Source organism: Microbacterium resistens, assembly GCF_021172025.1.
Classification (GTDB): domain Bacteria; phylum Actinomycetota; class Actinomycetes; order Actinomycetales; family Microbacteriaceae; genus Microbacterium; species Microbacterium resistens.
On record NZ_CP082781.1, the window covers coordinates 2,659,075 to 2,883,321 of the forward strand.

Annotated in this window: 216 protein-coding genes, 3 tRNA genes and 2 pseudogenes (2 of these 221 cut by a window edge); 82 read left to right on the plus strand and 139 right to left on the minus strand. The window is 71.7% G+C overall.

Annotation, left to right across the window (positions count from 1 at the left end; genetic code table 11):
- The 5 genes from K8F61_RS12550 to K8F61_RS12570 form a co-directional block, all read right to left on the minus strand.
- Positions 1–588 carry the 5' portion of an SDR family NAD(P)-dependent oxidoreductase gene (locus K8F61_RS12550; RefSeq protein WP_219084985.1) on the minus strand. 210 nt of this gene lie to the left of the window's left edge, so 588 of the gene's 798 nt are visible here — the first part of the coding sequence; its start codon is at positions 586–588; the stop codon falls past the left edge of the window.
- Complete coding sequence (locus K8F61_RS12555) at positions 585–1,667, minus strand: enolase C-terminal domain-like protein (protein WP_231819353.1); 1,083 nt, start codon at positions 1,665–1,667, stop codon at positions 585–587. Before K8F61_RS12555 ends, K8F61_RS12550 begins: the two co-directional genes overlap by 4 nt.
- Positions 1,664–2,425 (minus strand): SDR family NAD(P)-dependent oxidoreductase, encoded by a 762-nt coding sequence (locus K8F61_RS12560; protein WP_231819354.1) that lies wholly within the window; start codon positions 2,423–2,425, stop codon positions 1,664–1,666. Before K8F61_RS12560 ends, K8F61_RS12555 begins: the two co-directional genes overlap by 4 nt.
- A 76-nt stretch (positions 2,426–2,501) precedes the next feature.
- Positions 2,502–3,890 carry a hypothetical protein gene (locus K8F61_RS12565; protein WP_231819355.1) on the minus strand — a complete coding sequence of 463 codons (1,389 nt, stop codon included), beginning with the start codon at positions 3,888–3,890 and terminating at the stop codon, positions 2,502–2,504.
- Positions 3,891–3,969: 79 nt separating this feature from the next.
- A complete protein-coding gene (locus K8F61_RS12570; protein ID WP_231819356.1) occupies positions 3,970–5,328 on the minus strand; it encodes an MFS transporter in 1,359 nt (452 codons plus the stop codon).
- 226 nt (positions 5,329–5,554) lie between these two features.
- Between K8F61_RS12570 and K8F61_RS12575 the strand changes: the two genes are divergently transcribed.
- Complete coding sequence (locus tag K8F61_RS12575) at positions 5,555–6,229, plus strand: GntR family transcriptional regulator (RefSeq protein WP_067249738.1); 675 nt, start codon at positions 5,555–5,557, stop codon at positions 6,227–6,229.
- 289 nt (positions 6,230–6,518) lie between these two features.
- On the opposite strand, the gene K8F61_RS12580 is transcribed toward K8F61_RS12575, so the two are convergent.
- The 7 genes from K8F61_RS12580 to K8F61_RS12610 form a co-directional block, all read right to left on the minus strand.
- A complete protein-coding gene (locus tag K8F61_RS12580; RefSeq protein WP_231819357.1) occupies positions 6,519–8,672 on the minus strand; it encodes a peptidase C14 in 2,154 nt (717 codons plus the stop codon).
- Between the two features lie 205 nt (positions 8,673–8,877).
- Positions 8,878–9,957: a hydroxyacid dehydrogenase gene (locus K8F61_RS12585; RefSeq protein WP_231821554.1), complete on the minus strand. Its 1,080-nt coding sequence runs from the start codon at positions 9,955–9,957 to the stop codon at positions 8,878–8,880.
- Positions 9,954–11,030 (minus strand): dihydrodipicolinate synthase family protein, encoded by a 1,077-nt coding sequence (locus K8F61_RS12590; protein ID WP_067249303.1) that lies wholly within the window; start codon positions 11,028–11,030, stop codon positions 9,954–9,956. The genes K8F61_RS12585 and K8F61_RS12590 overlap by 4 nt, the downstream gene beginning before the upstream one ends.
- A complete protein-coding gene (locus K8F61_RS12595; protein ID WP_231819358.1) occupies positions 11,030–12,064 on the minus strand; it encodes an NAD-dependent epimerase/dehydratase family protein in 1,035 nt (344 codons plus the stop codon). Before K8F61_RS12595 ends, K8F61_RS12590 begins: the two co-directional genes overlap by 1 nt.
- A gap of 54 nt (positions 12,065–12,118) precedes the next feature.
- A complete protein-coding gene (locus K8F61_RS12600) occupies positions 12,119–13,024 on the minus strand; it encodes a carbohydrate ABC transporter permease (RefSeq protein WP_067249308.1) in 906 nt (301 codons plus the stop codon).
- Positions 13,021–13,944, minus strand: coding sequence for a carbohydrate ABC transporter permease (locus K8F61_RS12605; RefSeq protein ID WP_217996239.1), 924 nt, complete (start codon positions 13,942–13,944; stop codon positions 13,021–13,023). The genes K8F61_RS12600 and K8F61_RS12605 overlap by 4 nt, the downstream gene beginning before the upstream one ends.
- 70 nt (positions 13,945–14,014) lie before the next feature.
- Positions 14,015–15,253, minus strand: coding sequence for an ABC transporter substrate-binding protein (locus K8F61_RS12610; RefSeq protein ID WP_067249310.1), 1,239 nt, complete (start codon positions 15,251–15,253; stop codon positions 14,015–14,017).
- 197 nt (positions 15,254–15,450) lie between these two features.
- Here K8F61_RS12610 and K8F61_RS12615 point away from each other — a divergent pair, with 197 nt between their 5' ends.
- From K8F61_RS12615 to K8F61_RS12640, 6 genes are all read left to right on the plus strand, one after another.
- A complete protein-coding gene (locus K8F61_RS12615; protein WP_084344813.1) occupies positions 15,451–16,650 on the plus strand; it encodes an ROK family transcriptional regulator in 1,200 nt (399 codons plus the stop codon).
- Complete coding sequence (locus K8F61_RS12620; RefSeq protein ID WP_231819359.1) at positions 16,647–17,672, plus strand: Gfo/Idh/MocA family protein; 1,026 nt, start codon at positions 16,647–16,649, stop codon at positions 17,670–17,672. Before K8F61_RS12615 ends, K8F61_RS12620 begins: the two co-directional genes overlap by 4 nt.
- The gene (locus tag K8F61_RS12625) at positions 17,669–18,703 is read left to right on the plus strand and encodes a Gfo/Idh/MocA family protein (protein ID WP_231819360.1); all 1,035 of its coding nucleotides are present in this window, start codon (positions 17,669–17,671) and stop codon (positions 18,701–18,703) included. The genes K8F61_RS12620 and K8F61_RS12625 overlap by 4 nt, the downstream gene beginning before the upstream one ends.
- Before the next feature lie 123 nt (positions 18,704–18,826).
- A complete protein-coding gene (locus K8F61_RS12630) occupies positions 18,827–20,083 on the plus strand; it encodes an aminotransferase class III-fold pyridoxal phosphate-dependent enzyme (protein ID WP_231819361.1) in 1,257 nt (418 codons plus the stop codon).
- Entirely contained in the window at positions 20,080–20,850 is a 771-nt protein-coding gene (locus K8F61_RS12635) for an amidohydrolase family protein (RefSeq protein WP_231819362.1), read from the plus strand. Before K8F61_RS12630 ends, K8F61_RS12635 begins: the two co-directional genes overlap by 4 nt.
- Entirely contained in the window at positions 20,847–21,647 is an 801-nt protein-coding gene (locus tag K8F61_RS12640; RefSeq protein ID WP_231819363.1) for an amidohydrolase family protein, read from the plus strand. Before K8F61_RS12635 ends, K8F61_RS12640 begins: the two co-directional genes overlap by 4 nt.
- 85 nt (positions 21,648–21,732) lie before the next feature.
- Here the strand turns inward: K8F61_RS12640 and K8F61_RS12645 are convergent, their stop codons facing one another.
- The 6 genes from K8F61_RS12645 to K8F61_RS12670 all read right to left on the minus strand — a co-directional run bounded on the left by K8F61_RS12645 (position 21,733) and on the right by K8F61_RS12670 (position 27,253).
- Complete coding sequence (locus K8F61_RS12645) at positions 21,733–22,353, minus strand: DUF305 domain-containing protein (RefSeq protein WP_231819364.1); 621 nt, start codon at positions 22,351–22,353, stop codon at positions 21,733–21,735.
- 103 nt (positions 22,354–22,456) lie between these two features.
- Positions 22,457–22,900 carry a DUF6153 family protein gene (locus K8F61_RS12650; protein ID WP_231819365.1) on the minus strand — a complete coding sequence of 148 codons (444 nt, stop codon included), beginning with the start codon at positions 22,898–22,900 and terminating at the stop codon, positions 22,457–22,459.
- A 331-nt stretch (positions 22,901–23,231) separates the two neighbouring features.
- Positions 23,232–23,615 carry a RidA family protein gene (locus K8F61_RS12655; protein ID WP_067249788.1) on the minus strand — a complete coding sequence of 128 codons (384 nt, stop codon included), beginning with the start codon at positions 23,613–23,615 and terminating at the stop codon, positions 23,232–23,234.
- Positions 23,616–23,667: 52 nt separating this feature from the next.
- On the minus strand, positions 23,668–24,399 hold the full coding sequence (locus K8F61_RS12660; protein WP_231819366.1) for an IclR family transcriptional regulator: 732 nt from the start codon (positions 24,397–24,399) through the stop codon (positions 23,668–23,670).
- 2 nt (positions 24,400–24,401) lie between these two features.
- Entirely contained in the window at positions 24,402–25,994 is a 1,593-nt protein-coding gene (locus K8F61_RS12665; protein WP_231819367.1) for an N-acyl-D-amino-acid deacylase family protein, read from the minus strand.
- Between the two features lie 8 nt (positions 25,995–26,002).
- Positions 26,003–27,253: an alanine racemase gene (locus K8F61_RS12670; RefSeq protein ID WP_231819368.1), complete on the minus strand. Its 1,251-nt coding sequence runs from the start codon at positions 27,251–27,253 to the stop codon at positions 26,003–26,005.
- 164 nt (positions 27,254–27,417) lie between these two features.
- Between K8F61_RS12670 and K8F61_RS12675 the strand changes: the two genes are divergently transcribed.
- A complete protein-coding gene (locus K8F61_RS12675) occupies positions 27,418–28,020 on the plus strand; it encodes a bifunctional 4-hydroxy-2-oxoglutarate aldolase/2-dehydro-3-deoxy-phosphogluconate aldolase (protein ID WP_067249798.1) in 603 nt (200 codons plus the stop codon).
- Between the two features lie 231 nt (positions 28,021–28,251).
- Here the strand turns inward: K8F61_RS12675 and K8F61_RS12680 are convergent, their stop codons facing one another.
- Positions 28,252–29,595 carry an MFS transporter gene (locus tag K8F61_RS12680; RefSeq protein WP_231819369.1) on the minus strand — a complete coding sequence of 448 codons (1,344 nt, stop codon included), beginning with the start codon at positions 29,593–29,595 and terminating at the stop codon, positions 28,252–28,254.
- A 177-nt stretch (positions 29,596–29,772) separates the two neighbouring features.
- Between K8F61_RS12680 and K8F61_RS12685 the strand changes: the two genes are divergently transcribed.
- The gene (locus tag K8F61_RS12685) at positions 29,773–30,492 is read left to right on the plus strand and encodes a helix-turn-helix transcriptional regulator (RefSeq protein ID WP_231819370.1); all 720 of its coding nucleotides are present in this window, start codon (positions 29,773–29,775) and stop codon (positions 30,490–30,492) included.
- A gap of 63 nt (positions 30,493–30,555) precedes the next feature.
- On the opposite strand, the gene K8F61_RS12690 is transcribed toward K8F61_RS12685, so the two are convergent.
- Positions 30,556–32,034, minus strand: coding sequence for a lipase maturation factor family protein (locus K8F61_RS12690; protein WP_231819371.1), 1,479 nt, complete (start codon positions 32,032–32,034; stop codon positions 30,556–30,558).
- An 82-nt stretch (positions 32,035–32,116) separates the two neighbouring features.
- On the opposite strand from K8F61_RS12690, the gene K8F61_RS12695 reads away from it, so the two are divergent.
- Together K8F61_RS12695 and K8F61_RS12700 are read left to right on the plus strand one after the other, a co-directional pair.
- The gene (locus K8F61_RS12695) at positions 32,117–32,587 is read left to right on the plus strand and encodes a VOC family protein (RefSeq protein WP_231819372.1); all 471 of its coding nucleotides are present in this window, start codon (positions 32,117–32,119) and stop codon (positions 32,585–32,587) included.
- 122 nt (positions 32,588–32,709) lie between these two features.
- The gene (locus K8F61_RS12700) at positions 32,710–34,194 is read left to right on the plus strand and encodes an HNH endonuclease signature motif containing protein (RefSeq protein ID WP_231819373.1); all 1,485 of its coding nucleotides are present in this window, start codon (positions 32,710–32,712) and stop codon (positions 34,192–34,194) included.
- Between the two features lie 278 nt (positions 34,195–34,472).
- Here the strand turns inward: K8F61_RS12700 and K8F61_RS12705 are convergent, their stop codons facing one another.
- The 6 genes from K8F61_RS12705 to K8F61_RS12730 form a co-directional block, all read right to left on the minus strand.
- Positions 34,473–35,396 carry an IclR family transcriptional regulator gene (locus K8F61_RS12705; RefSeq protein WP_231819374.1) on the minus strand — a complete coding sequence of 308 codons (924 nt, stop codon included), beginning with the start codon at positions 35,394–35,396 and terminating at the stop codon, positions 34,473–34,475.
- A gap of 4 nt (positions 35,397–35,400) precedes the next feature.
- Positions 35,401–36,438, minus strand: a complete 1,038-nt coding sequence (locus K8F61_RS12710) for a CobW family GTP-binding protein (RefSeq protein WP_231819375.1) — start codon at positions 36,436–36,438, stop codon at positions 35,401–35,403.
- Positions 36,435–37,838: a UbiD family decarboxylase gene (locus tag K8F61_RS12715; RefSeq protein WP_231819376.1), complete on the minus strand. Its 1,404-nt coding sequence runs from the start codon at positions 37,836–37,838 to the stop codon at positions 36,435–36,437. The genes K8F61_RS12710 and K8F61_RS12715 overlap by 4 nt, the downstream gene beginning before the upstream one ends.
- Complete coding sequence (locus K8F61_RS12720; protein WP_269456625.1) at positions 37,835–38,476, minus strand: UbiX family flavin prenyltransferase; 642 nt, start codon at positions 38,474–38,476, stop codon at positions 37,835–37,837. The genes K8F61_RS12715 and K8F61_RS12720 overlap by 4 nt, the downstream gene beginning before the upstream one ends.
- A gap of 145 nt (positions 38,477–38,621) precedes the next feature.
- Positions 38,622–39,311, minus strand: coding sequence for a GntR family transcriptional regulator (locus tag K8F61_RS12725; RefSeq protein ID WP_231819377.1), 690 nt, complete (start codon positions 39,309–39,311; stop codon positions 38,622–38,624).
- A gap of 98 nt (positions 39,312–39,409) precedes the next feature.
- The gene (locus K8F61_RS12730; RefSeq protein WP_231819378.1) at positions 39,410–40,426 is read right to left on the minus strand and encodes an amidohydrolase family protein; all 1,017 of its coding nucleotides are present in this window, start codon (positions 40,424–40,426) and stop codon (positions 39,410–39,412) included.
- Between the two features lie 281 nt (positions 40,427–40,707).
- Between K8F61_RS12730 and K8F61_RS12735 the strand changes: the two genes are divergently transcribed.
- Positions 40,708–42,114: an amidohydrolase family protein gene (locus K8F61_RS12735; protein ID WP_231819379.1), complete on the plus strand. Its 1,407-nt coding sequence runs from the start codon at positions 40,708–40,710 to the stop codon at positions 42,112–42,114.
- Between the two features lie 144 nt (positions 42,115–42,258).
- A complete protein-coding gene (locus tag K8F61_RS12740) occupies positions 42,259–43,638 on the plus strand; it encodes a uracil-xanthine permease family protein (RefSeq protein ID WP_231819380.1) in 1,380 nt (459 codons plus the stop codon).
- Between the two features lie 75 nt (positions 43,639–43,713).
- Here the strand turns inward: K8F61_RS12740 and K8F61_RS12745 are convergent, their stop codons facing one another.
- From K8F61_RS12745 to K8F61_RS12765, 5 genes are all read right to left on the minus strand, one after another.
- Positions 43,714–44,643 carry a glycine betaine ABC transporter substrate-binding protein gene (locus tag K8F61_RS12745; RefSeq protein WP_219086073.1) on the minus strand — a complete coding sequence of 310 codons (930 nt, stop codon included), beginning with the start codon at positions 44,641–44,643 and terminating at the stop codon, positions 43,714–43,716.
- A gap of 80 nt (positions 44,644–44,723) precedes the next feature.
- The gene (locus tag K8F61_RS12750; RefSeq protein WP_231819381.1) at positions 44,724–45,701 is read right to left on the minus strand and encodes an ABC transporter permease; all 978 of its coding nucleotides are present in this window, start codon (positions 45,699–45,701) and stop codon (positions 44,724–44,726) included.
- On the minus strand, positions 45,701–46,993 hold the full coding sequence (locus K8F61_RS12755) for a quaternary amine ABC transporter ATP-binding protein (RefSeq protein WP_219086075.1): 1,293 nt from the start codon (positions 46,991–46,993) through the stop codon (positions 45,701–45,703). Before K8F61_RS12755 ends, K8F61_RS12750 begins: the two co-directional genes overlap by 1 nt.
- Before the next feature lie 433 nt (positions 46,994–47,426).
- Entirely contained in the window at positions 47,427–48,596 is a 1,170-nt protein-coding gene (locus K8F61_RS12760; protein ID WP_231819382.1) for a class I SAM-dependent methyltransferase, read from the minus strand.
- 107 nt (positions 48,597–48,703) lie between these two features.
- A complete protein-coding gene (locus K8F61_RS12765) occupies positions 48,704–49,024 on the minus strand; it encodes an ArsR/SmtB family transcription factor (protein WP_067248505.1) in 321 nt (106 codons plus the stop codon).
- A gap of 16 nt (positions 49,025–49,040) precedes the next feature.
- Between K8F61_RS12765 and K8F61_RS12770 the strand changes: the two genes are divergently transcribed.
- Positions 49,041–49,532 carry an SRPBCC domain-containing protein gene (locus tag K8F61_RS12770; RefSeq protein ID WP_231819383.1) on the plus strand — a complete coding sequence of 164 codons (492 nt, stop codon included), beginning with the start codon at positions 49,041–49,043 and terminating at the stop codon, positions 49,530–49,532.
- Here K8F61_RS12770 and K8F61_RS12775 read toward each other — a convergent pair.
- The 4 genes from K8F61_RS12775 to K8F61_RS12790 all read right to left on the minus strand — a co-directional run bounded on the left by K8F61_RS12775 (position 49,504) and on the right by K8F61_RS12790 (position 53,715).
- Positions 49,504–50,631, minus strand: a complete 1,128-nt coding sequence (locus tag K8F61_RS12775) for an acyltransferase family protein (RefSeq protein ID WP_231819384.1) — start codon at positions 50,629–50,631, stop codon at positions 49,504–49,506. The genes K8F61_RS12770 and K8F61_RS12775 overlap by 29 nt on opposite strands.
- A gap of 71 nt (positions 50,632–50,702) precedes the next feature.
- On the minus strand, positions 50,703–51,698 hold the full coding sequence (locus tag K8F61_RS12780) for an ATP-grasp domain-containing protein (RefSeq protein ID WP_067248491.1): 996 nt from the start codon (positions 51,696–51,698) through the stop codon (positions 50,703–50,705).
- On the minus strand, positions 51,695–53,005 hold the full coding sequence (gene alr, locus K8F61_RS12785; RefSeq protein WP_231819385.1) for an alanine racemase: 1,311 nt from the start codon (positions 53,003–53,005) through the stop codon (positions 51,695–51,697). The genes K8F61_RS12780 and alr overlap by 4 nt, the downstream gene beginning before the upstream one ends.
- Positions 53,002–53,715, minus strand: a complete 714-nt coding sequence (locus K8F61_RS12790) for a M15 family metallopeptidase (RefSeq protein ID WP_231819386.1) — start codon at positions 53,713–53,715, stop codon at positions 53,002–53,004. The genes alr and K8F61_RS12790 overlap by 4 nt, the downstream gene beginning before the upstream one ends.
- A gap of 87 nt (positions 53,716–53,802) precedes the next feature.
- Between K8F61_RS12790 and K8F61_RS12795 the strand changes: the two genes are divergently transcribed.
- The 5 genes from K8F61_RS12795 to K8F61_RS12815 all read left to right on the plus strand — a co-directional run bounded on the left by K8F61_RS12795 (position 53,803) and on the right by K8F61_RS12815 (position 57,861).
- On the plus strand, positions 53,803–54,480 hold the full coding sequence (locus K8F61_RS12795; RefSeq protein WP_219086081.1) for a response regulator transcription factor: 678 nt from the start codon (positions 53,803–53,805) through the stop codon (positions 54,478–54,480).
- Positions 54,473–55,675, plus strand: a complete 1,203-nt coding sequence (locus K8F61_RS12800; protein ID WP_231819387.1) for a sensor histidine kinase — start codon at positions 54,473–54,475, stop codon at positions 55,673–55,675. Before K8F61_RS12795 ends, K8F61_RS12800 begins: the two co-directional genes overlap by 8 nt.
- Before the next feature lie 205 nt (positions 55,676–55,880).
- On the plus strand, positions 55,881–56,261 hold the full coding sequence (locus K8F61_RS12805) for a GntR family transcriptional regulator (protein ID WP_067248473.1): 381 nt from the start codon (positions 55,881–55,883) through the stop codon (positions 56,259–56,261).
- Positions 56,258–57,175, plus strand: a complete 918-nt coding sequence (locus K8F61_RS12810; protein ID WP_067248469.1) for an ABC transporter ATP-binding protein — start codon at positions 56,258–56,260, stop codon at positions 57,173–57,175. Before K8F61_RS12805 ends, K8F61_RS12810 begins: the two co-directional genes overlap by 4 nt.
- The gene (locus K8F61_RS12815) at positions 57,175–57,861 is read left to right on the plus strand and encodes a hypothetical protein (protein WP_231819388.1); all 687 of its coding nucleotides are present in this window, start codon (positions 57,175–57,177) and stop codon (positions 57,859–57,861) included. The genes K8F61_RS12810 and K8F61_RS12815 overlap by 1 nt, the downstream gene beginning before the upstream one ends.
- 177 nt (positions 57,862–58,038) lie before the next feature.
- Here the strand turns inward: K8F61_RS12815 and K8F61_RS12820 are convergent, their stop codons facing one another.
- Positions 58,039–58,665, minus strand: a complete 627-nt coding sequence (locus tag K8F61_RS12820; protein WP_231819389.1) for an ArsR/SmtB family transcription factor — start codon at positions 58,663–58,665, stop codon at positions 58,039–58,041.
- 73 nt (positions 58,666–58,738) lie between these two features.
- On the opposite strand from K8F61_RS12820, the gene K8F61_RS12825 reads away from it, so the two are divergent.
- Positions 58,739–60,085 carry an MFS transporter gene (locus K8F61_RS12825; RefSeq protein ID WP_231819390.1) on the plus strand — a complete coding sequence of 449 codons (1,347 nt, stop codon included), beginning with the start codon at positions 58,739–58,741 and terminating at the stop codon, positions 60,083–60,085.
- Positions 60,086–60,172: 87 nt separating this feature from the next.
- Here K8F61_RS12825 and K8F61_RS12830 read toward each other — a convergent pair whose 3' ends face one another.
- On the minus strand, positions 60,173–60,526 hold the full coding sequence (locus tag K8F61_RS12830; protein ID WP_231819391.1) for a HepT-like ribonuclease domain-containing protein: 354 nt from the start codon (positions 60,524–60,526) through the stop codon (positions 60,173–60,175).
- The gene (locus tag K8F61_RS12835) at positions 60,523–61,005 is read right to left on the minus strand and encodes a nucleotidyltransferase family protein (RefSeq protein ID WP_231819392.1); all 483 of its coding nucleotides are present in this window, start codon (positions 61,003–61,005) and stop codon (positions 60,523–60,525) included. Before K8F61_RS12835 ends, K8F61_RS12830 begins: the two co-directional genes overlap by 4 nt.
- A 129-nt stretch (positions 61,006–61,134) precedes the next feature.
- On the opposite strand from K8F61_RS12835, the gene K8F61_RS12840 reads away from it, so the two are divergent.
- The 4 genes from K8F61_RS12840 (at position 61,135) to K8F61_RS12855 (ending at position 66,486) form a co-directional block, all read left to right on the plus strand.
- Complete coding sequence (locus tag K8F61_RS12840) at positions 61,135–61,800, plus strand: RNA polymerase sigma factor (protein WP_231819393.1); 666 nt, start codon at positions 61,135–61,137, stop codon at positions 61,798–61,800.
- Positions 61,787–62,233, plus strand: a complete 447-nt coding sequence (locus K8F61_RS12845) for a hypothetical protein (RefSeq protein ID WP_219086087.1) — start codon at positions 61,787–61,789, stop codon at positions 62,231–62,233. Before K8F61_RS12840 ends, K8F61_RS12845 begins: the two co-directional genes overlap by 14 nt.
- A gap of 35 nt (positions 62,234–62,268) precedes the next feature.
- A complete protein-coding gene (locus tag K8F61_RS12850) occupies positions 62,269–63,852 on the plus strand; it encodes a S8 family peptidase (RefSeq protein ID WP_231819394.1) in 1,584 nt (527 codons plus the stop codon).
- Between the two features lie 165 nt (positions 63,853–64,017).
- The gene (locus K8F61_RS12855; protein WP_231819395.1) at positions 64,018–66,486 is read left to right on the plus strand and encodes a CHAT domain-containing protein; all 2,469 of its coding nucleotides are present in this window, start codon (positions 64,018–64,020) and stop codon (positions 66,484–66,486) included.
- A gap of 291 nt (positions 66,487–66,777) precedes the next feature.
- Here the strand turns inward: K8F61_RS12855 and K8F61_RS12860 are convergent, their stop codons facing one another.
- From K8F61_RS12860 to K8F61_RS12885, 6 genes are all read right to left on the minus strand, one after another.
- On the minus strand, positions 66,778–67,554 hold the full coding sequence (locus K8F61_RS12860) for a DeoR/GlpR family DNA-binding transcription regulator (protein ID WP_067250784.1): 777 nt from the start codon (positions 67,552–67,554) through the stop codon (positions 66,778–66,780).
- Complete coding sequence (locus tag K8F61_RS12865; RefSeq protein ID WP_219086090.1) at positions 67,551–68,408, minus strand: class II fructose-bisphosphate aldolase; 858 nt, start codon at positions 68,406–68,408, stop codon at positions 67,551–67,553. The genes K8F61_RS12860 and K8F61_RS12865 overlap by 4 nt, the downstream gene beginning before the upstream one ends.
- A complete protein-coding gene (locus K8F61_RS12870; RefSeq protein ID WP_231819396.1) occupies positions 68,405–69,487 on the minus strand; it encodes a 1-phosphofructokinase family hexose kinase in 1,083 nt (360 codons plus the stop codon). Before K8F61_RS12870 ends, K8F61_RS12865 begins: the two co-directional genes overlap by 4 nt.
- Entirely contained in the window at positions 69,484–70,443 is a 960-nt protein-coding gene (locus K8F61_RS12875) for an ROK family protein (protein ID WP_231819397.1), read from the minus strand. The genes K8F61_RS12870 and K8F61_RS12875 overlap by 4 nt, the downstream gene beginning before the upstream one ends.
- A gap of 7 nt (positions 70,444–70,450) precedes the next feature.
- The gene (locus K8F61_RS12880) at positions 70,451–71,365 is read right to left on the minus strand and encodes an SIS domain-containing protein (RefSeq protein WP_231819398.1); all 915 of its coding nucleotides are present in this window, start codon (positions 71,363–71,365) and stop codon (positions 70,451–70,453) included.
- Positions 71,366–71,511: 146 nt separating this feature from the next.
- Complete coding sequence (locus K8F61_RS12885; protein WP_231819399.1) at positions 71,512–72,663, minus strand: ROK family protein; 1,152 nt, start codon at positions 72,661–72,663, stop codon at positions 71,512–71,514.
- Between the two features lie 169 nt (positions 72,664–72,832).
- Between K8F61_RS12885 and K8F61_RS12890 the strand changes: the two genes are divergently transcribed.
- On the plus strand, positions 72,833–73,948 hold the full coding sequence (locus K8F61_RS12890) for an ROK family transcriptional regulator (RefSeq protein WP_231819400.1): 1,116 nt from the start codon (positions 72,833–72,835) through the stop codon (positions 73,946–73,948).
- Positions 73,949–73,963: 15 nt separating this feature from the next.
- On the opposite strand, the gene K8F61_RS12895 is transcribed toward K8F61_RS12890, so the two are convergent.
- Positions 73,964–74,263 (minus strand): chorismate mutase, encoded by a 300-nt coding sequence (locus K8F61_RS12895; RefSeq protein WP_219086096.1) that lies wholly within the window; start codon positions 74,261–74,263, stop codon positions 73,964–73,966.
- Positions 74,264–74,347: 84 nt separating this feature from the next.
- Between K8F61_RS12895 and K8F61_RS12900 the strand changes: the two genes are divergently transcribed.
- Entirely contained in the window at positions 74,348–75,622 is a 1,275-nt protein-coding gene (locus K8F61_RS12900; protein ID WP_231819401.1) for an AI-2E family transporter, read from the plus strand.
- Between the two features lie 113 nt (positions 75,623–75,735).
- Here the strand turns inward: K8F61_RS12900 and K8F61_RS12905 are convergent, their stop codons facing one another.
- From K8F61_RS12905 to K8F61_RS12950, 10 genes are all read right to left on the minus strand, one after another.
- Positions 75,736–76,653, minus strand: coding sequence for an ABC transporter substrate-binding protein (locus K8F61_RS12905; protein ID WP_067250309.1), 918 nt, complete (start codon positions 76,651–76,653; stop codon positions 75,736–75,738).
- Positions 76,654–76,752: 99 nt separating this feature from the next.
- Positions 76,753–77,484, minus strand: coding sequence for an ABC transporter permease (locus K8F61_RS12910; RefSeq protein ID WP_231819402.1), 732 nt, complete (start codon positions 77,482–77,484; stop codon positions 76,753–76,755).
- The gene (locus K8F61_RS12915) at positions 77,481–78,176 is read right to left on the minus strand and encodes an ABC transporter permease (RefSeq protein WP_067250301.1); all 696 of its coding nucleotides are present in this window, start codon (positions 78,174–78,176) and stop codon (positions 77,481–77,483) included. Before K8F61_RS12915 ends, K8F61_RS12910 begins: the two co-directional genes overlap by 4 nt.
- Position 78,177: 1 nt before the next feature.
- Positions 78,178–79,044 carry an ABC transporter ATP-binding protein gene (locus K8F61_RS12920; RefSeq protein ID WP_231819403.1) on the minus strand — a complete coding sequence of 289 codons (867 nt, stop codon included), beginning with the start codon at positions 79,042–79,044 and terminating at the stop codon, positions 78,178–78,180.
- Between the two features lie 19 nt (positions 79,045–79,063).
- A complete protein-coding gene (locus K8F61_RS12925; protein WP_231819404.1) occupies positions 79,064–79,375 on the minus strand; it encodes a DUF427 domain-containing protein in 312 nt (103 codons plus the stop codon).
- Between the two features lie 67 nt (positions 79,376–79,442).
- Positions 79,443–80,858, minus strand: coding sequence for a dihydrolipoyl dehydrogenase family protein (locus tag K8F61_RS12930; RefSeq protein WP_231819405.1), 1,416 nt, complete (start codon positions 80,856–80,858; stop codon positions 79,443–79,445).
- Positions 80,859–80,965: 107 nt separating this feature from the next.
- Complete coding sequence (locus K8F61_RS12935; RefSeq protein ID WP_231819406.1) at positions 80,966–82,126, minus strand: lactonase family protein; 1,161 nt, start codon at positions 82,124–82,126, stop codon at positions 80,966–80,968.
- Positions 82,127–82,255: 129 nt separating this feature from the next.
- Entirely contained in the window at positions 82,256–83,542 is a 1,287-nt protein-coding gene (locus tag K8F61_RS12940) for an adenylosuccinate synthase (protein ID WP_231819407.1), read from the minus strand.
- A 293-nt stretch (positions 83,543–83,835) separates the two neighbouring features.
- A complete protein-coding gene (locus K8F61_RS12945; RefSeq protein WP_231819408.1) occupies positions 83,836–85,260 on the minus strand; it encodes a mechanosensitive ion channel domain-containing protein in 1,425 nt (474 codons plus the stop codon).
- 1 nt (position 85,261) lies between these two features.
- On the minus strand, positions 85,262–87,421 hold the full coding sequence (locus K8F61_RS12950) for an adenylate/guanylate cyclase domain-containing protein (protein WP_231819409.1): 2,160 nt from the start codon (positions 87,419–87,421) through the stop codon (positions 85,262–85,264).
- Between the two features lie 492 nt (positions 87,422–87,913).
- Between K8F61_RS12950 and K8F61_RS12955 the strand changes: the two genes are divergently transcribed.
- From K8F61_RS12955 to K8F61_RS12985, 7 genes are read left to right on the plus strand one after another with little or no spacing between them, the layout of a single operon-like run.
- Positions 87,914–88,879, plus strand: a complete 966-nt coding sequence (locus K8F61_RS12955; RefSeq protein ID WP_084344947.1) for an AAA family ATPase — start codon at positions 87,914–87,916, stop codon at positions 88,877–88,879.
- Positions 88,880–88,910: 31 nt separating this feature from the next.
- Entirely contained in the window at positions 88,911–89,804 is an 894-nt protein-coding gene (locus K8F61_RS12960; protein ID WP_067250794.1) for a DUF58 domain-containing protein, read from the plus strand.
- Positions 89,791–90,282, plus strand: coding sequence for a hypothetical protein (locus K8F61_RS12965; protein WP_231819410.1), 492 nt, complete (start codon positions 89,791–89,793; stop codon positions 90,280–90,282). The genes K8F61_RS12960 and K8F61_RS12965 overlap by 14 nt, the downstream gene beginning before the upstream one ends.
- Positions 90,273–91,268 carry a VWA domain-containing protein gene (locus K8F61_RS12970; RefSeq protein ID WP_231819411.1) on the plus strand — a complete coding sequence of 332 codons (996 nt, stop codon included), beginning with the start codon at positions 90,273–90,275 and terminating at the stop codon, positions 91,266–91,268. The genes K8F61_RS12965 and K8F61_RS12970 overlap by 10 nt, the downstream gene beginning before the upstream one ends.
- Positions 91,265–92,314 carry a vWA domain-containing protein gene (locus K8F61_RS12975; protein ID WP_231819412.1) on the plus strand — a complete coding sequence of 350 codons (1,050 nt, stop codon included), beginning with the start codon at positions 91,265–91,267 and terminating at the stop codon, positions 92,312–92,314. The genes K8F61_RS12970 and K8F61_RS12975 overlap by 4 nt, the downstream gene beginning before the upstream one ends.
- Positions 92,311–93,129 (plus strand): hypothetical protein, encoded by an 819-nt coding sequence (locus tag K8F61_RS12980; RefSeq protein ID WP_231819413.1) that lies wholly within the window; start codon positions 92,311–92,313, stop codon positions 93,127–93,129. Before K8F61_RS12975 ends, K8F61_RS12980 begins: the two co-directional genes overlap by 4 nt.
- Positions 93,123–94,250, plus strand: coding sequence for a hypothetical protein (locus tag K8F61_RS12985; RefSeq protein WP_231819414.1), 1,128 nt, complete (start codon positions 93,123–93,125; stop codon positions 94,248–94,250). The genes K8F61_RS12980 and K8F61_RS12985 overlap by 7 nt, the downstream gene beginning before the upstream one ends.
- Here the strand turns inward: K8F61_RS12985 and K8F61_RS12990 are convergent.
- From K8F61_RS12990 to K8F61_RS13035, 10 genes are all read right to left on the minus strand, one after another.
- Positions 94,241–94,600 carry a hypothetical protein gene (locus tag K8F61_RS12990; protein ID WP_231819415.1) on the minus strand — a complete coding sequence of 120 codons (360 nt, stop codon included), beginning with the start codon at positions 94,598–94,600 and terminating at the stop codon, positions 94,241–94,243. The genes K8F61_RS12985 and K8F61_RS12990 overlap by 10 nt on opposite strands.
- Positions 94,597–95,217, minus strand: a complete 621-nt coding sequence (locus K8F61_RS12995; RefSeq protein ID WP_231819416.1) for an Asp23/Gls24 family envelope stress response protein — start codon at positions 95,215–95,217, stop codon at positions 94,597–94,599. The genes K8F61_RS12990 and K8F61_RS12995 overlap by 4 nt, the downstream gene beginning before the upstream one ends.
- A complete protein-coding gene (locus K8F61_RS13000; RefSeq protein WP_231819417.1) occupies positions 95,208–95,774 on the minus strand; it encodes an RNA polymerase sigma factor in 567 nt (188 codons plus the stop codon). The genes K8F61_RS12995 and K8F61_RS13000 overlap by 10 nt, the downstream gene beginning before the upstream one ends.
- 106 nt (positions 95,775–95,880) lie before the next feature.
- Positions 95,881–96,147, minus strand: coding sequence for a GlsB/YeaQ/YmgE family stress response membrane protein (locus K8F61_RS13005; protein ID WP_067250713.1), 267 nt, complete (start codon positions 96,145–96,147; stop codon positions 95,881–95,883).
- Positions 96,148–96,197: 50 nt separating this feature from the next.
- Positions 96,198–96,404, minus strand: coding sequence for a CsbD family protein (locus K8F61_RS13010; protein ID WP_067250716.1), 207 nt, complete (start codon positions 96,402–96,404; stop codon positions 96,198–96,200).
- 83 nt (positions 96,405–96,487) lie between these two features.
- Positions 96,488–97,102, minus strand: a complete 615-nt coding sequence (locus K8F61_RS13015) for a hypothetical protein (RefSeq protein ID WP_231819418.1) — start codon at positions 97,100–97,102, stop codon at positions 96,488–96,490.
- Positions 97,099–97,647 carry a DNA/RNA endonuclease G gene (locus tag K8F61_RS13020; protein WP_231819419.1) on the minus strand — a complete coding sequence of 183 codons (549 nt, stop codon included), beginning with the start codon at positions 97,645–97,647 and terminating at the stop codon, positions 97,099–97,101. Before K8F61_RS13020 ends, K8F61_RS13015 begins: the two co-directional genes overlap by 4 nt.
- Positions 97,644–97,988 (minus strand): hypothetical protein, encoded by a 345-nt coding sequence (locus tag K8F61_RS13025; RefSeq protein WP_219086012.1) that lies wholly within the window; start codon positions 97,986–97,988, stop codon positions 97,644–97,646. The genes K8F61_RS13020 and K8F61_RS13025 overlap by 4 nt, the downstream gene beginning before the upstream one ends.
- On the minus strand, positions 97,985–98,164 hold the full coding sequence (locus K8F61_RS13030; protein ID WP_231819420.1) for a hypothetical protein: 180 nt from the start codon (positions 98,162–98,164) through the stop codon (positions 97,985–97,987). Before K8F61_RS13030 ends, K8F61_RS13025 begins: the two co-directional genes overlap by 4 nt.
- An 8-nt stretch (positions 98,165–98,172) precedes the next feature.
- Positions 98,173–98,610, minus strand: a complete 438-nt coding sequence (locus K8F61_RS13035; RefSeq protein ID WP_084344568.1) for an Asp23/Gls24 family envelope stress response protein — start codon at positions 98,608–98,610, stop codon at positions 98,173–98,175.
- A gap of 133 nt (positions 98,611–98,743) precedes the next feature.
- Between K8F61_RS13035 and K8F61_RS13040 the strand changes: the two genes are divergently transcribed.
- From K8F61_RS13040 to argG, 4 genes are all read left to right on the plus strand, one after another.
- Positions 98,744–99,481 carry a Pr6Pr family membrane protein gene (locus K8F61_RS13040; protein ID WP_231819421.1) on the plus strand — a complete coding sequence of 246 codons (738 nt, stop codon included), beginning with the start codon at positions 98,744–98,746 and terminating at the stop codon, positions 99,479–99,481.
- A gap of 58 nt (positions 99,482–99,539) precedes the next feature.
- Entirely contained in the window at positions 99,540–99,776 is a 237-nt protein-coding gene (locus tag K8F61_RS13045) for an AbrB/MazE/SpoVT family DNA-binding domain-containing protein (protein WP_231819422.1), read from the plus strand.
- The gene (locus tag K8F61_RS13050) at positions 99,760–100,176 is read left to right on the plus strand and encodes a PIN domain-containing protein (protein WP_231819423.1); all 417 of its coding nucleotides are present in this window, start codon (positions 99,760–99,762) and stop codon (positions 100,174–100,176) included. The genes K8F61_RS13045 and K8F61_RS13050 overlap by 17 nt, the downstream gene beginning before the upstream one ends.
- A gap of 174 nt (positions 100,177–100,350) precedes the next feature.
- Positions 100,351–101,796 carry an argininosuccinate synthase gene (gene argG, locus K8F61_RS13055; RefSeq protein WP_231819424.1) on the plus strand — a complete coding sequence of 482 codons (1,446 nt, stop codon included), beginning with the start codon at positions 100,351–100,353 and terminating at the stop codon, positions 101,794–101,796.
- A 21-nt stretch (positions 101,797–101,817) separates the two neighbouring features.
- On the opposite strand, the gene K8F61_RS13060 is transcribed toward argG, so the two are convergent.
- The 3 genes and pseudogenes from K8F61_RS13060 to K8F61_RS13065 form a co-directional block, all read right to left on the minus strand.
- On the minus strand, positions 101,818–102,753 hold the full coding sequence (locus K8F61_RS13060; RefSeq protein WP_231819425.1) for a HipA domain-containing protein: 936 nt from the start codon (positions 102,751–102,753) through the stop codon (positions 101,818–101,820).
- A 105-nt stretch (positions 102,754–102,858) separates the two neighbouring features.
- Positions 102,859–103,113: pseudogene (locus K8F61_RS19160) on the minus strand (HipA N-terminal domain-containing protein); the annotation flags it as partial.
- Complete coding sequence (locus tag K8F61_RS13065) at positions 103,110–103,334, minus strand: helix-turn-helix domain-containing protein (protein ID WP_231819426.1); 225 nt, start codon at positions 103,332–103,334, stop codon at positions 103,110–103,112. The pseudogene K8F61_RS19160 and the gene K8F61_RS13065, both read right to left, overlap by 4 nt.
- 157 nt (positions 103,335–103,491) lie before the next feature.
- Between K8F61_RS13065 and K8F61_RS13070 the strand changes: the two genes are divergently transcribed.
- The 4 genes from K8F61_RS13070 (at position 103,492) to K8F61_RS13085 (ending at position 112,064) form a co-directional block, all read left to right on the plus strand.
- Complete coding sequence (locus tag K8F61_RS13070) at positions 103,492–104,136, plus strand: TetR/AcrR family transcriptional regulator (protein WP_231819427.1); 645 nt, start codon at positions 103,492–103,494, stop codon at positions 104,134–104,136.
- Entirely contained in the window at positions 104,133–107,042 is a 2,910-nt protein-coding gene (locus tag K8F61_RS13075) for a YhgE/Pip domain-containing protein (RefSeq protein WP_231819428.1), read from the plus strand. The genes K8F61_RS13070 and K8F61_RS13075 overlap by 4 nt, the downstream gene beginning before the upstream one ends.
- Positions 107,039–109,222 carry a YhgE/Pip domain-containing protein gene (locus K8F61_RS13080; protein WP_231819429.1) on the plus strand — a complete coding sequence of 728 codons (2,184 nt, stop codon included), beginning with the start codon at positions 107,039–107,041 and terminating at the stop codon, positions 109,220–109,222. The genes K8F61_RS13075 and K8F61_RS13080 overlap by 4 nt, the downstream gene beginning before the upstream one ends.
- Positions 109,223–109,346: 124 nt before the next feature.
- Positions 109,347–112,064, plus strand: a complete 2,718-nt coding sequence (locus K8F61_RS13085) for a penicillin acylase family protein (RefSeq protein ID WP_231819430.1) — start codon at positions 109,347–109,349, stop codon at positions 112,062–112,064.
- A 486-nt stretch (positions 112,065–112,550) separates the two neighbouring features.
- Here K8F61_RS13085 and K8F61_RS13090 read toward each other — a convergent pair whose 3' ends face one another.
- From K8F61_RS13090 to idi, 9 genes are read right to left on the minus strand one after another with little or no spacing between them, the layout of a single operon-like run.
- On the minus strand, positions 112,551–113,768 hold the full coding sequence (locus K8F61_RS13090; RefSeq protein WP_231819431.1) for a ferrochelatase: 1,218 nt from the start codon (positions 113,766–113,768) through the stop codon (positions 112,551–112,553).
- Complete coding sequence (locus K8F61_RS13095) at positions 113,765–114,292, minus strand: pyrimidine dimer DNA glycosylase/endonuclease V (protein WP_231819432.1); 528 nt, start codon at positions 114,290–114,292, stop codon at positions 113,765–113,767. Before K8F61_RS13095 ends, K8F61_RS13090 begins: the two co-directional genes overlap by 4 nt.
- Positions 114,289–115,755, minus strand: coding sequence for an SDR family oxidoreductase (locus tag K8F61_RS13100; protein WP_231819433.1), 1,467 nt, complete (start codon positions 115,753–115,755; stop codon positions 114,289–114,291). The genes K8F61_RS13095 and K8F61_RS13100 overlap by 4 nt, the downstream gene beginning before the upstream one ends.
- Positions 115,752–116,642 carry a prenyltransferase gene (locus tag K8F61_RS13105; RefSeq protein WP_231819434.1) on the minus strand — a complete coding sequence of 297 codons (891 nt, stop codon included), beginning with the start codon at positions 116,640–116,642 and terminating at the stop codon, positions 115,752–115,754. The genes K8F61_RS13100 and K8F61_RS13105 overlap by 4 nt, the downstream gene beginning before the upstream one ends.
- Positions 116,639–116,965, minus strand: coding sequence for a lycopene cyclase domain-containing protein (locus K8F61_RS13110; RefSeq protein WP_231819435.1), 327 nt, complete (start codon positions 116,963–116,965; stop codon positions 116,639–116,641). The genes K8F61_RS13105 and K8F61_RS13110 overlap by 4 nt, the downstream gene beginning before the upstream one ends.
- Positions 116,962–117,285: a lycopene cyclase domain-containing protein gene (locus tag K8F61_RS13115; protein WP_067246778.1), complete on the minus strand. Its 324-nt coding sequence runs from the start codon at positions 117,283–117,285 to the stop codon at positions 116,962–116,964. The genes K8F61_RS13110 and K8F61_RS13115 overlap by 4 nt, the downstream gene beginning before the upstream one ends.
- Positions 117,282–118,835, minus strand: a complete 1,554-nt coding sequence (crtI, locus tag K8F61_RS13120) for a phytoene desaturase family protein (protein WP_231819436.1) — start codon at positions 118,833–118,835, stop codon at positions 117,282–117,284. Before crtI ends, K8F61_RS13115 begins: the two co-directional genes overlap by 4 nt.
- Positions 118,832–119,695 (minus strand): phytoene/squalene synthase family protein, encoded by an 864-nt coding sequence (locus tag K8F61_RS13125; RefSeq protein WP_231819437.1) that lies wholly within the window; start codon positions 119,693–119,695, stop codon positions 118,832–118,834. The genes crtI and K8F61_RS13125 overlap by 4 nt, the downstream gene beginning before the upstream one ends.
- The gene (gene idi / locus K8F61_RS19105; RefSeq protein ID WP_336246459.1) at positions 119,692–121,287 is read right to left on the minus strand and encodes an isopentenyl-diphosphate Delta-isomerase; all 1,596 of its coding nucleotides are present in this window, start codon (positions 121,285–121,287) and stop codon (positions 119,692–119,694) included. Before idi ends, K8F61_RS13125 begins: the two co-directional genes overlap by 4 nt.
- 68 nt (positions 121,288–121,355) lie before the next feature.
- Between idi and K8F61_RS13140 the strand changes: the two genes are divergently transcribed.
- Positions 121,356–121,916 (plus strand): MarR family winged helix-turn-helix transcriptional regulator, encoded by a 561-nt coding sequence (locus tag K8F61_RS13140; RefSeq protein ID WP_231819438.1) that lies wholly within the window; start codon positions 121,356–121,358, stop codon positions 121,914–121,916.
- 59 nt (positions 121,917–121,975) lie between these two features.
- A complete protein-coding gene (locus tag K8F61_RS13145) occupies positions 121,976–122,815 on the plus strand; it encodes an alpha/beta fold hydrolase (RefSeq protein WP_231819439.1) in 840 nt (279 codons plus the stop codon).
- Between the two features lie 6 nt (positions 122,816–122,821).
- Here K8F61_RS13145 and mnhG read toward each other — a convergent pair whose 3' ends face one another.
- The 7 genes from mnhG to K8F61_RS13180 all read right to left on the minus strand — a co-directional run bounded on the left by mnhG (position 122,822) and on the right by K8F61_RS13180 (position 130,496).
- The gene (mnhG, locus tag K8F61_RS13150; RefSeq protein WP_231819440.1) at positions 122,822–123,214 is read right to left on the minus strand and encodes a monovalent cation/H(+) antiporter subunit G; all 393 of its coding nucleotides are present in this window, start codon (positions 123,212–123,214) and stop codon (positions 122,822–122,824) included.
- The gene (locus tag K8F61_RS13155) at positions 123,211–123,477 is read right to left on the minus strand and encodes an MrpF/PhaF family protein (RefSeq protein ID WP_067246764.1); all 267 of its coding nucleotides are present in this window, start codon (positions 123,475–123,477) and stop codon (positions 123,211–123,213) included. Before K8F61_RS13155 ends, mnhG begins: the two co-directional genes overlap by 4 nt.
- Positions 123,474–124,118 (minus strand): Na+/H+ antiporter subunit E, encoded by a 645-nt coding sequence (locus tag K8F61_RS13160; protein ID WP_067246760.1) that lies wholly within the window; start codon positions 124,116–124,118, stop codon positions 123,474–123,476. Before K8F61_RS13160 ends, K8F61_RS13155 begins: the two co-directional genes overlap by 4 nt.
- Positions 124,115–125,686, minus strand: coding sequence for a Na+/H+ antiporter subunit D (locus K8F61_RS13165; RefSeq protein WP_067246757.1), 1,572 nt, complete (start codon positions 125,684–125,686; stop codon positions 124,115–124,117). Before K8F61_RS13165 ends, K8F61_RS13160 begins: the two co-directional genes overlap by 4 nt.
- A complete protein-coding gene (locus K8F61_RS13170; protein ID WP_231819441.1) occupies positions 125,683–126,309 on the minus strand; it encodes a Na(+)/H(+) antiporter subunit C in 627 nt (208 codons plus the stop codon). The genes K8F61_RS13165 and K8F61_RS13170 overlap by 4 nt, the downstream gene beginning before the upstream one ends.
- A complete protein-coding gene (locus tag K8F61_RS13175) occupies positions 126,309–129,287 on the minus strand; it encodes a Na+/H+ antiporter subunit A (RefSeq protein ID WP_231819442.1) in 2,979 nt (992 codons plus the stop codon). The genes K8F61_RS13170 and K8F61_RS13175 overlap by 1 nt, the downstream gene beginning before the upstream one ends.
- A gap of 63 nt (positions 129,288–129,350) precedes the next feature.
- Positions 129,351–130,496, minus strand: a complete 1,146-nt coding sequence (locus K8F61_RS13180; RefSeq protein ID WP_231819443.1) for a LacI family DNA-binding transcriptional regulator — start codon at positions 130,494–130,496, stop codon at positions 129,351–129,353.
- A gap of 59 nt (positions 130,497–130,555) precedes the next feature.
- Between K8F61_RS13180 and K8F61_RS13185 the strand changes: the two genes are divergently transcribed.
- Positions 130,556–131,767, plus strand: coding sequence for an MFS transporter (locus K8F61_RS13185; protein ID WP_219086031.1), 1,212 nt, complete (start codon positions 130,556–130,558; stop codon positions 131,765–131,767).
- A 16-nt stretch (positions 131,768–131,783) separates the two neighbouring features.
- Here K8F61_RS13185 and K8F61_RS13190 read toward each other — a convergent pair whose 3' ends face one another.
- On the minus strand, positions 131,784–132,545 hold the full coding sequence (locus K8F61_RS13190; protein WP_231819444.1) for a response regulator transcription factor: 762 nt from the start codon (positions 132,543–132,545) through the stop codon (positions 131,784–131,786).
- Positions 132,542–133,795 carry a sensor histidine kinase gene (locus K8F61_RS13195; protein ID WP_231819445.1) on the minus strand — a complete coding sequence of 418 codons (1,254 nt, stop codon included), beginning with the start codon at positions 133,793–133,795 and terminating at the stop codon, positions 132,542–132,544. The genes K8F61_RS13190 and K8F61_RS13195 overlap by 4 nt, the downstream gene beginning before the upstream one ends.
- Before the next feature lie 144 nt (positions 133,796–133,939).
- Here K8F61_RS13195 and K8F61_RS13200 point away from each other — a divergent pair, with 144 nt between their 5' ends.
- The 3 genes from K8F61_RS13200 (at position 133,940) to K8F61_RS13210 (ending at position 136,461) form a co-directional block, all read left to right on the plus strand.
- The gene (locus K8F61_RS13200; protein ID WP_231819446.1) at positions 133,940–134,869 is read left to right on the plus strand and encodes a GAP family protein; all 930 of its coding nucleotides are present in this window, start codon (positions 133,940–133,942) and stop codon (positions 134,867–134,869) included.
- A 76-nt stretch (positions 134,870–134,945) separates the two neighbouring features.
- Positions 134,946–135,641: an endonuclease NucS gene (nucS, locus tag K8F61_RS13205; protein ID WP_231819447.1), complete on the plus strand. Its 696-nt coding sequence runs from the start codon at positions 134,946–134,948 to the stop codon at positions 135,639–135,641.
- Between the two features lie 145 nt (positions 135,642–135,786).
- Positions 135,787–136,461, plus strand: a complete 675-nt coding sequence (locus K8F61_RS13210; protein ID WP_231819448.1) for an HAD hydrolase-like protein — start codon at positions 135,787–135,789, stop codon at positions 136,459–136,461.
- 110 nt (positions 136,462–136,571) lie between these two features.
- On the opposite strand, the gene K8F61_RS13215 is transcribed toward K8F61_RS13210, so the two are convergent.
- From K8F61_RS13215 to K8F61_RS13245, 7 genes are read right to left on the minus strand one after another with little or no spacing between them, the layout of a single operon-like run.
- Positions 136,572–137,534, minus strand: a complete 963-nt coding sequence (locus K8F61_RS13215; RefSeq protein WP_231819449.1) for an ABC transporter ATP-binding protein — start codon at positions 137,532–137,534, stop codon at positions 136,572–136,574.
- Positions 137,531–138,514: an ABC transporter ATP-binding protein gene (locus K8F61_RS13220; protein ID WP_231819450.1), complete on the minus strand. Its 984-nt coding sequence runs from the start codon at positions 138,512–138,514 to the stop codon at positions 137,531–137,533. The genes K8F61_RS13215 and K8F61_RS13220 overlap by 4 nt, the downstream gene beginning before the upstream one ends.
- A complete protein-coding gene (locus tag K8F61_RS13225) occupies positions 138,511–139,221 on the minus strand; it encodes an arylmalonate decarboxylase (protein WP_231819451.1) in 711 nt (236 codons plus the stop codon). The genes K8F61_RS13220 and K8F61_RS13225 overlap by 4 nt, the downstream gene beginning before the upstream one ends.
- Positions 139,222–139,241: 20 nt before the next feature.
- On the minus strand, positions 139,242–140,204 hold the full coding sequence (locus K8F61_RS13230) for an ABC transporter permease (RefSeq protein WP_231819452.1): 963 nt from the start codon (positions 140,202–140,204) through the stop codon (positions 139,242–139,244).
- Positions 140,204–141,169 carry an ABC transporter permease gene (locus K8F61_RS13235; protein ID WP_231819453.1) on the minus strand — a complete coding sequence of 322 codons (966 nt, stop codon included), beginning with the start codon at positions 141,167–141,169 and terminating at the stop codon, positions 140,204–140,206. Before K8F61_RS13235 ends, K8F61_RS13230 begins: the two co-directional genes overlap by 1 nt.
- Positions 141,166–142,155, minus strand: coding sequence for an aldo/keto reductase (locus K8F61_RS13240; protein ID WP_231819454.1), 990 nt, complete (start codon positions 142,153–142,155; stop codon positions 141,166–141,168). Before K8F61_RS13240 ends, K8F61_RS13235 begins: the two co-directional genes overlap by 4 nt.
- 22 nt (positions 142,156–142,177) lie before the next feature.
- Positions 142,178–143,965: an ABC transporter substrate-binding protein gene (locus K8F61_RS13245; RefSeq protein ID WP_231819455.1), complete on the minus strand. Its 1,788-nt coding sequence runs from the start codon at positions 143,963–143,965 to the stop codon at positions 142,178–142,180.
- 121 nt (positions 143,966–144,086) lie between these two features.
- Between K8F61_RS13245 and K8F61_RS13250 the strand changes: the two genes are divergently transcribed.
- Complete coding sequence (locus K8F61_RS13250; RefSeq protein ID WP_231819456.1) at positions 144,087–144,842, plus strand: IclR family transcriptional regulator; 756 nt, start codon at positions 144,087–144,089, stop codon at positions 144,840–144,842.
- A 196-nt stretch (positions 144,843–145,038) separates the two neighbouring features.
- Here the strand turns inward: K8F61_RS13250 and K8F61_RS13255 are convergent, their stop codons facing one another.
- The 3 genes from K8F61_RS13255 to K8F61_RS13265 all read right to left on the minus strand — a co-directional run bounded on the left by K8F61_RS13255 (position 145,039) and on the right by K8F61_RS13265 (position 148,748).
- Positions 145,039–145,245 (minus strand): cold-shock protein, encoded by a 207-nt coding sequence (locus tag K8F61_RS13255; RefSeq protein WP_067250367.1) that lies wholly within the window; start codon positions 145,243–145,245, stop codon positions 145,039–145,041.
- Between the two features lie 731 nt (positions 145,246–145,976).
- Positions 145,977–146,582, minus strand: coding sequence for a TetR/AcrR family transcriptional regulator (locus tag K8F61_RS13260; RefSeq protein ID WP_231819457.1), 606 nt, complete (start codon positions 146,580–146,582; stop codon positions 145,977–145,979).
- Positions 146,583–146,672: 90 nt separating this feature from the next.
- Positions 146,673–148,748, minus strand: a complete 2,076-nt coding sequence (locus tag K8F61_RS13265; RefSeq protein WP_231819458.1) for an MDR family MFS transporter — start codon at positions 148,746–148,748, stop codon at positions 146,673–146,675.
- 289 nt (positions 148,749–149,037) lie between these two features.
- Here K8F61_RS13265 and K8F61_RS13270 point away from each other — a divergent pair, with 289 nt between their 5' ends.
- From K8F61_RS13270 to K8F61_RS13285, 4 genes are all read left to right on the plus strand, one after another.
- Positions 149,038–151,572 carry a helix-turn-helix transcriptional regulator gene (locus tag K8F61_RS13270; RefSeq protein WP_231819459.1) on the plus strand — a complete coding sequence of 845 codons (2,535 nt, stop codon included), beginning with the start codon at positions 149,038–149,040 and terminating at the stop codon, positions 151,570–151,572.
- The gene (locus K8F61_RS13275) at positions 151,569–154,121 is read left to right on the plus strand and encodes a helix-turn-helix transcriptional regulator (protein ID WP_231819460.1); all 2,553 of its coding nucleotides are present in this window, start codon (positions 151,569–151,571) and stop codon (positions 154,119–154,121) included. The genes K8F61_RS13270 and K8F61_RS13275 overlap by 4 nt, the downstream gene beginning before the upstream one ends.
- A gap of 507 nt (positions 154,122–154,628) precedes the next feature.
- Complete coding sequence (locus K8F61_RS13280; RefSeq protein ID WP_231819461.1) at positions 154,629–155,597, plus strand: hypothetical protein; 969 nt, start codon at positions 154,629–154,631, stop codon at positions 155,595–155,597.
- A 59-nt stretch (positions 155,598–155,656) separates the two neighbouring features.
- Entirely contained in the window at positions 155,657–156,241 is a 585-nt protein-coding gene (locus K8F61_RS13285) for a hypothetical protein (protein WP_067247859.1), read from the plus strand.
- Positions 156,242–156,262: 21 nt separating this feature from the next.
- Here K8F61_RS13285 and K8F61_RS13290 read toward each other — a convergent pair whose 3' ends face one another.
- The 7 genes from K8F61_RS13290 to K8F61_RS13320 all read right to left on the minus strand — a co-directional run bounded on the left by K8F61_RS13290 (position 156,263) and on the right by K8F61_RS13320 (position 162,246).
- On the minus strand, positions 156,263–156,916 hold the full coding sequence (locus tag K8F61_RS13290) for a response regulator (RefSeq protein ID WP_067247855.1): 654 nt from the start codon (positions 156,914–156,916) through the stop codon (positions 156,263–156,265).
- Positions 156,909–158,177 carry a sensor histidine kinase gene (locus tag K8F61_RS13295; protein ID WP_231819462.1) on the minus strand — a complete coding sequence of 423 codons (1,269 nt, stop codon included), beginning with the start codon at positions 158,175–158,177 and terminating at the stop codon, positions 156,909–156,911. The genes K8F61_RS13290 and K8F61_RS13295 overlap by 8 nt, the downstream gene beginning before the upstream one ends.
- A gap of 68 nt (positions 158,178–158,245) precedes the next feature.
- Complete coding sequence (locus K8F61_RS13300; protein ID WP_231819463.1) at positions 158,246–158,920, minus strand: GntR family transcriptional regulator; 675 nt, start codon at positions 158,918–158,920, stop codon at positions 158,246–158,248.
- A 113-nt stretch (positions 158,921–159,033) separates the two neighbouring features.
- A complete protein-coding gene (locus tag K8F61_RS13305; protein WP_231819464.1) occupies positions 159,034–159,711 on the minus strand; it encodes a S24/S26 family peptidase in 678 nt (225 codons plus the stop codon).
- Positions 159,712–159,853: 142 nt separating this feature from the next.
- Positions 159,854–160,462, minus strand: a complete 609-nt coding sequence (locus K8F61_RS13310) for a hypothetical protein (RefSeq protein ID WP_231819465.1) — start codon at positions 160,460–160,462, stop codon at positions 159,854–159,856.
- On the minus strand, positions 160,459–161,460 hold the full coding sequence (locus K8F61_RS13315; protein WP_231819466.1) for a GrpB family protein: 1,002 nt from the start codon (positions 161,458–161,460) through the stop codon (positions 160,459–160,461). The genes K8F61_RS13310 and K8F61_RS13315 overlap by 4 nt, the downstream gene beginning before the upstream one ends.
- Positions 161,461–161,646: 186 nt before the next feature.
- Positions 161,647–162,246, minus strand: a complete 600-nt coding sequence (locus tag K8F61_RS13320; protein ID WP_231819467.1) for a hypothetical protein — start codon at positions 162,244–162,246, stop codon at positions 161,647–161,649.
- Between the two features lie 810 nt (positions 162,247–163,056).
- Here K8F61_RS13320 and K8F61_RS13325 point away from each other — a divergent pair.
- Positions 163,057–163,722 carry a GntR family transcriptional regulator gene (locus K8F61_RS13325; protein ID WP_231819468.1) on the plus strand — a complete coding sequence of 222 codons (666 nt, stop codon included), beginning with the start codon at positions 163,057–163,059 and terminating at the stop codon, positions 163,720–163,722.
- A 62-nt stretch (positions 163,723–163,784) separates the two neighbouring features.
- Here K8F61_RS13325 and K8F61_RS13330 read toward each other — a convergent pair whose 3' ends face one another.
- Positions 163,785–164,444 (minus strand): MIP/aquaporin family protein, encoded by a 660-nt coding sequence (locus K8F61_RS13330; RefSeq protein ID WP_231819469.1) that lies wholly within the window; start codon positions 164,442–164,444, stop codon positions 163,785–163,787.
- Between the two features lie 141 nt (positions 164,445–164,585).
- On the opposite strand from K8F61_RS13330, the gene K8F61_RS13335 reads away from it, so the two are divergent.
- The gene (locus K8F61_RS13335; protein ID WP_231819470.1) at positions 164,586–165,680 is read left to right on the plus strand and encodes a helix-turn-helix domain-containing protein; all 1,095 of its coding nucleotides are present in this window, start codon (positions 164,586–164,588) and stop codon (positions 165,678–165,680) included.
- A gap of 147 nt (positions 165,681–165,827) precedes the next feature.
- Here K8F61_RS13335 and K8F61_RS13340 read toward each other — a convergent pair whose 3' ends face one another.
- From K8F61_RS13340 to K8F61_RS13365, 6 genes are all read right to left on the minus strand, one after another.
- Complete coding sequence (locus K8F61_RS13340; RefSeq protein WP_231819471.1) at positions 165,828–167,207, minus strand: lytic polysaccharide monooxygenase; 1,380 nt, start codon at positions 167,205–167,207, stop codon at positions 165,828–165,830.
- A gap of 133 nt (positions 167,208–167,340) precedes the next feature.
- On the minus strand, positions 167,341–168,336 hold the full coding sequence (locus K8F61_RS13345) for an LCP family protein (RefSeq protein ID WP_269456626.1): 996 nt from the start codon (positions 168,334–168,336) through the stop codon (positions 167,341–167,343).
- A gap of 265 nt (positions 168,337–168,601) precedes the next feature.
- Positions 168,602–168,751 carry a hypothetical protein gene (locus tag K8F61_RS13350; RefSeq protein WP_231819472.1) on the minus strand — a complete coding sequence of 50 codons (150 nt, stop codon included), beginning with the start codon at positions 168,749–168,751 and terminating at the stop codon, positions 168,602–168,604.
- A 2-nt stretch (positions 168,752–168,753) separates the two neighbouring features.
- Complete coding sequence (locus tag K8F61_RS13355; protein WP_231819473.1) at positions 168,754–169,077, minus strand: SRPBCC family protein; 324 nt, start codon at positions 169,075–169,077, stop codon at positions 168,754–168,756.
- Complete coding sequence (locus K8F61_RS13360; protein WP_231819474.1) at positions 169,070–169,861, minus strand: VOC family protein; 792 nt, start codon at positions 169,859–169,861, stop codon at positions 169,070–169,072. Before K8F61_RS13360 ends, K8F61_RS13355 begins: the two co-directional genes overlap by 8 nt.
- A gap of 193 nt (positions 169,862–170,054) precedes the next feature.
- Positions 170,055–170,141: transfer RNA gene (locus K8F61_RS13365), tRNA-Leu, on the minus strand.
- 228 nt (positions 170,142–170,369) lie between these two features.
- Between K8F61_RS13365 and K8F61_RS13370 the strand changes: the two genes are divergently transcribed.
- From K8F61_RS13370 to pknB, 7 genes are all read left to right on the plus strand, one after another.
- Entirely contained in the window at positions 170,370–171,083 is a 714-nt protein-coding gene (locus K8F61_RS13370) for an FhaA domain-containing protein (RefSeq protein ID WP_067246829.1), read from the plus strand.
- The gene (locus tag K8F61_RS13375) at positions 171,080–171,628 is read left to right on the plus strand and encodes an FHA domain-containing protein FhaB/FipA (RefSeq protein WP_231819475.1); all 549 of its coding nucleotides are present in this window, start codon (positions 171,080–171,082) and stop codon (positions 171,626–171,628) included. The genes K8F61_RS13370 and K8F61_RS13375 overlap by 4 nt, the downstream gene beginning before the upstream one ends.
- Before the next feature lie 8 nt (positions 171,629–171,636).
- Positions 171,637–172,878, plus strand: coding sequence for a PP2C family protein-serine/threonine phosphatase (locus K8F61_RS13380; protein ID WP_067246836.1), 1,242 nt, complete (start codon positions 171,637–171,639; stop codon positions 172,876–172,878).
- Entirely contained in the window at positions 172,875–174,272 is a 1,398-nt protein-coding gene (locus K8F61_RS13385; protein WP_067246840.1) for an FtsW/RodA/SpoVE family cell cycle protein, read from the plus strand. The genes K8F61_RS13380 and K8F61_RS13385 overlap by 4 nt, the downstream gene beginning before the upstream one ends.
- 109 nt (positions 174,273–174,381) lie before the next feature.
- Positions 174,382–175,839, plus strand: coding sequence for a peptidoglycan D,D-transpeptidase FtsI family protein (locus K8F61_RS13390; protein WP_231819476.1), 1,458 nt, complete (start codon positions 174,382–174,384; stop codon positions 175,837–175,839).
- Positions 175,836–177,683 carry a serine/threonine-protein kinase gene (locus K8F61_RS13395; protein WP_231819477.1) on the plus strand — a complete coding sequence of 616 codons (1,848 nt, stop codon included), beginning with the start codon at positions 175,836–175,838 and terminating at the stop codon, positions 177,681–177,683. The genes K8F61_RS13390 and K8F61_RS13395 overlap by 4 nt, the downstream gene beginning before the upstream one ends.
- A 29-nt stretch (positions 177,684–177,712) precedes the next feature.
- On the plus strand, positions 177,713–179,461 hold the full coding sequence (pknB, locus tag K8F61_RS13400; protein ID WP_067246846.1) for a Stk1 family PASTA domain-containing Ser/Thr kinase: 1,749 nt from the start codon (positions 177,713–177,715) through the stop codon (positions 179,459–179,461).
- 52 nt (positions 179,462–179,513) lie between these two features.
- On the opposite strand, the gene K8F61_RS13405 is transcribed toward pknB, so the two are convergent.
- Positions 179,514–179,684 (minus strand): hypothetical protein, encoded by a 171-nt coding sequence (locus K8F61_RS13405; RefSeq protein WP_231819478.1) that lies wholly within the window; start codon positions 179,682–179,684, stop codon positions 179,514–179,516.
- Entirely contained in the window at positions 179,684–180,475 is a 792-nt protein-coding gene (locus K8F61_RS13410; RefSeq protein ID WP_231819479.1) for a class E sortase, read from the minus strand. Before K8F61_RS13410 ends, K8F61_RS13405 begins: the two co-directional genes overlap by 1 nt.
- Before the next feature lie 55 nt (positions 180,476–180,530).
- Here K8F61_RS13410 and K8F61_RS13415 point away from each other — a divergent pair, with 55 nt between their 5' ends.
- Entirely contained in the window at positions 180,531–180,770 is a 240-nt protein-coding gene (locus K8F61_RS13415; RefSeq protein WP_067246852.1) for a cell division protein CrgA, read from the plus strand.
- Between the two features lie 270 nt (positions 180,771–181,040).
- On the opposite strand, the gene K8F61_RS13420 is transcribed toward K8F61_RS13415, so the two are convergent.
- Together K8F61_RS13420 and K8F61_RS13425 are read right to left on the minus strand one after the other, a co-directional pair.
- Positions 181,041–181,937, minus strand: coding sequence for a rhomboid family intramembrane serine protease (locus K8F61_RS13420; RefSeq protein ID WP_231819480.1), 897 nt, complete (start codon positions 181,935–181,937; stop codon positions 181,041–181,043).
- 36 nt (positions 181,938–181,973) lie between these two features.
- Positions 181,974–182,531, minus strand: coding sequence for a peptidylprolyl isomerase (locus tag K8F61_RS13425; RefSeq protein WP_067246857.1), 558 nt, complete (start codon positions 182,529–182,531; stop codon positions 181,974–181,976).
- A gap of 119 nt (positions 182,532–182,650) precedes the next feature.
- Between K8F61_RS13425 and K8F61_RS13430 the strand changes: the two genes are divergently transcribed.
- The 3 genes from K8F61_RS13430 to K8F61_RS13440 are packed head-to-tail and all read left to right on the plus strand — an operon-like array spanning position 182,651 to position 185,910.
- Entirely contained in the window at positions 182,651–183,169 is a 519-nt protein-coding gene (locus K8F61_RS13430; protein WP_231819481.1) for a DNA helicase, read from the plus strand.
- A 13-nt stretch (positions 183,170–183,182) separates the two neighbouring features.
- A complete protein-coding gene (locus K8F61_RS13435; RefSeq protein ID WP_231819482.1) occupies positions 183,183–183,686 on the plus strand; it encodes an aminoacyl-tRNA deacylase in 504 nt (167 codons plus the stop codon).
- Between the two features lie 52 nt (positions 183,687–183,738).
- Positions 183,739–185,910 carry an MMPL family transporter gene (locus K8F61_RS13440; RefSeq protein ID WP_231819483.1) on the plus strand — a complete coding sequence of 724 codons (2,172 nt, stop codon included), beginning with the start codon at positions 183,739–183,741 and terminating at the stop codon, positions 185,908–185,910.
- A 6-nt stretch (positions 185,911–185,916) separates the two neighbouring features.
- Here the strand turns inward: K8F61_RS13440 and K8F61_RS13445 are convergent, their stop codons facing one another.
- The 4 genes and pseudogenes from K8F61_RS13445 to K8F61_RS13455 all read right to left on the minus strand — a co-directional run bounded on the left by K8F61_RS13445 (position 185,917) and on the right by K8F61_RS13455 (position 188,863).
- Positions 185,917–186,351, minus strand: a complete 435-nt coding sequence (locus tag K8F61_RS13445; protein WP_219085719.1) for an NUDIX hydrolase — start codon at positions 186,349–186,351, stop codon at positions 185,917–185,919.
- Between the two features lie 94 nt (positions 186,352–186,445).
- On the minus strand, positions 186,446–186,802 hold the full coding sequence (locus tag K8F61_RS19070; RefSeq protein ID WP_269456639.1) for an amidohydrolase family protein: 357 nt from the start codon (positions 186,800–186,802) through the stop codon (positions 186,446–186,448).
- Positions 186,727–188,055 (minus strand): annotated as a pseudogene (locus K8F61_RS13450) (amidohydrolase); the annotation flags it as partial. The pseudogene K8F61_RS13450 and the gene K8F61_RS19070, both read right to left, overlap by 76 nt.
- A 7-nt stretch (positions 188,056–188,062) precedes the next feature.
- The gene (locus K8F61_RS13455) at positions 188,063–188,863 is read right to left on the minus strand and encodes a hypothetical protein (RefSeq protein ID WP_231819484.1); all 801 of its coding nucleotides are present in this window, start codon (positions 188,861–188,863) and stop codon (positions 188,063–188,065) included.
- 142 nt (positions 188,864–189,005) lie between these two features.
- Between K8F61_RS13455 and K8F61_RS13460 the strand changes: the two genes are divergently transcribed.
- Complete coding sequence (locus K8F61_RS13460) at positions 189,006–190,127, plus strand: M24 family metallopeptidase (RefSeq protein WP_231819485.1); 1,122 nt, start codon at positions 189,006–189,008, stop codon at positions 190,125–190,127.
- A 21-nt stretch (positions 190,128–190,148) separates the two neighbouring features.
- On the opposite strand, the gene K8F61_RS13465 is transcribed toward K8F61_RS13460, so the two are convergent.
- The 5 genes from K8F61_RS13465 to K8F61_RS13485 form a co-directional block, all read right to left on the minus strand.
- Complete coding sequence (locus K8F61_RS13465) at positions 190,149–191,006, minus strand: ABC transporter ATP-binding protein (protein WP_231819486.1); 858 nt, start codon at positions 191,004–191,006, stop codon at positions 190,149–190,151.
- A complete protein-coding gene (locus K8F61_RS13470; RefSeq protein WP_231819487.1) occupies positions 191,003–191,902 on the minus strand; it encodes an ABC transporter ATP-binding protein in 900 nt (299 codons plus the stop codon). The genes K8F61_RS13465 and K8F61_RS13470 overlap by 4 nt, the downstream gene beginning before the upstream one ends.
- The gene (locus K8F61_RS13475; RefSeq protein ID WP_231819488.1) at positions 191,899–192,804 is read right to left on the minus strand and encodes an ABC transporter permease; all 906 of its coding nucleotides are present in this window, start codon (positions 192,802–192,804) and stop codon (positions 191,899–191,901) included. Before K8F61_RS13475 ends, K8F61_RS13470 begins: the two co-directional genes overlap by 4 nt.
- On the minus strand, positions 192,801–193,868 hold the full coding sequence (locus K8F61_RS13480; RefSeq protein WP_231819489.1) for an ABC transporter permease: 1,068 nt from the start codon (positions 193,866–193,868) through the stop codon (positions 192,801–192,803). Before K8F61_RS13480 ends, K8F61_RS13475 begins: the two co-directional genes overlap by 4 nt.
- A gap of 74 nt (positions 193,869–193,942) precedes the next feature.
- Positions 193,943–195,535 carry an ABC transporter substrate-binding protein gene (locus tag K8F61_RS13485; RefSeq protein ID WP_231819490.1) on the minus strand — a complete coding sequence of 531 codons (1,593 nt, stop codon included), beginning with the start codon at positions 195,533–195,535 and terminating at the stop codon, positions 193,943–193,945.
- A 132-nt stretch (positions 195,536–195,667) separates the two neighbouring features.
- Between K8F61_RS13485 and K8F61_RS13490 the strand changes: the two genes are divergently transcribed.
- A complete protein-coding gene (locus K8F61_RS13490; protein ID WP_157518120.1) occupies positions 195,668–196,243 on the plus strand; it encodes an Lrp/AsnC family transcriptional regulator in 576 nt (191 codons plus the stop codon).
- 11 nt (positions 196,244–196,254) lie between these two features.
- Here K8F61_RS13490 and K8F61_RS13495 read toward each other — a convergent pair whose 3' ends face one another.
- Positions 196,255–196,596: an avidin-fold protein gene (locus K8F61_RS13495; RefSeq protein ID WP_231819491.1), complete on the minus strand. Its 342-nt coding sequence runs from the start codon at positions 196,594–196,596 to the stop codon at positions 196,255–196,257.
- 96 nt (positions 196,597–196,692) lie between these two features.
- Here K8F61_RS13495 and K8F61_RS13500 point away from each other — a divergent pair, with 96 nt between their 5' ends.
- A complete protein-coding gene (locus tag K8F61_RS13500; protein WP_231819492.1) occupies positions 196,693–197,253 on the plus strand; it encodes a hypothetical protein in 561 nt (186 codons plus the stop codon).
- 20 nt (positions 197,254–197,273) lie between these two features.
- Here K8F61_RS13500 and K8F61_RS13505 read toward each other — a convergent pair whose 3' ends face one another.
- Positions 197,274–197,732: a winged helix-turn-helix transcriptional regulator gene (locus tag K8F61_RS13505; protein ID WP_067246895.1), complete on the minus strand. Its 459-nt coding sequence runs from the start codon at positions 197,730–197,732 to the stop codon at positions 197,274–197,276.
- Between the two features lie 74 nt (positions 197,733–197,806).
- Here K8F61_RS13505 and K8F61_RS13510 point away from each other — a divergent pair, with 74 nt between their 5' ends.
- Positions 197,807–199,222: an MFS transporter gene (locus tag K8F61_RS13510; RefSeq protein WP_231819493.1), complete on the plus strand. Its 1,416-nt coding sequence runs from the start codon at positions 197,807–197,809 to the stop codon at positions 199,220–199,222.
- A gap of 53 nt (positions 199,223–199,275) precedes the next feature.
- Here K8F61_RS13510 and K8F61_RS13515 read toward each other — a convergent pair.
- The 5 genes from K8F61_RS13515 to K8F61_RS13535 form a co-directional block, all read right to left on the minus strand.
- Positions 199,276–199,348: transfer RNA gene (locus K8F61_RS13515), tRNA-Ala, on the minus strand.
- Between the two features lie 40 nt (positions 199,349–199,388).
- Positions 199,389–199,465, minus strand: a tRNA-Ile gene (locus K8F61_RS13520).
- A 118-nt stretch (positions 199,466–199,583) separates the two neighbouring features.
- A complete protein-coding gene (locus tag K8F61_RS13525) occupies positions 199,584–200,480 on the minus strand; it encodes a DUF4097 family beta strand repeat-containing protein (RefSeq protein WP_231819494.1) in 897 nt (298 codons plus the stop codon).
- Positions 200,477–201,196, minus strand: a complete 720-nt coding sequence (locus K8F61_RS13530) for a response regulator transcription factor (protein WP_067250845.1) — start codon at positions 201,194–201,196, stop codon at positions 200,477–200,479. Before K8F61_RS13530 ends, K8F61_RS13525 begins: the two co-directional genes overlap by 4 nt.
- Complete coding sequence (locus K8F61_RS13535) at positions 201,184–202,671, minus strand: sensor histidine kinase (protein ID WP_231819495.1); 1,488 nt, start codon at positions 202,669–202,671, stop codon at positions 201,184–201,186. The genes K8F61_RS13530 and K8F61_RS13535 overlap by 13 nt, the downstream gene beginning before the upstream one ends.
- 264 nt (positions 202,672–202,935) lie before the next feature.
- Between K8F61_RS13535 and K8F61_RS13540 the strand changes: the two genes are divergently transcribed.
- The gene (locus K8F61_RS13540) at positions 202,936–203,664 is read left to right on the plus strand and encodes a VIT1/CCC1 transporter family protein (RefSeq protein WP_231819496.1); all 729 of its coding nucleotides are present in this window, start codon (positions 202,936–202,938) and stop codon (positions 203,662–203,664) included.
- A gap of 92 nt (positions 203,665–203,756) precedes the next feature.
- Here the strand turns inward: K8F61_RS13540 and K8F61_RS13545 are convergent, their stop codons facing one another.
- From K8F61_RS13545 to dnaA, 8 genes are all read right to left on the minus strand, one after another.
- On the minus strand, positions 203,757–204,161 hold the full coding sequence (locus tag K8F61_RS13545; protein WP_067246256.1) for a DUF3566 domain-containing protein: 405 nt from the start codon (positions 204,159–204,161) through the stop codon (positions 203,757–203,759).
- Positions 204,158–206,707 (minus strand): DNA gyrase subunit A, encoded by a 2,550-nt coding sequence (gyrA, locus tag K8F61_RS13550; RefSeq protein WP_067246253.1) that lies wholly within the window; start codon positions 206,705–206,707, stop codon positions 204,158–204,160. Before gyrA ends, K8F61_RS13545 begins: the two co-directional genes overlap by 4 nt.
- 57 nt (positions 206,708–206,764) lie before the next feature.
- Complete coding sequence (gene gyrB, locus K8F61_RS13555; RefSeq protein ID WP_084344540.1) at positions 206,765–208,837, minus strand: DNA topoisomerase (ATP-hydrolyzing) subunit B; 2,073 nt, start codon at positions 208,835–208,837, stop codon at positions 206,765–206,767.
- A 117-nt stretch (positions 208,838–208,954) separates the two neighbouring features.
- Positions 208,955–209,446 (minus strand): DciA family protein, encoded by a 492-nt coding sequence (locus tag K8F61_RS13560; RefSeq protein WP_067246249.1) that lies wholly within the window; start codon positions 209,444–209,446, stop codon positions 208,955–208,957.
- Positions 209,439–210,710 (minus strand): DNA replication/repair protein RecF, encoded by a 1,272-nt coding sequence (gene recF / locus K8F61_RS13565; RefSeq protein WP_231819497.1) that lies wholly within the window; start codon positions 210,708–210,710, stop codon positions 209,439–209,441. Before recF ends, K8F61_RS13560 begins: the two co-directional genes overlap by 8 nt.
- A 46-nt stretch (positions 210,711–210,756) precedes the next feature.
- Positions 210,757–211,242: a GNAT family N-acetyltransferase gene (locus tag K8F61_RS13570; RefSeq protein ID WP_231819498.1), complete on the minus strand. Its 486-nt coding sequence runs from the start codon at positions 211,240–211,242 to the stop codon at positions 210,757–210,759.
- Positions 211,242–212,381, minus strand: coding sequence for a DNA polymerase III subunit beta (dnaN, locus tag K8F61_RS13575; RefSeq protein ID WP_067246237.1), 1,140 nt, complete (start codon positions 212,379–212,381; stop codon positions 211,242–211,244). Before dnaN ends, K8F61_RS13570 begins: the two co-directional genes overlap by 1 nt.
- Positions 212,382–212,953: 572 nt before the next feature.
- Positions 212,954–214,645, minus strand: coding sequence for a chromosomal replication initiator protein DnaA (gene dnaA / locus K8F61_RS13580; protein WP_378822028.1), 1,692 nt, complete (start codon positions 214,643–214,645; stop codon positions 212,954–212,956).
- Here dnaA and rpmH point away from each other — a divergent pair.
- From rpmH to K8F61_RS13635, 11 genes are all read left to right on the plus strand, one after another.
- The gene (gene rpmH / locus K8F61_RS13585; RefSeq protein ID WP_022879826.1) at positions 214,644–214,781 is read left to right on the plus strand and encodes a 50S ribosomal protein L34; all 138 of its coding nucleotides are present in this window, start codon (positions 214,644–214,646) and stop codon (positions 214,779–214,781) included. The genes dnaA and rpmH overlap by 2 nt on opposite strands.
- Before the next feature lie 51 nt (positions 214,782–214,832).
- Positions 214,833–215,120, plus strand: a complete 288-nt coding sequence (rnpA, locus tag K8F61_RS13590) for a ribonuclease P protein component (RefSeq protein ID WP_231821559.1) — start codon at positions 214,833–214,835, stop codon at positions 215,118–215,120.
- On the plus strand, positions 215,117–215,467 hold the full coding sequence (gene yidD, locus K8F61_RS13595) for a membrane protein insertion efficiency factor YidD (RefSeq protein WP_067246229.1): 351 nt from the start codon (positions 215,117–215,119) through the stop codon (positions 215,465–215,467). Before rnpA ends, yidD begins: the two co-directional genes overlap by 4 nt.
- Positions 215,468–215,470: 3 nt before the next feature.
- Positions 215,471–216,547 (plus strand): membrane protein insertase YidC, encoded by a 1,077-nt coding sequence (yidC, locus tag K8F61_RS13600; RefSeq protein WP_067246226.1) that lies wholly within the window; start codon positions 215,471–215,473, stop codon positions 216,545–216,547.
- Positions 216,544–217,056, plus strand: coding sequence for a Jag family protein (locus K8F61_RS13605; RefSeq protein ID WP_418888050.1), 513 nt, complete (start codon positions 216,544–216,546; stop codon positions 217,054–217,056). Before yidC ends, K8F61_RS13605 begins: the two co-directional genes overlap by 4 nt.
- A gap of 87 nt (positions 217,057–217,143) precedes the next feature.
- Entirely contained in the window at positions 217,144–217,779 is a 636-nt protein-coding gene (rsmG, locus tag K8F61_RS13610; protein WP_067246223.1) for a 16S rRNA (guanine(527)-N(7))-methyltransferase RsmG, read from the plus strand.
- Between the two features lie 48 nt (positions 217,780–217,827).
- Entirely contained in the window at positions 217,828–218,220 is a 393-nt protein-coding gene (locus K8F61_RS13615) for a VOC family protein (RefSeq protein WP_231819499.1), read from the plus strand.
- Between the two features lie 181 nt (positions 218,221–218,401).
- A complete protein-coding gene (locus tag K8F61_RS13620; RefSeq protein WP_231819500.1) occupies positions 218,402–219,325 on the plus strand; it encodes a ParA family protein in 924 nt (307 codons plus the stop codon).
- Positions 219,325–220,320 carry a ParB/RepB/Spo0J family partition protein gene (locus K8F61_RS13625; protein ID WP_067246212.1) on the plus strand — a complete coding sequence of 332 codons (996 nt, stop codon included), beginning with the start codon at positions 219,325–219,327 and terminating at the stop codon, positions 220,318–220,320. Before K8F61_RS13620 ends, K8F61_RS13625 begins: the two co-directional genes overlap by 1 nt.
- Positions 220,321–220,725: 405 nt before the next feature.
- Positions 220,726–222,183, plus strand: coding sequence for a sugar porter family MFS transporter (locus tag K8F61_RS13630; RefSeq protein WP_231819501.1), 1,458 nt, complete (start codon positions 220,726–220,728; stop codon positions 222,181–222,183).
- A gap of 101 nt (positions 222,184–222,284) precedes the next feature.
- Positions 222,285–222,617, plus strand: coding sequence for a tryptophan synthase subunit alpha (locus K8F61_RS13635; protein ID WP_067246205.1), 333 nt, complete (start codon positions 222,285–222,287; stop codon positions 222,615–222,617).
- A 4-nt stretch (positions 222,618–222,621) separates the two neighbouring features.
- Here K8F61_RS13635 and K8F61_RS13640 read toward each other — a convergent pair whose 3' ends face one another.
- A complete protein-coding gene (locus K8F61_RS13640) occupies positions 222,622–223,809 on the minus strand; it encodes an exo-beta-N-acetylmuramidase NamZ family protein (protein ID WP_231819502.1) in 1,188 nt (395 codons plus the stop codon).
- Positions 223,810–223,997: 188 nt separating this feature from the next.
- Between K8F61_RS13640 and K8F61_RS13645 the strand changes: the two genes are divergently transcribed.
- A protein-coding gene (locus tag K8F61_RS13645) for a GNAT family N-acetyltransferase (RefSeq protein WP_231819503.1) crosses the window boundary here: on the plus strand, positions 223,998–224,247 show its beginning. It continues 710 nt past the right edge of the window; only the first 250 of its 960 coding nucleotides appear in the window; it begins with the start codon at positions 223,998–224,000; its stop codon lies off the right edge, out of view.

Below are 224,247 nucleotides of genomic sequence, written 5' to 3' on the forward strand. Positions count from 1 at the left end.
CGGCGAGGCGGCGATCTGCGCGTCCAGGTGCGGCGTGCGCACCCCTCCGGGGGCCACCGTGTTCGCACGGATCCCGAGCCCGCCGTACGTGACGGCGACGCTGCGGGTCAGCGCGTCGATGCCGCCCTTGGTGAACTCGTAGGCGGCATGGTCGGGGTGGCTGAGCCGGCCGTGGATCGAGCCGACGTTGACGATCGCGCCAGCCACGCCCTGATCCACGAACGCCGACACGGCGGCGGCGCAGCCCCACACGTATCCGAACCCGTTGATGCCGACGAGCTCACGGACCGCGTCCTCATCCAGGGCGTGCAGGGGCGTGTGCCGGGTGATCCCGGCGTTGTTCACCCAGCCGGCGAGGGGCGCCCGCGCACGGGCCGCCGCGGCCGCACGCTCGTGCGCGCCGCGCTCGGACGCGTCGCCGAGGACGACCTCCGCACAGGCCCCGTCCTCCACGCTCCCGGATCCGGCCGTCCGTTCGAGGCCGACCACGATCCATCCGTCGGCGGTCAGACGCTCGGCGATCGCTCGCCCGATCCCCTTGCCGCTCCCGGTCACGACCGCGCTGCGCGTCACGGCTCCCCCGCTCACGGCGTCCTCCCGTCGAACGCGAACACGTCCGGGGCGAAGGTGAACCCGAGTCCCGGCTCGGACGAGGGCGTGACCCGCCCGGCGAACACCGGGCCGCCGCGGACGAGCGTGGGAGCCGGGTCGTACGGGTTGCCGTCCCGCGCGAAGGTCTCGACCTCGATGCCGAGATGCGCGGTCACCTCGGGGTACACGTGCCCGGACACCGGGACACCGCGCTCGGCCGCCCACGCGATGACCTCGCGCGCCGGGGTGATGCCGCCGATGGCGACGACGTCCAGGCGCAGCGCGTCCACCCCGCCGACCTCCACGAGGGCGCGCAGGACGGCGGGGTCGGTGACCTCGTCGCCGACGGCCACGGGCAGGCCGGTCTCACGGCGGATGCGCGCGACGCCCTCGGCGTCCTCGGGCAGCAGCGGATCCTCCACCCAGCGGAGGGCGGGCTCTCCCCACCGCCGGATCTCGGTGATCGCCTCGTCGGCGTCGCGCCAGCCGAACCCGACGTCGACGACGAGCCCGGTCTGCGCGGGCAGCTCCCGGCTCAGGATCCCGAGGAGCGCGCGCATGTAGTCCGGGTCGGGCAGACGCGAGATCTTCACCGCGGACCACCCGTCGGCCTGGGCGAGGACCTCGTCGGCGACCTGCCGAGGCGAGCGGGACGGGGAGGGGTACGCGGCGACGAGCATCCCCTCGCGCGGGTCGTCGCCCGTGTCGAGCAGTCGCCACAGCGGGATGCCGGATCTCCGCGCGGCGATGTCCCACAGGGCGATGTCCACGAGCCCGATGGCGCGGCGGACGAGCCCGGTGCGCCCGACGATCGCGCTGCCCCGGAGCATCCGGTCCCAGGTCCCGGCCGGGTCGTCGGCGTCGGCTCCGAGCGCGTGTGCGGCCACCAGCCGCTCGACGATCTCGGCCATCGGCGCCTCGCGCGTCAGCGCGTACGCGAGACCCGTCGTGCCGTCCTCCGCCTCCGCGCGCACGGCCGCGTACTCCCGCCGCGTGACCGTCATCGCGCCGAGCTCCAGCGGCGCGGGCAGGGCCAGCGCCGCGGTCGCGGCGTCGACGCGCGCGATCCCGGTCATTCGGGCTTCCTCGCGAGGGGCACGCCGTAGTCCACCATGAACCCGCCGTCGACGTACAGCGTCTGGCCGTTCATGTAGCGGGCGTCGTCGGACACGAGGAAGCCCACGGCGGCGGCGATCTCCGCGGCATCGGCCAGACGCCCGGCCGGGATGCGCGCGAGGATCGTGTCGAGGCTCAGCGTCCCCGCCTCCACGCCCTGGCGGAAGACGCCCGTGTCGACGTATCCGGGCGCGACGGCGTTCACCCGCACGCCCCGCGACGCCCATTCGGCGCCCGCGGTCGCGGTGAGGCCGATCACGGCGGCCTTGGTCGTGGCGTAGGGCGCCCGGCCGGCGGATCCGCGCGACGAGATGGACGAGATGTTGACGATCCGCCCCTCCCCGCGCGCCAGCATCCGGCGGCCCGCCGCCTGCAGGCAGGCGAAGACGCCGTTCAGGTTCACGTCCACGACGGCCGCCCACTCGTCCCAGGCGAGGTCCTCGATGGCGCGGTGGCGCTGGATCCCCGCGTTGTTCACGAGGACGCCGATCGGACCGATCTCGTCCTCGATCGCGGTGAACACGCGATCCACGGCCGCCGGGTCGGTGACGTCGAGCTCCCGCCAGAGCACGCCGGCGGGGTTGTCCTCCGCCGTGAGCCCCGGGACGCGGTCCGCGGCGACGACCGTGAGCCCGTCGGCGGCGAGCCGCTGGCCGATCTCCCAGCCGATGCCGGCGGCGCCGCCGGTGACGACGGCGACGGGTGCCTGAGCGGTCATGTGCTGTCCCTTCCCTCGCGGCCCGGGCCGGGCCGCAGTTTGCTATAGCAAGACTATCGGCGATGCGTGCGCCGACTCATCCGGCGAGTGCCCGGGCCACGAGGGCGCATGCGTGTTCCTCGAGCCGCTCCAGGGCGCCGGGGGCGAGCGGCGTCTGCCACGCCTGGTAAGCGCCCCGCGCATAGGCCTCGCGCGTGGGCAGGTACACGAACCCCGGGCCGTTCGTCAGGTTCATCACCACGATCGGGATACCGGGGAACCGGGCGCGCAGCGTCGTCTGCAGGCGTGAGTACGCCTCGCCCGGATGCCCGACGACCACCGCGTCGCCGAGTCGCCACACCCAGACCGGGTGACGCACGGTCGGTCCGTCGATGTAGCCCTCGCGCAGGTTCCGGGCCCGCCCCAGGCGCTCCGCACGCGAACGGGGATCGATGTCCTTCCACTCCTCGGCGAGCTCGTCCAGGGTGGGGAGATCGCGCAGCGGCAGCTCGACCGCCTCGTGCAGCGACGCGGCCGCATCGCCTCCCGCGGCCGGCCGAGGCGACCACACGGCCAGCGGCGCGCCGGACTCGACCACGTCGTCGAGCACCAGCTCCGATCCGGCGACCGGGAGGGCGTCCAGCGCGGCGAGCACCGCGTGGCCGAGCGAGCGCCCGTGCCGGTCCGCGACCGCCGTGTCGCCGGTGTACTGCTCCCGCGGGGCGAGCTCTCCGGACGCCCCCTGGACGAACAGGCACGGGGCGCCCGTCGCTGCCTCCACCACCTCCCGGGTGGCGCCGACGTAGTCCGGCGAGACCCCGCGGTGCTGCCATGCGAGCGTGGTGGGGTGGCAGGCGTAGTTCACGAGCGTCGCGACGGTCGCGCCGTCCGCGCTGACCCGGCCGATCATGACCGTGTCGTCGGCCGGCGCGGCCGCGGGGTTGAACCCCACCAGCGCCCGGCCGTCCAGGTCCAGCTCGCGCTCGGCGGCGAGCGCGCAGCGCCCGGTCGTCCATTCGATCAGCCCGGGCCGGGCGCCGGCGATCGCCTCCCGCCCGGCCTCGACCCCGGCCGCCGCGAGCGCGTCCAGATAGCCCGGGATCAGCTCGCCACCAGGCAGGTGCGCGTCCGCCGCGCACAGCACCGCACCCGCGTGCGTGTGCGACAGGGAGATCATCACCTGATCCGCGTCCAGCCCGAGCCCGTACCGCACCGCCTGGCGGACGCCGTGCTCATCGGCGACCCGTCGCCACCAGGTGCCGTCGACGGCCAGCAGCAGCCGCACCCGGTCGTCGCCGCCGATCACGGCGAGCGCGGTCAGCGCGAACGGGCGGTGCACGCGCTCGGAGCGCTCCCAGTCGGCAGGCCCCCAGTTCTTGGCCCGGATGCCGAGCGGCGGGGTGATGTCGCGGCGGGCGACGCCGACGGCCGCGCGCGTGCGGGGGACGCGGATCCGATCGCCCATCGCGGGGACTGCCTGGCTCATGGGTTCCATCCTTCTCCTTCCGCAGCCCGGCGCCGACCCTCGCGGATCGGCGCCGGTCCGTCGTGCGTCCGCGTGCGGGTCAGCGTTCCGCGGCGCCCACCGCGGCCGGCTCAGCGGACGGCGGGGCGGAGAACTCCGGCCGCCGGCTGAGCACGAACCCGATCACGGCGCCCATCAGCGTGAGGGCTGCGATGAGGAGCAGGCCCCAGATCGCCGAGCCGGTGCTCTGGCTGATCCATCCGATCGCGTACGGGCCCGCGAACCCGGCGAGGTTGCCGACCGAGTTGATGAACGCCAGGCCCGCCGCGGCGGCGGTGCCGGTGAGGATCATCGGCGGCAGGCTCCAGAACAGCGGCGTCGTGGAGAACAGCGCCGACATGCCGATGCAGAGGGCGACCAGCGCCAGCGCGGGGGTGCCCTGCGCGGCGACGGCGGCGATCAGGGAGAGCGCCGTGATCGTGAGCGTGATGCCGATCTGCAGGGGGATGTTGCCCTGCTTGCGGGCCGCGCGCTCCCACGGGAGCATCAGCAGCGCCGCGCAGATGTTGGGCAGCGCGACGAGCCATCCGGTCGTGCCGGTCGAGAAGTCGCCCATGTTCTTCACGATCGTGGGCAGCCACAGGCCCAGGCCGTACGCGCCGAACACGATGCCGAAGAACAGCAGGATGAGGGTCCACAGGCGACCGTTGCCGAAGACGGCGGCCAGCCGGATCCGTCCGTGCCGCTGCTCGGTCGCCGCGGTCTCGCGAGCGATGGTGTCGGCGATCCATCCCTGCTCGGCGGGCGTCAGCCAGGTCGCGTCCTGCGGGCGGTCGGGCAGCCAGAAGAAGACGACGAAGGCCAGCAGCACCGCCGGGATCCCCTCCAGGACGAAGACGAGCTGCCATCCCTCGAGGCCGAAGAGTCCGTGGAAGCCCATGATCCAGCCCGACAGCGGGGCGGCGACGGCGTTGGCGAGCGGGTTGGACAGCGCGAACACGGCCAGCACCTGGGTGCGGTACTGCCGGGGGAACCACAGCGTGAGGTACAGCAGCACGCCGGGGAAGAAGCCGGCCTCCGCGACGCCGAGGATGAAGCGGGCGATCGTGAACTGCAGCGAGTCCTGCACGAACGCGGTCAGCACCGCCACGATCCCCCAGGAGACCATGATCCGGGTGATCCACTTGCGCGCGCCGAACTTCTCCAGCAGCAGGTTGCTGGGCACCTCGAACAGCAGGTAGCCGATGAAGAAGATGCCCGCCGCCAGGCCGAAGGCGGCCTCGGTCATCTGCAGCGCCTCGGTCATCTCCAGCTTGGCGAAGCCGGCGTTGTTGCGGTCGATGTAGGCGACGAGGTACAGCAGGCCGAGGAACGGCCCGAGACGCCAGATCGCCTTCTTCATGGCGCTCGCGCCGAGATCGGCGTCGAGCGGGGCGGCGCCGCTGCGGGGCTGGGACATGACAACTCCTTCGTCATCCGGGATTGCGGCAATGCTATAGCATCTAGCAAAACCTGCAACCCCCTCCCCCTTCTCCCGAAACCCCCTTTTTCCGCCGAGACCCCTCCTGAGATACGGATCTACGGAGGGGTTTCGGCGGGGAGAGGGGGTTTCGCGCGCCACGGATGCCATAGCATCGGGGGAGCAGTCGGCCCCGCCGGGTCGGACGGAGCGGGGAGGAACGGCCATGCGGAGCGTGTCGGATCAGAACATCGCCGAGCAGGTCGCCGACGAGCTCCGATCCGCGATACACTCCGGCGAGCTCCTGCCCGGCGAGCGACTGGTCGAGCGCAAGCTCGCCGAGCGCCTCGGCGTCAGCCACATCCCGGTCCGTGAGGCGCTGACGCGACTCGCCCAGGAGCATCTCATCGTCCGCGAGCCGCGCCGCGGGGCCCGGGTCGCGGAGCTGACCCCGCGGGACCTGGAGGAGATCTCGAGCCTGCGGATCGTGCTCGAGCAGTTCATGGCCCTGCGCGTGCAGGAGCGATGGACCCGCGCCGCGCACAAGCGCCTGCAGGGGATCGTCGACGCCATGGACGCGGCGGCCGTCGGGGACATGGCCGAGGTGCTCGCGCAGGACAGGGCGTTCCACGAGGCCATCGCCGAGCTCTCCGACCACCGGTTCGTCATGGAGCTGAACGCGCAGCTGCGCGGGCGCATCGCCGGGTTCATCCAGGCGGCGAACGCGGCGCTGCCGCCGCAGGAACAGGCCGAGCACGTCCGCAGCCACCGCGTGATCCTCGATGCGATCGCGAGCGGGGACCCCGACGCGGTGCGCGCGGTGATCGCCGAGCACGTCACGCGCGCGGTGGAGCGGATCAGCCCGCTCGCGGCTCCGGCCCCGGACGAGACCTCCGCCTGACGCCCCGGGTCCCCGCCGCCACCCTCGGTCGTTGAGCGAGGAGCGAAGCACCGAGACGAAACGCGCCCAGCCCCGAGTCACCACGTTTCGACTCGCTCCGCTCGCTCAACGACCGAAACGCCCACCCCTGGTCGTTGAGCGAGGAGCGAAGCACCGAGACGAAACGCGCCCAGCCCCGAGTCACCGCGTTTCGACTCGCTGCGCTCGCTCAACGACCGGGCCGAAGCTCCGCACCACCGGTCGTTGAGCGAGGAGCGAAGCGACGAGACGAAACGGTGCGCCGGGCGGATCAGACGACGACGTTGCCGGACAGCACCACCGCGGGTCCCTCGGGCGGCATCGCGGTCCGCGCGACGCCGGCCTCGGTGTTCGCCGCGTGCAGCAGCGTCGACCCGCTGCCGAACGCGGCGGGGTCCAGGGAGAGGGATCCGCCCTCGAAGCGGTTCCCGATGATCCGCGCCTGGTTGGCGCCGGACCCCAGGTCGACATGCGCGCCGGATCCCGTGAAGGCGCTGCCGTCGACGCTCAGCCGCAGCTCCGCGTCGCCCGCCCGGGACAGGAACCCGCCCGCGCCGGCGTCGACCCGCACCCCCGAGAACGACAGGGACTGCGCGCCGTCGCCGGTCGCGCGCATGCGCGCACCGGTGAAGGCCGTGCCCTCGAACCGCACGGACCCCGCCGCGACCTGCACCGGATCCGCGTCCTCGGCCGCGGACCACGTCCCGCCGCGGACCGTGACGGGGCCGGAGCCCGCGATGCGGACGCCGCCGACCCCGGAGAGGTCCGTGTCCACGAGCGTGACCGGGGTCGTGACGGTGTCGTTCGTCAGGTCGCCCGGGGCGGCGAACGAGAAGCGCGAGTCCGCGATCACCGTGGGGCGGGCGGAGGCGTCGGAGGCCTGGGTGACGATGAGCGTGTGGGTCGCGCTGCATCCGCGCAGCTGCGCGCCGTCGGCGTTGATCCAGAGCATCCCGGATCCCTCCAGGGAGGGCTTGCCGATGACGTGGACGTCCTCCAGGGTGAGGTCCGTCACGCGCACCCGGGCGACGAACCACGAGCACACGTGGCCGCGCACCGTGATGCGCTTGGCGGCGGAGCCCCAGGGCGCCCCCGAGTTCGCGAAGGTCATCAGCCCGGAGTTGCCGACGTACGTCAGGTCGTGCTCGTACTGCCCGTGCGTCACGAACGGCCCCTGGTCGTCGCCATCGCCGTGGCAGTTCTCCACGAGGCAGTAGGCGCTGGCGGTGAAGTCGTTGAGGTGGCGCGCGTTCGAGGTGCGGCAGTTGGCGACGTAGCCGTAGAGGCAGGAGATCTGCTGCGTGAGGTACCCCGCGCCGCCGAGCGTCACCGAGACGGGGTTGGCGAGGGTGCAGTTCTCGGTCGTGTAGTGCGTGTTCCACCGGCGCATGATGAGCGGCCAGAACGTCCGCTCGCCCTCGATGCCGTCGACGTCGCACCGGATCGCGTACTCGAAGGCGAGCGGGTGGGATCCGGTGACGTCGTCGGAGCCCCCGCCGCGGAACCGGAGCCGCGAGACCCGGACGTCCTGCACCGGATCGATCCGCCGCCACGTCATCGTGCGATCGGCGCCCAGCGGCCAGCCGATCTTGTAGGCGATGCGGATGTGGCCGCCGTCGACGATGCCGGTCACCTGGACCAGCCGCTGGACCTCCCGCTCCCACCGCCCGGCGAGCGCATTCACCTCCACGGCGTACCACGCGCCGACCGCGAAGAACGACGAGTCCGCCACCGGCAGGACGTCGGCGAGGTCCGGCACGTCCTCGCCCAGCGTCGCCTCCTGGACCTCCTCGGTGACGACACCGCGGAAGAACATCACCGCCGAGAACGGGTCATTCGCCGTGGCGTTCTCGATGCCCTCCGTCGTCATCAGATGCCCACCGAAGTCCAGCTCCAGGAACGAGCGGGTGAGGACGTGCCGTCGGACGAAGTTGAGGTCGGTGTGCGCCTCGATCCGGCGCACGGAGGGATCCCCGACCATGGCGTCGAGCGCGTCATCGGCGGGGGTCTCCGGCCCGAAGACGCCGAACGCGCGGAAGTCGAGCGTCCCGTCGTGCAGCCGGACCCACACGGCACCGCCCTTGCCGGGAACGACGCGTCCGCCGTCGACGGCGGGGGCGTCCCGGGTGACGCAGCGGAACAGACCGCCTCCCCCGTCCCCGGCCGCGGCGTAGCCGGCGACCGCGACGACGTCGTCCTGCTTCCCCTTGCGCCCAGCCAGGTCGCCGACGGTCGCCGCGCCGTCCACGCCCCGCGCCAGGACCGGCGCGGTGGGTGTCGCCGCCTGGGCCGCGGCGGGGGCGGCGACGGCGGCCACACCGCCGAGCGCCGCGGCCCCGAGGCCCGCGAGCACGGTGCGCCGGGTCCGTGGCGCGCGGTCGGCCGCCGGATCGGTCGGGAAGTCGGGCAGGGTTCGATGCGTCATCGTCATCCTCTCCGCGCGGCGTCGGTGCCGCGCTGTCGTTTCCTTGGTCTTGGTGTGCGACGTTTCGACTCGCGGAGACCTGCACTGAGCGAGCGAAGCGAGTCGAAGTGTCGCTCAACGACCGGGGAGGGAAAACCGCCAGCACCGGTCGTTGAGCGAGGAGCGCAGCGACGAGACGAAACGCGCCCACCCGACGGGGCCGGCGTCAGCCCATCGTCGCGAGGTGCGCCCGCGTCACCGCATGGCCGAGCTCCCTCCCGGAGGCGAAGGCGTCGATCTCGTCCGCCACGATCCGCCCCTGCCGGAGGCGCCCCTCGCGCGTCCCCGCCGCGCGGTGCGGCGTGAGCAGCACGTTCGGCAGGGTGCGCCAGGGCGAGGCCGCCGCCAGCGGCTCCTCGTCGAACACGTCGATGGCCGCGCTGAGCCGCCCGGACGACACCTCCGCCTGAAGCGCCCGCTCGTCCACGAGCCACGACCGCGCGGTGTTCACCAGCCCCGCGCCGTCCGGCATCAGGGCGAGCTCGCGGGCGCCGATGAGGTGGTGCGTCTCGGGCAGGGTCGGCGCGTGCACGGCGACGATCCGCGCGCGCTGCAGCGCGGCGTCGAGCGGCAGCAGCTCGGCGCCCAGGGCGTCCGCCTCCGCAGCGTCGACGGTGGGGTCGACGAGGAGCGGCCGGGCGCCGAGCGCGCGGATCATCTCCAGGTACGCACGCCCGGTGCGGGACGCCCCGATCACGGCGATCGGGGCCTCGGCGATCTCGTGCTGGGTCCCCGCGGCCGGGTCGTACCAACCGCCGGTGCGCACGCCCTCGTGCAGGGCGGGGATCCGATGCAGCAGCGCCAGCGTGAAGGCGAGAGACACCTCGCCGACCGACCGCGCCATGCCCGCACCGGCCTGCGTCACGATCACCCCGCGGTCGAACAGCGCGTCCGTCGCGAAGGGCTTGACCGTCGCCCCGGTGTGCGCGACGAGCTCCAGCCGCGGGAACCGCGCGAGCACGTCCTCGTCGAGCGGACCGACGCCCCAGCTCGTGACGAGGACGCGGACGGCTCCGGGATCGGGGATGTCGGCGATCCGGTCGACGCGCAGGCACCCGGGCGCCGACTCCGGCGACGCGGAGGGCGGTCGCCGCGTTTCGTCTCGGTCCGCTCCGCGGTCCTCGCTCAACGACCGGGACGCGCGATCCAGCCGTGCGGCGTCCTCCGGGGAGAAGAACTCCGCGAACAGCTCCGCCGACACCACGGCGGCGACCGCCGCACCGGACCGCCGTCCCTCCTCGGTCATCGCAGCCACGCGTCCCGGTGCTCGGCGATGAAGGCGTCGTCGTTCAGGTCGGGATAGGCGCGGCGCACGCGGGCGATCTCCTCCGCCTGGCCCGGCGAGAGCCCCTCGTCCGGGTTGAGGCACCAGATCCCCTCCAGGAGCCCCTGCTGCCGGAGCATCTCGTGCACGCCGGCGATCACGCCGTGGAAGTCGTGGCCGGGGTCGAAGACCGCCTGGTTGACGTCGACGAGGTCGATCGCCTCCCGGCTGAGCTCCAGGGTCGCCTGCGCGTCTCCGGCGGCGGCGCGGTGGGCCCGCTCCAGGAGCGCGACGGCCGCGCGGGTCCCGACCGCCCACTGGCCGAGGAGGCCTCCGACGAAGCGCAGCGTCCGCGGCCCGTCCGGCGAGTCCACGTGGAACTCGGACAGGAGGTCGGCGACGATCGCGTCGTCGTTGCCGGTGTACAGCGCGATCTCGTCCGCGCGGCCCGACGCCGCCACGCCCCGGACGAGCTCGAGGGTCCGGTAGCGGTCGAAGGGCGCGGCCTTGACGGCGACGACCGAGGGGATGGAGGCGAACGCGCGCCAGAAGTCCCGGCTGAGCACGGGTCCGCCGATCGCGGTCTGCAGGTAGAAGCCCACGACCGGGAGCACCTCGCCGACGGCCCGGGCGCGGTCCAGCAGCACGCGCTCGTCGGCCCCCGCCACGCGCGGGCTCACCAGCACGGCGTCGTAGCCGAGGGAGCGGGCGAGCTCCGCCTCCGCCACGGCCTGGGCGGTGCCGCCGGCGACGCCCGCGATGCGCACCACGTCGGCGCCGGCACGCGCGTCCAGTTCCTCCGCGGCGAGCGCGAGGACGGGCTCGAACAGGGCGTGCTCGGCGTCGCGGATCTCGAACTGGGTGGTGTGCACCCCCACGGCGATCCCGCCGGCGCCCGCATCGAGGTAGTACCGGGTGAGCGCGCGCTGGCGGCGCTCGTCGAGGCGGCGGTCCGCCGTGAGGGCGAGCGGGTGCGCGGGGATCACCGCGCCGCGGGCGAGCGTGCGGGCGGCCTCGGGGCGAAGCACCGGGTGCACCGCGGGGACGGTCGCCATCAGAACCTCCCGTCGCGGACGGCCCACTTGGTGGGCTTGGCCGACAGGGGAAGACCGGACTCCAGCCACGCGGCCTGCCAGGCGATGAGCGTGTCGGCCGAGTACGGCGGATAGCCGAACAGCGCCATGCACCGGCGGGAGTCGCTGAGCAGGGCCGTGGGCTCGGGCTCGTCGACGATCTCGACGTCGCGTCCGAAGAGCTCGCCGAAGCGTCGGGCGACGGCGGCGACGCTCAGCGTCTCGGGCCCGGTGAGGTTCACGGTGAAGGCGTCGGTCGACGCGTGCCCGAGACTGCGCAGCACGACCTCGTTCGCATACCCCTGCCACACCACGTTCACGGCGGCGGTGGCGACGGACACGGGCTGACCGGCGTGCACGGCGCTGGCGATGTCCGCGAGGACGCCGTAGCGCAGGTCGACGGCGTAGTTGAGCCGGATGAGGGCCACGCGCGTGCCGCGCTGCTGGGCGGCGAACTCGAACACCCGCTCGCGACCCAGGCACGACTGCGCATACTCGCCGATCGGGGCGGGCGGGACGTCCTCCGTCGCGCCGCCCGACGAGGCGGGAAGGAACGGGTACACGTTGCCGGTGGACAGGACCGAGATCGCGCTGTCGCGGTAGCGGCGGGCGACCCGGTCGGGGAGCGCGGCGTTGACCTCCCACGCCCACGACGGGCTCGTCGCCGCCCCGAACTTCGCGCCGACCATGAAGACCACGTTCGGAGCGTCCGGGAGCGGGGCGAGGTCGTCGTTCTCGATGAGGTCGAACGGCACCACGCGCACCCCGCCGCGCTCCAGGCGCTCGCGCACGGCTTCCTCGCCGAACCGGGACACCGCGTGCACGGCGTCGCCGTCGCGGCCGGCCGCGTCCAGCGCGCGCCGCGCCAGGATCGCGAGGGTCGGGCCCATCTTGCCGCCGGCGCCGAGGATGACGAGGTCCCCGCTGCCGCGGGCGAGGTCGGCGACGAGGGCGTCGCTCGGGGTCGTCAGGGCCTGTTCGAGGTCGGCTTCGGAGGCGAATGCCTGGGTGGTCACGGAGGATCCTTTCTGATCGGGGACGGCGAGGCCGCGGGCGTGAGGGCGGGCGGCTCAGCCCTTGATGCCCGAGCCGGTCACGCCCTCCTGCACGTAGCGCTGGGCGACGAGGTAGGCGAGGAAGATGGGCAGCAGCGCCACGACGGACCCGGCGAGCATCGTGCTCAGCGGCACGTTCTGCTGCTGGAGGGAGGAGATGCCGACGGTGAGGGTGAACATCGCGTTGGACTTGGCGATGATCAGCGGCCACAGGAAGTCGTTCCAGTGCCACAGGAAGACGAAGATGCCGAGGGTCGCGAGGATCGGCTTGCACAGCGGCAGCACGATCCGCAGGAAGATCCGGAACTCCCCGGCCCCGTCGATCCTCGCCGCCTCGAACAGGTCGTCCGGCAGCCCCTGGATGAACTGGCGCATGAGGAACACCGCCTGCGCGTTGGCGAGGGTCGGGAGGATGAGCCCCCAGTACGTGTCGATCCCGCCGAGTCCCGCCATCATGATGAAGGTCGGGATCAGGGTGACGTGGAACGGGACCATGACCATCGCCAGGAACGACCAGAACATCACCTCCTTGCCCGCGAAGCGCTTCTTGGCGAAGGCGTATCCGGCGAGCGCCGACAGGAACAGCACCGCCACCACGGACACGAGCGAGTAGACGAGGGTGTTGCCGAGCCAGCCGATGAGGTTCTGCCCGCTGAGCACCTGCGTGTACGAGTCGAAGGACAGGTCCCAGGGCAGCAGCGAGCCCGGCAGCTCCACGACCTTCCCCGGCTTCAGGCTCAGCACGACCATGGCGTAGAACGGGAAGAAGCTGAGCACGGCCGCCAGCCCCAGCCAGATCCAGCGCAGGACCACGCCGATCCCGGTCGGCTCCAGGGCGCGGTAGGAGCGCGAGCGCACGGGCGCCGGACGGCGGCGCCCGCGGGGCGTCTCGGTGAGGATCTGCTCGGTCGCGGTGGTCATTTCTGCCTTCCGATCACCAGGCGCTGGATGAGCGCGACGACGAGGGTCATGACGAACAGCGCGACGCCGACGGCCGCGGCGTAGCCGTAGTCGAAGTACTTGAAGCCCTGGTCGTACAGGAGGTAGACGAGGGAGTAGCTGGCGTTGGCGGGGCCGCCCTGCGTCATCACGTAGATCACGTCGAAGACCTGGAAGGCGGCCGTGGTCTCGATCACGGCGAGGAAGAAGATCGTGGGCCGAAGGTACGGGAGGATGATCCACCGGAACCGCTGCCAGGCGTTCGCGCCGTCCATCAGCGCGGCCTCCTCCAGCTCCCGCGGGACGTCCTGCATCGCCGCGATCATGATCATCATCCCGTAGCCGAAGCGGGACCAGACGCCCACGACGACGATGGCCGGGAGGACGAGGACCGTGCTGCCGAGCCAGGATCCGCCGAGTCCGAGCGGGGTCATCAGCGCCGACCACGGGCCGTTCGCGGAGAAGATCCACACGAAGATCGATCCGGCCAGGACCAGCGAGGTGATGACGGGGAGGAAGAAGACCGAGCGGAAGAAGCGCGAGCCGCGGAAGCTGCGGCGCACGCCGAGCGCCATCACGGTGGAGAGCACGAGGGCGATCGGGACCGCGAAGACCGTGTAGAGGACGGTCGTGCTGAGCGCCCGCCAGAACAGGGGGTCCGCGACGAGGCGCTGGAAGTTCTCCAGCCCCTTCCACGCGATCTCCCCGGAGATGTCGTACTCGAACAGGCTCAGGGCCACGCCGACGATGGTGGGGCCGAAGCGGAACGCGAGGAACAGCAGGAAGGCCGGCAGCACGAACAGCAGCGCGATGCGCGCCTCGCGGCGGGCGAGCACGCGGGTCACCGCGCCGGCCGGGCGGTCCGTCGCGACGGGCTTCTTCGCGGTCGTCAGCGTCGTCATGGGCACCTCTTCGTCCGTGGTCCGTTCGGGAGGAGGGCGGGGGCGCACGGTCGCGCCCCCGCCCCGGTGACTACTTGATGAGGGGCGCCGCCGCCGCTGCGGCCGCCTTCAGGGCGTCCTCGGGGCTCTTCTGCCCGAGCAGCGCCGCCTGGATCTCCGGGGACAGCACGCCCATGAGCGCACGCGAGCTCGTCGCGAGCTGGCCGACCGTCGTGTCCGGCACGTACTTCTCCACCTCGCCGAGCAGCGGGTCGTCGGCGTAGATCGGGTCCGTCGTGCTGAGCGCCGAGAAGAAGCCGGACATCTTCAGGTACGGCTGGATCACCTCGGCGCCGGTCGCGTACTCCGCGAACGCGGCGGCGGCCTCGGGGGCCTTGGATCCCTTCAGCACCGAGAGCGAGCCGACGGTGCCGTAGGCGACCGGCTTCTCGTCCTTCAGCGGCGGGAGCACCTTCACGTTCTCGGCGCCCCAGAAGGGCTCGAGCTCCGTGACGGAGTTGTTGAAGGTGCACGCGACCTTGCCCTGGGCGACCGCGGTCTGCTCGAGCGGGACGGTGGTGGTCAGCGCCTCGGGGTCGAGCGCCTTCTGCTCGGCCAGGCCCGTGAGGAAGGTCAGCGCCTTCTCGCCCGCCGCGCTGTCGAAGCCGACCTGGCCGTCCTTGTCGTAGACCTCGCCGCCGGCCTGCCACAGCAGCGGGTAGAAGGTGAGGTTGAGGGTGTTCTCCGCCGAGGCGGGGTAGTTCATCAGGTACATCCCCTTCTCCGCGAAGACGGGGGCCAGCTTCTCCATGTCGTCCCAGGTCTCCGGGTACTCCGTGACGCCGGCCTGCTCGAAGACGGAGGCGTTGCACAGCAGCGTCATGGCGCTGGTGAGCAGCGGAGCGCCGAGGATGTCCCCGTCGATGGTGACGGACTCCTTGACGTTGGGCAGCAGGTCCTTCTGCCGCTCGGCGCTGAGCAGGTCGTTCAGCGGGGCGATGGACTTCTGGTAGGCGGCGAGCTGGTCCGGGATGAGGTAGACGAGGTCGGGGCCCTTGCCGGCGGCGATCGCCGTCTGGAGGGCCTCGTCGCGGTTCGCCCACGGGAAGATCTCGTAGTCGACCGTGATGTCCTCGTGCTCCTTCTCGAACGCCTCGATGGTGTCGTCCCAGAAGCTCTTGTTCGCGGCCTCATCGGCGACGACCGGGTACAGCCACAGGGTGACGTGCTTGTCTCCGCCGGCGGCCTGGCCGCCTCCCGCCGAACATCCGGCCAGGAGGGCCAGGGCGGCGACGCCCGCAGCCACTCCGGTGAACGTGCTGACGCGCATGGTGCTCCTTTGCTTGAACCGTGCAGGGTAGAGCCCATTATGACACCACGGTGTGATAATGAGTCAAGCCCCGGTTTCCAATGAACGTCAAGCACAGGTTCGGGATCCGCCCCATGGATCCCCTGTCGCTCGCGAATTACGTGAGGTTGCTGTGCTATTTTGAACGCCAACCGGCGACGGCGTCGAAAGGAGCGAAGATGCCCGAGAGGACACCCCCGCCGATCATCGCGCGCTGCGCCGTGCACCTGCGGGACGCGGGCGATGCCACGGTCAACGAGATCGCCCGCACGCTGGAGCTGTCCCGCACCTCCGTCGAGAACGCCGTCTCCGCGCTGACCGACGCGGGGGTCGTCGCCGAAGCGGCGGGCGGCGGTTCCGCCGGACGGGCCGGACGCCCGGCCCGTCGCTACGCCTTCGTCGCCGACGCCGGAGCCGTCGTGGGCGTCGACATCGGCGTGGCCAGCGTCCGGGTGCTCGTCGCCGACCTCACCGGCAGGGTGATCCGCCAGCACCGCTTCGAGGGCATCGCCCAGCAGCCCGACGGCGCCGCCAAGCTCGCAGTGGTGATCGCCGACATCCGTGCAGCGCTCGCCGAGGCCGCGGTCCCCGCCTCACGGGTCCGCGCCATCGGCGTCTCCCTCCCCGGCCTCGTCGAGGACTCGGGCCGGGTGATCGCCTCCGTGGTCATCCCCGACTGGTCCGGGGTCGACATCGGCGCGCAGCTGCACCAGGCGTTCGGATGCCCGGTGTCCGTCGACAACGGCGTCCGCCTGGCGGCCGTCGCCGAGCACCACCTGGGGGTCGCGCAGCTGGTCGACGACGTCGTCTACCTCTCCGTGGGCAACCGCATCGCCATGGGGCTGATCCTCGCCGGGCGACCGCGCCGGGGCGTCCACAACGCCGCCGGCGACATCGGCCGCCTCGCCTTCCGCGGCATCGACGCCGACACCGGGCAGATCCGCTGGCGCACCGCCGACACGGCGGCCGGCGTCTTCGCGCTCGCCCGCGAGGGGCACTCCGGCGCGCAGGAGGAGATCGCCGCGTTCGTCGACGAGCTGGCGCACGGCATCGCGACCCTCGTCATGACCATCGACCCGGCCATGGTCGTGATCGGCGGCGGCCTGTCCGGAGCGCACGGCGCCCTGCTGGATCCGTTGCGCGCCGCCCTGCCCCGCCACATCGGACTGCCCTTCGAGGTCCCGCTCGTGGAGGCGCGCCTCGGCGCCGACGCCGCCGCCCACGGCGCCCTCGTGCACGCCTTCCGCCGGCACGCCGACGCCGTGTACGGCATCGAGGGGATGCCGGTCCCGCCGGTGACGCCGCAGCGCCGCCCCGGCACGCCGTCCGCACCCGCCCCGACCACCGATCCCGTCCCCGTCGCAGAGGAGCATCCATGACCACGTTGACCGTCGGCCTGATCGGCGCGGGAGGGATCTCCCGCGTGCACGCGGACGCCTGGCGCGCCCTCGGTGCGACCGGGTACGTGACCTCCCTCCAGGGTGCGGAGGCGATCGCCGAGGAGTACGGCTTCACCGTGGTCGCCGACGTCGACGCGCTGATCGATCTCGTCGACATCGTGGACATCGTCACGCCCAGCAGCACCCACGCCGACCTGGCGCTGCGGGCGATCGCGCGGGGCCGCGACGTGGTGTGCGAGAAGCCACTGGCGGCGACGGCGGAGCAGGCGCAGCGGATCGCCCTGGCGGCGGAGCAGGCGGGGGTGCGACTCTTCCCGGCGCACGTCGTGCGGTACTTCGGCGAGTACGCGGCGATCAAGGCGGCGATCGATGCCGGACGCCTCGGGACGGTCGCCGTGCAGCGGTTCAGCCGCGCCGGGTCCGCGCCGCGGACCCCGTGGTTCTTCGCCGAGAGCACGGGCGGGGGCGTGATCCGCGACCTGATGATCCACGACATCGACCAGGCGATCTGGTTCGCCGGCCCGGTCGCGTCGGTGTACGCGGTGCAGAATCCGCCGACGGTGGACGACCGGGTGCCGACGCCGGTCACCGCGCACGTCGTGCTGACGCACCGCAGCGGCGTGGTCAGCCACCTGCACGCCAGCTGGGTCGCCGAGGGCATGCCGTTCCGGACCAGCGTCGAGGTCGCAGGATCCGAGGGGCGCATGCGCCATGACAGCGCCGAGGACGCCGCCGTGCGCACGGACGCCGTCCTCGCCGAGGGGAGCACGGACTATCTGCCTCCGATGTCGCCGCAGGAGAGCCCCTACTACGCCGAGATCGCCGACTTCGTCGCCGCGCGACGGGAGGGGCGCGACGCGCGGATCTCCCCCGCCGACGGGATCGAGGCCGTGGCCGTCGCCGAGGCGGCCTACGCCTCGATCGCTGCGGGCGCCCCGGTCGCGCTCGCATCCGCGCCGCCCCCCGCATCCGCCCGTGAGACCGAGGAGGTCGCCCGATGACCACCGCCCCCGCCCCGCTGCGCGTCGCCGTCCTGTCCTTCGCGCACACCCACGCGATCAGCTACGTGCACGCCCTGAAGGCGATGCCCGGCATCGAGCTGATCGCCGCCGACCCGGACGGCGCCGCGGCCCCGGACGACGCGCCCCGGGGTGCGGAGCTGGCCGCGCAGCTCGGCGTCGCCTACGTGGAGAGCTACGACGAGGCGTTCGCGTGGAAGCCGGACGCCGTGGTCGTCGCCTCCGAGAACTCCCGGCATCGCGCCCTCGTCGAGCGGGCGGCGGCCGCGGGCGCGCACGTGCTGTGCGAGAAGCCCCTCGCGACCACCCCCGCCGACGCCGCCGCGATGCAGGAGGCGTGCGAGCGGGCCGGGGTGATCCTCATGGTCGCCTATCCGGTGCGGTTCGCGCCCGCGTTCCGCGACGCGCTCGCCCAGCTCCGCGGCGGGCGGCTCGGCGCCGTCCTCGGGGTGACCGGGACGAACAACGGCAAGCTGCCGCAGGACCGGGCCTGGTTCACGGATCCGGAGCTCTCCGGCGGCGGCGCCCTCGTCGACCACGTCGTGCACTGCGCCGATCTGCTCGACGAGCTCCTCGGCGAGCGCGTGGCGACCGTGCGCGCGGTCTCGAACCGCATCCTGCACGGTCAGCGGGACCTGACCGTGGAGACCGGCGGGCTCGTCACGCTGCGGTATCCGAGCGGCGTCGTCGCGACGATCGACTGCTCCTGGAGCCAGCCGATGAGCGCCGCCACGTGGGGCGGGCTGACGCTGCAGATCATCGCCGAGCGCGGCACCGTCACGGTCGCGCCCTTCGCCAAGGGCGTGGCCGGGCACGACGCGCACGGCGAGACCTGGGACCCGGTCGGCGCGGATCTCGACGCGCTGCTGCTCGCGGAGTTCGTCGCCGCGGTGCGCGAGGGCCGCCGGCCGCAGCCCGACGCCGGAGTCGGCGTGCGCACGGTCGAGATCGTCGCCGCGGCCCAGGCCTCCGCCGCCCGCGGCGGCGAGGTCACCCCTCTCCCCTCCCCCTGACCCCCCGCTGCCCTCCCCGGCCCTCCTCTTCCCCGGTTTTGGGGTCCGAACCGGGACGATCCACCCCCGACCCGGACCCCGATCCACCGGAACCCGCCCCGAACCCGAGACCAGGAGCACACGATGACCGACCCCGCCGGCAGCGTCGCCGGACACCGCCCCGGCTGGCGCGAGCGCGCGCTCGCGGTGATGCCCGTGGGATCGAGCACGAACTCCAAGGCGCCGCAGCTGCTCCCCGAGGAGCCCGAGGTGATCGTGCGCGGCGAGGGCTGCCGGGTCTGGGACGACCGCGGGCGGGTGTTCATCGACTACCGGTGCGCCCTGGGCCCGGTGATCCTCGGCTACGCGGATCCGCGCGTGGACGACGCGATCCGGGCGCAGCTCGCCGACGGGATCCTCTTCGGCCATCCCCATCCGCTGGAGACGACGACGGCCGAGCTCCTGTGCTCGCTCGTCCCCGGCGCGGAGGCGGCGCGGTTCCTCAAGAGCGGCGGCGAGGCGCTGGCCGCCGTGATCCGGATCGCCCGCGCCGCGACCGGCCGCGACCGGGTCGTGCAGATCGGCTACAACGGGTGGCTGAACTCCCTCGCCCCCGGCGCGCGGATCCTCCCCGGCGCCTCGTCCGCCGCGGTCCCCGGCGTCCCGGCCGCGCTGGCCGCCCTGCACCACGCGGTCGAGTGGGAGGACCGCGACGCGCTCACCTCCCTGTTCGCGGAGCACGGGGACGAGATCGCGCTCGTCCTCGTCGCCGCCGACTACCCCGGGCTCCCGGACGCCGCCGGCTTCGCCGCCTTCCTCCGCGGGCTCGCGGACCGGCACGGGGCCCTCCTCGGCTACGACGAGATGGTGACCGGGTTCCGCGTCGCGCTCGGCGGCATGGCGGCGTACACCGGGGTCGTCCCTGATCTCGCCGTGTTCGGCAAGGCCGTGGCGAACGGCATGCCGCTGTCCGTCTACACCGGCCGCCGCGACGTGCTCGCCGTCCTCGACCGCGGCGAGGTGGTCGTCACGTCCACCTACGGCGGCGAGACCCTGTCGCTCGCCGCGGCCACCGCCACCATGACCGCCTTGCGCGACGACGACGTGCTCTCCCGCATCCACCGCCGCGGCGCGCACCTGCGGGACGGGATCGAGGCGATCCTCACGGGCGCCGGGCTCGACGCGCACCTGCGCGGACACCCGGCCTGTCCGCAGTTCGTCGGGGACGACGAGCATCTCCGCCCATTCCTGCGCGCGGCCTTCGCCCACGGCGTCTCCCTCTACCGAGTGGTGTACGTGAACGACGCCCACTCCGACGCCGACATCGACGAGACCCTCGCCCGCCTCGCCGACGCCGCCGCAGACGCCGCCCGCGCGCTGCGCATCCGGGACCACGCATGAGCACGCTCGCGGCGGAGCTTCCGGGGATCGACGCGCACACGCACCTGGACGGCGGCCGCTTCGATCCGGCCGTCCTGGAGCTGGGCGAGCGGCTCGGGATCGGACTGTTCCTGTGCAGCAACCTCGGCGCGTTCCAGCCCCACCCCGGGATGGACGAGGTGAGGGAGATGAACGGCGTCCTGGCCGGCGAGCTGCGCCGGCACCCGGAACGCCTGCGCGGCTACTGCTACGTCAATCCGCGCTTCGGGCGGGAGGCGCTCGACGACCTCCGCCGCAACGTCGAGGACCGGGGGATGATCGGCGTGAAGCTGTGGATCGCGACCCTCGCCGACGACCCGCTGACGGATCCGATCCTCGAGTACGCCGCGGCGCATCGCCTGATCGTGCTCGCCCATGCCTGGCGCAAGACCGTGCAGCGCTTCCCGTACGAGTCGACGGCCGTCCACATCGCCCGGGCGGCGGCCCGCCACCCTGAGGTGCGGTTCGTGATGGCGCACCTGGGCGGTCAGCCCGACACCGCGGCGGACGTGGTCCGTCCGCACGCCAACGTGGCCGTGGACACGTCCGGCACCATCATCGGCGCGGGGGAGGTGGCGCTGGCCGTCCGCCGGCTCGGCGCGGACCGCGTCGTCTTCGGATCCGACCTGCACCACATCGACCTCGCCGCGAACGTCGGGAAGGTGCTCGGCGCCGGGCTCGACGCCGAGCAGGAGGAGCGGGTGTTCGGCGGGAACCTGCGGCGCTGGCTCGCGGAGGTCGGGTCGTGACCGCCCGGAGTCGCGCGCTCCTCGCCTCCTTCGCGGCGCTCGGGGCCGTGGACACGACCTGCCACCTGGGTACCTGGCCGTCCCGGCTCGCCGCGTCCGCCGATCCGGACAGGCTCCGCGCGTACGCCGCCCGCCACGGGCTGCGCGCGCTGTGGGTCGGCCACCTCGCGTCCCTGTTCGGGTTCGACACCCGCTCCGGCAACGAGGCGCTGATCGACGCCTGCGGGGCCGATCCGCTGTTCGTCCCGTTCGCGGTGCTCGACGCGGGCTCGCCGACGTGGGCCGCCGAGCTGGACGGGGCGGTCGCGGCAGGCTTCCGGGGGATCCGCGTGGCCCCCGCGCACCACGGCACCCCGGTCGGCGCCCTGGTCCCGGTGCTGCAGGCGGCGCAGGAGCACGGGCTTCCCGTGCAGCTGCTCGTGCGACTCGACGACGCCCGCGTCCGTCATCCCCGCTCCCCGGTCACGGATCCCGAGCTGCACCACATCGCCGACCTCATCCGGGCGGCTCCCGTCGCGCCGCTCGTGCTGAGCGGCCTGAACCGCGGCGAGGAACGCGAGCTGCGCCGGCACTTCGGCGACGATCTTCCCGCGCACGTGCACCTGGACCTGTGGCACGTGAACGGACCCACCTTCGTCGCCGACGCCCTGGCGGAGGAACCCGGTCGCTGGGTGTTCGGCAGCGGCTTCCCGATCCAGACCCCGGAGGCGACGATGCTGCAGCTCGCCGCCGCGGCACTGCCCCCGGAGGACCTGCGCCGGATCACGTCCGGCACGGCGACCTCCCTCCTCCCCTGACGCGTTCGGGGCCCGGAACGGGGCGATTCCACCCCATCCCGGACCCCGAACGACCGGTTCCCGCCCCGAACGGCGGGAGCGCCGATCAGAGCGCGGTCAGCAGATCACGCATCTCCTGGATCTCGGCGGTCTGGGCGTCGACGATCGCCTGCGCGAGCGCGAGCGCCTCGGGACTCTCGCCCTTCGCGAGCTGGTCCTCGGCCATCGCGACCGCGCCTTCGTGATGCACGATCATCTGCTCCAGGAACAGCCGGTTCGCCTCGGAACCTGCGGCGGCCTCGAGCGCGGCCAGGTCGTCCTCGCTCATCATGCCGTCGCCGTGGTCCATCGGGCCGGAGGGCTCCGCCACGCCCCAGTCGGCGAGCCAGCCGCGCAGCTGCTCGATCTCCGGGGCCTGAGCGGCCTTGATCCGCGTCGCGAGGTCGACGACGCGCGGGTCGACGCCGTCCTTGCCGAGCACCAGGTCGCTCATCTCGATGGCCTGCTCGTGGTGGCCGATCATCATGCCGGCGAACATTGCGTCGGCGTCGTTCGCCTCCGTCCCGGACGCCCCAGGGCTCGCCGTGGTCGGCGCCTCGGACATCCCGGGCATGCCCTCGTGGGATCCCGCCTCGGGATCCGCCGCCGCGCAGCCGGCGAGGACGCCGACGGCGGCGAGCGAGAGGGCGCCGAGCGCCACGGTGCGGGGAAGCGTGCGAATGGTCATGATCTCTCCTTGGGTCGTGGATGACGCGTCCGACGGACGTCGGGCGCAAGCGTGCGGCGCGCTCACCGGCGATGCCCGGGGAACGGAGCGCGACGCGCGCGGGTCATCTGCGATCGATGCAGAGGAGGAGGAGATCGGGCGGGGCGGCCGGGGGCGCACCGGCCCGGGGTGGGTCGTCGCCGATCGCACGCGGCGCCGCGACGACCGCGGCCTCCGTCGGCGGGGCGGGCGAGGTCGGATGCGGCGCGGGTCCGAGCACGCAGGACTCCGGGGCGCCGTGCTCGGCGGCGTCGGCCGCGGCGGGCCCGGCGGTCGCGGTGGATCCGGCGGGATCGGCGGGTCCGGCCGGTGCGGCGGGTACGGCGGGATCGGCGGGTGCGGCGGATGTGTGGTCGGGAGCGGGCGCATGGGCGGCCGGCGCGGAGGCCGCGGTGGCGGGTCCGTGCGACCCCACGCCGTGGAGGCCGAGGACGTGCATCCCGAACAGGCCGAAGAGCAGGGAGAGGACGAGGACGATCGCCCCCGGCGTCCCGATCCGCGTGCGCATGAGTACCCTTCCCGGGTACAGGATACCGCCCCGGGTCACCGCGTTTCGACTCGCTCCGCTCGCTCAACGACCGAACAGGCACCCCCACCGGTCGTTGAGCGAGGAGCGCAGCGACGAGACGAAACGGACCCAGCCCGGGTCACCACGTTTCGACTCGCGGAGCCCCGCACTGAGCGAGCGCAGCGAGTCGAAGTGTCGCTCAACGACCGGGAACGGATCCACCCCCGGGTCACCGCGTTTCGACTCGCTCCGCTCGCTCAACGACCGGGAACGGGGCACCCCCACCGGTCGTTGAGCGAGGAGCGCAGCGACGAGACGAAACGCGCGGAGCCTACGCCTGGGGGAAGGCCGCGACGACGTCGATCTCGACGAGGATGTTCGCCAGCTGCGAGCCCACCGTGGTGCGCACGGGGTACGGCGCGGTGAAGAACTCCTCGTAGGCGGTGTTGAACTCGGCGAAGTCGGCGAGGTCCGCCAGGTGCACGGTCGACTTCACGACGTCATCCATGGTCAGGCCGTGCACGGCCAGCACGGTCTGGATGTTGCGGAGCACCTGCCGGGTCTGGTCGGCGACGTTGTCCGCGATCGCGTGGTCGTTGGCCGGGTCCTGCGGGCCGAAGCCGGCGGTGTACAGGAAGCCGTTCGCGACCACGCCGTGGCTGTACGGGCCGGCGGGCGTCGGGGCGCCCTCCGCGTAGTATCCGGTCTGAGGCATCTCTTTTTCCTTCCTATCGGTTGAGGTCATCGGAGGGGCGGTTCCCCTCGGGTCATCCGAGCGCGCGGGCGATCTCCGCCGCGGTCTCCCGCAGCATCGGCACCCGCGCCTCCAGCCGGGACAGCGGCTCGGTCGCGCGCAGCGCGGTGACCGACACCGCCCCGACCACGCCGGCGGGCACGACGATGGGCGCGGCGACGCACCCCACGAAGTCCTCGAACTCGGCGTCGTCCACGGCCCAGCCGCGGCGGGCGGCCTGGGCGAGGTCCTCGTCCAGCGCGGCCCGGGTGGTGAGCGTGTTCGCGGTGTGACGCCGCCACTCGACGCGCGCCAGAACCGCGTCGCGACGGTCGTCGGGGAGGGCGGCGAGCACCGCCTTGCCGAGCCCGCTGCAGTACGGCAGCACCGCCGCGCCCACGCGCGAGTACATCCGCACACCCGCGGCGTCCTCGACCTTGTCGACGTACACGATCTCGTCGCCGATCAGCGCGCCCACGTGCACGGTGTTGCCCACGGCCCGGTGCAGGCGCCGGACGTGCGGATACGCGGCCGCGCGCAGGTCGAGCTGCTCGAGCGCGGCGTTGCCGAGCACGGCGAGGCGCAACCCCAGTGCGTACCGGCCGTCGCCCTGCTTCCGCACGAAGCCGACCTCCTCGAGGCTCTGCAGCTCGCGGAACATGGTCGAGCGGTGCACGTCGAACCGCTCCGCCAGTTCGGCGACCGTCTGCGGATCCGCGGCGAGGGCCGAGAGGATCCGGGCGGCGCGCGTCACGCTCTGGGACACGATCAGCCCTCCCCCGCGGTGCGGCGCAGGCCACGGCCCGGTCGCGCGCCGGTCGGCGCGCCGTCGGCGAGCACGGGAACGCCGGCGACGAACACGTCGTCGATGCCGACGGCCATCGACGTCGGTTCCTCGTAGGTGGCGGTGTCGGCGACGGCCTCCGGATCCACGAGCACGAGATCCGCCAGAGCCCCGGGCGTGACGGCTCCGCGCCGCCCCAGACCGAAGCGGCGGACCGGAAGGGCGGAGAGGTGGTGCGCGGCGTCGGCCCAGCTCCACGTGCCGAGCTCGCGGACGTACTCCCGGAGGAAGCGCGCGAACGTGCCCGCCGCGCGCGGATGCGGGTGCGCGCCGATGAAGATGCCGTCCGAGCCGCCGATGTGGCCAGGATGGGCGAAGATGCGTGCGAGCTCGGTGCGCGGCCGCGGATGCCGGACCGCCATGACCGCGCTGCACTCCATCCGGGAGGCGGCGAGCACGTCGAGCGCGAGGTCCAGAGGATCGGTGCCCGCCTGCCGCGCCGCCGCGCGCAGGGTGAGCCCGAGCGCCCACCGCCACTCCGGGGCGGCGATGTGCGCGAGGGTGATCATGTCCGGCCAGTCCGGGCCGAGGCTCGGGCTGGAGGCGGCGCGGGCGGCGCCGATCGCCCGCAGCTGCGCGCGCCGGACCGGATCCCGCAGCACCGCGACGGCCTCGTCCGCGGGGAGCGCCGCGACCTCGGGCGGCAGCAGGGGCATGCCGAGCAGGGTGCATCCGCGCACGTAGGGATAGGCGTCGAAGGTCGCGTCCACGCCGGAGGCGGCGAGCGCGTCGAGCTGCGACAGCACGATGTCCGCGTCGGCGTGGAAGTGGGACACGTGCACGGGCAGCGGCGCGCCGACCTCGGCGCGGGTCCGGTCGGCGATCTCCGCCACCTCCGCGAGCCCCGCCGCCGTGCCCGCCTCGTAGCCGCCCCGCATGTGGGTCACATAGACCCCGCCCGCGCGGGCGACGGGAGCGCACAGTGCGGCGATCTCCTCCGCGTCCTGGAAGATCCCGGGGACGTAGTCGAGTCCGGTGGACAGGCCCAGCGCCCCCTCGGCCATGCCCTGGGCCACCGCGGCGGCCATCCGGCGCACGGCCTCGGGGCCCGCTGGCCCTGCCGCACGGCCGCAGGCCTCGAAGCGGACGGTGCCCGCCGGGATCAGGTAGCCGACGTTCACCGGCGACGACCCGTCCGCCTGCTCCAGGAACGCCCCGATCCCGCCGCCGCGGTACGAGGGATGTGCGCCGTTGATCGCGGCGAAGTAGGCCGTCGCGTAGGCGCCGTCGCCGGGCGCGTACGAGACGCCGTCCTGCCCGGCGATCACCGTCGTCACCCCCTGCCGCAGCAGCGCCGTGGTCACGTCCGGATCCTGCAGCCGCCCGTCGGCGTGCGAGTGCGCGTCCACGAAGCCCGGCAGCACGATCCGGCCCGAGGCGTCCAGGACCGCGTCGTCCTCCTCCGCGGGGACCTCGCCGACGGCCGCGATCTCCTCGCCGACCACGGCCACGTCGGCCCGTGTCACGCCCTCGGGTCCGACCACCGAGCCGCCGCGCAGCACCGTCCGTCTCGACATGGTCGTCCTCAGAAGTAGGTGCGGACGAGCCCGACGACGACGTCGGATCCGGCGGACTCGACGACGGGGACGAGCCGCCACTTGTCGAACGTCGTGCACGGGTGCGAGAGCCCGAAGCGGACGACCGACCCGATCGGCAGGGCGGCGCCGCGCACGTACGAGTGCTGGTCGTTCATCGCCGAGACCGTGGCCTCGACGGGGCTCCAGGGCCCGGCCAGCTCGGCGGCCGCGGCGCGGGGGATCGGCAGGCCCTCGTCGTAGGGGAGGTCGCGCTTGCCGGCGTCCACGAGCACGAGGTCCGCCTCCGGCGCGGACACCACACGCGCGATCCCGTGCATGGCGTTGCGGAAGCGCGGGCCGGCGTCGGCCGGGTCCGCGGCGCCCTCGTCGAACGGGGAGATGCCGCGGTAGAAGCCGTCGTCGTGCACGATGTACGCCCCCGAGCGCAGCACGAAACGCGTCCGTGCGTCCCGTTCGGCGCCCGCCCACACGTCGGCGACGAGGTCGAAGTACGCGCTGCCGCCCGCCGTGAGGTAGAGCTCCCCGTCGTCGTAGAGCGGGGCGAGGGCCCGGTGCAGGTCGAGCTGCGCCTCGAGGTAGCCGCGCACCGCCGCGAGCCCGGCTGCGGAGCGGTCGTGCGCGAGGCTGCCCTCGTAGCCGGCGACGCCGGCGAGGCGGAGGACGTCGGAGGCGGCGATCCGCTCGGCGATCCGCCGCGCCTCCTCGATCGAGCGTGCTCCCGTGCGCCCGCCGGCGGCGCCGAGCTCGACGCAGACGTCGACGGGACGCGGCGTGCCGGCCTCGCGCAGCGGCGCCTCCATGGCCTCGACGGTGGCGACCGAGTCCGCCCAGCAGACGAAGCGGAACCCGGGATCGGCGAGCTCGCCGGCGAGCCAGGCCAGCGACCGCGGGTCCACCGCGGCATTGGCGAGCATGATCGAATCCAGCCCGAGGCTGCGTCCGGTGCGGACCTGCCCCATGGTCGCGAGCGTGATCCCGAGCGCTCCCGCGTCGGTCTGGCGGGCCCACAGCTCGGGGGCCATGGTCGTCTTGCCGTGCGGCATCAGATCCAGACGGCGCTCGGCGCACCAGGCGGCCATCGTCTCGACGTTCGCGCGCATGGCGTCGTCGTCCAGGACGACCAGCGGCGTCCAGAACTCCTCCAGGCGGGGCCCGGTCGCGAGGAACTCCTCGACCGTCATGCCGATGGCCCGCGCCGGCAGCCCCTTGTCCTGTGCGGTCAGCCGCGCGTCATCCATCTCCGTCATCCTTCCGCCTTCTTCCTGGGTTGTGCATATGTCGCAACGGTCATTGCACCATACGCATCACGGGTCGCATCATGGGACCGGCGCCGGCGCGCCCTGTCCTGCCCGGACGGCGCCGGCCGGGCGCCGCCGAGAAGCCTCCGGAAGGACCAGGGACCATGACCGACAACACCGCATTCGACGACCTCTTCGGCAGCGTCCCGCTGATGGCGATCCTGCGCGGTATGGGCGTGGAGCGCACGCTCGCGACCGCCACGCGCGCGTGGGACCTCGGGATCACCGCCGTCGAGGTGCCGGTGCAGAGCCCCACCGACGTCGAGGCGCTGCGCGTGCTGGCCGCGGCCGCCCGCGAGCGCGGGCTCACGGTGGGAGCGGGCACGGTCGTCTCGGACGAGCACGTGCGCCAGGCCAAGGAGGCCGGCGCCGCGTTCACCGTCAGCCCGGGCCTGGACCTCGACGTCGTGCGCGCCTCCCACGACGCCGGGATGCCGTCGCTCCCCGGCGTGTCGACCGCCACGGAGGTGCAGCGGGCCCTGGGTGCGGGGCTCACCTGGCTCAAGGCCTTCCCCGCGTCGCTGCTCGGGGCCGACTGGTTCCCCGCGATGCGCGGGCCGTTCCCGCAGGCGCGGTTCGTCGCCACCGGCGGCATGGACGCGGGGAACGCCCGGGCCTTCCTGGACGCCGGGGTGCGGGTCGTGGCCGTCGGGTCCGCGCTGGACGACGAGAGCCAGCTCCCCGCGCTCGCGCGCCTGCTGGGCTGACCCCCGGTCCGCCCTCCGGGGCCCGATCCGAACGCGACCCGGGCCCCGATCCGTCCCGCCGCCGCCCGATCTGCACACCCTGTCCCGATCTGCACAGCCTGTCCCGATCTGCACAGGCGTCGAGTCCGTCGGTGTGCGGAACGGGACGACGTGTGCAGATCGGGACGACGCCACGGGCGGGCGCGCCACGGACGGAGCAGAGGGGGACGGAGCGGAGGGGGACACGGGTGCTCAGGAGGGGCGGGCCGGGGCGATCTCGTGCAGGCGCCCCGCGCCTTCCACGTCCGGACGGATGGAGGCGACGAGCGTCGCGATGACGCCGACGACGGCGATCACCGCGGCGTACGCCACCACGGGCCAGAACGCCCCTCCCGCCGCCGCGACCAGGGCGGTGCAGATGAGCGGGGCGAGCCCGCCGCCGAGCGTGTTCGACATCTGGTAGCCGATGTTCACCCCGGTCGTGCGTGCCTCCGGATCGAACATCTCGACCAGCATCGTCGACAGCGTGGCCTGCATGGCGACCCCGAAGACGACGAACCCGAGGATCTGTCCGAGCCAGATGAGCCACATGTTCCCCGTGCTGAACAGCATGAACGCGGGATAGACCATCGCCGCGAAACCGAGGCAGCCGATGATGTAGACCGTGCGCCGGCCGATCCGGTCCGAGATCGCGCCCCACAGCGGGGCGACCACGATCTGCAGCAGACCGACCATCATCGTCCCGGCGAAGCCCATCCATGCGGGGAGGTGCTTGTTGGAGACCATGAACGCCAGGCCGTAGGTCAGCACGACGTACCCGGCGATGGACTGCGGCAGGCCGATGAGGATCCCCATGATGGCGTTCTTCGGGTGACGGAAGACCTCGACGAGGGGGTTCGGCTTCTTGCCCGACGTCTCGATGTGCAGCGTCTGGGTCTGCACGAACTCGTCGGACTCCTCCAGGTGCCGCCGCAGGATGACGGCGACGATCGCGAGCACGATCGACAGCACGAAGGGGATGCGCCAGCCCCACTCCAGGAACCACGAGCCGGGGACCAGGCCCAGCGCGGCCATGAGTCCGCCGGAGAAGACGTTCGCGATCCCGGCGCCGCTGATGAGGAAGGCGCCGTAGAGCCCGTGCTTGCCGGTGGGCGCGTTCTCGACGACCATCGTGGCCGCCCCGCCCATCTCGCCGCCGACGAAGAAGCCCTGCAGCAGGCGGAAGAACAGCAGCAGGAGGGGAGCTGCGACGCCGATCGCCTGATCCGAGGGGATCAGTCCGATGCCGGCGGTCGCCACCCCCATGCCGATGACCGTGCTCAGCAGCACGACCTTGCGTCCGACGCGGTCACCGATGATGCCCCAGACGATCCCGCCGATCGGACGGAGGAAGAAGCCCACGGCGAACGTCGCGAACGAGGAGAGCTGGGCGATCACCGGGTCGTTCGCGGAGAAGAAGACCGCGGGGAACACCGCCGCGGACGCGAGGCCGTAGAGGTAATAGTCGTAGTACTCGATGAGGGTGCCGATGGCGCCACCGGCGACGTTTCGGCGCTGCACGCGGGACAGACCGCGCGTCGGGGCGAGGGTGGTCATGGCGAGCCTCCTTGCTCTGCGTGATCCGCCCGGCGGGCGGGAGGAGGGGATCCGGGTCCGATCCGGTCGGATCGGGGGGTGCGCATTCGGGATGGGCGGGGATAAGCTAACAGTCGGATAGACATTCTGTCCAGCACCCAGATTTTTTGTTCAACCGATGCGGGTTCGGGAGCGACGATGACGACGACACGCACAGCGCCGGAGGAGGCCGTGGCCGCCCTCGCCGGCGAACGACGCACGTACGAGAGCGCCGAGCAGGTCCTCGAGGTGTACCGGCCGGTGATGCGCGCCCTGGCCGCAGCGGCCGGCCCCTCCGTCGAGATCGTGCTGCACAACCTCGACGGCGCCGACGTCGACCTCGGGCACACCATCGTGGCGATCGAGAACGGCCACGTCACGGGGCGCGCGGTGGGCGGCCCGTCGACCTCGCTCGGCCTCGACGTGATGAAGGACCGGAAGAAGGATCACGACGCCTACGGATACACCGGCTTCACGTCGGACGGACGAGAGTTGCGCTGCTCCTCGGTGTACTTCCGCAACGATGCCGGCGACATCATCGCCTCGCTGTGCGTCAACGTGGACCTGAGCCCGCTGAAGAACGCCCGCCAGCTGCTGGACGCGCTGCTGCCCGCCGTCCCGGCCGACGAGAACGCGCCGCGAGAGCACTTCGGCACGGACCTCGTGTCGGTGATGGACTCGATGATCACGGACGCCATCGCCGAGGTCGGCCACCCCGTGGCGCAGATGTCGCGCGAGGACAAGATCGCCGTCCTGGAGCGGCTGGACCGGCGCGGCGCCACACAGATGCGCAAGTCGGTCGAGGCGATCGCGAAGCGCCTCGGCATCTCGCGCGTGACCGCGTACGCCTACCTGGAGGAGGCCCGCTCGCGCACCTGAACCCGCGCCGCCACCGGTCGTTGAGCGAGGAGCGCAGCACCGAGACGAAACGCGCCACCCCGGTCAGCGGCCGATCGGGCGGACCACGACCCGACGGCGGTCCCGCACCCAGACGTCGCCCGTGGCACGGTGCTCGGCCCGCGTCGTGAAGCGGTACCGGTACGACACGGCCCGCACCCACCGCGGCGGGCGCCCCTCGAACGGATCGCGGGCGAGCAGCCGCAGCGTCGCCGGGTCGGCCTCGAGCAGCCGCCCGAGGAACCGCCCGAACCACTCCTCCAGGGACCACCCCAGCGGCAGGAACCACATCAGCCAGTCCAGCCGCAGGTGGTACGGCGCGAACTGCCGGGGGATCCGCGCCACGTCCCCCGGCTTGCCGCGGAAGCCGTACTCCTCCCACCGCGCGCCCTCCGGATCCGGATCCTCGGTCCCTTCGACGACGATCTCGATCCGCACCTTCGTGACCGACCCGAAGGCGCCGTACGCGTTGGCGAGCTGCCAGCGGGTGAACGAGGCGTTCATCTGCTGGTCGCGTGAGGCGAGGTTGCGCAGCGCCGGCCATGACAGCACGAGGTACCCGGCCGCGACGATCCCCGTCACGACGAGCCAGGGCACGGGGATCCCCCCGAACGGTCCGGACCAGGCGCGCGCGTCGCCGGACCCGGGGATCCCGATCGCGGAGCAGGCGAGCACGATCGTCGCGGCGTTCAGCCACGCGAAGTTCCCCGTGAGCACCAGCCAGAGCTGGGTCGCGATGACGATCCCCGCGCCGACCATCCCGACCACGGCGCCGATGCTCGCGAGCGCCGGCGCCGCGTCGCGGAACAGTCCGAGGATCGGCGCGAACAGCAGCCACGGCGCCCCGAGCTGCGCGACGTGGTTCCCGACGACCTCGAGCCGGTGGAACCACGCGGGCAGCAGGTGCGCCTGGCGGCTGAGCGGCCCGGGCATCGGCTGGGTCTCGTGGTGGTACATCAGCGCCGTGAGATCGCGCCACTCCCGCCCGCCGCGGATCTTGATCATCCCCGCGCCGAACTCCAGCCGGAACACCAGCCACCAGAACAGCACGATCACGACGGTCGGCGGCGGCTGATCCCCCGACCCGAGGAACGCGGCGAGGAACCCGGCCTCCAGCAGGAGCATCTCCCACCCGAAGCCGTAGAAGGTCTGACCGATCGACGAGATCGACATGTACCCCAGCCACAAGGCGAGGAAGCAGAGCATGGGCGCCCAGGGCGGACCGAGCTGAGGGAGACCGGCGACGACCGCGGAGGAGACGACCATGCCCGCGACGCACAGGGCGACGAGGCGCCGGTCCGTGTACCGGACGTACCGGAACAGCGTCGGGCGCAGCAGTCGGGCGCGCTCCTTCCGCTCCCCGATCCACTCCAACAGCTCGGGGGCCGGCAACAGGCCCCGTTCGCCCAGGAGCGGGCGGAACTGGTTGAGCGTGGAGAGGAACGCGACGAGGTAGAGCGCGGCGATGCCGCGCTGGAGCACCTCGCGCGCAAGGCCGAAGTCAACGGCCGCGAACCCGTCCATGGCGGAAGGCTACGCGCGCCGCGCCGGGGCGGGAACGGGGGTTGCGCTTCCGCCTCCGGAGCCCAGGCCCGAGGATGAGGGCATGACCGCCGACGCGCATCGCCCCCGCCAGCTCCGCCTCATCATCGAGACCGACGACTTCGATCAGGCGCTCCGCTTCTACCGCGACGTCCTCGGCATGCCCGAGCAGCTCGCGTTCGCCACCGAGGGAGACGACCGCGTCGCGATCCTGCACGCCGGGATCGCGACGATCGAGCTCGCGACGCCGACGCACGCGCGGAACGTGGACGAGGTCGAGGGGGCGCCGCATGCCCCAGGCACCCTGCGGATCGCGCTCGAGGTGGCTGACACCGAGCACGCCGTCGCAGTCACCCGCGAGGCCGGAGCCGACATCCTCGCCCCGCCGGTGCGGACGCCGTTCCGAAGCCTGAACGCCCGCGTGCAGGGTCCGGCCGGATGGCAGGTGACGTTCTTCCAGGAGCTGGAGTCGATCGAGGAGCGCGCCGCACGGCCGGGGTTCACGACCGATGAGGACCGCCCCCGCGGCACCTGACGTCGGCGGCGTCTCACGAGAGGCTCCGCCTTCACCACGTGTTCGAAGTGATGTTCTATCATGTTCTCCACAGGTCGACCGTCAGACCGGGCTATGTCGTAGCTTTGTTCTATGCTGAGGTGATGGTGCACAACTCGGATCTGTATCTCGCTCGCAGCGGCGAGATCGTCGAGCGGTGCCGGGAGCTGGATGCCCGGATCGCTCGGCTGGAGGCGGAGAAGGCGGAGCTGCTGGGGGAGCGCGTCCGGCTTCTCCTGGATGAGGTGCCGCCGGGGAGCGCGGGGTTCGAGGCCGCGGAACGGTCGATGTTCGCCGAGGTGTCGGCGGGACTGAAGGTGACGCGGTTTGCGGCGACGAAGGCGCTGGCCACGGGGTTCGCGCTGAGTGACCGGTTTCCCGCGACGGCGTCGGCGCTCCGGAACGGGGCGATCTCGCGGCGGCATGCAGAGGTGATCGTCGACGGCGCCGCTCCGCTCGGAGTAAGCGCGACGGACGCACACCGTGCGTACGAGGGGCAGGTGGTGCCGTACGCGTCCGCGGAGACGCCGGCGCGGACGCAGGCGTTCGCGCGGTCGGTGGTGGCCGCCGTGGCGCCCCGCACCGCCGTGGAGAGGCACGCACGGGCCCGTGACGATCGACGGGTGACGGTCCAGGATGTCGAGGACGGGATGAGCTGGCTCTCCATCCTGATGCCCTCCGTGCTCGCCCACGCGGTGCACGAGAGGGTGACGGGGATCAGCCGGGGCATCCGGGCGCTGCGCGCCGCAGGCGGCCGAGGCGCGTTCGGGCACGACGCCTTCGAGCACGACGCGTTCGACCACGACGAGTCCGGGCACGACGCGGTCCCGAACGGCGTGGACTCCGGCGGCGCGCCGGGAGCCGCCCGGGAGTCCGGGCGCCTTCCGCTCATGGGCGAGGAGGTGTCGACGGAGGACGAGGACGAGGTCTTCGCCTTCGAGCAGATCGTCGCCGGTCTCGGAGAACCCCGCGCCGCCGAGCGCACCCTCGACCGGATCCGTGCCGACGAGCGCACCCTCGACCAGATCCGCGCGGACGTCGTCACCGACCTCCTCCTCGCCGCCCGCACCGACACGCTCCACGCGACCGGGACGGCGGCGATCCGACCGACCGTGCAGGTGACGATCGCGGCGACCACCCTCGCCGGTGTCGATGACCGGCCGGCGGAGCTCGACGATCACGGTCCGGTCCACCCCGACCTGGTCCGGGCGCTCGCCGGCGGAGCGGAGCACTGGGAACGGCTGTTCCTCTCCCCGACGGGGATGATCACCCGCACCGACAGCTACGCCCCGACCGAGCGGATGCGGCGCCACCTCCGCGCGCGCGACCGGCACTGCCGATTCCCCGGCTGCCGGATCCCTGCGCGCGCCAGCCAGATCGACCACAACCACGACCACGCTCGCGGCGGCCCCACGACGATCGACAACCTCGCCCACCTCTGCCCCGCACACCACGCGCTCAAGCACCCCGACCAACCCGACCGCTGGCGATGGACCGCACGACAACGCGACGACGGATCCCTCGTCTGGACCGACCCCACCGGACACGTCCACACCGACACCGCCCCACCCCGCGTCCAGTTCACCTGAGACACCGCACCCCGGTCGTTGAGCGAGGAGCGAAGCACCGAGACGAAACGGCTCACAGCCCCGGGTCACCACGTTTCGACTCGCTCCGCTCGCTCAACGACCGAAGAGCCGCGCCGCCCCCGGTCGTTGAGCGAGAAGCGAAGCACCGAGACGAAACGGCTCACAGCCCCGGGTCACCACGTTTCGACTCGCTCCGCTCGCTCAACGACCGAAGAGCCGCGCCGCACCCCCGGTCGTTGAGCGAGGAGCGAAGCACCGAGACGAGACGCCTGCGCGCCTCAGGGGAAGGTGCTGTCCGCGATCTCCCGTGCGGCCGCGCGCATCAGCGGGACGGCCCGCGCGACGAACGACTCCCCCACGCGGCTGGACGGCCCGGCGACGCACACGGCGGCCGACAGATCCGAGCCCACGCTCACGCCGGCCGCAGGATCCCCGATGCGTCGCCGGGGCACGGGAACGGCGATGCAGCGCGCGCCCACCTCGGAGCCCCCGCCACGCACCGCGACGCCGTGGCGGCGGATCGCGGCAAGCTCCAGGAGCAGGCCGAGCTCGCCGCGCGGAGCCCCCGAGGCGCCCCGAGCCTCGTGCTCCGGAACCTCGTGCTCCGGAACCGCGCGCTCCGGAACCGCGTGCTCCGGCACCCCGCACCCCCGCGCCTCGTGCCGCAGGACCCCGTGCCGCAGCGCCTCGTGCCGCAGAGCCTCGTGCCGCAGGATTCGCGCGCACTGCTCACGGTCCAGGTGGGCGAGGATCACCAGTCCGGCGGCGCTTTCGCGCAGGTCGTGCCGGCGTCCGACCTCGGCGTCCATCCTCATGGGGTGCGGAGAAGACACCTGTAGGAGGTGGATCATCCGGTCGCCGTCCAGGACCGCGAGCGAGGCGCTCTCCTCGAGCTCGCTCACGAGGGTCCGCAACACGGATCGCGCCCGCCGGGCGAGGGATCCGTTCGCGGCGTCCCCGAGAACGGCGAGGCGCGCCCCCAGCGCATATCGGCGATGCGCGACCTGACGCACGCACCCGGCGTCGACGAGCGCCCGCAGGAGACGGTGTGCCGTGGCGAGCGGCAACCCGCTGACGTCGGCGATCTCACTGATCGCCAGCTCTCCGCCGGCGTCGGCCAGCCGTTCGAGGATCTCGAACGCGCGCTCCGCCGAGCGCATGCCGCGGACCGACGGCATGCGCTCGGCGACGCCGGCGGTCATCGGCTCACCCGACCAGCACCGCGCCCTCCGCTCGACAGGCGCTCAGTCCGGCGTCGAGGGCGGCACGGTCGAGGTTCCGCCCGATGAACACCAGGGTGCTGCGCTCCGGGTGGGGCAGGTCCACGGGGAGCACGTCGTAGAGCTGGTGGATCCCCTGCACCACGTGAGGCAGATCGGCACCGGCCACCCGCAGGATCCCCTTCAGCCGGTAGAGATCGTCCCCGTGCTCCGCGACATGGGCGTCCAGCCAGGCGCGCAGCGCATCGAGCCGGATCTCCCCGTCGACGGTGATCGACTCCGAGGACAGCGTGGGCTCGTGCGTGTGCGCGTCGTCGTGCAGCCAGTCCTGTTCTCCCACGGTGCGGGCGTTGCGGTTGAAGGCGGCGATGCCGAGGATCTTCTCGAGGTCCACACGTCCGTGCCGCGAGGTGAGGATCCCCGCGGTCTGGTTGATCGTCCGGAGCCGGGCCTCGATCCGCTCGATGTCCTCGGCCGTGACGAGGTCGATCTTGTTGATCACGATCCGGTCCGCGAAGGCGATCTGGTCGCTGGCCTGGTTGCCCACGCCGTCCGTGTGCACCTCGTCCAGGTGCTGCTCGATGTGCTTCGCGTCGACGAGGGTCACGATGGCGTCGAGACGGAAGTGCGCGGCGATGTCGTCGTCGACGAAGAAGGTCTGCGCCACGGGATTCGGATCGGCCATGCCGCTGGTCTCGATGACGATGCGATCGAACTGATCCGCACGATCCCGCAGGGTGTTCAGGATGTCGATGAGGTCGGTGCGCGCGGTGCAGCACAGGCAGCAGCCGTTGCTCATCTCGATGATCTTCTCGTCCCCGCCGATCACCAGCGCGTTGTCGATGGGCACATCGCCGAACTCGTTCTCGATGACCGCGATCCGCTGGCCGTGCTCGGCCGTGAGCACGTGGTTGACGAGGGTGGTCTTGCCCGATCCCAGGAATCCGGTGAGCACGGTGACGGGGATCCTCGCGTTCTCCGATCCGCCGCGCGGGACCTTCGGGATGCTCATGTCGATGTTCATGGTGTTCCTTTCTTCACGCTGTCGAGCAGGACGCTGGCGTCGGCGCGGGCGGCATCGGAGACGACGATGCGTTCGCCGTGGAAGTCCGGGCCGCGCGTCGCATCGAGCGCGAGTCGCGAGGTGGTGCCGTCGGCGCCGGACGACGGATCCAGCGGAGAGCCGGGCAGGCCGTCGACGAGGAAGAGGTCGCGGTGGGGCTGGAAATGGGTGGCGAGCGCCCACAGCACCTCGGAGTCATCCGTGACGTCCACGTCCGCGTCGACCGCCACCACCGTCTTCACGTACGGATCCCACCCGAGCAGGCCGAGCATCACCTGCCTGGCCGCACCGGGACGCTGCGGGCGCAACGCCACATAGCAATGGAAATGGGTGCCGGAGGTCGGGTAGTGCAACGCCACCACGTCCGGGAACCGTGCGATGAGCTTGTGCGCCATCTCGGCTTCGCGGGGGATGCGGGCGAGGTTGAGGTGCTCGGCGGTGTTACCGCCGACGACGTCGATGAGCATCGCGTCCCGGCGCCGGAGGATGGCGTCGACGTGCAGGACGTTGTTGGTCGAGCGGTTCGAGGAGTAGCCCGAGAACTCCCCGAACGGCCCTTCGTCCGCGTGCGCGTCGGCGGAGATGGTTCCCTCCAGCACGAGCTCCGCCCACGCGGGGACCTTGATGCCGTGCACCGGGGTGCGCACCACTTCGAGCGGCTCGCCCATCAGCCCGCCCGCGACATCGCGCTCGTCCTCGTCGTACCCGATCCGGGAGGACGCCGCCAGCATGAAGAGGGGATGGCCTCCGATCACCATGGCCACGGGCATGGCCTCACCGCGGTCGGCGTACCGGCGGAGCATCCGCCACAGATCTCCGCGGGAGTGCAGGCTCGTCGCGAGCTCGGTGCGGGAGTGCACCATCGAGCGGTGGTAGCTCATGTTCCCGACGCCGGTCTCCGGGTCCTCGGCGACGATGATGCCGCTGGTGATGTACGGGGCGCGATCCGAGGCGAAGTGGGTGAGCATCGGCACCGATGCGAGATCCACCTCCGCGCCGGACTCGACGATGTCGAGCACGGGACCCTCGTCCACGACGACCGGCGGGATCGGGCGGCTGGCCCGACGGTGGTACTCCTCGTGGAGCTGCGCGGGACCGACGCCGAGCATGCGCGCGATGCGCGCGCGGGAGGCGAAGACGTTGCTGACCACGGGGACGTCGAGGCCGGCGACGTTCCGGCACCGCAGCAACGGGTCGCGGCGCTCGGCGGCGAGCTGGTAGATGAGGCCGGTGACCCCCTCGGACGCGGACACCTCGGCGTCGAGGTCTATCACGTCCTCCGGATGGGCCGCACAGTAGGCGTCGAGGAATGCGTGCGCATCCTGCGCCCTCGAGGTCGCGCGGACGGCGGTGACGGTCATACGAGGGCTCCTTGTTCGGCGGAGGCGGGGCGTTCGGTGCTGGCGGGGCGTTCGGTGCTGGCGGGGACGCCCGCCCAGCGAGGGAAGAGGTCGTGCGCGATCCCGAACTGATCCAGGACCTTCCCGGTGAGGTGCGCGAGAATGTCCTCGATGCCTCGGGGCCGCTGATAGAAGGCCGGCATGGGCGGAAGGACGACGGCCCCCGCCTCCGTCACGGCCACCATGTTGCGCAGATGCACGAGGCTGAGCGGAGTCTCCCGTGCCACAAGGACGAGGGGGCGGCGTTCCTTGAGGACCACGTCCGCGGCGCGGGTGATCAGGTCGGAGGAGAAGCCGTGGGCGATGCCCGCGAGCGTCTTCATCGAGCAGGGCACCACGACCATGCCGAGCGTCGGGAACGATCCGGACGCGATCGTGGCGGCGATGTCCCCGCGTGAGTGCACGACGTCCGCGAGGGCGGCGACCTCGGCCGGACGACGCCCGGTCTCGATCTCGATGGTCCGGTGGGCGGCGGCGGAGATCACCAGGTGGGTCTCCACGGTCCCGAGGTCGCGCAACGCCTCCAGGAGGTGGATGCCCAGGTGGGGCGCGCTGGCGCCGGTCATGGCGACGATGAGACGTCGGGTCGACTGTGCCACGGCTTCTCCTCTCTCGGCGTTGAGTGCGGGACGTGTGACGAATATTGCATGTAATTCTTACCCGGTCAACCCCAAGTATTTCGGCGTCTTGAAGGCGCGACAAAGGCAGGCGGCGCCTCAGGCCGCCAGATTGCATGCAGATTGACTAGGGGGCGGACGTGCGCCGAAGGCGGATACCCAGCTTCACGATGTGATCCCGCGCCGCCTCCTCGGCCGCCGCGGGGTCTCCGGAACGGATCGCCGCCACGATCCGCCGGTGCTCGTCGAGGGCGATCCGCGCCTGCTCGTCACCGCCCCACAGGGTGTGCATCGCCGAATGCGACCGGTCGACGATGGACTCCAGGATCCCGCTGAGGTGATGGTTGCCCGCGAGGTCGCGGATCGCGCGGTGGAAGCGGGTGTCGAGCTCGATGTGACGCGCCCCCGTGTCGCCGCCGTCCTCCGCCTCGAACAGGCTCTCGTGCTCGGACAGGATGTCGGCGAGCGCGTCCAGCCCGGCCTGATCCGTGACCTCCGTCGCCAGCCGGGCCGCGAGCCCCTCCAGCATCTCGCGCACCACGTACAGGCTCCGCAGCTCCTCGCCGTCCATGCGACTCACGACCGCCCCGCTGTGGGTGACGGCGGTGGCGAGGTGCTCGTGGACCAGCCGCTGAACCGCCTCCCGGACGGGGCTGCGGCTCACCTCCAGCCGCCGAGCGAGCTCCGGGACGCTGAGCGGGGTCCCCGGGGGGAGGTCTCCGGAGAGCACGGCGGCCCGGATGGCCTCGTACGTGCGCTCCGTGAGGTGATCCCGCTCGACCAGCGGTCGCATCGTCGCCAGAGCTTCTCTCGACATGTGTCGTCCCTTCCCCTCGATGACGATACCGGCGGACTCGACCGCCGGCCACGAGGGGGCCCGCCCGGCGGGCACGGCCCCCTCGCCTTCCGGCCGGGCTACACCAGCGCCCCCGCGCGCGCCTCGATCTCCGCGGGGGACGAGTCGTCCGCCCAGGAGTCAGGCGTGTAGCCGCGGTAGTGGTCCGCGTGACGGTTGTCCGCGGACGCCTGGGGGACGTCACCGCGAAGGTAGGCCTCCGCCTCGGCGACGTCCTTGGGCGGGGGCGTCGGCTGGAGACCGAGCAGCTTCGCCATGTTGTTGCCCAGGTAGCCCTCGAGGTCGTCCTCCGAGGTGTTGAGCCCCTGCGGCGGCTGGTGGCACAGCACCTCCAGCTCGCGCGCCCACATGCCGGGCTCGTTGGGCGGGGAGTCCGTCCCGAACACGAGCCGGCTCTTCTTCATCTCCTTGGCGAACTCGACGATGCGCGACTGCAGCAGCCAGCCCGATTCCCCATAGACGTTCGGGGAGTCCTGGATCATCCAGAACGCCTCGAAGCAGTACACCCCGCCGGTCTGGACGCCGAAGTGGCCGATGATGAAGTTCACCTCGGGGAACTCCCGGATGATCGGGTAGAACTGCGTCGGGATCGAGTAGGGGCCGTCGCCGGTGTGGATCAGCACGGTCACTCCGAGCTCCGCGCACTTGCGCATGGCGGGCCGCAGCCAGTCCAGCGCCCGATCCGGGCGATACGAGTGCATGTTCGCGTGGAGCTTGAGCATCTTGTACCCGTACTCCTTCACGTGGAACTCGAGCTCGGCCGCGCCGTTCTCGGGACCGAATCGCGGGTTGTAGATGAACTGTCCGACGAAGCGGTCCGGGTACTGCTGGGTGAGCGAGGTCACGTAGGCCATGTACTCGCGGATCCCCTCGCGTCCGCTCTTGTTCCCCTCGCGCCACGCCGTGTTCCCCGGAGGGGGCATGATGCACGAGACGTCGACGCGACGCGGCTTGCCGTTGATGAGGAACGGGCCGTCCATCATCTCGATGGCGCGCTCACCGGTGAACGGTGTCCCGGTGTGGCGCCATGCCTCGTCGACCAGATTGGTCGGATGGACATGGGTGTCGATGATCATTGATGTCTCCTCGATCCGTCGTGCAATGGGTCGTCCCCGGCCGCGCGGCACGCACCTACGGGCCCGGCGGGTCTGCGCCACGACCTCGTGACGCTCGTCGCCGGTGCCAGGGAATCTATCCCCCCCGTTCCGAGGCGTCAAGGGTTTACATGTAATTCGCCTCCGGGAGTGCGGCCAATTGAAGCGGCATTCGCCCGGATGACCTCTTGACAACGCGCATCATGAGAGTAAGTTGCATGCAATGTGACACCGAGGTCACATCGCAAACCGAGGAGCCCTCCGTGACCGTGACGACCCCCTGTGATGTCCTGATCCGAGCCGGGTGGCTCGTGCCGGCCGACGCGGAGAGCCGCGTGATCTCCGACGCCGCGATCGCCGTGACCGCCGATCGCATCGTCGCCGTCGGCACCCGCGAAGAGCTCGCCCACTGGCGCGCCGCCCGGACGATCGATCTTCCGGACGCGGCACTGATGCCGGGATTCGTCGACGGGCACAACCACCTGTTCCAGGCCCTCGCCCGAGGACTCGGGGAGGGACAGTCGATCTGGCCGTGGCTGTGCGACTTCATGTGGCCGTATGCCATCGCGATGACCCCGTCCGACGCGCGGGCCGCCGCCCGGCTCGGTGCGCTGGAGGCGATCCGCTCCGGCATCACGACCGTCGTCGACAACCACTACGCCCCGACCGACCTGGACACGACGCTCGCGGTGGCCTCCGCCATCCACGATGCGGGGCTTCGCGGCGCCGTCGCCCGCGGCATCCTCGGGCGCCGAAGCGCGATCGGCGTCCGACGGGGGCAGCCCGAGCCCCTCTACCGTTACGACACGGCCGACGAGCTGGCCATCACGCGCGAGGCGGCCGCCGTGCATCCCGCCGGCTCCCGCGTGGAGGTGTGGCCGGGCCCGGTGAACCTCAGCTACCTGGACCAGGACCTCATGGCGGCGTCGGTCCAGCTCGCGCGCGATCTCGGCACCCGCTGGCACACGCACTGCTCCGAAGGCTCGAAGGACCCGGACTCCTACCTCGAGGAGTACGGCATCCGCCCGGTGCAATGGCTCGCGCGCGAGGGCCTGCTGGACGAACGCGCGACACTGGCGCATGCGATCTGGCTGGATGACGCCGAGCTCGACGCCATCGCGGCATCCGGCGCGTCCGTCGCCCACAATCCGACGTCGAACGCCTATCTCGCCTCCGGCTCCATCCGGCTGGGACAGATGCGCGAACGAGGCATCCCGGTCGCCCTCGGCACGGACGGACCGAGCTGCGGACATCGCCAGGATCCGTTCGAGTGCATGAAACAGGCCATCTTCATCCAGCGGCTGGCGACCCTCGATCCGACGGTCCTGCGCGCGCACGAGTCGTTCGCGCACGGGACTCGGTCCGGCGGGGCCTACACCGGCTACGAGGTCGGGGAGCTCGCCGTGGGCCTGCTCGCCGACGTCGTCGCGGTGGACCTCTCGGGAGCGCACCAGCAGCCTGTGCACGATCCGGTCTCCACCCTGGTGTACGCCTCGCGCGGCTCCGACGTCGTGCTCACGATGATCGGCGGCCAGGTCGTGTACTCCGACGGCGTCGTCCACACCATGGACGAGAAGCAGGTGATCGCCGAGGCCGGCGAAGCCGCTCGGCACCTGATCGAACGTCACCCGCAGCTCGCCGCGACCGCGCGCGACCGCGTCCCGGCGTGACGCCCAGCCTGCGCGCCGGCCCCTGAACCTTCCTTGTCCGCGGTCCTCCCCGCACCCGTGGGCGCACAACTGAATCGCACGACGACCCGGCTCCGGGTCACGCGCATCCGCGCTCGCTTTCGAATGACTCGATGTGGAGGAACCATGAGGAAGACCAAGATCGACGAGAAGAGCAGGACGAAGGGAAGAGGCAAGAAGAGGAAGACCGATGCGGTCGACGAGGTCCTGCCCGCCTCCCGCATGATCCCCTTCGCCCTGCAGCACGTGCTGATCTGCTACGGCGGTCTCATCACGACGCCGCTGGTGGTGGGGCTGGCCCTGGGGCTGACGAACGCCGAGCTCGCCACGCTCGTGGCCGCGAACCTCACCGTCGCCGGCCTGGCGACGATCCTGCAGACGGTCGGCGTGTGGAAGGTCGGCGTGCGGTATCCCCTGCTGATGGGCGCGTCGTTCACGGCGATCGGGCCGGGGATCATGATCGGGGAGGCCTACGGACTGCCGGCGCTGTACGGGGCGACGATGCTCGCGGGGCTGGTCACGATCGTCGTCGCCCCGTTCTTCGCCAAACTGCTGCGCTTCTTCCCGCCCGTCGTCACGGGAACCGTGATCGCGATCATCGGCATCTCGCTGATGCCGAAGTCCGCGGCGCTGATCACGGGGCAGCCGGACGACCCGGACTTCGGGTCCCCGACCGGCTACCTGCTCGGCATCATCGCCGTGGTCCTGGTGCTCGTGATCGACCGGGTCGGCCGGGGGCTGTGGAAGCAGCTGTCCATCCTCATCGCCCTCGTCCTCGGCACGATCATCGCCGCGCTCTTCGGACGGGTCGACTTCTCCGCGGTGGCCGAGGTCTCTCCGGTCCAGGTTCCGCAACCGCTCATGTTCGGGCCGCCGGAGTTCGTCATCGGCGCGATCATCCCGATCCTCATCGTCCAGTTCGTCTGCCTCGTCGAGTCGACCGGCGACGTCCTCGCCGTCGGACAGATCGTCGGCCGCAAGACCGGGCCGAAGCAGGTGTCGCGGGCGCTGCTCGCGGACGGCGTCGGCACCGCGGTCGGCGCGCTGCTCTCGCCGTTCTCCCTCACCGCGTTCGCCAACAACGTCGGCCTCGCGCAGGTGACGAAGGTGTACTCGCGCTGGGTCGTCGCGCTCGCCGGACTGTTCCTCATCCTGTTCGGATTCGTCGCGCCGCTCGGCCAGGTGGCCGCGGCTCTGCCGAAGCCCGTGCTCGGCGGCATCACCGTCGTCATGTTCGGCACCATCGCCGCGGTGGGCGTGAAGATCCTCGCCGCATCCGACCTGACGAACTCCCGGAACATGTTCATCGTCGGGATCTCCTTCGCGTTCGCGATGATCCCGGTCGGCGTCCCCGACTTCTACGCGAACTTCCCCGAGCTGATGCAGCCCGTCCTGTCCAGCAGCATCGCGGCCGGCGGCATCGCGGCCTTCGTGCTCAACCTGCTCCTCAACGAGCTGTGGGCCAGGAAGGAGCCGCTCACGTCGCCGACGCCGGTGTCCCACTGACCGACGGACGGACGAGGCCCCACGTTCCACAGGGAACGTGGGGCCTCATCTCACCCCGACGAGGGGCGGCGCGGATTACTCCGCGATCTCGGTCGGGAAGGCGTCCGGGTACTTCGACACCCACTCGGCCACGGCCTCGGCCTCCTGGCCCTCGTCGTACTGGTTGACCACGAGATCCTCCAGGGCGCCGTACTGCTCGTCGTCGAGCGTGATGCCCTCGATGAGCTCGGCGGCCTCGGGGAACTTCTCCGTGAAGCCCTTGGTGGCGAGGAAGTGCAGCGCCTCCGGGTCGCCCATGGCGCCCTTCGGGTCCTCGAGGTCCTTCACCGGGAAGGCGTCGTTCGCCCAGAACGGACGCCACAGCGTCACGACGATGTCCTTCTGCGCCTCGGTCGCCTTCTTCAGCTCCGTGAGCATGGCGGCGGTCGACGAGGTGACGAGCTCGTACTCGCCCTCCAGGCCGTACTCCGGGAGCATCGACTCCTGCGTCTGCTTGGTCAGGCCCGCGCCCGGCTCGATCCCGATGATCTTGCCGTCGAACTGCGCGGCCTTGCCCTTGAGGTCCTCGATCGAGGTCAGCTCCGAGTACTCCGGCACCGCGATCGTGAGCTTGGCGTTGTCGTAGTAGGCGCCGAGGTCCTCGATGTCCTTGCCGTACTTGTCCATGTAGGACTTGTGGGTCAGCTCGGGCCAGGCCGACGGGTAGATGTCGACGTCGCCCTGGGCGAGACCCGTGTAGAGCGGTCCGGCCTCGGTCAGGGTCTTCATCTCGACGGTGTAGCCGACCTTCTCGAGCTGGTCCTTCAGCAGGTACGCGGTGCTCAGGCCGTCCGTCCAGGAGGGCAGGAACCCGAGCGTGATCGTGCCCTTGTCCCCGCCGGGAGCGCCGTCGGTGTCGCCGCCTCCGCCGGTGCCGCCGGTTCCTCCGCTCGCGCAGCCCGCGAGGGCGAGGGCCGCTGCGGCGGCGAGAGCGGTCAGTGCGGTGAGGTGCCTCTTCTTAGCCATGATGACGTCCTTTTCGTATGTCGTTCACTCGGTTGCAGGGTCTTGGTGCGTCAGTACGTGATGGGTGGGGTATCGGTGCGTCAGAGGGTCGCGCCGCGGCGGGGGGAGGCCATCGCCTGCTCGGCGTCGGCCGCCGCCTCCGCCGAGCCGCGAGCGGCCTCCGCGTCGGCCGCCGCGCGGCGCTGCTCGGCCCGGCGCCGGGCGAGGACGCCCAGCAGGGACGAGCGGTTGCCGGCGGTCGTGCCCAGGGCCGCGGTGACCCGGTCGAGGAAGACGGCGATGAGCACGACGCCCAGGCCCGCCTCGACGCCGCGGGGGATGTTGATCGTGGAGATCGCCTCGACGACGAGCTTCCCGAGGCCGTCCGCGCCCGCCATCCCGGCGATGACCGCCATCGACAGCGCCAGCATGATGACCTGGTTCACGCCCGCCATGATCGTGGGCATCGCGAGCGGCAGCTGGATGCCGCCGAGGATCTGCCCCGGCTTCGCGCCGAACGCCTGGCCGGCCTCGACCGTCTCGCCGTCGACCCCGCGGATGCCGAGCTCCGTGAGCCGGACGCCCGGCGGCAGGGCGAAGATCACCGTGGCGACGAGCCCCGGCACCACGCCGATGCCGAAGAAGACGATCGCGGGGATGAGGTACACCATCGCCGGCATCGTCTGCATGAAGTCGAGGACCGGCTTCAGGATCGCGCGCACCGTGTCGCTGCGCGCGGACCAGATCCCGAGCGGGATCGAGATGACCACGGCCACCAGCGCCGCGACGAGCACGAGCGCCAGCGTCTGCATGGCCGGCACCCACACGCCCATCCCCACGATGAGGACGAACGACAGCAGCGTGCCGACGGCGAGCTGCCACGAGCGGACCAGCCACGCCAGGAGGGCCGCGATCACGATCACGACGGGGAACTGCACCGAGAGCAGGATCGCGGTGAGGCCGTCCACGAGGAAGGCGAAGACGAAGGAGATGACGTCGAGAACGGCGCCGAGGTTGACCTGGATCCAGTCCACGGCCGCCTCGACCCAGCTCCCGATCGGGATGCGGAAACCGTCCATCAGCGCACCCCCTCCGGCTCGGCGGCGCCGGCCGCGGGCGCATCACCCAGCACGGCGTCGATCTCGGCCTGCGGCATGGGCGGCAGCGGGATCGTGATCTCCTCGGTCGCGCCCGGGCCGGGGCCGAGCGCCGCGAGCAGCGTGACGCGCGGGATCACCCCGACGAGCCGGTCGTCGTCGTCCACCACGGCCAGCGGCAGCGGCGACTCCACCGCGGGGATGAAGAGGTTCATCAGCACCTCGGACTGGTTCACGCTCTGCGGCACCGGCTTGAGGATCGCGCGCAGGTCGCTCTCGCCCTTGCGCAGCTGCTTGACGGCGTCGCGGTCGGTGAGGATCCCGAGCAGGTGCCGGTCCCGGCTGACGACGTAGGTGGCGGACATGTACGCGTCGCGCATCTGGCGCAGCGCGGTGCGCGGTCCCGCGGTCTCGGAGACGACGGGGCGCGGCCGCTCCATGACGTTGCCGGCCGTCAGGACGCGCGCGCGGTCCACGTCCTGCACGAACTGCTCGACGTAGTCGTTCGCGGGGTCGGTGAGGATGTCCTCGGGGGTGCCGATCTGCACGATCCGGCCGTCGCGCATGACCGCGATCCGGTCGCCCAGCAGCATGGCCTCGTTGAGGTCGTGGGTGATGAAGACGATCGTCTTCTGCAGCTTCTCCTGGAGCTCCAGCAGCTGCTCCTGCATCTCGCGGCGGATCAGCGGGTCGAGGGCGCTGAAGGCCTCGTCCATGAGCAGGATGTCGGTGTCGGCCGCCAGCGCCCGGGCGATGCCCACGCGCTGCTGCATCCCGCCGGAGAGCTCGGACGGGAGCTTGTCGCCCCAGCCGCCGAGCCCCACGAGGGCCAGGATCTCCTCGGCCTTCGCGAGGCGCTCGGCCTTGTCCACGCCCTTGAGCTCCAGCGGGTACGCGACGTTCGCGGCGACCGTGCGGTGCGGCAGGAGCGCGAAGTGCTGGAACACCATCGAGACCCGGTCGCGGCGGACCTCGCGCAGACGCTTCGCCGGGATGCCGGTGATCGGATCGCCCGCGATGGTGACGGATCCGGCCGTCGCGTCGTGCAGGCCGTTGAGCATGCGGATGATGGTGGACTTGCCGGAGCCCGACAGACCCATGATGACGAAGATCTCGCCCCGGTTGACGGTGAAGCTGGCATCGATGACCGCGGCGGTCCCGACGTCGAGCACGTCGTCGCGGGTCTCCCCGGCCTTCAGACGCTTCACCGCCTGCTGCGGGTTCCGACCGAACACCTTGTAGAGATTGCGCGCTTCGAGAGCGGTTTCGGACACGTATCCCCCGTTGGCTCACCTGATGGGGTGAACCCACTTCGGTAACGCCCGGGTGGTGATCACGGGGCCGCTTCGACAACGCTGCACGGACGGCACGGGCGCTGGATTTCGGATCCGGCGCAAAGATCGCCTACCTTACGCCCACGCCTCTTCGTGCACAGCAGATTCGAAAGAAGGACGCGGCCGCGGACTGGTCTTCGGGCTCGCTGGCCCACATTCCAACGTAACGAAATGGCTGATCCGGAGCAAATCCGCCCCTCGGCGACCCCCGCGCTTTCCCCCGTTGAGGCATGGTTTCGCCCGGCGTGTCGGATCCCGGGACGTGGACCGATCTGCACATCCGACCCCGATGCGCACACCGCGATCACCAGAACCTGTGCAGATCGGGACAGAGTGTGCAGATCGGGCGGTATGGGCGGGGAGGGGGAGCCGGTCAGACCCGGACGGACCGGGTCACGGTGAACTTCGGCGTGCGGCGGACCTGCTCCGTCGGCCCGACCTCGGCGGCGAGCGCGCGACGGTGGTCGAGGTGCGAGTTGAAGACCGTCCACACCTCGCCGCCCGGGCGCACGAGCCGGCCCGCCGCGACGATCAGCCGCCGCCCGGCGCCCTCGTGCACTCCGGCGCCGAGGTGGAACGGCGGGTTGAGCAGGATCAGGTCCGCACTCGCGTCCGGGAGGTCCGATCCCGCGTCGTCGAGGGTCACCCGGACCCGCTCGGCCACTCCGTTCGCCGCCATGGTCGCCGCGGCGGAGCGGACGGCGGCCGCGGAGCGATCGGTCGCGATCACCTCCGCGGACCGGTGTCGGAGCGCATAGGAGGCGGCGAGCGCGCCCGTGCCGCAGCCGAGATCGATCACCCGGAACGGTGCGGCGGACTCGACGGGCGGCGAGGGGAGCCGGTCCGCCGCCTCCAGCAGCGCCCGGGTGCCGATGTCCAGCCGCTCGCCCGCGAAGGCCCCGCCGAACGCGCACAGGACGAACGACGCCGCCGGGCCGGGCGTCGGGTCGGCGTGGGTCGCGCGGACGGGGAACGGCGACTCGCCCGCCGGCCGGACCGGCTCGTGCGCGAGGACCAGCCGGGACTTCCGCTCGGCGCGCTGCGGCTGCACCCGGCGGAAGAAGCGGCCGAGCACCTCGTTCTGGGCGACGGTCATGTGCTTCACCCGCCCGCCCGCGACGAGGACCGCGTCCGGGGCGGCGTGGCGCGCGACGGCGTCGGCGATCTCGGTCAGCTCCGCGAGCGCCTTGGGCAGCTGCAGCAGGATCAGCCGCGCCCCGCGGAGGAGGTCGGCGCCGAGCTCGTGCGGGACGAACCCGTCGACCCCGAGCTCCGCGGCGTTGCGCACGAGGGCCCGCCGCCCGGTGACGAGATCCTGGTGCACGCGGATCCCGGCGAGCCCGTCCGCGACGAGCGGCAGGGTGAGGGCGCCGTACGCATCGCCGATGACGACGACCTCCACACCCCGGATCCCCGTCGGGGACAGCGCGATCTCGTCCCGTGCGCGAGCAACGAGCAGCTCGTCCGTCGCATCCCACGCGCGCAGCTCCGGCGCCTCGACGTCGGGGAGGCGACGCAGGCGCGCGTAGGGGAAGCCGGTCACCCGCCCAGGCTACGGCCTCGCCGGAGGACGCCGCCGCGAGCCGGGCCGGGCCGCGTGCCCCGCTCCGCCCGGGGCCGCGCGGGCCGCGCGGCGCGGACCCGATCCGCTCAGCCGCGATCCAGCTCGTCGAGGAGCTGCACCGCGGCGCGCGCGTACTCGCCGATCCAGCGGTCGTGGATCCGCTTGATCGGCAGGGGCGCGAGCGTCAGCCGCCGCTCCCGGCCCTGACGCTCCCCGACGACGAGCTCGGCGCGTTCCAGCACCCGCAGGTGCTGCAGCACCGTGGTGCGGTCGAGCTCGGGGAAGCGCGCGCACAGCTCACCGGTGGTGCACGGCGCGGCCTTGAGCACATCGAGCATGGCCCGGCGGACGGGCGCCGCGAGCGCCTTGAAGACGAGATCGTCGGCGCTTCCCTCCCTCTCAGACATGTTGTAATCTTACAACATGTCTGAGAACGAAACCACCGGCGCCGCCCCGCTCGGCGCCCTGTCCTTCACCGTCTCCGGCCGGATCGCGCGGCCGCGGGCGGAGGTCTACGAGGCCGTCGCCGATCCGGCGCAGCTCTCCCGCTACTTCACCACCGCCGGCGCCCGCGGACGCCTCGAGGCCGGCGCCGAGGTCTCCTGGGACTTCGCCGACTTCCCCGGCCGCTTCCCCGTCACCGTGGTCGAGGCCGTCGCCCCGGAGCGGATCGTGATCGAGTGGGAGGCGGCTGCCGGGTCGACCGAGGCCGGCACCACCCGCACCACCTTCACGTTCGCACCGATCGACGACGACACCCGCACGCTCGTCACGATCACCGAGGAGTCCTGGACGCCCACGGCCGACGGCGCGAAGAGCGCGTTCGGCAACTGCGAGGGCTGGACCGGCATGCTCGCGGCGATGAAGGCCTGGATCGAGCACGGGATCAACCTCCGCGAGGGCTTCTACGCCTGACCCCCGGGTCGGGGACGGCGGATCGATCCGGGATCGGGGCGAACAGACGCGCCGCCCCGAGACGGCAGAGCGCTGCATGCAGCAGCAGGCATGCGGCGATGAGCAGCCCGGTGAGCACGAGGGGCCAGGCGCCGACCGCCATCCAGGAAGCCGCGAGAGCGACGCCGCCCCCTGAGTCGGAGAGTGCGCGGACCGCCTCCGCGACCGGGCCGCGCAGGAGCACGTCCGCATATGCGAGCAGCGGCATGTGCAGCACGTAGATCGGCAGCGTGCGTCGTCCGAGCCATTGAGCGCCCGCCGCGAGACGGGGTGCGACCCGCGGAGCGAGGGCGGAGGCGGCCACGCCGAACGACACCGCGACGATCGACACCGCCGGGGCGACGCCGGGGACGAGGCGCAGATCGAGGACCGCGGAGACGACGAGCGCAGCCGCGTACCCACCCGCGAGCATCAGGGCGCCGGGGACCGTCACCCGCGCCGCGCCCTTCGCGACCGCCTCCCGGAGACGGAGCCCGGCCAGGAAGAAGAACAGGTTCTGGAAGACCTGCCAGAGGTTGTCCTCCCCCGGCGCGCCGGGCATCCCGACGACCCAGAGGACCGGCTCCACGATCTTCGCGCCGGCGATCGCGGACACGACCGCGGCGCCGAGCAGCAGCGGCGCCGTCGGGATGCGTCGGGTGAGGCGGGCCACCAGGAAGTACGCGGCCAGCGCGAAGAGGAACCAGAGGTTCGTCGGGCTGATCGTGAGCTGGGCGAGGAAGACGAGCGGGGAACGCGCATGCGCCGTGCCGAAGTCGTCGATCGGGAGCATCACGACCGTCTGGATCGTCAGCCAGACGGCGTACAGTGCCGCGAACCGGAGGATCCGCGTGCGCAGCAGGACCGGCCACGGACGGGCGACGGCGCCGACGGCGAACATCCCGGAGACGAGGAAGAACAGCGGCATGCGCAGCGGCAGCAGCTGCGCCCCGATCCGGCTCCACGCCTCGGCGACCGGCTGAGCGGCGCCGAGGTCCATCGGCAGGACGTGTTTGGCCGTGACGTGCCACAGCACGACGAGCACGATCGACGCGCCCTTCGCCGTGTCGGCCCAGGGCACGCGTCCCCGCATCCCCTCTCCCTGCACCGCTCCTCCCTGCCTCCCTTCCCGCCGCCCCGTGCCGCGGGCGATCAGCACCGGAGCGCCCCCTGGACGAGGCGGTGCACCAGCTCGTCGTACGCCACGCCCGCCGCCGCGAACATCCGCGGCGCCTGCGAGGCCGGGGTGAGCCCCGGCATGGTGTTGATCTCGTTGAACACCGGCCCCTCCTCGGTGAGGAAGAAGTCCACGCGGGCCAGGCCCCGGCAGCCGAACGCGTCGAAGGCGGCGAGGGCGGCGGCCTTCAGCGCCGCGGCCTCGCCGGCGCTGAGCGCGGCGGGCACGGTGAAGCGCGCCGATCCGTCGTACTTCGTCGCGGTGTCGAACAGCCCGGCGGCGTGGATCTCCAGCGCCGGCGCCGCCCACCGGGTCCCGTCGGCCTCCCGCAGGACCGCGACGTCGATCTCCCGCCCGCGGACCACGGGCTCGACCAGCGCCCGCCCCGGGCCGCTCCCGGCGTCCACGGCGCAGGCGAGGGCGACCGCCTCCACCAGCTGAGCCGCGTCGCGGACCAGGGAGACGCCGTGGCTGGACCCCGAGGACACCGGCTTCACCACCGCGGCCTCTCCCTCGAAGCCCAGCGCGTCGAGGTCGCGCACCGACACCACGCATCCCGGCGCCGTGCGGAGCCCCGCAGCGCGGGCGACCGTCTTGGAGAGCGCCTTGTCCATCGCCACCGCCCCGGCGAGCGTCCCGGAGCCGACCACCGGGACCCCCGTCAGCGCGCCCAGCGCCGCGATCACCCCGTCCTCCCCACGAGGTCCGTGCACGGCGGGGAACACCGCGTCCGCCGCCCCGATGACGGCGAGCGCGGCCGCCAGCGACGCCGTCGCCGAGGTGTGCGCGGTCTCGCCGGCCGCCGCCGGAGCCGGGTCCGGTCCCCGCCAGATCCCGTCGCGACCGATCGTGAGCCGGTCGACGGCGTATCCCCGCCGCTCCAGCGCATCCGCCACCCCCGCGGCGGACGCCGCCGACACCTCATGCTCGACGTTGGCGCCTCCGCCGATCACCGCGATCCTCGCGCTCATGCCCCTGCTCCCTCGCTGCCCGTTCCTCTGCTGCCGCTCTCGACGGCGCGGCCGTCCGCGGTCTCGTGCACCAGGGACCGGCGCACGCGGGGACCGATCCCGGTCACGATCTCGTGCGGGATGGTGTCCGCCCAGCGCGCCCAGTCCTGGATGCTCGGCGCCGCCCCTCCGCGCGGTCCCCAGATCGTCGCGAGGGTCCCCCGGGGGAATCTCCGGTCCCGGGTGTCGACCACGATCTGATCCATGGACACGCGACCGACGATGCGGAACCGTTCGCCCCCGATCGCGACCGCCGCCTCCGGGGCGAGGCCGCGGGGGATGCCGTCCGCGTATCCGACCCCGAGGACGGCGAGGTTCGTGGAGCCCGCGGTGGTGTGCCGCCCGCCGTAGCCGACGGGGGTTCCCGCCGGCACGGTCGCGGTGTGCGCGACGGGCGCGGTCAGCCAGGACGCTCCCCGGAGCGCGACGGGATGCGCGGCGTTCGCCTCGGCCGGATCGATCCCCACAAGCCCCGCCCCGATCCGCACGAGATCGTGGTGCGTGGCGGGGTCCGTCAGGGTCGCCGCGGTCGCGCCCAGGTGCACGCGCGCGGGCACGATGCCGGCCGTCCGCAGCATCCGCTCCGCCGCCGCGACGGCCCGGATCCCGTGGCGGTTGCGCTCCGGATCGGCCTGATCCGCGTCGGACAGGTGCCCCATGAGCCCACGGATCCGCACGAGCCCGCGCCCCTCGGCCGTCACCGCGAGCCGGGTCAGCGCAGGCCAATCCGCTCGCGGCGCCCCGCCTCTGGCCATGCCGGCGTCCACGTGCAGATGGACGGCGAGAGGACGCAGCGGCCCGCGCCGCCGTTGCCTCAGCCGCGCGGCGGCCGCAGCGACCTCGGCGAGCTCCTCGGAGGATGCGACCGCCAGGTCGATCCGGGAGCCCGCCGCGGCCTCCACGTCGATCCCCGCCGGGTGGAGCCACGCGAGCACCGGCGCACCGATCCCGGCGACCCGGAGCGCCGTCCCCTCCGCGACGTCCGTCACGCCGAGCCACGTCGCGCCCGCCGCGAGCGCGGCGCGCGCGACCGGCACCATGCCGTGTCCGAACCCGTCGGCCTTGACGACCGCCATGATCTCGGCGCCCGTGCCCGCCGCGGAGATCCGCCGGGCGATGGTCCGCACGTTCGCCGCGACGGCACCGACGTCGACCCGCAGCGTCGGACCGGGGCTGCGTGCGCCCGGCGCGCGCTCGACGCGGATCCCCGTGCCGGCGGCCGACACCGCCAGGGATGCCCGCAGAGGGGCCGCGCTCCCCGCCCTCATCGCTGCATCCTCGGGTCCTCGGCGGCGTCCGCGTACATCTGCGGACAGCCCTGGTCCACGGCCTCCGGGAACAGCTCGAAGTGCCACGTCTCGTTCTCGTAGGTGCGGCACAGCCCGAACGCGTCGCCCTTCCGGTCGAGCCAGTCGGAGGAGTCGAACGGGCCGATGTCGACGGCCTGCCCCTTCACGTGCAGCGAGGTCTCGGGAGTGCCCACCCAGCGCCCCGCCTCCTCGGCCGAGCCGTACTGCTGTACGGCTCGCTCCAGCAGCCACGACTGGTACCGCGGCGACCGCCACCCGCTCGCGACCCGGAGCTCCACGCCGTCGTCCGAGGCCGCCGCGGCGGCCGCCAGCAGCGCCTCGCGCAGTGCGGGGTCCAGCCCCGACACCGCGGGCGCGCCGTCGTACAGGGAGATCGTCTCCCCGTCCGCGATGTAGCCGTCGGACGCATCCGGCATCCCCCCGTCCGCCTGGCCGTCCGCCTCCGCAGCCGCCGGCCCCGTGCCCGCCGACCCCGTGCCCGCCGTCGGGCCCTGGACGAGGGCGTTCGCGGAGCCGGCCTGCTGCACCGCGGTGACGGCGAGGACTCCGGCCGCGGCGATCGCCGCGACGCCCACCACGACGGCCAGCGCACGTCGCTGTCGGACCGCCCGGGAAGGGCCGCGGCGGACGACCGCAGCCGGCGGGCGGTGTTCGGTGATCGTGTTCATGGGCACCAGCCCATCGCGACGCCTGTTGCCCCGCCGTATGCGGTTTTCGATACGCCCGCGATATGCGCGGGTGAATAGGCTTCCCCCATGCGCGTGCTGATCGTGGAGGACGAACCGGATCTCGCCGGGGCCGTCCGCGACGGCCTGCGGCTCGAGGCCATCGCCTCCGACGTCGCCGGCGACGGGGACGCGGCACTGGAGCTGCTCGGGCTGAACGCGTACGACGTGGCGGTGCTCGACCGCGACATCCCCGGCCCCTCCGGCGACGAGGTCGCGCAGGCCATCGTCGAGAGCGGCGCGGGCACGCCGATCCTCATGCTCACCGCCGCCGACCGCCTCGACGACAAGGCGACCGGGTTCGAGATCGGCGCCGACGACTACCTGACCAAGCCGTTCGAGATGCGCGAGCTCGTGCTGCGGATCCGTGCCCTCGCCCGCCGGGCGCCCCGGTCCGCGCCGCCCGTGCGCGAGCTCGCCGGGCTGCGGCTGGACGCCTTCCGGCGCGAGGTGTACCGCGACGGGCGCTACGTCGCCCTCACCCGCAAGCAGTTCGCCGTCCTGGAGGTCCTGATGGACGCCGGCGGCGGGGTGATCAGCGCCGAGGAGCTGCTCGAGCGCGCCTGGGACGAGAACGCCGACCCGTTCACGAACGCCGTCCGGATCACCGTATCGGCGCTGCGCAAGCGCCTGGGCGAGCCCTGGCTGATCCGGACCGTGCCGGGCGTCGGGTACCGGATCGCCGAGGGGGAGGACGCGGATGAGTGACGCCCGCCCGCCCGAGCACGGCGCGGCGCCGGGTCGCGAGGCCGCGGCGCCGCGGCGCGAAGGACTGTCGGTGCGGCTGAAACTGACGCTGAGCTATGCGCTGCTCGTGATCGGCGCGGGCACGGTCCTGCTCGCCGTCGTGGCGCTGTACGTGCTCCGCTACATCCCCGAGGGCAACATCTACGTCCAGGAGGACTCCGGCGGCCTCACCTGGACGGCCGGGCGCACCGACATCATCCGCGCCTTCGTTCCGCGCCTCACCCTGGCCTTCATCGTCCTGATCCTGATCGGCCTCGTCGGCGGGTGGTTCCTCGCGGGACGGATGCTGCGCCCGCTCACCCGGATCGGGGAAGCGGCCCGCCTGGCCGCGCAGGGGTCGCTCGACCACCGGATCCGGATGAGCGGGGCCGGGGACGAGTTCCGCCGGCTCGCCGACGTGTTCGACACGATGCTCGACCGGATCCAGTCCGACGTCGAGCGCGAACGCCGCTTCGCCGCCAACGCCTCGCACGAGCTGCGCACCCCGCTGTCCATCTCCCGCGCCCTGATCGAGGTCGCCGAGGAGGACCCGGACCGGGACGTGCCGCAGCTGCTCGCCCGGCTGCACGCCGCGAACGACCGCGCGATCGCGCTGACCGAGGCCCTGCTGCTGCTCGCCCGGATCGAGGCGCGCCCGCCCGCCCCGGCGGACGTCGACCTGTCCCTCGCCGCCGAGGAGGCCGTCGAGATCCTGCATCCCCTCGCCGACCGTCGCGGCGTGCTTCTCGAGATCAGCGCGGACCCCGCGACGGTGCGCGGCGACGCGGCCCTGCTGAACCAGCTCGCACTGAACCTCGTGCAGAACGCCGTGGTGCACAACGTCCCGGGCGGCACCGCGTGGGTGCGCACGCGAGTGGACGGCGGCGTCGGCGCGCTGATCGTCGAGAACACCGGCGCGGTGCTGGATCCGGCCGTGGTCGCCGTCCTCGCGGAGCCGTTCCAGCGCGGCGCGCAGCGCACGCACGGCGACGACGCAGGGGGCGCGCCCGGAGCGGAAGCGGGTGAGTCGAGCGCGACGGGGTCCAGCGGGACGGGGCTCGGCCTCGCGATCGCCTCGTCGATCGTCGACGCGCTCGGCGGATCGCTGCACCTTCGCGCGCGCCCGGAGGGCGGGCTGCTCGTGCGCGCCGCGTTCCCCCTCGCCGCGCCACGCTGACCGCCCCGGGTCACCGCGTTTCGTCTCGTCGCTGCGCTCCTCGCTCAACGACCGGGAGGGTGTCGGTCGTTGAGCGACACTTCGACTCGCTTCGCTCGCTCAGTGCAGGTCTCCGCGAGACGAAACGTGGTGACCCAGGGTTGACACCGCCCCGGTTCCATGGTTACTTAGTCGAGTAAGTAACCCAACAACCCCGGGAGTGCCAGTGATCGAAGACGGCCGCCCCCTCTTCCTCCAGATCGCGGAGGCCATCGAGGACTCGATCCTCGACGGCTCCCTCGCCGAGGAGTCCCAGGCGCCGTCCACGAACGAACTGGCTGCGTTCTACCGGATCAACCCCGCCACCGCCGCGAAGGGAGTCGCCATGCTCACCGACAAGGGCGTGCTGACCAAACGGCGCGGGATCGGCATGTTCGTCACCGCCGGCGCCCGCGACCTCCTCCTCGGCGAGCGCCGCACGGCGTTCGCCGAGCGCTTCATCGATCCACTCCTGGCCGAGGCCCGCACGCTCGGGCTCGGCCCCGACGACCTCGCCGCACTCCTGCGCGAACGCGCCGCGACATCCACCGAAGGGAACCCCGCATGACCGCCGTCATCGAGGTGAAGGACCTCGTCAAGACCTACCGCGACACGCTCGCGCTCGACCACGTGTCGCTCGCGATCGAGGAGAACACGATCTACGGCCTCCTCGGCCGCAACGGCGCCGGCAAGACCACGCTCATGTCGATCCTCACCGCCCAGAACTTCGCCACGTCCGGCACCGCGCACGTGTTCGGCGAGGAGCCGTACGAGAACGCGCACGTGCTGTCGCGCGTCTGCTTCGTGCGCGAGAGCCAGAAGTACCCCGACGACGCCACGGCCGACCACGCGCTGCGGATCTCCGCGATGTTCTTCCCGCGGTGGGACCAGCAGCTGGCGGACGAGCTCGTCGAGGCCTTCCAGCTCCCGCTGAAGCGGCGGATCAAGAAGCTCTCGCGCGGCCAGCTCTCCGCCGTCGGCGTGATCATCGGCCTCGCGTCCCGCGCCGAGATCACGTTCTTCGACGAGCCGTACCTGGGTCTCGACGCCGTAGCCCGCCAGATCTTCTACGACCGGCTGCTGGAGGACTACGCGGAGCACCCGCGGACGATCATCCTCTCCTCCCACCTGATCGACGAGGTGTCGAACCTGATCGAGCGCGTCATCGTGATCGACGGCGGCCGGATCCTCCTCGACGAGGACACCGACGCCGTGCGCGACCGCGCGGTCACCGTGGTCGGGGACGCGGCGGCGGTGGACGCCTGGGTGGGCGACCGCGAGGTCCTGCACCGGGAGTCGCTGGGCCGCGTCGCATCGGTGACGGTCCTCGGCCGTCTCTCCGCCGCGGAGCGCGCGGCGGTCGTGGAAGCGGGTCTGGACATCGCGCCGGTCTCGCTCCAGCAGCTCATCGTGCGGCTGACGCAGAACGCGTCCGGCGCCAAGGACGCGGCCGCGGCCGCAGAGAAGGAGGAGGTGCGCTGATGTCCCGCGTCCTCAACGTGGTCCGCCTGCAGCTCGTCAACAAGCAGACGTTCCTGTGGGTCCCGCTCATCGTCCTCGGCGCCTCCGCGGTCGTCTCCATCGTCATCTACGCGATGATCCCGACGGATGCGCCGAAGTACGGCGGAGGCGGCCAGGCGCCGCTGTGGGTCTTCTTCGCCGTCGGGCTGTCCGCCCTCACCATGACCTTCCCCTTCTCCCAGGCGATGAGCATCACCCGCCGCGACTTCTTCGCCGGGACGATGCTCACCGCGGTCCTCGGGTCGCTGGTGATGGCCGCCGTGTTCGTCGTCGGCGGGCTCATCGAGCAGGCCACCGGCGGGTGGGGCGTCAACGGCTACGTGTTCCATCTCCCCTGGGTGTGGGAGGCGGGCCCCGTCGCGGCAGGCCTCACCTATTTCACGCTCGCGCTGTTCTTCTTCGTCGTCGGGTTCACCGGGGCGACCGTGTACAAGCGCTGGGGGGCGACCATCACGACTATGGCGAGCCTCGTACCGGTGGTGATCCTGGTGGGCCTGGCGTTCCTCGTCACGCGGATGGAGCTGTGGGGGAACGTCTGGGAGGGGATCCTGCACCTCGGCGCACTGGGGCTGACCCTGTGGGGGCTCGCGGTGACGGTGCTGCTGTCCGGAGTGGCGTTCCTGGTGCTGCGCCGCGCCATCCCCTGATCCCGGATCCGCGCGTTTCGTCTCGTCGCTGCGCTCCTCGCTCAACGACCGGTGAGTCCCCTCCCGGCCGTTGAGCGAGCGCAGCGAGACGAAACGCCCCACCCCCGAACCGGCGGTCACCGTCCCGGTCGTTGAGCGAGCGCAGCGAGACGAAACGCCCCACCCCCGGATCAGCGGTCAGATCGTGTCGTCGGCGGCGATGACGTCGATCTGCCAGACCCGGGTGTCCTCGCCCCCGGCGTCGCCCCGCCCGTGCGCCGCGAGGATCTCGTCCTTCAGCTCGCCGATCCTCGTCATGAACGACTGGAACTCGGCCTCCGTCAGCCGCACGGTCATCTGCGCGAACTCCGCGTGGATCTCGGTCGTCTGTCCGGCCATGTAGGTCGGGGTCCACGCCGCCATCCTCCGGAGGATGTCGTTGTGGTCGTCGATCAGGGCCTGCAGGACGGCGCCGCCGAGGACCGGATCCTCGACCGGATGCTCCGGGCCGCCGATGTTCATCGCGCGCTTCTCTGCCCGCCACACGCGGTCACGGCGGTCGCGGGCCTGCTCGGGCGCCTCGACGAGGAGCCCCGCCTCCGCGAGCACACGCAGGTGGAAGCTCACCTTGTTGGCGGGCATGTCGAGCGCCTCGGCGACATCGGCGGCGCGGCGGAACTCGTGCTTGGCGAACTGCTTCAGGATCTGGCGACGGATCGGGTTCGCGTAGGCCTTGAGGACCGCCGTGGTGGCCGCCCTCGGGCCTCCGCCGTCCTCGGCACGCGCGGACGGCTGCGGCTCCTGTCCCTCGGTCGCCTCGGCCATGCCCCCATCCTACGCAGCACAATTTGCGCAATTTCACTTGCGCAACTTTACTTGCGGGTCTATGGTCGTCGACATGGACGAGACGCGGGCAGGGCTCTGGACCAATCGGCGCTACGTGGCCTGGCTGTTCAGCGACACCGCCAAGGGGCTGGGGACCTCGTTGGCCTCGTTCGCCGTCCCCCTGGTGGCGCTCATCGTGACGAACGACCCTGCGCAGGCCGGGATCATCGGCGGCGTCGGGATGACGGTGCGGCTGGCCCTGACGCTGTTCGGCGGCGTGCTGGCCGACCGCCACCACCGGGTGCGCATGATGCTCGTCGGCGCGGTGTTCGCGACCGTCCTGTCCGCCGGCTTCACGGCACTGGCGCTGAGCGGCGCGCTCAGCTTCGCCGCCCTTCTCGCGGTGCAGGCCCTGCTCGCCGTCCGCGCGGGGGCGTTCGAGCCGGCGAGCGAGAGCGCGGTCAAGGAGATCGTCCCCGACGAGGCGATGGGCAGGGCGCAGGCCGCCAACCAGGGACGCGACGCCGCCCTCCAGCTCACCGCGGGCCCGCTCGGCGGTCTCCTGCTGGGAGTCGGCGCCTGGCTCGTCGGCGTGGTGATGACCGCCTGCTACGCGCTCGCGGCGGCCTCCGCGTGGCTGCTCGGCCGTGCGGTCCGCGGTGACGCGGGAGCCGCCGTGCATCCGATCGACGCCGACGCCGCGCGCTCCCCCCGCGAGGGAGGCCCGACCGAGGGGGCCCCGACGGAGGGTGGCCCGAACGCGCTCCGAGAGATCCGCGAGGGGTTCGCCTGGCTGTTCTCTCGCCCGGACCTGAGCGGCGTGCTGTGGATCTCCACGACGGTCAACCTCGGCTTCAACGCGGCCCTGACGACGGTGATCTACGCGCTCCAGCAGGCCGGGGAGACGGAGCTGACGATCGGCATGGTCTCGGCCGTCCTCGGCGCGACCATGCTCGTCGGCGCGCTCGCGGCCCCGCTCCTCGTGCCGCGGATCGGGGCCGGGGTGCTGATGATCGCGGGTATCGGCGCGGCCAGCGTCGCGGTCGCCGCCCTGACGCTCGCGCACGAGACGGCGACGATCGCCCTCGTGCTCGTGTTCGCGGTCGTCCTCATCCCCACCCTCAACGCCGGGATGATGGGCTACTTCATGGTGGCGACGCCGTCGCGGCTCCTCGGCCGCGCGAACGCCGCGTCGGGGGTGCTCGGGATGGGAGCGATGCCGCTCGCGCCTCTCATCGCCGGCTTCGGCCTCACCTGGGCGGGGCGGGACGCCACGCTCCTCGTCTGCGCAGGCTTCTGCGTCGTCTCCCTGCTGCTCGCGGTGACCAACCGCGGGCTCCGCTCCCTCCCGGCCGAGGCGGGCTGGGCCGCCCATGCCCGGACGTTCGACGCCGATCCCGCCACCGCCGTGCGTGCGTGACTCGGACGGGGGCTTGACCCAGACACGGTGGAAGACGGGAGAACGGACACATGCTGTCCAGCGGAGCCTTCGCGCCGCCGCCTCCGGTCAGTCGCCGGGGGCGGACACCGGAGGAGAGGTCTCGCCGTGCCGCGTACGGACTCTGCGCTCCAGATCCGGCAAGTCCTCGTCGATCGTGGCCCGCACCGTGTCGAGGTCGATCCAGGCATATCCATGGGCGATCCTGTTGCGCATCCCCCAGATCACGGCCCACTCGTCTCCGAAGAGCTCCGTGGTCAACTCGGGCTCGCCCCGTTTCAGGGTCTCGATCAGAGCCGACAAGCGCAGGGCGACAGCGTCGGCGACCGTCTCGTCGTCCATGCTCCGCCTCGCGAGGTGCCGGTGGATGGCGTCCAGGTGGGTGACAGCCTCCCCGAGGAGCTCGTGCACCGCGCGGCTCACAGCGGGACCGCCTCAGCCAGCACCCGATCCCGCAGGTGAGGGGACAGTGCCGACGAGGGCACGAGATCCACCTTCGCGCCCAGGAGACGCGACAGATCCCGCTCCAGCCGCGCAAGAGTGAGCAGGCCGAGGGGCCGAGGGACGTCGATGAGGAGATCGATGTCGGACGCCGACGTCTCGGAACCCGTCGCGACGCTTCCGAACACCCGCACGCCTGCGACGCCCCGTGCCGTCAGGAGGCGGAGGACCTCACCCCTCTGCGCGGCGAGCCTGTGGGCCAGGGGCCGATTCCTCCGCTGCCGCGCCAATCGGGAGACCTCCGGCTGACTTCTTCCGACCGCCTGCGCGATCTCCCGCTGCGTCAGCCCGGCAGCCATCCCGCGCTGGACGGCGCCGACGAGCAGATCGCGGCTCTCGCGCTGCAGAGCATCCGCCCGTTCCGCGTCCCGACGGAGCCCTTCGACGACCACGTTTCCCATATAGCAAATGCTATCAGCGCCCGCGCCGGGACGGGCGAGAGCCGCACGGGGCCCGCGGGACGATTTCCGGGACGCGGGTATCAGGAAGCACTTGCCGTCCTCCTGAAGGGTGTGAGCACAATGGGCACCATGACCGACGCCTCACCCGAGGGCGCTGTCAGCGAGGGCCCGGAGCGGTGGGAGCGCGCGGCCGATCTCTTCGCCGACTGGCGCGCCGGCGATGCACGCGCCATGGACGACCTGGTGCGCCTGATGACCCCCGTGCTCTGGCACGTCGTCCGCGCGTACGGCCTCGAGCGCACGCTGGCGGAGGACGTCGTCCAATCCACCTGGATGGCGCTCGTCCGCCACGCCGACGCGATCGCCGACGACCGCGCCGTGTCCCGCTGGCTCACCGTCACGGCGCGGCGAGAGGCCTGGCGGACCACGCGCGTGCACGGCCGCGCGGACTCCACCGCCGACGAGCTGCTCGAACCCCTGCTGCCGCCGGAGCGGTCGACCGAGGCGGTCGTGGCGGCGTCCGACGAGGCGGCGCGGCTCTGGGCCGCCGTCGGCACCCTCACCGAACGCTGCCAGCGGCTGCTGCGCGTCGTCGCGTTCGACGACCGCCCCGACTACGCCCGCATCGCGGCGGATCTCGAGATGCCGATCGGGAGCATCGGCCCGACGCGGCAGCGCTGCCTGGCCAAGCTCCGGACGGCCTTGACGGCGCACGGCTTCGGCGACGACGCGAACGGGTCCCGGCAGCGACGGGGATCCGGGACCGGGAAGGACGCCCGCCATGACCGACGCTGACGACGCCCTGCTGCGCCGGATCCGAGCGGCGGCCGAGCGGTTCGACCCGCCGGCGCCGGATCTCGCCGAACGGATGATCGCCGCGATCGCGGTCGAGGACCTCTCCCGCGACTACGCCCTGCTCACGCTCGTCGAGAGCGGGCTCGGCGCCGTCCGCGGGGAGGCCGAGACGACGACGCTGCAGTTCAGCGACGGCCGGATCGGTCTGCTCCTGCACATCAGCCGCACGGCCCGCGACACCCGCCGCATCGACGGATGGGTCGACGCGCAGGTCCGCGAGGTCCGGCTGTCCCAGGGATCGCGGACGCGGAGCGTGCCGCCGGACGCGACGGGGCGGTTCGCCTTCGACGACGTTCCCGCCGGGCTCACCCGTGTGCGTCTGGTCGCCGACGAGGAGACCGGTGACCTGCTCACGCCCCGGTTCGAGGTGTGATCGGAGACGCGGCGGCGCCGCGGGAAGGACGAGCCATGGAACAGCCCCGGGGATGGAGCTGGCAGGACCGCGCTGAGGGGTCGATCCCCCGCGGGACGACACTGGATCCGGCGATCGATCCGGTCGACGGCGTCCGCGCCTATCCGACCGCCTACCTGCCGGACCGGATGCTGATCACGGAGAATCCGGACGATGTCGAAGGCGCCTACGACCGCGACGTCCGGATCCTGCGGGAGGTCGCCGCATCGTTCGGCTGGGAACTGGAGATCGGGCAGGACGACCTCGTCCGCACAGGTCTCGGCCCCGGGGTCTTGCCCGGGATCCCCGGAGTGCACCGGGCACGACTGACCACGTCCGCCGATCCGGGCCGCGGCGACTCGCCCGTGGCACCGGACGCGTGGCGCGTGCTCCAGCGGGCCCGGCGCGTCGCCGGCGGGCCGATGCCCCGCGCGGGGCTCGAGCACGTGCTGTCCGTGGATCCGGTCGGGCTCAACCCGTTCACGCGCACCAATCCCTTCACGCGCACCAACCCCTTCACCCGGACGAACCCCGCCCGCGGCGAGGGCGCCGGAGCGGGCAGCGACGACTACCTCGCGCCCGGGCGGGGCGGACGCCAGCCGGTCGCATGGATCGGCCCGGCTCCGCGCCGCGGTCCGGACCCCCGGCGAGGACGCCGGGTCGTCGTCGCCGTGCTGGACACCGGGTGCGGCGTGCACGCCTGGCTGCCGGACACCGTCGTGACCACCCGGGTGACGCTGGACGGCGTGCCGATCGGGCTCACCGGAGACGACGACCCCGAACGCTACCCCGACCTCTACGGACAGCTCGACGGCGAGATCGACGCGGTCGCCGGGCACGGCACGTTCATCGCGGGGATCATCCGGCAGACGGCACCGGACGCGGACATCCTCGCCATCCGTGTCGCGGGATCGCTCGGGGTGGTGGACGAGAGCACGTTCCTGCGCTCCCTCGCCGCGCTCGTGGAGCTGCAGCGGCGCCACGTGCACGGGATCGACGGCGGACGGCCGATCGACGTGCTCAGCCTGTCCCTCGGCTACTACCACGAGACACCCGTGGACGGGCAGTTCTCCCGGACGCTGTACGACCTGCTGCGCACCGCCAGGGAGCTCGGCACGGTCGTCGTGTGCTCGGCGGGCAACGACGCGATCGACCGTCCCGCGTTCCCCGCGTCCCTCTGGGCCTGGCCGGGCGCGGACAACGGCATCGAGCCGGACGAACTGCACCCGCTCGTCTCCGTCGGCGCGCTCAATCCGTCCGCCCGATCCGTCGCGCTGTTCTCGAACGTCGGCCCCTGGGTCCGCACATACGCACCGGGCGCCGCGGTGGTGAGCACCACTCCGGCCTTCACCGGCGGCGCCCAGGCCGCCACCCGGTGGGACGTCGGCGGCCTCGTGCGCGAGACGGTCGATCCGGACGACTACCGGGGCGGATTCGCCGCGTGGAGCGGCACCTCCTTCGCGGCCCCGTACGTGGCGGGGCGGATCGCGGCGGGGCTGGTCGGCGCGGTGGCCGCCGCGGACGTCGCCCCCGCCGCCACGGCGGCCGAGACCGTGACGGAGGTGCTGAAGGCCCTGCCCCCGGACGCGCCGCTCTCCTGATCCGGCCCGCCCCTGATCCGTCCTGCTCGCGAGACCCCCTCTCGTCGCCGAGACCCCTCCGCACACACGGTTCTGCGAGGGGGTTTCGGCGACGAGAGGGGGTTTCGGCGGTCGCGGCCGGAGCCCCGTCTCGCGCGGACCCCGCCGACACGGCATCCTGAGGGGATGGGGAGCCCGGGATCCGCGCCGGCGGCGGCACGCGCGCTGTACGAACGCGGCCTGGCCGCGACGAACGCGCAGCGGTACGTCGAGGGGCGCCGCCTGCTGGATCGCGCCGCGGCGCACCCCGGGGCCGACCCGGACCTGCGGGCCCGCATCGCCGGGACGACCGCCTACCTGCTCGCGCAGACCGGCGAGCCCGCCCGTGCCGAGGAGCTGTGCCGCGCGGCCCTCGACGCCGACGACGCCGGCCCGCACACCCGCGCCGTGCTCGCCGGCCAGCTCGGCGTCCTCTTCACGCGGGCCGGACGTCTCGACGAGGCGGACGACATGCTGGGCCGCGCGATCGCGGGCCTGGACGGCGTCGAGCTCGCGAACTGCCTGCTCAACCGCTCGCTCGTCCGCATGCAGCGCCGCACATTCGACGCCGCCGCGGAGGACCTGGAGCGGGCCGTCGCGCTCTACCGCGGCGCCGGCGACGAGACCGCCGCCGCGGAGGCCGCACACAACCTCGGGTACATCGCCCTCCTGCGCGGCGACCTCGTGCTGGCCCTGGAGCTCATGACCCGCTCGCGTCCGGCGATCGCCGCGGAGTCGGACCTGAGCGCGGCGATGAGCGACCTCGACCGCGCCGAGGTGCTGCGCGACGCCGGGCTGGCGGAGGAGGCCGAGCAGCTGCTGGAGAGCGTCTCGGGGACCTTCGGCCGCGCGCGCATGCGGCAGGCGCGGGCGGAGACGGAGTTCCACCTCGCCCGCTCCCTCCTCCGGCACGACCCGGTGCGTGCCGAGCGGGTCGCGCGCACCGCCGGACGCCGATTCCGCGCCCTCCGGAGCGGCAGCTGGGCCGCGCGCAGCGACGCCATCCGCCTCGACGCGGTCCTCGCGCAGGGCCGCAGTCCCGGACCCGAGGCCTTCCGCACCGCGGCCGAGGCGCTGGACGCGGCCGGCTTCCGCAGCGAGGCGGCGGCCGTGCGCTTCGGCGCGGCGCTCGACGAGGTGCGACGAGGCGGTCCGCGCGACGCCGGGGCGACCGTCCTTCCGCGTCTCCCGCGCGCCGCGCCGCTGCCCCTGCGCCTGCGGGCCGCCGAGGTCCGCGCCGAGCGCGCCGCCCGCGAGGGGCGCCGCAGCGACGCACGCCGGTACGCGGCGCGCGGCCTGGACCTGCTGTCGGGGTGGCAGAGCTCCTTCGGCGCGCTCGACCTCCAGGCCTCCACGGCCGTGCACGGCGAGCAGCTCGTGCGGCAGGGCCTCGCCGCGGCCGTCGCGGACGGGGATCCGCGGACCGTGTTCGACTGGTCCGAGCGCGCGCGGCACCTCAGCCAGCGGATCGCGCCCGTCCGGCCCCCGCACGACGCCGCGCTGGCCGCGGACCTCGGAGAGCTGCGGATGCTGCGCAGCGAGCTCGCGGGCGAGGAGTGGACGCGGGATCCGCGGGTGCGGGCGCTGCGGGATCGTGCCCGCGATCGGCAGTGGACGGCCACGGGGGCGGGGGACGCCCGTCCGCGCGCCCCGCTGGCGGAGCTGCGGCGCGCCCTCGATGCGGACACCGTCGCCCTCGCGTACGTGTTCACCGGCGACCGGCTCGTCTGTCTCGTGACGACGACCGCCGGCTCACGCCTGGTCCCCCTCCCCTGGGACGCTGTGCGGGAGGACCTGCGCGGCCTCCGCGCGGATCTCGACGTCTCGGCGGCGGTGCGCTCCGGTCCGCTCGCGGCCGTCGTCCGGCGGGCCCTCGACGACCGGCTCCGCCGGCTCGACGCGGCCCTGCTCGCACCGGTGATCGCGGGATCCGGCCCCCGCGTGCGGGCCCTGATCACGGCGCCCGGGGTCCTCGCCGGGGTTCCGTGGGGCATGCTCCCGGCGATGTCGGGGCGCCCCTTCACGCTCGCGACCTCGGCCTCCCGCTGGCTGCACGAACGGCGCACCGCCCCGGCACCCCTCGTACGCGCCGGGTTCGCCGCGGGGCCGCACGTGGTGCGCGCCGAGGAGGAGGTGACGACGGCGGCCGCCGCCTGGGACGCCCCCGTGGTCCTGACCGGCGCCGCGGCCGGCGTCGAGGCGGTCACCGCGCTGGCGGGCGGTTCGGACGTGCTCCACGTCGCCGCGCACGGCCGGCATACGGTGGACAACCCGCTGTTCTCGGGCCTCGAGCTCGCCGACGGGATCCTCTTCGGCTACGACGTGGACCTCGTCCCGCGTCCTCCCGCCGTGGTCCTGCTCTCGGCGTGCGAGCTCGGCCGCTCCTCGGTCCGCGGCGGCGAGGAGGCGCTGGGGATGACCCGGGTGTGGCTGCACGCGGGCACCCGCTGCGTCGTCTCCTCGCCCGTCGTGGTCCCCGACGACGTCGCCTGCGAGCTGCTCGGGGCCGTGCACGGGAGCCTGCGCGCCGGCCTCGATCCGGCGGCCGCGCTGTCCGCCGCGGCGGCGGACACGGGACACCGGACGCCGTTCCAGTGCCACGGCAGCGGTTTCTGACCGTCTCACTCCGAGTCCGGGCACGGCCGGAGAACTTTTCTCCATTCGATGTATCAGACCGGTGCCCCGGGGCTCCTGTTCGTCGGAAGGTGTCATGCGGGGAACTTCCGAGGGAGCCGGGAGCGTGAGGGGACGCGGTCGGAACTGGGGATGCGCGTGCTGGGGACGCGCCGACGGACACGATTCCACGGGGGTGTCGCGCGGGGACCGCGGCACCCCCTCCTCATGCTCCCCGAGGGCGGACGACCCCGGCCCGGGGCAGGACGGCCTCGGCGGCGCGGATCGCTCCGCTCAGTCCGCGAGGAGCACCTCGTAGCCGGCGTCCTGGAAGGCCGTGCGATACGCGGCCGACAGCCCGGTGTCGGTCAGCAGCGTCGGGAACAGGGACGCGTCCCCGACCGCGGCGAACGCGCTCGCACCGATCTTCCCGGAGTCCGCCACGACGATCGGCCGGCGCGCACGCTCGGCCATGATCCGGTTCACCGCCGCCTCGCGCTCGTCGTGCGTGCTCGCCCCGTCGACCGGATCCATGCCGTTCACCCCGATGAACGCGACGTCGAGCCGGATCCCGCGCAGCAGCTGCTCCACGAACGGGCCCACCAGCTCGTACGTCCGCGAGTGGATCACGCCACCGGTGACGACCACCTTGATGTCGGGCCGGGTGGCGAGCTGGGCGGCGATGTTCACCGCGTTCGTGACGATGGTGAGCGGCTGGTCGGCGAGATCGTCGCGGGCGGCGAGGGCGGCGGCGATCGCCGTGGTGGTCGTCCCCCCGGACAGACCCACGACGGAACCGGGCGCCACGAGCGCCGAGGCGGCGCGGCCGATCCGATCCTTCTCGTCCGCCCGCAGGTGGCTCTTATACCGGATGGGCAGCTCGTAGGCGACGGACTGAGCGACGGCTCCGCCGTGCGTCCGGGTCAGCAGGCGCTGCTCGGCGAGGCTGTCCAGATCCCGACGCGCGGTGGCCGGGGACGCCCCGAACCGGTCGACGAGCTCCTCGACCGTGATCTCGCCCTGGGCCGCGAGGAGGTCCAGGATGGCCGTCAGACGTGCCGTCCGCTTCATTCCGCCCGCCCGTGCTCCTGCGCGCCGGCGAACAGGCGCAGCAGCCGGCCCGCCTCCTCGGCGACCGCCTCGCGCCCCGGGGCGATGTACTTCCGCGAGTCGACGAGACGCTCGTCCGCCGCGAGCCGGGCCCGCACCGCGCGGGTGAAGAAGCCGTTCAGGTGGGTGGACACGTTGATCTTCGTCATCCCCGCGCGGATGGCGGCGACGAGCGCGTCCTCGGGGACCCCGGAGGACCCGTGGAGGACCAGCGGGACGTCCAGCGCCGCGCGCAGCCGAGCGATGAGGTCGAGGTCCAGTGCCGCGGTGCGGTCGGTCATCGCGTGGGAGGACCCGACGGCGACGGCCAGCGCGTCCACACCGGTCTCGGCCACGAACGCCCGCGCCTCGTCGGGATCCGTGCGCACCCCGGGCGCGTGCGCGCCGTCCTTGCCCCCGACCTCGCCGAGCTCTCCCTCGACGTGCACCCCGGCGGCGTGCGCGCGCTCGGTCACGCGGGCGGTGAGCGCGACGTTGTCCGCGTACTCGAGCGTCCCGCCGTCGAACATCACCGAGCCGAAGCCCAGCGCCACCGCCTCATCGACGAGCTCGGGGCGCTCGGCGTGGTCCAGGTGCACGGCGACCGGCGTCGCGGCGCGCCGGGCGACGGCCAGGGCGGCGAGCGCGATCGGCTCGAGGCCGCCGTGGTAGTCGGCGCAGTTCTGCGAGATCTGCAGGATGACCGGCAGCCCGGTGCGCTCGGAGGCGAGGGCGAGGGCCTCGGCGGTCTCCAGGTGGATGACGTTGAAGGCGCCGATGCCGACGCCGCGGGAGGCGGCGTCCTGGACGAGCTCGCGGGCGGAGACGAGGGTCATGGGGTGTCCTTCGGTTCGGGGGCGGTCGTGGCGCGCGGGTCGGACGCGTGCCCGGTGGGGCTGTCGATGAGCAGAGCGGCCTCGAGCTGAGGCCAGGAGGGGTGGATCTCGCCCGCCAGCGGCATGAGCACGGCGGCCGCGGACCACGCGGTGGCGCGGCGCAGCAGGGTCAGCGGGTCCCGCACGCCCTGGGCGAGGAGCACGGCGCACGCCGCCACGGCGGCGTCCCCGGCGCCGGTCGGGTTGCCGGCGAGGGGCTCGGCGAGCCGCGCGCGCAGGATCCGGATCCCTCCCTCCCCGGGTCCCCCTCCCTCCCCGGGTTCGGGGCGCATCTCGGGGTCTCGGGGCCCGCCCTGGGGCCCGCTGGCCCCATCCGGCGCCCCAAACCGGGGAGACACCACGGCCAGCATCCCGTCGGGACCCTGGGAGAGCAGGATCAGCTCCGCCCCGCGCCGGATCAGCTCCGCCGCTCCGGCGAGGGGATCCGCGTGCCCTGTCGCCTCCCGCAGCTCGGCGGCGTTGGGCTTGAGCACGTGCGCGCCGGCGTCGGCGGCCCGCAGGAGCGCCGGGCCGGACGTGTCGGCGATCACCGTCGCCCCCGCGGCCCGTCCCCACCGGACGAGGTCCTCGACGAGACCCTCGGGCGCTCCGGGCGGGATGCTCCCCGCCACCACGAGGACGGGCGACGCAGCGCGGCGCACGGCGTCGGCGACGGCGCGGCGCACAGTCGCCCATTCCTCGGCGGACGGCGCCGTGCCGCGCTCGTTCACGATCGTCGTGTCCCCGGCCGCCTCATCCACGAGCGCGACGCTGCGGCGGGTCGACGCCCGCACCGGGACCAGCGCATGCGGGACCCCGCTGCTGCGCAGCTCGGCGGCGAACTCCTCCCCGGTCGCCCCGCCCGCCGTGGCGACGGCGCAGACCTCCGCCGCCTCGGCGTGGGCGACGCGCGCGACGTTCAGCCCCTTGCCTCCGGCGCGGGAGCGTCCCGTGGGCGCCCGGTGGGTCCCGCCGGGGATGAGGCGCTCGACCTGCCAGGTGAGATCGAGCGCGGGGTTCGGGGTGACGGTGACGATCACGACGCCTCCCGGAGCGCGCGCGCCCGCAGGGCGGATCCGAGGATCCCGGCGTCCCCGCCGAGCTCGGCCGGCACCAGCTCGGGGAGGCGGTGGAAGCTCAGCCGATCCGCGAGACGGCGGCGCAGCTCGTCGAAGAGGGGCGCCCCGGCTCGGGAGAGCCCTCCGCCGATCACGACCGCCTGGGGAGCGAGCACGGCGGTGAGCTGCGCGAGGGACATCGCCAGCGCGTCGAGCGCCTCGTCCCACACCCGGGACGCGACGGCGTCTCCGGAGGCGGCGAGCGCCAGCACCTCGCGGGCGCCGTCCGCCGTCCGGCCGCTCTCGTCGCGGTAGCGCCGCGCGATGGCGCCCGCGGACGCGACCGCCTCCAGGCACCCCCGGGCCCCGCACGGACAGGGCCAGTCCCCCAGCGGGGAGTGGCCGATCTCGCCCGCGTAGCCGCCGCCGGCGTGCAGCCGGCCGTCGAGGATCAGCGTGCCGGCCACCCCCGTGCCGATGATCAGCACGACGGCGTCGTCGAAGGGCCGTGCCCCGCCGATCCGGTGCTCGGCCCAGCTCCCCGTCGCCACGTCGTGGTCGAAGGCGACGGGGAGCCCGAGCCGCGCGGTCGCGAGATCGCGGAGCGGGGCGTCGCGCCAGCCGAGGTTGCTGCTGAACACGGCGATCCCCGCCGGGGCGTCGACGATGCCGGGGACGACGAGCCCCGCCGCGTCCGGCTCGATCCCGGGGTGGTCTTCGCGCAGGTCGTCCGCCAGTCGCACGAGCAGGTCGAGGAGGCGCTGCGGGCTGTCCGCGCCGGGTGCCGGCGAGGAGGTGCGCCGCAGACCGCGCAGCGTGCCGGAGCGGTCGACCAGGGCGGATTTGACGTCCGTCCCTCCCACGTCGAACGCGAGGACGGCCGGTCCCGGGCCGAGCGATCGCGGCCCGGCGGGCGTCGGAGCGAGGGCGGCGGTCACGGACGGCTCAGGGCTCGAGGATGACCGAGCGGGTGAGGTTGCGCGGCTGGTCCGGGTCCAGCCCGCGGGCCAGCGCGCGGTCCAGGGCCACCCGGTGCAGCCGCGCGAGGTCGGCGAGCGGGTCGATCGGGTGCTGCACGAAGCGGGCTCCGGTCGCCTCGACCTGGCCGGCGAGGCCGTCCGGCGCCGTGCCGAACTGCCAGGTGATCCGCCCCGGCGCCGCGATCGCGATCGGGCCGTGCCGGTACTCCATCGCCGGGTAGGACTCCGTCCAGGTCTGCGAGGACTCCCGCATCTTCAGCGCCGCCTCGTGGGCGAGCCCGACGGTCCAGCCGCGGCCGAGGAAGCTGTACTGCTCGGCGTCGGAGAGGCTGGGGTCGACGTCGTCGAGCGCCGCGCGCGCGTCCGCCACGGCGTCGTCGAGCGACTCGCCGAGCGAGGCGCGGAAGAGGGCGAGCGCGGTCGTCGCGAAGCGGGTCTGCACGACGGAGCGCTCATCCGCGAACGGCAGCAGCAGCGCGTCGTCGACGAGGTCGACCAGGGGGGACGCCGGATCGCCGATCACGCCGATCAGCCGCGGACGATCCGCGCCGGCCGAGCGCACCCGCTCGACGAGCTCGAGCACCTCCGTGGTGGTGCCGGAGCGGGTGAGGGCGACGATGGCGTCGTAGCCGCGGCCGACGAAGGCCTCGGACGCGGCGAACGCATCCGTCTCCCCGCCGGCCTCGGCGGACTCCCGCAGCGCCGCGTAGGACTGCGCCATGAACCAGGAGGTGCCGCAGCCGACGACCGCGACGCGCTCGCCCGCCGCGGGGAGGCGGCGCTGCTCGTCGCGCATCGCCGCGGCACGGGCCCAGGTCTCGGGCTGGGAGTCCAGCTCCGCACGCATGTGGGCGCCCGGAGCGGTGGTCGTCTCGGTCATGGCGGTCTCCCGTCGTCGATCGCGTCGCCGTGAGCGGCTGCTCCGATCAACTGAAGGTTTGTGATCGTTTTGACGCTGAATCGATCGTAATACGCCAAGCGATCCCGGGCAAGGCGGCGACCGTCGCGCCCCACGGAGGCCCTGGCTCAGCCGCGCAGGACCTGGGCGGGATTCCACCGCACCCCGAGCACCGCCGTCAGGGCGAGCTGCGCCGCCCCGGCGTAGCGGGCGATCCGGGCGTCCGCGGCCCGCACCGGCACGGCGCTCGCGCCCCGGGGCACGTACGACAGCTCCGCGCGCACGCGATCGAGGAACCGGTCGCCGAGCAGCGCGACCGGCCCGCCGATCACGACCTCGACCGGATCCAGCATCGCCGTCAGCAGGATGATCACGCGCCCGAGCGCCAGGGCTCCGTGCGCGAGCGCCTCGTCGTCCGCGGTCGCCAGGAGCGGGGCGAGGTCCTCCGCGTCCCTCCCCTCCACGACGTCGTCTCCGAGCATGGCCGACAGCGACGCCGCCGACTCCAGGCATCCGGTCCCGCCGCAGCGACAGGGCCGCGCCTGCGCCCCCGTGACCACGCGCACGTGACCGATCTCGCCGACCCGTGCGCGGGGGCCGGCGGCGAGCTCGCGATCGACCGTGATCGCGCCGCCGATGCCGCTTCCGACGTGGAGGAACAGTCGGCGCCCCCGGGGCTCCTCGCCCGCGATCGCCTCGGCGACGGCCTCGGCATCCACGTCATTGACGAGGATCACCGGCGCCCCGACCTGCTCCTCCAGCTGCGCCGCGAGCGGGAGGTCGGTCCATCCCAGCTGCACGCTCTCCAGCACCACGCGCCCGTCGGTCGCACCCGGAAGCTGCACGCTGACCGCGAGAAGACGCCCGGAGAACCGCGCGGCCACCTCGCCGATCGCCCGGCGCAGGGACTCATCCCGATCCGCCGGCGCGTACGCGAGATGCTCCTCGTGCTCCGCCGAGCCGTCCAGCCGCACCAGCGACAGGCAGGCGTCCGCCGCGCGCAGGACGACGACCAGGACGAGGTGGTAACGGGCGTCCACGTCGAGCGTCGTCGCGCGCTTGCCGCCCGTGCTCGCGGCCGGCGCGCCCTCGCGGATGAGCCGGGTGTCGATGAGCTCCGCCACGAGCGAGGAGGCCGTGGCCGCCGTCAACCCCGTGCTCCGTGCGATCCCGGCGCGGGTCTGGACGCCCGGCCGGTCCATCACGAGCTGCAGGGCGCGTCGCAGGTTGACCCGGCGCAGGGCCGCCTGGCCGTCGAGCTCGTCGATGTTCTGCAGCATGGCCGCGGATCCTCCCGGGCACGGGGACGGTCGATGTTTGACAAACCGGCGGGGACGTCCTTACGCTCGCCCTACATACTTTAGTCACTGAACTAAGTTGCGTCGCCCGACGCTCGGATGGTCGCGAGGGGGCCCCTGTGCCGTATCCCCACCCTACGAGGTGCACCGCATGACGACGGCGCCCGCCCTCGCCGCCGGGCTCGCCGGCGCGCGCGCCGTCGCCCCGGTCCCCCTCGCGCAGTCGATCCGGCGCCACAACCGCGGCGTCGTCCTGCGCACTCTCCTGCGCGAGACGACGGCCAGCCGAGCGGATCTGTCGCGCCTCACCGGGCTCGCCCGCCCGACGATCTCCGAGGTCGTCCGCGACCTGCTGGCCGACGGAGTGATCCTCGAGACCGGTCACCGCTCCGCGTCGCGACCGGGAAAGCCCGCGGTGATGCTCGAGGTGGACCCGGACGCGGTGCAGGCCGTCGCGATCGATCTGTCCGACCCCGGCCGGATCCGGGCCGCGGTCTGCGCCCCCGACGGACGGATCCTGCACCGGACGGCGACGCCGCGCCGGGCCGGCGACACGGCAGCGGAGCTCGCGTCCGACCTCGGCGCCCTCGTCGCCGGGCTCGCCGCGCGCACGGCGCATCCCGTCCTCGGAGTGGGGATCGGCCTGCCCGTCGGCGACGCCGCGGCCGACGGGCTCTCCGCGGCGCTGCTGACGACCGACCTCGGCGGGCTTCCGGTCCACGTCGCCGCCGAGGCCGACCTCGCCGCGCGCGCCGAGCGGGACGCGGGCACCCACGGCACGGACTTCCTCCTCGTACGGATCGGAACGGGCGTGAGCACGGCCATCGTCGCCGAGTACGCCGGCGACGGCCTGGGCGTCACCGGCCCGGGCGCGAAGGAGCTCGCGCACATCGACGTCGGAGGGACGACGGGAGAGCCCTGCCGCTGCGGGAGCGAGGGATGCGTGCACGCCTGGGTGGGCGCCCCTGCTCTGGACCGGAGGATCGCGGCGGCGGGGGACGACCACGCTCGGCAGGCGGTGCGCGCCGAGGCGGGGCAGCGGCTGGGGTTGCCGCTCGCCGCGATCGTCTCGGCCCTCGACCTGCCGCGCGTGGTGCTCAGCGGCCCGGAGACCGTGGCGGACGAGACCTTCCGCACCGCCCTGGAGGACTCCCTCGCCGCGATCGCCCAGCTCCCCCACGCCCGTGTGGACGTGCACGGCGGGACCGTGGCGGACGCGGTGCTGCGCGGCGCCGCCGCGCACGTCGTCTCGGCCGAGCTCGTCTGAGCGCGCGCAGGCGCCTCAGCGGCCCGAGGCCGCCTCGGTGTGGTGGCGGATCACCTCGGCGACGACGAAGTTGAACCACTTCTCGGCGAACTCCGGGTCCAGGTGCGCCTCCTCGGCGAGCGCGCGCAGGCGGGCCACCTGCTGCTCCTCGCGTGTCGGGTCCGAGGCCGGCATCTCGTGCTCGGCCTTCAGCGCCCCCACCTGCTGCGTGCACCGGAAGCGCTCGGCGAGCATGAAGACGAGCGCGGCGTCGATGTTGTCGATGCTCGCGCGCAGGCGGAGCAGTTCGGCCCGGGGGTCGGTCGCGGCGGTCATCCCTCCACCCTAGAGGCGAGCCCGCCCGCGTCGGCGCGGCGATCCGCGCCCGGGCGCGTGTGCAGGCCTGGATAGTGTGGCCCCATGAGCGCTCAGGGGAAAGACACCGACGCGGCCGCGCACACGCCGGCGCGTGCGGAGGACGCGGTCGCCACGGACGCGGCGGATCCCGGGACGGACGCGCCGGCGCGCCGCGCCGATCCCGCCGGGCCCGTCGAGGCTCCCGGCTCCGACCCCGCCGCCGCCACCGCGGCCCCGGTCGCGGAGCCGGGCGTCCCGAGGGCGTCGTTCTGGACGCGGATCGACAAGCCGTTCAGCTTCGGCTTCCTCGTCGTCCTCGGCGGTCTGACCGCGATCCTCCTGGGCCTTGCGCTGTCGAACATCTCGACCGTCCTCATCTACATCGCCTTCGCGCTGTTCGCCGCACTCGGGCTGAACCCCGCCGTGCAATGGCTGGAGAAGCGGCGGATCCCCCGGGCGTGGGCGGTCGTCATCGTGATCGTCGGCTTCGCGGTCGTCCTCGCGGTCATCGTGATGTCGATCATCCCCACGGTGGTGAGCCAGATAGCGGCCTTCATCGAATCCATCCCGGGCACGATCGACCGTTTCCTGGCGAGCGACTTCTACGCGGGCCTCCAGCAGCAGTTCGGCGTGGGACTCACCGACGTCGTGGCGGAGATCGAGAAGTTCCTCAGCGACCCCGCCCGCCTGCTGCAGATCGGCGGCGGCGCGCTGCAGGTCGGCGGCGTGGCGCTTCAGGTCGGCGGAGCGATCGCGACAGGGCTGTCCGGCGCGCTCATCGTCATCGTGCTGACGCTCTACTTCCTCGCCACCCTCCCGTCCATGAAGAAGGGGCTCGTCCGTCTCGCCCCGGCGCGGGACCGTAGGCGCATCAGCGACATCAGCTCGCAGATCGCCGAGTCCGTCGGCGGGTACGTGATGGGCATGGTCGTGCTCGCGTTCATCAACGCGGTGCTCGTGTTCCTCCTCTACCTGTTCCTCGGCCTGCCCTTCCCGCCGCTGATGGCGACCGTGGCGTTCCTCATCACGCTCATCCCGCTCGTCGGATCCGTGCTGTTCTGGATCATCGGAACGGGGATCGCCCTGTTCTCGAGCCCGATCGCGGCCCTCGTGTTCGCGCTCGTGTACGTCGTGTACATGCAGGTCGAGGCCTACGTGATCACCCCGCGCGTGATGAACCGGGCGATCTCGATCCCCGGCTCCCTCGTCGTGATCGGAGCCCTCGTCGGCGGGACCCTCCTGGGCCTGCTCGGCGCGCTCGTGGCGGTGCCGGTCACCGCCTCGCTGCTCATCGTGATCAAGCAGGTGTGGATCCCCCGCCAGGACTCCCGCGTTTGACCGGTCCCCAGCCCGTCCCCAGCCCGACGAGATTCGGGGCGCGTCCCGGGGATCTCACACCCCGGAGCACGCCCCGAATCGCCGTGACGGACCCCGAAGGGCCTCGATCAGGATCAGCCCAGGTTGGCCTTGAGCCAGGCGGCGGCGATCTCCTTCGGCTCCTTCTTGTCGACCGTGCTCTGCACGTTGAGCTTCACGAGCTCCTCGGTCGTGAGCTTGGCGCTGACGGCGTTGATCGTGTCGGCGATCTCGCCCTCCACGTCCGCGCTGGCGATCGGCACGACGTTGGAGGACAGGATCATGTTCTCCGGGTCCTTGAGCGCCACGATGTCCTCGGTCTCGAAGGCCGGGTCCGCCGTGTAGACGTCCGCCACCTGGATCGTGCCGGCGAGCAGCGACTCGAGCGTCGTCGGTCCCGTCGCCGAGAAGGCGAGGTCGACCCCGTAGACCTCCTTCGCGGCGGCGGGGCCGTACGGCCGCTGCTCGAACTCCGGAGCCGCGCCGACGGTGATGGTCCCGCCGACCTTCGCCAGGTCGCCGATGGAGGTGAGACCGTGCTCCTCGGCGTAGGCCTTCGTCACCGTGTAGGTGTCCTGATCCGACGCCTCGGCGTAGTCGAGCGCGACCAGGCCGTCCGGCAGCGCCTCGGTGAGCGCCGCGTAGACGTCCTCCGGGCTCGTCGCGGTCGCCGAGTCGTCGAGGTACTCCAGGAGGTTCCCGGTGTACTCCGGGAACAGGTCGATCGCGCCGGACTCGACCTCGGGCATGTACGCGTCGCGCTGCCCGATGTTGAACTGGCGCTTCACGGTCTGCCCGTCGGCCTCCAGCGCCTGCGCGTAGATCTCGGCGATGATCTCGTTCGAGAAGTAGGCCTGGGATCCGATGACGATCGCGTCGCCCCCGCCGTTGTCGGACGGGGCGCTCGTCTCGCCGCCGAGGGACGACGAGGATCCGCACGCCGTGAGCGCGAGAGCGGCGGCCGTCAGGGCTCCGGCGGCGAGGAGGGTGCGGGACAGTCGAGCAGTGAACATGGTGGTTCCTCTCTCCGGTGGTCTGTGCTGTGGTCTGGGTCTGTGAACGGGGTCTGGACTGTGGTGCGGGTCTGGCGTCTGGGCGGGGGATCCGGCGCGTCAGGTGGTGCCGGCGCGGACCGCCCCGCGAGCGCGCGAGCGCCGTTCGGCGCGGGGACGCGGCGCCTCGCGGACGCCGAGCGGGACGACGGCCTTCTGCAGGAGTGCGAAGAGGAGGTCGGCGAGCAGGGCCAGGAGGGCGACGAGGAGCGCCCCGGCGAGGACCTGGTCGAACCTCCGCAGCGGCAGCCCCTGGATGATCGGCCACCCGAGCCCGCCCAGGTTCACCCAGGCGCCGATGGTGACGGTCGCGATGACCTGCAGCACCGCCGAGCGCAGTCCCCCCACCACGAGCGGCAGGCCGAGGGGCAGCTCGACCTTGACGAACACCTGCCACGGCGTCATCCCCATGGCCTTGGCGGCATCGCGCACCCGCGGGTCGATCGCCTCGATGCCGGTGTACGCCCCGGCGAGGATCGGCGGGATGGCGAGGAGCACGAAGGTCACGAACCCCGCGGTCGGCGTCTGCAGCACCCCGAACAGCAGCACGAGCAGGATGAGCAGACCGAAGGACGGCAGGGCGCGCGCCGCGCCCGAGATGGCGACGGCCACCTCGCGGCCGCGGCCGGTGTGCCCGATCGCCCAGCCCGCCGGCCCCGCGATCACGAACGCGATCGCCACGGACACGACCGTGAAGAACAGGTGCTGGCCGAGCAGGACCGGCAGGGCGTAGCTGCCCTGCCAGCGCTCCGGCGCGACCAGCCAGGCGAAGGCCTCGGCGAACAGGTTCATGCGGCCGCCCCCTCCGTCACGGGCGCGACCCGCCGCGGCCTGCGCCGGGCGCGCGGCCCCGTGACCCGCTCCCACGGCATCACGAGGCGGCCGAGGACCACGAGCAGCGCGTCGACGAGGAGCGCGAGGACGACCGTGGCCACCACGCCGGCGAACACCTCCTCGATCAGGCGCCGGTCCAGGCCCGTCGTGAAGAGGTACCCGAGGTTGGTGACGCCGATGAGGATGCCGACCGTGGCCAGCGAGATCGTGCTCACCGCCGCCACCCGCAGCCCCGCGAGGATGACCGGTCCCGCCAGCGGCAGGTCCACCGCCCAGAACCGTCGCGCGGATCCGTACCCCATCGCCGTGGCCGCCCGCCGCACGTCCGCGTCCACGGAGTCCAGCCCGTCCGCCACCGAGCGCACGAGGATCGCCACGGCGTAGATCGTGAGGGCGATGACGAGGTTCGTCTCGCTGATCGCCGAGTAGCCGAGCACGGACGGCATGAGGATCAGCAGCGCGAGCGACGGGATCGTGTAGAGCAGCCCCGTCAGCACGATCACCGGACCGCGCACGAGCCGGAAGCGCGCCGCGAACCAGCCCAGCGGCACGGCGATCACCAGCCCGAGCACGATGGCGATCAGGCTCTGCCGCAGGTGGACCAGCGCGAGCTCGAGGATGAGCCCGACGTTGTCCGCGATCCACTGCATGTCAGCCGCCGCTCGCGTCCGCGGTCGTTCCGTTCGGCGTCGCGGCGCCGCTGCCGTCGTCACGGAGCGCGCCCTGCATCCGGCCGTCGGCGTCGACGACGATCGTCCCCTGCGGCGTCGTCTTCAGGTGAAGCGCGCGCCGGCCGCGGTCGGCGCCGACGAAGGCGGAGACGAAGTCGTCGGCGGGGGCCTGCAGGATCTCCTCGGGCGTGCCCTGCTGGACGATCCGCGCGCCCACGTCGAGCAGTACGATCCGGTCGCCGAGAAGGAAGGCCTCGTCCACGTCGTGCGTGACGAACACCACGGTCTTGCCGAGCTCGCGCTGCAGACGCAGCATCTCCTCCTGGAGCTCGGTGCGCACGATGGGATCCACCGCGCCGAACGGCTCGTCCATCAGCAGGATGTTCGGGTCGGCGGCGAGCCCGCGCGCGACGCCCACGCGCTGCTGCTGGCCGCCCGAGAGCTGCGCCGGGTACCGGTCGGCCAGCGCGCGGTCCAGGCCCACGGTGTCGAGCATCTCGCGAGCGCGGTCGGCCGCCTCGGAACGACCGACGCCGTTCAGCCGCAGCACGGTGGCGACGTTGTCGAGCACGGTGAAGTGCGGCATGAGACCGCCGTTCTGCATCACGTACCCGATGCTGCGGCGCAGGGCCACCGGCTCGCGGTCGCCCACGCTCGTGCCGTCGATCTCGATCGTGCCCGAGGTCGGGTCGACCATGCGGTTGATCATCCGCAGCAGCGTGGTCTTGCCGCATCCGGAGGAGCCGAGCAGCACCGTGGTGCGCCGCGGCGGGATGACCAGGCTGAAGTCGTCGACGGCGCGCGTGCCGTCGGGGAACTGCTTGGTGACGGATCGGAACTCGATCATGATCCCTGCTCCGCGACCCTCACCCGGAGGAGCGCTCCACCTCCACTCCGGGGGCGAATGCGACGTAGCCGGAGAAGTCCCGGCCGACCCGTTCGATCCCGGAGGGGTAGGGCTCGGGGTAGGACCAGGCCAGATCGGCGTGCGTCTCTCCGTCGGCCACGACCGAGTAGTACTGGCACACGCCCTTCCACGGGCAGGTGTACGGCGTCGGGCTCTCCACCAGCACGCCCTCGCGCACCGCGGACGGCGGGAAGTAGTGGTTGCCCTCGATGAGGATCGTCTCGGCGTCGTCGGCCTCGGCGATCACGGTCCCTGCGAGTACAGCTCTCATGCTCGTTCCTCCTGGGTCGAATTCGAGCGTAGGGGACACCACCGACATGGGGGCGGAGATCGGCCGATCAGGCCGAATCCCGCCCGTACGCCTCCAGCAGCCGCAGCCACACCTCGCTCATCGTCGGATACGACGGGACGGCGTGCCAGAGCCGCGCGAGCGGGACCTCGCCGACCACGGCGATCGTCGCGGCGTGGATGAGCTCGGCGACGTCCGGCCCCGCCATGGTGACGCCGAGCAGCACCCCGCGGTCCTCGTCGACGATCATCCGCGCCCGCCCCCGGTAGCCGTCCTCGTGCAGGCCCGCACCGGCGACCGAGGAGAACTCCACGTCGACGGCCCGCACCCGTCGTCCCGCCTCGCGGGCGGCCGCTTCCGTCAGGCCCACCGCCGCGACCTCCGGCTCGGAGAACACCACCTGCGGCACCGCGGCCGCGTCGGCCGTCGCGACGTGGCGGCCCCAGGGCTGCTCGTCCACCGGCTCCCCGAGCGCGCGGGCGGCGATCGCGTCCCCGGCCGCGCGCGCCTGGTACTTGCCCTGGTGGGTCAGGAGCACCCGGCCGTTCACGTCCCCGACCGCGTACAGTCCGTCGACGCCGGGGACGCGCAGGGTGTCGTCGGTGCGGATCCACGCCCCCGGCTCCAGCCCGACGGCCTCCAGGCCCAGGTCCGCCGTGCGCGCACGTCGCCCCGTCGCGACGAGGACCTCGCTCGCGACGACCTCGCCCGCGTCCGTCGTCACGACGACGGCGTCCTCCCGCCGCTCGACCCGCTCGATCCCGGTGTCCGTGCGCACGTCCACGCCGAGCTCGCGCAGGCCCTCGGCCACCCGCTCTCCGGCGAACGCCTCCATCCCGCCGAGCAGGCCGTGCCGGGCGATGACCGTCACGACCGAGCCGAGCGCGGCGTACGCGGTGGCCATCTCGACGGCCACGACGCCCCCGCCGATCACGGCGAGCGACGCCGGCACCTCCTGGGCGCTCGTGGCCTCGCGGCTCGTCCAGGGACCTGCGTCGCGCAGACCCGGGATGTCGGGGACGTCCGCGTCCGAGCCCGTGCTGATCGCGACCGCGTGCCGGGCACGGAGCGTCCGCCGCTCCCCGTCCGCCGTGGCGACCTCGACCTCTCGCCGACCGACGAGACGCCCGTGGCCGCGGACGAGGTCGATCCCCGCGCTGCGCAGCCAGCCGACCTGGCCGTCGTCGGACCAGTCGGAGGCGAACCCGTTACGCCGGGCGAGGACCGCCCGCACGTCCAGGCCGCCGGTGACCGCCTCGGCGCTGCCCTGCACCCGCTTCGCGGACCGCAGCGCCTGGGCCGGGCGCAGCAGTGCCTTCGACGGCATGCACGCCCAGTACGAGCACTCGCCGCCGACGAGCTCGCTCTCCACGATGACGGCCGTGAGGCCCGCCTGCACGACGCGGTCGGCCACGTTCTCGCCCACCGGACCGCCGCCCAGCACGATCAGGTCGTACTCGTCCATCCGTCTGCCGCCTCTCCGTCATCGGGGTGTCTCCACCCTTGCAGAACCGCGGCCGGCACAGGGCGATTCCCGGCGGATCCCAGGTTCCGAAGCGCGGACGACGCGACTCAGCGGACGGGGAGGATCACCGTCGGGGTCGGCGCGGGGGCCCGGTGCAGGACCCGCCCGGGGGCTCCGGTGCGCTCGTCGAGATCGAGGATCGCCACCTCGTCGGACCGCTGCCCCGCGACCAGGAGCGCCCCCTCGTGCACGAGGTGGTGGCGGGGCCAGTCCACGCCGGACTCGGCGAGCGCCAGGGGCTCCACGGTGCCGCCGTCCCCGCGGACGCGCAGGGCCGCGATCGTGTTGCTCCCGCGCAGCGCGGTGTAGAGCGTCGCGCCGTCCCGGGACCGGGCGAGCTCGGCGGGGTAGTCGGATCCGATCTGCGCGAGCGGCGTCGCCGTGGTCGCCGCCGCGATCGACCACCGTCCGTCCGGTCCGGCGGCGAGGGTGAACACCTCGCACGAGTACTCGGTCACCACGTGCAGGTGGCCGCTCGGGTGGACGACCATGTGGCGCGGGCCGGTGCCGCGCGGCAGCACCACCTCGTGATCCGGGACGAGGCCCCCGTCCGCGCCGGGACGCCAGAACCGCACGAGATCGAAGCCGAGATCCGTCGTCGCGATCCGTCCGTCCGGGAGGAACGCGGCCGCGTGCGCGTGCGTGACGCGCGGGTCGCCGTTCGGGTCGAGGCGATCGGGGTCGGCCGCGTAGGGGTCCGCGGCCGGGTGCGGATCCGCCGGGCGGGCCGTGTCCGCGGACGCGTCGGGGCCCTCGCCGAGCAGCGCGGCGCGGACGGCGGCGGCGCGCTGAGCCCGGTCCGCCGCGGGCGCGATCAGCGCGCCGTCCGGGCCGAGCCCGAAGCGCACGACGCGCCCGTCGCCGTAGCAGCTCGCGACGAGCGCGTCGCCGCGCGGGGACACGGCGAGGTGGCACACGGCCGCCCCCGCCGCCAGCGGCTCGCCGAACGAGGACAACCCGGTGTCCCCGTTCCGCCGGAAGGCTCTGACCTCGCCCGCGCCCTCCAGCGCCGCGTACACGACGTCCAGGGAGGGATGGGCGGCCAGCCAGGACGGCGACGGCGCGGGCGCGACGGCGCCGCGGTAGCCCAGCGACCGGATCGGCGCGCGCTCCCGTCCCGGGTGGTCGTCGCCGCCCGCCAGCAGCCCGATGCCGTCGGCGGATCCCTCCATGTCGGCGCCGTAGCCGCCGAGCCAGAACCGCGTCATGTGCGCCCCTTCGTCTCTGTCCGCGATCGTCTCTCCGGGAAGAGGACGCGGGAGGACCCTCCCGGTCCCGTCGTTCCCGACCCGAACCGCCCGCCTCTCCCGCGTCGTGCGCGGCGTGTGCGGACCCGGTCAGTCGACGAGGTCGTGACGGACGACGACCTCGTCCCGCTCCGGCCCCACGCCGATCACGGAGATCCGGGTGTTGCTCATCTTCTCCAGCGCGAGCACGTAGTCCTGGGCGTTCTTCGGCAGGTCCTCGAACGTCCGCGCGGACGAGATGTCCTCGGTCCACCCCGGGAAGTACTCCAGGATCGGCTTGGCGTGGTGGAAGTCGGTCTGGTTGACCGGCACGTCGTCGAAGCGCTCCCCGTCCACGTCGTAGGCGACGCAGACCGGGATCCGCTCCAGGCCCGTGAGGATGTCCAGCTTCGTCAGCACGAGGTCCGTGATCCCGTTGATGCGGGTCGCGTACCGGGTGATCGGGGCGTCGTACCAGCCGACGCGACGGGGGCGACCGGTGGTCGTGCCGAACTCGAAGCCGCGGGCGCGCAGCCAGTCGCCCTGCTCGTCGAACAGCTCGGTCGGGAACGGCCCCGAGCCGACGCGGGTCGTGTAGGCCTTGACGATCCCGACGATGCGGTCGAGGCGCCCGGGGCCCACCCCCGATCCGGTCGAGGCGCCGCCCGCCGTGGCCGACGAGGAGGTGACGAACGGGTAGGTGCCGTGGTCGACGTCGAGCATGGTCGCCTGGCCGCCCTCGAACACGACGACCTCGCCGCGGATGAGCGCCTCGTCGAGCAGCGCGCTCGTGTCGGCGACCATGGGCCGCAGCCGCTCGGCGTAGGAGAGGAGGTCCTCCACGATCTCCTCGGCCGCGATCGCCCGGCGGTTGAAGACCTTGACGAGCAGGTGGTTCTTCTGGTCGAGGGCGCCGTCCACCTTCTGACGCAGGATGTTCTCGTCGAACAGGTCCTGCACGCGGATGCCGACGCGGTTGATCTTGTCGGCGTAGGCGGGGCCGATCCCGCGGCCCGTGGTGCCGATCATGCGCTTGCCGAGGAAGCGCTCGGTCACCTTGTCGAGCGTCCGGTGGTACTGCGTGATGATATGCGCGTTGGCGCTGATCTTCAGGCGCGAGACGTCGATCCCGCGCGAGCCGAGGGCCTCCAGCTCGCTGAAGAGGACCTCCAGGTCGATCACCACGCCGTTGCCGATCACCGGGGTCACGCCCGGGGAGAGGATGCCGGAGGGGAGCAGGTGCAGGGCGTACTTCTCGTCGCCGACGACGACGGTGTGCCCGGCGTTGTTGCCGCCGTTGAACTTGACGACCCAGTCCGTCCGCTCGCCGAGCAGATCCGTCGCCTTGCCCTTGCCCTCGTCGCCCCACTGGACGCCGACGATCACGATTCCTGGCATGGGTTACCCCCTTTGCGGGCCGCTCGCGCAGCCGCTGCTTCGCCGGGTTTGCACCGGCCGTGAGCTGGCCCGATCGGGCCACCCCATCCTATCCGGCCCCCTCCGACGCCCCGCCGCCGCCTCCCTTCACCCCGCACTCCCCGAGGCGGAGAACCCGCGCTCAGGCGGAGAACCCGCGCCCGGGCGGAGGTCGCATGCTCAGGCGGACGACACGCGCCCAGGCGGAGGATCAGCCCGGATGCCTCCGCACCAACAGGGGTTCTCCGCCGCGACGACCACCACGCCCGCGGGGGCTAGCGGTCGGTGAGGGAGCGCCGGGTCAGGCCCACGGCGGCGAGGGCCTCGGTCGCCCGGGTGCGCAGGAGCTCCAGCGATTCGCCGATGTCGACGGCGAGCCGCGGGTTGGAGCGCACGAGCGCGTCCACCGTCGCGAGGGGCACCGCGAGCACGGTCAGCACCTCGGCGGCGGTCACCACGGCCTGGGTCCGCTCGCGAGTGAGCGCCGTGTGGCCGACGACCTCACCCGGCTCGGCGGAGGCGAACTCGATCCACCCGCCGTCCACGTCCAGCGCCAGCGTCGCGCGCCCTTCGGCCACCAGCAGCACGCGGTCCGGGACGACGCCCGTCGGGATCACGACCTCGCCCGCCCCGTAGCGCTCGAGCCGCGACGACTCCCGCAGCAGCTCGCGATCGTGCTCGCGCAGATGCAGCCTCGGCCCGAGATCTTCCACTGCGGCCTCCAGGAGCGCGGGCTCGGCGAGCGGATCGCTCCCGTCGCCGTCCAGCGCGAACCCCCTGCGCCGTGCCGCGTACCAGAGCCACGAGAGATAGAGCGAGAGCGCGCGTCCGGCGTCGGCCGGCGAGGCGACCGGGATCGAGACGCTGAAGGCGCCCTTGCCCGCGTACTCCACGCCCACGCGCGCGTCGCGGATCCGATCCGGCAGCGCCTCGGCCACCTCCACCAGGAGGGCCATGACCTCGTGCGGCGGATCGTCCGTGGTGAAGGCGACCGACGCCGTCGCCTGGTACGGCCCGTCGGGCTCGCTCAGATTGGTGAACGACGCGCCCGACAGCGACGAGTTCGGTACGATCTGGATGCCGGACCCGGTGTCGATGTGCACGGCCCGCCAGTTCACCTCGACGACGCGCCCCTTCACCCCCGCCGCGTCCAGCCAGTCGCCGATCTTGAAGGGCTGCTCGAACAGCAGCAGCAGGCCCGAGATGACCCCGCCCACGGCGTTCTGCAGCGCGAGGCCGATGACGATCGACCCGACGCCGAGCGCGGCGAACAGACCGCCGACATCCGCGTCCCACACCCAGGAGAACAGGATCGCGAGCCCCACGACGACGAGGACGAGCCGGGCGATCTCGACGAAGATCGACGGGATCCGCTTGCGCCACGACCCCTCCGCCGCGTTGGAGAACAGCACGACGTTGAACGAGGACAGGACGAGGAGGATGAGGAGGAACCCGAACACCGTCGCCACGACCCGCACCCAGACCTGATCCGCCGGGGACCGGATCGCGAAGGCCAGCAGCGCGAACAGGGCCCCCGCCGGCAGCACGGCGTTGCGCAGCAGCGCCACGGGTCCGGCGAGAGCGTGCCGCCGGCGCCGCAGCACTCCGAGCAGCTCGGTGAGCCCGACCAGCAGCACCGGAACGCCGACCGCGAGCCCGATCACCCACCAGGCCCAGCCGTCCTGGAACGCCGCCGCCATCTCAGGCGACCTTCCAGACTGTCTCGGCCCCGCCGCGGACCTCCACGGTCCCGGCCTCCTCGTACGTGAACATCTCCTGGGTCCGGTCGCGCACCGCCTGGCTGACGTAGATGCCCGGCTCGCCGGTCACCGACCGCACGCGGTACGCGAGGTTCACGGCGTCGCCCCACAGGTCGTACGCGAGGCTCGTGCGCGCCACGAGACCGCTGGTGACGGTTCCCGTGTCCACGCCGACCCGCAGCGCGATCGCCGCCCCGTACTGCGCGTTGAACCGCTCGACGACCTCGACGAGGCTCCGGGCGAACTCCACGGCGCGGCGCACGTTGTCCACCCGAGGGACGATGAGGCCGGAGGATGCGAGGTAGCCGCCGCGGAGAGTGCGGACCTTCTCCACGCCGGCGCGCTCGGCGGCCTCGTCGAACCCGCGCATCAGCACGTTGAGCTCGGCGATCTCGTCGGTCGCGCTGAGCCCCTCCGCGTGCTCGTCGAAGCCGATCAGCTCCCCGAACACCACCGAGACGTTGTCGTGCGCCTCGGTGATCGCCTCGTCGCCCTGCTTGTACCGCTCGGCGACGCTCTCCGGCATCAGGGTGTGCAGCAGCTTCTCGTTCTCGATCCGCTGCTCGTCGATCAGGTCCTGTTTGATCCGCAGGCTCGAGGCCATGTCGTTGAACGCGCTGCCGAGATCGCCGAACTCGTCGCGGGAGCCCTGCGGGACCTGCACGTCGAGATCGCCCTCCGCGACCCGGTGCACGGCGCCGACGAGCCGGTGGATCGGGCGCGTGAACACCTGGGCGAGCAGCAGGGACAGCAGGGACACTCCGAGCAGGATCCCGAGCAGGGACAGCAGCACGTTCCTGGTGAACTCGGCCACCGGCGCGAACGCCTCGGCCTCGTCGATGCGCGCGATGACCACCCAGTCCAGCCCCTCGACGGGCAGCGGCGCGTACGCGGTGACGCTGTCCCCGCCGACGTAGTCGCGACCGGTGGTGGTGCCGCTGCGGCCGGCCTGCGCCTCGTCGACGGCGAAGGTGCGCACAGGCTGGAGCAGCACCGTCCCGCCGACCTCGGTCACCCGCCGGGCGATCGTCGGGGGCGTTCCGCCGTCGATGATCCGCTGCTCGTAGGTGTCCGGGTGCTCGATGAGCTTGCGGGAGTTGCTCCGCATCAGATCGTCGCGCCCGACGAGGTACACCTCGCCGGTGTCCCCGAGCCCCTGCGCCTTCCAGTCCTCGCCGCCGGTCATGACGTCGTTGATCGCGTCGAGGGAGACCTGGAACGCGATGGCCCCGGTGATGCGGCTCGCGTTGCCGACCGGGGACAGGACCCACATCGACGGCACGTTGAGCGAGGGGATCCACCGCTCGAAGTCCGTGAGCTCGACCGCGTCGACGGAGTTGGTCGCGATGACGGAGCGGTACGCCTCGGCGAAGGCGCTGTCGCGGTAGGGGCCGGTGTTGACGTTGGTGCCGAGGTCGACGCCCTTGTACGCGGAGAACACCACGTCGCCGTCGAGGTTCAGCAGCAGGGCGTCCTCGTAGCCGGCGTCGCGGATGAGACGGCCGAAGTAGTCGCCGTACCGGTCCGCGGCCTGCGAGTAGGCCGTGCCGTCCCCGCTGTCGTTGCTGTCGAGGAGCTCGTCGTAGTCGGCGTCGAAGTCCTCGTTGCGGACGGTGTACTGCAGCTGCAGGTACCGGCCCGCGGTCGATTCGGGGATGAAGGCCGACTCGCCGTACTCGTCTCCGGTGGCCTCCTCGAGCTGCGGGATGAACCGGTCCGCGTAGTAGTCGCGGAGCCGCTGCTCCTGCTCCGGTGCGATGGTCTGCTGCTGCAGCTGCGCGAACGCGTCGTTCAGCGCGGTCGACATGCTCTGCGCGCTGAGGTTGCGGGAGTCCATGGAGGCGCCGCTGCGGATCCCCTCGATCGCATTGGTCATCTCCGCCGCCCGCATCGAGCGGATCGTGATGAGCTGGTCGACCGCCGAGTCGTGCAGCGACTGCCGGCCGTTGACGAAGCCAATGGCGCCGACGATGAGGGAGGAGACGAGGCTCACCCCCAGCAGCATGACGAGGAGTTTGGACTGGATGCTGAGCCCGGGTCGCACCCGGCGGCGGCGCCCCTTCGGGGCGCGTTCGTGCTCGACTTCCGTGACCTGCTCCATCCGGTTCCCCCCGATGCGATGAACGTCCGTCTCTGCGAACGTAGCGGTATACCGGCATTCGGGGGAAGGGTCCGCGCCGGGAGCCGGCGGGCGGACACGCGTGGGGAGTGCTCCCCATCGCACATCCAGCGCATCCGGTTACGCTGGCACGGTGCCTCGGCGACCGGCGGCCGCACCCGCGGGCCGGACGCCCCGCGCACACGCCGACGACGAGGGGGGACCACCATCGTGGACCAGATGAACGACGTGCCGCCGTACGCGACCGGCGGCCCCGGACACACGCCCCCGCCGCCGCCCGCCCCGTCGGCGCCGCCGGTCCCTCCGGCCCCCGCCGCGGCCCCCGCGGCCTCTGTCGCACCCCCCGCGGCCCCCGCGGCCTCTGTCGCACCCCCCGCGGCCCCGCAGACGGCGCCGGCCACCGGACCGGAAGCCGCCGACCCGGGCACCGCCGACCCGGCCGGCGAGACCCGGCCCGCCCCGACCGACGCCGAGATGGCCCGCGCCCGCGAGATCCTGCGCACCGTCTCGGACGCGTACTCCGCCAAGATGGTCGGCCAGGAGCGTCTGCGCACGAGCCTCCTGCTCGCGCTCATGGCGGGCGGGCACATCCTCCTCGAGTCCGTCCCCGGACTTGCCAAGACCACGGCCGCCAGCACGCTGGCCGACACCGTGCAGGCCGATTTCAAGCGCATCCAGTGCACACCCGACCTGCTCCCCAGCGACATCACCGGCACACAGATCTACGACTCGGCCAGCGGCACCTTCCGCACCGTCCTCGGCCCGGTGCACGCGAACTTCGTCCTGCTCGACGAGATCAACCGCTCCAGCGCCAAGACGCAGAGCGCCATGCTGGAGGCGATGCAGGAGCGGCAGACCACGATCGGCGGGGAGATCCACCGGGTGCCGCGCCCCTTCCTCGTGATCGCGACGCAGAACCCGATCGAGCAGGAGGGCACCTACGAGCTGCCCGAGGCCCAGATGGACCGGTTCCTCCTCAAGGAGATCGTCGAGTACCCGAGCCCGGCCGAGGAGCTGGAGGTGCTGGCACGCATCGACTCCGGCGCGCTCGACCCCGAACGGCACGTCCACACGGCGATCTCCCTCGCCGACGTCGAGCTGCTGCAGGACGTCTCCCGGCGGATCTACGTCGACGCCGCCGTGCGCAACTACATCGTGTCCCTCGTCTACGTGACGCGGAACCCCGTGCCGTACATCGGCGAGCGCCTGGGCGGCTACATCAAGTACGGCGCGAGCCCCCGCGGCACGATCGCCTTCCTCCAGGCCGCCCGCGCCCTCGCGCTCCTCTCCGGCCGCAGCCACGTGATCCCCGAGGACATCCGGAACCTGCGCCACCTCGTGCTCCGCCACCGCGTGCTGCTCACGTTCGAGGCGGAGGCCGAGGGCGTGCGCAGCGAGGACGTCATCGACGCCGTGTTCGGCGCGGTGCCGACCCCGTAGCGCCGCCCGCGCCGATCCCGAGGCCCCGCTCATGCCCAGCCTGCTCACCCCGGTGAAGGGGAAGCTCTTCATCACCTCGTCGCGGAAGTCGACGCACGCGCTCGACGGCGCCTACGCGTCCCTGCTGCGCGGGCGGAGCCTGGACTTCGAGGACCTGCGCACCTACGAGTACGGCGACCAGATCCGCGACATCGACTGGAAGGCCACCGCCCGGCTGGGCGCGCCGATGATCAAGCGGATGCGGGCCACGCGGATGCACACCGTGCTCTTCGCCGTCGACACGGGCCTGGCGATGACCGCACTGGCCCACGACGAACGGCCCAAGCGCGAACTGGCGATCCTCACCGTCGGCGTCCTCGGGCTGCTGTCGCTGCGCCACGGTGACGACTTCACGCTCGTGCACGGCGACGCGCGGGGGTTCCGTCGGCGGGAGATCGGGCGCAGCGAGGCCGCGCTGGAGCACACCCTGCGGACGATGGACCAGGCGATCCGCTCGGCCGCGGCGCCCGGCGACCGCGACGGGCTGCTCTCGTACATCGCGCGCACCGTCACCCGGCGGATGATCGTCGTAGTGGTGACCGACGACGCCCCGCTCACCGCGGAGACGGAGCGCCTGCTGCGCCGGCTCCGCGTGCAGCACGAGGTGCTGTGGATCACCCTGCACGACGCCGACCCGGTGTTGCCGGCGCGGGCGCCGGGGACGGCTCCGCGGCGGGACGTCGGATCCTCCTGGCTCGTCCCCGACTTCGCCCACGGCGACGCGGCGATCGCGGCGGAGCTGGCGGCGCAGGACGCCGCCGCCCGAGGGCACCGGGACCGGACGCTGGACCGGCTGGAGATCACGCACGCCGCGCTCGGGAGCCAGGACGACGCGGTGTCGGACCTGCTGCGGATGCTGGATCGGAGATCGCATGTCCGGTCCTGAGGAGCTGTACCCGCCCGCCCAGTACGCCGCCGGGTGGATGCTGCTCGCCTTCGGCGTCCTCGCGGCGCTCGTCCTCGCGGCGTGGCTGGTGATCGCGCTCACCGCGCCGCGTCGGCGCCCCGCCCCGGTCGCCGCCCCGGCACCGCCCGCCCCGCTGTTCGTGGACGTGTCGGCGGTGCTCCGCCAGGAGTACCTCGGCGGCATCGCGCGGATCGAGCAGCGGTACCGCGACGGCGAGCTGGACGCGCGTCGGGCGAACCTCGAGCTGAGCCGGGCGGTGCGCGCGTTTGTCAACGAGTACAGCGGCCTGGAGGCGCCGGTGCTGGCGCTGGAGGACCTGGAGCGCGCGGGCGTCCACCCCGCCCTGCTGGAGGCCCTCCGCCAGCACTACTACCCCAGCGTGTTCCGGCGGGGACCCGCGCTGGACCCGATCGCCGGCGCCGAGGCGGCCCGTCGGGTGGTGACGACATGGCACTGAGCTCGCTGACCTGGCCGTGGATGCTGCTCGCCGTGGCGGCCGCGGTCGTCGTCGCCGTCGTCGTCGGGGTGCTCCTCGGATGGCGCCGGGGCCGCGACGACGCCTCCGCGGCGGGCGCCCCGGTGGCCCGCGCCGAGAGGGTGCGCGGCCTCGGCTCGTTCGCCCAGGCCGTCCGGCGGCGCCGGCTGGCGTTGTCCGGAGTGGTCGGGCTGGGGGTGCTCGCGGCCGTGCTGGCCGGAGTCGTCGCCGCCCGCCCCACCGAGGCGCGGACGATCCAGCCGGAGACCGCGAACCGGGACATCATGCTGTGCCTGGACGTGTCGGGCTCCATGACCGAGGTGGACCGGGAGGTCGTGACGATCTTCTCCGAGCTCGCCGAGGGCTTCGAGGGGGAGCGGATCGGGCTGACCATCTTCAACAGCTCCCCGGTCCAGGTCTTCCCGCTCACCGACGACTACGAGTTCGTCCGCACGCACCTCGACGACATGGCGCGGAGCTTCGACTACACCGACACGGTGCCCGAGCACTGGGTCGGCACGATGAACGGTCCCGGCGCCTCCCTCATCGGCGACGGGCTGGCCTCCTGCGCCCTGCGCTTCGACCACGGCGACGAGGAGCGCGCCCGCTCGATCATCCTCGCCACGGACAACGAGCTCAACGGATCGCCCATCGTCTCCCTGGCCGAGGCTGCGGCCTTCACCGCCTCCAAGGACATCCGCCTCTACACGATCAACCCGGTCGACGGGATCGACTCCGGCCTCAGCGACGAGCTGGCGGAAGCGGCCGCGGCGACCGGCGGGCGCGCGTTCAGCCTGCGCGACACGACCACGGTCGCGGAGATCATCGACGAGGTCCAGGAGCAGGAGGCCAAGACCCTCGTGGGCGAGGCGACCGTGGTGCGCGCCGACGCCCCGCAGCCCTGGATCGCCGCGCTCCTCGTCGTCGCGCTCGGCTTCGTCGTGCTGCTGTGGAGGGTGCGCCTGTGATCCTCCAGCCCGTCATCCCCGCCTTCCTCGTGGTGCTCCTCGTCGTGCCGATGCTCATCGGCACGGGATGGATGCTGTGGCGGCCGGCGACGGCCCCCGGTGCGGCGACGGCACCGGCGGCGAGCGCGCGCGGGGGCTCGCGCGCGCTATGGGCCCTGCGGCTCGTCCTCGTGCTGGCGTGCGGGCTGCTGCTCCTGCGTCCCGGCATCCCCGGCGGCGAGGTGCGGACGCTGGCGACGGACACGGACATCGTCGTGCTCGTCGACACGACGGCGAGCATGGTGGCCGAGGACGGCGAGGACGACGAGCCGCGGATGACCCAGGTGCGCGAGGACGTCCGCGCGATCGCCGCGGCCTACCCCGGCGCGCGGTTCGCCCTGATCACGTTCGACGCCGCCGCGCAGCTGCGTCTCCCGCTGACGACCGACACCTCCGCGCTCGTCTCCGCCGTGGACGTCCTGCAGCCCGAGGTCACCCGCCAGTCCCGCGGCAGCTCGGTCGGGATCGCGGCTCCCCTGCTCGCGGAGACGCTGCGCGGCGCGGCGAAGTCCGATCCGGAGCGCGCCCGGATGGTCTTCTACCTGGGCGACGGCGAGCAGACCGCCGCCACCGCCCCGGAGTCCTTCTCCGCCAGCGCGAAGGACGTGGTCGGGGGCGCCGTCCTCGGCTACGGCACCGCGGAGGGCGGCCCCATGCGCGAGACGACGGGGGCGTTCAGCGGCGAGGGCGACTACATCCTCTATCAGGGCGAGCCGGCGCTGTCCGTCATCGACGAGACGACGCTGCGGACGATCGCCGACGAGCTCGGCGTCGACTACCTGCCCCGCGCGGGGGCGCCCGCGCTCGACCTGCCCCCGGCGCCGTCCACGACGACGGCCTACCGCGAGGGCGGCACGACGGGGAACGTCACGGACCTCTCCTGGGTCCTCGCGCTCGTCATCGCCCTGCTGCTGTGCGTGGAGCTCGCCCGCGCCGCGATGCTGATCACCCGCATGCGGGGCCTCGCCGTCCGCGGGGGCACCGGCGGAGGAGGGGAGCCGCGATGACCGACCTGCAGAGCCCGCCCACGGCGGACCCCGCCGTCTCCTCCCCGCGCGACGCGCAGGACGCGGCCGCGGCGCTGATCGCCGCCAACCGGCGCCGTCGCACGGCGCGACGGTGGATCGCCGCGGGATCGGTGCCGGTGGTCCTCGCGGCGCTGCTGCTGGTGGGCAAGCTCCTCAGCATGTACGCGTTCGCCTACCAGTCCATCGCCTCGTACGTCGGCGGCGACAACGCCGGATCGGTGCGCGCCGCCCAGGGCCTGGATCCGCTCAACTGGTTCGAGCCGTACAAGGCGCCCTTCGACCAGGGGGTGGGCCTCGCCGCGGGCGGCGACCTGCCGGAGGGTCAGGCGAAGTTCGAGGAGGCACTCGGCCTCGCGCGCGGCCTCGAGGTCTGCGACATCCGCGTGAACCTCGCGCTCGTGCTGGAGTGGCGGGGGGACGCCGCGTCCCAGGCGGGGGACGCGGTCGGCGCCGCGGAGTTCTACGGCCGTGGCCTGACCGTCACCGCCGAGACACCCGAGGAGTGCCGGAGCCCTGAGGCCCAGCAGCAGTCGTCGGACCCGGAGCGCGACATGAGCGAGACGCTCGACGAGCTCTCGGACCGGCTTCAGGAGAAGCAGCAGCGCCAGCAGGAGCAGGAGCAGCAGGGGCAGCCGGATCAGCCGCAGGAGCAGGAGCCCGAGCAGCAGCAGCCGGATCAGTCCGATCTGGACGACCTCCAGGACCGGCTCGAGCAGGGCGAGCGCGAGCGGCAGCAGAACCAGCAGGACCAGGGCGACGACGGCGGCAGCGGCGGGACGGAGAAGCCATGGTAGACCGCGAGCCCCGCTACGTCTCCCGTTCCGAGGGCGCCCCTCCCGTCCCGCCGCCCGGCGGGTACCGCGGTGCGCGCCGGCTGACGACGCCGGGATCCCTGCCGCCCGGGGCACCCGTCCCCGCCGGCGCCGCGGACGCCGTTGCGGGCGCGGGGAGCCCCGGGCCGGCACCCGTCGAGGACCGGGCCCCGCGCACCGGCCCTCTGGGCTGGGTCGCGCTGGGCGCCGCCGTCCTGTTCGCCGTCGTGCTGCTGGCCCTGCTCGCCGCCGGGGCGGTCGACGCCTTCTACGGCACGACGATGCTCGTGCTCCAGCTGCTGGTCCTCGGAGTCGTCATCGCCGGCCTCACCGTCCGACGCGGCCGGCTCCTCTCCGCGATCGGCCTCGCCGTCGTGCTCCTGTTCAACCTGGGGACCGTGGGCGGGCTGGGCGCCGTGAGCGCGGACGCGGGCGGCGGCTACGAGGGGCGCAAGACCGAGGAGCAGAAGCTCTGGGAGGCGTATCCGGGGATCAAGGACGTGGATCCCCGGGCGACTCTGGCCCAGCCGTCCCTGGAGGAGGTCCGCGCCCAGGCCGAACAGACGCTCACGAGGGTGCGCGAGCGCCTGTCCGCGGAGTTCGGGTTCACGTGGGTGCCGGTGGGCGATGAGACGCTGCGCCCGGAGCGCAACGGCTACGGCGGCGAGTCGATGCTCGTGCAGTACACCTCGGCGTCCTGGGCGACGACCGAGCCGGTCACCGGATACCCGACGAAGCTCGAGGTCATGCGCACGGTCGAGGACGAGCTGATCCGCAGCGGCTTCAGCTCCATGCTGGCCTTCAACGACCCCGCGTCCGGAGTGGATCCCGGCGTGATCCGCAAGATGTACGGGGGCGACACGCCTCAGGATCAGGTGCTCTGGGAGTGGTACGCGAGCACCTACCCCGAGCCGACGCTGTTCTACGCGGACATCACGGACCTCGCCAACGACGTCAGCGGTGACTACCGCGCCTCACGCGAGGCCACGAGCGCCCGCACCGGCGAGCCCCTCGAAGGGCTGAGCCTCACCGTCGTCGCCCGCGAGGTGCTCAGCGCCGACGACGTCGAAGCCTTCGAACAGGCGTTGAAGAACTACCCCTGATCCCCCGATCCGCGGGATGACGCGGCGACCGAGCGCGCGTCCACGTGGGCCACGGTCAGCACCACGCGCACGGGGCCGGCGACCTCGCGGACCGCGCGATGGGCGTCCCTCGTCGTGCGCTTCGCCGACGACGAGGCGACGCCGATCGACACCTCCACGAGCGTGGCGCCGTCGGCGTCCGTCACCCGCACCCGCGGCGCGTCGGCCTCGCGGATGCCCATCGCCCGGGCGCCCAGGTCGACGGCGGTCGACAGCGCCCCACCGGGGCGGAGGACCTCCGCCACCCCCGGGACGCCCGCCAGCGCCCTCTCCACGCTCCCCGCGAGCGCGGTCCTCTCCTCGTCGTTCACTCGTGGCCCTCCCCCGGCTCCCAGCGGACGTCGTGCACCGTCACGTCGATGTCGGCGATGACGAGATCGGTGTGCTCCTCCAGTCTGCGCGCGATCTCCGCGCGCAGGAGCCCCGCCGTCGTCGTGATCGGGTGGCCGTAGCGCACGCTCACGTCCACGGCGACCCGGATCGGCTCCCCCGGCCGGGTGACGTCGCCCTCCAGCCGGCACCGGCCGATCAAAGCCGCCGGCACCGCGCGCTCCGCGTCGCGGATCAGCCCGCGCACCGCCCCCTCCGTGATCGCGAGGTCGGCGTCCTCCTCCGCGTCGAGCGGGATCCGGCGGCCGGCGCGGATCTCGCGCCCGATGCCGCTCATGACCTGCTGGATCCAGTTCTCGTCGACGGGCGGCTCCTGCGCCGTGTCCGCCTCGAGCAGATCCGCGCCGAGCGTGTGCAGCCGTTCGAGTGCGTCGAGGGCCAGCCGGCACCCGGCCGAGCTCTCGATGGCGTCGTCACGGGGGGTGCGCCCCGACTCGATGTAGTCGACCAGCTCCTCGAACGTGTGCCCGTCGAGGTCGGCCGGGTCCAGGGCGATGCCTCGGCGTCCGGATCGGTCGTCGTCGATGGTCATCTCCATCCCTCCATCCGAACGATGATGTCCTTGCGCGCGCGGGCCAGGAGGCCCCGCACGGTCGAGACGGGAACGTCGAGCTCCTCGGCGATCTCGTCATAGGAGAACCCGCCGAGCTCGCGCAGCGTCCAGCAGCGCCGCTGCGCCTCCGGCAGCTGTGCGAGCGCCGCCGTCAGCGCGTCCAGCTCCGCGCGGGTCTCGACGACACGGGCCGGGGAGTCGTGCGCCGGCGCGGGGGTCTCGATCCCGTCGATGTCGACGTGCGCGTGCGTCGCCCGCAGCCGGTCGATCGCCCGGCGGCTCACGATCCGCATCAGCCAGGACTTGACCGCCCCGGGATCGGTGAGCTCGTCCATGCGCTGCCACGCCGTGACGAACGCCTCCTGCACGATGTCGTCCACGTCCGCGGTGCTGCCCATCAGGCGCCTGGTGTACGCGCGCATGCGCGGCGCGAAGCGCCGCACGAGCACCGCGAAGGCCTCGGTGTCGCCGTCCGCCGCCCGGCCGGCGACCGTGCGGTCGTCGGCCTCGGACAGCGACAGGCGGTCATCGACCTCCGTCACTTCCCTCTCCCCCCGGCCGGAACCGGGGCGATGCGCCGTGCGCGCCGCCCCGGTCCCAGCGTGCACCCGCGTCCCCACGCGCGTGCACGCATATGTGCGATCCCCGTCATGCCTTGCTGCGGCGGCCCGTCAGCAGACCGTAGACGAGCAGCACGATCAGCGAGCCGCCGATCGCCAGCGCCCAGGTCGCCAGGCTGAAGAAGGACTGCAGGTCCACGTTGAAGATCAGCCCGCCCAGCCAACCGCCGAGCATCGCTCCGACGACGCCGAGCAGCAGCGTGGCGAACCATCCGCCCGCCTGCTTGCCCGGAAGGATCAGCTTGGCGATCGCGCCGGCGATGAGGCCGAGCAGCAGGAAGCTGAAGAAGCCCATGATTCTCCTCTCTCGCGGGCGGGACGGCCGACGCCGCCCCGCCCGTCCCGTCACTTCTTGAAGGCGTCCTTGACGTTGCGGGCGGCGTCCTCGACGCCGTCCTTCACGTCCTGGCCGGCGTCCTTGAGGTGGCCTTCGGCCTGGTCGGCCTTGCCGCGGGCCTCGAGGTCCTCGTTGCCCGTGGCCTTGCCGATCAGCTCCTCGGCCTTGCCCTTCACCTTGTCCGCGGCCGCTTCGAGCCTGTCCTTCGCACTCATGGGTCTTTCTCCTCTCTTTCGTGCCCCGGCCGTCCGGCCGGGCGTCGTGTCCGCGCCGCAGGGGCGCGTCGTCGTCCCGCGCGTCACCGCACGCGGACGGTCGATCTCCATCCGTCGGTCCAGGACCGGTCCGCCAGGTGCAGCAGCACCGGCATCGGCCGGGACGCCAGGGCGTCCCACTCCTGCGCAGCGCGCTCCGCCGCGCCGACGACCTCCGCCAGGTCCGCGCCGCGGCGCACCCGGACGGCGAGGCGGTATGCGGCCCCGCCGCGCACCCGGTGCACGCGGCCGTGCGCGTCCAGCACGTCCGCGCGCTCGGCGAGCGGCGCGGCGAGCACGCGGTCCGCCACGCGGCGATCCACCTCGGTCCGCCCGAGCGGGGTCCGGTCGGCCACCGCGGTGGCCGACCGGCCCGCGCCGCGGGTCGTCAGGAAGACGATCAGCAGCACGATCAGCACCACCGCGGCTCCCCCGACGATCACCCCCGCGGCCGGGATCCGCACCGTCCCCCCGAACGGTGCGTCCCAGACGGGCAGCGTGCGGAGCAGATCCTCCACGGTGCCCGTCGCCTGCGCCGTCGCCGCCGCGGCCCACGGCGGGCGGACGGTCCACAGGACGATCACGACGCCGGCGACCAGGAGCACGGCGCCGCCGAGCAGCAGCACCACACGGTTCGCGAACCGGTTCGTCGCGTTCATGCGATCACTCCTCTCTGCTCGACCCGCACCCGGACGACCCGGTCGAGGCCGAGGCGCAGCAGAGCGTCGTGCGCCGCCTGTCCGGCGGCGCGCTCGTCGATCGGCACCCCGCTGGTGGGGACGACGTGAACGTCCACCCGCCGGCCCACGACCACGCGAACCTGCGCGCGGGGCAGCACACAGCGTCGTGCGACGGCGTCCGCGGCGGCGTCCGCGAGCACGCCGTCGTCCGCGACGACGGCCAGGCGGGCGCCGCGCAGCGAACGGCGCGCACGCCGTCCGGGGAGGATCGCCAGCAGGACGGCGGCCAGCCCCAGGACCGCCATCGCACCTCCCGCGACCGGGATCCCGATGCGGAGCGCGTCCGCGGGCAGCGGCTCCACGAGCGCGCCCACGGTCCCCGGCCGCACCGCCTCCGCGACCAGCGCGGCCACGAGGGCGACGAGGCCGACGAGCAGCACGACCGCCACCACGACGGCGGAGACGGTGCGCGGGGAGTGCGTCTCCCGGCGCACCGCCCGCCGATAGGTCGTGGCCGTGCTCATCGTGCCCTCCGTGTCGTGATCCTCCGGACGTCCGTGAAGCGCACGTCCACCCGCGCGACCCGCCGATCCGCGAGCTCGCGCAGCCCCTCCATGACGCCGCGGCGCACGTCCTGCGCCCTGGCATCGAACGTGGTGCCGCCCTGCGGCGACAGCACGAGCGGGACCTCCACCGCTACGGCGAGCGCCCCGGCGGCGTCCGAGAGTCGCAGGCCGATGTCCCGCGCCTCCGCGTGCGCCGCGTCGCCGACGAGGGCGGTGGCGAGGTGCCGCAGCGCCTGCGCGCTGACGGTCACCCGCCCCGGCACCTCCGTCGCGACACCGGGCGCGGCGGGGACGGTCATGACGACGACCGCCGCCCGCGGAACACGTCCATCAGCGCCCGCGGGTCCAGCCGGCCCTCGACCATGCGTCCGATCCCCGCGCCCAACAGCAGCGCGGCCGCGACCAGGACGGCGGCCCAGAATCCGAACGCGATCCACGAGAGCGCGAGGACGCCGGCGACCACCGCTCCGGTCATGGTGGGAGTCACTGGACTCGCGCCTCCTCGGCCTGGTCGTCGTCGTCCGAGGGGATGTGCACGTCGTTGATGGTGACGTTGACCTCGGCGACCTCCAGGCCCACGAGCTCGACGATCGCGCGGGAGACCGCGGCGCGGACCCCGTCGGCGATCTTCTGGAGCGACACGGGGTAGTCCGCGACGATCGTGACGTCCGCGGCGACCTGCTTCTCCCCCACCTCGACGCTGACGCCCTGAGCCAGGTCCGTGGAGTTGAGCGCGTCGCGGATGGCGCCCACGACGCGGGCGGCCCCGCCGCCGAGCGCGTGCACGCCGTCCACCTCGCGGGCGGCGATGCCGACGATCTTCGCGACGACGCCCTGCTCGATGACGGTCTTGCCCGCCGGCTGCGCGGCGTTCGCCGGTCCCTGAGACTTGGGCGACGCGGCCACATTCACTTCTGCCATGACGATCTCCTGTTCTCCTCCGCACCGTTCGGTGCCCCTCGCCGTGAACCGGCGACACACCTATGACGGGGCGGAGACGGAATTCGTCACAAATCCGTTCGGGAGAATATCGGCCGCCTCTAAAGTGGGTCCCGTGACCTCCCCCGCCTCCCCCGGCACACGGACCGACGCGAGGACGACGACGCCCTCCACCGTCTGGGCCCTGGTGCGCGGGGCCACCGCCGCCCTCCTCACCGCCGCGATCGTGACGCAGTTGTCCACGACGATCGCGAACACGCTCGCCTCCCCGACGCCGCACGGCGGGCACCTCCCCACCGTGATCGCGAACTTCTTCAGCTACTTCACGATCCTGTCCAACGTCTCCGCCGTGGTCGCCTTCGCGCTCGGCGCCGCATGGCTGTGGGGACGCGGCCGCGACGGCCGCACCGAGCCGGCCTGGCTGGGCGTCCTGCTCGCCTGCGTCGCCACGTACATGATCACGACCGGCATCGTCTACAACGTGCTGCTGCGCAGCGTCTCGGTGGGCGTCACCCAGCCGTGGGTCAACGAGGTGCTGCACGTCGTGGGCCCGGCGGTCCTCCTGCTCGACGTGCTGTTCGCGCCGGGCCGGCGGCGCCTGCCGTGGTCGACCCTCGCCGCGATCGCCGCCTTCCCGATCGTCTGGGCCGTGTACACCCTGCTGCGCGCGAACCTCGTCGTCGCCCCCGCCACCGGAAACCCATGGTGGTATCCGTACCCGTTCCTGGATCCGCACCTCGTGCCGGGCGGGTACCTCGGCGTGGCCGGCTACATCGTCGGCATCGCGGCGGCCATCCTGCTCCTCGGCGCGGGCGTCATCGCCGTCTCCCGCCGCCGCGGTGCGGACGGCTGAGCCCCCGTCTGCACCGTCGCGCCCACCGCGCCTGCCATTGTCGTGGTATCCTTATGGCATGAAGACGACCATGGACAAGGCGGGGCGCATCGTGATCCCCGCGCAGATCCGTGAACGGCTGGGAATGGTGCCGGGTCCGGTGGACATGGTCATCGACGGGAACGGGATCCGGATCGAGATCGAGACGCACGACGATCTGGTGGAGGACGACGACGGACGTCTGGTGATCCGCGCGACCGGCGTGCCGCTCACCACCGAGATGATCCGGGAGATGCGGCTTGCCGATCAGCGCTGACGCCCTCGTCGACACGAGCACTGCCGTCGCGCTGCTGAGCCGGGATCACCCCCATCACTCGGACGTCAAGCGCGCCTGCCGCGATGACGTTCTCGGCCTGGCCGGTCATGCCCTGTTCGAGACCTACTCCGTCCTGACCCGGCTCCCCGGCCCGGCGCGCCTGAGCCATGCCGCCGCACAGACCGCGATCGAGCGCGCCTTCCCCGCCTCGGCGGCCCTGCCCGAGGCCGTCGCCCTGGACGCCGTCGCCACGCTCGTCCGCGCCGGGATCGCCGGCGGATCGGTGTACGACGGGCTCGTCGGCCTGGCGGCGAAGGCTGCGGGGATCCCCCTCCTCTCCTGCGACCGCCGCGCTCTCTCCACATACGCAGCGCTGGGCGTCGACGTCCGCCTGATCTGATCGGGCAGCCTGCGTCACCCGGTCCCGTCGTCCCCTCCCGACGCCCCGGGGAAGACGCAGTGCGCCACACGCGGACATGTGCGCTTCCTGCGGAGGAAGGCGGCCGTTCTCCGCCTACCGAGCGCACTCCTCCGGTCGCAAGAGCGCCGACACGCCGCCGATAGACTGGGAGGCATGTCCAAGGTCCTCCAGTCCCTTCCCGTCGGCGAGCGCGTCGGCATCGCCTTCTCCGGAGGACTCGACACCTCCGTCGCGGTCGCCTGGATGCGCGACAGGGGCGCGGTGCCCTTCACCTACACCGGGGACCTCGGACAGTACGACGAGGACGACATCGCCTCGATCCCGGGGCGGGCACTGGAGTACGGCGCCGAGGCCGCGCGCCTCATCGACGCCAAGACCGCCCTCGTGGAGGAAGGCTTCGTCGCCCTGTCCTGCGGCGCGTTCCACATCCGCTCCGGCGGGAAGACGTACTTCAACACCACGCCGCTCGGACGGGCCGTCACCGGCACCCTCCTCGTGCGCGCGATGAAGGAGGACGGCGTCGACATCTGGGGCGACGGCTCCACCTACAAGGGCAACGACATCGAGCGGTTCTACCGCTACGGCCTGCTCGCGAACCCGCGCCTGCGGATCTACAAGCCGTGGCTGGACGCGGACTTCGTCACCGAGCTCGGCGGGCGCCAGGAGATGAGCGACTGGCTCGTCGCCCACGGGTTCCCCTACCGGGACTCGGCGGAGAAGGCCTACTCGACGGACGCGAACATCTGGGGCGCGACGCACGAGGCGAAGACCCTGGAGCACCTGGACGTGTCCCTGGAGACCGTCGACCCGATCATGGGCGTGAGGTACTGGGACGAGTCGGTCGCGATCGCGGCTGAGGACGTCACCGTGACGTTCGAGGGCGGCCGCCCCGTGGCCATCAACGGCGTCGAGCACAGCGACCCGGTGGCGCTCGTGCGCGAGGCGAACGCGATCGGCGGCCGGCACGGCCTGGGCATGAGCGACCAGATCGAGAACCGGATCATCGAGGCGAAGTCCCGCGGCATCTACGAGGCCCCGGGCATGGCGCTGCTGTTCATCGCCTACGAGCGCCTGGTCAACGGCATCCTGAACGAGGACACGCTCGCCACCTATCACGAGCAGGGACGGCGCCTGGGTCGCCTCATGTACGAGGGCCGCTGGCTGGAGCCGCAGTCCCTCATGCTGCGCGAGTCGATCCAGCGCTGGGTCGGATCCACCATCTCCGGCACGGTCACGCTGCGCCTGCGCCGCGGCGACGACTGGACGATCCTCGACACCGTCTCCCCGAACCTGTCCTACGGACCGGAGAAGCTCTCGATGGAGCGGGTCGGCGACGCGGCGTTCGGCCCGGTCGACCGCATCGGCCAGCTCACCATGCGCAACCTCGACATCGCCGACTCGCGCGCCCGCCTGGAGCAGTACGCGGGTCTGGGCCTGGTCGGCGGCGCCACGGGCGAGCTCGTCGGGCGCGTCACCGCGGGGGAGTCGACGGAGATCGCGGGCGCCGTGGAGGGGTCGGTCAGCGCCGCGGACGCCGACCTCGCCGACGCGGTGGACGCCGCGTCGGAGGGCGCGGCCTTCGACACCGGCACCGACTGAGCCCTGGCGGGCGGCCGAGACTCATCGACCCGGAGATGCCCAACCGCGCTGCTCGGCGTACTCCGAGATGCTCTCGACCATGACGTCGATGAACTCATGGTTGCCGAGGCTGACCCGCGCGAGATCGGCCGCGCGCCGATAGGCGTCGACGATCCCGGTCGTGATCTCGGTCACCCGGTCGAACGCTCGCCCTTCGTCGATGCCCAGCCGCCGCCCGGCCCGCACCAGCAGCCCGGCGGTGACGCCGGACGCCCGGTACTCTCCCTCCACCGACATCGCGAGCTTCGGCTCCCGACCCTGAGGTGTCGGGTAGGGCGCGTGGCTGCCGAGATCGTAGAGGGGCGCAAGGGTGGCTCGGTCACCATTGAGGAGAAGCGAGTAGTTCTTGGCGTGGGCGTCCGTCCCCAACGCCGCCGCGTTGAAGACGACGGCATCGAAGAACCGCTCCGAGTTCGCCCTCACGTCCCGCGCCTGCGGGATGGTCGCGAAGAGCTGACCGATCGTCGCGATTCCGGGCCCGCCATCAGATTGGTACTTCTTCTCCGGCGGGATCGCCAGGGCCTGGCAAAGGTCCTCCTGGTGAAGCCGTACCCATCGACCATCGACCTGTCGCCTGTCGTACCGCACCGACACCAACGCACGGTCCCCCCGCGAGGTCGTCAGGACGAAGTCCTCGGCGACATCGAGGTCGAGGTCCCTGGCCGCCGCCATCGTCATGAACTCGTTGATGTCGTGATCCGAGTACGGAGGAACCGCCGGCTTGAGGATGTGCGTCGTCGGTGTCGAGTCGTTGGGCACGCCCCACTCACCCGTTTCGGAGCGGAAGAGAGCGATCTTCGGCTGAGCACCGGCCAGGCTCCAACGAATGTCGGCGTTGTGACGGCGCCCCCACTCCGCCCTGTTCGCGATCACGTCCGCGACCACCGCCGCCAACTGATCATCGTCGATCGCCGACACGTCGCCTCGACGGACCGCCGCATCCGCGCTGGCCTCCCCTTCAGGGAGGATCTGCACGGCGCCGGCCGCGTCTTTCCCCATGTGGGCGAGAAGCGCGAACGGATTGCGCGGCGAGACGCCGAACTGGCGACCGAGCTCTTCGAGTCTCGCTGCGCTGTCGGGAAGCAAGCCCTGAAGGAACGTGCGCGTGGGTCGGCTCTTGTGGTTGGGCACGACCAGCGGCAGCGACAGCGACAGGGGCGTCGCTCCGCGAGTCCCCCAGTATCCGGGCACATAGGAGAAGGTGACGTTCCCGCCTCCGCCTTGGCGGAGCGTTCCGATCCGCGTGCCGTCGAGAAAGACCGCGAGATCGTCGCTCATATCGGCCCGTCCCCTTGGACGATCAGCTCGAGTTCGAGTTCGCGATACACACGCATCATCCGGGCGACGGTGACGTTGGGGGCGCCGGTCTCGAACCTGGCCAGCCAGTCGCGCGTCACCCCGGCGCGCTCCGCGAGTTCGCGTTGACTGAGCCCGAGGGCCTCTCGACGGGCTGCGGCAACGATCCCGAAGTCGATCGTACGCTGGACCTCCGCCTTCATCGGACCTCCTTGTGGGATAAATGACACACTACTCGCTGTGCGATCTATCCCATAAGCACACATGTGGGATAGATTACGCATGCCCGCACCGGCGCCCTTCCTTCGAGTTGCCTGAAGAAACTTGCACACTGTCGTGCAGGTTACTTAGCATGGGGGCGTGACCGACACCCCTGCCCCTCGCCGCCTGCGCCGCGACGCGGCGGAGAACCGAGCGGGCATCCTCGCCGCCGCCACCCGTGCCCTCGCGGTGGACCCGCACGCCTCCGTCGACCAGATCGCCCGCGCGGCAGGCCTCAGCCGCCGCGCGCTGTACGGGCACTTCGACGACCGCGGAGCCCTCGTCAGCGAGCTCATCCGGCAGGGCGCCCAGCGCTTCAACGCCATCGCGGAGGAGGTCCACGACGACGACTCCCGGGTGGCCCTCGCACGGCTGACCACGGAGCTCTGGCACGAGGCGGCGCACGTGCAGGTCGCCGCCGCGATCGCCCTCGACGAGGCCCACGTCGAGGAGACCGCCGCAGCCCTCGCGCCCCTGCGTCGCGTGGTGGCCGGGATCGTGCGCCGCGGGCAGGACGCCGCGCAGCTGCGCACCGACATCGCCGCGCCGACGCTGGCCCGGCTCATCGAGGAGACGGCGAGGACCGTCGTGACCCGCACCGACCCGTCCTCGACCGCCGCGGCCGACATCGCGGTGCGGGCCGTCCTGAGCATCGCCGGGCTGTCGTGGCGGGAGGCCGAGACCCTCCTCGCCGCCCACCCGGAACTGACCGCCGCACCCGCAGCCCCGACGGACGCCGCATGACCATACGCACCCCGAACGCGTGGAGCGTCTTCCGCCGCGACGCGGGCCGGCTCGCCCGGCAGAGCAAGGCCTGGATCATCATCCTCGGCGTCATCGTGACGCCGTCGCTGTACGCCTGGTTCAACATCGTCGCGTTCTGGGATCCGTACTCGAACACGCAGCACGTGAGCGTCGCCATCGTGAACGAGGACCAGGGGGCCACGTCCGAGCTCACCGGGGACATCGATGTCGGCGGCGAGCTCGTCGCCCAGCTGAAGGAGAACGACCAGCTCGGCTGGGAGTTCGTGGACGAGGACGAGGCGATGGACGCGGTCCGCAGCGGACGCAGCTACGCGGCGATCGTCATCCCCGCGGACTTCAGCCGCGACTTCGTGAGCATCACGACCGGCGACTTCACGCGTCCGGAGCTGCAGTACTTCGTGAACGAGAAGGCGAACGCGATCGCGCCCAAGATCACCGACGTCGGCGCCTCGACCCTCGACACGCAGATCAACGGCACCTTCGTGTCCGTGGTCGCGGAGGCCGTGACCACCCAGCTGAAGAACGCGGGCGAGGACGCGGAGCACCGCCTGGGCGACGCGCGCGACACCACCGTCACCGCGCTCGACGACGCCGTCGGAAAGGTCGGCACCGCACGCCAGCGGATCACCGAGCTGTCGAGCGGCCTGACGGACGCGCAGGGCCGGCTGGACAACGCGGCCGCGACCCTCGGCGACATCGACGCCACCCTCGGCGAGGTGCAGGAGGCCGTGGCGCAGGCGCAGTCCATCGCGGCGGAGGCCCAGCAGGAGCTGTTCACCGTCACCGACCGGGTGACCTCCGCGTACGTCTCGGGCGCGACCCTGCTCGCCGAGGCCTCCGCCAAGATGAACGCCTCGATCGCGAAGCTCGCCGCGGGCCTGCAGCAGGCGAACGTCGCGGTGGGCACCGCGATCGACGACCTCACCGCGGTCGTGGACGCCAACGCGAAGGCCCTGGCGGAGCTCCAGGAGATCCTCGAGGAGACCGACCCCGGCTCCGACGCGGCGAAGCGGCTCACCGCGGCGATCGACGCGCTGCAGGAGCGCAACGCCGGCGACCGCGCGCTGCTCGACCAGCTCACGCAGCTCAACGCCGACGTGTCGACGACCATCGCGTCGGTGCAGTCGGCGGCGGATGCGGTCGACTCCGCCGTCGGCACGGCCGCGACCTCGGCCGGCGCGATCCGCGACGCGCTGCGGCAGAGCGTCCCCGCCCTCAACCACGCGATGTCGGCGCTCTCGGCCAGTGCGGACGCGTTCTCCTCCGCCCTCGGCGCCCAGCGCACCCAGATCGTCCAGGCGCAGAGCCTGCTGGGAAACCTCAAGGGGCAGCTCGCCGCCACCACGGCCGCGCTCGCCTCACTGGACGGGAACCTCGCCACGGCGCAGTCCGGGCTCGGCGGGGTGCGCGCCGACGTCCTGGCCCTCAGCGCGGCGGACGTGTGGAACCGGCTCGGCACCCTCACCGGCCTCGACGCGGACCAGATCTCGCGCTTCATGGCGTCCCCCGTCGAGGTCCATGAGAACGTCGTCTTCCCCACGGCGGCCTACGGCTCCGCCATGGCCGCGCTGTTCACGAACCTGTCGCTGTGGATCGGCGCGTTCGTCCTGATGGTCATCATGCGCTTGGAGGTCGACACCGAGGGCGTGGAGGGGGTCTCGGTTCGTCAGGCGTATCTCGGCCGCTGGATGCTGCTCGCCTCGATCGCGGTGTTCCAGGCCGTGCTCGTGTGCGTCGGCAACCTCGTCATCGGGGTCCAGACGGCGAACGCGTTCGCGTTCGTCGGCACGGGCGTGCTCATCGGCCTGGCCTACCTCAGCATCATCTACGCCCTGTCCGTGTGCTTCGGCTACGTCGGCAAGGGGCTGTGCATCCTGCTGGTGATCTTCCAGATCCCCGGCGCATCCGGCCTGTACCCGATCGAGATGATGCCGGACTTCTTCCGCGGGCTCTATCCGTTCCTCCCCTTCACGTACGGGATCGACGCGCTGAGGGAGACGATCAGCGGCTTCTACGGCGGACACTACTGGCGGTTCCTCGGGGCCCTGGCCGTCTTCGTCGTGCTCGCCTTCGTGCTCGGGCTGTTCCTCCGCCGGCGCCTCGGGAACTTCGCGCTACTGTTCAACCGGCGCCTCGCCGAGAGCCAGCTGCTCGTGAGCGAGGACGTGCAGATCACGGGCCGGCGCCGCACGCCCGAGATCATCCGCGCCCTCACCGACGGCGACGGCTACCGCGCGGAGGTCGCGGTCCGGGCACGACGGTTCACCGACCGGTACCCGACGCTGCTGCGCCTGACCCTGATCGTCGGCGCCGGGGTCATGGCGGTGCTCGGCGTCATCGCCTGGCTGGTCCCGGACGCGAAGGCCCCGATGCTCGGCCTGTGGGCCCTGTGGTGCCTGATCCTCATCGCCTTCCTCGTGACGCTGGAGTACGTCAGGCAGAGCATCCAGCAGGCGGCCGAGATCGGCGAGATGCCCGAGGCCGAGCTGCGGGACGCGCTGGTCGCCGAGAGCGCTCGGGACACGCTGCTGCTGCCCGTGGGGGCGGCGGCCGCCGGGGGGACCGCCGCCGCGCTCGACGTGCCCGCCGGGGAGCACCGGGCCTCGGCCCGTGACGAGCCCGCGGAGGCGGAAGAGGAGCCCGCGGAGGGGACGGCCGTCCTCGACGCGCTGTTCGCCGACGGCGCGGACACGGACGCGGAGGCCCCGGCCGACGACGACGCGGAGACCGGTACGGACGCGAAGTCCGTGCCCTCACCCGATCCCGATCCGCCCGCGACGACGCCGATCGCCGCCCCCGCGGACACGGTGGAGCAGGAGACCGAGGAGATCGGGACGCCCGAGGACGCGGTCCCGGGTCGCGAGGACGGGGAGGAGACGAGATGAGGAACATCCTCCGCCTGTTCCGGCACGACCTGCACCGCGCCACCGGGAGCGTCATGACGGTGATCGTGCTCTTCGGCCTGGTCGTCATCCCCTCGCTGTTCACCTGGTTCAACGTCATCGCGAGCTGGAACCCCTTCGGCAACACCAGGAACCTCACCGTCGCCGTCGCCAACACGGACGACGGCTTCCAGAGCGATCTCATCCCGCTGCGCATCAACGTCGGCGAGCAGGTGGTGTCGGCGCTGCGCGCGAACAAGGACCTCGACTGGGTGATCACCTCCGAGGAGGACGCGATCGACGGCACCGAGTCCGGCGAGTACTACGCCGCGATCGTGCTCCCGCCGACCTTCAGCGCCGACATGATGACCTTCTACGCCGACGGGTCCGAGCGCACCCGGATCGAGTACTACACGAACGAGAAGAAGAACGCCCTCGCCCCGAAGATCACCGAGCAGGGCGCGGGCGAGGTCTCCACCAGCATCAACGAGGTGTTCACCGAGACCCTGGGCGAGGCGGCGCTGAACATCATCACGTCGCTGTCGTCCTTCCTCGACGACGCGGACACCCAGGCCGTGCTCTCCCGGCTCCAGGCCCACGTCGGCGAGGTGTCGGCGCAACTGCGCGCGGGCGCGTCCACCGCCGACATGTTCACCTCGCTGATCGCCTCCAGCCGCCCGCTCGTCGACAGCGCGGGGCAGCTCGTCGAGGGCTCCGGCGCCGCGCTCCGCGACGCGACCGGCGCCCTGGGAGCGGGCAAGGCGGCCGCGCAGGAGCTGAAGGACGTGCTCGCCACGACCACGGCCGCGCTCGGCGACGCCCTCGCCGGCACCTCCGAGAGCTATCAGGCCGTCGCGGACAGCATCGACCAGGTCTACGCCGCGATGGACGCGCAGTCCGCCACCACCGCCGACGCCCTGCGGGCCGCGGCCGCGCGCGTCCAGACCCAGATCGACCAGCACCGGACGCTGCGCGACGACCTCGTCCAGAACGTCCGCCCGCTCCTCCCCGAGGCGGCGCGAGGGCCGCTCGACCAGGTGGTCTCCCGGATCGACGCCGCCATCGCCCGGGAGCAGGCCCTGCACGACCGGCTGGAGGAGGCCGCGACGCGGGTCACGGACAGCAACGCCGAGAGCCAGGCCGCTCACGCCGAGATCAGCGGACTGGTCGCCGAGGCCAAAGCCGCGGTCGACGACGCCCGCGACGCCTACACGGGAAGCCTGCAGCCGAAGCTCGACGCGCTGGCCGACACGCTGTCCGTCATCGGCGGGAACATCGACGCGATCGGCGCCGACCTCTCCTCGGTGGCCGCGTCCCTCTCCGGATCCGACTCCCTGAGCACCGCTCTCACCAACGCCGAGACGCTGACCACGGGGATCTCCGCGTCCCTCTCCGAGACCGCGGGCCGTTTCGACGCGCTCTCCGCCGCGCTGGGCAAGGCCATCGACACGGGCGACCTCACCGAGCTCACCGATGTGATCGGCGCGGACCCGAAGGCGCTCGCGACCCACCTCGCCCAGCCCGTGGCCCTGGAACGGGTCCCCGTCTTCTCGGTCGTCAGCTTCGGCGCGGCGATGACGCCCCTCTACACCGTGCTCGCGCTCTGGGTCGGGGCCCTGCTCATCTCCGTGTCGATCCGCGTGGACCCGCCCCAGGGCGCGGGGACCGACCTCCCCGCACTCTCCCCGGCGCAGACGTACCTCGGGCGCTTCGGCGTCTTCGCCCTCGTCGGGTTCCTGCAGAGCTCGCTCGTGTGCCTCGGCAGCGTACTGTTCACCCAGGTCCAGCCGGCGCACCCGTTCCTGCTGATCCTGGCCGGATGGGTCATGTCCCTGGTGTTCACGCTGATCGTCTACACCTTCGTCGTCACGTTCGGAAACGCCGGCAAGGCCCTCGCCGTGCTGCTCCTGGTCGTCCAGATCTCCAGCTCCGGCGGCGCCTACCCGCTGCAGGTGCTGCCGGAGTGGTTCCAGGGCGTCAGCCCGTTCCTCCCCGCCACCCACGCGGTCAACGCGATGCGCTCGGCGATCGCGGGGATCTACGAGAACGACTACTGGGTCTCGCTCGGCTCCCTCGCGCTGTTCGCGGTGCCCGCGCTGCTGCTCGGCCTGGTGCTGCGCCTTCCGCTCATCGGGTTCAACCAGAAGCTGCTGCGGGCCCTGGAGTCCACCCGCCTCATGTGAGGCCCCACGGCGTCCGCTCCCGGGCGGCTCAGGGGCCGCGCGCTAGGATGCGAGGGCATCTCCTCGCAGAGACCCGCGAACCCGAATCGTGGGACTGCGTGTCAGCCGGAACGAAGGACGCGCGATGTCGACGACTCTTCCCCCCTCCGCCGCCGAGCCCCGCCCGAGGCGACGGATCGGCCGGATCGTCGGACGGGTGGCGTTCGGCGTGCTCGCCGGCATCGTCGTCCTCGCGACCGCGGCGGCCTTCTTCGTCGTCTGGACGATCCAGCGCTCCTTCCCGCAGACCACCGGCGAGCTCGCGCTGTCCGGGCTCGAGGCCCCGGTCACGGTGCAGCGGGACGACCGCGGGATCCCCACGGTGTCGGCCGACAGCACGCACGACCTCTTCTTCGCGCAGGGCTTCGTGCACGCTCAGGACCGCTTCTTCGAGATGGACTTCCGCCGGCACGTCACCAGCGGCCGCGTCGCGGAGCTGTTCGGCGCGTCGCAGGTGGAGACGGACAAGTTCCTCCGCACCCTCGGCTGGCACGAGATCGCCCAGCAGGAGGTCGACGCGATGGACGAGACCACGCGGAGCTACTACGAGGCGTACGCCGAAGGGGTCAACGCATACCTCGCCGAGAACACCGGCGCGGAGGCGTCCCTGGAATATGCCGTGATCGGCATGACCAATCCGGACTACACGCCCGAGCCGTGGGAGCCCGCCGACTCGGTGGCCTGGCTGAAAGCGATGGCCTGGGATCTGCGGACCAACATCGAGGACGAGACGACCAGGGCGATCCTCGCCCAGACGACGGACGCGGCCACCATCGACGCCGCGTATCCCGGGTACCCGTTCGACAGGAACCCGGTCATCGTGCCGGTGATCACCGACCTGTCGGGCGAGGGCACCCCCGCGGCGCCCGCCGGCACCGGTGCCGGGGCGCCCGCCGAGGGCGAGGCGGAGGCGGAGGACGCCGGCACGCCGACCCCGAGCAGCACCGAGACCCCGGCCGCGGACGGCGCCGGCGCGGCGGCCACCCCCGGCATCCGCTGGACAGAGGCGGACGGCGTCCTCGGCGCCGTCGACGCCCTGCTCGGCGACCCCGGCGAGGGCATCGGCTCGAACTCGTGGGTCGTCTCCGGCGATCTCACCGAGAGCGGCATGCCGCTGCTCGCCAACGACCCCCACCTCGGGGCGTCCCTGCCGTCGGTCTGGTACCAGATGGGGCTGCGCTGCACGACCGTCTCCGACGAGTGCCCGTTCGACGTCGCCGGGTTCTCGTTCTCGGGCCTGCCGAGCATCGTCATCGGCCACAACGCGACGGTCGCCTGGGGGTTCACGAACCTCACGACCGACGTCGCCGACCTGTACGTCGAGAAGGTGAACGGCAACGCCTACTGGCGGGACGGGCGCGGGGATCCGCTGGAGGTCCGTGAGGAGACGATCAAGGTCGCCGGCGGCGAGGACGTCCCCCTCACCATCCGCAGCACGGTGCACGGGCCGATCGTGTCCGGGCTGACCGCGGACTTCACTGCGATCGCCGAGGACCCCCGGATCACGACCGGCGTGGTCGGGGGCGTCGAGCAGGTCGGCCCGCCTCCCGCGGACGTGGAGTCCTGGCCGGGCGAGTACGCCGTGAGCCTGCGCTGGACGGCCCTGGATCCCGGCACGACCTCCACCGCCATCTTCCGGATGGGCACGGCGAAGGACTTCGACGACTTCCGGGCCGCGGCCGCGCTCTTCGACGTCCCGGCGCAGAACCTCGTCTACGCCGACACCGAGGGCAACATCGGCTATCAGACCCCGGGGCGGCTGCCCATCCGCGGCGCCGGGAACGGGTGGCTGCCCCAGCCCGGCTGGTCCAGCGCCTACGACTGGCAGGGCGAGATCCCCTTCGAGGATCTTCCGGTCTCGTACAACCCGGAGGAGGGCTACATCGTCACCGCGAACAACGCGATCGTGGACGACGACTACCCGTACTTCCTCTCCCGCGACTGGGACGCCGGCTATCGCGCCGCGCGCATCGAGGCGCTCATCGAGCGGCGATCCGCCGCCGGCCCCCTCACGGCGCAGGACCTGGCCGACATCCAGTACGACCAGGAGTTCTGGATCGGCAAGCAGCTCGCGACCGCGATGCGCGACGTCGAGGTCTCCGGCGCCGGACCGAAGAGCGCGGTGAAGCTGTTGTCCACGTGGGACGCCCAGAACTCCGCGGACTCCGCCGCGGCCGCGTACGCCAACGTGCTGTGGTCGAACCTCGCGCACGATCTGTTCGTGGAGCGGGAGGTGCCGCTGCCGCTCGACGGACAGGGGCGCCTGTTCACCGTGGTCGGCGCGCTGCTGGACGACCCGGACAACGCGATGTGGACGAACGAGACGCTCGGCGTCGCCGGCCGGGACGAAATGCTGGCGCTGGCCGCCGAGCAGGCCTACGACGAGCTCTCCGGGCTGCAGGGCACCGATGTCAGCCGCTGGAACTGGGGCGATCTGCACGCGATCACGCTGACCCACCAGACGCTCGGGACCTCGGGCATCGCCCCCGTCGAGGCCCTGTTCAACCGCGGCCCCTTCCCGGTCGGCGGAGGATCCTCGGTCGTCGACGCGACCGGGTGGGTGCTGGGCGAGTCGTATGCGACGACGACCGTGCCGTCCATGCGCATGGTGATCGACCTGTCCGACTTCGACCGCTCGACGTGGAACCACCTGACCGGCGCCAGCGGCCATGCGTTCCACGAGCACTACACGGATCAGAACGAGGACTGGCGCGCCGGACGGCAGACGCCGTGGGCGTTCACGCCGAAGGCCGTCGACGCGGCGACCCGGGACACCCTGCGCCTCACCCCCTCCGCTCGCTGAGCGAGCGCGTCTCGGCGAGACGAAACGCGTACCAGCCCCGGGTCACCACGTTTCGTCTCGTCGCTGCGCTCCTCGCTCAACGACCGGAAGAAGGAGTCGCCCCGGAGCCGAGCGGAGCGATGGCCTCGTCCGACGCGCTGGCATCGGGTCTGGCGGGAGCCGACCGAAGGACGGCGGGGGACCGCGCGACGGACGAGGCCATCGCGCAGCGGACCGCACCCACGCCGCAGCCCCGGGTCGCCACGTTTCGTCTCGTCGCTGCGCTCCTCGCTCAACGACCGGAAGGAGACCGGAAGGAGTGTCGACCGGGAGCCGAGCGGAGCGATGGCCTCGTCCGACGCGCCGGCATCGGGCCTGGCGGGAGCCGACCGAAGGACGGCGGGGGACTGCGCGACGGACGAGGCCATCGCGCAGCGGCCGCACCCCGGGTGAGCGCGTTTCGTCACTTCGCTGCGCTCCTCGCTCAACGACCGACAACCGCGCCCGTCAGGGGGCGACGCCGGCGATGGCCGGCCCGGGGGCGACCCCCGCCTTCACACAGCACCCGGGCCGGCAGACGTCGTACCAGACGCCGATCGGGGTCACTGCGGCACGCTGCGCCACCGGGCGACCGACCACCCGCTCGCGCACGAGATCCACGAGCGCGTCCACGAAAGCCGGGTGCACACCGGGCGTCGCGACCCGGCCGAACCACAGCCCGGCCTCCTCGGCGGTCTCCCTGGCCTCCCGGTCCAGATCCCACAGCACCTCGAGATGGTCGCTCACGAACCCGATCGGCACGACCAGGACCGCGGTGCGGCCGGAGAGCGCGGCGATCGCGTCGTTCACGTCCGGCTCCAGCCACGGGGTGGACGGCGCCCCGGACCGCGACTGGTAGACGAGCCGCCACGAGACGCCCGGCGCCGCCTCCGCCATGACGTGCTCGGCCACCGCGAGGTGCTGCGCGGCGTACCCTCCTCCGTCCACCCCGGCGAACCTCCCGGCTCCCGACAGCTCGGCATCCGCCGACGGGATGCTGTGCGTCGTGAACAGCACCTCGATGCCGGACCGCTCGTGCCCCGCGCGCTCCGCCTCCGCGATCCCCTCGCGGAGCCCCTCCACGAAGGGCAGGACGAACCCGGGGTGCGAGAAGAACTGACGCACCTTGTCGATCTGGAGCACGCCGTCCAGCCCGGAGGCCTCCAGCGCGTCCGCCCAGTCCTCGCGGTACTGCCGGCAGGACGAGTAGGAGGAGTACGCGCTCGTCGGGATCGCGATCATCCGGCGGACGCCGTCCGCCGCGGCCTCGGCGAGCACGTCGTCGAGGTAGGGCGCCCAGTTGCGGTTGCCCCCGTACACGGGCAGGTCGAGCCCGGCCGCGGCGAGCGCCGAGCGGAGGGCGTCGCGCAGGGCGCGGTTCTGGCCGTTGATCGGGCTCACGCCGCCGAAGTGCCGGTAGTGGTGCGCGACCTCCTCCAAGCGCGCGTCGGGGATCCCACGGCCGCGGGTGACGTTGCGCAGGAACGGCATCACGTCGTCCTGCCCCTCGGGTCCGCCGAAGCCGGACAGGAGCACGGCGTCGTACGCGACGGGCTCCTCGACGAAGGGACGCCCGCCCTGCGCGGCCGGGGTCGCTGAGGCGACCACGGCGCCCGGATCGAAGTGGGCGGCGCCGGCGCGGGGCGGCTTGGTCTCACGGCGGATGGTCGGGACGGCGTCGGTCATGCGTCTCTCCTGTCGTCGGGCCTCTCGGCGGGCGGGGTCGGGTCTTGGGCGTGCTCGGGGGCATGATCGGGCCTCCGGGCGGATCGGGCCGGAGGGAGCACCCGCTCCCAGTCCGCGATCGGGCCGGGGACGACGGCGAAGCACGGGTGCGGGTCGGGGGTCTCGATCGTCCGCCACCGCTCCCAGACCTCCGGGCTGCGTGTCTGCAGCTTCGTCCTCAGATGCCCCCACTCGTAGGCGATCTGGCCCGTCGTGACGGACAGCTCCGCGGCGGACCCGGTCGCCCGGATCCGCTCGCGCGCGAAACGGTATCCCCGTCGGTCCGCCTCGTCGGCGAGGACGGAGAGGAAGTCCCCGATCGCGGCGAGGGGATCCTCGGCGCGGCGGAACCGGAGCAGCTGCGGATGCCGCGCGTAGCCGCGCTCGGGTGCGAGGATCACGGCCTGCGCGAGAAGCGCCTCGCGCCACCCGGCGACGAGCCCCGCCCGGTCGAGGTACCGCGGATGCAGCGACCAGAGCCTCACGACGGGTCCCCCTCCGGTCGAGAGGCTTCCCGCACGATGCTCGCCACCATCCCCCCGAAGATCACGCCGTGCAACGGCAGCAGCACGGCCCAGTAGAGGCGCCCGAGAAGACCCTTCGGGAAGAACACCGCGCGCTGACGGTAGACGCTCCCGTCACCGTCCGGATCGACGCCGAGCTCCAGCCAGCCCCGTCCCGGCATCCGCATCTCCGCGCGCAGGCGCAGCGAGCGTCCGCGATCGATCGTCTCCACCCGCCACACGTCCACCGCGTCGCCGGTCTGCAGCCGCGTGGGGTGGCGTCGGCCGCGACGCATCCCGACGCCGCCCGTGATCCGGTCCAGCCACCCGCGGGCCGCCCACGCCACGGGCGACGAGTGCCAGCCGTTGGCCCCGCCGATGGACTCGATGACGCGCCACACCGCCTCGGCCGGCGCGTCGCTGCGCCGCTCCCGGACGTCGGTGTAGACGGTGTGGCCGGACCAGTCCGGGTCGCTCGGCAGCGGGTCGCTCGGCGCTCCGGGCACGGTCGCGTCCTGCCAGCTCGTCTCCACGGCGCCCTCCCGCTCGCGGCGCAGGGCGAGGCGGACGGCCGTGCGGTAGGGCAGCAGGCCCTCCGCGGGCGGGGGCAGATACCGGTCGATGTCGTGCTCGCGCACCACGCAGTCGTTCTGCAGCGATGCGATGATCGGCACCGCGATCCGCCGGGGCACCGGCGTCACGAGGTTCACCCACTGCGAGGCGAGCCACGGCGTGAGGACGGGCAGTGCGGCGATCGGCCGCTGCGGCAGGCCGGCCTCCACCGCATAGCCGTTCATCATCTGCCCGTACCGCAGCACGTCCGGACCCCCGATGTCGAAGGTCCGGTTCAGCGTCTCGGGGATGCTGACGGCCCCCACGAGGTACCGCAGCACGTCGCGCACGGCGATCGGCTGGACGCGGTTGCGCACCCAGCGCGGCGCGGGCATGTAGGGCAGCACCTCGGTGAGGTGGCGGATCATTTCGAACGAGGCGGAGCCCGACCCGATCACGATGCCCGCCTGGAAGACGAGCGCCGGGACGCGGGATTCGAGGAACACCTGCCCGACCGCGGCCCGGGAGGCGAGGTGGGCGGACAGCGCCACCCCGTCGGGGTGCAGACCGCCGAGGTAGACGATGCGGCCCACGCCCGCGTTCTCCGCCGCCGCGGCGAAGGCCTCGGCGTCGCCGCTCTCGCTCGCGCCGAAGCCGCGACCGGCCCCGAGGGAGTGCACGAGGTAGACGGCGACATCGACCCCGTCCATGGCGGGCGCCGCTCCGTCCGAGACCTCGCCCTCGACCACGCGGACGCGGTCGCGCCAGGGCACGTCGGCGAGCTTCCAGGGCGCCCGCACGAGGCAGACGACCTCGTGGCCGGCCTCGAGGAGCAGGGGCACGAGCCGACCGCCGATGTATCCGGTCGCTCCGGTGACGAGCACGCGGGTCATGAGAAGAGTCCTTCCCTGGCGCAGAGGATGAGCAGGATCGTGAGGGCGCATCCGGTCGCGTAGTTGATTGCGAGGAACCGTCGCCAGGCGCGGTTCACGGTGCCCGACGCCTCGTCGGAGACCCGCAGGTACGGCCAGGCGCTCGCGACGTACGGCACCGCGGCGAGCGCCGCGAGCGCGGCCGGCCACGGCGTGAACGCGACGAGGACCCCCGCGCCGGTCCAGAGCAGCACGGCCAGCCGGACGGTCGTCGCGCCTCCGAGCGCCGTGGCGACGGACCCGATCCCCGCCTCACGGTCGGGCACGATGTCCTGGACCGCGCCGAAGGCATGACTCGCCATGCCCCAGAGCAGGAACGCGACCATCGCGACGACGATCGGCGGGGTGATCTCGGTCCCCGCCAGCGCCAGGCCGTACAGCGCCGGCGACACGAAGTGCACGCTCGAGGTGAGCGAGTCGAGGACCGGGATCTCCTTGAAGCGCAGCCCCGGGACCGAATAGGCGACCACGGCGAAGAGGCTGAGCGCCAGCACCGCCCACGACCACGGCCTCGCCGCGCCGAGCACGAGGAGCGCCACGACGAAGGGCGCCGCGAGCGTGACGGACCAGAGGAGGGCGGCCCGGTGCAGACGCGTCGGCAGCAGCGCCCCCTCGACCCCGCCCTTGCGGGGGTTCGCGATGTCGGAGGCGTGGTCGAAGACGTCGTTCACGCCGTACATCAGGAGGTTGTACGGGACGAGGAAGAACAGCGTCCCCACGACCAGCGCCGCGTCGATCCGGCCGGTGGTGAGCACGACGACTGCGGCGAACGGGTACGCGGTGTTGATCCAGCTCAGGGGCCGCGAGGTCGCCACGAGCGCACGGACGGTGCCGAGGACGCCGCTCACGAGACGCTCCGGCGATCGGTGCCGCGAAGGAGCTCGGCCGCACCGCCGAGCAGCATCGTGCCGACCACGGGGTAGAGGAAGTCCTCGACGGGCATGAGTCCGAACCGGATCCCGCTCGTGTGCCGGTCCCCGTAGTCGAAGAGCCCGGCGGCCATCATGACGTTGTCGAAGACCGCCGTGAGCAGGACCAGCGCGGCCGTCGTGATCGCCCAGGTCCGGAGGTATCCGCCCGCGGTCCCTCGCGCGCGGGCCCGGACGCCGCCCGCGAGGAACGCCGCGATGCCGACGCCGATGAACGGCAGGGACATGACCAGGTACGTCACCGCGCCGCCCTCCGTGCCGCGAGACGCCGGGCTCCGCCGAGCAGCACGAGCGTCAGGTAGCAGAGGAAGGCGACGAACAGCAGCTCCTCGACGGGCAGCTGCGGGGCGACCAGGATCCCCGTTGCCCACCGGGAGTCGAGGTGGCGGAACACCCCGGTGGCGATGCCGACGAGATCCCACGCCAGGAAGAACGCCACCCCGACGGCCAGCAGGACGCCGGTGCGGATCGGCGCGCGGGCGAAGGCCAGCCGGAACCGGGCGTCGAGGAGGCCGATGCACACCCCGCTCCCGAGCAGGGCGGCGGCGTAGACGAGGCTCACGGCTCCTCCAGGGGTCCGGGCGTGCGGATGCCGCGCACGTGCTTGAGGACGAGCTCCGCGCCGATCAGGCACATCGGCAGCCCGACGCCGGGGACGGAGGTCGCTCCGGTGTAGAGGAGCCCCTCGATGCGGCGCGACCGCGTGACGCCGCGGAGGAAGGCGCTCTGGCGCAGCGTGTGGGCGGGGCCGAGCGCGCTGCCGCGGAAGGTGTGGAACTCCTCGGCGAAGTCACCCGGCCCCATCGTCCGGCGCACGGCCACGCGCGACGCGAGGTCCGGGACGCCCGCCCAGCGGGAGATCTGCGCGACGGCCCGGTCCGCGACCTCCTCCACGAGAGGGTCCCCCGCCCCGTCGACGCCCCCGCGGCCGATCCCGACGTCGGGCGGCACGGGCACGAGGACGAACAGGTTCTCGCAGCCCTCCGGCGCCACCGTGTCGTCGGTCGCGCTGGGCATGCACACGTAGAGGGAGGCGGGGTCCGGGATTCGCGGCCGAGGGCCGAAGATCGCGTCGAAGTTGTCGTGCCAGTCGTCGGCGAAGAAGAGGGTGTGGTGGCGCAGCTGCGGCAGGCGCCCCCGCACGCCGAGCATCACCAGCACCGCCCCGGGGCCGGTGACCTGCCGCTCCCAGCGACGAGCGGGGTAGGAGCGATCCGCCTCGGCGAGCAGCGCGGTCTCCGTGTGGTGCTCGTCGATCGCGGACACCACGATGTCCGCGGCGTGGAGCCGCCGACGCCCCTCCTGCACCGTCTCCACGCCGCGGACGACGCCGCCCTCCGAGCGGATCGCGACCGCCTCGGCGCCCCTCTCGACGACGACTCCGTGGCGTTCGGCGAGATCGGCGAGCGAGGCGACGAACCGGCGGAACCCGCCCTGCGGATACCGCACGCCGTCGACGAGGTCCATGTGGCTCATGAGGTGATACAGCGCCGGGGCGTCGAACGGCGACGTGCCGAGGAAGACGGCCGGGTACCCCAGGATCTGCCGCAGCCGGCCGTCCCGGAACCGCCGCGACACGGACGACCACAGCGACCGCGTCAGCAGGGGCAGCACGGCCGGGGCGTTGCGCAGGACACCCGGCGACGCGAAGGCCCGCCACGAGGAGAAGGGGTTGTAGAGGTAGGCGGCCAGCGCCGCCCGGTACGCCCGGGTCGCCGAACGGAGGTACCGCCGGAGGCGCTCGCCGGACCCCGGCTCCCGCGCCTCGAACAGGGCGGCGGCCTCGTCGGTCCCCGACCGCACGTCGGTCGGCGGATCCTCCCGCTCGTCCCCGGGCTCGCCGACCACCCGGTAACCGGGGTCGAGGCGGACGAGATCCAGGTGCTCCGCGGTCGTCGTGCCCATCATGCGGTAGAAGTGCTCGAACACCTCGGGCATGAGGTACCACGACGGACCGGTGTCGAAGACGAAGCCGTCGCGCTCCCAGGCCCCCGCCCGGCCGCCGACCTCGTCCCGCCGCTCCAAGAGCGTGACGTCGTGGCCGTCGCGGGCGAGCAGGCACGCGGTGGCGAGGCCGGCCACTCCCCCGCCGATCACGACCACGCGGCTCATCGGGCCCTCCGAGCGAGCGCGCGGACGAGGATCCCGGCCTTGACCGGATCCGGGACACGCACCCGTTGCCGGGCGACGAGGGCGGCCGGCGTGCGCTCCAGGCGCATCGCCAGCTCGCCGAAGAGCGTCCGCGCCGCCCACACCGCGGGCCGGCAGGACGGATCGAGGAGCGGGATGGCCGCGTCCGCCGCCCGCAGGTCGTCCCTGATCCGCGCCAGCGCCGCGGCCTTGGCCTCCTCCGTCAGCCCCTGCTCGGTGCCGAGGACGTATCGACGCCCCAGCTCACCCCGGTCCGCGGCGTAGTCGCGGAGGAAGTTCACGTTCTGGAAGGCCGCCCCCAGACGCGCCGCGCCGTCGCGGAGGATCCCCCGTTCCTCGTCGCTGCGAGGGCGACCGCCCTCGAACACGGCGAGGCACATGAGCCCCACGACCTCCGCGGAGCCGTGCACATAGGACCGAAGACCCTCCGCATCGAGCGCGACCTCCTCGGTGTCGGTGCGCATCGCCGCGAAGAAGGGGCCGTACAGATCGGCGCCGATGCGATGCTCCCGAGCCGTGAGCGCGAACGCGTGCACGACGAGGTTCGTGCTGAAGCCGAGGTCGATCGCCTGCGCCGTCTCGGCCTCCAGGTCGTCGACGAGGCGGCGTCGATCCTCCCGGCCGACGCCGGCATCGGCGGCCGGACCGTCGACCAGCTCGTCGGCGACCCGCACGAGCGCGTAGATCCGGGAGATGTGCGTGCGAACGCCCGCGGGCAGCAGGCGACTCGCCCAGGCGAACGACGTGGAGTACCGGCGGATGACGACCGACGCGCTGTCCGTCGCCGCCCGGTCGTAGAGGCTCAGCCCGGTGGCGGTCATGCGCGACGCACGCTGCCGGCGTCGGTCACCTCCCTGAGCCGTTGCGCGAGGGGCCCCGGCAGGCCGGCGTCCGCGATGAGCGTCATGAGCTCGGCGCATCGCTGGTCGATCAGTGCCTCGACCGTCGCACGCGCCCCCGAGCTCTCGACGACGCGCCGCATCTGGGCGCCGTCGTCCGCGGACAGCCCGCCGTCGCCGAAGTGCCGCGCGACGGCCGGCCACCCCGGGTCCGTGCGCGCGAAGGAGATCAGCAGCGTCTCCTTGCCCTCCCGCAGGTCGCTGAGCACGGACTTCCCGGTCTCCCGCTCGTCGCCGAACGTCCCGAGCACGTCGTCCCGGAGCTGGTACACGACGCCGATGCGCCGGCCGATCCGGTCCAGCGCGTCGATGGTCCGCGGTGGCGCCCCCGCGAGGAGCGCCGCGAGGACCAGGGGCGCGCGGAAGGAGTACGCGGCCGTCTTCTGCTCGATCATCGCCAGCACGTCCTCCGGCGTCGCCGCATCCAGGTGCATGCTCAGACGCACGTCCGTGTGCTCGCCCGCGGCCGTCTCGAACACCGTCTCGTCGAAGGTCCGGAGCACCGCCGAGCGCACCGGCTCCGCGACGTCGAGGCCGGCGAGCAGTGCGTGCGCCCGGGTCAGCAGGAGGTCTCCGGCGAGGATCGACGAGGCCTCCCCCCACGCGCGCGCATCGCGCCGGGACGCACCGCGCGTCCGGGCCTCGGACGCGAAGCTGCCCGTGACGTTCTCCCGGCCGCGACGGGTGAGGTCGCCGTCGATGACGTCGTCGTGGATGACGAAGGCGGCGTGCAGGATCTCCACCGCGCAGGCGGCGTCGATCGCGGCCGCGCGGTCCGCGCCGCCGAGATCCGCGTAGGCCCCGAGCAGCAGGCGCGGCCGGATCTTCTTGCCCCCCGTCACGAGGACGCCGATCGCGTCCCACAGGTGCGCGTACGCGGGCGCGAATCCGGCGGCGGCCTCCCGGCGCGCCTCCTCCAGGATCTCGCGGAGCCGATCGTCGAACGCGGCGTACAGCGCGTCCGCGAGGGGACGGCCTCGCTCCGCCCTCGGCCGGCCCGCCTCGGCCAGCGCGGGTCGCAGGGCGGGGAGATGTGCGACGAGCCACGGGCTGAACGCCCACGGAGCCGCGTCGACGGCCGCGGCGAGGTCGGCCGCGGTCGTCCAGCGGGTCTCCGCGACCTCGCGCGGATTCGCCGCGACGGCGGAGACGGCGCGGGCCAGAAACACGGGGCAGTGCTCGTTCTCCCGCACTCCTGAGGCGTCGACGGCCGTGTACCCGAAGTCCGGAAGGGGGCAGGCCAGGATCTCGACCTCCAGGCCCAGCTCGAAACGGGCGCGCCGGTGGACCGCCTCCTCGAGGTCCTCCCCCGGTCGGGGGTGACCGCAGAACGCGTTCGTCCAGACCCCCGGCCACGTCTGCTTCCCGAGCGCCCGGCGGGTCATCAGAACGCGCCCCTCGTCGTCGACGACGTGACAGGAGAACGCGAGATGCCGCGGTGTCGTCCGCGTGTGCACGGTCGCCTTGGGATGCGTGCCGACCGCAGTGCCGGCGTCATCGACGAGAACCACCATCTCCACCGGATCCTCATTTCTTTAGCCTGGCAAGAATTCAACCTAGCATAAGACAGTACGATGGAGCCGTGGCCGAGAGAGAACACCCGCCGAGGGGTCGCCGACACGCGTCCATCGACCCCGACCTCGTGGACATCGACGGCCTCTCCGAAGAGGACGTCGAGCAGTCCTTCGCGGTGATGGAGGCGCTGGGGACGTGGCAGAGCGCCGCGCGGGCGCTGTCCGAGGCTTCAGCCCGGTTCATGCGTCTCAACGAGACCGACATGCGCGCCATCCGGGTCATCATGCGCGCCCAGCAGCGCGGCGAGGTCGCCACCCCCAAGCTCATCGCGCAGGAGGTCGGCATCTCCAGCGCTTCCACGACCAAGCTCGTCGACCGGCTCGTCGCGGGCGGGCACCTGATCCGGTCGGCCCACCCCACCGACCGGCGCACCGTGGCCATCCGCGTCACCGCCTCGACCCGAAGGTCCGCCCACGACACCATCGGCCGCCAGCACGCGCGACGGTTCGCGGTCGCCGCCGCGATGTCCCCCGTCGAGCGGGGCGCGGTGATCCGCTTCCTGGAGCGGATGACCGCGGCGGACGCCCCCCAGGGCGACCTCCTCGATCCGGCCTCCGCGCACCCCTGACCTCCGACCGCGGAGCCGCCGATTCCGGCCCGCGCCGCCCCGCGCATTAGGGTCGGAGGGTGCCCCGACCGCTCCTGAGCCGCGACTCCGACGCCGCCGTCCGGGAGTTCGACGCCGATCGCGCGGGCGTCGTCGGCGTGCCGAGCGGCGCGGTGCTCGTCGGCGAGACCTTCGGACGCGCCGCTCCCGTCTACGTCCTGCTGCACGGGCTCGGGATGGGGCGCAGCGTGTTCGTGGACCTCGTCGAGCACCTCGCGGACACGCCGCTGGGTGACGCCGAGGGGCTGGAGGGCACGGTCGTCGCCGTGGACCTGCCCGGCTTCGGCGAGGCGCCGGAGCCCGAGCGCCCGCTCACGATGGCGGAGCACGCCGAGCTCGTCGCCGCCTTCCTCCGCTCGGAGGACCGTCGCGACACGATCGTCGTCGGCCACTCCATGGGCAGCCAGATCGCCGTCGAGCTGGCGGCGCGCCACCCCGACCTCGTCGCCGCGGTCGTGCTGGCGGCGCCCACGGTCGACCAGAGCGCCCGCGGCGTCCTCAAGCAGGCCCTGCGGCTGGGGCGCGACATCCTCCGGCTGGATCCGCGGGTCTTCCTCCGCGGCGCCCGGGAGTATCTGCGGGCGGGTCCGCATCTCGCCGCGAAGGTCCGGGCGACCGTGACGCATCGCCCCGAGGAGGCCCTCTCCCGCATCCGCGTGCCGACGCTCGTGCTGCGCGGCGCATCGGACCCCGTGTGCCCGGCGCCGTGGTGCCAGTCGGTGGTCGACGGCCTGAGCGACGCCCGGTTCGAGCTCATCCCCGGGCACGGCCACGAGACGCTCATCAGCGACTCGCGCCCGGCCGTCGAGCTCATCGTCGACTTCCTCCGCCAGACGTTCCCGCCGGCGAAGACCGGCTGACGCCGCTCAGCCGCCCGCGGCGGGCGGCGTCTCCCGGGACTCCGCGAGCTCGTCGACGACCAGCTCGCGACGGTCGATCGTGTCGTTGCGGTAGGCCTGGCGGCCGACCATGTGCGCCGACAGCGGCGCGGTCGCGAACTGCATGAGCACGACGGGGACCACCAGCAGCGCGCCGAGCAGGATGCCCATCACGGAGCGCTGGGACAGCGCGATCGCGACGCAGATCAGCAGCAGGCCGAGCACCTGCGGCTTCGTGGCCGCGTGCAGGCGGGTCGGCACGTCCCGGAAGCGCAGCAGCCCGATCGCCGCGGTGAGGCACAGCACGGCGCCCAGGAGGATGAGGATCAGCACCGCGGTGTCGATCACTGCATCCGGGATCACGAGGTCGAAGAGGTTCACGGCGTGTTGTCCCTCCGTGCGACGTAGCGGGCGACGGAGATGGAGCCGAAGACGCCGACGGCTGCGACGATCAGCAGCACCGGGAGCGTCCGGATGTGCTGGTTGATGGCCATCTCCGCGCCCAGCACGCAGATCACCTCCGTGAGCAGCACGTCGCTGGCGACCGCACGGTCGAGGATCGACGGCCCGATCACGATCCGGATCACGGTGAGGATCGCCGCGATGCCGAACACGATCATGATGACGAGCAGCAGCGGGTTCATGCGCCTCCCTCCGGGCGGCGGGCGCGGCGGCCGTCGCCCCGGTCGAGTCCGGCCGTGTGCGCGGACGCACCCCGCTCCCCGGCGCGCTCCTCGTCCGCGCGGAGCGCCTGCATCTGCGCCGGGGACCCGAGCGCCCGGACGATGCGGCGCTCCCAGCGCAGCACCCCGGCCCGCTGGCGATCGGCGTCCGCCCGCGAACGGACCCCGATCACGTGCAGGTACAGCGTGCGGTTGTCGCGATCCGCCTCCACGACGAGCGAACCGGGGATGAGCGAGGCGGTGACGGCCACGTGGGTCATCACGAGGTCGTCGGCGTAGCGCAGCGGCACCGCGATGATGGCGGTGCCGGGCTGGCGTCGCGGATTCAGGACCTGAAGGGCGACGGTGAGGGATCCGTGGACCACGGCCGCGAGGAACCGGACGAGCAGCACGGCCGTCCACCACAGGTTGATCCGGCCCGACAGCTCCACGGTGGGAAGCCGGAACACGCGGGTGACGAACACGGCCACCGCGATGCCGGTGAGGAGGGACAGCACCGTGAACTGGCCCCACAGCAGCATCCACAGGACGATCAGCCACAGCAGGAACGGCAGCTGCGTGCGGATGTCGCGCCAGAGGCCGCGCTTGGTCTCGGGGCTCATGGCGCGTCCCCCGTCCCGTCGTCCGCCGCGCCCTCGGTGACGAGCACGATCGGCTGCAGGAGCGCCTCGCCGATCCGGTCGCACAGCGCATAGATCGGTCCGGCGAACACCGTCAGCGCCAGCGTCACGGCGACCATGCCGCCGGTGGCCACGGTCATGATCCGCGGGATCCGTCGCTGCTCCTGCTGGTCCCCCGCGGCCGGCGCCTTGCCGAGGTACGCGATCCGCTCCTCCGTCGCCGTCGAGTCCTCCTCCTCGCGCCAGAACGCGAGGTTCCAGGCGCGCATGAGGGCGTACAGGGTCAGCAGCGACGTGACGACGCCGCCCACGATCAGCACGATCATCAACGGGGTGCCGACGCTCGCCGCGGCCTCGAACAGGGCGAACTTGCCGATGAACCCGGAGAACGGCGGAAGCCCGCCGAGGTTGATCGCGGGAACGAAGTAGAGCACGGCGATGAGCGGAGCGGCCTTCATCAGCCCCTTGACTCGCAGGATCGACGTGCTGCCCGCCCGACGCTCGACGAGACCCACCGCGAGGAACAGGGTGGTCTGCACGACGATGTGGTGGACGATGTAGTACACCGTCGCCCCGATGGCGGCGGGCGTGGCGATCGCCAGGCCGAACACCATGTACCCCACGTGGCTGACCAGCGTGAAGGACAGGATCCGTTTCAGCTCCGCCTGCGCGACGGCGCCCAGCACGCCGACGATCATGGTGGCCAGCGCCACGACGAGAAGGACCGTGTCGATGCTGTTCGAGGCGAACAGCTGGGTCTCGGTGCGGATCAGCGCGTACACGCCCACCTTGGTCAGCAGGCCGGCGAACACCGCCGTGACCGGGGCGGGGGCCGTCGGGTAGGAGTCGGGCAGCCAGAAGGACACCGGGAACACGGCGGCCTTGATCCCGAACGCGATGACGAGCATCAGGTGCAGGACGAGCTGCGTGTCCTGGGGGAGCTCCCCCATGCGCTGGGCGATCTGCGCCATGTTCACGGTCCCCAGCGCGCCGTAGATCATGGCGATCGAGGCGAGGAAGAGGATCGAAGACACCAGCGAGACGACGATGTAGACCGCGCCGGTGCGGATCCGGGACTCCGTGCTGCCGAGCGTGATGAGCACGTACGAGGCCACGAGCAGGATCTCGAAGCCCACGTAGAGGTTGAACAGGTCGCCCGCGATGAACGCGTTGAAGATGCCCGCGGCGAGGATGAGGTACGACGGGTTGAAGATGGAGATCGGCGTCTCCTCGGCCCCGTCCGCCGAGCCCTGGCCGATCGAGAACAGCAGGACCGCGACGAGCACGATGCTCGAGATGAGCACGAGCAGCGCCGCCAGCCGGTCCACGTAGAGCACGATCCCGAACGGAGCGGGCCAGCCGCCGACCTCGACCGCGAACGGCGCCGCGGAGGCGTCGACGGCGACGAGCAGGACGGCCGCGATCACCGAGACAAGCCCCAGGGTCACGACGGAGACGATCACCTGGACCCGGTTGTTCCGGCCGAAGACGAGCGTGACGGCCGCGCCCAGCAGCGGCAGGGCCACGAGCAGCGGGACGAGGGCGTTCATCGCGCTCCCCCGTTCCCCGTGCCGTCGCTGTCGTCCGTGCCTGCCGTGTCCGTCCCGTGCGCGGAACCCGGATCCGGCTCGGCGGCCGTGGGCCCGCGATCGACCGGCGCCGCGGCGGGCATGGCCGGGACGTCCATGGGAGCGTCGTCGACGATGGCGTCGAGGTCACGGCTGTGCAGGATCCGGATGGGCGCGGTGTCGACGCCGACGAAGTCCGTCGTGGCCTCCTCGTCCGCGGGATCCCCCTCGTCCTCCATGAGGTCCTCTTCGTCCTCGGTACGACCGCGCAGCGCGATGTCCGCCGCGTCGTCCTCCACCGTGTCGGCCTGACCGAGCTGCCAGGAGCGGTAGATGAGCGCGAGCAGGAACGCCGAGACGGCGAACGTGATGACGATGGCGGTGAGCGTGAGGGCCTGGGGCAGCGGGTCGCTGACCTCGCCGTCGACCCCGTAGAACGGCGCCTTGCCGGGAAAGCCCATCACGATCAGCAGCAGGAGGTTGGTGGCGTTCCCCAGGAGCAGGAACCCGATGAGCACCCGGGTGAGGCTCCGTTCGAGCATCGCGTAGACCCCGCAGGCGAAGAGCACGGCCATGATGACGATCAGGGTCAGCGACACGTCCATCAGATGCGCACCCCCCGGGCCCGCATCTCGAGGGTCTGCCGGTCCACCTCGGCGCCGAGGCTGCGCAGCACGTCCAGGACGAGCCCGATCACCACGAGGTACACGCCGATGTCGAAGATCGTCGAGGTCACGAACTCGATGTGCCCGATCACCGGGATCTCGGCCTCCCAGAACGTGCTCGTGAGCGGAGCGAGGCCGAAGAACAGCGGCACCACGGCGGCGCCCACCGCGAGGATCAGCCCCGCGCCGAGGAGGCGACCGGCGTCCGTGGGCGCGGCGGCGCCGAGCTCCCAGCGCCCGCCCGCGATGTAGCGCATGACCAGGGCCATGCCGGCGACGAGACCGCCGGCGAATCCCCCGCCCGGCGCGTTGTGGCCGGCGAAGAGCAGGAAGATCGACACGACGATGATCGTGTGGAACAGGATCCGGACGATCACCTCGAGCAGGATCGAGCGGTTCTCCGGCTTCATCTGCTGTCCGCCGATGAGCCAGGCACGCGGTCCTCCGCGGTTCTCGGCCGTCTGGAACCGCAGGCCGTCGGTGGTCTCCACGAGCGGGCGGTGGCGCGTGCGGCGGCCGCGGGCGCCGTCGGGCACGACGCCGAGCTGGGCGGTGTCGGGCAGCGCGCTCATGCTGGAGAGCCGGTCGGCGCGGTGCGTCACGAACACGAGGGAGGCGACGCCGGTCGCCGCCAGCACGAGCACCGAGAGCTCGCCCATGGTGTCCCAGCCGCGCAGGTCCACCAGCGCCACGTTGACGACGTTCTTTCCGTGGCCGAGCTCGTACGCGAGCGTCGGGAACGCCTCGGAGATCGGGTCAGCGACGCGGGCGCTCGTGGCGAGGACCGCGACGAGCGCCATCGTCATGCCGACCGCGGCACCCAGCACCGCGCGCGGAACGCGTCCGACGGACGCGTTGTGCTCGCCCATCTGCGCGGGCAGCCGCCGCAGCACGAGCGCGAAGGTCACCAGGGTCACCGTCTCCACGAGGATCTGCGTGAGGGCGAGGTCGGGCGCCCCGCTGGTAGCGAACAGGACGACCATCCCGAGCCCGGTGACCGAGACCAGGACCACGCCGGTGTAGCGCTTGCGTGCCCGGACGGCCATGATGCCGGCCGCGATCATGATCGGCGCGACGACGACCTGGATCGGCGTGTGCCACGCGCTGAGCTGGGCGCGTGCCGCCTCGCCGGCCACCAGCGCGGTGACCTCGGCGCCGACGACCACGATGAAGATCGTGCCGACGTAGACCGGCAGCGAGCCGCGCTGGGTGAGCCCGGTGGTCACGACCGAGAGCCGGTCGACGCCGCGCATCACCAGGTAGTACGCGTCCTGTGCGGTGAACGGGATCAGACGCGGCTTCGCGTCCCAGCCCGTCCGGCGCGTGAGCAGGAACAGGCCGATGCCGAGGACGATGGCTCCGATCGAGAGGAACAGCGCGGGCTCGAAGCCGTGCCAGAGCGCGAGGTGACCGGGCTCCCTCGGCGTGCCGTCGTGCCCCGGGGTCTGCGCGGTCGCCGCGTACCCCTGGAGCGCCTTGTCGACCAACGGCGCGCCGATGCCGGCGGCGAGGCTCACCCCCGCGAGCACCACCGGTGACACGAGGAAGCCGAACGGCGGATCCGGCCATTCCGTCTCCGGCATAGGACTGCCGTCGGCGGTCCGCTTCCGCCAGAACGCGCCCCACAGGAACCGCGCCCCATATGCCGCGGTGAGCATGGATCCGACCACGACACCGATGATCGCCACGATCCCCCACGGCGAGCCGGCGAGCGCGTCCTCCCAGAGCGCCGCCAGGGTGGACTCCTTCGCGACGAACCCGATGGTCGGGGCGATGCCCACCATCGAGGCGACCGAGATGAACGAGGCCGTGGCGATCACCGGCGCCTGACGGCCGACGCCGGACAGCTCCGTGATGTCACGCGTGGAGAGCTGACGGTCGATCACGCCGACGATGAGGAACAGCGCCGACTTGAACAGGGCGTGCCCGATCACCAGCGCGAGGCCGGCGAGCGCCGCGTCCGGCGTCCCGTAGCCGAGCACGATCGTGAAGAATCCCAGCTGACTGACCGTCCCGAACGCGAGGATGCGCTTCAGGTCCGTCTCGCGCAGCGCCTGGATCCCGCCGAGCAGCATCGTGAAGACGCCGAGCGCGATGACGATCGGGCGCCACGGCGCGGAGAGGGCGAAGACCGGCGCGAACCGGGCGATCAGGTAGATGCCGGCCTTCACCATCGCCGCGGCGTGCAGGTACGCGCTGACCGGCGTCGGGGCCGCCATGGCGCCGGGGAGCCAGAAGTGGAACGGGAAGATGGCGGACTTGCTCAGGGCGCCCACGAGCAGGAGCACGACCGCCGCGTCCACCACCGCGCCGGTGGGGGCGGCCTCGAGGATCGCCACGATGCTCGTCGTCCCCGTGTCCACGACGAGGAGCACGACGCCCACGAACATCGCCAGACCGCCCAGGGTGGTGACCAGCAGCGCCTGCAGGGCGGAGCGTCGGCTCGCCCCGCGCCGGTGGTAGTGGCCGATCAGCAGGTAGGACAGGATGCTCGTGACCTCCCAGAACATCACGAGCAGGACGAGGTCGTCGGTGAGGACGAGCCCGTACATCGCCCCCGCGAAGGCGAGCAGGACCGCGGCGAACTGTCCGATCGACGTGGAGTCGCGGAAGTACCAGCGGCAGTACAGGAGCACGAGCGCCCCGACGCCCGTGACGATGAGCGTCAGCACCCAGCCCAGCACGTCCATCCGGAACGAGAGGGACAGGCCCAGCTGCGGAATCCACGGGACGCTCTCCCACGGCGTCCGCGCCGGATCGTCGTTCCCGGCGAGGACCGCTGGGGTCAGCATCGCCGCGTGGACGAAGGCCGCCGCCGGCACGAGGGCGGCGATGGCGAAGGCCCGGGCTCCGACCGCGCGCACCAGCACCGGCAGCAGAAGCGAGGCGAGGGCGAACACGGCGAGGAGCGTCAGCACAAGCGGTCTCCTCTGGCTCGTCGGCCGACGGATCGACTCAGGCGGGCGGGTTCACTCCTTATTTTACGGGTCGCCGACGCCCCTCCGGTCCACGGGGGCGTCATCCGCCGTCTTCGTCGGGGCCGGTCCGCTCGTCGTGCCCTCCCGGAAGACGCAGGTGAACCGGATCGACGCGGCCCGCTCCCCCGCCAGCATGCGCGCGACGGCATCCCCCGCCGCACGCCCCTTCTCCACCGCCGGCTGCACGGCGGTCGTGAGGACGTGGGACCCGAGCCCGTCCACGCGGATGCCGTCGAAGCCCGTCACGCTGACGTCCTCCGGGACACGCAGCCCGTGCTCCTCCGCGGCGCGGATCACGCCCGCGGCCAGCAGATCGCTCTGGGCGATGACCGCGGTCGGGCGGGTCCCGCCCCCCGCGAACAGCAGGCGTCCCGCGAGGACGCCCTCGTCGATGAAGCTCCCCGACGACGCCACCACGCGGACGTCCGGGAACACCTCCCTGACGCCGTCCAGCCGCTCGCGGGTGACCTCGACGGTGCCCTGCGCGATCCGATCCTCGTCCACGTCTCCCCGCCGCCGCTCCACGTCGAACGGCAGGGTGACCGTGGCGACCCGCTCGTGACCCAGCCCCTGCAGATGGCGCGCGAGCTGTCCCGCCGCCTCACGGTTGTCGAGCTCGATCCGGGGCACCTCGTCGCCCGCGTCCCCCTCGATCACCACGACGGGCAGCCCCCGCGAGCGCACGATGTCGAGCGCGGTGCGCATCCGTCCGCTGCAGCCGATCAGCACCACCGCGTCCACCGGGGCGGTGGCGAGCGTCGGGGCGTCACTGCCGGCGTCCGCGTCGTCGCGCAGGAGCAGGACGCCCGCGCCCAGCGTGGCGACGCCGTCGGTGAGCCCGTCCATCATCGCGGTCTTGACGGGATCCAGGAACGCGGTGCGCAGATGCTCCTCCAGCACCACGGCGACGATCCCGCTCCTCCCCCGCCGCAGCGACGCCGCCCGCGGGTCCGGCCCGGTGTAGCCGAGCTCCGCCGCCGCGGCCATCACGCGCTGCCTCGTCGCCTCGGCCACCGGCGCCTTCCCGCTGAACACGACCGAGGCGGTGGAGGGCGACACCCCCGCCGCGCGCGCCACGTCGGCGATCGTGGCACGGCGCGCGGGATCGCGATCCGGCGTCTCTGGCCCGGGGCCCGGCGGGGTCGTCATGGTCCGAGGATAACCCGCCGGCGACGCCCGTATCGAATCGATTCGATACGCTATCCGTCATGGACACCGCCCTGACCCGCTCCCAGTTCGTGCGCTGGCGCGCCGCGATCTTCGCGATCTTCCTCGCCAGCGGCCTGTCGGTGGCGACGTGGGCGGGGCGCGTCCCCGACATCAAGGCCGCCCTGGAGATCGACAAGGCCCAGGTGGGGCTGCTGCTGCTCGGCATGGGCATCGCCTCGATCGTCGGCATCTCCTCCAGCCCGGCCGTCATGGCGCGCACGGGCGCCCGGCGGGGGATGCTCGTGTCGATGCTCTGCTTCGGCGCGGGCGTGATGCTCATCGGCATCGGCACCAACGTGCTCGGCTCCCTCCCGGTCGTGCTGATCGGCCTCGTCCTGTTCGGACTGGGCAACGGCACCGTCGACGTGATGATGAACGTCGAGGCGACCGCCATCGAGCAGCAGATGGGGAAGACCATCCTGCCGGTGTTCCACGCCTTCTTCAGCTTCGGGACCGTGCTCGGCGCGGGAGCGGCTGCGCTGGCGGCCCGCCTCGGGCTGGACGTGGCGACCCACGCGCTCATCATGGGGGCGCTCATCGTCGTGACCGCGGTGGTGTGCTTCCTGAACGTGCCCGCCCGGGAGGCGACGCAGGATCCGGAGGACGCCGAGAAACCCGCCTGGAGCGAGCGGATGCACGCGGCGCTGGAGGTGTGGCGCGAGCCGCGGACCTACGCGCTCGGGATCGTGATGCTCGGGATGTCCTTCGCCGAAGGCGGCGCGAACGACTGGCTCGCGCTCGGCGTGGTGGAGGGGCACCACGCGGCCCCGGAGCTCGGCGCCGCCGCGCTCGCGGTGTTCTCGGTCGGCATGACGACCGTCCGGCTCGTCGGCGGCCCGCTCGTCGACCGGTTCGGGCGCGTGCCGATCCTGCGTGTGCTCGCCGCGACGGCGACGGCCGGGATCCTGCTGTTCATCTTCGCGGACGGCAACCTCGTGCTCGTGTTCCTCGGCGCGGCCCTGTGGGGGATCGGGGCGTCGCTCGGCTTCCCGCTCGGCATGTCGGCAGCGGCGGACGACCCCGCGAAGGCCGCCGCCCGGGTGAGCGCCGCCGCCACGATCGGCTACGTCGCGTTCCTCGGCGGCCCGCCGGTCCTGGGCTTCATCAGCGAGCACATCGGCCTGCTGAACACGATGTTCATCCTCGCCGGCCTCGCCCTCCTGTCCGGCCTGTTCTCCTCCGCCGCGCGCCCGCTCCGCCGCACGCCCTAGCCCTTCTGTCGAGTGGTCAGTTTCTGTGGGTTGCGGGCCCGTCAGCCCACAGAAACTGACCACTCGACGGCTCGTGCGCGCGCCGACGCGCCACGATCGCCGCGGCATGCGAGCGGCTGCGGGCGCCGAGCTTGGCGAGAACGTTGGAGACGTGCGTCTTCACCGTCGGCACCGAGATGCCCAGGCGCTCGGCGAGCTGCGCGTTGGACCAGCCGTGGAGGATCCCGTCGAGCACGTCCTGCTCGCGGGCCGTCAGCTCGGCGAGCGGGGCCTCCGCGGCCTCGGACCCCGCGCTCGCACCGGCCGCGAGCGTCCCCTCCCGCGCCGCAGCGAGCGCGCGGCGGGTGACGCGGGGGTCCAGCACGCCGTCCCCGGCGGCCACCGCGCGGACGGCGTCGACGAGCGTCGCCGCGTCGGCCGTCTTCAGCAGGAACCCGGCGGCCCCGGCGGCGATCGCCCCGTGCACGAGCTCGTCCTCGTCGAAGCTCGTCAGCACGAGCACGTCCGAAAGCTGCTCCGCGACGATCTCCCGGGTGGCGGAGATCCCGTCCCGGCCCGGCATCCGCAGGTCCATCAGCACGACGTCCGGGCGCAATGCCCGCGTGTTGCGGACGGCGACCTCCCCGTCCGCCGCCTCGCCCACGACGTCCACGCCGTGCGCCTCGAGCATGATGCGCAGGCCGGCGCGGATCGCGCCGTGATCGTCCGCGAGCAGGACCGTCGGACGGCGCTCGTCCGGGGACGCGGACGAGGGAGTGGCGGACGGGGGAGTGGTCATACGGGCTCCTTCCGGGGCAGGGTGGCGCGGACCGACCAGCCGTCCGCGACCGGGCCGGCGGAGAAGTCGCCGCCCAGAGCGCGGATCCGTGTCGCGATGGTCGCCAGCCCCGTTCCGGATCCGGCCAGCGCCGGGCCGGTCCCGCCTGTGCCGCCGCGGGACTCCACCCGGACCGTGATCCGCTCCGCGTCGCCGGCGAGCAGCACCTCCACCGCCGCGCCGGCCGCGTGCCGCACGCAGTTCGTCAGCGCCTCGCGCACGACGCCCGTGGCCGCCTGACCCACCGGCTCGGCGACCGCTCCCGTCAGCGCGTCGGTGTGCCGGATGCGCAGCCCGGACTCCTCCCCGGCACGCACGAGCGCCGGGATGTCCGCCAGCCGCGGGGGAGCGGACAGCGCGCCTCCGGTGTCGCGCAGCACCGAGATCATCGATCGCAGCGCCTCGTGGGCGTCGAGGCTCGCGTCGCGCACCGCGCGCAGCGCCGCGCGGTCGCGCTCCTCGTCCGGGGGAGTGGACAGCGCCGCCTCGGTGCGGATCGCGATGGCCGAGACGTGACCGGCGACGACGTCGTGCAGCTCGCGGGCCATCACCTCGCGCTCGTCGCGGATCGTCTCGCGCGCGTCGTCCGCGGCCCGCCGGCTCTCCAGCTCGGCCAGCTCCTCGGCCCGCCCCACCGCCACCGCCCACCAGTAGTCCGTGCCGAGGACCGTCCCCATCGCGAGCGCGAGCAGCACGGCCACCCGGACCCCCGTCCCGCCGAGGTCGCCGACCCTCACGAGCGTGCCGACGAAGACGACGGCGGTGGCCACGCCGATCCCGATCGCGATGCCCCGGCGGACCCGCGCCGAGGAGCGGTGCACGGCGTGCCAGAGGACGTCGAGCAGCACGAGGAGGGACCCGAGGCCGCCCGCCGTGACGAGGTCCGCGGCGAACAGCGCCGTCGCCCCGAGCAGGGCGGTGAGCGGGATCCGCTCCCGCAGCGACACGAGCACGCAGCCGGGGAGGGCGAAGACGAGGCTCCACCACGGATCCACGGGAGTCGCGGGGATGCGGAACACGTCCCACATGCCGCTGAGCCCGATCAGCGCCGCGACGACGCTGATGATCGCGAGGCCGAGCGCGTCCCATGCGGCGCGGGGGAGAAGGCGGGCGACACCGGGCAGGACCCGGTCGAGGCCGGGCACCGGCTGCGGCGGGCGGCCGATGTCGCGGATCCGCTCCCCAACCCGCTCGCCGTCGTCCTGCTGCATCGCACCATCGAATCACGGTGCGCGGCCCGACGCATCGGCCGAAGGGATGAGCGCCGCGCCCTCCGACCAAAGGATGAGCGGCCGCGCCGCGCCTGCGACCTTCGCCCGATCCGCGCGCGGCGCGGACCGGCGAGGGTGGTCGTCATGGAACTCCTCGCGGACTCTCCGCTCGCCCTGACGCTCGCCGTGCTCGCGCTGCTCGACGGGCTCAGCGTCGGCACCCTGCTGATCCCGGTCTTCCTGCTGCTCTCGCCGGGACGCGTGCGGGTCGGACGCATCCTGCTGTACCTGGGCTCGATCACGGCGTTCTACCTGGTGATCGGCCTTCTGTTCCTGTGGGGACTGGTCAATCTCGTGGACGTGGCCGCGGACTTCTTCGCGTCCACGCCGGGGATGATCCTCCGGCTCGTCGTCGGCGCGGGCCTGCTCATCGGGTCCTTCTTCATCCCGGGGTCGAAGAAGAAGGAGGCGACCGTCGCGGTGCCCACGACGGCGAGCGCCAGCAGTCTGGAATCGGCCGGCGCGGACCGCCCTCTGCCCGGCTTCCGGCCGTCCGTCTCCGACGCCACCGCGCCCCCGGGCTCCGCCTACGCCCCGCCGCCCGTCGCCCTCTCGGGGTCCGCCGGTGGCGGGAACACCGGGGTCGCCGAGGAAGCCGCGGCGACTCCCCGCCCCGGGCGTCTCGTGCGCTGGCGGGAGAAGCTCCTGGATCCGTCGACGCCTCCGCTGACCGTCATCGGCGTCGCGATCGCCGCCGGTCTCGTCGAGGTGGCCACGATGCTGCCGTACATCGTGGCCATGACGATGCTCGCGGACGCCGGGTACGGCACGCCCGTGCGCGTCGCCGCCCTCGCCGGGTACTGCCTGCTGATGATCGCGCCCGCGCTGATCCTGCTGGTGCTGCGGATCGTCGCCGCACGGCAGATCGAGGGTCCGCTGCGGCGGCTGGGGGACTGGCTGGCCCGCACGGGCGGCGAGACGACCGCCTGGATCGTGGGGATCGTCGGCTTCCTGATCCTTCGCGCGGCCGTGACGGACCTCCGCCTCTTCGAAGCCCTCGACCGGCTGACCTGAGCCCGAGTGGTCAGTTTCTGTGGGTTGAGAGCGCCCGAACCCGCAGAAAGTGACCACTCGACATTAGGCTCGTCGGGTGCGTCTCGTCATCGCCCGCTGCGCCGTCGACTACTCCGGCCGCCTCAACGCCCACCTGCCGCTGGCCACCCGGCTCCTCGTCCACAAGGGCGACGGGAGCCTGCTCGTCCACTCTGACGGCGGCAGCTACAAGCCGCTGAACTGGATGAGCCCGCCGTGCCGGCTCGAGACCGAGGCGCCCGGCGAGGAGGAGGCGTCCGCGGGCGTCACCGAGGTCTGGCGGGTCACCCACCAGAAGACCGGCGACGCCCTGCGCGTGCAGATCTTCGAGGTCCTGCACGATTCCGCCCACGAGCTCGGCGTCGACCCGGGACTGCAGAAGGACGGCGTCGAGGCGGACCTGCAGCGGCTGCTCGCCGAACAGGTGGACCGGATCGCGGAGGGCGCGACGCTCGTGCGCCGCGAGTTCCCCACCGCGATCGGCCCGGTCGACCTCATGGTGCGCGACGCGAACGGCGCGGCGATCGCCGTGGAGGTCAAGCGGCGCGGGGACATCGACGGCGTCGAGCAGCTCACGCGCTATCTGGAGCTGCTCGGGCGCGACCCGCATCTCGCGCCGGTCCAGGGGGTGTTCGCCGCGCAGGAGATCAAGCCGCAGGCGCGCGTCCTCGCCGAGGACCGCGGGATCCGCTGCCTCGTGCTGGACTACGAGGACATGAAGGGCATCGAGTCCGGGGCACCCCGCCTCTTCTGACGCTCGATCCGCCGCGGAGCGCCCCGGGATCCGCCTCGGAGCGCCCGCGGGATTCTGCCTCGGAGCGCCCGCGGGACGTCGCCGCGGACGGGCGAGGGGCGCCGCCGCGGACGGGCGAGGGGCGCCGCCGCCATAGGGTGGAGGCATGCCCGCATCCCCGTACTCCTGCATCCTCTGGGACGTCGACGGAACGATCGCGGATGCCTCGGCCGGCATCCTTCCGCGTCTCGTCGAGGTCCTGACCTCCTTCGGCCGGCCGGCGCCGGCGGAGTCGGAGCTCTCGCTGTGGATCGGGCCCCCGATGTACGAGTCGTTCCAGGTCCGCGGCGGTCTGTCGCCGGCGGATGCGGAAAAGGCGGTGGCGCTGTACCGGGGACTGGCGGCGCGGGACGGGTACGCCGCGTCCGTGCGGATCTACGACGGCGTGCCCGATGTGCTGCGCGCCGTGTCCGACGCGGGGGTCCCGCAGGCCACGGCCAGCAGCAAACCGGAGAACCAGGTCACGGCGATCCTCAAGCACTACGGCCTGGCGGGGGAGTTCGTCGTGATGGCGGGTGCCCGGCCCGACATCCCCGGCCGTCACGACGACAAGTCCACCGTCATCGCGAGCGCTCTGGAGCGCCTCACCGCCGCGGGGGTCGACGTCAGCCGCCCCGTGCTCATCGGCGACCGCCACCACGACGTCGAAGGGGCGGAGCCGTTCGGCATCCCGGTGATCTTCGCCGAGTGGGGCTTCGGAGAGCCCGGCGAGGCGGAGGGCGCCCTCGCCCGCGTCTCGACCCCTCTCGACCTCCTCCCCCTCCTCCTCCCCTCGTCCTGACTCTCCCCATCCCCGTCCCTTCCCTCCGTTTTGGGGTCCGTTCTGGGGCCGATCCACCCCGAAACCCGCCCCGAACCTCCGAGTCGGACCCCAAACCGGCGCAGGGGGAGTCAGGCGGGGGAGAGGGCGTGGTGGCAGGCGGCGGCGCGACCCGCGCCCCGGGACAGGAGGGCGGGGCGCTGCTCGGCGCACACCGCGGTCGCGATCGGACAGCGGGTGCGGAACGCGCATCCGCTGGGCACCCGCAGCGGCGAGGGCACATCGCCCTGCAGCAGCCCGGCGTCGACCGAGGGCCGGTCCGGATCGGGGATCGGCACCGCGTCCAGCAGCGCCCGCGTGTAGGGATGGGCCGGAGCGTCGAAGACCTCGTCCGCCGGGCCCTCCTCGACGATGCGCCCGAGATACATCACCGCGATGCGGTCGGAGATCTGCCGCATGATCGACAGGTCGTGCGCGATGAAGACGTAGCTGATGCCCAGATCGGCGGAGAGGTCCATGAGCAGGTTCACGACCTGCGCCTGCACCGAGACGTCCAGGGCAGCGACCGGCTCGTCGCACACGATCACCCTCGGCTCGAGGGCCAGGGCGCGGGCGATGCCGATGCGCTGGCGCTGGCCGCCGGAGAACTCCGACGGGTAGCGGCCGCGCAGGTCGGGCGACAGGCCCACGCGCTCGAACAGCTCCGCCACCCGTCCGTCGCGTTCCGCGCGGCCGAGCCGGCTGCGATGGATCTCGAAGGGCTCGCGCACGATGTCCCCGGCGGTCATACGCGGATCCAGCGAGGTGTACGGATCCTGGAAGATCATCTGGATGTGCCGGCTGGATTCCCGGAAGCGGCGCCGCCCCGCGGGCAGGACCCGGCCGCCGACCTCCACGCGTCCCTCGTCCGGACGCTCGATACCCATGAGCATCCGCGCGAGGGTGCTCTTGCCGCACCCCGACTCGCCCACGACACCCAGGGTCTCGCCCGCCCTCAGCTCCAGGTCCACGCCGTCGACCGCGGTCAGCGTCTGCCGTCCCGCGCGGTACCTCTTCACGAGCCCCTCGGCCCGCAGCACGCTCTCGGCGCTCACGATGCGATCCTCCTCCACTCGCGGCAGGCCGTCCGGTGCCCCGGACCCACCGTGCTCGTCACGAGCCCGTCGCGGCAGGCGTCCACGGCGAAGCGGCAGCGCGGCGCGAACGCGCACCCGGTCCCGCGCTGATCCAGCCGGGGAGCGGATCCAGGGATCGCCACGAGCCGGCGATCCCCGCGGTCCGGCCTCGGGATCGCGTCCAGCAGCGCTCGGGTGTACCCGTGCGCGGGGTGGCGGAACAGGTCGCGCGTCGGAGCCTCCTCGACGATCCGGCCCGCGTACATCACGGCCACCCGGTCGGCGCGTTGCGCGACGACGCCCAGGTCATGGGTGATGAGGACCATCGCCATGTCGCGCTCGCGCTGCAGATCGGCCAGCAGCGCCATGATCTGCGCCTGGACGGTCACGTCGAGCGCGGTGGTCGGCTCGTCGGCGACGAGCACCTCGGGCTCGAGCGCGATGCTCATGGCGATCATCGCCCGCTGCCGCATCCCGCCGGAGAACTCGTGCGGGTACTGGTCCACCCGGCGCTCGGCGTCCGGGATCCGCACGCGATCCAGCAGCTCGACAGCCCGGCGCCGCGCCTCGCGCCCGCTCATCCCGCGGTGGACGCGGAGCGTCTCGACCAGCTGCTGACCGACCGTGAACACCGGGTTCAGGGCGGACAGCGAGTCCTGGAACACCATCGCGATGCGGGCCCCGCGGATCGCGCGCATCTCCCGCGGCGAGCGCCCGACGAGCTCCTCGTCGCCCAGGCGGATGGAGCCTGCGCTGATCCGGCCGGGGCGACCCACCAGCCCCATCAGCGCGCGGGCGGTCACGCTCTTGCCGCTTCCGGACTCCCCGACGATCGCGAGGGTCTCGCCGCGGCCCACATGGAAGCTCACCCCCTCCACGGCGTTCGCGACGATCTCGGTCGTCGCGAACTCGACCGTCAGTCCTTCGACCGTCAGCGCGGGACCGCCCGGCACGCTCATGCCGGCACCCGGAACAGCCGCGACCCGTGGGTCCCGGCGACCTCAGGACGCACGAGCCGCACCGCGGCCCAGAGCCCGGCCAGCGGCGACGACACCACGGGGACGCCGTAGGACTCCTCGAGCGCGGTCACGGCCCGGGCGGTCTGCAGCCCTCCGCAGGAGATGAGGATCCCGTCGAAGCCCGGATCCTCCGCGGCCTGGACCGCCAGGTCGTGCACGGTGTCGTCGTCGACCGTGTGCACCTCGTCGATCGAGCTGATGGACAGGTGCGCGCTGCCGGCGACGTCCAGCCCTTCCTGGGCGAGGAACCGGAGCAGCCGCCCGTGCACCTCCGCGGTGTACGCCGACGCCACGGCGGGGCGTGCGACGCCGACGGCGCGCAGCGCATCGACGATCGCCGCGCTCATCGTGGTCACCGGGAGCCCGGTGGCCTGGCGCATCGTGTCCACGATCTCATCGTTGAAGTCCTTGCCGCGGTAGAAGCTGAGCGAGGTGCCCATCAGCACGACGGCTTCGGCGCCGCGGGCGGCGAGGCGCTCGGACGCCCCGCGCACCGCCGAGATCACGGAGTCGTACCCCGCCACGGACATCTCCCGAAGGCCGAGTCCCTCGGCGAGGAAGGGGACTCCGGGGTAGACGTCCGCGGCATCCCGCGGGACGGCGCCGGCGAGCGGCGGCACGATCAGCCCGATACGGGTGTCGGTCATTCTGGTTCCTTCCGTCGCGCTCATCGCAGGCGCACCCGCGGATCGATGAGCGCGTACACGACGTCGACGATGAGGTTCATGAGGATGATGAAGAGCGCGGCGACCATGACGGTGCCCATGACGACCGGGAGGTCTCCGCTCATCACGCCGTTCACGGCGAACGATCCGATGCCGGAGATGCCCCAGATCCGCTCGGTGATGATGGTCCCGCCGAGCAGTCCCCCGAGGTCCAGGCCGACGAGCGTCACCAGGGGCGCGAGCGACGGCTTGAGCGCGAGCCGGCGGAGGATGCGCCGCTCGCCCATGCCCTTGGCGCGCGCGAACCAGATGTAGTCCGTCTTCAGCGCGTCGATCATGGTGGACCGCACGAAGCGGGCGTACACGCCGATGTTGACCAGCGCGATCGTCATCCAGGGCAGCAGGAGGTGGCGGAACCACTCCCACGGGTTCTCCGTGAGCGGCGTGTACCCGCCGGACGGGAAGGCGGTCACGCCCACGCGGCTGAGCTGGAAGAACAGGACGTAGAACAGGCCGAGTCCGATGAGGAACGTCGGTGCGGACAGCCCGCTCAGCGCCATGATCGACACGAGGCGGTCGACGGCGCTTCCCGGGCGGGTCGCCGCGAGCGTCCCGAGCGGGACCGCCACGAGCACGGCCAGGACGATCGCGCCGACCGCCAGCGACGCCGTCGCGGGCAGCCGCGAGAGGATCCCGGACAGCACCGGCTCCTGGGTGCGGAACGACACCCCGAAGTCGAAGGTCAGGATCCGCCCGAGCCAGTCGAGGTACTGCACGGGCAGCGGTCGGTCGAGGCCGAGGGTGCGCTCGACGAGCGCGATGGTCGCCTGGTCCGCTCCCTCGCCGGCGAACCGCTGGGCGATGCTGCCCGGCGTCCCCGCGAAGAAGAGGAGGAACACGGCGAGGCTGACGAGGAACAGCACCACGACCGAGGCCCCGAGGCGCTTGAGCACGTAGCGCAGCATCAGCGGTCCTTCCGTCGGCGCCGCGCGGGGCGGCTGCCCGGCTCGAGCGCGTCACGCAGCCCGTCGCCGAGGAGGTTGAAGGAGAGGGTCGACACCAGCAGCGCGATCCCGGGGAAGAGGATCGACCACCACGCGATGGCGTAGTTGCTCTGGTTCTCCGCGATCATGCCGCCCCAGGTCGGGGCGGGCGGGGGAACACCCAGCCCGAGGAAGGACAGGGAGGCCTCCATGACGATGATCTGCGGGATCAGCAGGCTGCCGTAAGTGAGCACGGGCCCGGCGATGTTCGGCAGGATGTGACGCACGATGATGCGGGCGTCGCTCGCGCCGAGCGTGGTCGTCGCGGTGATGTAGTCGAGCTCGCGGATCGTGAGGACGAGCGATCGCACCATGCGAGCGACGGTGCTCCAGCTGAAGAACGCGATCGTGATCATCAGCACGCCGACGCTGGCGCCGTGGATCACCACGACCGCCATCGCGATGACGAGGAAGGGGAGCGCCACGACGAAGTCGATCACGGCGGACAGGACCACGTCGACGATCCCGCCGTAGAGGCCGGCGAGCGTGCCGATCACGGTGCCGATGAGGATCGCGGCCACGGCGCTCACGATCGCGATCATGAACGTGTTCGTCGTGCCGAGGAGGATCCGGGAGAACACGTCCCGACCCACGAAGTCCGTGCCGAGCCAGAACTCCGCGCCGGGCCCGACCGGCACCCCGGCGGCGGTGAGTCCGTGCTGGCGATCGGGTTCCAGCGCGGAACGGCCGGTGAGCTCGACGAGCGCCGGGGCCGCGAGGGCGAGCACCGTGAGCACGCCGATCACGCAGAGCGCCGCCACGCTCGTGCGGTCGTGGAGGAGCCGGCGCAGGACGGCACGGGACGTGCGCTCCTGGCGGGGCCGGACGAGCTCGGTGCGGGGAGGGCCGAGGGGCCCGCCCCGCACGGCGTCTTCTGCCGTCGTCATCGCTCTCGGTACGGGTCCTCGTGCGGCTGGACGATGGATCCCGGGGGCACGTCCAGCGTGTGCCCGTCGATCCGGACCGCCTCGTCCAGGCGGGCGCGGATCTCCGTGCCGTGGCGCTCGGCGAGGTCGACGGCGCCGAGGTTCGTCTTCAGCTGCGCCACCGAGGAGGCCCCGAACAGCACCGTGGCGGTGTACTCGTACGCCAGCGCATACGCGAGCGCGAGCTCGGCGGTGCTGACGCCGAACCCGTCGGCGATGCGCCGGATCGCCGGCATCGCCGCCACGATCTGATCGCGGATCCGGCCGGGATCGCGACCCAGCACCCGGCCCGAGGTCCCGGCGCCGGCCGGGTCCTTCCCCGCCAGCACGCCGCCCTCAAGGGAGTCCGACGCCTGCATCCGCATGCCGGACTCCGCGAAGACCCGCTGGTAGGCGGGGCTCTCGCCGACCGAGCGGCGGGCGATGTTGTACTTCAGCTGCATCAGCACCGGAAGCGGTGCGCCGTCCGCGCGGCAGGCGTCGACCACCGACCCGATGTGCTCGGGGCTCCAGTTGATCCCGCCCCAGCTCTTGCTCAGCCCCTCGTCCACGAGGCGGCGCGCGTCCTGGGCGTGAGCGATGGGCTCGTCCACGCCCCACCGGGGTCCGTACAGCAGCACGATGTCCACGTCGTCGCGGCGGAGGCGGAACAGGGTCTCCTTGAGCTCCGTGACGACGTCCGCGTCGGGGTCGTCCCCCTTCCAGACCTTCGTCATCACCCGGGTCGTGTCCGGCGCTCCGGCGTCCTCCAGCGCACGGGAGAGGATCACCTCGGTGTGCGGCGCGCGCGTGTAGTGGGCCACGTCGAACAGCGTGATGCCGGCTTCGAGCGCGAGGGACACGATGTCGACGATCTCGCGGTACTCGAGTCGCGAGTAGGTCTCGTACGATCCGAGCGAGAGCGCGGGGACGTCGAATCCGGCCTGGGGCAGGGTGGTGTGCTTCATCGGTTTCCTTTCGGGAGGACGGTCAGTCGGCGAGCCAGACGAGGCCCGGCTCGATGTTGTTGAATCCGAGGTTGATCGCACCGCCGCGCAGCCGCTTGCTGTGGTAGAGGCTGATCTTCCCGGAGATGAGCGGCACGGCCGCCGCGTCCTCCATCAGCGCGCGGTCGACCTGGGCCCAGAGGCCCGCTGCCTCCTCCGCGTCCTGCGCACCGCGGGCCTTCTCCATGAGCGCGTTGATCTCGGGGTTGTCGTAGCAGGTCGGGTTCGTCGTGCTGTTCTCACAGTCCACGCCGTAGAAGCCGGGCATGAGCATGGTCCGCGCGCCGTTGCCGATCCACTTCGGCGACAGCGCCTTCAGCGTGATGTCCCAGCTGCCGCCGGCGGTGGCCTCGCGATTCAGGACGTACTGCCCGTCGACGTTGGCTCCCGGGGTCGGCATGAGGGTCAGCCGGATCCCGGCCGCGCGCAGGTCCGGCTCGAGCGCCTGCGCGTACGCGTCGTAGCGCGAGCCGGAGGCGTAGACGAAGTTGAGGTCGATGCCGTCGGGATAGCCCGCGGCGGCGAGGAGCTCCTTCGCCTTCTCCGCGTCGCCCTCGTCGCCGGGCGTCTCGTACAGGTTGAACGGCTCGAAGCCGTCCACGGCGGAGCTGAGGAGCTGGTGGTGCGGCTCCTTGACGCCCGGACCGCCGCCGACCTGCGCCACGGCCGCCTTGTTCACGGCGTAGTTGATCGCCTGACGGACCTCGGGCTTGGACAGCGCGGAGCCGTTGTTCGGCGACTGAACGTTCAGCAGGATGTACGGGTTGACCGCGCCGTCCTCGAACTGCACGAGCTGCCGGTCCTGCACGGCCATGAGACGCTGCAGATCCGCGGTGGGGACGGACTGGTCGAAGTAGGAGTCGGCCTCGCCGCTCTCGATCAGCCGCTGGACCCGCCCGGGGTCGGTGTTGTTCATCGAGATCTCGATGCCGTCCACGTACGCCTTGCGGTACGGGTCGCTGTCGGCGACCCACGCCGGGTTGCGTTCCAGCGTCATCTTCTGGTCGGGCACGTAGTCGGCGATGCGGTACGGACCGGAGGCGACGTACGCCTCGCGGAACTCGGGGGAGTCGGGGAGGTGGCCCAGCGCCTCCACCGGCATGGGCGCGATGGCGACCTGCGTCAGCACGGAGGGGAAGTCGTTGGCCGGGCGCTCCAGCGTGATCACGAGATCCTGGCCGTCCGCGCGGATGCCGCTGATGTCGGTGCCCTCGACGAAGTCCTTAATGGCGCCCGCCTCGGGCGGGACCGCGGCGAACGCGTCGCAGTACTCCCGCATGCCCTCGATGACGCCGATGTAGTTGTCCAGGGATCCGCCGGGCCGCACGGGGTTGCACAGCCGCTTGAACCCGCGGGCCGCGTCGGCGGCGGTGATGCCGCGCGCCGGCTCAGTGTCCCACTGGGCGTCCTCGCGCAGCGTGATCCGGTACTCCGTGCCGTCCTCGCTGACCTCCGGGAGATCCGTCGCGAGGTCCGCCACCGGCGTCTGGGCCACGGCCTTGTCGTCGTCCGTGGGCAGCAGATAGAGCTGGCGGGTCAGGGCCCGGTGCACGAAGATGCCCGTCGAGCGGGTGACGATCGGGTCGAAGCCGCCGACGTCCGATCCGCCGGCGACCCGCAGGACGCCACCGGTCCGCGGCTCGCCGGCCGCGTCGGCCGTCGTCTCGGCGGGTCCGCCGGAGCAGGCGGTGAGCACCAGGGCGCTCGCGACGGCGAGCGTCGTTGCGGCGAGGACCGCGCGGGGGCGCGGCCGCGGGGAGGACGCTGTCATGACCAAACTCCTTCGTTCAGTTGCGGGTTCTCGGTTAGTGTTGAGGGGTGAAATTGTTCCGTGGGACGGAACGCTTGTCCGCAAGGCGAGACATGTATAACCGACCCAGGGAGGTTCGTCAATGCGAAGCGTTGAGCGTGCGTTGGAGGTTCTGGAGAGCATCGCGGATCTGCAGCCCGTGGGGGTGAGCGAGATCGCGAGGCACCTCGGCGAGCCCAAGAGCTCGGTGCAGCGCGCCCTCGACACGCTGGCGGAGGGGCGCTGGATCACCCGGCAGGACCCGTCGCGCCCGCTGTGGGTCGTGGCGGTGCGCGCCGCGCTGCTCGGGCGGGGTTTCGCGGAGCAGTTCGGCGTCGGCGCGCTCGCCCTGGATCAGATGGAGCGGCTGCGGCAGATCACGCAGGAGACGATCCACCTCGCCGTGCCCCGGGAGGCGTCCGTGATCCTGGTCGAGCGTCTGGAGAGCCCGCATCCCGTCCGCTACGTCGAGCCGCTCGGCGGCGCCGCCTCGATCTTCCGCACGGCGACGGGCAAGGCGATCCTGGCCCATCTGTCTACCGCGCGGCGGCGCCGTCTCGTCGAGGCGCACCCGCGCGAGCTGGCGGAGGCGGAGATGACCGTGGAGGAGCTGGAGGAGGAGCTCGCGCAGATCCGTCGCCAGGGCTTCTCGACGACGTCCCGCTGGCGCGAGGAGGTCTTCGCGACCGCGTCCGTGGTGATCGGCGACGACGGTCAGCCGGTCGCGGCGATCAGCATCTCGGCGCCGAGCTCACGCGTCACGCCCGAGCTGCGCGAGGAGTACGCCGGCCTCGTCCGCGCCGCCGGCACCGAGATCGGCCGCCTGGTGCGCGCCCGGGAACGTCGCTCCCACGCCTGACCTCCTCGCCCCCATCCTCAATCCCCATCCTCAGATTCGGGGCGGGATCCGGAGCTTCGGGGCGCCTCCCGGGGCCGGATCACCCCAAACCCGACCCCAAACCGGGATGGAGCAACGCCCCGGACACGACAGAGCTCCCCGGGCCTCAGGGCCCGGGGAGCTCTTGATTCCTCCGCGGAGAGACTCCGCGCCGCTGTCAGAGCGGACGGATGTTCTCGGCCTGCAGGCCCTTGGGGCCCTGCGCCACATCGAACTCGACGCGCTGGTTCTCGTCGAGCGAGCGGTAGCCGTTGGACTGGATGGCGGAGTAGTGCGCGAAGACATCCGCCCCACCGTCGTCGGGGGAGATGAAGCCGAAGCCCTTCTCCGCGTTGAACCACTTCACTGTGCCCTGGGTGCTCATTTACTGCCGTTCTGCTGGGGGCGTTGCCGACGCAGGACGCACCGACGCTTCTTACCGTAATGGAGGGAGGGGGGATCACAACACCCCGCGCAAGAAGGAGACATAACCGTTGTCTTAACCGAGGATCCCCGGAGACGAGTGCGGCCCCCACCGCGGGGGGAGCGGTGAGGGCCAAGACGACCGGAGGGTGCGTCCCGATCAGCATATCGCGGATCCGGAAGATTTGTCCCCCATTTGGGGGACAAATCTTCATCCCGGTGGCACAATATATCCCGGAGGACGAGAACGGTCGCGACGCGTTCGACAAGGGGAGAGGACACGACCGCGGCACGATCGTCCGGATCGCTCATCCCGTGATGCCGTCGACCGCTCGCTGGGGGACGGTCGAGGCCGAACTCGTTCGTCTGTCACCGACACCGCCCGATCCAGCGTTCCGGCGTCCTCCGCTCCTGGACGTCGGCGAACAGGGGAGCACCGCCCCCGGGACACGAGAGCGGCCCCCTCGAGTGGCCCATTGGGGACTGGGCGACTCGAGGGGGCCCAATCGCACGCACGGGATCGCATGACTCTGGGGTAGTCCCGCCGTCTCTGGGGAATCGGGCGGTGCGATCATCCCCATGTGCGCGCGCCTCCACCATAGGCGAGGGACGCGACGGTTGTCCACGGGGTCCGCTGATCGACAGGGACCCCTTGACACCGCCCGGGCGTGTCCGTTCTCTGGGCGAGGCGCGTCAGCCCTGGGGCGGCGGCGGGGTCATGCCGGCCGTTCGCACCGCGACGAGCCGGTCCACCATCTCGCGGAGCCGGTCGACGCCGGAGCGCTCCGGCGAGGAGGACGCGTGCACGAGCATGCTCAGCGCGGCCATCACGAGGGCCACCGCCGCGGCGGCCTCCTGCTCCGACCGCGCGCGCTCGGCGGCGAGGCGCACCAGCTGCTCCCTGGCGGCTCCCATCCACTGCGCGAACGCGGGCAGCAGCTCCGGCCGCTTGAGCACGAGACCCTTCATCCGCCCCCGGTCGACGCCGTCGTCGAGGGACGCGCCGATCAGCGCGCACAGCGCCGGGACCAGCTCGCCGTCGGTCTGCCGGAACCGCTCCGCCGACGCCGCCGAGACGACCGTCTCCGGAAGGTCCAGCGCGGCCGCCGCCTTCGACGGGAAGTAGTTGAAGAACGTGCGAGGAGACACGTCGACGGCCGCGCAGATCTGCTCGACGGTCATGCCGTCGAGGCCGTGTTCCTCGACCAGACGCAGCGCGACCTCGTGGATGGCCTTGCGCGTCTGCATCTTCTTGCGCTCGCGACGACCGGCGCTGTCGGTCGTGTCGACGTTGGTCATCCGCTGCTCCTCCGCGGTTCTCGCCCGCTGCGCCCCTCGGCGAGGGGGCGGATCCGTCGCGCGCGGCGACGGATCCCCGTGCCCATCCTCTCAGCCCCGGTGGACCCGGATGCTCCCGGTGTCGGTCACGCCGGCGAGGTCGGCCTGCTCCTGCAGCGCCGAGACGCGGCGCAGCGGCGGCACGCGGAAGAACCAGGACAGGACGAAGGCGAGCAGCAGCACGCCGAACCCGACCCAGTAGATCGTGACCGTGGACTGCGTGAAGCCGACCATGAACGGCTTCGTGAGCCGTGCGTCGGCGCCCGTGAGGAAGGACGTGTCGCTGATCGACCCGCCGGAGGCGCTCGCGACGTCCGAGTCCTCCGCGCCGATCTGCTTCTCCAACTCGGGCACGAGCTGGCCGACCCAGTGGCCGCGCTGCGCCGTGTCCGCCCAGTCGACGCGCAGCGACCCGTCAACGACCGTCGCGTGCGCCTTCTCGGCGGCTGCGGCCAGTGCGGCGTCCTGCGCGGCGGGAAGCGCGGCGGCCACCTGCTGGTCGATGACCGCCTGCGCGCCCTCGGCGGGGATCGCGCCCGCCGCGACGCCCTGCTGCACCTGCTGGGTCACCGCGTCGGTCACGGCGGCGCCGGCGGCCGCCGTGGCCTGCGCCGCGCCCTGGTCGAGCTGCTCCTGGATCTTCGCCTCGATCGGCGTGACGATCGGCCCCCAGAGCTGGTCCATGATCGCGACGTTGCCCGGCTTCTCCGCGACTGCGGGGTCCATCGCGGCGTCGAGCGCCTCGGTGAGCGTGTCCCTGTCCGAGATGCCGTGCACGATGTTCGTCGGCAGCACGGTGAACAGCACCGACAGCATGATCGCGGTGCCGAGGGTCCCGCCGATCTGGCGGAAGAACGTCGCCGCGCTGGAGGCGACGCCCATCTCGTGGGGGTCGACGGAGTTCTGGCTCGCGAGCACCAGCGACTGCATCAGCTGACCGAGGCCGAGCCCGACCACGAACATGGCGAGCATCACCTGCCAGAGCGGGGTGTCGTAATGCACGATCGTCAGCAGAAGGAAGCCCACGGCGGTGAACAGCGTGCCGAGCACGGGGAAAATCCGGTAGTGCCCCGTCCGGGCGGTGATCTGTCCGGATCCGAGCGAGGCGATCATCAGGCCCAGCACCATGGGGATCATCGACAGCCCGGACTCGGTCGGGTTCAGCCCCACCACGATCTGCATGTAGAGCGGGATGGTCATCATCGCCCCGAACATGCCGAAGCCGACGAGCACGCCGATCACCGTCGCCATGGAGAAGGTCCCGGAGCGGAACAGCGAGATGGGGATGATGGCGTCCTGCTTCATGGCGATCTCGATGAGGACGAACGCCACGAGGCCGACGGCACCGGTCACGTAGCAGGCGATCGCCGCGACGGATCCCCAGCCCCATTCGCGGCCCTGCTCGGCCACGAGCAGCAGCGGGACGAGGGCGACGATGACCGCCGCGGCGCCCCACCAGTCGATGCGCGGCCCGTGGTGCTTGGCCACCTTCGGAAGGTGCAGGAACCGCGTGACCATGTACAGCGCGACCAGCCCGATGGGGATGTTGATGAGGAAGCACCACCGCCAGCCGTCGATCCACAGGATCTCGTCGGCGCCGGCGAACAGGCCGCCCACGAGGGGGCCGATCACCGTCGAGATGCCGAAGACCGCGAAGAAGTAGCCCTGGTACTTGGCCCGCTCGCGCGGCGCGAGGATGTCGCCCATGATCGCCAGCGGCAGCGCCATGAGCGCCCCGGCCCCGACGCCCTGGAAGGCGCGGAAGGCCGCCAGGCTCATCATCGAGGTCGAGAACGACGACGCCAGCGAGCCGAGGATGAAGATGACGATGCCGATGAGGAACAGCGGGCGTCGCCCGAAGATGTCCGAGAGCTTTCCGTAGAGCGGCACCGAGATGGTCGAGGTGATGAGGAAGGCCGTCGTGACCCACGCCTGCTGATCGAGGCCGTGCAGGTCGTCGCCGATCGTGCGGATCGCGGTGCCGAAGACGGTCTGGGCGAGCGAGGAGAGGAACATCCCGGCCATGAGTCCGTAGATCACAAGCATGATCTGCCGGTGGGTCATGATCGGCGCGGAGGCGGGGGCTTCCGTCTCGGTCTTCTCCGTGGTGTCGGTGGCGGTGGTCATGCGGCCTTCCGAGGACGAGGGATGACGTCGCGCCCGCCGCCGACGGATCGACGCGGGCGCCGACGGTGGCGACAAGAATTTGCAGCCCTGCAACATTACACGATCGCAAGCTTGCAGATGTGCATGGCGTCCGAAGGGGGTGGACGTCGTGGTGCGCTATCCCGAGTCACTCTCGTCCGCGCTACGCCGCGGATGCTGTGCGTGCGACGGGTTCTGACATACAATCCATGCGGTCTCCCATCGGGGGACGGGCGGCGACCTGGGGATGCCGCACACAAGGGAGACCGATATGCAAGCTGCGGACGTGTCCGCGCGGCGGCGCGTGGAGGATCTGCTCGTCGCGCACTGCGGCGAGCAGACCGCGCCGCTCCTGGTGCTCGAAGGGGCCACCGGCGTCGGCAAGAGCACACTGCTGCGGCGCGTCGCCGCCCGGACCGCCCGGCGTCTGTTGATCTGCGCGCCCACTGCGCGGGCGGGCGACGCCGAGGCCGCGCCCGCCCGGGCCCTCCCCGTCTTCGCGGAGCAGCCCGCCCTTACTCGCGGCGAGGCGTTCACGATCCTCCGCGATCGGCTCGAGGCCTTCTTCGTCCACGGCGAGACGCCTCTCCTCGTCGCCGAGAACGCGGAGCTGCTGGACGAGCGGTCCCTCGACGTCCTGGAGATGCTGTCGCGCGACGAGCACCTCGGCATCGTCGTGTGCACCTCCCGTGGAACGATCGCCCGGCGCTTCGGCGAGGCCTTGGGCACCGCCCGTGGTCTGCACGTGACCGTGCCGCCGCTCGAGGACGGAGATCTCGCCGATCTCATCCGCGAGGAGTCCGGCGCGAGCGCCTCCGCCGCGGTGCGCACGTACCTCCTCGATGTGTCCTCCGGGAACGCCGCCGCGGCGGCCGCCGTCCTCTCGCACGGGCTGGACGAGGGCTGGCTCGCCTACGTCGACGGCGGCATCGTGTTCGACGGCACACCGGCGTTCCTCGACGAATCGGCCTCGCTGTGCGCACGTGCCTGGCACGTGCCTGCGTTGGCGTCCGACGAGCGCGACGTGCTCTTCCGCCTGGCGCTCCTCGGCGACCTGCCTCCTGAGGAGTCGCGGCGTGCCGAGGACGCGGAGGCTCTGTCCCGACTCGAAGAGTCCGGCCTCGTCGTCTGGGAGAGATCGCACGTGCGCCTGGGCTGCCGCGCCCTGCGATTCGCCCTGGAACTCTCCATCGCCGACTGGGAGCGCCCTCTCGACGAGCGTCGGCGTCTGTGGGCGGAATGTCCGTCCGGCCGATACCCTCATCGCTCGGTCTTCGCCGCGGTACGTGCGGGTATCGACTGCGATGACGTCGAGCTCCTGCGGGGCGCGCGCGACAGCTCGGCCGCGGGACTGTTGTCGCGCGCCCAGATCCTGCTGGAGCGCGTGCGCGAAAGCACCGCCGAGGCAGAGGTCCTCCGCGCCGGCCTAGAGCTGCAGTCCGGGCGCCCGAAGCATGCCCTGTCGGTGCTCGCCGGGCTGGGAACTGACCTCGGCGCCCTGCGATTCGCGGCGTACATCCGGATCGTGACGTTCCAGAAGCCCGCTGCGGTGCACCCCATCCTCGCGCAGCTGGAGCGGATGGCGGACGACGAGCCGGACGACGAGCCCGTCCTGCACGCCCTCCGCATGATGGTGCTCTGGCACGAGCGCGGCCCTGCGGAGCTGCTCGCGCGCTACGGCCGACGAACCGTGCCCGCGCCGGTTCCCGGCGACAGATACCACCGGTTGGCGCACCTGCACGCGCTCGCGCTCCTCGCCACGGCGCACGCGGCCGTCGGCGATCAATCGGATGCCGCTCGGCTGCTCGCCGCCTTCCGCGTCGCCGCCGCAGACGCAGAGGTGCCCCCGTACGCCGCGGAATGGCTGCACCTGAGCACCCAGTTCGCGCAGTGCTGCATCGGCGAGCCGGCCGAGGTGATGCAGGCGCTGCCCTGGTACCGCGCGTCCGACGAGCGCATGGTCCCGGCACTGTGCTCGACCCAGATGATGGACCTGATCCGCGGCTACCTGACGGGAGAGCCGGAAGACTCCCTCCGTCGACGCGTGACGGAGGCGTACGCCCAGCTGCACTCCGGCGTCCCTTTACGGCGGCGGATCCGACCGGTGATCGAGCTGATCGGTCTCATCCTGGGCATCCCGGCGTACAACGGCCTGACCGACACCGAGTATCTCGGGATCGGCGACGTGGGGTCCTCGATCCTGGACGCCGGAGCCGCCCGACTGCTTCCGCTGGCCGAGGCTCTGCGCTCGACCCCCGATCACCTGCGCGTCATCCTCGGCGGCCCGGGAGCGGCACGCGCGCGTGTGCTTCCCGCTGTGCGCGCCGTGGTCCTGCGCCGGCTCGAGGAGATCCCCGCCGACTTGATCCCCCGTGTCGCGGACGCTCTCGCCGACTCTCCGCTCGACGCCGAGCTCGCTCGTGCGCTGCGAGGCATCGGGACCGGAGATGACACCCTGCGCGACGAAGCCCTCGCGGCGCTCATGGCGGCTCCGACGTTCGCGCATCCCGACGCGGTGGCGAGGATCCGGGCGGCGACGGATCCTGCCTCGCTTCCGGCTCCGTCCCTGCCCGGTGCACACCGCAGGTTCCGTGTCTGCGGGAGCACGCGCGGTCCCCGGCCCTCCGACGCGCTGAGCGCCCGTGAACTGCAGATCGCCGAGCTCGCCTGCGACGGCCTCGCCAACGCCCAGATCGCCGCCCGCCTGCGGATCTCGGCGCGCACCGTCGAGACCCATCTGCGCAACAGCTATCGGAAGCTCGGAGTCCGCAGCCGGCACGAGCTCTGGGCGGAGATGAACGGATGACCCGTTCCGGAGAGGAGACCCCCGACGGGGTCGCCGAACGGATCCGGGCGGAGCACGCGCGCACGCGCGCGGGCGGCGGCAGGGCAGGGGTCGTCGTCGCACTGCCCGGGCTGTGGGGGGCCGCGAGGCTGCGTGAGCGCCTGCTCGGCACGGACGCGCTCCTCGTGCAGTCCTTCCCCTCGGGAACCGGGAGCGCAGAGCTCGTCATCCACGTCGAACGCGACGGCCGATGGGTCCCGGACTCTCGTGCCCTCGACGCGCGCGGTCTCGACGCGCGAACCGCACTGCCGCTCGTCCTCATCGAGCGGGCCGACACCCTCATCGACGCTCACGCCGCCCGGCTGTGCCGTCTCGCCCGGGAAGGTCAGGGGTTCCTCGTCGTCCTCACGCCCGCTCGCTCCGAGCTGCCGGAATCCCTCCGGCAGCTGACCACGACGGGAGTCCTCGGCGTGGAGGAGGTCCGCCCGATCGACACGACCCGCGTACGCGCGCTGATCCGGGGGCGTCTCGGGAACGAGCCGAGCGCTGTCGCCGTCTCGCGCCTGAGCGGATGCAGCGGAGGGCATACCGGCCTGCTCCCCGCGGTGACCGACGAGGCGATGCGCACGGGTGCGCTGATCCGAGACGACGACGAGTGGGTGTGGGACCCGCACCGCGAACCCGCCTTCGAGGAGGCGCTCCGGGCCGCCTCCGACACGCTTCTCGCCGGCTTCGGTCCCGCGCACCGCCGGGCCCTGCATGTCGCGGCCTTGGCCGGTTCCCTGCCCGAGCAGTCCGCGCGGCGACTCCTCGGCGCCGACGTCGTCTCGTCGTTGAGGCAGCAGGGCCTGCTGCGCGCGGATCGCTTCACAGCAGGAGGACATCGGAGCCTGTCCCTGCGGGTCGGCGCCCTCCGGACCGTCTTCTCTGAATCTCGCGCATGCGAGAGCGTCCGGCTCTGGCACGAGGTCGGGCAGGAGATGAGCGAGGAGGACGGAGGCGCGGCCGCCGAAGTCGGCCTCGCCGCATGGCGGGTCCGCGTCGAAGGAGCCCTGTCCCCACGGGAGACGGGCCGCCTTGCGGCACTCGCCCTGGGCGTCGGTCGATTCGACGACGCCCGTCTTCTCCTCGACGCGGTATCCGGCGACGATGCGGACCTCTGGATCCTCCGCGCCCGGGTCGACGCCGCGCAGGGCGATGTCACGCGGGCGCTCGGGCGGGTGTGCGACCGGTTCGTCGCCGACCCGTCGGGCGACCGGTCGGCGACCCGCGCGGCCGCTTACCTGCTCGCCCGCCTGGCGGTGTTCCATCCCGACGCCCACGAGGCGCTGCGGTGGCTGAACGACCGTTCGGGGGCCGGCGGCGCCGGCATCGCGGACGGCTCCGCATTCCTGTCCACCCTCGTCTCGGCGGACCGCGACATCGACCCCGCGGCGCTGCGTGCGGGGACGATGAGCACCGATCCGGACGAGGAGATGACGGCCCGTCTCTGGGAGGGAGCGCACCTCGCGTTCCGGGGAGAGCCGCACGCCGGACGCGAGATCCTGCTGACACTGCTGGACGACGCGCATCGCGAACCCGGCTATCGCGAATGCCTGGACCAGACCGCCGCGCTGCTGCTCATTCTGCATGAGCAGTTCGGCTGGCGTCCCCTCGCCGAGGATCCGCCGCTCTGGAGCCGCGAGTACGACGTGATCGGATCCGTGCGGCTCGCGCCTCTCCACGACCTCATGCGCGCCTCGGTCGCCGCCCGTGCCGGCATGCTCGAGCGGACGCGGCGCGGGCTGAGCAGAGCGGCGGCCGCCTTCTCCGAGCGCGATCCGTTCGGGCTGCGCCCGTTCGCCGAGGCCCTCGCTCTCGCGACAGGGAATCGGGAGGACGCCCCGGGACGGGAGCACCGCGGCGGGGAGCACCGCGGCGGCCCCGGGTTCTGGGCCCTGTCCTCGATCACGGAGGGACTTCGTGTGATCGCGGATGCGGGCTTCGGTCCCGAGGCCGTCACAGGCCTGCTCCGTCTTGCAGCCGAGGCGGCGGAGGACGGGTTCCCCGCGCAGCGCACGGAGCTGCTCTTCATGGCCCTCATCGCAGGGAGCGAAGCCGCGGCGGAGCAGGTGCTGGCGGGGCAGGAACCGAGTCGCACGACGCGCACGGCCGTGACCGAGGACATCGCACGAGCCCTCGTGTCCACGGGGGATCACGCCGAGGCACTCGCGGTCGTCCGTCGGTTGCGAGGACACGGCGCTGACCTTCTCGCCGTGCGTCTTCTCGGTCATCTGTGGCCTCGCCTGCCCGCCGATTCGCCCGTGCGTCGCGGCGCGGCATCCCTCGCGCTCGCCCTGGAGCGGGACGTCGGGAGCGAGCCCTGGGCCGCGGGGTCGGTCCTCCGCGACATCGTCCCCTCGACGCGGGAACGCGACGTCCTCCGAGGGCTCTCCCAGGGCGACCCCACCCGCGTCATCGCGACGAGGATGCGGCTGTCGCCGCGGACGGTCGAGGGCATCATCTCTCGCATGCTGCGCCGGTACGGCTGCGCGAACCGGGTCGAGCTCCTGGCGCTCGGACCGGTCTGACACCCTCGCACTCGGGGCAGGGGTCACACAGCCGATCGGGGACCATCGACGCCGCCGCATCAACCCCAGCATGCGGCGGCGCCGACCCGTGCCCCCGCCCCAGACGGGGTCACGGTTTCGTCGGGCGTCGCCTCATCCGGTACCGGTGCCGGTCGCGTCGTCCGACGACATCTCCCGGGGTGGCTCCGCGCGACCGTCGTGAAGACGTCGTCCGCGCGTCCCCGCGCGTTGACTGCACCGACGTTATCTCCGGTGCCTCAGACGGCCCCTACGTAGGTCCACCCGATGTGCCCTGTTCGGCTACGTAGTTCTACGCATTTGGGCGGCACCGGCACGGCGTCCTGCCTCTCTGCCCCGCCGCCCATTGTCGACCGATCGGTCTGCTCGACGTCGTACCTGGGCACGAGCCGCAAGAGCGAACTCGGGTCCGATTCGGAACGACGCCGAAGGCGCGATCGTGGACTCGTCGGAACCCTCCGGCATCCCCACCGACAGAAGGACACCACCGTGCACACGCCTCCCCGGTTCGGCGCGCCCGCGGGCATCGCCGTCGTCGTCGCCGCGGCCGTCATCCTCAGCGGCCCCGCCTCCGCGCACGCCCAGGATGACGCTCGGGCTAACGTCAGCGGAGGCACCGTCACGCTGACCGGGGTCGCGATCACCATCACGCCGGCCGAGGAACCGGAGCACATCCTGGAGCTTCCCGATCCGTCACGTCCGGCGCCATCTGCACCCGCTTCTCCGCCGACGGCGCCCGTGCCCGATCTGCCCGTGCTCGAACGCCCCGGAGCCGACCTGCCCCCGGTGTTCGTCCCGGAACGCCCGAGCCCCTCCGCACCGGAGCCGGAGCCCCCGGTCCTCGAGACACCCACGCCCGAGACGCCCCGGCCGGAGGGCCCGGGCGAGGCTCCGACGATCCCGGCACAGCCCGATGCGGAGCTCCCGGCTCAGCCCGAGCCCGAGGTTCCTCAGCGCCCCGACCCGGAGGTTCCTCAGCGCCCCGAACCGGAGGTTCCTCAGCACCCCGAGCCGGAGCTCCCCGAGCACACGGAACCGGAAGCTCCGGAGCTCCCCGCCCCCGAAAACCCCGCGCCACCGATCCCGCCGGCGACCCCGGACGGGCTCGTGGCCCATGCGGATCCCGACGGCGCCGTGGTCCTCGCCTGGGACGACGCCGGCGAGGGCACGGAGTACCGCGTCGAGCGCTCCGTCGACGGCGGCCTCCCCGAGCTGCTCGGCGACACGCTGCTTCCCCACTTCCGCGACGAGACCGTCCTCGTTCCGGGCGTCTACGTCTATCGCGTCTCCGCGATCGATGCCGACGGCGAGCCGTCCGGCGGATTCGCCGAGGTGTCCCTGCGGATCGAAGACGCCGGCGAGGCTCCGGTGTCGTCCCCGGGTGCGACGACGGAGATCGGCGCGCGGTCCGATGTGCGGACGACGCCCGTCCGGGAGCGTGGAGAGTACCGCGATTGACACCGCCCGGCGCGGCGGCACCACCGATCGACACCACGACCCATCCTCAAGGAGACCCCATGACCACGCCCACGCTGACCCTGCCCACCTCTTTCGTCGAGCCGCCCGCGGCGAGCGCGACGACGGCGACGACTCACCGCCCGCTGACGGCCCTCGAGGCCGCGCGCCGCCTCCTGACCGGTGCCGAGAGGCGGGTGGGCGCCATCGCCCGCCGCGTCGCTCTTCCCGTGCTGAGCGGCGGACTCGCCCTGATCATGATCTGGTTCGGCGCGCCCAAGCTGATCCCGGGCGGCAGCCCCGCCGAGGCCATCGCCGTGGACACGGTCTCGTTGCTCAGCGGCGGACTCGTCACGGGCGATCTCGCGCGCCTGATGCTCGGCCTGCTCGAGGTCGGTCTCGGCGTGGCCCTCCTGGTCCCGCGCCTGCGCTTCCTCGCGCTCGTCGCGATGCTCGGGCACATGTGCGCGACGTTCACCCCGCTGTTCCTGTTCCCGGAGCTCACCTGGCACGCACCGTTCGTCGGAAGCCTGGAGGGTCAGTACATCCTCAAGAACATCCTCATCGTCGGGGTGATCCTGGTGCTCCTGGGATTCTCCCGCGACCGGCGGCCCGGTCGGCCGCACGCCCCGGGTCTCGACGGCTGAGCCGCAGCGCCGGGACCGGGATCAGACGAGGCCGTTGCGATGCGCGAAGAGGACGGCCTGCACCCGGTCCCGGAGCTGCAGCTTCATGAGGATGCGCCCCACATGCGTCTTGACCGTCGACTCGGTGAGGAAGAACCGCTCCGAGAGCTCGGCGTTGTTGAGGCCCTCGCCGATGGCCTGCAGGATCTCGGTCTCGCGCGGGGTGAGCGCCTCGATGGTCGGCCGCGGAGTCGCGTCGGCGGGCATCTTGTCGGCGAACAGATCGAGCATCCGGCGCGCGACCCGGGGAGAGATCGCCGCGTCGCCCGCGTGCACCGCGCGGATCGCGTCGCACAGCGCGGCAGGACCCGCGTCCTTGAGAAGGAACCCGCTGGCGCCGGCCCGGAGCGCCCCGAAGGCGTACTCGTCGAGGTCGAACGTCGTGAGCACGATGATCCGGGTGTCGGGCGAGGCCTCGACGATGTGCTTCGTCGCGGCGATGCCGTCGAGTCCCGGCATCCGGACGTCCATCAGAACGACGTCGGGGGCGAGCGAGGCCGTGAGCTCGATCGCCTCGTCGCCGTTCGAGGCCTCCCCGACGACGGTGAGGTCGTCCTCGGCGTCGATCCCGAGCCGGAGTCCCATCCGCACCAGCTCCTGGTCATCGACCAGCAGCACCCGCACCGTCTCAGCCATGCTGTGCCTCTCTTTCCTGCCGGTCCGGCGCCGTCGCCGGAATCCACGCCTCGAGAACCCAGAGCCCGTCGCCGTCCGGGCCGGCGTGCATCCGCCCGCCGAGGATCGTGACGCGCTCGCGGACCCCGAGCAGCCCCTGGCCCGCGCCCACGGACTCCGCACCGACCACGGCGCCGTCGTTCTCCACACGGACCCGGGTCCCGTCCGTGTCGTTCTCGATCCGCACCTCCACCCGTTGCGGGCGGACGCTGTAGCGGAGCGCGTTGGTCAGTCCCTCTTGGACCACGCGGAGCACGGCGAGCCGGGCGACCGCGTCGCCGGTGCTCTCCCCGCGGACGTCGAGGTGCACCGGGAGCCCGGCCCGGACGAAGCGATCCACGGCGTCGGAGATCGATGCCGAGTCGATCTGCGGGGCATAGGCAGCCGCGGAGTCGTCGCGAAGGGCGCCGAGGAGTCGTCGCAGGTCCGCCAGCGCGCCCCGCGCCGCCTGGGCGGCCGCCGCCATCGCCCCGCGCGCCGCGCTCTCCTCCTTCGCCGCGACGGCGCCGTCCGCCAGGGTGACGACGACGGTGAGCGTGTGCGAAACGATGTCGTGCATCTCCCGCGCGATCCGCGTGCGCTCCCGCTCGGCGCCGAGCTCGGCGACGATCCGCTTCTCCCGCTCCAGCTGAGCCGTCTGGTCAACGAGGGCCGCGACATACAGTCGGCGTCCGCGCGCGGCGACGCCCGCCAGCAGCCCGATGAGGGCGCCCGCGAACAGGACGACGCTCACGAAGACCTGCTCCTCGGTCGTGTCGATGGGCGTCCCGGGCAGGAACGGCCCGATCGAGAGCGTCACCGCCGCGAGCAGGAAGTACCACAAGGCGATCCAACCGGTGCGGTGCACCGCCAGGCTGAAGGTCATCACGGGGACGGCGAACGGATCCGGTGAGCCGTTGTGGAACAGCATGAGGAGCGCGAGCGCCCAGACCACGAGGCTCATGGTCACGGTCCAGCGCCGGCGCAGAAGCACGGCCACGACGTTGCCGGCGAGGAAGAGCATCGGGACGACCGCGGAGGGCGGGTCGAGGATGAGGTCGACGATCTCCGCGTAGAGGAACGTCACCGACGCGAGGACCGCGTACACGATCGCGACGAGGGAGTCCGTGACCCAGGGGTGCCGGGCCCACCAGCCGCGGGGGCGCTCCAGCCGTCGTCTCGCCTCGACGCTGAGGCCCTCCTCGGGCGGCGAGGCCGGCGGGACGACGTCTACGGCCTCCATGGGTGCGATCGTACCCATTCCGGCCCCCTTCAGCGGGACCCTTAGGGGTGGGGGGCCGATCGGACGGGTCAGGGAGCGACGGGCGACCCGTCGCCGGTCGGGAGGAGGTGGAGAGCGGACACGGCGGCCTCGGCCCCCGTGGCATCGCCCGCGGCGATCCGCTCCCCGAGGGTCTCGTACAGTGCGGCGTGCGCATCGGGGTCGAGGCGGGCGGCCGCCGAGGGGGCGCGGAGCCGGAAGGCGAGTCCGTCGATCGTCTGCTCGCAGAGGTGGGCGAGAAGGGGATTGCCGCTGTCACGGGCGATCGAGCGCCACAGGGCGACAGAGGCGCGGTCCACGGCCGCCGTCTCCCCCTTGCGCAGCTGCGCCGCCTGAGCGGCGAACTCCTCCTGCAGTGCCTTCCGCCGCTCGGGCGCGAGGACCGGCACGGCGCTGCGGACGACGCCGCCGAGGAGGACCCCGAGGGTCTGCAGCGCGTGCACCACGTCCTCGTCGCGGGGGATGGCGACCCGGGTGTACCGGTTCGGCGCCATCTCCACGAGGCCGGCCCGCGCGAGCTCGTTGACGGCATCGCGCACCGGCGTGCGGGACACGCCGAGCCACTCCTCGATCTGGTCGTCGTACAGGCGCTCCCCCGGCTCGAATGTGCCGTCGAGGATCGCCTCGCGAAGGCGCGCGAGCACGGTGTCCTTGAGCAGGGTGCGCGGGGCCTTCGTCTCCGGGCCTCCACTCGGAACAGGCATGATGACTCCCCAGTCGACGTCGATGAGGCCGCTCCACCCGAAGCGGCTTTCCGGGGATTCTACATCACCATGTGAAACTTCATATTCCTTCGTCATCGCCGTTCCCCTCCCGCTCACGACCGGACCCGGTCGCGCTCACGACGCGTTCTCCGTAGTGCCGGCTCCTCCGCGAACGCCGGGTCGTCTGGGGCAACCGTCGCCTCGGTGGGAGCTGTCTCGGCTGCGGGAACCGTCTCGTCCGCGATACCCGTCTCATCCACGGCAGGCGGCTGCTCCGCGGGGGACGTTCGCCGGACCTTGTCCCGATGGGCGAGCATCTCGACGAGGATGAGGGTGAGGATCCCCAGCCCGAAGATCATGAGGCGCCCGTACCACTGCTGCGTGAAGACGTACACCTGAGCGCTCGGGCCGTGCAGGGCGCCGACCGGAACGCCGACCACCTGGTCGAGATCCACCGGAGAGACGTCCTCCTCAGGATTGCCGTCCCCCTTGAGCACCGCGCGTCCGTCGTCGAGCACGCGCTCCACGCGGTGGATGTAGCGGTCCTCGTCCAGGTTGGAGGAGGAGAAGGCGACGGCGACGATCTCGCCCTCCTTCCAGAAGGACGGGTCGGGGTCCGTGACCCGGTCGATGAACACGACGTCGCCGCGCTCGTAGGTCGGCGTCATGGACGTGCCCGTGACGACGAGGCTCGCACCTCCGGTGGTCAACTGCCAGACGAAGGGCACGGAGACCGCGATGAGGACCGCGTAGACCACGGCGCGGATGCTGAGGAAGAGTGCAGGACGCATCGTCGTTCTCCTTGGTTTGGTAGGTGGGAATTGCCGACATCTCCACGATGTCAAGAGCGCTCCCCGACGACATCGGACCGGAGCCGGAACCTGGTCCTCGTACCCCGGTACGACGCGTGCTGCGCCGTGCGCCCCGCCGCCGTCACTCCGTCCGGTCCCGACGACGGCCCCGACCCGCGAGCAGCATGAGCCCCGCGGCGGCGGCGCCGGTCCCAAGCGCCAGCCCGACGGACGGGTCCGCCCCGGTGACGCCGAGGATGCCGTCCGGGAACGCCCCAGGCGGGAACGGCTCGGCCGGTCGTTCTCGGGCCAGCCAGTCGATCGCGAAGTCCGCCGTGTACACCCCCGGCGTGGGCATTTCAGCCGAAGGGCGCAGAGACGTGCGCATGACGAGCGCGACCGATGACCACGCGGGGATCAGCAAGGGAGCGGCCGACGACGAGTCGGCGTCCCACGTGGCCACGTGCACCACGTCGCCGTCGATGGTGAACGCCGTGGTGAGCCGCTGAGCTGTCCCGGCATCGCCGGGTGCGCGACCGGGGATGACGCGGACCTTCGCCGTGACGTCGGCTCCGCACTCATTGAGGATCGTGGCCGGTGACTCCCGGACTTCGTCGCCCGTGCTGATCGTGAGGTCGAGGGGCGCCCCGACGAACCGGAGACAATCCTCCGGAACCGCGGCGTGGACCGCCGTGGTGGTCGTCGGGACCAGAAGGACCGCGGCTAAGGCGGCAGAGGAGAGAAGGGTCATTGCGCTCCAGGGGCCGACAGGGCTTTCGTGTCATGAACTAGCGGATACGCGCCGCCCCGCCGGTCTCGACGCAGCACCGGCGCCCGAGGGGTTTCGACCGCCGGGGACCAGCCGGTCTCCACGGCCCACATCTCTGCACGAGCATGAGACTGGTTGAACCAGTGCTCCTTGGCGCGCGAGTACGGGACAACACCCGCACTGGCATCATCAGAGGCGACGCGCATCGTGACGATACCGGCGTAGTCGTTCCGCGCGACGACGTCGTCACGGAGCCAGTCCCGCATCAGAAGCGCGTGGCGCCAGCCCGCGGAGCCCGTGCAGCGCACGTGGACCACGGCCCGCTGCGCTTCGTCGACGTTCGCATAGACCCGCTTTCGCCCTTCCCGCCGGAGAGCCTGCGGGCCCCGTGGCACATCGCGCATCCCTGGCGCCGCAGGCGTCAGCGACTGAAGGTTCACGAACCCTGCCCCGCGCAGCGCCTCATCGGCCGCGTCTGCCGCGCTCAGGGAGTCGACACCGACCTGGAGGTCGATGATCCCTCGAGACGGGAGCCCACGAACAGCGGTCGAGCCGACATGGTCGACCCGAGCCGTATGACCCGCGCGTTCGAAAGCAGCGCGGACGCGCGCGCCGAGCCGATCCGCGACTTGCACCCACCGTTCGGTCCACGGCCGCACCCTGGTCAGCTCATCCGGCAGAGCCTGGTGTTGGCGGCGAAGACTCTCGAAGGAGCGAGCGCGGCGCACGAAATCCGAGAGGTCATCCTCATCCACGATGACGGCATCGAACGCCCCGTTCGCCCTCCCTTCCGCCCAGCGATCCCCCACTCCGACAAGGAAATGCGACCGCGCGGACGCTGCGGCGAGGAACTCGATGTCGCTGAGATCGAACGACTCGACCATGGCCAACGGCACCACGTCTTGCAGCGCGTGCCATACGGCCCGCGTCGCTTCGAAGTCCGCGACCAGGGCGACGGACAGCGGTGACGTCTGGTGCATGGAGTGGCTCCTCGCTCCCCACGTCGAGCGAGACCCGACGCCAGAAAAATGCTCGTACTTCACGTGCCCCGGTGACTTGCCGACTCCCCAGAACCCGCGACGGGAGAGTCACGGCATCTGAGTTATGTCAATACCGAGCAGACGGGGCATGGGGGGAGAGCGCGACTCCGCTCTCCCCCCAATGGGTCACGACTTGTTGACGTAGTCGAACTTGATGTCGAAGGTCTTCTCGTACGCCGTGAAGTTCGCGGTACCAGCTTGGGATCCGAAGTTGATGTAGGCCACCAGCTTCTTCGACCCACCACCGGGCACCGTGATGGGCTCGTCGAAGAAGACCTTGTCCCAATCGGCAGAGTTCCCGCTGATTCGCTGGGTGAAGTACTCCTTCTTATCCGAACCCTGGCCGGGCCCGTTCCCGTCACCGCCGACAACGAAGTTCGCCATATCCGAGCCCCCGGGGATCTTGACATTGTCGAGCTTCTTCACACGAACGGTCGCGTCAGTAGTGCCCGTGTTGGTCAGGGTGATGACAGTGTTTCCCCCCGGGCCCCCGTAACCGGAGTTGGCGATGCTCGTCCCCTCTTCGAACTTGATGGTGATCGGCGTACCGCTTGCAGTAACGGTGGCAGGCGTCTGCTTCTTCGTGATCGTGATCTGGTTGTTCGCGATCGTGCTCTGCGCGGTGACGGTGGCACCGATCGCACCACCGGTGACGGTGAGCACAGAGAGAGCTGCGATCGCGAGGTAACGCTTCTTGACGGGCCTGCGGCGCGTGTTGTTTTCCATCTTGTGATTCCTTCTTTCGTTGGTGCCGCCGCGACGACGGGAACATCGACATGGCGGAGGAGAGAATGTTTCACCAGCTTACATGCTTATATCTGAAATATTACTGTCAGTCCACGATGAGCTGGGGAGCGTCGGGGAGGTTGCCCCGACGAGTCCACTCTCTCGAACCCGCACCCTTGCGTCATCACCCCTGAGGCCGAAGTCGATCGTCGTACCGAGGGAGGAGGGCCGACCCGCCGCACCCGGCACGCAACCGACAGCGGCGACATCTCGTGCATGCGGTGGACCCTCGCTTCCCTGTCGAGCAAGGCCCGACCTCAGAGTATTAGTATTTCATATATCACCGACCTCTCGACTCCCGCGCACCCGCGACGGGAGGGGCTGCGGCGCGAACCCGCCCGTTTTCACATAGCCGCGGCGCGCCTGAGGGCGCCGGGCCTGCCCGGGCAGACATCGCCCCGGGCGGGTCCGCCTGTCGTTCGGCGCGCCACCTCGCGGGACCGATCAGCGGACGACCGAGATCTCCGCCGCGGACATGACGAAAGGGCCGGCGGCGTGATGCCGACCGGCCCTTTCGTGGAGGATCGAGGCGCTGGGGGGGGATTAGACACCTCGACGGGGTCCTCGCAATGCCCGAGCCGACTGGGGAGAAGACTCGAGGAGCTGCGTCGTCGAGCTCCCCTCAATCATATGTGAGATCTAACATTTCAGTCAAGTCCACGCCAGAGCTGCCCGTGCTGACATGCGGCATCTCAGAATGCGACGACGATAGAATCGAGCGATACGCCGCCGTAGGAGAGGGACACCGGAATGCCTGTGCCGAAGAACGCGGAGCAAGAGCCGGCCAAGCGGACGCTCCTCCGGGACACCGTGCTCCAGCGGATCCGCGAGGCGATCCTGGATGGCACTCTTCAGCCCGGCGAGCGCCTCCACGACGACCAGATCGAGGCCTGGCTGGGGGTGTCCCGCACACCGATCCGCGACGCCTTGAACGAACTGAGCAGGGTCGGGCTCGTGGAGATGGCCCCGAACCGCTACACCCGCGTCGCCGTCCCGGTCGAAGAGGAGGCGCTCGCGGCCCTGCAGACGCTGGGCGCCATCCTCGGGGGTGTGACGCGGCTCGCCGTGCCCCGCCTGTCCGGTCGAGTCAAGAAGGACGTGCTCAAGCAGTTCACGGTCGTCGTCCGTCACCTTCGCGCCGATGACGGCCCGGGAACGAACGCCGCGGCGAGCGCGCTCTGGCGCATGATCGCCAAGGAGTGCGGGAACCCGCTGCTGTTCGCGCTGTTCGAGCAGACGATCGACGGCCTTGCCTTCAAGCTCCGGGTCGCCACCGTCGACAAGCTCTTCGACTTCGCCATCTTCGCCGACCGATTCGAGGAGCTGGCTGAGCGCATCCGCGAGGGCGACGCGATCGGCGCCGAGCTGGCCGTGGAGCGGGCGCACCTTCTTCCGCCCGAGAACGCCACGGCCTGAGCGGGCTGAACCGCGCGGTCGTGGCGGGGGCACGACGTGCCGGCGCCCCGCCCGCCCGAACGTCACTCCGAGGATGAGCTCGCGCCGGTTCCGATGAACTCGTCCGCGCAGAGAGTGCGGAAGAGGCCGGCGGCGAGAGCGGCGCCCAGCAGCGGCGCGATCAGATAGACCCAGAACGAGCCCCAGCCGAAGTGCCCGGTGAGGGCGAGCCCGAAGGCCACGGCGGGGTTGAAGGCGCCGCCGGAGATCCCGCCCACCGCGACCGCCCCGACGAAGACCGTGCCGCCGATCGCCAGGCCGTAGAAGGAGTTCGTCGGGTGATCCTTGGAGGTCGCCACGTTGAGAACCACCCACACCAGCACGAACGTGACCAGGCACTCCACGAGGAACGCGGGCCACTCCCGCACGGCGAGCGCCTCGGCAGCGAACGGCCAGACCACCAGGCTGGCCGACGCCGCCAGGGTGGCTCCGACGAACTGCGCGCACAGGTAGAGCGGGAAGCTCGCCGCGTCCAGGCCGCCCCGGATCAGCACCCCGAGCGACACGGCCGGGTTCAGGTGGGCACCGGAGAGGTGACCCGCGGCGTAGACCAGCACCGTGAGCGCCAGGCCGATCGCGAGCGGCCCGAGCGGGTCGGCGCTGTTCACGACACCGATCACGGTGAAGACGAACACGAAGGTGGACACGGCCTCGACCAGCGCCTTGCGCACGATGGCGATCATGTGAGCTCTCATTCCTCGCCCGATGAGCGATGTCGACGGGGTCCGAGCGATCCCGATATTTAAGATGTTAGTATGTCGGTCCGGGCCATCGGTCCGGCACGCGCGACGACATGCTCGCGTCGTGACGCCACGGGGACCGTGATGAGCAGAACGACCGACCGCCCGACGTCACTGCTCACCCTGCTGCGCCGCGCCAAGGGCTGGACGCAGGGCGACCTCGCCTGTCGGGCGCAGATGTCCGCGACGTGGATCTCGCGGCGGGAGTCGGGCGAGGTCGACGCGGATCCGGAGCGGCGCCGCGCCCTGGCGTCCGCGCTGAACTGCCCCGCGGAACTGGTGGACTCCCCCGCCGTGCCGATGGCCGCACTGTCCTGCGTCGAGCACATCCGCAGGACCCGGGCGATGCCCATCGCGGACGTCCGCCGACTCGGCGCCCTGGGCACGCTGACGCGCTTCTCCGTCCGCGCGCTGTGCGCTCGTGCTCAACCGACGAAGGAACAGCCGGCTCCGCTGCGATTCCCCATCGAGGAGACACGCAGCCCGCGCGAGATCGCCCGCCGTGTCCGCGCGCTCTGGGGGTGCGGCGACGATCCCATCCCGGACCTGACGAGCCTGCTCGAAGCGGCGGGTTTCCTCGTGATCGAGCGGAGCCTTCCCTCCTCGGGACCCGATGCCGTCGCCCTTGGATCGCCGGACGCGGCGCCGCCCCTGATCCTGGTGAAGGACGGGCTTTCCGCGACGCGGTTCCGCTACGCGCTGGCGCATGCGGCGGGGCACCTCATCATGCACACGGCGTTCACGGCCAGCAGGGATCAGGAGGACGACTCCGATCGCTTCGCGGACGAGCTCCTCCTGCCCTCCGCCTCCGCCCAGGCGGAGCTGTCGTCGGTCGGCGCCGAAGACCACGGACTGCAACTGATGCGCGCGCGGTGGGGGCTCCCGCTCCCCGTCCTCGTCCGGCGAGCGCGGGAGCTGAACCTGCTGAGCCAGGAGCGGCGCCGGGAACTGCACCCGACGCTCCTCCACAGAGAGCGACGGCTGGAGCTCGAACAGCGAGGGACGACCGAGCGTCCGGAGAGCCTCGCCCGGATCCTCGGCGTGACCGGTGCACAGGCGCCGGTCACGCTCGCCGCCGCCGCACGATGCGCGGGGATGCGACGGGCCGCCTTCCAGAAGCACTATCTCGAACCCGCCGGGCTGCGGCTGCCGGACGCGCCCGCCCCGTCGTCGCCGTGATGTCCCGATCGCGGTGATGCCACCGTTCGTCCGGAAAGGGTGATGCGCGCATGCCCGGGTGGGGCATGCGCGCATCACGGGGGAGAGGGACTGGGGATCTCTCTCCGGGAGGGGAGCCGGCTCATGGGGCAGCCGGCTCCCGGGGTCTCAGCCGATCTTCTTCCAGAGGGAGAGGGCGTCGATCCAGTTGGGGTCGCCGTGGCCCTGGTGGGACTGCACGGCCTCGTAGATGTGGCCGTTGTGGCTCACGCGGTCACCCTTGGTGTAGTAGGCCGTGGAGTCCCAGGCCTGGACGCTCGGGTCGACCGGGCCGGTCTCCTCGGCGTTGGTGGTCACGGTGAAGATCTTGCTCGCGTCGGAGAACTGGCCGTTCTTGTCGATCGCGACCACCTTGTACTCGTATGCCGTGGAGGCCTTCAGGGCCGTGTCCAGGTAGCGGGTCTTCGAGGTCTCGGCGACCTTCGTGAACACCCCGCCCTGGAAGGCGCGGTGGATCTCGTACCGGTCGATGCCCGCGGCGCTGGTGGACGCGGTCCACATCAGGTCGACGCTGTCGCTGGTCGTGCCCATGGAGTGCACGTGACCGGGAGCGGTCGGGGCGGCGTCGACCGGGGCGTCCTTCGTGACGACCGTGGTCGTCGCGGGGGCGGAGGCGCCGCCGTTGTTGACCGCGGTGACCCGGTAGGTGTACTCGGTCGAAGCGGCCAGGTCGACGTCCGTGTAGGTCGCTTCCTTGACGCTGCCGACCTTCGAGAAGTCGCCACCGTTGGTGGAGCGCTCGATGTCGTACCGGTCCGCACCCTGGGCGACGTTCCACGACAGCTTCGCGCTGTTGTGGGTGACCTCGCCGGCCAGCAGGCCCGACAGGTCGGCAGGGGCCTCGACGGGCTGCTCCGGGCCGGCCTGGCCGTCGATGTGCAGGTCGACCATGTTGTAGAACGCGTTCGAGGTGTCCGCGACGTCCCACACCGCGTAGATCACGTGGTTACCGGTGTGGTCCGCGGGCAGCGTCACCTTGTGCGAGGGCGTGTTCGTCGCCGGGCCCATGGCCTGCTTGTACTCCGCCAGCGGCTGCAGGTCCGCACGGGTCAGGGGCTTGTTCTGGTCCCACCCGTTCTTCGTGATGTAGTAGCGCCAGTCCGTGGTCTGGTGCGGGGCGGTGTAGTGCCACGCGATGGTCAGCTCCTGACCGACCTTCACCTCGTTCTTCTTCCACCGCTCCGGGGACTGCTGGTCCAGGTTCACGGCGTCCGCACGACCCACCGAGCCCAGCTTGCCGTCTGCCGGACCACCGGTGGCCGGGTCCAGGGTGAATCCCTTCGGGGCCTCGAGCGACTGCGGCTCCCACTGGATGTTCCCGATGTCGGTGTTGCCCTTCATCGACGCACGGGACTGCACGTCCGAGATGCCCGCACCCGTGTTCTTGTCGTTCCCGACGTAACCGTGCGCGTTCGCCGCCACGGCCCCGCCGAGGACGATGGCGCCCACGAGGGCGGTGCAGGTTCCGATCTTCGCAAAGCTCTTCATGATGATTCCTGTCTGTGTTGAGAGGCTCTGTGCCGGGTTTTCCCCGACAACTCAACGATCTCGGAATCAGCGCCCCGGCGAATCAGTCCGTAGCTCGAAACTCTCTCTCGCACCGCGGTACCATTCCGGGCGCTCATCGTCCGGCGCAGGTGGTGTCGGCGGCGGTCTGGCCGTGGGCGTCGACGGGTACCGCGGTGGTGTGCTCGGCGTCGGCGGGTGTGTCCTCGCCGGTCTCCTCACCGGTGTCGGTGTCTCCGGTGTCGGTGTCGTCGGTGTCGTTGGTTCCGGCGAGGGTGATGGGCAGGTCGTCGCGGAGGGCGGCGAAGAGGGCCTCGGTCTGGTCGGGGACGGGCTCGACCCGGTTCGGGTCGTCGGGGTATTCCTGCACGGGAAGCTGCACGAGCACCATCCGGGCGAGATCCACCCCGGACAGGGCCCCGGCGAGCCCGGCGAGGACCCCCGGATCCGCGAGGGCCTCATCGACCCGCAACGACCGGCTCGCGGCGTCGGCAAGAGAGAACAACGCCACCGGGTTCGTCAACGTCTGCGCGCTCTTCACCTTCCGCGCCAACGCCGACAGATACGTCTGCTGCGTATGGATACGACCCAGGTCGCTGCCGTCACCGATCCCGTACCGGGTCCGCACGAACGCCAACGCCTGCTCCCCCTGGATCGTGTGCGACCCCGCCGCCAAGTGCAGCTGCGAGTCCGGGTCATCCACATCCTCCGCCAGACACACCTCGACCCCGCCGACCGCGTTGGTGATATCGATGAACCCGTCGAAGTTCACCACCACGAAATGATCTACATCGATCCCGGTCAGCTCCCGCACCACGTCCAGGGTGCAGTACGGGCCGGTATCGAACGCACTGTTGATCTGCGCGACCTCCACCGCCGGCTCCACGTCCCCGTCCGCCGTGGTGCACTCCGGGAACGGCACCATCGTGTCCCGCGGCAGACTCACCAACGTCGCATCCGTATGCGCCGCGTTCACGTGCAACAGCATCAGCGTGTCCGACCGATCCCCCGCGATGTCGTCATCCCCGTACGACCCGCTGGTCAGCCCGTCCCGCCCGTCGGACCCGATGATGAGCAGATCGATCGGCCCCTCCCAATCCGGGACCACCACCCCCTCACCCCCCGGACGCGCCACCACATTCGCCGCGATATTCCCCGACACCCGCACCACCATCGCCACCGCGAAACCACCCACCGCCACCAACGCCACCACCAACGGCACCACGACCAACAACACCCGACGACGACGCCGACGCACACGACGCGCTTCCCGTCGAAGCGCACTCGCCGGGAGATGGTGTGACTGTCGAGAATCCATGTGAGTTAGTTCGGATCTAGAGTTTCTTGGGCGTAGAGACTGTCAGGAGGCAGGGCGGTCAGGGCACATGCTCTGCGGCCCGCTTGATGTCCTCGAGGTCCTTCCGCATCGCCGAGCGGGTCGCGGAGATCCCCAGCGGACCCAGGAGGGTCTGCATCATCCGGGAGAAGCGCGAGGCTCCGGCCACGGGAGTGGCGGCGAAGTCCATCGTCAGACGGGTGCCCCGTCGGCGGCGGGGTCGAGGTGAAAGATGCTGACGTAGTCGGCGCCGTGACTGGAGGCGATGACGCGCGTGCAGTACGGCGGATCGATCTCGGCGACCTCCATCTCCTCGGCGGCGGTCTTCCCGAAGAGCCGTCGGGTCTCGCGCCAGCGGGTCCCGACGGCGTATCCCTCGGGGCCACCGATCCGCTCCAGCGAGAGGATCCCGTTCAGCACGGTCGGCGCACGGTCAAGGTCCGTGAGCACTCCCCACACGGCGGCGGGCGCGGCGTCGATGCCGATGCTGGTGGAGACGCTCCAGCCCTCAGGCACCGGCGGCGTCCCCGGATCCCGTGACCGTGATCACGCCGAAGGTCTCGCCCTGGGTGCCGGCGAGCACCGCCATCCGCCCGACGGGGGAGTCGAGCGGGCCGACGAGGACCGACCCGCCGTACACGACCGCAGTCTCGGCTGCGGAGTCCACATCGTCAGAGGCGAACCACGTCAGCCAATGGTTCGGGGCGTCCTTCGGCATGCGTTCGTCCATTACCTGGACGCCGCCGACCGGGCCCGCCCCCGCGGCGAAGGTGATGTAGTCGAATCCGTCGGACGCTATGTCCTCGAAGGTGTGCCCGAACACGTCCGAGAGGAACGTCTTCGTGGCGGCGAGATCGCGGGTCTGCACCTCGTTCCACGCGAGCGCGCCGTGCTCGTTCACCCGCTCGGCGCCGATGTGCTCCTTCGCCTGCCAGACGCCGAAGACCGCCCCGTCGGATCCCGCAGCGATCAGCATGCGCCCCGCGCTCAGCACGTCCATCGGAGGCAAGAGGATCGTCCCACCTGCCTTCTCGATCCTCGGCACTAGGCTCTCGACGTCGTCGTGAGCGAGATAGGTCGTCCAGACCGTGGGCTGGCGCTCGTCCTGTGCCGGGCCGATGCCCGCGACATGACGACCCTCCTTCACGGCGAGGAGGTAGCCGCCGGCACCCTCGCCGGCGCTGGCGAACTCCCAGCCGAACAGAGCGGTGTAGAAGAGGACGGTCCCCGACAGGTCCCGAGTGGACAGATCGACCCAGTTCGGCGTGCCGTTGGGCCAGATCTCGGTGCGTACAGCCATGAGCTTCCTCCGCGTTCGTGAACGTGTGAAATTTCAGTATTTCACATGGCGAACGCGCTCGTGTCTCGATCAGGCGCCGCGAAGCGCAGGGCCCCGTGCCGCGTACCCGAGATCGACCAGGACACCGCCATGGAAAAGACAAACGGCCCGGGGTTCTGATCGAACCCGGGCCGCTTTCCTGAGCCACACCGTGTGGTGCGCGAGGGGGGACTTGAACCCCCACGCCGTTGCCGGCACTGGCACCTGAAGCCAGCGCGTCTACCTATTCCGCCACTCGCGCATGTCGGCTCCGAGGAACCAACCTCCCGAGGATAACACGAGCCCGGGGCGTGCTCGAAACCGCACCGGCCCCCGGACGGCGGGCGTTCGCGTGCCGCCGAACGTCGGGTCGGAGGCGATCCCACGGGAATCCCTGGTCGCGCGCCATCGCCCGAGATCCGGCGTCCCGGGGATCATTCAGGGCGTGTGGCTACGATGGCCGTACCTATCGGTGAGCCTTGGGAGCCCAGTGGGACTACTAGACAGCTTTGAGAAGGGTCTGGAGCGCGCGGTCAACAGCGCGTTCGCGAAGACCTTTCGCAGCGGCATCCAGCCCGTGGAGATCGCCTCGGCCCTGCGCCGGGAGGTCGACACGAAGGCTGCCGTGGTGAGCCGGGACCGGATCATCGCCCCCAGCACCTTCGTCGTCCGTCTCAGCGACGAGGACGCCGCCGCCATGCACGGTCTCGGCGGCGCGCTCACCGACGAGCTCCACGCGCTGCTGTCGAAGCACGCGCGCGACCAGGGCTACAGCTTCGCCGGCCCGCTCTCCATCTCGCTCGAAGCCGACGACAAGGTCGCCACCGGGACGGTGCAGGTCGTCTCCGGCGCCGCCGACGAGCGCGTCACCTGGCAGGCGGTGCTCGACGTCGGCGGGCAGCGGCACACGATCTCCCGCGCCCGCACCGTGATCGGCCGCGGCAGCGACGCGGACGTCACGATCGCCGACGCCGGCTCCAGCCGCAAGCACGCCGAGATCCTCTGGGACGGCGAGCGCGCGATGCTCCGCGACCTCGGATCCACCAACGGCACCAAGCTCGACGGCCAGAAGGTGCGCGAGGGCGTGCTGTCGTCGGACGCGGTCATCACGATCGGCCGCACCGATCTGACCTTCCGCGTCGTGCCCGTGTCCTCCCGCCGCGGCGGCGACGCCGGCGCCCGCATGTTCGGAGCGACGCCGTGAGCAATCCCAGCGAGCTGACACTCCTTCTTCTGCGCATCGGCTTCCTGGTGCTGCTGTGGTTCTTCGTCTTCGCCGTCGTCTACTCGCTGCGCGCCGACCTGTTCGGCGTGCGCGTGCGCAAGATGCCCGACGCGCAGGCGGCCCCCGCGACCGTCCGCCCGCCGCAGGGCTCCTCCCCGGACGCCGCGACGGCGCCCGTCGAGAAGCCGCGCGCCGCGCGCTCCAGCAAGACCGGCGGCCCGGCGACGACCTCCACGGTCTCCACCCTCGTGATCACCTCGGGACCGAAAGCCGGCCTGGAGCTCCCGCTGGGCCGCGAGCCCATGACGATCGGCCGCTCCAGCGAGTCCGGTCTCGTGATCCGCGACGACTACACGTCCAGCCACCACGCGCGCCTGCTGCTGTGGGGGGAGAACTGGATGATCCAGGACCTCGACTCGACCAACGGCACCTACCTCGGCGGCGAGCGCGTCGGCGCGCCCGTCGCCGTCACCATCGGCACGCCGATCAAGGTCGGCGCCACGACGTTCGAGCTGCGAGCGTAACCGCCGTCATGGTCTTCGAGGGTTCGAGCGCCGCGATCTCCCACACCGGGAAGGTCCGCTCCAACAACCAGGACTCCGGCTACGCCGGGGCCAACCTCTTCGTCGTCGCCGACGGGATGGGCGGGCACGCGGGCGGCGACGTCGCGTCGAGCATCGCGATCCAGCGCCTGGAGAACCTGGACCAGGCCTACTCGGCGACCATGGACGCCGAAGCCGCGCTGCAGGCCGCCGCGACGACGGCCGCCGGCGACCTGATCCGCGCCGCGAAGGACCGCCCGGAGCTCGCCGGCCTCGGCACCACACTCAGCGCGATCATCATGGTCGACGACTACGCCGTCATCGGGCACATCGGCGACTCCCGGATCTACCTCTTCCGCGACGGCGTGCTGACCCAGATCACCGCGGACCACACGTTCGTCCAGCGTCTCGTCGACTCCGGCCGGATCACTCCCGAGGAGGCGCGGTTCCATCCCCGCCGCTCCGTGCTGATGCGCGTGCTCAGCGACATGGACGCGGATCCGGAGCTGGACCTCATCGTCATGGCCACGCAGCCCGGCGACCGCTGGCTGCTGTGCTCCGACGGCCTGTCCGGCGTGGTCGACGAGGCGCACATCACCAAGGCCCTCAAGCTGGGGATGGCCCCGGGCCGCACAGCCGACAACCTGCTCAAGCAGGCCCTCGACGGCGGCGCCCCGGACAACGTCACCATCGTGATCGTGGATGTCGGCGGCCAGCACCCGGTGCTCTCCGGGGCCCCGACCATCGTGGGCTCGGCCTCCAACCCGCAGGGCGTCGTCGTCCCGGCGGCGCGCCCAGCCCGCCCGAGCTGGCTGCACCCGGTCCGGCAGGCGGCGAACGAGCCGACGCACTTCGAGCCCGCCGCCGAGTACCTGGAAGAGCTGATCGAGGAGGACCGCCGCCGCGCGCACCGTCGCCGGATCGGCTGGATCGCGGGGGCCGCGGCGATCATCGTCCTGCTGGCCGCGGCGCTGTTCGGCGGCTACAGCTGGACGCAGACCCGGTTCTTCGTGGGCGCCGACGAGGACACCGTGGTGATCTTCCGCGGCATCCAGCAGGACATCGGCCCGATCTCCCTCTCCAGCGTCTACGAGGACACCGGGATCAAGCTGAGGGATCTGCCGCAGTTCGACCGCTCCCGGGTGACCGAGACGGTGACCGCACGCTCGCTCGAGGACGCCCAGTCGATCGTCGAGCGTCTTCGCGACTCCGCGGAAGGAGGGACGAAGTGACCGCCGACACCGCCCCCGAGGTCTCCGCCGACACCAGCGTGCTGCGCGCGCTGCGCAAGATCCGCGGGCCCCAGACCCAGCGCAACCGCGAGTTCTGGCTACTGCTGTTCTCCGTCCTCATCTCCGGCTGCGCGATCGCTCTCGTCCAGCTCGGCGCGCTCGGCACGATCGACCCCATGATCCTGCTGATCAGCGGAGGACTGGCGATCCTTGTGTTCGCCCTGCACATCGTGCTGCGGTTCGTCGCGAGCGACGCCGACCCGTTCGTGCTCCCCATCGCCACCCTGCTGACGGGGCTCGGGATCGCGATGATCTACCGGATCGACATCGCCCAGCACAACACCGGCTGGGCGGCCTACTCCACCAAGCAGCTCGCCTGGACCGCGATCTCGATGGCCGGGGCGATCGCCCTCGTCATCGCCCTGCGCAACTACCGGGTCCTGTACCGCTTCACCTACCTCTCCGGTCTCGCGGGAATCCTCCTGCTCCTGCTGCCGTTCGTCCCCGGTCTCGGCGACACCGGCGCGAACGCCGACGTGTGGGTGTCGATCGGCGGCATCTTCGCCTTCCAGCCCGGTGAGATGGCGAAGATCTTCCTCGCGATCTTCTTCGCCGGGTACCTGGTCCGCACGCGCGAGAGCCTGTCCTCGGTCGGCAAGCGGTTCCTCGGGTTCACGTGGCCGCGCATGCGCGAGCTCGGCCCCGTCATCGTGGTGTGGCTGCTGTCCCTCGGCATCATCGTCTCGCAGCGCGACCTCGGCACCGGCGTGCTCATCTTCGGCATGTTCATCGTCATGCTGTACGTCGCGACCGGGAAGACGAGCTGGGTCCTGATCGGGCTCGCGATGGTCGCCGCCGGCGTCGCCGCGGCGACGCAGATCCTCAGCTACGTGCAGGGCCGCTTCCACAACTGGCTCGACGCCTTCAATCCGGAGCTCATCGAGGCGGACGGCGGCAGTTACCAGCTCGTCCAGGGCATCTTCGGGCTCGCGCACGGCGGCCTCATCGGCACGGGACTCGGCCAGGGCCGCCCCCACCTGACCCCGCTCGCCGAGAGCGACTACATCATCCCCAGCCTGGGCGAGGAGCTGGGCCTCATCGGGCTGTTCGCGATCCTGTGCCTCTACATGGTCTTCGTGAGCCGCGGCCTTCGCATCGGGCTGGCCGGGCAGGACGACTTCGGCAAGCTCCTCGCGACCGGATTGTCGTTCACGATCGCGCTGCAGGTGTTCATCATGGTCGGCGGAGTCACGCGGGTCATCCCGCTGACCGGTCTGACGACCCCGTTCCTCGCCGCGGGCGGATCCTCGCTGGTCGCGAACTGGCTCATCGTGGCGCTGCTGCTGCGCATCTCGGATCGCGTCCGTCGACAGCCCCGGGTGGTGATCGGATGACCACCCTGATCTCCACGCGTTTCGTCTCGCTCCGCTCGCTCAACGACCGGTCGTTGAGCGAGGAGCGAAGCACCGAGACGAAACGCCGTCACGCCCGAGGCGGTGCCGTATGACCAAAGAACTGAGACGGATCAGCTTCCTCGTGCTGCTGATGTTCTTCTCGCTGTTCGCCGCGGCGAGCTGGATCCAGGTGGTCCAGGCCGACGACCTGGCGCAGAACGAGTTCAATCGGCGCACCCTGCTGGACAGCTACGAGGTCCAGCGGGGGTCGATCCTGGCCGGCGGAGCGCAGATCGCCTCGTCGACGCCGTCCGACGACGTCTACTCCTTCCAGCGGGTCTACGCGGATCCGCACCTGTGGGCTGCGGTGACCGGGTTCTACAACCCGGCACTGGGCAGTGCCACCGGGATCGAGCGGGCGATGAACAGCGAGCTGTCCGGCACCGGTGGCACCCAGTTCTTCTCCACCATCGAGCGGATCATCTCCGGACAGCCCCAGCGCGGGGCGAACGTGGTGCTGAGCCTGGATCCGGCGATCCAGCAGGCCGCCTACGACGCGCTGGACGGCTATCAGGGCGCGATCGTGGCGATGGAGCCGAAGACGGGGCGCGTCCTCGCCATGGTCTCCACGCCGGGCTACGACACGAACGCCCTGGCCGTGCACGACCCGGACACCGCTCAGGACACGTATCAGCAGCTCGAGGACGACCCGGGCGACCCGCTGTTCAACCGCGGGCTCGGCGGGAACCTCAACCCCCCGGGATCCACGTTCAAGATCGTGACGGCCGCGGCGGCGCTCGCCTCCGGGAAGTACACGCTGCAGTCGACCCTCCCGAACCCCGCCTCCTACGTCCTCCCCGGGACCACGACGGCCGTGCACAACGCGTGGGGCGGCGCGTGCGGCGGCGGCAACGAGGTCACGATCGCCGAGGCGCTGCGCCTCAGCTGCAACATCCCGATGGCGGAGCTCGCCGCCGCGCTCGGCGACGACGCGATTAAGCAGATGGCGGAGAAGTTCGGCTTCAACCAGAGCTTCCAGACCCCGCTCGAGTCCACGCCGTCCACCTACCCCTCGGGCCTCAGCGACGACCAGACGGCCCTTACGGGCTTCGGCCAGGGCGACGTCCGGGCCACCCCGCTGCAGATGGCGATGGTGTCGGCCGGGATCGCCAATGACGGGATCGTCATGAAGCCGCGGATGGTCGACAGCATCCTGGGCGACGACCTGTCCGTGCAGAAGTCGTTCGAGGACTCGGAGCTGGGGCGCGCGCTGACCGCTGAGGAGGCCGACGCGATCACCGACGTGCTGGTCGCGGGGGTCCAGGGCGGCGCCGCGACGGGTGCAAGAATAGACGGAGTCGACGTGGCCGGGAAGACGGGAACGGCCGAGAACGGCGACACCGATCCGTACACCCTCTGGTTCACCGGCTTCGCTCCGGCGGAGAACCCGCAGGTCGCGGTCGCGGTGGTCGTCGAGGATGGCGGCGGGCAGGGTCAGGACGGATCCGGTGACGGGATCGCGTCACCGATTGCGAAGAAGGTCATAGAGGCGGTGCTGAACAGATGAGGCCGACGCAGGGTGTGTCGTTCGGTGGTCGCTACGAGCTGCAGTCGCGGATCGCTATCGGCGGCATGGGCGAGGTGTGGGAGGCGACCGATCACGTCATCGGGCGGACGGTCGCGATCAAGATCCTCAAGGACGAGTACATGGGGGACCCCGGGTTCCTCGAGCGGTTCCGCGCCGAGGCGCGGCACGCCGCGCTCGTCAACCACGAGGGTATCGCGAGCGTCTTCGACTACGGCGAGGAGAACGGCTCCGCGTACCTGGTGATGGAGCTCGTGCCCGGCGAGGCGCTGTCGACGATCATCGAGCGCGAGGGGACGCTGAGCGCCGACAAGACGCTCGACATCGTCGCCCAGACCGCCTCCGCGCTCCAGGCCGCACACGCCGCGGGGCTGGTGCACCGCGACATCAAGCCCGGCAACCTGCTGATCACGCCCGACGGCCGCGTCAAGATCACCGACTTCGGCATCGCCCGCATCGCCGACCAGGTCCCGCTGACCGCGACCGGTCAGGTCATGGGCACCGTGCAGTACCTCTCGCCGGAGCAGGCGTCCGGCCACCCCGCGTCCCCCGCGACGGACATCTACTCCCTCGGCATCGTCGCGTACGAGTGCCTGGCGGGCAAGCGCCCGTTCACCGGGGAGTCGCAGGTGGCCATCGCGATGGCGCAGATCAACGAGCAGCCGCCGCCGCTGCCTTCGACCGTGCCGGTCCCGGTGCAGAACCTCGTCATGGCGATGATCGCGAAGAAGCCGGCGGACCGGCCGTCCTCCGCGGCGACCGTCGCACGCGCCGCCCAGGCCCTTCGCCGCGGCGATCTGAACTCCGCGGCGATCGCCGTCCCCGCCATCGCCGCGGGCGCCGCCGCCGGCAACGACGCGGCGACGACCCTGCTGGGCACCGGCGCCACCGAGGGGGCGACCCGGATCCTGCCGACCACGGCGCAGCTGCCGACGGGTGCGGCGGCCGAAGAGGAGGCCGCGCCCAAGAAGAAGCGCAGCGCCTGGACGACGCCGCTCATCGTGCTGATCATCCTCCTCCTGCTCGTGCTCGGCGGCACCGTGTGGGCGCTGATGTTCAACCAGAGCCCGTCGCCGGAGCCGTCCCACAGCACCTCGGCCCCGGCCTCGCCGAAGCCGTCGCCCAAGCCGTCGACGCCCAGCCCTCAGCCGACCCAGAACCGCGTCAACGTGAACGACCTGGGACTGGTCGGCATGACCTGCGACGAGGCCACCGCCGCCGCGCGTAACGCGGGCCTGGATGCCAACTGCACGACCGGCGACCCGGCCCCCTCCGACGACCAGGTCGGCCGCGTGGCGCGCGTCGAGCCGACCGGGTCGGTGAACCCGGGCACGCTGCTGTCGCTGGTCGTGTACGGCGACCGGGTGTCGGTCGGCTCCCCGTCCACCCCGCCGTCGGTCGACGGAGAGCCGGAGTCCGGCAAGAACGTCACGCTGTCCTGGGACGCCTACGTGTGCCCGAGCGGCACCGGGACCGTCAGCGGGTACAACGTGGTCCTGGGCGGCGCAACGTTCGAGGACGGCTCGACGACGCGCACGTTCGGCACGGAGACCCAGGCGACGATCAAGGTCACGAGCATCGCCGGCCAGCAGCTCACGGCCAGCTATACCGCGATCTGCACGAGCGAGAGCGGTGAGCAGCGCGAGACCGGCGCGTCGCCGCAGATGTCGGTGACGATCACGGGCGGTTCCACCCCGACCCCCGTTCCCACCGAGACCCCGGGCGGCAACAACGCCGGGGGCGACGCGGCCACCGGAAGCGACGGGACCGAGAAGGAGCGCGCCGAAGTCCGGCAGGTCCCGGTCCTCGCAGGAAAGGGCCGCTAGGCGTCGAGGGAGCTCGACAGGTCGTTCACATGGAGGGGAGTCGGTCGTTGTCCACGCAGTCGCGCGTGATCGCCGGGCGCTATCGGGTCGATGAGGTGATCGGCCAGGGCGGCATGGCGCAGGTGCACCGGGGAGAGGACCTGACGCTCGGCCGACCCGTCGCGATCAAGATCCTCGACCGGGAGCTCGCGCGCGACACGGCGTTCCGCACCCGCTTCCGCATGGAGGCGCAGGCGGCGTCGCGGATGGCGCACCCCTCGATCGTCCGGGTGTTCGACGCGGGGGAGGACCCGTCCGCCGAAGCCGGGGGATCCCCGTCCGAGCCGGTTCCGTTCATCGTCATGGAGCTCGTCGAAGGCGAGCTGCTCAAGGACGTCCTGCAGCGCGGGCCCGTCTCCGTGGCCGACGCCGTGCGCTATGCGGACGGCATCCTGGAGGCTCTCGAGTACTCGCACCGGGCCGGTGTCGTGCACCGCGACATCAAGCCCGGCAACGTCATGGTCACCCCGTCCGGGGCGGTGAAGGTGATGGACTTCGGGATCGCCCGCGCGGTCTCCGACTCCTCGTCCACCGTCGCGCAGACGACCCAGATCATCGGCACCGCCGCCTACTTCTCGCCGGAGCAGGCGAAGGGCGAGCAGGTCGACGCCCGCACCGACATCTACTCGACCGGCGTCGTGCTCTACGAGATGCTCGCCGGCCGCCAGCCGTTCCGCGGCGACTCGCCCGTGGCCGTCGCCTACCAGCATGTGAGCGAGGCGCCGGTTCCGCCGAGCGAGCTGCACGAGGACGCGCCGGACGAGGCCGAACGGCACGCGCTGGACCCCGTCGTCCTGCGTGCGCTCGCGAAGGATCCGTTCCAGCGCTTCCCCGACGCCAGCGCGTTCCGCGACTCCCTGCGCGCCGCCACCACGGGATCGGTGCCGACGAAGAAGCAGGCGAGGAAGCAGATGGGGGAGCTCACCAGCGAGCTCTACGGCCCGAGCCCCCGCCAGGCGGCCGAGACGGCGCGCACCCTGCGCCAGCTCAGCACGGACACGACCATGGCCCGGACCCAATCCGGGCCGCCGGTCGCCTGGATCTGGGCCGGCGTCGCCCTGCTCGCCGTCCTGCTCGCCTCCGTCCTCATCTGGGTCGTCGCGATGCGCCCGGCGGGAGAGCTGCCCTCGAGCACGCGGGAGGTCACCGACCTGTCCGGGATGACCTACGAGCGGGCCGAGGACGCCTTGCAGGACCTGGGGCTCAAGGCGGCACGCATCAACGAGTCCAGCGCCGAGGTGGCCGAGGGCAACGTTATCCGCAGCGACCCCGGCATGGGATCGCGGATCGAGGTGGGTCATACCGTGACCCTGTACGTGTCGACCGGCGCCGAGATGGTGAAGATGCCGCCGATCACCGGCCTCAGCCAAGCGGCGGCCACCGACGCCCTGCAGAAGGCCGGGTTGAGCGTGGGCGCCGTGCGGCGGCAGAACGATCCGCAGTCCCAGGGCGGGACGGTGCTCGACGCGTCCGTCGCCGCCGACGCCGAGGTGGCGCCGGGGACCGTCGTCGATCTCGTCGTCGCGAGCGGCGTGGTCACGCTGAACGACCTCACCGGGAGCACGCTCGAGTACGCCTCGGAGCAGCTGGCCTCCCTGGGGCTCACGGCGCGGACGGCGGAGAACAAGGACTGCGCCGCGACGGATCCCGCCACCGTGCGGTCCATGTCGGTCGCACCGGGCGACGTCCCCGTCCAGTCCGAGGTCGTCCTGTACTACTGCACCGGCAAGGACAAGTAGCCGGCCCGCAGCCCTCGCCGCACGACGATCCGTGCGATCGCCGCGTCCGGCGCTACGGCGCGGACGTGTGGATCGTCACGTCCTCCGGCGGGGAGATGATCGGGCTCACCCACGGGAAGACGTAGAAGAACAGCGCGTAGACGATCGCCGCCACGAGGATCAACAGGATCAGCAGCCGCACCCACCAGGGGCCGGGGAGGACCCGCCACAGTGCGCCGTACATCAGAGGCCTCCCTCGGTCAGCGACGCCGGGGCGCCTGCGGCGCGCGGCTGGAAGCTGTCGAACACCCCGTAGGCGATGATGCGCTCGGCGAGCGAGTACAGCGGCGAGCAGGCCGTGAGGGTGATGTAGCGCTCGCCCGTCTGCGCGCCGGGCATCTCCGGCACGTCCAGCAGGACCTCGACGCGATCCGGCGTCACGTACTCCAGCGTCCGGAACCGGTAGGTGTACCAGCCCTCCTGCGTCTCGATCACGATCGGATCGTTCAGCCGGAGCTTGTCGATCTGGTTGAGCGGCTTGCCCCAGGTCGTCCGATGGCCGGCGACCGAGAAGTTCCCGACCTGTCCGGGCATCTTCGACTGCGGGTACACGCCGATCCACCCGTTGTCGAGGGTCACCGGGCGACTGACGCCGCCCGCGATCGGGTTGTTGTAGTCCGCGCCGAAGCGGGGGATGATCATCTGCGCGAAGTACTCGCCGTCGCCGGGCGCCTCCAGCAGCGGGGGCTCGTACACGGGGGGCGCGTCCGGGGTCTCCGGGTCCTGGATCACCGGCGGGGGCTCCGGAGCCGGCTCCTTCGCCCACTCCTGACTGATCGCCTGGCCCTTCTCGTTGTTCGCGGCGCTCATGATGATGTCGCCGATCCACATCTGCCACGCCACGTAGAGCAGCACGACGACGCCCGCCGTCAGCAGGAGCTCGCCCAGCACGCCGGTCACGGATGCCCGCCGGCGCGGCTTCGTGCGACGACGGTCACGGCGCAACGGAACGTCCCCCACCACGGCTTGCGTCATGGGCGCGATACTACCGGCCTCGGTTGGGAGTCCCCTGACGGGTAGACTGTGCGACATGGCACGTCCCGAAAAGCGCGAAGAACCCGCCGTGGAGCGGGTCGAAGGCGAAGCCGCTCCCAATGCGGCATGGTTCAAGCCGGTCATGGTCGGCTTCATGCTGCTGGGTCTGGTCTGGATCCTCGTCTTCTACATCACCGGCATGCAGTACCCGATCCCGGGGCTGCAGTCCTGGAACCTGCTCATCGGGCTGGGCATCGCGCTCATCGGCTTCCTGATGACCACACGCTGGCGCTGATCCGCGCCCACCGCTCTCCGAAGCCCCCGCCACGCCGGCGGGGGCTTCGTCGTATCCACAGGTCGAGGCCGCCTGTCCACACGTTGTCCCCAGCGTGGGGAGGACTCTCCACAGGGTTTCCGGAAGGTTATCCACAGATCTATCCCCACCTGGGGAGAATTACACCGGTGTTATTCACAGGAGTTGTCCCCATGTGGAATCACCGGCGCACGACGACAAGGCCCCGTGTTCCGGGGAACACGGGGCCTTCGTCCGCTCAGGGCCGGGCGGTCAGCCCGCCATCGCGCGCATGATCAGCGGCGGCAGGAACGCCACCGCGAGAAGGAGGGCGACGCCGATCCCGACCAGCGAGACGATCTGCCAGACCCGCTGCTTCGGTCGGCGCAGCACGGCGTAGACCAGTCCGATGAGCGCGCCCGTGATCGCTCCGCCGAGATGCGCCTGCCACGCCACGTTGAATCCCGGGACGAACCCGATGACGAGGTTGATGAGCAGGATGACGAGGATCCCCGTCACGTTCGCACCGAAGTGACGCCCGATCACGAGCAGCGCCGCCATCAGCCCGAAGACCGCCCCCGACGCCCCGACGGTCGCAGTGCCCGGCGCGATCATCGCCACGGCCACCGATCCGCCGAGCGCGCTCAGCACGTACAGCGTCAGGTAGCGCCATCGTCCGATGAGCGGCTCCAGGCTCTGCCCGATCATCCACAGCGCGAGCATGTTCAGGCCCAGGTGCCAGAAGCCGCCATGGACGAGCGCCGCCGTCAGCAGCCGCCAGGGCTCGAACGGGTAGCCGAAGAGGTTCGGGTACAGGTACGGCGTCCAGAACAGCAGCTGGTCCGTGATCGCCGACCCCAGACCCGGGATGAGCTGGAGCAGTCCGATGAAGGAGGTGATCGCGAGGATCGCGTACGTCACCACCGGACGGCTTCCGGGGGCCGCGACCACCACCGCGCTCCGCCAGGAGCGACGCGCCTTCCGCTGCGCGGGCGACTCGGCCTTGCGCTGCTCCTTCATGCACTCCGGGCAGATCACCCCGACTGCGGCCTGGGTCTGGCACTGGGGGCAGATCGTCCGCAGGCATCGCTGACACAGCACGAAGCTCTGCCGGTCGGGATGCCGGTAGCAGAAGTTGTCGCGGTTCGCCGCGAAGTCAGCGGTGGTCATCGGCGGGCGGGCCCGGAAGCGGGGAGTCGGCCGTGCTCAGGCGGCGACGACGTCGACGGAGTGCAGGACCACGTCCTCCACCGGACGGTCCCCGGCACCGGTGCGCACCGCGGCGATCGCGTCCACGACCTTCTTCGAGTCCTCGTCGGCGACCTCGCCGAAGATCGTGTGCTTGCCCATCAGCCACGGCGTCGGGTCCGTCGTGATGAAGAACTGCGAGCCGTTGGTGCCCTCCACCGCGCCGGTGATGGCGTTGCGGCGCAGGCCCGCGTTCGCCATGGCGAGCTTGTAGGGGTCGTTGAAGTCGAGCTCGGCGTTGATCTCGTCGTTGAACGTGTAGCCGGGGCCGCCGACGCCCTGACCGAGGGGGTCGCCGCCCTGGATCATGAAGTTGGGGATGATCCGGTGGAAGATCACGTCCTTGTAGAGGGGTCCCTCACCCGGCTTCCCGGTCGCGGGGTGAGTCCAGTCCGCACTGCCGTCGGCGAGGCCGACGAAGTTCTGGACGGTGCGCGGAGCGTGGTCGCCGAAGAGGTTGACGACGATGTCTCCGTGGTTCGTGTGCAGGGTCGCGACGTGCGTGGCGTGAGGCATGGGTCCATTGTCTCAGAGCTTCCGATGAGTTCCCCGGGGTTCTGCCACTTCGCGCTGTCATCCCCGGCCAGGCATGGCAAGATGGGGAATCCGAACCCCTTTTCGATTGGGAGGGCACCGTGGGCCTCAGCCGCAAGCGCAAGAAGGAACTCCGCCGTCTGCAGGGCGACGCGACGAAGCTGTGGGAGGCCCAGCAGGCCCTCGCCGGCGAGGCGGCCACGGTCGCCCGTGAGGCCGGCAGACAGCTCGACAACTTCCGTCGGGAGCAGCTCGTGCCGACGGTGCAGGACGTCTACCACAACCGCGTCGTCCCGGTGGTGGACAAGGGCGTCAAGGTCTCTCGCGACGTCGTTGACCACCGCGTCGTCCCCTTCGTCGGTGACGTCATCGGCAACGCGCTCACCGCGTGGGACGTCGCCAACGCGAAGCGGCACGCGGCCACCGGGCGCGCGGCGCGCGCCGTGGCCCGCGTCGTCGAGCCGGAACCCAAGAAGAAGGGCGCCGGGGTCGGCACCGTCATCGCGGTGATCCTCGGCGTCGGCGCCGCCATCGGCGTGCTGTTCGCCGCGTGGCAGACGCTGCGCGCCGACGACGAGCTGTGGGTGGCCGACGACCCGCTGAGCACGCCCGAGGCGTGAGCAGGATCCGCGGGTGAGCGCGGCCTCGTCCGTCGACCCCGTCGACGGGCCCGATCCGCACGAGCGCGTCCGGTCCGCCGCGAAGCGGCGCGGGCTCGACATCGAGATCCGCGAGCGCCCCGTCGCACGCAGCCTCCCGGAGGCCGCGGCGCTGCTCGGCCTAGAGCCCTCCGGCATCGTGAAGACGCTGGTCGTCAAGCGTTCCGACGACACGTTCCTGTTCGCGCTGGTGCCCGGCGGGCGGAAGATCTCGTGGCCGAAGCTGCGCGCCGTGGTGGGCGTGAACCGGCTCAAGCTCCCGGATCCGGACGTCGCGCTGGCGGCGACCGGCTACGAGCGCGGGACGATCGTGCCCATCGGCAGCACGACCGACTGGCCGGTGTTCGCGGACGCCTCGATCCGCGGACGCCGGATCGCGATGGGCGCCGGGACGCACGGCTACAGCCTGTTCGTCGACGCCGACGCGCTCATCGACGCCTACGACGCGACCGTCGCGGACATCTCCGATCCGGAATGACCCGGGCGGCCGGGCTTGCCGTCATACCCGCAGAGAGCTCGAAGAGGAACCGATGACCGCTCCCGCCCCCGCCCGCCGCCGTAAGAGACGACGCGGGGGGTGGGTGCGCGGCGCGCTGCCCGCCCTCCTCATCGTCGCGTGGCTCGCCGCGGCGTCCTTCGGCGGCCCGCTGTTCGGGAAGGTCGACGAGGTCTCCTCGAACGACAGCACGGCGTACCTGCCCGAATCCGCGGACGCGACCCAGGTCCGCGCGCTCCTGCCCGAGTTCACCGACTCCGACGCCATCCCGGCGATCGTCGTCTTCGTCGCCGGGCAGTCGCTGACGGAGGAACAGCTCGCCGGGATCGAGGAGGCGCTGGCGGAAGCGACCGAGGTGGAGGGGGTCTCGCCGGACGTCTCCCCGGCGCTGCCCTCCGAGGACGGGCGCGCCGTGCAGGCCTTCGTCCCGATCCTCGAGGATGCCGACGTCGGCGACACGGTCGGCGAGCTCGGCGCGGAGCTCCGTGACGCGGCGCCCGCGGGCGTCACCGTGCACATCACCGGGCCCGCGGGCTTCACCGCCGACCTCGTCGCCGCCTTCGCAGGCATCGACGGACTCCTCCTGCTCGTGGCGTTCGCAGCCGTGCTGGTCATCCTCGTGCTGGTCTACCGATCGCTCCTGCTCCCGGTCGTCGTCCTGTCGACGAGCCTATTCGCCCTCTGCGTGGCGCTGCTCGTCGTGTGGTGGCTCGCGAAGGCCGGAGTGCTCCTTCTCAGCGGACAGACGCAGGGCATCCTCTTCATCCTCGTCATCGGCGCCGCGACGGACTACGCACTCCTCTTCGTCGCGAGGTTCCGCGAGGAGCTGCGCACGACGAAGGATCGCGGCGCCGCGATCGTCGGGGCGTGGAAGGGCGCCGTCGAACCCATCCTGGCCTCCGGCGGCACCGTGATCGCCGGGCTCCTCTGCCTGCTGCTCAGCGACTTGAAGTCCAACAGCGCCCTCGGCCCCGTCGCGGCGATCGGCATCGTGTTCGCGATGCTCGCCGCGCTCACCCTCCTGCCCGCGCTCCTGTTCGTGTTCGGCCGGGCCGTCTTCTGGCCGCGGCGACCGGCGTTCGAACCGGAGGTCGTGGCGGCGGAGAACGGCATGCCCGGCCGCGGGCTGTGGTCGCGGCTGGCCCGGGCGATCCCACGACGGCCCCGCCTGATCTGGATCGGCACCACGCTCGTCCTCGCCGTCGGCGCGCTCGGTCTGACACAGCTGGATGCGAACGGCGTCCCGCAGTCCGATCTCGTCCTGTCCGCATCGGACGCGCGGGAGGGTCAGGCGGCGCTCGGCGAACACTTCCCGGGCGGATCGGGGAGTCCCGCCTCCGTCGTCGTCGACGCCGACGACCTCCAGGAGGCGACCGACCTGCTCCTCGCGCGCGAGGGCATCGAGGGGGTCGCCGTGGTGACCGCGGACTCGCCGAGCGGGTCCGCTCCCGTCACCGCCGACGGCATCCAGGCCTTCGGCCCGCCGGGGACCCCGACGCCGGAGCCGACCGTGGTGGACGGACGCGTCCTCCTTCAGGCGACGCTCGCGGACGCGGCCGACTCCCCGGCCGCCGCGGACACCGTCCTCGGCATCCGGGCGGATCTCGTTCCCTTCCACGCGCTGGTGGGCGGGGTGACCGCGACCGCGGTGGACACCAACGAGGCCTCGATCCACGATCGGGCGGTGATCATCCCGCTCATCCTCGGCGTCATCCTCGTCATCCTGATGCTGCTCCTGCGCTCCGTCTTGGCGCCGATCCTCCTCATCCTCACGACGGTGCTGTCCTTCGGCACGGCCCTGGGGGTCTCCGCGCTGGTGTTCACGCACGTGCTCCACTTCCCCGGTGCAGACCCGGCCGTCCCGCTGTACGGGTTCGTCTTCCTCGTCGCGCTGGGGATCGACTACAACATCTTCCTCATGACCCGCGTGCGCGAGGAGTCCCTCGCGCACGGCACGCGCGACGGCATCGTGCGGGGTCTGGCGATCACGGGCGGGGTCATCACCTCGGCCGGTCTCGTGCTGGCGGCGACGTTCGCGGCGCTGTCGGTGATCCCGATCCTGTTCCTCGTGCAGCTCGCGTTCATCGTCGCGTTCGGTGTGCTGCTGGACACCTTCGTGGTGCGCTCCCTGCTCGTCCCGGCGCTCGGGTACGACATCGGCCGCGCGGTGTGGTGGCCGTCGCGTCTGAGCCGCGGCGAGCGCTGAGGGGTCTCAGCGCGACTGCATCACCCCGGCCATCCCGAGCGCGATGTCGACGAGCTTCACGCGCGGGAGGCCTCCGATCGCCGAGAGGTCGAACCATCCGGCCATGTCCGTCGTGCCGTTCTTCTCGAAGCGCAGCCGGCCGCCGGTGATGTGCGCGCGGTAGACGATGCGCAGGGTGTGCAGCGGTGCGTCCGCACCGGGCGTCACCCTCTGTCCGGCCGGGATCACCCGGGAGTGGATGCCGAGGAGCTCGTCGATCACGACCTTGTAGCCCGTCTCCTCGCGGACCTCGCGGCGCGCGGCGACCTCGGGATCCTCGCCGGGTTCGAGGCCTCCGCCGGGCATCGTCCACGACGCCCGGCGTCCCTCCGTCCAGCGGGCGAGGAGCACGCGTTCGTCCTCGTCGGTGATGACCGCATAGGCGGCGACGCGCATGTCCACGCGCCTCACCCTATCCAGCGCACCGACGCACCGCGACGGGGACGTGAATATGCCGGTCCGGGAATACGATCCGGCGGCCGCTCGCCGCGCGGCCTCAGACCACGCGGCGTCCGGCCAGGTACGTGGCGCGCACCTCGGTCTCGGCGAGCTCGTCGGGCGTCGCCTCCAGAGGATCACGATCGACGACGATGAGGTCGGCGAAGAGGCCCGGCGACAGCGATCCGACCTCGTTCTCGCTGAACAGCTGCCAGGCCGCGTTGACGGTGTGCGCGGCGAGCGACTGGCGCCGGCCTGGCCGACCGGGGACCCTCCGGGCATGACCCGCCCCGTCCGGCTCGTGCGCGTCTCTGCGACCGCCATGTTGTGGAACGGCTCGGTGGGAGTGACCCAGCCGTCGTTGTGGAAGCTCGCCCGGTGACCGGCGGCGAAGGCCGCACCGGCGTCGGCCCAGGCACCACCGCGCTCCGGCCCGAACAGGTCGTCGACGAGGACGTCGCCCCAGTACGTGATGTGATCCACGAAGAGGCTCACCGTGACCCCGAGCGCGGCCGCACGGCGGAACTGCCCGGGGGTCATGGCCCCGACGTGCTCCAGACGGTGCCGGTGGTCGACGCTGCCGTGTCGACGGATCAGCTCCTCGTACACGTCGAGGGTCTGGTCGATGGCGAGGTCCCCGTGGGCGTGACAGGCCAGCTGCCACCCTGCGGCCGCGTAGGGCTCCGCGATGGCGAGCAGCTCGTCGGGGGAGTAGTTCGCCCGCCCGACATGTCCCGGCTCCAGCCCGAGCGCCCGGGTCGCCTCCGTGTCGAGGTAGGGGAAGCTCGTGGCGATGTTTCCGATCCATGGCGAGCCGTCCGACCAGGTCTTGACCCCCACCTGACGTGTCATCGCATCACCCGCGCCGCGGGCGCGCGGAGCGCCCCCGGGGCGGGACATCTCGTACCAGCGCAACCGCACCGGCAGGCGGCCGGCAGCGCGCAGCGCCTCGACCGCGGGGTTCAGGGCGGGGTTCCAGCTCAGGTCGGCGACGGTCGTGCATCCGCGCCGGGCAAGGTCCTCGACGTGCGCGCCCAACAGCCCGACGATGTCCGCCTGCGCCGCCGACAGCAGCGGTGCCGTGACGATCTCGACTGCGCGCGCCTCCTGAGCGACCCCGGACAGATCCCCGGACGCGTCTCTCCCGAACGAGGCGCCGGGCGGGTCGGGGGTGTCGCGGCTGATCCCCGCGACGTCCGCGGCCGCGGTGTTGAAGTAGGCCGAGTGGCCGGAGTTGTGCACGATCACGAGCGGCACGGACCCCGCCATCTCGTCGAGGAGGGCGCGTCCCGGTTCCGGCAGACCCCGTTGCAGCAGCGCATCCCAGCCGTTTGCGAAGACGCTTCCCGAGGACTCGGCCGCACGCGAGATCGCAGCGCGAAGGGTGTCCATCACCTGCGCGGCCGTCGGCACGACGACCGGACGCAGATCGACGACCCGATCCGACAGCAGCACCGCTGCCGTGCCCGGATGGCCGTGCGGCTCGATGAGCCCCGGCATGATCCACCCGTCCAGTCGTTCCCGCTGCGCCGACGGGTGGGCCGCGGCGAGCGCGTCCGTCGCGCCGACCGCGAGGATCCGGCCGTCGTCGTCGACGAGCACGGCCTCGGCGAGGTCGGGACCCGTGGGGGCGAGCGGTCGGACGCGCCCCGTGAACAGGATGCTCATCGCGACGCTATCCGACCGGAGTGATCTCGACCGGGCTGCCGAGGTCGTGATAGTACTGCGTGGCCGTCTCGGTCAGGCCGAGGAACGAGACCGTCCCGGTCGCTCCGACCGGGATCCATCCGTCCGAATACCAGAGCTCGTACGCGTCCACGCCGACACCGCCCCAGGAGAAGGCGGCGTCGCTCACGATCCGGTAGGCGTCGACGGTCGTCCCGTTCGGCAGCTCCACCGGGGCCGGCTCCTGCACGGTCCAGGCCGGGCTCGCGGCGATCAGGTCCACCGTCGCCGCGGGATCCGCGAAGATGCGCGTGAGCTCTCCCGCGATCCCGGCGATCATGACCTCCGGGTCGGCGGAGGTGACGTCCCCGGCGATCGGTCCGGTCCCGCGGTCGATCCACATCTGGCCACCGATGTAGGTGACCTCCATCGAGCCCTCGGCGTCGTCGATCGTGCCCTGCATCTCGAAGTCCGGGGCGTAGCGGAATCGCACCTCGCCGTTCTGCGACCCGCTGCGGATCGTCTCCCGTCCGCTGCCCGTGCTGCGCAGGGCCATCGCCACGCAGGCCCCCAGCGTGGCGCCGTCGTAGGCCGCGCCGGGGGAGAGCGGCAGCGCCGCGCATTCCGCCGGCGACGCCCAGGTCTTCTCCGACGGCGTCGGGGTGGGGGTGGGCGTCGCGCTCGGCAGCGGCGAGGGCGCCGACGCCTCGGCGGAGGGCGATCCCGTCGGCGCCGGCGCGGTCGCGGTGCAGCCGGCGAGGAGCGCCGCGAGAACGATCACCGCACCGGGCACGAGCGCACGCATCCTCATCGACGTTCTCTCCTTCGGGGCACGGGGTCCCCTCGATGCTAGCGGTGTCGGCCTGGTCCTGCTCGGCGGCCGGGGACCCGTGTGGAACGATCGGCTGCGCGCCACGGCCCGGGCGAGACCGCGGGGCAATAGCGTGGGGGACATGAGCGCATCCCCCTTCGCCGCCGAGGTCTACGCCGCCCGTCTCGACCGCGCCCGCACGCTGGCCGCGGACGCCGGACTGGACGGACTCGTCGTCGGCCCGGGACCGGACCTGCAGTACCTCCTCGGGGTGGAGGGCGACACGATCGAGCGGCTGACCGCACTCGTTCTGCGCCCGGGAACCGACCCGGTCGTGGTCGTGCCGCGGATGGAGCTCGCGAAGGTCCGGGAGACCGCCGTGGGCACGCTCGGCCTGCGCATCGCGGACTGGGTGGACGGCGAGGATCCCTATGCACTCGTCACCGCTGCGCTCGGGTCCCCTGCCCGCGTCGGGGTGTCCGACGCCCTCCCGGCCCTGCATGTGATCCCGATCGGCGAGGCGCTGGGCGTCCGACTGGAGCTCGCCACACCGGTGCTGCGTGAGAGCAGGATGATCAAGGACGCCGCGGAGATCGAGGAGCTGCGCCGTGCCGGATCCGCCATCGATGCGGTGCACCGGGCTGTGCCGGGGCTGCTGCGCGCCGGACGCACGGAGCGGGAGGTCGCCGCGGACATCCATGCGGCGATCCTCGCGGCCGGTCATCGCTCCGTCGAGTTCGTCATCGTCGGGTCCGGCCCGAACGGCGCGGACCCGCACCACGAGGTCTCGGACCGTGTGATCGAGGACGGCGAGGTGGTCGTGGTCGACATCGGCGGCGCCGTGCCGTCCGGCTACAACTCGGACAGCACGCGCACGTACGCGGTGGGTATGCCCTCCGCGGAGGCGGCGCAGCGGATCGGGATCCTGCAGAGCGCGCAGCAGGCCGCCGTGGACGCCGTGCGCCCGGGTGCCACCGCCGCGGAGGTGGACGCGGCCGCGCGGGACGTGCTCTCCGCGGCGGGGCTCGGCGAGGCGTTCCTCCACCGGACCGGGCACGGGATCGGCGTCTCGGTGCACGAAGAGCCGTACATCGCCCCCGGGAACGATCTCGTGCTGCGCGAGGGCATGGCGTTCAGCATCGAGCCGGGCATCTACTTCCCGGGCTCGTGGGGAGCGCGGATCGAGGACATCGTCGTGGTGACCGCCGACGGCGCCGAGCGCCTGAACAACGCCCCGCACGGGCTCACCCCCGCCGGAGGCTGAGCGAGGAGCGCAGCGCGCGGGTCAGCGGGTGCGGTCGAGCGCCTCCGGGATCTCCGCGGACCACGCGGAGGGCGCCTCCGACGCCGGGGCGGCGGGCAGCACCCCGGCGCCGTCCGGGTGCGGGATCGCCGCCAGCAGCGCCTCGGTGTACGGGTGCACCGGATCGGCCCACACCGTCGCAGTCGGTCCCGACTCCACGATGCGGCCGCGATACATCACCGCGACCCGGTCGGCCATCAGCCGCACCACCGAGAGGTCGTGCGAGATGAAGAGCATCGCCGCCCCGGAGGCGACGCACAACTCCCGCATCATCGCCGCGACCGACGCCTGCGCCGAGGCGTCGAGGGCTGAGATCGGCTCGTCGGCGACGATCAGATCCGGGCGCGCGGCCAGCGCCCGCGCGATCGCGACCCGCTGGCGCTGACCCCCGGAGAGCTGGTACGGATAGCGGTCGGCCAGCGCCGGCGACAGCCCCACAGCCTCGAGCCAGTGCGCCGGGGGCTCGACCGCCGCGCCGCGGGCGCGCGCAGCGCGGGATCCCTCCGCGATCTGCTGCGAGACCCGCAGCCGCGGGTTCAGCGAGGAGTTCGGATCCTGGAACACCATCTGGATCGCCGTGAGCTCCTTCGGCCGGGTGCGCAGGCCCAGCGGCGGGACGGCCCGGCCGCGATAGCGCACCTCTCCGCCGCGGGGGCGCTCCATCCCCACGACGGCGCGCGCCGTGGACGACTTCCCGCAGCCGCTCTCGCCCACGAGGGCGAGCACCTCTCCCGCGGCGATGTCGAACGAGACGCCGTCCACCGCGCGGAACGCGGACCGCCCGCCGTACTCGACGATGAGATCGCCGACGTGCAGCACCGGGGACCGGGGATCGCTCACCGCTTCTCCTCCTCGTTCACGGGTGCCTCGTTCGCGGGTGCCTCGTTCCCCTGCGCGCCGTTCCCATGCGGGCCGCTCTGCTCGGCGGCCGTGGCGTCCACCAGCGGGTCCTGCGCGTCGGGCATCGCGTCCAGCAGCTCCCGCGTGTACGGGTGCTGCGGGTCCGTGAACACCTGCCGGCGGGACCCGGACTCGACGATCAGCCCGCCGCGCATCACCGCGACGTCGTCGGCCACGGCGCTCATCACCCCCAGATCGTGGGTGACGAGCAGCACCGCGAGGTCCCGCTCGGTGGCGAGGTCGCGCAGCAGGTGGAGGATGCCGGCCTGCACCGTGACGTCCAGCGCCGTCGTGGGCTCGTCCGCGAGCAGGACCTCCGGGTCGCAGGCGAGCGCGATCGCGATCGCGATGCGCTGCCGCTGACCGCCGGAGAACTGATGCGGGTACTTCTGCAGCGCCTCGTCGGGGTTCGGCACGCGGACGAGCGCGAGCAGCTCTGCCGCACGCGCACGCGCCTGGGCGCGCGAGAGCCCGCGATGCGCGCGCATGCCGTCGGCGAGCTGGGAGCCCACCGTGATCTGGGGGTGCAGGCTCGCGGACGGATCCTGGAACACCATGCCGATCCGCTTCCCGCGGACCCGTCGATACGCCCGGTCGCCCATTCCGACGAGCTCGGTGTCTCCGCCGAGAAGGATGGATCCCGATGCGGTGCCGCCCGCGGGGAGCAGGCCGAGCACAGCCATCGCGGTCATGCTCTTGCCGGACCCCGATTCGCCGGCGAGGCCCTGCACCCGCCCGGCGACCAGGTCCAGGTCGATGCCGCGGACGACCTCGGTGCGGTGCTTCCTGCTCTGCCCCAGCTCGACGCGGAGGTCGCGGATCGCGAGCACGCTCATGCCTTCACCTCCACGGCCGTCGGAGACTCGGCCTCGCGCTCCCGCGCGGCGAGCGGGTCCAGCGCGTCGCGCAGCGAGTCCCCGATGAAGTTGAACGCCATCACGACCGTGAGGATCGCGAGGCCGGGGAACAGCCCCAGCCACCACGCCGAGGTGTTCTGCATCGCCGCGGCGATCATGGTCCCCCACTCCGGCGTCGGCGGCTGGGCGCCCAGGCCCAGGAAGGAGAGGCCCGACAGCAGCAGGATCGCGGTGCCGAGGTCGAGCGAGGCGAGCACGAGGACGGGACCGGCGATGTTCGGCAGCACGTCGCGGATCAGGGAGCGCAGCGGCGAGGATCCCAGGAGACGGCCGGCGACGACGTAGTTCTGCGTGCGCAGGCCCAGCACCAGCGACCGCGTGATGCGGGCGTACGGCGGCCAGGCGACGATGATGCCGGCGATCACCGCGTTCATGATCGACGGCCCGAGGGAGGCCGCGATCACCATCGCGAGGATCACCGTCGGGAACGCCATCACCATGTCGGTCAGGCGCATGAGCACCTCGTCGATCCATCCGCCCAGGTAGCCGGCGACGGCGCCGACGATGGTCCCGACGACCATGGCGCAGACGACGAGCATGAGCGCGAGGGGGATGGTGGTCTGGGCCCCGGTGAGAAGGCGGGAGAACACGTCGCGACCGTTGGTGTCGGTGCCCATCAGCGCGTCCGGACCGGGCGGCGACAGCCGGGGGAGGTCCTGGGCCAGCGGGTCGTGCGGCGCGATCACGGGTGCGAGGACGGCGACGATCAGCCAGCCCACCGCGATCACGGTGCCGACGAGGGCCAGGGGCGTGCGCCAGGCGCGCGGGAGCAGCGGCCGGCGGCGCTTCGGCGCGATCGTCTCAGGGATGACGAGGTTCACGACAGCCTCACCCGGGGGTCCAGGACGCCGTAGAGCACGTCGACGACGAGGTTGATGACGAGATAGATGACCCCGACGACGAGACCGACGCCGGTGACCGCGAGCAGGTCGAGGTTCTTCGACGCGTTGTAGGCGTAGGTGCCCAGTCCCGGCCAGGCGAACACGGCCTCCACGAGCACGGTTCCCGACAGGAGGCTTCCGAAGGCGATGCCGACGAGGGTCAGGATCGGGAGGGCGGCGCCGCGCAGGACGTAGCCGACGACCACGCGGCGGCCGGACAGGCCCTTCGCACGGGCGGCACGGGCGTAGTCCATGTCCAGCACCTCGAGCACCGAGGTCCGGACGAACCGGGTGAGGGTCGCGATCGTGAACAGGCTGAGGACGAGGACGGGAAGCGCCAGGTGGCTCGTCGCATCGAAGAACCCGACCGAGTCGCCGTTGAGGATGTAGTCGATCGTGTAGAACCCGGTGATCCGCGGCGGCGGCGTGATGGTGGGCGAGATGCGCCCCGAGCCGGACACCCAGTGCAGGTTCATGAAGAACAGCTGATAGGTGAGGATCGCCATCCAGAAGGTGGGGATGCTGAGGCCGATCAGGGTCACGACCCGGACCACCTGGTCGGTGACCTTGCCGCGGCGGTAGGCGGCGAGCGTCCCGAGCACCACCGCGACCGCCAGGCTGACGAGGATCGCGTAGAAGGCCACCTCCGCCGTCGCGGGAACGGCCTTCGCCAGGTCCTCCGAGACGGATCGGCCCGTGGTCATCGACGTGCCGAGATCGCCGCGCAGGAGGTTGCCCACGTAGAGGAAGAACCGCACCCACACCGGCTGGTCGAGACCGTACTTCTCCCGGAACGCCTCGACGGTGGCGGGGTTCGAGGAGGCGCCCTCCCCGAGCGCGGCGCGCACCGGGTCGCCGGGGACGACGACGGTGAGGGAGAAGGTGACCAGCACGATCCCGAACAGGAGGATCACGCTCGTCACGGCGCGGCGCGCGAGGAAGCGCAGCAGCGTGTGCTGCGCTCCCCGCACCGTGCGGGTGGCGATGGCTTCGGTCTGTGTCACGGGGGGACTTCCGTCGGGCGGGCGGGCGAAGTGACGGCGCGGCGGGGACGACAGGCGCGTCCCCGCCGCGGCGCTCAGCCGGCGGGGTGCAGGGCGCGCAGGTCGAGCGTCCAGGTCACGTTGTACTCGAGCCCGGCGACCGTGTCGTCGCTCGCGACGTTGTTCCCGGGGACGATCAGCGGGACGAACGGACCGCTCTCCTGCATCGCCTCCGCGAAGGCGGTGAAGTCGGCGTCGCGCTCGTCGCTGCTCGTGGCGCTCTTGGCCGTGGCGACCAGTTCGGCGATCGGTGCGGAGGCCGACGCGGGCCATCCGGCCCGCAGGCCCACCTTCTCGCCCGGGCCGAACGGCAGGAACGAGGAGGAGTCGGCGTAGTCCGGGCCCCAGTACCAGAGCGAGAACGCCTCCTTGCCGGCGACGTACGGCTCGACCTCGGTGGCGAACGGCGCCGGGGCGAGCTCCACAGTGATGCCGACGGCCTTGAGCTGCTGCTGCACGCGCTCGGCGACCGGCGTGAACTCCACGCCGCCGACCGGGTTGTCGTTCGGGAACTGCAGCCTGACGGTCTCGCCGGCGTAGCCGGACTCGGCGAGCGCGGCCTTGGCCCGCTCCGCGTCCGGCTTCACACCCTCCGCGAGCGCGCCGCCGAACATCGGCGGGATGACCCCCGTGGCCTGGACGGATCCGGCCCCGGCCAGCTCCAGGAGCTTGTCGTAGTCCAGCGCGTAGCGGACGGCCTCGGCGAACTTCGGGTTGGCCGTGACGCCGCCGACGGCCGGGTCCTGGTTGACCAGGAGGAACAGCGTCTCCGCGGACGGGACCGAGTCGACCACGAACCCGTCGCCCAGGTCGGCGACCTGGTCTCCGGAGAGGTCCACGGCGACGTGCGAGTCGCCGCCCTTGAGGTTGGTGAGCTGGGTGGCCGACTCGGGGATGTTCCGGACGACGATCTTGTCGTAGGCGGCCTCATCCGGGCCGTCGTACTCCTCGTTCTTCACAAGGACGACCTGCGAGGTCAGATCCAGCGACTCCAGCGTGTACGGGCCCGAACCGGCGGAGGTGCCGTCGAGGTACTTCTGCGCGGCGTCGGAGGTGTCGGTCGTCCCGCCCTCCTTCTCGACGGCCTTCGCGTTCAGGATCGACAGCGAGGGGTTCGTCACGATCGCCGGCAGCTGCAGCGACGGCGTCTCGGTCGTGAGCGTCACGGTCTTGTCGTCCACCTTGGTGACGGTGATGCCCGCCATCAGGAAGTTCGCCTTGGAGTCCGTCAGCCCCGCGACGCGCTCGAGCGAGAAGACCACGTCGTCCGCCGTGACCGGGGACCCGTCGGAGAAGGTGCGGCCGTCCTGGATCGTGAAGGTGAACTCCGTCGCGTCCTCGTTCTGCTCCATCGTCGCCAGCGACGGCTTGGGCGTGTGCGAGTCGGTGCCCTCGAAGGTGAGCAGCGTGTCGTACACCGCGTGGATGATCATGTTGCCGGTGGGCACGTAGTTGCGCCCCGGGTCGCCCGTCTCCAGGGAGAAGGCGGTGTCGACGACGAGGGTTCCCCCGCCGTCCGCGGACGAGTTCCCGCCGCCGTTCGCGGAGTTTCCTCCGGAGCATCCGGCCAGCGTCAGGGCGGCGGCCGCGAGCAGTGCGGCGGCGGCGCGGCGATGTGAACGAGCCACGGGCGTTCCTCCTCAGTCACGGCTGGACGGGTCGGATTCTCGCCAGCCATTTTCCGGCACTATATCCGAGGCATCGCGCCGATTTCGCGCAATCCATTGATGCGTTGGACCCCATGAGGCAATATGTCCAGCATGAACGCCGATGATCACGCGTCGACTGGACGATCCGCCGCCGCGATCGACGAAATCGGCTTCGACATCCTCCGGGTGCTCCGAGACAACGGTCGGATCTCGATCGCCGCCCTCGCTCAGGAGGTCGGGATCTCCCGGGCGAGCGCCTACTCGCGCGTCGAGGCGCTCACCCGCGCCGGCGTCATCTCGGGCTATTCGGCCCGGGTCGACACGGCGAAGGTCGGGCTCGGAGTGAGCGCGCTGGTCTTCTGCACCATCCAGCCGCAGAGCTGGCACTCGTTCCTCAGCTCCGTCGGCGAACTCCCCGACGTCGAGTCGGCCCGGGTGACGACCGGGGAGCACGACGTCATGCTGATCGTGCGCAGCGTCGACGTGGAGACGATGCAGTCGCTCGTGATCGGCACGATCGCCGCACTTCCGGAGGTGACCAAGCTCGAGACGGTGATCGTCCTGGGCGAGATCTTCCGCCGGCCCTATGTGCTGCCGACGGACATCCCCGCGCGCGAGCCGATCTCCGTGGAGACGGGCCTGATGGGTTTCACCCGTACGGACCCGACGCGTCAGACCCGGGTCTGACGGATCAGGCGTCAGATCTGCCGGCAGACGCTGACGTGGTCGACGCCGTCGACCACGAAGTCCTCGACGAGGCGGATCCGTCCATCCGCGTCGTGCTCGACGCGACTCACCGCGTCGCCGCGCACGACCGAGCCGTCGGTCACGAGGGCGTGGGCGAACGAGATCCGCACCTGGTCGTCGGCGAGCTCGCCCACGAAGCGTCCCTCGGTCACGGTGTCACCGGTGTATTCGCCCCAGACCAGCCGGCCGTCCTGGTGGTAGTCGAAGGTGGTGGGCGACTCGGGGTCGACGGCGCTGGCCGTGGAGGAGACCATCGCGAAACGCAGCCCGTCGAGGGAGAGGGGGGAAGGCATGACGACGAGTATGGCGGTCCGCGGACCCGATCCGCCAATCCGCACGCTTGACGGGTCGCCGCGGGTGCGGGAGCATCTCGGCCAGGAGGAGACGATGTGACGACCCCCGCGCGCGCACCCCGTCCGACGGCGTGGCGACGCCTCTGGCCGGCCGCGTCGGGCGTGCTCGTCGCGGCCGCGACGGCGTATGCGCTGACCGACGGTCGCGGTGCCGCGCCCGTGGTCGCCGCCTCCGGTCTCGTGTATCTCGCCGCCGCGGCGTCCGGACGGCGTGGCGCCGCCTGGGTCTCGTTCGCCGTCGCCTTCGTGCTCATCGCGATCGACAAGTTCACGGCGTTCGACGCGGTGCCCTGGCTGCTCGTGCTGGCCGGGGCCGTGCTCGTCGCCGGGCTCCTGCTCCGCCGCCGCGGACCGTGGTGGATGCTCCCGCTGCAGGCCGGCGCCATGGTCGCGTTCGGGGCGATCGCCGCCGTCGCCCTCGCACTGGATCCGCGGTGGGGCGGACTGCTCGTCGCCGCAGGACTTCTCGCCCACGCCGCGTGGGACATCTGGCATCACCGGACGGACCGGGTCGTCGATCGCTCCTTCGCGGAGTTCTGCGCCGTGCTCGACGTCCTCGTGGCGATCGTCGTGGCCGTCGTCTCCCTGGTCCGCTGACCGATCCGCCGCCGCCTCGGTCAGGACGCGACGGCGGTCCGCTCGGCCTGGGCTCGGTCGAACTCCTCACGGGCGCGGGCGATCCGGTCCTGGTGCTCCTCGGTCCACACGACGAGGGATTGGACGGTGTCGTGGAGGGTTCGCCCCATCGTCGTGAGCCGGTACTCGACCCGCGGGGGCACCTCCGGATAGATCGTGCGGTGGACGAGGCCGTCGCGCTCCAGGTTCCGGAGGGTGACCGTCAGCATGCGCTTGCTGATCCCGGCGATCTCACGGCCGAGCTCCCCGAAGCGCATCGACTTCGCGTCCAGGAGGGCGATCACCAGCAGCGACCACTTGTCGGCGATGCGGTCGAGGATCTGCCGCACCTCGCAATCCTCCCGCGCATCCCACTGGAACGGGTCCCGATCGTCGCGGCACTCGGCCGGGGCGGGCACCTCGAGGGAACCCGGGTACGTGGAAGTGCCTTCTTGTGCCATGGATCCATGGTGACCGAACATGGGCGAGGTTACAAGGAGTAACCAGGATCCGATGAGTGACCGAGGAGCGAGCCGTGACCGACCTGAAGACCCCCACCGGATCCGCGCCCGTCACCCCACAAGGCTCCTGGGGAGTGCTCGCCGTCGTCACCGGCGCGCTGTTCCTGGAGGGCATCGACATCGCGATGCTCAACGTGGCCGTGCCGAGCATCGCGTCGGACATCGGTCTCGGCACGGGATCGGCGCACTGGGTCATCAGCGCGTACGTCCTCGCATATGGCGGATTCATGATCCTCGGCGGCCGGGTCGCGGACCTCCTCGGACGGCGGCGGGTCTTCCTCGTCGCGCTCGGCGTGTTCGCCGCGTTCTCGCTTCTCGGCGGCCTCGCGCACGAATCGTGGGCGCTGATCCTCGTGCGCCTGGTGACGGGTGCGGCCGCCGGGTTCATGACCCCGGCCGGATTCAGCCTGCTGACCACCAGCTTCCCGGAGGGCCCGCGCCGTGGCAGAGCGCTGGCGATCTATGGCGCGATCGGCGCCGCCGGCTTCTATCTCGGAGTGGTCGCCGGAGGCGTGATCACCTCGTTCGGGTGGCGGTGGGTGTTCTTCGTCCCGGCGGTGATCGCCCTCGTGTTCCTCGTGGTCGGCTCGCGCACCGTGCCGCGCGGCGGCGGGGCGACCGCCACCGGGCGGGCGCGATTCGACGTCGGCGGCGCGGTGACCCTGACGGCCGCGATGATGTCGTTCATCTTCGGCGTCGTGACCGTGGGGGAGCATCCCGGCGATCCTGTCGGGCTGTCCGCGCTGGGATCGTCCGTGCTGCTGTTCGCCGCGTTCCTGGTGATCGAGCGGCGCGTGCCGGAGCCGCTCGTCCCCTCCGGGGTCTTCACTCAGGGCCGGCTCCCTTGGATGAGCGCCGTCGGGATGCTGTTCATGGGCGGATTCATGGCCTGGCAGTTCCTGCTCACCCTGTTCCTGCAGGAGCACCTGGGATGGGGGCCCCTCGAGACCGGCCTCGCCTTCGCGGCGATGATCGTGGAACTGCTCATCGCCCCGTCGCTCACGCCACGGATCGCCGCGCGCTGGGGGAACCTCCCCACCCTCACGGCGGGTCTCGTCTCCATGACGATCGCCTTCCTGCTCACGCTGCGCCTCGACGTCTCGTCCGGCTTCCTCGACCTACTGCCGTCGCTCCTCCTCATCGGGGTCGCGTTCGCCCTGGTGTACGGGCCCCTCACCGCCGCCGCCGTGGAGGGTGTGGAGCCGGATCGCCACGGCGTCGCCGGCGGGATCGTCTACACCGGGTTCCAGTTCGGGGCGGCGCTCGGCGTCTCGGTCGCCACCATCGTGCTCGCCGCCGGTGGCGGTTCCACCTCCGACGCTGACTACGCCCGGGCCCTGTGGGTGCCGTTCGTCGCGGTCGTGCTCGGCCTCGTGACCGCCGTCGCGTCCCGCGTCCGCCGACCGGCCGGACAGAGCGCCGCCGGCTAGGACCCCGATATGAAGAAGAGCGCCGGGCCCTCGGGCCGGCGCTCTTCCACCTGTGGAGCCTAGGAGATTCGAACTCCTGACATCTTGCTTGCAAAGCAAGCGCTCTACCAACTGAGCTAAGGCCCCGAACGGGATCCGACGGATCCTGCGGGTGTTCAGTTGTGTGTGGTGGGGCTACCAGGACTTGAACCTGGGACCTCTTCATTATCAGTGAAGCGCTCTAACCGCCTGAGCTATAGCCCCGCATCAACCTCCAAGACTTTACCGGATCCCGCCGCGATCACGAAATCGGCGTCGGGTCGCAGCAGGCCCGGGGACGGAAGCCGTCGTCCCCGGGCCGAACCGTCGCGCGCCGCTGCGATCAGCGGCCTTCGCGGACGCTGATGCTCCCCGCCGCGACCTGCACCGTGACGACGCTCCGCGCCGACGCGCTGGTCTGCAGACCGTTGTCGAAGCTGCCCGCGGCCACCTCCTGATCCACCGCGTACGCGCCCCGCGGAAGGATCACGGTCATGGACCCGGCGGTGGCGTCGAGAGAGACCTCGTCGGGCTGGGGTCCGGTGAGCTCAGCCTCGAGACGACCGGCCGACATCGTGAGGTCGGCTTCGCGCACGCCGTCCAGGGTGAGATCGGCCCGGCCCGCCGAGATCTGCGCGGAGACCGATGTCGCCGACCCGTCCACCGTCATGGCACCGGCGCCGAGCTCGAGATCCAGCTCGCGGAAGTCGCCGCTGGCGGTCAGGGATCCGGCCGAGAGCTGGAGATCCGCGTCGAGGCGCCCCTCCAGCTGCTCCGGCAGCGTGAGCACGACGACCACGTCATCGCTGCTCCAGCTGCCCCACCATCCCCACCATCCCCATCGCCCGTTGGGGCCGTCGACGCGGAGGGTGTCCTCGTCTCGGCGCATCTGCCACTCGCCCGGGGAACGTCCGTCCACCCGGAGCTCGGCGTCGGTCACGTCACCGAAACGCACCGTGACGTCCGCGCCGCCGGCGTCGACCTCGAGGTCGGTGATCCCGTCGATCGGGGCCGTGAGTCCGTGCGCCGACCCCGCCGGCCGGAACTGACCGGTGGCGGCGAAGGCGGCGCCCCCGCCTGCTCCGAGCAGAGCGATGCCGCCGACGATCGCCGCCACGATCGTGATGGCGCGACCGGCGCCGGAGCCGCCCGAGGGCGCCGCCGGACCGGCGGGCGTGCCCGGGCCCGACGCGCTCGCGTCGTGGCCGGCGGGAGGGGGCGTGTTCGGGGTGGTGTTCATCGTGTCGTTCCCGTCTGTCTGGTCTGCGGAGCCGGTGCCGGAAGGCCGGCGCTGTTCTCGATGTGGGCGATGGCCGCGAGCACACGGCGGTTGCCGGACTCGTCGGGCTCCAGCCCGAGCTTCTGGAAGATCGCCGTGATGTGCTTCTCGACGCTCGCCTCGGAGAGGAAGAGCAGGCCCGCAATGGCCTGATTGGACTTCCCCTCGGCGATGAGGGCGAGCACGGTGCGCTCGCGCTCGGTGAGGGTCCGCATCCGGTCGTCCTGATTGCGTCGGGTGAGCAGCTGCGCCACCACCTCGGGATCCAGGACCGTGGCCCCCGCAGCGATCCGCTCGACCGACTCGATGAAGTCCGACACGTCGGCGACGCGATCCTTCAGCAGATAGCCCAGGGGTCCCGGCGCCGAGGGACCGGAGCCCGTCTGCGCGATGATCAGGTCGCTCGCGTACCGCTCCTCCACGTACTGCGAGAGCACGAGGAGCGGAAGCCGGGGCAGGCGCCGCCGGAGGGCGAGCGCCGCGCGGATGCCCTCGTCCACGAACGTGGGCGGGAGCCGGACGTCGAGGATGCAGAGCTCGGGGTCGGTGCGGTCGACGGTCTCGTCCAGCGCGGTGGCGTCGGGGAGGGCGGCGACCACGTCGTGGCCGGCATCCTCCAGGAGACGCGCGAGGCCCTCCCGGAGAAGGACCGAGTCCTCGCAGATCAGGATGCGCATGGGACGCTCACCTCCAGGCTCGTCGGGCCGCCGACCGGGCTGTCCAGCCGGACGGACCCGCCGGCCGCGAGCACGCGGTTCGAGATCCCGTCGAGGCCGCCGCCGGGGGTGACGCGCGCGCCACCCATGCCGTTGTCCTCGACCCGTGCCCACAGGACGCCGCCGTCGCGGACCCGAACGACCACCCGGCACTCGCTGGCGCGCGAGTGCTTCGCGGCGTTGGTGAGCGACTCCGCGATCGCGAAGTACACCGCAGCCTCGGCGTCGCGGCTGCATCGGCCGTCCATGCGCACGTCCAGCATCACGGGGATGTGCGACCGGCCGGCGAGCGCCGACAGCGCGGCGTCGAGGCCGCGGTCGTCGAGCACCGACGCGTGGATCCCGCGGGCGAGCTGGCGCAGCTCGGTGATGGCGGCCTTGGTGGAGGTGTGCGCCTCCTCGATCAGCGCCTTCGCCGCCGTGGGATCCGTGTCGATCTTCTGCTGCGCCATGCCGAGCGTCATCCCGACCGAGACGAGACGCGGCTGGACGCCGTCGTGGAGATCCCGTTCGATCCGGGTGCGCTCCACGTCCGCGGCCCGCACGGCGCCGGCGCGCTGGGCGCTGGTCGTGCGGACCTGCTCGGTCAGCACGGCCTCGCGCGAGGGACCGCCCACGATCGCTCTGGCGATGACCCGGTGCAGGAGCGCCAGGCCCCAGATCCCCGCGAGCGACGCCAGCACGCCGAGGATGCCGATGACCGGCGCCCAGGCGACCGGGTAGCGAGCGCCCCACCCGGTGTCCGCCTCACCGCTGGTGAACAGCGGGGCGAACGCCGTCACCACCGACCATCCGAACCATGTGAACAGACGCAGGACGATCGCGCCGAGCATGCACGCGATGGCGAAGTTCGCCAGGGCCCGCCACATCCGACCGTCGATCGCCTGTCGTCCCAGGGAGCGCAGCCATCCGCCGAAGCCGGGCTGGCCGGATCGACGCAGGCGCAGCGACGGGATGCCGAGGCGGTAGAGGTCGTCCACCCGAGCGGTCTCGAACCAGGCCACCCCAAAGAGGGCGTAGACCAGGCCCACGAGAAGGAGCGCCCCGATGCCGAACAGGAAGAGGAGGCCGACGCCGGTGGCGAGCAGCCCGCCGAGGATCGCGACGATCCCGGATCCCACGATGCCCAGCGCCGCGAGCTCCAGCGTGGTGAGGGCGAGCCGCAGCGGCACAGCCCTGCGCTCCGCCTTCGCCGCGGGCACCGACGCGGCCGGGGGAGTCGGCGCGGTCGGGGGCACCGGCGCGGCCGGGGGGACTGCAGCCGTGGGCGCGGACGCGGCAGGCGGTGCACTCGGCGCCGCGGCGGTCGGCGCGGTCGGGGGGACGAGCGGAGCGTGCGCGTCGGCCGGGCCCGGCGGGGTCGGCGCCGCGGGGGCCCCGGGCGTGGGGGACGTCGGCACCGTGGCGGCCGGGTCGGAGGACGGATTCGTGGTCATGGCATCCACGCTACGGCGGGCGGCATCCCCTCGTAACGGGGGCATCCGGACGCCTCGCTTCGGGGTTTCCCTACCGTCCCCGCGCGGCATCCCCCTCCCCGTCCGTCGAGTGGTCAGTTTCTGTGGGTTGGCGGGCGCGGAACCCACAGAAACTGACCACTCGACGCGGGGGAGACGGGTGTCGGTCGGCGGGGCCATGATGGACACGTCGGAGAGAAGGACGCATGAGCGAGGAGGAGGACGCATGAGCGAGGAGGAGGACGCATGAGCGGGATCGACGAGGCGCCGTCGCACGACGGGGAACCCCACGGCACCGGACTGAGCCAGAAGCTGAACTGGCTCCGCGCCGGGGTGCTCGGCGCCAACGACGGCATCGTGTCGGTCGCCTCGCTCGTCGTCGGCGTCGCGGGCGCGACGACCGACAATGCCGCGCTCCTCACCGCCGGGCTCGCCGGGCTGGTGGGCGGCGCGATCTCCATGGCGCTCGGCGAGTACGTCTCCGTGAGCAGCCAGCGAGACACGGAGAGGGCGCTCATCGCCAAGGAGCGTCACGAGCTGCGGACCATGCCTGAGGAGGAACTGGAGGAGCTCGCCGGGCTCTACCGCCGTCGCGGCCTCTCCGAGGCGACCGCCCGACGGGTCGCCGCCGAGCTCACCGCGCACGACGCGCTGTCCGCCCACCTCGAGGTCGAGCTCGGGATCGATCAGGACGACCTGGTCAACCCGTGGCACGCCGCCATCTCGTCCGCGGTCGCCTTCACGCTCGGCGCCCTGCTGCCGCTCCTCGCGATCCTGCTGCCGCCGGCCGAGTGGCGGGTCCCGGTGACCTTCGTCGCCGTCCTGCTCGCCCTCGCGATCACCGGCACCGTGTCGGCGCGGATCGGCGGAGCCTCATCCCTCCGCGCCTCGATCCGCCTCGTGATCGGCGGTGCGCTCGCGCTGGCCGCGACCTGGGGGATCGGCACGCTGCTCGGCACGACCGGCGTCGTGTAGAGCGTCGTGGAGGGGATCGGCACGACCGGGGTGCGGAGACGACGATGCCCCGCGCTCGACGGAGCACGGGGCATCGGACGCGGATCAGTGGATCAGCTGGAGGTGAATCCGACGAGCAGCCCGCCGGTGACCTTGACCGCGAGGTTGTAGATCCCGGCGATGATCGCGCCGAGCACGGTGAACACGACGAGGTTCAGGATCGCGACGACCGAGCCGAACGCCATGACCTGCGGCAGGCCCAGGACCTGCGTGAGCGAGATCTGTCCGTCCGAGAAGCCGCTGACGATCTCGTCCGCCTTGCCCACGAGCCCGGTGGCCTGCACGATGAGGTACATCAGGAAGAACGACACGATCGTCACGATCGCGATCGCAACCGCGCCGAGGAACGACAGCTTCACGGCCGACCAGAAGTCGACGTAGACCAGGCGCAGGCGAACCTGCTTCCCGGTGGTCTTCTTCGACGACTTCTTCGCCAGCTTGTCCGCTACCGTGCTCATTCGTCCGCACTCTCCTGGGGGGTCTGTGTGTCGGCGTCCGCGGTGTCCGCGCCTTCAGGATCTTCCGCTTCGGCCAGGCCGCGTTCGGTGTTCCGGGCGATCGCGAGGATCCGATCATCGTCCCCCGTCCGGGCGAAGACGACACCCATCGTGTCGCGTCCCTTCGCCGGCACCTCGGCCACGGCAGAGCGTACCACCTTGCCGCTGGCAAGAACCACCAAGACCTCGTCGTCCTCGGAGACGATGAGACCGCCCGCGAGGACCCCCCGATCGTCGTTGAGCTTGGCGACCTTGATGCCCTGTCCACCGCGTCCCTGGACCCGGTACTCGTCCACGGCCGTGCGCTTGGCGTACCCGCCGTCGGTCACCACGAAGACGAAGCTGTCGTCGTCGACGAGGGACGCCGACAGCAGGCTGTCGCCCTCGCGGAACCGCATCCCCTTGACGCCCTCGGTCGCACGGCCCATCGGTCGCAGCGCCTCGTCGGTCGCATGGAAGCGCAGCGACATGCCCATCCGGCTGATGAGCAGGATGTCGTCGACCGCGTCCGAGAGGAACGCGCTGACCAGCTCGTCCTCCTCGCGCAGGCGGATCGCGATGACCCCGCCCTGGCGGTTGGTGTCGTAGTCCGTGAGCCGGCTCTTCTTCACCAGACCCTGTCGGGTCGCGAGCACGAGGTACTCGGCGGCGGCGTAGTCGCGGATGTCGAGGATCTGCGCGATCTTCTCCTCCGGCTGGAGCGCCAGGAGGTTCGCCACGTGCTGGCCCTTGGCGTCCCGCCCGGCCTCGGGGATCTCGTAGGCCTTCGCGCGGTACACCCGGCCCTTGTCCGTGAAGAACAGCAGCCAGTGGTGCGTGGTGGTCACGAAGAAGTGCTCCACCACGTCGTCCGAGCGCAGCTGCGCGCCCTTCACGCCCTTGCCGCCGCGATGCTGCGACCGGTAGTTGTCGCTGCGGGTCCGCTTGACGTATCCCTCCCGCGTGACGGTGACGACCATCTCCTCCTCGGGGATCAGGTCCTCCATCGACATGTCGCCGTCGAAGCCGTGCAGGATGTGCGTGCGTCGCTCGTCGCCGAAGCGGTCGACGATGGCGGTGAGCTCCTCGCGGATGATCGTGCGCTGGCGCGCCGGGTCCGCGATGATCTCCTTGTACTCAGCGATCTGGGCCTCGAGCTCGGTGGCCTCGTCGATGATCTTCTGGCGTTCCAGCGCCGCCAGACGACGCAGCTGCATCTGCAGGATGGCATCCGCCTGGATGTCGTCGATCTCCAGCAGGGACTTCAGGCCCTCGCGCGCGTCGTCGACGGTGGGGGAGCGGCGGATCAGCGCGATGACCTCGTCGAGCGCGTCGAGCGCCTTGAGGTACCCGCGCAGGATGTGCATCCGCTCTTCGGCCTTGCGCAGCCGGAACTTCGTGCGGCGGACGATGACGTCGATCTGGTGGTCGATCCAGTGGGTGATGAACCCGTCCAGCGCGAGCGTCCGCGGCACGCCGTCCACGATCGCGAGCATGTTCGCGCCGAAGTTCTCCTGCAGCTGCGTGTGCTTGTAGAGGTTGTTCAGCACGACCTTCGCCACCGCGTCGCGCTTGAGCACGATCACGAGGCGCTGACCGGTGCGATCGCTGGTCTCGTCGCGGATGTCGGCGATCCCGTTGATCTTGCCCTCGCGGGCGAGGTCGCCGATCTTCACGGCCAGGTTGTCGGGGTTCACCTGGTACGGGAGCTCGGTGATGACCAGGCACGTGCGGCCCTGGATCTCCTCGACCCCGACGACGGCGCGCATCGTGATGGAACCGCGGCCCGTGCGGTACGCCTCGTGGATCCCCTTGGTGCCGAGGATCTGGGCTCCGGTCGGGAAGTCCGGGCCCGGAACGCGCCGGATCAGTCCGTCCAGCAGCTCCTCGCGCGGCAGGTCGGGGTTGTCCATCGCCCACAGCGCGGCATCGGCCACCTCGCGGAGGTTGTGCGGGGGGATGTTCGTGGCCATTCCGACCGCGATGCCGACGGACCCGTTGACGAGGAGGTTCGGGAACCGGGCCGGCAGGACGTCCGGCTCCTGGGTCTGCCCGTCGTAGTTGTCGGAGAAGTCGACGGTCTCCTCTTCGATGTCCCGCACCATCTCCAGCGCGAGGGGAGCCATCTTCGTCTCGGTGTACCGCGGGGCCGCGGCGCCCATGTTGCCCGGGGAGCCGAAGTTCCCCTGCCCCAGCGCGAGCGGGTAGCGCATCGACCACGGCTGCACGAGACGGACGAGGGCGTCGTAGATCGCCGAGTCGCCGTGCGGGTGGTACTGCCCCATCACCTCGCCGACGACGCGGGCGCACTTCGAGAACGACTTGTCCGGTCGGAACCCGCCGTCGTACATGCCGTAGATCACGCGACGGTGCACCGGCTTGAGCCCGTCCCGGACGTCGGGCAGCGCCCGGCCGACGATGACGGCCATCGCGTAGTCGAGGTACGACCGCTGCATCTCGGACTGCAGATCGACCTGGTCGATCTTGCCGTGCTCGTGGTACGGCTCGGGACGTTCTTCGTCAGTCATGTGTGTGTCTTCTTCAATTTCCGGTCGTTGAGCGAGCGAAGCGAGACGAAACGCTCATCAGATGTCGAGGAAGCGGACGTCCTTGGCGTTGCGCTGGATGAAGCTGCGCCGCGACTCGACGTCCTCGCCCATCAGCACGCTGAAGATCTCGTCGGCGGCCGCGGCGTCGTCGATGGTCACCTGGCGCAGCGTCCGCGTCGTGTGGTCCATCGTGGTCTCCCACAGCTCCTTGGCGTTCATCTCGCCCAGACCCTTGTACCGCTGCACGCCGGCGTCCTTGGGCAGACGCTTGCCGTTCGCGGCGCCGTCCTTCAGCAGGGCGTCGCGCTCGGCGTCCGAGTAGACGTACTCGTGCGGGGAGTTCGACCACTTGAGCCGGTACAGCGGCGGCATCGCCAGGAATACGAAGCCGGCCTCGATGAGACCGCGCATGTAGCGGAACAGCAGGGTGAGCAGCAGCGTGGTGATGTGCTGGCCGTCGACGTCCGCATCGGCCATGAGCACGATCTTGTGATAGCGCGCCTTCTCCAGGTCGAAGTCCTCGCCGATCCCGGTCCCGAAGGCCTGGATCATGGCCTGGACCTCCTTGTTGGCGAGGGCCTTGTCCAGCCGCGCACGCTCGACGTTCAGGATCTTGCCGCGCAGCGCCAGGATCGCCTGCGTGTGCGGGTCACGCCCCTGCACCGCCGAACCGCCGGCCGAGTCCCCCTCGACGAGGAAGATCTCGCTGATGGACGGGTCCTTGGACGTGCAGTCCTTGAGCTTGTCCGGCATCGAGGTGGACTCGAAGACGCTCTTGCGCCGCGCGGTCTCGCGCGCCTTGCGGGCGGCGAGACGAGCCGTCGCCGCCTCGACCGCCTTGGTCACGACGTTCTTGGCCTGCTTGGGGTTCCGGTCGAACCAGTCGCCGAGCTCCTCGCCGACGACCTTCTGCGTGAAGGCCTTCGCCTCGGTGTTGCCGAGCTTCGTCTTGGTCTGTCCCTCGAACTGGGGCTCGCCGAGCTTGATCGAGATGACGGCGGTCAGCCCCTCGCGGACGTCGTCGCCGGTGAGGTTGTCGTCCTTCTCCTTGAGGATGTTGTTGGCGCGCGCGTAGCGGTTGACGAGCGTCGTGAGCGCTGCGCGGAACCCCTCCTCGTGCGTGCCGCCCTCGTGCGTGTTGATCGTGTTCGCGTAGGTGAAGACGTTCTCGGTGTACCCGGTCGTCCACTGCATGGCGACCTCGAGCGAGATCTTCCGCGTCGTGTCCTCGGACTCGAACGCGATGATCTCGTCGTTGACCACCTCGGCCTTGCGGACGTGGTTCAGGTATTCGACGTAGTCGACGAGGCCGCGCTCGTAGAGGAAGACGTCCGCGCGCTGGCGCGTGACGACGGTGCCGTCCACCTCCTCCTCGACCGTGGAGCCCTCGCGCTCGTCCAGCAGCTCGATGCGCAGCCCCTTGTTCAGGAACGCCATCTGCTGGAAGCGGGTGCGCAGCGTGTCGTAGTCGAACTCCACCGTCTCCTGGAAGATGGCGGGGTCGGGCCAGAACGAGATGCTCGTCCCGGTCTCCTCGGTCGCCTCGCCCTTCTCCAGCTTCTGCTGCGGGGCGCCGCCGTCGGCGAAGCTGTGCCGCCAGACGAAGCCCTTCTGCTTGACCTCCACGTCGAAGCGCGTCGACAGCGCGTTCACGACGGAGGATCCGACGCCGTGCAGGCCGCCGGAGACCGCATAGGCGCCGCCGCCGAACTTGCCGCCCGCGTGCAGGATCGTGAGGACGACCTCGACGGTGGACTTCGTCGGATCGGACGAGTGCGGATCCACCGGGATGCCGCGGCCGTTGTCGACCACCCGCACGCCGCCGTCGGCCAGCAGGGTCACCACGATGGTGTCGGCGTAGCCCGCCAGCGCCTCGTCGACGGAGTTGTCGACGATCTCGTAGACCAGGTGATGCAGACCGCGCGGTCCCGTGGACCCGATGTACATGCCGGGGCGCTTGCGCACCGCCTCCAGACCCTCGAGGATCTGGATCGAATCGGCGCCGTACTCGGCGGAAGGCGGTGCGTCCGGGGTCTGGGAACCCCCTGCGTTCTGGGGCGACGGGGTCGGGTTCGACTCGTTCTCGTCGGAGGGGGTTTCAGGCGTCATCGGAAGGCAGGCTCCACATCGAAATCTAGATCCCCATCTTATCGCGGATCGATCGCCGATGCTGGCTGTACGGCCTTCTGCGCGTCTGAATCCTTCGGGAACGGGATGGATCGTGCCTCAGCCGTAGGTATCGCGCGGACCCCGCCCTGGAACGGCTCTGGGACCCCATTTCCACGAGGGGACGTCCGGCCCGACGAAGCGGATGTTCTCGACGCCGGCCTCCGGGTAACGGCGGCCGATCTCGGTGACGATGACGGCGCGCATGTACTGCAGGTTCTTCGCCCACGCCGTGGAGTCGCACTTCACCGTCAGCAGACCCCCCTCGAGGGAGACCGGCTCCGAGTGCTTCGCCGTGTCGGGCCCGGCGAGCTCTCCCCACTGCCGGACGAGGTCCTCCCGGCTCAGGGTCGTCTCCCATCCGGAGTCTTTGCTGAGCTTCGCGAGGACGTCGCCGAGGGTCCCCGGGTCCCGGCCGGGCGTGAACGGCGCGTTGTCGTCGTCGACGACGAGGCGCTTCTTGCGCTTCCAGGTGCTCGAACTGGGCTGGAGACCGCGCAGGCGGAGGTACGTGGCGACCGTCTCCGGGACGCGGGCGTCGAGATCAGCCATCCGTCTCCTCCCCATCGGTCGTCGAGCCAGCGGAGGTCTCGGTCGTCGAGCGAGCGGAGCGAGACGAAACGTCGAGAGCCTCGTCGGATCCCTCGCGCCCGTCGGACACCTCACGCTCGTCCGTGATGGTACCCGCATGGATCCGCACGACATGGCGGTGCAGCACATCCGGGATGTCCGCCTCGACCGCGGCCGTGACAAGGACCTGCTCGTAGCCGGCGGTGATCCCCGCGAGCCGGCGACGGCGCTCGGCGTCGAGCTCCGCGAACACGTCATCGAGGATCAGGACCGGATCGCCCGCCGGGGACTCGCGACGCAGCAGCTCCGCGGAGGCGAGACGCAGGCTCAATGCCACGGACCACGACTCGCCGTGCGAGGCGTAGCCCTTCACCGGCAGGTCGCGCACGCGCATGATCAGGTCGTCCCGGTGCGGGCCGACGAGGGTGAGCCCGCGCTCGAGCTCGGACGCGCGCTTGTCGGCCAGGGCCGCACGGAACAGCTCCGCCGTGGCGTCGGATCCGCCGCCGCCCTCGGCGTCGCCCCCGACTCCCTCCTCGGGATCCCCGCCGCGAATGGACTGGGCCCAGTGGAGCGTGGGGCGGTGGTCCTCGCCCGCGATCGCGGCGTACGCCTCGGTCAGCGGGGGCTGGAGATCGGCGGCCAGCCGGGTGCGCGCGTCGATGATCTCCGATCCGAGGGCGACGAGCTTGTCGTCCCACACGTCGAGGGTGGACAGCCCGTCGCCGCGGACCCCGCGGGCGCGGGCGGACTTCAGCAGCGCCGTGCGCTGGCGCAGGACCCGGTCGTAGTCGCCGAGCACGGCGGCCATCCGCGGCGTGCGCTGGATGAGCAGCTGGTCCGCGAAACGGCGACGGGACGACGGGTCCCCGCGGACGATCTGCAGATCCTCCGGCGCGAACAGGACGACGTGCGCGTAACGCGGCAGGTCCGCGGTGCGCCCCGGCGCGCCGTTGATCCGAGCGCGGTTGGATCCTGTGCGATTGATCTGCACCTCCACGAGCACGGTGCGCGCGCCGTGGGCGAGCCGGGCTCGGACGAACGCGGCCTCCTCGCCGTCACGCACCATCGGGGCATCCGACGAGACCCGATGCGAGCCGAGGGTGGCGAGGAAGACGATCGCCTCGGCGAGGTTGGTCTTTCCCTGGCCGTTGCGGCCGACGAGGACGTTCGGGCCGCGGTGCAGAGTCAGGTCGGCGGTGGCGTAATTGCGGAAGTCCTTGAGGTTCAGGTGCTCCACGATCACGCGAGCAACATTACCTTTCGGGTCCGACGTCCCTTCCGCGCGGATGTCAGCGGACGCCCGCGGAGAGCTCGCGGGAGAAGAACACCGTCCCCGCACGTCGTGCGGTCTCGATCATCCCCGCCTTGGCCAGCACCCGAAGGGATGCGACGTTGTCCTCGGTGGTGTCCGCGATCGCACGGAGCGCGCCGTGGGCCGCCGCGATCCTCAGACCCGCGGTCACCGCGCCGGTCGCCCGCCCTCGCCCCCGGGCCGCGGGCACCAGTCCGTATCCGAACTCCACCGTCCCGGTCTCGTCCGGGGGACCGAAGAAGCCGAACCCGCCGACGGTGACGCCGGTCTCGTCCCGGATGACGTAGAGCGTGAACACCGGATCCGGATCCGGGTCCCGGACGAGCATCTGCAACGGACCCCGTTCGTCCTCGAAGGGGTACTGCGGGTGCCAGCGGTCGCCCGTGCGCTCGTCGCGCGAGAGGATCCGCGCGGCCGTGGCCGGGGTGATCGGCTCGAGGCCGACCGCGGCCGGCCCGGACATCAGCGCAGCAGGAGGTTCGGCTGGAGGAGGTACTTGAACGAGTCCAGGCCCGCCTGGTCGACGGAGGTCTGGCTCGTGATCAGGACCGGGCTGAGCTTGTTGGCGTTGTCCGAGGAGGTGAAGGTCACCCGTACGAACTCGCTCTTCACCGCGCCGAGCGCCTCCAGCAGGTACTGCGGGTTGAGGCCGAGCGTGACGTCCTCCCCGAGCAGGTGGGCGTCGACCGACTCGGATGCGCGCGCCTGCTCACTGCCCGAGGCGTCCATCGTGACGGTGTCGCTCGAGAAGGTGAACCGCAGCGGCGCCGACCGGTCCAGCACCAGGGCGACACGGCGCACCGCCTCGGTGAGGTCGGCGGTGTTCACGACGGCGTGGTGCTCGGTCTGCTCGGGGAACAGGCGTCGCACCGGCGGGAAGTTCCCCTTGATGAGCAGCGAGGTGACGGTCTTGTTGCCGGCGGTGAACGCGATGATCTCGCGATCGCCCGCTCCGGAGAACGAGATCTGGATCGTGCCGGCGTGGCCGAAGGTCTTCCCGACCTCCTGCAGCGTTCGGGCGGGGACGAGCGCCGTCTGCTCGGCGGACTCGCCGTCCCACGGGACGTCGCGCAGCGACACGCGGTACCGGTCGGTGGCGACGAGACTGAGCTGCTGGCCGCTGACCTCGAGCTGCACACCCGTCAGCACCGGGGTCACGTCGTCACGCGAGGCCGCGAAGGCGACCTGCGCGATCGCGGTGCCGAAGTCCTCGGCCGGCACCACGCCGGACGTCCCGGAGACCTCGGGGATCGAGGGGTACTCCTCGACCGGCATCGCCGCGAGGGTGAAGCGGGCGGAACCGCAGCGCACGGCGACCCCGCCGTCCTCCTCGACCGCGATCTCGATCGGAGCGTTCGGCAGGCGGCTGGCGATGTCGGACAGCAGGCGCCCATGCACCAGGATCGTGCCCGGCTCGTCGACGGTGGCCTCGATGGTCGTGCGGGCGGAGGCCTCGTAGTCGAAGGCCGACAGCGTGAGACCGTTCTCGTCCGCCTCGATCAGCACGCCCGCGAGGATCGGCTGCGGGTTGCGCTGCGGCAGCAGTTTCACGACGAAGGACACGGCTTCGCTGAACACATCCCGGTTGACCTGGAACTTCACGGTCGCTCCTTCGTCGTCGTCCCACGGCTGTCGCCGCCTCATGGCGCACGCCACGGGCTCCCATGCTATGCCACGAGTCCAGCCGCACACATGCCGATTCCGGAACCTTGGACGCAGGGACAGAGGCGTCCGGGCGTGGTCGCGCGCGCTCGCGCTCGCGAAAGATAACCGCTTCGGCGGAGGGGGAATGACACGTCCGCGCGGCGTCCCCCACATGCCTCCCCGAGGTGATCGAGCCACCTCATCCGGGTTAACTCGTTAACGGTGTTAACAACTGTGGATACTGTGGATAACTCTGGGGATTCCTGACGGGACAAGGGAACTACACGCGTGTGACATGTGGATTTCCTGCGGAAACCGTGGGATCGGAGGGGGACCGCCCGATCCGCTCCTCGACGGGTTATCCACAGGGCGGGGATGCGGATGGGGATCGGGACCCCCGGCCGACGAGATTCATCCACAAGTTATCCACATGTGCAATTCCGAATACTCGACGCCGTCCCGGCACGTCAAATCCGTCGTCCCGGGCATGGCGCGACGACGCGGGCCGCGCGAGGCGCGGCCGGGGGCGCTCAGCGGCGGCCGAGCTGCGCGGTGATCTCCGTCACCTGGTTGTAGATCGAGCGGCGCTCCTTCATGAGGTCGCTGATCTTCTTGTACGCGTACATCACCGTGGTGTGGTCGCGGTTGCCGAACAGCTGCCCGATCTTCGGCAGGGACAGCTCGGTGTGCGTGCGGCAGAGGTACATCGCGATCTGACGGGCCGTCGCGATCTGCTGCGAGCGGCTGGAGCCGTAGAGGTCGTCGACGGTGAGCTTGAAGTACGCCGCGGTGGCCGTGATGATGTCGGTCTGCGAGATGAAGTTGTCCTCTGCCTGATCCACGATGTCGCGGAGCACCGTCTGGGCGAGGGACATGTCGAGGGTCGACCGGTTGAGGCTGGCGTAGGCCGAGACGCGGATGAGGGCGCCTTCGAGCTCGCGGATGTTCGACGACACCTTCGTGGCGATGTACTCCAGGACCTCGTCCGGGATGTGCAGGGCCTCGCTCTGCGCCTTCTTGCGCAGGATGGCGATGCGGGTCTCCAGGTCCGGCGCCTGGACGTCGGTGATGAGGCCCCATTCGAAGCGGCTCCGCATCCGATCCTCGAATCCGGTGAGCAGCTTCGGGGCGACATCGCTGGTGATCACGACCTGCTTGTTGTGGTCGTGGAGCTGGTTGAAGGTGTGGAAGAAGGCCTCCTGCGTCTCCGCCCGGCCCTGGAGGAACTGGATGTCGTCGATGAGGAGGATGTCGACGTCGCGGTAGCGGGCCTGGAAGGCGGCTCCCCGGTTGTTGGCGATCGAGTTGATGAAGTCGTTCGTGAACTCCTCGCTCGAGACGTACCGCACCTTCACCCCGGCGTAGAGGGACTGGGCGTACTCGCCGATCGCGTGGAGGAGGTGGGTCTTGCCGAGGCCGGAGTCGCCGTAGATGAACAGGGGGTTGTACGCCTTGGCCGGTGCCTCGGCGACGGCCACCGCCGCGGCGTGCGCGAAGCGGTTGGACTGGCCGATGACGAAGTTGTCGAACGTGTACTTCGGGTTGAGCCGTGAGTCGTGGCGGATGGGCGTCGGCTGCTCGATCGGGGACTCCGCCCGCTGCTGCTCCTGGCGGCTGCCGGCGAAGTCGGCGACGGGGATCGGCATCGTCGGCTGCTCCGCGAGCTCGTGATTCACGACGACGCGGAACGAGGTGACCTCGTCGCCGGCCGTCGCGAGCGCCTCCATGATCGGCAGGCGCAGACGCTTGTTGATCTGCGCGGCGGTGAGATCGTTCGGGACGTCGAGGTACAGCGTGGACTGCATGACCCCGGCCGGGACGGCGAGACTGAGGAATCCGTGGAGCTGCGGGGTGACGCGATCGTCATGGGCGAGGGCGTCGAGGAGGATGCTCCAGATGGGGACCTCGGGCTGCGCGTCTGACGACATGGTGCTCCGGATGCTCGGAACGGCGGGCATCGGGGGGAGCCGCCTGTGGATAACTGCTCGTGCCACGCTAGTCAGAGCGGCCCCCGAGGGCAACCTGCGCGCGGAACTCCGCGGCTGCGTGTCCCTTCCCCACGATTCCCACAGGTTGTGGATAATGGTGCTCTGCGCCTCGCCGGTTTGCGATGTGGGGGACGACGTCGTAGCCTTAATCGGTTGACTTATGCCATCTCGGCATGCATCCGATCCGTCTCCGGCCGCAGCGATCCCGGTGACATCCCTCCCGGAGTAACTCATGAGCAAGCGCACTTTCCAGCCCAACAACCGTCGTCGCGCCAAGAAGCACGGCTTCCGCGCCCGCATGCGCACCCGCGCCGGCCGCGCCATCCTCTCGGCCCGCCGCGCGAAGGGCCGCACCGAGCTCTCGGCGTAAGTCGTGCTCGCCCGCCCGTATCGACTCACGCGCGGGAGCGACTACCGAACGGTGGTCCGGCGCGGGAGGCGTTACGGCGGTGCGCGAGTGGTGACGTCCGTGCTGTTCACCGGTGAGGACCGTGCTCCCCGCTTCGGCTTCATCGTGAGCAAGCAGGTGGGCGGCGCCGTCGTGCGCAACACCGTGCGGCGTCGACTCAAGGACGTCTGTGCGCGCAACCTCGACCGGGTCCCCACCGGAACGGACGTGGTGATCCGCGCTCTTCCCGGTTCCGCGGACGCGCCGTTCGCTGACCTGCTGACCGACGTCACGCGAGCGCTCGCGCGGAGCACGGCATGAGCGCCCTCCCCGCCTCGGCACGCGGCACGGCGCATCTGCACGCTCCGGACGCGCTGCGAGCGATCCCGCTCGTGCCGCGGAATCTGGTCCTGGGCTTCCTCACCGCCTACCGGGCCGTGATCTCGCCGCTGTACGGGGACGTGTGTGCGTACTATCCCTCCTGTTCCGCCTACGCTGTATGTGCGGTGCAACAGCATGGCGCCGCGAAAGGCGCGGTGCTCGCGGCATGGCGCATCCTGCGGTGCAACCCCTGGACTCGCGGCGGTGTGGATGACGTGCGGCCGCACCCGAACTTCCGACACGCTCTCACCCCTCGAGGGTTCGTCGTCCCCTCCCGAAAGGACTGAACGGTGGGCCTAGACATCCTGCTTGCCTCCAGCACGCCGGCTCCGAGCTCCGGCGGAGGCTTCGACCTGATCGGCATCATCATGTGGCCGTTCAAGTTCCTCGTCGAGGCGATCCTGGTGGGGTGGCACTGGCTGCTGACCGCGGTGGGGCTTCCCGCCGCGTCCGGTCTCACCTGGGTGCTGTCGATCGTCGGTCTCGTGATCGTGATCCGCGCGGCGGTGTTCCCGCTGTTCGTTCGGCAGATCAAGAGCCAGCGAAAGATGATGGAAATCGCTCCTGAACTGCGGAAAGTCCAGGAGAAGTACAAGGGCAAGCGGGATCAGCTCAGTCGCGAGGCGATGAGCCGCGAGACGATGGCGCTGTACAAGAAGCACGGGACGACCCCCGTCTCGAGCTGTCTGCCGCTCCTCGTGCAGATGCCCTTCCTGCTGGGCATGTTCTACACGCTGAGCGACGTGAAGAAGCACGCCGAGGCGGGTCTGGGCGGCGTCGGTCTCCTCGGCGCCGAGCTCACCAAGCAGTTCTACGATGCGACGCTGTTCGGCGTCGCCCCGCTGCACACGAGCCTCATCGATGCGGTGAACACCAAGCCGGCGGGCTGGGAGCTCACGGTGATCATCCTCGTGGTCCTCGTGATCCTCATGATCGGCTCGCAGTTCTTCACGCAGCTGCAGATCATCTCGAAGAACCTGTCGCCCGAGGCCAAGACCGGCCAGGCGTACCAGATGCAGAAGATCATGCTCTACGTGCTGCCGCTGGGCTTCATCTTCTCCGGTCTGTTCTTCCCGCTCGGCGTCGTCATCTACTGGTTCGTCAGCAACCTGTGGACGATGGGCCAGCAGTTCCTCGTCCTGCGTGAGATGCCGACCCCCGGGTCGGACGCGGCGAAGGCCCGCGAGGAGCGCCTCGCCCGCAAGGGGAAGGCCATCGACTCGTCCGGGAAGGTCGTTCCGATCTCGGTCTACGAGGCCGAGCAGAAGCGCATGCTCGAGGAGGCGGAGCGCGCCAAGGCGGAAGCCCCCAAGCGCCAGCAGCCGATGGGCAAGAAGCGTGCGAAGAAGAAGGGGGAGTCGTCATGACCGAGCAGGACATGACCGTGGAGGATCCCACCGCGGGCGACGACGCACCGGAGGTCGAAGATCTGGAGCACGAGGGTGACGTCGCGGCCGACTTCATCGAGGGCCTTCTCGACATCGCCGACATCGACGGCGATCTCACGCTCGACGTGAAGCAGGGACGAGCGTACGTCTCGGTGGACGCGGACGGCGACTCGCTGCGCGTGCTGTCGGATCCGGACACGGTGCAGGCGCTGCAGGAGCTGACGCGACTGGCGGTGCAGAGCAAGACCGGCTCGTTCTCCCGACTCATCCTCGATGTCGGCGGATCCCGCGACGCGCGGCGCCGCCAGCTCGAGCGTCTCGTCGACGCCGCGGTGGCGAAGCTCGACGAGGGCGCCACGCAGGCGTCCTTGCCGTCGATGTCCAGCTACGAGCGCAAGCTGGTCCACGACATCGTGGGCGAGCGCGGCCTCGTCTCGGAGTCCTACGGTGAGGGTGCCTCGCGGCACACTGTGATCCGTCGCGTCTGACGTTTCACGTGAAACACTCTTGTTCGCACGTGGACGTCTGCACGCCGTACGTCTGTAAGAAGAGCCCGGGACAGGTGAAGCCCTGACATGAGCACCGACACCATCCTCGAACCGGAACCCGGTGTGGCCGCCTCCCTCTTCGGGGACGGGATCGCCAAGGCTCGGTCGTTCGCCGAGGCTCTGGCGCGCGAGGGGGAAGAGCGCGGACTGATCGGGCCGTTGGAGCTCCCTCGCCTGTGGACGCGGCACATCCTGAACAGCGCGATCGCCGCGCCGCTCTTCCACGGATCGGTCGCGGATGTCGGGTCCGGCGCGGGTCTGCCCGGTGTCGTGTTGGCGATCGCGCGCCCGGACGTGCAGTGGACGCTGATCGAGCCGATGGAACGCCGGGTCACCTGGCTCTCGGAGCAGGTCTCCGCCCTCGAACTCGGCAATGTGGAGGTCCTCCGCGGCAGGGCGGAGGAGGTGAAGCGCTCCGGTTCGTTCGACATGGTGACGGCCCGGGCCGTCAGTGCGATGCGCACACTGATCCCTCTCACCGCCCCGTTGGTCAAGGACGGCGGCGAGCTCGCGCTGTTGAAGGGGCTCAACGTGCAGAACGAGATCGATGCGGCGCAGAAGCAGCTGAACCGGTTCCGCGTGAGCGACCTGCGCGTGGAGATCCTGGGCGAGGGCGTCCTCGCGGAGACGACCCGCGTGGTCCGCGCGCGCGTCCGGGCCTGAGCCGGTCACGGGCCCCGCAGCGTCTGAGCGCGAGAACGGGATCCCGCTATGACCGGTCTGCATCACGTGGAGATCTGGGTGGGGGACCTCGCCACGGATCTCCCGCCCTGGCGGTGGCTGCTCGGAGCCCTCGGTTTCGAGCGTTCGTCGGAGTGGCCCGAGGGGGAGACCTGGGCGGTCCAAGGGTGTTACCTGACGATCACCCGGCCACCGACCCTCGAAGATCCTGCGCATGACCGGCGCCGCGCCGGCGTGAATCACCTCGCCTTCGATGGCGGGTCTGGGGACGAGGTCGACAGAGTGATGGGTCGTGCCCCTGCCCACGGGTGGACGCCTCTGTATCACGATCGGTACCCCCACGCGGGCGGGCCGAGCCACTATGCGGGGTGGCTGGAGAACGGTGCGGGCTTCAAGGTGGAGATCGTCGCGACGGATACGTGAGTGGCCGCCCGTTTCACGTGAAACATGGGGTTGCGGGGGCTGCAGTCGATCAGGGCCCGCGCCGACGGGGTGTTTCACGTGAAACGTCGCCACAGTCCGGGTCCTCGTTCGTCTGTGTGCGGATCGCCGATTAGAGTGGAGAGGCGCATCGCGCCGATCGATCCCCAGCCAGAAGGAGTGGATGTTTCACGTGAAACAGTCCCAGAAGAGCACGACGGCGGGATTCGGGTCGGATACCCCGCTCGCCCGAGAACTCGCGGATCTGACGGTGCGACGCAAGGCGCTCGAGGGAATGACCGTATCCTTCGACGGACCGACCCGGATCTTCACGGTGTCGAACCAGAAGGGTGGGGTCGGGAAGACGACGACCGCGGTCAATGTCGCATCGGCGATGGCCGCGCTGGGTGCGTCCGTGCTGTTGATCGACCTCGATCCCCAGGGGAACGCCTCGACGGCGGTCGGCGTGCCGCACACCGCTGATCTTCCGAGCATTTACGACGTCCTCATCAACGACGCCCCGCTCTCGACGGTCGTGCAGGACAGCCCCGAATCGCCGCGGCTGCGCTGCGCGCCCAGCACCATCCATCTCGCCGGCGCGGAGATCGAGCTGGTCTCTCAGGTGGCTCGAGAGCATCGGCTGCGCACCGCCCTCCACGACTACCTCGCCGAGAACCCGACGGACATCGTCATCATCGACTGCCCGCCGTCACTCGGACTCCTCACGATCAACGCGTTCACGGCCGCGACGGAGGTCATGATCCCGATCCAGTGCGAGTACTACGCCCTGGAGGGGCTCAGCCAGCTTCTCGGCAGCATCCGGATGATCCAGAAGCACTTGAATCCGGTGCTCCGCTTGTCGACGATCCTGCTCACGATGTTCGACGGACGTACGCGGCTCGCGCAACAGGTCGCAGAAGAGGTCCGGGAGCATTTCCCCGACGAGGTGCTGGAGACGGTGATCCCACGGTCCGTTCGTGTCTCCGAAGCGCCGAGCTTCGGGCAGACCGTGATTACCTACGATGGGCAGTCGGTGGGCGCGATCGCCTACCAGGAGGCTGCGGTGGAGATCGCCGAACGGGCGAACACGACGAAGAAGGGGAACTGATGGCCAAGCGCACAGGACTGGGGCGGGGCATCGGTGCATTGATCCCCACGACGGAGCAGACCGAGCGCCCCGTCGACGTGTTCTTCCCCGGAGCGAAGATCAAGGACGACAAAGCAGGATCGGCCGCAGAATCCACCGCTACATCGGCGGAGACGGATTCGGGGGAGGACCTCCTGGCTGTCCCGGGTGCGCGGCTGATTCGCGTCGACCCGCACGAGATCGTCCCGAATCCGCGCCAGCCGCGAACCCACTTCAAGGAAGAGGACCTGGCCGAGCTCGTGCACAGCGTGCGAGAGTTCGGTGTGCTGCAGCCGGTCGTGGTGCGGAAGAACGCCGAGGGCGCCTACGAGCTGATCATGGGGGAGCGACGCACTCGTGCGGCTCGCGAAGCCGGATTGGAGAGCATTCCGGCGATCCTGCGCGAGACGGCGGATGAGGACCTCCTGCGGGACGCGCTGCTGGAGAACCTGCACCGATCCGAGCTCAACCCGCTCGAGGAGGCGTCTGCCTATCAGCAGCTCCTGGAGGACTTCGGGATCACGCAGGAGGAGCTGGCCACGCGGATCGGGCGCTCTCGGCCGCAGATCAGCAACACCATCCGTCTGTTGAAGCTGCCGGTCCCGGTGCAGCAGCGCGTCGCCGCCGGGGTGCTCAGCGCGGGCCACGCTCGTGCGATCCTCTCCCTGGACGACGCGGACGCCATGCAGCGGCTCGCGGACAAGGTGGTGAATGAGGACCTCTCCGTCCGCGCGACCGAGGAAGCGGCGAAGAACATCGCCACCGCGGGCGCATCCACCGCGGGGTCCAAGCCGCAGCCCGGTGCCCGCCGTGCCTATCTCGATGAGGTCGCCGGCAAGCTGGGGGACCGCCTCAACACCCGTGTGCAGATCGCGCTGGGCGCGCGGAAGGGGCAGGTGAAGATCGAGTTCGCCTCGATCCAGGACCTCAACCGCATCCTCGGCGAGCTGGGGGAGGAGAACTTCGGCTCTCGCTGAGGGATTCGTTCGGCTAGGGGTGGCTCTCGTGACGAGGGTCACCCCTTGGTCGTCTCCACGACGTTTCACGTGAAACATCCCAGTGAGATCGAGGTCGTGTCGCCGCTTCCGGTCGTTGAGCGAGGAGCGCAGCGACGAGACGAAACGCGCTGAGCCGACCCTGCTCCGTTTCGTCTCGCTCCGCTCGCTCAACGACCGGTGGGGAGCGCAGCGAGTCGAAGTGTCGCTCAACGACCGGGGCGGGATGTTTCACGTGAAACGGGCCGCGCGGGGGAGCCGAGGAGAATCGACCCGCGCATCGATGCGCCGCGCCGAGACGCTCTTGCGCCCGCGACGCTCTCGGGTGTCGAATCGACTCACACCTCGCCGGGGGGCGGCGATGACGAAGTCGACGAGGAGGAGCGGATGATGCACGCGCGCGATGACAGTGTCGGACTGCCGGAGTCGATCGAGGGGGAGGGATCTGGCCGCGCGGCGGGCGTGGTCAGGATCGCGGTCGTGGCGGCGCTCGGCGGATTCCTCTTCGGATACGACAGCGCGGTGATCAACGGCGCGGTCGCCGCCGTGGAGAGCACGTTCCACGCTGACCCCGTCTCCCTGGGGTTCGCCGTCGCCTCCGCCCTCCTGGGCGCCGCCGCCGGCGCTCTGGCGGCAGGTCGGGTCGCGGACCGGGTCGGACGGCTGGCCGTGATGAAGATCGCCGCCGTGCTGTTCCTCGCCTCGGCACTCGTGACCGGCTTCGCTCCGGAGCTGTGGGTCCTGGTCGTCGGACGCATCGTCGGCGGCCTGGGGGTCGGCATGGCCTCGGTCATCGCTCCGGCCTACATCGCCGAGATCGCGCCCGCGCGGATGCGCGGCCGTCTCGCCTCGCTCCAGCAGCTCGCCATCGTGACCGGCATCTTCATCTCTCTGCTCGTCGACTTCCTCATCGCGTCCGCGGCGGGAGGGTCGGCGGAGCCGTTCTGGTTCGGGCTGGGGGCATGGCAGTGGATGTTCCTGATGATGGCGGTTCCCGCCGTCGTCTACGGGGTTCTCGCCCTCACGATCCCGGAGTCCCCGCGCTACCTCGTCTCCCAGCACCGGGTCGATGAGGCGCGCACGGTGCTCACGTCCCTCTTCGGCCCGGAGAAGATCGAGACGACCATCATCCGGATCCAGAACACGATGGAACGGGCGGTGGCGCCCTCGTGGAGCGACCTGAAGAGCCCCACAGGACGCGTCGCCGGCATCGTCTGGGTGGGGCTGCTGCTGTCGATGTTCCAGCAGTTCGTCGGGATCAACGTCATCTTCTACTACTCGAACATCCTCTGGGAGGCGGTCGGGTTCGCCGAGGGTGACGCATTCATCTTCACCGTGATCAGCGCCACCATCAACATCCTGACGACCCTGATCGCGATCGCCACCGTGGACCGGATCGGCCGCAAGCCCCTGCTGATCATCGGATCCATCGGCATGACGATCACGCTGACGACCATGGCGGTCGTGTTCGGGACGGCACCGGTCCGCGACGGCGCGCCGGTGCTGGAGGGCGCGGCGGGGCCGATCGCGCTCGTCGCGGCGAACCTGTTCGTGATCGCGTTCGGCATGTCCTGGGGTCCAGTGGTCTGGGTCCTGCTGGGGGAGATGTTCCCGAACAGGATGCGCGCGGCCGCCCTGTCGTTGGCTGCGGCGGGACAGTGGGTCTCCAACTGGCTCATCACGGTCTCCTTCCCCGGGCTGAAGGACTTCTCCCTCGGGCTGGCCTACGGCCTGTACGCGGCGTTCGCGCTGCTCTCCCTGCTCTTCGTGACGAGGTTCGTCCGCGAGACGAAGGGCCGATCCCTCGAGGACATGGGCGAGGACGTGGTCGCGCCCATCCACTGACCGTCCTCCGCGTGTCCGGACTCCGCGAGCGAGGCGTCCGGCGCGCGGAGGACGCCCGTCCGAACGGGTCCGGTGTCGGATCCGGCGCGTAGGCTGGACGGGTGACCGACTCCCCGACCCGACGCGCGAGCCTCGAGGTGCTCCGCGCCGAGGCGGCGGACGAACGCGCCGTGCTCGTCCAGGAGCGCCTGCACGGGGGAGAGGACCCGTGGGAGTTCATGGAGGAGCTGCCGACGGTGGACGAGCTCGTCGTGCTGCTGCTGCGGGCAGAGGACCTGGGGTCGCAACGGCGCCCGGACCCGGAGGAGAACTTCCGCGTGCTCCGGCGGATCGCGCTGGACTTCCCCCCGCTCACGCCGGTCGTGTGGCGGTTCCTCGGGCACCGCACCTCCCACCGTCGGTGGGACGCCGCCGTGCGCGGGAACGCCTCCTGACCCCTCAGCGCTCGTAGATCAGCACGTCCTCGGCGTAGTGGTCCACGGTCGGACGGGTGCGCAGATCGAGCGCCTCGAACGAGGCCGAGCCGTCCAGGGCCCGACGCAGTTCCGGCGATCCCCAGAGGCGGTCGAGGGCGAATCCGGAGTCGCCGGGGTCGATCCTCTCCCCGGCACCGAGGCTGGCGGTCTGTTCCGGAGCGGTCTCGTGGGCGATCTCGAGGAGCGCGACCGCCGTGGCCACGGGATCGAACGCGTACCGGTCGACGAGGTGCAGCTGGGCGCCGCGGACCGTCTCCCCGGCGTACTTGTGGAAGGTCGGCTGGAACCAGGCGTCGCGCACGAGGACGCCGGGAAGGTCGCGCTCGCGGGCGGCGGCCGCGAAACGCTCATCGAGGAAGGGCGCCCCGAGGAGCTGGAAGGGAAGGGTGGTGCCCCGTCCCTCGCTCAGGGTCGTCCCCTCGAACAGGCCCGTGCCGGCGAACGCGAACGCCGTGTCGAGCGTCGGCATGTTGGGTGACGGCGGGACCCAGGGCAGCCCGGTGGCGGCGAAGTCGCGGGCGGGATCCCAGCCCTCCATCGACACGACGTCCAGCTCGAGCTCCAGGCCTTCTGCGGCGAGATCACGCGCGACGAACAGCCGGGCGAGCTCACCGGCGGTGAGCCCGTGCCGCTGCGGGACGTCGACGCGCCCGACGAAGCTGGCATAGGCCGGATCGGTGATCCCCGGCCCGCTGACCACCGCGCCGCCGAGCGGATTGGGGCGATCGAGGACGGTGAAGCGGATCCCGAGGCGCGCGGCCGTGCGCATCGCGTCGTACATGGTCCAGACATAGGTGTAGAAGCGCACGCCGATGTCCTGCATGTCGAACACCAGCGCGTCGACGCCGGAGGACGAGACGATCTCATCGAGTCGGTCGTCGTCGGCGAGGTAGGTGTCGCTGAGGGGGAGGCCGGTCCCGGGATCGTGGTCGTCGTTCGTGCTCTCGCCGGCCTGGACGGCGCCGCTGAGCCCATGCTCGGGGCCGAAGAGGTGCACGAGGGGGACGCCCGCGCGTGCGAGCGCGTCGACGCTGCGGGAGAGGTCGGGCATCGTGCCGGTGAAGTTCGTGAGCAGCCCGATGCGCGCGCCGCTCAGCCGCTCGGGCTGAGCGGCGACGATCTCGGCGCCGGTCCTGGTCCGCGGCATCATCGCCATCCTCTCGGTGCTCGGGGACGGCGGAGCGCTGCCGTCGATCCGCCCCCTTTCTAGCAGGAACGGGCTCCGTTTGGTAATTCATTTACGTGATCCGTGTCTGAAAGAAAAATTCTTGACACTCCCACATATCGGAATGTAGTTTCGTGACCATCGTGACGACGTCGCTCGATGCAGGAGATTTCATGGACGCAATCCTTCGTACCTTCCGAGCCGGGGACGGCCCCGCGCTCGCCGATGCGTGGACCCGCTCGGCCCCCGGAGACGGGGTGACCTATGACCGGTTCCGCGACCTCGTGCTGCTGGATCGGAACTTCGATCCGCACGGGCTCCTCGTCGCCGAGAAGGACGGCCGCCTCATCGGCGCCGTGTACGCCGTGCGCCGCCTCATCGCGGCGGAGGGCGCCGACCTGGAGCCCGACTCCGGGTGGATCC

What these genes read in the sequence shown, in the direction of transcription:
- K8F61_RS12555 (WP_231819353.1), bottom strand. Translation starts at nt 1,667, where the DNA reads ATGACCGGGATCGCGCGCGTCGACGCCGCGACCGCGGCGCTGGCCCTG.
- K8F61_RS12560 (WP_231819354.1), bottom strand. Translation starts at nt 2,425, where the DNA reads ATGACCGCTCAGGCACCCGTCGCCGTCGTCACCGGCGGCGCCGCCGGC.
- K8F61_RS12565 (WP_231819355.1), bottom strand. Translation starts at nt 3,890, where the DNA reads ATGAGCCAGGCAGTCCCCGCGATGGGCGATCGGATCCGCGTCCCCCGC.
- K8F61_RS12570 (WP_231819356.1), bottom strand. Translation starts at nt 5,328, where the DNA reads ATGTCCCAGCCCCGCAGCGGCGCCGCCCCGCTCGACGCCGATCTCGGC.
- K8F61_RS12575 (WP_067249738.1), top strand. Translation starts at nt 5,555, where the DNA reads ATGCGGAGCGTGTCGGATCAGAACATCGCCGAGCAGGTCGCCGACGAG.
- K8F61_RS12580 (WP_231819357.1), bottom strand. Translation starts at nt 8,672, where the DNA reads ATGACGCATCGAACCCTGCCCGACTTCCCGACCGATCCGGCGGCCGAC.
- K8F61_RS12585 (WP_231821554.1), bottom strand. Translation starts at nt 9,957, where the DNA reads ATGACCGAGGAGGGACGGCGGTCCGGTGCGGCGGTCGCCGCCGTGGTG.
- K8F61_RS12590 (WP_067249303.1), bottom strand. Translation starts at nt 11,030, where the DNA reads ATGGCGACCGTCCCCGCGGTGCACCCGGTGCTTCGCCCCGAGGCCGCC.
- K8F61_RS12600 (WP_067249308.1), bottom strand. Translation starts at nt 13,024, where the DNA reads ATGACCACCGCGACCGAGCAGATCCTCACCGAGACGCCCCGCGGGCGC.
- K8F61_RS12605 (WP_217996239.1), bottom strand. Translation starts at nt 13,944, where the DNA reads ATGACGACGCTGACGACCGCGAAGAAGCCCGTCGCGACGGACCGCCCG.
- K8F61_RS12610 (WP_067249310.1), bottom strand. Translation starts at nt 15,253, where the DNA reads ATGCGCGTCAGCACGTTCACCGGAGTGGCTGCGGGCGTCGCCGCCCTG.
- K8F61_RS12615 (WP_084344813.1), top strand. Translation starts at nt 15,451, where the DNA reads ATGCCCGAGAGGACACCCCCGCCGATCATCGCGCGCTGCGCCGTGCAC.
- K8F61_RS12620 (WP_231819359.1), top strand. Translation starts at nt 16,647, where the DNA reads ATGACCACGTTGACCGTCGGCCTGATCGGCGCGGGAGGGATCTCCCGC.
- K8F61_RS12625 (WP_231819360.1), top strand. Translation starts at nt 17,669, where the DNA reads ATGACCACCGCCCCCGCCCCGCTGCGCGTCGCCGTCCTGTCCTTCGCG.
- K8F61_RS12630 (WP_231819361.1), top strand. Translation starts at nt 18,827, where the DNA reads ATGACCGACCCCGCCGGCAGCGTCGCCGGACACCGCCCCGGCTGGCGC.
- K8F61_RS12635 (WP_231819362.1), top strand. Translation starts at nt 20,080, where the DNA reads ATGAGCACGCTCGCGGCGGAGCTTCCGGGGATCGACGCGCACACGCAC.
- K8F61_RS12645 (WP_231819364.1), bottom strand. Translation starts at nt 22,353, where the DNA reads ATGACCATTCGCACGCTTCCCCGCACCGTGGCGCTCGGCGCCCTCTCG.
- K8F61_RS12650 (WP_231819365.1), bottom strand. Translation starts at nt 22,900, where the DNA reads ATGCGCACGCGGATCGGGACGCCGGGGGCGATCGTCCTCGTCCTCTCC.
- K8F61_RS12655 (WP_067249788.1), bottom strand. Translation starts at nt 23,615, where the DNA reads ATGCCTCAGACCGGATACTACGCGGAGGGCGCCCCGACGCCCGCCGGC.
- K8F61_RS12665 (WP_231819367.1), bottom strand. Translation starts at nt 25,994, where the DNA reads ATGTCGAGACGGACGGTGCTGCGCGGCGGCTCGGTGGTCGGACCCGAG.
- K8F61_RS12670 (WP_231819368.1), bottom strand. Translation starts at nt 27,253, where the DNA reads ATGGATGACGCGCGGCTGACCGCACAGGACAAGGGGCTGCCGGCGCGG.
- K8F61_RS12675 (WP_067249798.1), top strand. Translation starts at nt 27,418, where the DNA reads ATGACCGACAACACCGCATTCGACGACCTCTTCGGCAGCGTCCCGCTG.
- K8F61_RS12680 (WP_231819369.1), bottom strand. Translation starts at nt 29,595, where the DNA reads ATGACCACCCTCGCCCCGACGCGCGGTCTGTCCCGCGTGCAGCGCCGA.
- K8F61_RS12685 (WP_231819370.1), top strand. Translation starts at nt 29,773, where the DNA reads ATGACGACGACACGCACAGCGCCGGAGGAGGCCGTGGCCGCCCTCGCC.
- K8F61_RS12690 (WP_231819371.1), bottom strand. Translation starts at nt 32,034, where the DNA reads ATGGACGGGTTCGCGGCCGTTGACTTCGGCCTTGCGCGCGAGGTGCTC.
- K8F61_RS12695 (WP_231819372.1), top strand. Translation starts at nt 32,117, where the DNA reads ATGACCGCCGACGCGCATCGCCCCCGCCAGCTCCGCCTCATCATCGAG.
- K8F61_RS12700 (WP_231819373.1), top strand. Translation starts at nt 32,710, where the DNA reads ATGGTGCACAACTCGGATCTGTATCTCGCTCGCAGCGGCGAGATCGTC.
- K8F61_RS12705 (WP_231819374.1), bottom strand. Translation starts at nt 35,396, where the DNA reads ATGACCGCCGGCGTCGCCGAGCGCATGCCGTCGGTCCGCGGCATGCGC.
- K8F61_RS12710 (WP_231819375.1), bottom strand. Translation starts at nt 36,438, where the DNA reads ATGAACATCGACATGAGCATCCCGAAGGTCCCGCGCGGCGGATCGGAG.
- K8F61_RS12715 (WP_231819376.1), bottom strand. Translation starts at nt 37,838, where the DNA reads ATGACCGTCACCGCCGTCCGCGCGACCTCGAGGGCGCAGGATGCGCAC.
- K8F61_RS12725 (WP_231819377.1), bottom strand. Translation starts at nt 39,311, where the DNA reads ATGTCGAGAGAAGCTCTGGCGACGATGCGACCGCTGGTCGAGCGGGAT.
- K8F61_RS12730 (WP_231819378.1), bottom strand. Translation starts at nt 40,426, where the DNA reads ATGATCATCGACACCCATGTCCATCCGACCAATCTGGTCGACGAGGCA.
- K8F61_RS12740 (WP_231819380.1), top strand. Translation starts at nt 42,259, where the DNA reads ATGAGGAAGACCAAGATCGACGAGAAGAGCAGGACGAAGGGAAGAGGC.
- K8F61_RS12745 (WP_219086073.1), bottom strand. Translation starts at nt 44,643, where the DNA reads ATGGCTAAGAAGAGGCACCTCACCGCACTGACCGCTCTCGCCGCCGCA.
- K8F61_RS12750 (WP_231819381.1), bottom strand. Translation starts at nt 45,701, where the DNA reads ATGGACGGTTTCCGCATCCCGATCGGGAGCTGGGTCGAGGCGGCCGTG.
- K8F61_RS12765 (WP_067248505.1), bottom strand. Translation starts at nt 49,024, where the DNA reads ATGTCTGAGAGGGAGGGAAGCGCCGACGATCTCGTCTTCAAGGCGCTC.
- K8F61_RS12770 (WP_231819383.1), top strand. Translation starts at nt 49,041, where the DNA reads ATGTCTGAGAACGAAACCACCGGCGCCGCCCCGCTCGGCGCCCTGTCC.
- K8F61_RS12780 (WP_067248491.1), bottom strand. Translation starts at nt 51,698, where the DNA reads ATGAGCGCGAGGATCGCGGTGATCGGCGGAGGCGCCAACGTCGAGCAT.
- alr (WP_231819385.1), bottom strand. Translation starts at nt 53,005, where the DNA reads ATGAGGGCGGGGAGCGCGGCCCCTCTGCGGGCATCCCTGGCGGTGTCG.
- K8F61_RS12790 (WP_231819386.1), bottom strand. Translation starts at nt 53,715, where the DNA reads ATGAACACGATCACCGAACACCGCCCGCCGGCTGCGGTCGTCCGCCGC.
- K8F61_RS12795 (WP_219086081.1), top strand. Translation starts at nt 53,803, where the DNA reads ATGCGCGTGCTGATCGTGGAGGACGAACCGGATCTCGCCGGGGCCGTC.
- K8F61_RS12800 (WP_231819387.1), top strand. Translation starts at nt 54,473, where the DNA reads ATGAGTGACGCCCGCCCGCCCGAGCACGGCGCGGCGCCGGGTCGCGAG.
- K8F61_RS12810 (WP_067248469.1), top strand. Translation starts at nt 56,258, where the DNA reads ATGACCGCCGTCATCGAGGTGAAGGACCTCGTCAAGACCTACCGCGAC.
- K8F61_RS12815 (WP_231819388.1), top strand. Translation starts at nt 57,175, where the DNA reads ATGTCCCGCGTCCTCAACGTGGTCCGCCTGCAGCTCGTCAACAAGCAG.
- K8F61_RS12820 (WP_231819389.1), bottom strand. Translation starts at nt 58,665, where the DNA reads ATGGCCGAGGCGACCGAGGGACAGGAGCCGCAGCCGTCCGCGCGTGCC.
- K8F61_RS12825 (WP_231819390.1), top strand. Translation starts at nt 58,739, where the DNA reads ATGGACGAGACGCGGGCAGGGCTCTGGACCAATCGGCGCTACGTGGCC.
- K8F61_RS12835 (WP_231819392.1), bottom strand. Translation starts at nt 61,005, where the DNA reads ATGGGAAACGTGGTCGTCGAAGGGCTCCGTCGGGACGCGGAACGGGCG.
- K8F61_RS12840 (WP_231819393.1), top strand. Translation starts at nt 61,135, where the DNA reads ATGACCGACGCCTCACCCGAGGGCGCTGTCAGCGAGGGCCCGGAGCGG.
- K8F61_RS12845 (WP_219086087.1), top strand. Translation starts at nt 61,787, where the DNA reads ATGACCGACGCTGACGACGCCCTGCTGCGCCGGATCCGAGCGGCGGCC.
- K8F61_RS12850 (WP_231819394.1), top strand. Translation starts at nt 62,269, where the DNA reads ATGGAACAGCCCCGGGGATGGAGCTGGCAGGACCGCGCTGAGGGGTCG.
- K8F61_RS12855 (WP_231819395.1), top strand. Translation starts at nt 64,018, where the DNA reads ATGGGGAGCCCGGGATCCGCGCCGGCGGCGGCACGCGCGCTGTACGAA.
- K8F61_RS12860 (WP_067250784.1), bottom strand. Translation starts at nt 67,554, where the DNA reads ATGAAGCGGACGGCACGTCTGACGGCCATCCTGGACCTCCTCGCGGCC.
- K8F61_RS12865 (WP_219086090.1), bottom strand. Translation starts at nt 68,408, where the DNA reads ATGACCCTCGTCTCCGCCCGCGAGCTCGTCCAGGACGCCGCCTCCCGC.
- K8F61_RS12880 (WP_231819398.1), bottom strand. Translation starts at nt 71,365, where the DNA reads ATGACCGAGACGACCACCGCTCCGGGCGCCCACATGCGTGCGGAGCTG.
- K8F61_RS12885 (WP_231819399.1), bottom strand. Translation starts at nt 72,663, where the DNA reads ATGCTGCAGAACATCGACGAGCTCGACGGCCAGGCGGCCCTGCGCCGG.
- K8F61_RS12890 (WP_231819400.1), top strand. Translation starts at nt 72,833, where the DNA reads ATGACGACGGCGCCCGCCCTCGCCGCCGGGCTCGCCGGCGCGCGCGCC.
- K8F61_RS12895 (WP_219086096.1), bottom strand. Translation starts at nt 74,263, where the DNA reads ATGACCGCCGCGACCGACCCCCGGGCCGAACTGCTCCGCCTGCGCGCG.
- K8F61_RS12900 (WP_231819401.1), top strand. Translation starts at nt 74,348, where the DNA reads ATGAGCGCTCAGGGGAAAGACACCGACGCGGCCGCGCACACGCCGGCG.
- K8F61_RS12905 (WP_067250309.1), bottom strand. Translation starts at nt 76,653, where the DNA reads ATGTTCACTGCTCGACTGTCCCGCACCCTCCTCGCCGCCGGAGCCCTG.
- K8F61_RS12910 (WP_231819402.1), bottom strand. Translation starts at nt 77,484, where the DNA reads ATGAACCTGTTCGCCGAGGCCTTCGCCTGGCTGGTCGCGCCGGAGCGC.
- K8F61_RS12915 (WP_067250301.1), bottom strand. Translation starts at nt 78,176, where the DNA reads ATGCAGTGGATCGCGGACAACGTCGGGCTCATCCTCGAGCTCGCGCTG.
- K8F61_RS12920 (WP_231819403.1), bottom strand. Translation starts at nt 79,044, where the DNA reads ATGATCGAGTTCCGATCCGTCACCAAGCAGTTCCCCGACGGCACGCGC.
- K8F61_RS12925 (WP_231819404.1), bottom strand. Translation starts at nt 79,375, where the DNA reads ATGAGAGCTGTACTCGCAGGGACCGTGATCGCCGAGGCCGACGACGCC.
- K8F61_RS12930 (WP_231819405.1), bottom strand. Translation starts at nt 80,858, where the DNA reads ATGGACGAGTACGACCTGATCGTGCTGGGCGGCGGTCCGGTGGGCGAG.
- K8F61_RS12935 (WP_231819406.1), bottom strand. Translation starts at nt 82,126, where the DNA reads ATGACGCGGTTCTGGCTCGGCGGCTACGGCGCCGACATGGAGGGATCC.
- K8F61_RS12940 (WP_231819407.1), bottom strand. Translation starts at nt 83,542, where the DNA reads ATGCCAGGAATCGTGATCGTCGGCGTCCAGTGGGGCGACGAGGGCAAG.
- K8F61_RS12945 (WP_231819408.1), bottom strand. Translation starts at nt 85,260, where the DNA reads ATGGCGGCGGCGTTCCAGGACGGCTGGGCCTGGTGGGTGATCGGGCTC.
- K8F61_RS12950 (WP_231819409.1), bottom strand. Translation starts at nt 87,421, where the DNA reads ATGGAGCAGGTCACGGAAGTCGAGCACGAACGCGCCCCGAAGGGGCGC.
- K8F61_RS12955 (WP_084344947.1), top strand. Translation starts at nt 87,914, where the DNA reads ATGGCCCGCGCCCGCGAGATCCTGCGCACCGTCTCGGACGCGTACTCC.
- K8F61_RS12960 (WP_067250794.1), top strand. Translation starts at nt 88,911, where the DNA reads ATGCCCAGCCTGCTCACCCCGGTGAAGGGGAAGCTCTTCATCACCTCG.
- K8F61_RS12965 (WP_231819410.1), top strand. Translation starts at nt 89,791, where the DNA reads ATGTCCGGTCCTGAGGAGCTGTACCCGCCCGCCCAGTACGCCGCCGGG.
- K8F61_RS12970 (WP_231819411.1), top strand. Translation starts at nt 90,273, where the DNA reads ATGGCACTGAGCTCGCTGACCTGGCCGTGGATGCTGCTCGCCGTGGCG.
- K8F61_RS12980 (WP_231819413.1), top strand. Translation starts at nt 92,311, where the DNA reads ATGACCGACCTGCAGAGCCCGCCCACGGCGGACCCCGCCGTCTCCTCC.
- K8F61_RS12985 (WP_231819414.1), top strand. Translation starts at nt 93,123, where the DNA reads ATGGTAGACCGCGAGCCCCGCTACGTCTCCCGTTCCGAGGGCGCCCCT.
- K8F61_RS12995 (WP_231819416.1), bottom strand. Translation starts at nt 95,217, where the DNA reads ATGGAGATGACCATCGACGACGACCGATCCGGACGCCGAGGCATCGCC.
- K8F61_RS13005 (WP_067250713.1), bottom strand. Translation starts at nt 96,147, where the DNA reads ATGGGCTTCTTCAGCTTCCTGCTGCTCGGCCTCATCGCCGGCGCGATC.
- K8F61_RS13010 (WP_067250716.1), bottom strand. Translation starts at nt 96,404, where the DNA reads ATGAGTGCGAAGGACAGGCTCGAAGCGGCCGCGGACAAGGTGAAGGGC.
- K8F61_RS13015 (WP_231819418.1), bottom strand. Translation starts at nt 97,102, where the DNA reads ATGAACGCGACGAACCGGTTCGCGAACCGTGTGGTGCTGCTGCTCGGC.
- K8F61_RS13020 (WP_231819419.1), bottom strand. Translation starts at nt 97,647, where the DNA reads ATGAGCACGGCCACGACCTATCGGCGGGCGGTGCGCCGGGAGACGCAC.
- K8F61_RS13025 (WP_219086012.1), bottom strand. Translation starts at nt 97,988, where the DNA reads ATGACCGTCCCCGCCGCGCCCGGTGTCGCGACGGAGGTGCCGGGGCGG.
- K8F61_RS13030 (WP_231819420.1), bottom strand. Translation starts at nt 98,164, where the DNA reads ATGACCGGAGCGGTGGTCGCCGGCGTCCTCGCGCTCTCGTGGATCGCG.
- K8F61_RS13035 (WP_084344568.1), bottom strand. Translation starts at nt 98,610, where the DNA reads ATGGCAGAAGTGAATGTGGCCGCGTCGCCCAAGTCTCAGGGACCGGCG.
- K8F61_RS13045 (WP_231819422.1), top strand. Translation starts at nt 99,540, where the DNA reads ATGAAGACGACCATGGACAAGGCGGGGCGCATCGTGATCCCCGCGCAG.
- argG (WP_231819424.1), top strand. Translation starts at nt 100,351, where the DNA reads ATGTCCAAGGTCCTCCAGTCCCTTCCCGTCGGCGAGCGCGTCGGCATC.
- K8F61_RS13065 (WP_231819426.1), bottom strand. Translation starts at nt 103,334, where the DNA reads ATGAAGGCGGAGGTCCAGCGTACGATCGACTTCGGGATCGTTGCCGCA.
- K8F61_RS13075 (WP_231819428.1), top strand. Translation starts at nt 104,133, where the DNA reads ATGACCATACGCACCCCGAACGCGTGGAGCGTCTTCCGCCGCGACGCG.
- K8F61_RS13080 (WP_231819429.1), top strand. Translation starts at nt 107,039, where the DNA reads ATGAGGAACATCCTCCGCCTGTTCCGGCACGACCTGCACCGCGCCACC.
- K8F61_RS13085 (WP_231819430.1), top strand. Translation starts at nt 109,347, where the DNA reads ATGTCGACGACTCTTCCCCCCTCCGCCGCCGAGCCCCGCCCGAGGCGA.
- K8F61_RS13090 (WP_231819431.1), bottom strand. Translation starts at nt 113,768, where the DNA reads ATGACCGACGCCGTCCCGACCATCCGCCGTGAGACCAAGCCGCCCCGC.
- K8F61_RS13100 (WP_231819433.1), bottom strand. Translation starts at nt 115,755, where the DNA reads ATGACCCGCGTGCTCGTCACCGGAGCGACCGGATACATCGGCGGTCGG.
- crtI (WP_231819436.1), bottom strand. Translation starts at nt 118,835, where the DNA reads ATGAGCCGCGTGGTCGTGATCGGCGGGGGAGTGGCCGGCCTCGCCACC.
- K8F61_RS13125 (WP_231819437.1), bottom strand. Translation starts at nt 119,695, where the DNA reads ATGACCGCCACCGGGCTGAGCCTCTACGACCGGGCGGCGACGGACAGC.
- idi (WP_336246459.1), bottom strand. Translation starts at nt 121,287, where the DNA reads ATGGTGGTTCTCGTCGATGACGCCGGCACTGCGGTCGGCACGCATCCC.
- K8F61_RS13155 (WP_067246764.1), bottom strand. Translation starts at nt 123,477, where the DNA reads ATGAACCCGCTGCTGCTCGTCATCATGATCGTGTTCGGCATCGCGGCG.
- K8F61_RS13160 (WP_067246760.1), bottom strand. Translation starts at nt 124,118, where the DNA reads ATGAGCCCCGAGACCAAGCGCGGCCTCTGGCGCGACATCCGCACGCAG.
- K8F61_RS13165 (WP_067246757.1), bottom strand. Translation starts at nt 125,686, where the DNA reads ATGAACGCCCTCGTCCCGCTGCTCGTGGCCCTGCCGCTGCTGGGCGCG.
- K8F61_RS13170 (WP_231819441.1), bottom strand. Translation starts at nt 126,309, where the DNA reads ATGGACGTGTCGCTGACCCTGATCGTCATCATGGCCGTGCTCTTCGCC.
- K8F61_RS13180 (WP_231819443.1), bottom strand. Translation starts at nt 130,496, where the DNA reads ATGACGACCCCGCCGGGCCCCGGGCCAGAGACGCCGGATCGCGATCCC.
- K8F61_RS13185 (WP_219086031.1), top strand. Translation starts at nt 130,556, where the DNA reads ATGGACACCGCCCTGACCCGCTCCCAGTTCGTGCGCTGGCGCGCCGCG.
- K8F61_RS13190 (WP_231819444.1), bottom strand. Translation starts at nt 132,545, where the DNA reads ATGACCACTCCCCCGTCCGCCACTCCCTCGTCCGCGTCCCCGGACGAG.
- K8F61_RS13195 (WP_231819445.1), bottom strand. Translation starts at nt 133,795, where the DNA reads ATGCAGCAGGACGACGGCGAGCGGGTTGGGGAGCGGATCCGCGACATC.
- K8F61_RS13200 (WP_231819446.1), top strand. Translation starts at nt 133,940, where the DNA reads ATGGAACTCCTCGCGGACTCTCCGCTCGCCCTGACGCTCGCCGTGCTC.
- K8F61_RS13210 (WP_231819448.1), top strand. Translation starts at nt 135,787, where the DNA reads ATGCCCGCATCCCCGTACTCCTGCATCCTCTGGGACGTCGACGGAACG.
- K8F61_RS13220 (WP_231819450.1), bottom strand. Translation starts at nt 138,514, where the DNA reads ATGAGCGTGCCGGGCGGTCCCGCGCTGACGGTCGAAGGACTGACGGTC.
- K8F61_RS13225 (WP_231819451.1), bottom strand. Translation starts at nt 139,221, where the DNA reads ATGACCGACACCCGTATCGGGCTGATCGTGCCGCCGCTCGCCGGCGCC.
- K8F61_RS13230 (WP_231819452.1), bottom strand. Translation starts at nt 140,204, where the DNA reads ATGCTGCGCTACGTGCTCAAGCGCCTCGGGGCCTCGGTCGTGGTGCTG.
- K8F61_RS13235 (WP_231819453.1), bottom strand. Translation starts at nt 141,169, where the DNA reads ATGACGACGGCAGAAGACGCCGTGCGGGGCGGGCCCCTCGGCCCTCCC.
- K8F61_RS13240 (WP_231819454.1), bottom strand. Translation starts at nt 142,155, where the DNA reads ATGAAGCACACCACCCTGCCCCAGGCCGGATTCGACGTCCCCGCGCTC.
- K8F61_RS13245 (WP_231819455.1), bottom strand. Translation starts at nt 143,965, where the DNA reads ATGACAGCGTCCTCCCCGCGGCCGCGCCCCCGCGCGGTCCTCGCCGCA.
- K8F61_RS13250 (WP_231819456.1), top strand. Translation starts at nt 144,087, where the DNA reads ATGCGAAGCGTTGAGCGTGCGTTGGAGGTTCTGGAGAGCATCGCGGAT.
- K8F61_RS13255 (WP_067250367.1), bottom strand. Translation starts at nt 145,245, where the DNA reads ATGAGCACCCAGGGCACAGTGAAGTGGTTCAACGCGGAGAAGGGCTTC.
- K8F61_RS13260 (WP_231819457.1), bottom strand. Translation starts at nt 146,582, where the DNA reads ATGACCAACGTCGACACGACCGACAGCGCCGGTCGTCGCGAGCGCAAG.
- K8F61_RS13265 (WP_231819458.1), bottom strand. Translation starts at nt 148,748, where the DNA reads ATGACCACCGCCACCGACACCACGGAGAAGACCGAGACGGAAGCCCCC.
- K8F61_RS13270 (WP_231819459.1), top strand. Translation starts at nt 149,038, where the DNA reads ATGCAAGCTGCGGACGTGTCCGCGCGGCGGCGCGTGGAGGATCTGCTC.
- K8F61_RS13275 (WP_231819460.1), top strand. Translation starts at nt 151,569, where the DNA reads ATGACCCGTTCCGGAGAGGAGACCCCCGACGGGGTCGCCGAACGGATC.
- K8F61_RS13285 (WP_067247859.1), top strand. Translation starts at nt 155,657, where the DNA reads ATGACCACGCCCACGCTGACCCTGCCCACCTCTTTCGTCGAGCCGCCC.
- K8F61_RS13290 (WP_067247855.1), bottom strand. Translation starts at nt 156,916, where the DNA reads ATGGCTGAGACGGTGCGGGTGCTGCTGGTCGATGACCAGGAGCTGGTG.
- K8F61_RS13295 (WP_231819462.1), bottom strand. Translation starts at nt 158,177, where the DNA reads ATGGAGGCCGTAGACGTCGTCCCGCCGGCCTCGCCGCCCGAGGAGGGC.
- K8F61_RS13300 (WP_231819463.1), bottom strand. Translation starts at nt 158,920, where the DNA reads ATGCCTGTTCCGAGTGGAGGCCCGGAGACGAAGGCCCCGCGCACCCTG.
- K8F61_RS13305 (WP_231819464.1), bottom strand. Translation starts at nt 159,711, where the DNA reads ATGCGTCCTGCACTCTTCCTCAGCATCCGCGCCGTGGTCTACGCGGTC.
- K8F61_RS13310 (WP_231819465.1), bottom strand. Translation starts at nt 160,462, where the DNA reads ATGACCCTTCTCTCCTCTGCCGCCTTAGCCGCGGTCCTTCTGGTCCCG.
- K8F61_RS13315 (WP_231819466.1), bottom strand. Translation starts at nt 161,460, where the DNA reads ATGCACCAGACGTCACCGCTGTCCGTCGCCCTGGTCGCGGACTTCGAA.
- K8F61_RS13320 (WP_231819467.1), bottom strand. Translation starts at nt 162,246, where the DNA reads ATGGAAAACAACACGCGCCGCAGGCCCGTCAAGAAGCGTTACCTCGCG.
- K8F61_RS13325 (WP_231819468.1), top strand. Translation starts at nt 163,057, where the DNA reads ATGCCTGTGCCGAAGAACGCGGAGCAAGAGCCGGCCAAGCGGACGCTC.
- K8F61_RS13330 (WP_231819469.1), bottom strand. Translation starts at nt 164,444, where the DNA reads ATGATCGCCATCGTGCGCAAGGCGCTGGTCGAGGCCGTGTCCACCTTC.
- K8F61_RS13335 (WP_231819470.1), top strand. Translation starts at nt 164,586, where the DNA reads ATGAGCAGAACGACCGACCGCCCGACGTCACTGCTCACCCTGCTGCGC.
- K8F61_RS13340 (WP_231819471.1), bottom strand. Translation starts at nt 167,207, where the DNA reads ATGAAGAGCTTTGCGAAGATCGGAACCTGCACCGCCCTCGTGGGCGCC.
- K8F61_RS13350 (WP_231819472.1), bottom strand. Translation starts at nt 168,751, where the DNA reads ATGGACTTCGCCGCCACTCCCGTGGCCGGAGCCTCGCGCTTCTCCCGG.
- K8F61_RS13360 (WP_231819474.1), bottom strand. Translation starts at nt 169,861, where the DNA reads ATGGCTGTACGCACCGAGATCTGGCCCAACGGCACGCCGAACTGGGTC.
- K8F61_RS13380 (WP_067246836.1), top strand. Translation starts at nt 171,637, where the DNA reads ATGGTCTTCGAGGGTTCGAGCGCCGCGATCTCCCACACCGGGAAGGTC.
- K8F61_RS13390 (WP_231819476.1), top strand. Translation starts at nt 174,382, where the DNA reads ATGACCAAAGAACTGAGACGGATCAGCTTCCTCGTGCTGCTGATGTTC.
- K8F61_RS13395 (WP_231819477.1), top strand. Translation starts at nt 175,836, where the DNA reads ATGAGGCCGACGCAGGGTGTGTCGTTCGGTGGTCGCTACGAGCTGCAG.
- pknB (WP_067246846.1), top strand. Translation starts at nt 177,713, where the DNA reads ATGGAGGGGAGTCGGTCGTTGTCCACGCAGTCGCGCGTGATCGCCGGG.
- K8F61_RS13405 (WP_231819478.1), bottom strand. Translation starts at nt 179,684, where the DNA reads ATGTACGGCGCACTGTGGCGGGTCCTCCCCGGCCCCTGGTGGGTGCGG.
- K8F61_RS13410 (WP_231819479.1), bottom strand. Translation starts at nt 180,475, where the DNA reads ATGACGCAAGCCGTGGTGGGGGACGTTCCGTTGCGCCGTGACCGTCGT.
- K8F61_RS13415 (WP_067246852.1), top strand. Translation starts at nt 180,531, where the DNA reads ATGGCACGTCCCGAAAAGCGCGAAGAACCCGCCGTGGAGCGGGTCGAA.
- K8F61_RS13420 (WP_231819480.1), bottom strand. Translation starts at nt 181,937, where the DNA reads ATGACCACCGCTGACTTCGCGGCGAACCGCGACAACTTCTGCTACCGG.
- K8F61_RS13425 (WP_067246857.1), bottom strand. Translation starts at nt 182,531, where the DNA reads ATGCCTCACGCCACGCACGTCGCGACCCTGCACACGAACCACGGAGAC.
- K8F61_RS13440 (WP_231819483.1), top strand. Translation starts at nt 183,739, where the DNA reads ATGACCGCTCCCGCCCCCGCCCGCCGCCGTAAGAGACGACGCGGGGGG.
- K8F61_RS13455 (WP_231819484.1), bottom strand. Translation starts at nt 188,863, where the DNA reads ATGAGGATGCGTGCGCTCGTGCCCGGTGCGGTGATCGTTCTCGCGGCG.
- K8F61_RS13460 (WP_231819485.1), top strand. Translation starts at nt 189,006, where the DNA reads ATGAGCGCATCCCCCTTCGCCGCCGAGGTCTACGCCGCCCGTCTCGAC.
- K8F61_RS13470 (WP_231819487.1), bottom strand. Translation starts at nt 191,902, where the DNA reads ATGAGCGTGCTCGCGATCCGCGACCTCCGCGTCGAGCTGGGGCAGAGC.
- K8F61_RS13490 (WP_157518120.1), top strand. Translation starts at nt 195,668, where the DNA reads ATGAACGCCGATGATCACGCGTCGACTGGACGATCCGCCGCCGCGATC.
- K8F61_RS13495 (WP_231819491.1), bottom strand. Translation starts at nt 196,596, where the DNA reads ATGCCTTCCCCCCTCTCCCTCGACGGGCTGCGTTTCGCGATGGTCTCC.
- K8F61_RS13505 (WP_067246895.1), bottom strand. Translation starts at nt 197,732, where the DNA reads ATGGCACAAGAAGGCACTTCCACGTACCCGGGTTCCCTCGAGGTGCCC.
- K8F61_RS13525 (WP_231819494.1), bottom strand. Translation starts at nt 200,480, where the DNA reads ATGAACACCACCCCGAACACGCCCCCTCCCGCCGGCCACGACGCGAGC.
- K8F61_RS13530 (WP_067250845.1), bottom strand. Translation starts at nt 201,196, where the DNA reads ATGCGCATCCTGATCTGCGAGGACTCGGTCCTTCTCCGGGAGGGCCTC.
- K8F61_RS13535 (WP_231819495.1), bottom strand. Translation starts at nt 202,671, where the DNA reads ATGACCACGAATCCGTCCTCCGACCCGGCCGCCACGGTGCCGACGTCC.
- K8F61_RS13540 (WP_231819496.1), top strand. Translation starts at nt 202,936, where the DNA reads ATGAGCGGGATCGACGAGGCGCCGTCGCACGACGGGGAACCCCACGGC.
- K8F61_RS13545 (WP_067246256.1), bottom strand. Translation starts at nt 204,161, where the DNA reads ATGAGCACGGTAGCGGACAAGCTGGCGAAGAAGTCGTCGAAGAAGACC.
- gyrA (WP_067246253.1), bottom strand. Translation starts at nt 206,707, where the DNA reads ATGACTGACGAAGAACGTCCCGAGCCGTACCACGAGCACGGCAAGATC.
- gyrB (WP_084344540.1), bottom strand. Translation starts at nt 208,837, where the DNA reads ATGACGCCTGAAACCCCCTCCGACGAGAACGAGTCGAACCCGACCCCG.
- K8F61_RS13560 (WP_067246249.1), bottom strand. Translation starts at nt 209,446, where the DNA reads ATGGCTGATCTCGACGCCCGCGTCCCGGAGACGGTCGCCACGTACCTC.
- K8F61_RS13570 (WP_231819498.1), bottom strand. Translation starts at nt 211,242, where the DNA reads ATGTCCGGGCCGGCCGCGGTCGGCCTCGAGCCGATCACCCCGGCCACG.
- rpmH (WP_022879826.1), top strand. Translation starts at nt 214,644, where the DNA reads ATGAGCAAGCGCACTTTCCAGCCCAACAACCGTCGTCGCGCCAAGAAG.
- dnaA (WP_378822028.1), bottom strand. Translation starts at nt 214,645, where the DNA reads ATGAGTTACTCCGGGAGGGATGTCACCGGGATCGCTGCGGCCGGAGAC.
- yidD (WP_067246229.1), top strand. Translation starts at nt 215,117, where the DNA reads ATGAGCGCCCTCCCCGCCTCGGCACGCGGCACGGCGCATCTGCACGCT.
- K8F61_RS13605 (WP_418888050.1), top strand. Translation starts at nt 216,544, where the DNA reads ATGACCGAGCAGGACATGACCGTGGAGGATCCCACCGCGGGCGACGAC.
- rsmG (WP_067246223.1), top strand. Translation starts at nt 217,144, where the DNA reads ATGAGCACCGACACCATCCTCGAACCGGAACCCGGTGTGGCCGCCTCC.
- K8F61_RS13615 (WP_231819499.1), top strand. Translation starts at nt 217,828, where the DNA reads ATGACCGGTCTGCATCACGTGGAGATCTGGGTGGGGGACCTCGCCACG.
- K8F61_RS13620 (WP_231819500.1), top strand. Translation starts at nt 218,402, where the DNA reads ATGTTTCACGTGAAACAGTCCCAGAAGAGCACGACGGCGGGATTCGGG.
- K8F61_RS13625 (WP_067246212.1), top strand. Translation starts at nt 219,325, where the DNA reads ATGGCCAAGCGCACAGGACTGGGGCGGGGCATCGGTGCATTGATCCCC.
- K8F61_RS13630 (WP_231819501.1), top strand. Translation starts at nt 220,726, where the DNA reads ATGATGCACGCGCGCGATGACAGTGTCGGACTGCCGGAGTCGATCGAG.
- K8F61_RS13640 (WP_231819502.1), bottom strand. Translation starts at nt 223,809, where the DNA reads ATGATGCCGCGGACCAGGACCGGCGCCGAGATCGTCGCCGCTCAGCCC.